This is a genomic window from Paracholeplasma manati (genome assembly GCF_025742995.1).
GTDB lineage: Bacteria > Bacillota_I > Bacilli_A > Acholeplasmatales > UBA5453 > Paracholeplasma > Paracholeplasma manati.
Genome location: NZ_JAOVQM010000001.1, coordinates 115,344 through 346,029, shown reverse-complemented (window position 1 = coordinate 346,029; position 230,686 = coordinate 115,344). Strand labels below are relative to the sequence as shown.

General features: G+C 38.1%; 196 protein-coding genes, 2 tRNA genes and 1 other annotated feature (2 of these 199 only partly in view). Of the genes, 138 read left to right on the top strand and 60 right to left on the bottom strand.

Going from position 1 to position 230,686, the window contains the following annotated elements; translation table 11 throughout:
- The 9 genes from N7548_RS01455 to N7548_RS01415 all read right to left on the bottom strand — a co-directional run.
- A protein-coding gene (locus N7548_RS01455; RefSeq protein WP_263607618.1) for a glycosyltransferase crosses the window boundary here: on the bottom strand, window positions 1–711 show its 5' portion. 327 nt of this gene lie to the left of the window's left edge; the window shows 711 of its 1,038 coding nt (coding positions 1–711); its start codon is at window positions 709–711; the stop codon falls past the left edge of the window.
- Window positions 683–1,864: a glycosyltransferase gene (locus tag N7548_RS08915; protein ID WP_263607616.1), complete on the bottom strand. Its 1,182-nt coding sequence runs from the start codon at window positions 1,862–1,864 to the stop codon at window positions 683–685. The genes N7548_RS01455 and N7548_RS08915 overlap by 29 nt, the downstream gene beginning before the upstream one ends.
- 12 nt (window positions 1,865–1,876) lie before the next feature.
- On the bottom strand, window positions 1,877–2,611 hold the full coding sequence (locus N7548_RS01445) for a GNAT family N-acetyltransferase (protein ID WP_263607615.1): 735 nt from the start codon (window positions 2,609–2,611) through the stop codon (window positions 1,877–1,879).
- Window positions 2,604–3,194 (bottom strand): sugar transferase, encoded by a 591-nt coding sequence (locus N7548_RS01440; RefSeq protein ID WP_263607614.1) that lies wholly within the window; start codon window positions 3,192–3,194, stop codon window positions 2,604–2,606. The genes N7548_RS01445 and N7548_RS01440 overlap by 8 nt, the downstream gene beginning before the upstream one ends.
- A 1-nt stretch (window position 3,195) precedes the next feature.
- A complete protein-coding gene (locus N7548_RS01435) occupies window positions 3,196–4,407 on the bottom strand; it encodes a DegT/DnrJ/EryC1/StrS family aminotransferase (RefSeq protein ID WP_263607613.1) in 1,212 nt (403 codons plus the stop codon).
- 14 nt (window positions 4,408–4,421) lie between these two features.
- On the bottom strand, window positions 4,422–5,588 hold the full coding sequence (locus tag N7548_RS01430; protein ID WP_263607612.1) for a nucleotide sugar dehydrogenase: 1,167 nt from the start codon (window positions 5,586–5,588) through the stop codon (window positions 4,422–4,424).
- Window positions 5,589–5,601: 13 nt separating this feature from the next.
- On the bottom strand, window positions 5,602–6,222 hold the full coding sequence (locus tag N7548_RS01425) for a winged helix-turn-helix transcriptional regulator (protein ID WP_263607611.1): 621 nt from the start codon (window positions 6,220–6,222) through the stop codon (window positions 5,602–5,604).
- A gap of 206 nt (window positions 6,223–6,428) precedes the next feature.
- Entirely contained in the window at window positions 6,429–7,400 is a 972-nt protein-coding gene (locus tag N7548_RS01420) for a tyrosine-type recombinase/integrase (RefSeq protein ID WP_263607610.1), read from the bottom strand.
- A 2-nt stretch (window positions 7,401–7,402) separates the two neighbouring features.
- Complete coding sequence (locus N7548_RS01415) at window positions 7,403–8,353, bottom strand: tyrosine-type recombinase/integrase (RefSeq protein WP_263607609.1); 951 nt, start codon at window positions 8,351–8,353, stop codon at window positions 7,403–7,405.
- Window positions 8,354–8,829: 476 nt separating this feature from the next.
- Between N7548_RS01415 and N7548_RS01410 the strand changes: the two genes are divergently transcribed.
- Together N7548_RS01410 and N7548_RS01405 are read left to right on the top strand one after the other, a co-directional pair.
- Window positions 8,830–9,897, top strand: coding sequence for an SPFH domain-containing protein (locus tag N7548_RS01410; protein ID WP_263607608.1), 1,068 nt, complete (start codon window positions 8,830–8,832; stop codon window positions 9,895–9,897).
- Complete coding sequence (locus tag N7548_RS01405; RefSeq protein ID WP_263607607.1) at window positions 9,898–11,094, top strand: SPFH domain-containing protein; 1,197 nt, start codon at window positions 9,898–9,900, stop codon at window positions 11,092–11,094.
- A 126-nt stretch (window positions 11,095–11,220) separates the two neighbouring features.
- Here N7548_RS01405 and N7548_RS01400 read toward each other — a convergent pair whose 3' ends face one another.
- The 19 genes from N7548_RS01400 to N7548_RS01310 all read right to left on the bottom strand — a co-directional run bounded on the left by N7548_RS01400 (window position 11,221) and on the right by N7548_RS01310 (window position 37,161).
- Window positions 11,221–13,554: a hypothetical protein gene (locus tag N7548_RS01400; RefSeq protein ID WP_263607606.1), complete on the bottom strand. Its 2,334-nt coding sequence runs from the start codon at window positions 13,552–13,554 to the stop codon at window positions 11,221–11,223.
- 78 nt (window positions 13,555–13,632) lie between these two features.
- The gene (locus N7548_RS01395; protein WP_263607605.1) at window positions 13,633–14,328 is read right to left on the bottom strand and encodes a RipA family octameric membrane protein; all 696 of its coding nucleotides are present in this window, start codon (window positions 14,326–14,328) and stop codon (window positions 13,633–13,635) included.
- A 160-nt stretch (window positions 14,329–14,488) separates the two neighbouring features.
- On the bottom strand, window positions 14,489–15,868 hold the full coding sequence (glmU, locus tag N7548_RS01390) for a bifunctional UDP-N-acetylglucosamine diphosphorylase/glucosamine-1-phosphate N-acetyltransferase GlmU (protein WP_263607604.1): 1,380 nt from the start codon (window positions 15,866–15,868) through the stop codon (window positions 14,489–14,491).
- A complete protein-coding gene (locus N7548_RS01385) occupies window positions 15,868–17,175 on the bottom strand; it encodes a phosphohexomutase domain-containing protein (protein ID WP_263607603.1) in 1,308 nt (435 codons plus the stop codon). Before N7548_RS01385 ends, glmU begins: the two co-directional genes overlap by 1 nt.
- Window positions 17,176–17,186: 11 nt before the next feature.
- The gene (gene glmS / locus N7548_RS01380) at window positions 17,187–18,968 is read right to left on the bottom strand and encodes a glutamine--fructose-6-phosphate transaminase (isomerizing) (protein WP_263607602.1); all 1,782 of its coding nucleotides are present in this window, start codon (window positions 18,966–18,968) and stop codon (window positions 17,187–17,189) included.
- A 17-nt stretch (window positions 18,969–18,985) separates the two neighbouring features.
- Complete coding sequence (locus N7548_RS01375; RefSeq protein ID WP_263607601.1) at window positions 18,986–20,857, bottom strand: polysaccharide biosynthesis protein; 1,872 nt, start codon at window positions 20,855–20,857, stop codon at window positions 18,986–18,988.
- 540 nt (window positions 20,858–21,397) lie between these two features.
- The gene (locus N7548_RS01370) at window positions 21,398–22,666 is read right to left on the bottom strand and encodes an adenylosuccinate synthase (RefSeq protein ID WP_263607600.1); all 1,269 of its coding nucleotides are present in this window, start codon (window positions 22,664–22,666) and stop codon (window positions 21,398–21,400) included.
- A gap of 125 nt (window positions 22,667–22,791) precedes the next feature.
- The gene (glnA, locus tag N7548_RS01365; protein WP_263607599.1) at window positions 22,792–24,126 is read right to left on the bottom strand and encodes a type I glutamate--ammonia ligase; all 1,335 of its coding nucleotides are present in this window, start codon (window positions 24,124–24,126) and stop codon (window positions 22,792–22,794) included.
- Window positions 24,127–24,285: 159 nt separating this feature from the next.
- Window positions 24,286–25,221 carry a mechanosensitive ion channel family protein gene (locus N7548_RS01360; RefSeq protein WP_263607598.1) on the bottom strand — a complete coding sequence of 312 codons (936 nt, stop codon included), beginning with the start codon at window positions 25,219–25,221 and terminating at the stop codon, window positions 24,286–24,288.
- Window positions 25,208–26,194: a hypothetical protein gene (locus tag N7548_RS01355; protein WP_263607597.1), complete on the bottom strand. Its 987-nt coding sequence runs from the start codon at window positions 26,192–26,194 to the stop codon at window positions 25,208–25,210. The genes N7548_RS01360 and N7548_RS01355 overlap by 14 nt, the downstream gene beginning before the upstream one ends.
- A 112-nt stretch (window positions 26,195–26,306) precedes the next feature.
- Window positions 26,307–28,010, bottom strand: a complete 1,704-nt coding sequence (locus N7548_RS01350) for a tetratricopeptide repeat protein (RefSeq protein ID WP_263607596.1) — start codon at window positions 28,008–28,010, stop codon at window positions 26,307–26,309.
- Between the two features lie 133 nt (window positions 28,011–28,143).
- On the bottom strand, window positions 28,144–31,578 hold the full coding sequence (gene mfd, locus N7548_RS01345; protein ID WP_263607594.1) for a transcription-repair coupling factor: 3,435 nt from the start codon (window positions 31,576–31,578) through the stop codon (window positions 28,144–28,146).
- Between the two features lie 32 nt (window positions 31,579–31,610).
- Window positions 31,611–32,183 (bottom strand): aminoacyl-tRNA hydrolase, encoded by a 573-nt coding sequence (gene pth, locus N7548_RS01340; protein ID WP_263607593.1) that lies wholly within the window; start codon window positions 32,181–32,183, stop codon window positions 31,611–31,613.
- A complete protein-coding gene (locus N7548_RS01335; protein ID WP_263607592.1) occupies window positions 32,183–33,160 on the bottom strand; it encodes a ribose-phosphate diphosphokinase in 978 nt (325 codons plus the stop codon). The genes pth and N7548_RS01335 overlap by 1 nt, the downstream gene beginning before the upstream one ends.
- Window positions 33,161–33,190: 30 nt before the next feature.
- Window positions 33,191–33,994: a 4-(cytidine 5'-diphospho)-2-C-methyl-D-erythritol kinase gene (ispE, locus tag N7548_RS01330; RefSeq protein ID WP_263607591.1), complete on the bottom strand. Its 804-nt coding sequence runs from the start codon at window positions 33,992–33,994 to the stop codon at window positions 33,191–33,193.
- Window positions 33,991–34,800, bottom strand: coding sequence for a 16S rRNA (adenine(1518)-N(6)/adenine(1519)-N(6))-dimethyltransferase RsmA (gene rsmA, locus N7548_RS01325; RefSeq protein ID WP_263607590.1), 810 nt, complete (start codon window positions 34,798–34,800; stop codon window positions 33,991–33,993). The genes ispE and rsmA overlap by 4 nt, the downstream gene beginning before the upstream one ends.
- Window positions 34,781–35,320, bottom strand: coding sequence for a ribonuclease M5 (gene rnmV / locus N7548_RS01320; RefSeq protein WP_263607589.1), 540 nt, complete (start codon window positions 35,318–35,320; stop codon window positions 34,781–34,783). Before rnmV ends, rsmA begins: the two co-directional genes overlap by 20 nt.
- Window positions 35,313–36,530, bottom strand: a complete 1,218-nt coding sequence (locus N7548_RS01315; RefSeq protein ID WP_263607588.1) for an HD domain-containing protein — start codon at window positions 36,528–36,530, stop codon at window positions 35,313–35,315. Before N7548_RS01315 ends, rnmV begins: the two co-directional genes overlap by 8 nt.
- A 40-nt stretch (window positions 36,531–36,570) precedes the next feature.
- Window positions 36,571–37,161 (bottom strand): phosphate propanoyltransferase, encoded by a 591-nt coding sequence (locus N7548_RS01310; RefSeq protein ID WP_263607587.1) that lies wholly within the window; start codon window positions 37,159–37,161, stop codon window positions 36,571–36,573.
- 168 nt (window positions 37,162–37,329) lie between these two features.
- Here N7548_RS01310 and N7548_RS01305 point away from each other — a divergent pair, with 168 nt between their 5' ends.
- The gene (locus N7548_RS01305) at window positions 37,330–37,749 is read left to right on the top strand and encodes an HIT family protein (RefSeq protein ID WP_263607586.1); all 420 of its coding nucleotides are present in this window, start codon (window positions 37,330–37,332) and stop codon (window positions 37,747–37,749) included.
- On the opposite strand, the gene N7548_RS01300 is transcribed toward N7548_RS01305, so the two are convergent.
- The 10 genes from N7548_RS01300 to dnaA all read right to left on the bottom strand — a co-directional run bounded on the left by N7548_RS01300 (window position 37,730) and on the right by dnaA (window position 57,448).
- A complete protein-coding gene (locus tag N7548_RS01300; RefSeq protein ID WP_263607585.1) occupies window positions 37,730–39,052 on the bottom strand; it encodes a sensor histidine kinase in 1,323 nt (440 codons plus the stop codon). The genes N7548_RS01305 and N7548_RS01300 overlap by 20 nt on opposite strands.
- Entirely contained in the window at window positions 39,052–39,705 is a 654-nt protein-coding gene (locus N7548_RS01295) for a response regulator transcription factor (protein WP_263607584.1), read from the bottom strand. Before N7548_RS01295 ends, N7548_RS01300 begins: the two co-directional genes overlap by 1 nt.
- A gap of 150 nt (window positions 39,706–39,855) precedes the next feature.
- The gene (gene serS, locus N7548_RS01290; RefSeq protein WP_263607583.1) at window positions 39,856–41,133 is read right to left on the bottom strand and encodes a serine--tRNA ligase; all 1,278 of its coding nucleotides are present in this window, start codon (window positions 41,131–41,133) and stop codon (window positions 39,856–39,858) included.
- A gap of 47 nt (window positions 41,134–41,180) precedes the next feature.
- Window positions 41,181–41,374 (bottom strand) — a binding site (T-box leader).
- A 100-nt stretch (window positions 41,375–41,474) separates the two neighbouring features.
- The gene (locus tag N7548_RS01285; RefSeq protein WP_263607582.1) at window positions 41,475–48,620 is read right to left on the bottom strand and encodes an InlB B-repeat-containing protein; all 7,146 of its coding nucleotides are present in this window, start codon (window positions 48,618–48,620) and stop codon (window positions 41,475–41,477) included.
- 236 nt (window positions 48,621–48,856) lie between these two features.
- Complete coding sequence (gene gyrA, locus N7548_RS01280) at window positions 48,857–51,502, bottom strand: DNA gyrase subunit A (protein WP_263607581.1); 2,646 nt, start codon at window positions 51,500–51,502, stop codon at window positions 48,857–48,859.
- 14 nt (window positions 51,503–51,516) lie between these two features.
- Complete coding sequence (gene gyrB / locus N7548_RS01275) at window positions 51,517–53,424, bottom strand: DNA topoisomerase (ATP-hydrolyzing) subunit B (protein WP_373425168.1); 1,908 nt, start codon at window positions 53,422–53,424, stop codon at window positions 51,517–51,519.
- Window positions 53,425–53,434: 10 nt separating this feature from the next.
- Window positions 53,435–54,466: a DNA replication/repair protein RecF gene (recF, locus tag N7548_RS01270; protein WP_263607579.1), complete on the bottom strand. Its 1,032-nt coding sequence runs from the start codon at window positions 54,464–54,466 to the stop codon at window positions 53,435–53,437.
- The gene (locus N7548_RS01265; protein WP_263607578.1) at window positions 54,459–54,674 is read right to left on the bottom strand and encodes an RNA-binding S4 domain-containing protein; all 216 of its coding nucleotides are present in this window, start codon (window positions 54,672–54,674) and stop codon (window positions 54,459–54,461) included. Before N7548_RS01265 ends, recF begins: the two co-directional genes overlap by 8 nt.
- Before the next feature lie 149 nt (window positions 54,675–54,823).
- Complete coding sequence (dnaN, locus tag N7548_RS01260; RefSeq protein WP_263607577.1) at window positions 54,824–55,954, bottom strand: DNA polymerase III subunit beta; 1,131 nt, start codon at window positions 55,952–55,954, stop codon at window positions 54,824–54,826.
- A gap of 129 nt (window positions 55,955–56,083) precedes the next feature.
- The gene (gene dnaA, locus N7548_RS01255) at window positions 56,084–57,448 is read right to left on the bottom strand and encodes a chromosomal replication initiator protein DnaA (RefSeq protein ID WP_263607576.1); all 1,365 of its coding nucleotides are present in this window, start codon (window positions 57,446–57,448) and stop codon (window positions 56,084–56,086) included.
- Window positions 57,449–57,810: 362 nt separating this feature from the next.
- Here dnaA and rpmH point away from each other — a divergent pair, with 362 nt between their 5' ends.
- The 19 genes from rpmH (at window position 57,811) to N7548_RS01160 (ending at window position 80,847) form a co-directional block, all read left to right on the top strand.
- On the top strand, window positions 57,811–57,945 hold the full coding sequence (rpmH, locus tag N7548_RS01250; RefSeq protein ID WP_262095424.1) for a 50S ribosomal protein L34: 135 nt from the start codon (window positions 57,811–57,813) through the stop codon (window positions 57,943–57,945).
- 99 nt (window positions 57,946–58,044) lie between these two features.
- Window positions 58,045–58,395 (top strand): ribonuclease P protein component, encoded by a 351-nt coding sequence (gene rnpA / locus N7548_RS01245; RefSeq protein WP_263607575.1) that lies wholly within the window; start codon window positions 58,045–58,047, stop codon window positions 58,393–58,395.
- Window positions 58,382–59,287 carry a YidC/Oxa1 family membrane protein insertase gene (locus N7548_RS01240; RefSeq protein ID WP_263607574.1) on the top strand — a complete coding sequence of 302 codons (906 nt, stop codon included), beginning with the start codon at window positions 58,382–58,384 and terminating at the stop codon, window positions 59,285–59,287. The genes rnpA and N7548_RS01240 overlap by 14 nt, the downstream gene beginning before the upstream one ends.
- Before the next feature lie 4 nt (window positions 59,288–59,291).
- Window positions 59,292–59,915, top strand: coding sequence for an RNA-binding cell elongation regulator Jag/EloR (gene jag / locus N7548_RS01235; protein WP_263607573.1), 624 nt, complete (start codon window positions 59,292–59,294; stop codon window positions 59,913–59,915).
- A gap of 205 nt (window positions 59,916–60,120) precedes the next feature.
- Window positions 60,121–60,846 (top strand): hypothetical protein, encoded by a 726-nt coding sequence (locus N7548_RS01230; RefSeq protein WP_263607572.1) that lies wholly within the window; start codon window positions 60,121–60,123, stop codon window positions 60,844–60,846.
- Window positions 60,847–60,856: 10 nt separating this feature from the next.
- Window positions 60,857–61,249, top strand: a complete 393-nt coding sequence (locus N7548_RS01225) for a magnetosome magnetite crystal formation protein family (protein ID WP_263607571.1) — start codon at window positions 60,857–60,859, stop codon at window positions 61,247–61,249.
- On the top strand, window positions 61,249–62,424 hold the full coding sequence (locus tag N7548_RS01220; RefSeq protein WP_263607570.1) for a DNA recombination protein RmuC: 1,176 nt from the start codon (window positions 61,249–61,251) through the stop codon (window positions 62,422–62,424). The genes N7548_RS01225 and N7548_RS01220 overlap by 1 nt, the downstream gene beginning before the upstream one ends.
- Window positions 62,425–62,477: 53 nt before the next feature.
- The gene (gene dgs / locus N7548_RS01215) at window positions 62,478–63,500 is read left to right on the top strand and encodes a processive diacylglycerol alpha-glucosyltransferase (protein WP_263607569.1); all 1,023 of its coding nucleotides are present in this window, start codon (window positions 62,478–62,480) and stop codon (window positions 63,498–63,500) included.
- Window positions 63,487–64,872: an asparagine--tRNA ligase gene (gene asnS / locus N7548_RS01210; RefSeq protein ID WP_303645777.1), complete on the top strand. Its 1,386-nt coding sequence runs from the start codon at window positions 63,487–63,489 to the stop codon at window positions 64,870–64,872. The genes dgs and asnS overlap by 14 nt, the downstream gene beginning before the upstream one ends.
- Before the next feature lie 13 nt (window positions 64,873–64,885).
- Window positions 64,886–66,280, top strand: a complete 1,395-nt coding sequence (locus N7548_RS01205; RefSeq protein WP_263607567.1) for an MATE family efflux transporter — start codon at window positions 64,886–64,888, stop codon at window positions 66,278–66,280.
- A 389-nt stretch (window positions 66,281–66,669) separates the two neighbouring features.
- On the top strand, window positions 66,670–67,722 hold the full coding sequence (locus N7548_RS01200; RefSeq protein ID WP_263607565.1) for an ABC transporter ATP-binding protein: 1,053 nt from the start codon (window positions 66,670–66,672) through the stop codon (window positions 67,720–67,722).
- Complete coding sequence (locus N7548_RS01195; protein WP_263607563.1) at window positions 67,719–68,768, top strand: carbohydrate ABC transporter permease; 1,050 nt, start codon at window positions 67,719–67,721, stop codon at window positions 68,766–68,768. Before N7548_RS01200 ends, N7548_RS01195 begins: the two co-directional genes overlap by 4 nt.
- A gap of 11 nt (window positions 68,769–68,779) precedes the next feature.
- Window positions 68,780–70,261 (top strand): carbohydrate ABC transporter permease, encoded by a 1,482-nt coding sequence (locus N7548_RS01190; protein ID WP_263607562.1) that lies wholly within the window; start codon window positions 68,780–68,782, stop codon window positions 70,259–70,261.
- A gap of 66 nt (window positions 70,262–70,327) precedes the next feature.
- Window positions 70,328–72,262, top strand: a complete 1,935-nt coding sequence (locus N7548_RS01185; RefSeq protein ID WP_263607559.1) for an extracellular solute-binding protein — start codon at window positions 70,328–70,330, stop codon at window positions 72,260–72,262.
- Between the two features lies 1 nt (window position 72,263).
- On the top strand, window positions 72,264–73,940 hold the full coding sequence (locus N7548_RS01180) for a thermonuclease family protein (protein WP_263607558.1): 1,677 nt from the start codon (window positions 72,264–72,266) through the stop codon (window positions 73,938–73,940).
- Between the two features lie 23 nt (window positions 73,941–73,963).
- Complete coding sequence (locus N7548_RS01175; protein ID WP_263607556.1) at window positions 73,964–77,503, top strand: immunoglobulin-like domain-containing protein; 3,540 nt, start codon at window positions 73,964–73,966, stop codon at window positions 77,501–77,503.
- Between the two features lie 124 nt (window positions 77,504–77,627).
- Window positions 77,628–79,058 carry a lamin tail domain-containing protein gene (locus N7548_RS01170; RefSeq protein WP_263607554.1) on the top strand — a complete coding sequence of 477 codons (1,431 nt, stop codon included), beginning with the start codon at window positions 77,628–77,630 and terminating at the stop codon, window positions 79,056–79,058.
- A gap of 3 nt (window positions 79,059–79,061) precedes the next feature.
- On the top strand, window positions 79,062–79,901 hold the full coding sequence (locus N7548_RS01165) for a hypothetical protein (protein WP_263607552.1): 840 nt from the start codon (window positions 79,062–79,064) through the stop codon (window positions 79,899–79,901).
- A gap of 58 nt (window positions 79,902–79,959) precedes the next feature.
- Window positions 79,960–80,847 (top strand): DMT family transporter, encoded by an 888-nt coding sequence (locus tag N7548_RS01160; RefSeq protein ID WP_263607550.1) that lies wholly within the window; start codon window positions 79,960–79,962, stop codon window positions 80,845–80,847.
- 16 nt (window positions 80,848–80,863) lie between these two features.
- Here N7548_RS01160 and N7548_RS01155 read toward each other — a convergent pair whose 3' ends face one another.
- The 3 genes from N7548_RS01155 to N7548_RS01145 are packed head-to-tail and all read right to left on the bottom strand — an operon-like array spanning window position 80,864 to window position 83,830.
- Entirely contained in the window at window positions 80,864–81,652 is a 789-nt protein-coding gene (locus tag N7548_RS01155; protein WP_263607548.1) for a DUF1295 domain-containing protein, read from the bottom strand.
- A gap of 3 nt (window positions 81,653–81,655) precedes the next feature.
- Entirely contained in the window at window positions 81,656–83,419 is a 1,764-nt protein-coding gene (locus tag N7548_RS01150) for a DAK2 domain-containing protein (protein WP_263607546.1), read from the bottom strand.
- Between the two features lie 9 nt (window positions 83,420–83,428).
- On the bottom strand, window positions 83,429–83,830 hold the full coding sequence (locus tag N7548_RS01145) for a DUF2177 family protein (protein WP_263607545.1): 402 nt from the start codon (window positions 83,828–83,830) through the stop codon (window positions 83,429–83,431).
- A gap of 148 nt (window positions 83,831–83,978) precedes the next feature.
- Between N7548_RS01145 and N7548_RS01140 the strand changes: the two genes are divergently transcribed.
- Window positions 83,979–85,358, top strand: a complete 1,380-nt coding sequence (locus N7548_RS01140; protein ID WP_263607544.1) for a deoxyribodipyrimidine photo-lyase — start codon at window positions 83,979–83,981, stop codon at window positions 85,356–85,358.
- A gap of 9 nt (window positions 85,359–85,367) precedes the next feature.
- Complete coding sequence (locus N7548_RS01135) at window positions 85,368–85,850, top strand: cysteine hydrolase family protein (protein ID WP_263607543.1); 483 nt, start codon at window positions 85,368–85,370, stop codon at window positions 85,848–85,850.
- Between the two features lie 13 nt (window positions 85,851–85,863).
- On the opposite strand, the gene N7548_RS01130 is transcribed toward N7548_RS01135, so the two are convergent.
- The 3 genes from N7548_RS01130 to ppdK form a co-directional block, all read right to left on the bottom strand.
- Entirely contained in the window at window positions 85,864–87,072 is a 1,209-nt protein-coding gene (locus N7548_RS01130) for an MFS transporter (protein WP_263607542.1), read from the bottom strand.
- A gap of 55 nt (window positions 87,073–87,127) precedes the next feature.
- The gene (locus N7548_RS01125; protein ID WP_263607541.1) at window positions 87,128–87,523 is read right to left on the bottom strand and encodes a VOC family protein; all 396 of its coding nucleotides are present in this window, start codon (window positions 87,521–87,523) and stop codon (window positions 87,128–87,130) included.
- 103 nt (window positions 87,524–87,626) lie between these two features.
- Entirely contained in the window at window positions 87,627–90,254 is a 2,628-nt protein-coding gene (gene ppdK / locus N7548_RS01120; protein WP_263607540.1) for a pyruvate, phosphate dikinase, read from the bottom strand.
- A gap of 195 nt (window positions 90,255–90,449) precedes the next feature.
- On the opposite strand from ppdK, the gene N7548_RS01115 reads away from it, so the two are divergent.
- From N7548_RS01115 to fba, 13 genes are all read left to right on the top strand, one after another.
- Entirely contained in the window at window positions 90,450–91,391 is a 942-nt protein-coding gene (locus tag N7548_RS01115) for a DHH family phosphoesterase (RefSeq protein ID WP_263607539.1), read from the top strand.
- 1 nt (window position 91,392) lies between these two features.
- Window positions 91,393–92,337, top strand: coding sequence for a DHH family phosphoesterase (locus tag N7548_RS01110; protein ID WP_263607538.1), 945 nt, complete (start codon window positions 91,393–91,395; stop codon window positions 92,335–92,337).
- A gap of 12 nt (window positions 92,338–92,349) precedes the next feature.
- Entirely contained in the window at window positions 92,350–93,222 is an 873-nt protein-coding gene (locus N7548_RS01105; RefSeq protein ID WP_263607537.1) for a tRNA lysidine(34) synthetase, read from the top strand.
- Window positions 93,219–93,758 carry an MgtC/SapB family protein gene (locus N7548_RS01100; protein WP_263607536.1) on the top strand — a complete coding sequence of 180 codons (540 nt, stop codon included), beginning with the start codon at window positions 93,219–93,221 and terminating at the stop codon, window positions 93,756–93,758. The genes N7548_RS01105 and N7548_RS01100 overlap by 4 nt, the downstream gene beginning before the upstream one ends.
- A gap of 86 nt (window positions 93,759–93,844) precedes the next feature.
- Window positions 93,845–95,194, top strand: coding sequence for a tRNA uridine-5-carboxymethylaminomethyl(34) synthesis GTPase MnmE (gene mnmE / locus N7548_RS01095; RefSeq protein ID WP_263607535.1), 1,350 nt, complete (start codon window positions 93,845–93,847; stop codon window positions 95,192–95,194).
- Between the two features lie 48 nt (window positions 95,195–95,242).
- Window positions 95,243–96,961 (top strand): DNA polymerase III subunit gamma/tau, encoded by a 1,719-nt coding sequence (gene dnaX / locus N7548_RS01090; protein WP_263607534.1) that lies wholly within the window; start codon window positions 95,243–95,245, stop codon window positions 96,959–96,961.
- A gap of 5 nt (window positions 96,962–96,966) precedes the next feature.
- Window positions 96,967–97,257 carry a YbaB/EbfC family nucleoid-associated protein gene (locus N7548_RS01085; protein WP_263607533.1) on the top strand — a complete coding sequence of 97 codons (291 nt, stop codon included), beginning with the start codon at window positions 96,967–96,969 and terminating at the stop codon, window positions 97,255–97,257.
- Window positions 97,257–97,850, top strand: coding sequence for a recombination mediator RecR (recR, locus tag N7548_RS01080; RefSeq protein WP_263607532.1), 594 nt, complete (start codon window positions 97,257–97,259; stop codon window positions 97,848–97,850). The genes N7548_RS01085 and recR overlap by 1 nt, the downstream gene beginning before the upstream one ends.
- Before the next feature lie 13 nt (window positions 97,851–97,863).
- The gene (locus N7548_RS01075; protein WP_263607531.1) at window positions 97,864–98,142 is read left to right on the top strand and encodes a hypothetical protein; all 279 of its coding nucleotides are present in this window, start codon (window positions 97,864–97,866) and stop codon (window positions 98,140–98,142) included.
- Complete coding sequence (locus N7548_RS01070; RefSeq protein ID WP_263607530.1) at window positions 98,139–98,486, top strand: hypothetical protein; 348 nt, start codon at window positions 98,139–98,141, stop codon at window positions 98,484–98,486. The genes N7548_RS01075 and N7548_RS01070 overlap by 4 nt, the downstream gene beginning before the upstream one ends.
- Window positions 98,487–98,544: 58 nt before the next feature.
- Window positions 98,545–99,072: a DNA-directed RNA polymerase subunit delta gene (gene rpoE / locus N7548_RS01065; protein WP_263607529.1), complete on the top strand. Its 528-nt coding sequence runs from the start codon at window positions 98,545–98,547 to the stop codon at window positions 99,070–99,072.
- Between the two features lie 109 nt (window positions 99,073–99,181).
- Entirely contained in the window at window positions 99,182–100,795 is a 1,614-nt protein-coding gene (gene pyrG / locus N7548_RS01060) for a CTP synthase (protein WP_263607527.1), read from the top strand.
- Window positions 100,796–100,887: 92 nt separating this feature from the next.
- Entirely contained in the window at window positions 100,888–101,754 is an 867-nt protein-coding gene (fba, locus tag N7548_RS01055) for a class II fructose-1,6-bisphosphate aldolase (protein WP_263607526.1), read from the top strand.
- Window positions 101,755–101,817: 63 nt separating this feature from the next.
- Here fba and N7548_RS01050 read toward each other — a convergent pair whose 3' ends face one another.
- Both N7548_RS01050 and N7548_RS01045 read right to left on the bottom strand, forming a co-directional pair.
- Complete coding sequence (locus N7548_RS01050) at window positions 101,818–102,408, bottom strand: ferritin-like domain-containing protein (protein WP_263607525.1); 591 nt, start codon at window positions 102,406–102,408, stop codon at window positions 101,818–101,820.
- A 102-nt stretch (window positions 102,409–102,510) separates the two neighbouring features.
- The gene (locus N7548_RS01045; RefSeq protein WP_263607524.1) at window positions 102,511–103,215 is read right to left on the bottom strand and encodes a lysoplasmalogenase family protein; all 705 of its coding nucleotides are present in this window, start codon (window positions 103,213–103,215) and stop codon (window positions 102,511–102,513) included.
- Between the two features lie 183 nt (window positions 103,216–103,398).
- Between N7548_RS01045 and N7548_RS01040 the strand changes: the two genes are divergently transcribed.
- Both N7548_RS01040 and N7548_RS01035 read left to right on the top strand, forming a co-directional pair.
- Window positions 103,399–103,950: a hypothetical protein gene (locus N7548_RS01040; protein ID WP_263607523.1), complete on the top strand. Its 552-nt coding sequence runs from the start codon at window positions 103,399–103,401 to the stop codon at window positions 103,948–103,950.
- Window positions 103,951–104,172: 222 nt separating this feature from the next.
- Window positions 104,173–105,429, top strand: coding sequence for a uracil-xanthine permease family protein (locus N7548_RS01035; protein WP_263607522.1), 1,257 nt, complete (start codon window positions 104,173–104,175; stop codon window positions 105,427–105,429).
- A 56-nt stretch (window positions 105,430–105,485) separates the two neighbouring features.
- Here the strand turns inward: N7548_RS01035 and lysS are convergent, their stop codons facing one another.
- The 5 genes from lysS to tilS all read right to left on the bottom strand — a co-directional run bounded on the left by lysS (window position 105,486) and on the right by tilS (window position 111,088).
- Window positions 105,486–106,973 (bottom strand): lysine--tRNA ligase, encoded by a 1,488-nt coding sequence (lysS, locus tag N7548_RS01030; RefSeq protein WP_263607521.1) that lies wholly within the window; start codon window positions 106,971–106,973, stop codon window positions 105,486–105,488.
- Window positions 106,974–107,038: 65 nt separating this feature from the next.
- On the bottom strand, window positions 107,039–107,293 hold the full coding sequence (locus N7548_RS01025; protein ID WP_263607520.1) for an RNA-binding S4 domain-containing protein: 255 nt from the start codon (window positions 107,291–107,293) through the stop codon (window positions 107,039–107,041).
- The gene (gene ftsH / locus N7548_RS01020) at window positions 107,280–109,217 is read right to left on the bottom strand and encodes an ATP-dependent zinc metalloprotease FtsH (protein ID WP_263607741.1); all 1,938 of its coding nucleotides are present in this window, start codon (window positions 109,215–109,217) and stop codon (window positions 107,280–107,282) included. Before ftsH ends, N7548_RS01025 begins: the two co-directional genes overlap by 14 nt.
- Before the next feature lie 39 nt (window positions 109,218–109,256).
- The gene (gene hpt, locus N7548_RS01015) at window positions 109,257–109,805 is read right to left on the bottom strand and encodes a hypoxanthine phosphoribosyltransferase (protein ID WP_263607519.1); all 549 of its coding nucleotides are present in this window, start codon (window positions 109,803–109,805) and stop codon (window positions 109,257–109,259) included.
- A 2-nt stretch (window positions 109,806–109,807) separates the two neighbouring features.
- On the bottom strand, window positions 109,808–111,088 hold the full coding sequence (tilS, locus tag N7548_RS01010) for a tRNA lysidine(34) synthetase TilS (protein ID WP_263607518.1): 1,281 nt from the start codon (window positions 111,086–111,088) through the stop codon (window positions 109,808–109,810).
- 225 nt (window positions 111,089–111,313) lie between these two features.
- Here tilS and N7548_RS01005 point away from each other — a divergent pair, with 225 nt between their 5' ends.
- Both N7548_RS01005 and N7548_RS01000 read left to right on the top strand, forming a co-directional pair.
- The gene (locus N7548_RS01005; RefSeq protein WP_263607517.1) at window positions 111,314–112,414 is read left to right on the top strand and encodes an RNA-guided endonuclease InsQ/TnpB family protein; all 1,101 of its coding nucleotides are present in this window, start codon (window positions 111,314–111,316) and stop codon (window positions 112,412–112,414) included.
- Between the two features lie 137 nt (window positions 112,415–112,551).
- Window positions 112,552–113,112 (top strand): Maf family protein, encoded by a 561-nt coding sequence (locus tag N7548_RS01000; protein WP_263607516.1) that lies wholly within the window; start codon window positions 112,552–112,554, stop codon window positions 113,110–113,112.
- Window positions 113,113–113,142: 30 nt separating this feature from the next.
- On the opposite strand, the gene N7548_RS00995 is transcribed toward N7548_RS01000, so the two are convergent.
- Both N7548_RS00995 and hslO read right to left on the bottom strand, forming a co-directional pair.
- Window positions 113,143–114,795 carry a leucine-rich repeat domain-containing protein gene (locus N7548_RS00995; RefSeq protein WP_263607515.1) on the bottom strand — a complete coding sequence of 551 codons (1,653 nt, stop codon included), beginning with the start codon at window positions 114,793–114,795 and terminating at the stop codon, window positions 113,143–113,145.
- Between the two features lie 110 nt (window positions 114,796–114,905).
- Complete coding sequence (gene hslO / locus N7548_RS00990; RefSeq protein WP_263607514.1) at window positions 114,906–115,787, bottom strand: Hsp33 family molecular chaperone HslO; 882 nt, start codon at window positions 115,785–115,787, stop codon at window positions 114,906–114,908.
- A 95-nt stretch (window positions 115,788–115,882) separates the two neighbouring features.
- On the opposite strand from hslO, the gene dusB reads away from it, so the two are divergent.
- Window positions 115,883–116,887, top strand: a complete 1,005-nt coding sequence (dusB, locus tag N7548_RS00985) for a tRNA dihydrouridine synthase DusB (RefSeq protein ID WP_263607513.1) — start codon at window positions 115,883–115,885, stop codon at window positions 116,885–116,887.
- Window positions 116,888–116,904: 17 nt separating this feature from the next.
- On the opposite strand, the gene hflX is transcribed toward dusB, so the two are convergent.
- A complete protein-coding gene (gene hflX, locus N7548_RS00980; protein ID WP_263607512.1) occupies window positions 116,905–118,158 on the bottom strand; it encodes a GTPase HflX in 1,254 nt (417 codons plus the stop codon).
- A gap of 48 nt (window positions 118,159–118,206) precedes the next feature.
- Window positions 118,207–120,729 carry a vitamin B12-dependent ribonucleotide reductase gene (locus tag N7548_RS00975; RefSeq protein ID WP_263607511.1) on the bottom strand — a complete coding sequence of 841 codons (2,523 nt, stop codon included), beginning with the start codon at window positions 120,727–120,729 and terminating at the stop codon, window positions 118,207–118,209.
- A 266-nt stretch (window positions 120,730–120,995) separates the two neighbouring features.
- On the opposite strand from N7548_RS00975, the gene cdaA reads away from it, so the two are divergent.
- From cdaA to N7548_RS00875, 20 genes are all read left to right on the top strand, one after another.
- On the top strand, window positions 120,996–121,733 hold the full coding sequence (cdaA, locus tag N7548_RS00970; RefSeq protein ID WP_263607510.1) for a diadenylate cyclase CdaA: 738 nt from the start codon (window positions 120,996–120,998) through the stop codon (window positions 121,731–121,733).
- Between the two features lie 9 nt (window positions 121,734–121,742).
- Entirely contained in the window at window positions 121,743–121,916 is a 174-nt protein-coding gene (locus N7548_RS00965) for a hypothetical protein (RefSeq protein ID WP_263607509.1), read from the top strand.
- Between the two features lie 24 nt (window positions 121,917–121,940).
- The gene (locus N7548_RS08910) at window positions 121,941–123,515 is read left to right on the top strand and encodes a PAS domain S-box protein (protein WP_263607508.1); all 1,575 of its coding nucleotides are present in this window, start codon (window positions 121,941–121,943) and stop codon (window positions 123,513–123,515) included.
- Entirely contained in the window at window positions 123,508–124,020 is a 513-nt protein-coding gene (locus N7548_RS00955) for a 5-formyltetrahydrofolate cyclo-ligase (protein ID WP_263607507.1), read from the top strand. Before N7548_RS08910 ends, N7548_RS00955 begins: the two co-directional genes overlap by 8 nt.
- 8 nt (window positions 124,021–124,028) lie before the next feature.
- Window positions 124,029–125,144 carry a 2-C-methyl-D-erythritol 2,4-cyclodiphosphate synthase gene (gene ispF, locus N7548_RS00950; protein WP_263607506.1) on the top strand — a complete coding sequence of 372 codons (1,116 nt, stop codon included), beginning with the start codon at window positions 124,029–124,031 and terminating at the stop codon, window positions 125,142–125,144.
- Window positions 125,145–125,148: 4 nt separating this feature from the next.
- The gene (locus tag N7548_RS00945; RefSeq protein ID WP_263607505.1) at window positions 125,149–125,412 is read left to right on the top strand and encodes a YutD-like domain-containing protein; all 264 of its coding nucleotides are present in this window, start codon (window positions 125,149–125,151) and stop codon (window positions 125,410–125,412) included.
- Between the two features lie 69 nt (window positions 125,413–125,481).
- The gene (locus tag N7548_RS00940) at window positions 125,482–125,709 is read left to right on the top strand and encodes a NifU family protein (protein ID WP_262096616.1); all 228 of its coding nucleotides are present in this window, start codon (window positions 125,482–125,484) and stop codon (window positions 125,707–125,709) included.
- A 13-nt stretch (window positions 125,710–125,722) separates the two neighbouring features.
- A complete protein-coding gene (locus tag N7548_RS00935; RefSeq protein WP_263607503.1) occupies window positions 125,723–126,166 on the top strand; it encodes a divergent PAP2 family protein in 444 nt (147 codons plus the stop codon).
- 3 nt (window positions 126,167–126,169) lie between these two features.
- Window positions 126,170–127,021 carry a DegV family protein gene (locus tag N7548_RS00930; protein ID WP_263607502.1) on the top strand — a complete coding sequence of 284 codons (852 nt, stop codon included), beginning with the start codon at window positions 126,170–126,172 and terminating at the stop codon, window positions 127,019–127,021.
- A gap of 75 nt (window positions 127,022–127,096) precedes the next feature.
- Window positions 127,097–127,420 (top strand): S1 RNA-binding domain-containing protein, encoded by a 324-nt coding sequence (locus tag N7548_RS00925; RefSeq protein WP_263607501.1) that lies wholly within the window; start codon window positions 127,097–127,099, stop codon window positions 127,418–127,420.
- 144 nt (window positions 127,421–127,564) lie between these two features.
- Window positions 127,565–128,875 (top strand): glucose-6-phosphate isomerase, encoded by a 1,311-nt coding sequence (locus N7548_RS00920; protein WP_263607500.1) that lies wholly within the window; start codon window positions 127,565–127,567, stop codon window positions 128,873–128,875.
- Window positions 128,876–128,960: 85 nt separating this feature from the next.
- Window positions 128,961–129,407 (top strand): tRNA (adenosine(37)-N6)-threonylcarbamoyltransferase complex ATPase subunit type 1 TsaE, encoded by a 447-nt coding sequence (tsaE, locus tag N7548_RS00915; protein ID WP_263607499.1) that lies wholly within the window; start codon window positions 128,961–128,963, stop codon window positions 129,405–129,407.
- Window positions 129,404–129,988, top strand: coding sequence for a tRNA (adenosine(37)-N6)-threonylcarbamoyltransferase complex dimerization subunit type 1 TsaB (gene tsaB, locus N7548_RS00910; RefSeq protein WP_263607498.1), 585 nt, complete (start codon window positions 129,404–129,406; stop codon window positions 129,986–129,988). Before tsaE ends, tsaB begins: the two co-directional genes overlap by 4 nt.
- The gene (gene rimI, locus N7548_RS00905) at window positions 129,985–130,437 is read left to right on the top strand and encodes a ribosomal protein S18-alanine N-acetyltransferase (protein ID WP_263607497.1); all 453 of its coding nucleotides are present in this window, start codon (window positions 129,985–129,987) and stop codon (window positions 130,435–130,437) included. The genes tsaB and rimI overlap by 4 nt, the downstream gene beginning before the upstream one ends.
- Window positions 130,418–131,410 carry a tRNA (adenosine(37)-N6)-threonylcarbamoyltransferase complex transferase subunit TsaD gene (gene tsaD / locus N7548_RS00900; protein ID WP_373425167.1) on the top strand — a complete coding sequence of 331 codons (993 nt, stop codon included), beginning with the start codon at window positions 130,418–130,420 and terminating at the stop codon, window positions 131,408–131,410. The genes rimI and tsaD overlap by 20 nt, the downstream gene beginning before the upstream one ends.
- 27 nt (window positions 131,411–131,437) lie before the next feature.
- Window positions 131,438–132,847 carry a hypothetical protein gene (locus N7548_RS00895; RefSeq protein ID WP_263607495.1) on the top strand — a complete coding sequence of 470 codons (1,410 nt, stop codon included), beginning with the start codon at window positions 131,438–131,440 and terminating at the stop codon, window positions 132,845–132,847.
- A 63-nt stretch (window positions 132,848–132,910) separates the two neighbouring features.
- Complete coding sequence (locus tag N7548_RS00890) at window positions 132,911–133,837, top strand: aldo/keto reductase (RefSeq protein WP_263607494.1); 927 nt, start codon at window positions 132,911–132,913, stop codon at window positions 133,835–133,837.
- Window positions 133,838–133,941: 104 nt separating this feature from the next.
- On the top strand, window positions 133,942–134,406 hold the full coding sequence (locus N7548_RS00885) for an RDD family protein (protein ID WP_263607493.1): 465 nt from the start codon (window positions 133,942–133,944) through the stop codon (window positions 134,404–134,406).
- A 1-nt stretch (window position 134,407) separates the two neighbouring features.
- Entirely contained in the window at window positions 134,408–135,922 is a 1,515-nt protein-coding gene (locus N7548_RS00880; protein WP_263607492.1) for an alpha-amylase family glycosyl hydrolase, read from the top strand.
- The gene (locus N7548_RS00875) at window positions 135,922–136,728 is read left to right on the top strand and encodes a DUF1189 family protein (RefSeq protein WP_263607491.1); all 807 of its coding nucleotides are present in this window, start codon (window positions 135,922–135,924) and stop codon (window positions 136,726–136,728) included. Before N7548_RS00880 ends, N7548_RS00875 begins: the two co-directional genes overlap by 1 nt.
- A gap of 32 nt (window positions 136,729–136,760) precedes the next feature.
- Here the strand turns inward: N7548_RS00875 and N7548_RS00870 are convergent, their stop codons facing one another.
- On the bottom strand, window positions 136,761–137,153 hold the full coding sequence (locus N7548_RS00870; RefSeq protein WP_263607490.1) for an LptM family lipoprotein: 393 nt from the start codon (window positions 137,151–137,153) through the stop codon (window positions 136,761–136,763).
- Between the two features lies 1 nt (window position 137,154).
- The gene (pulA, locus tag N7548_RS00865; protein ID WP_263607489.1) at window positions 137,155–140,070 is read right to left on the bottom strand and encodes a type I pullulanase; all 2,916 of its coding nucleotides are present in this window, start codon (window positions 140,068–140,070) and stop codon (window positions 137,155–137,157) included.
- A gap of 187 nt (window positions 140,071–140,257) precedes the next feature.
- Here pulA and N7548_RS00860 point away from each other — a divergent pair, with 187 nt between their 5' ends.
- The 34 genes from N7548_RS00860 (at window position 140,258) to N7548_RS00695 (ending at window position 182,056) form a co-directional block, all read left to right on the top strand.
- Complete coding sequence (locus N7548_RS00860; RefSeq protein WP_263607488.1) at window positions 140,258–142,063, top strand: hypothetical protein; 1,806 nt, start codon at window positions 140,258–140,260, stop codon at window positions 142,061–142,063.
- A gap of 14 nt (window positions 142,064–142,077) precedes the next feature.
- A complete protein-coding gene (locus N7548_RS00855) occupies window positions 142,078–143,421 on the top strand; it encodes an extracellular solute-binding protein (protein ID WP_263607487.1) in 1,344 nt (447 codons plus the stop codon).
- A gap of 75 nt (window positions 143,422–143,496) precedes the next feature.
- Window positions 143,497–145,860 (top strand): carbohydrate ABC transporter permease, encoded by a 2,364-nt coding sequence (locus tag N7548_RS00850; protein ID WP_263607486.1) that lies wholly within the window; start codon window positions 143,497–143,499, stop codon window positions 145,858–145,860.
- A 3-nt stretch (window positions 145,861–145,863) separates the two neighbouring features.
- Window positions 145,864–147,381: a sugar ABC transporter permease gene (locus N7548_RS00845; RefSeq protein ID WP_263607485.1), complete on the top strand. Its 1,518-nt coding sequence runs from the start codon at window positions 145,864–145,866 to the stop codon at window positions 147,379–147,381.
- 90 nt (window positions 147,382–147,471) lie between these two features.
- Window positions 147,472–149,103, top strand: a complete 1,632-nt coding sequence (locus N7548_RS00840) for a glutamine--tRNA ligase/YqeY domain fusion protein (RefSeq protein WP_263607484.1) — start codon at window positions 147,472–147,474, stop codon at window positions 149,101–149,103.
- Between the two features lie 41 nt (window positions 149,104–149,144).
- Window positions 149,145–151,229 (top strand): ATP-dependent helicase, encoded by a 2,085-nt coding sequence (locus tag N7548_RS00835; RefSeq protein WP_263607483.1) that lies wholly within the window; start codon window positions 149,145–149,147, stop codon window positions 151,227–151,229.
- 641 nt (window positions 151,230–151,870) lie between these two features.
- On the top strand, window positions 151,871–153,079 hold the full coding sequence (locus tag N7548_RS00830) for a UvrD-helicase domain-containing protein (RefSeq protein ID WP_263607482.1): 1,209 nt from the start codon (window positions 151,871–151,873) through the stop codon (window positions 153,077–153,079).
- A gap of 63 nt (window positions 153,080–153,142) precedes the next feature.
- On the top strand, window positions 153,143–155,134 hold the full coding sequence (gene ligA / locus N7548_RS00825) for an NAD-dependent DNA ligase LigA (protein ID WP_263607481.1): 1,992 nt from the start codon (window positions 153,143–153,145) through the stop codon (window positions 155,132–155,134).
- A complete protein-coding gene (gene uvrA, locus N7548_RS00820; RefSeq protein ID WP_263607480.1) occupies window positions 155,124–157,949 on the top strand; it encodes an excinuclease ABC subunit UvrA in 2,826 nt (941 codons plus the stop codon). Before ligA ends, uvrA begins: the two co-directional genes overlap by 11 nt.
- Window positions 157,950–157,951: 2 nt before the next feature.
- Window positions 157,952–158,362: a phage holin family protein gene (locus tag N7548_RS00815; RefSeq protein ID WP_263607479.1), complete on the top strand. Its 411-nt coding sequence runs from the start codon at window positions 157,952–157,954 to the stop codon at window positions 158,360–158,362.
- 1 nt (window position 158,363) lies between these two features.
- Window positions 158,364–159,302: an HPr(Ser) kinase/phosphatase gene (hprK, locus tag N7548_RS00810; protein WP_263607478.1), complete on the top strand. Its 939-nt coding sequence runs from the start codon at window positions 158,364–158,366 to the stop codon at window positions 159,300–159,302.
- Entirely contained in the window at window positions 159,295–160,254 is a 960-nt protein-coding gene (gene lgt / locus N7548_RS00805) for a prolipoprotein diacylglyceryl transferase (RefSeq protein WP_263607477.1), read from the top strand. The genes hprK and lgt overlap by 8 nt, the downstream gene beginning before the upstream one ends.
- Window positions 160,251–160,883: an HAD-IA family hydrolase gene (locus N7548_RS00800; RefSeq protein WP_263607476.1), complete on the top strand. Its 633-nt coding sequence runs from the start codon at window positions 160,251–160,253 to the stop codon at window positions 160,881–160,883. Before lgt ends, N7548_RS00800 begins: the two co-directional genes overlap by 4 nt.
- A complete protein-coding gene (locus N7548_RS00795) occupies window positions 160,884–161,798 on the top strand; it encodes an NAD(P)/FAD-dependent oxidoreductase (RefSeq protein WP_263607475.1) in 915 nt (304 codons plus the stop codon).
- A 3-nt stretch (window positions 161,799–161,801) separates the two neighbouring features.
- The gene (gene whiA, locus N7548_RS00790; protein ID WP_263607474.1) at window positions 161,802–162,737 is read left to right on the top strand and encodes a DNA-binding protein WhiA; all 936 of its coding nucleotides are present in this window, start codon (window positions 161,802–161,804) and stop codon (window positions 162,735–162,737) included.
- On the top strand, window positions 162,734–163,090 hold the full coding sequence (acpS, locus tag N7548_RS00785; RefSeq protein ID WP_263607473.1) for a holo-ACP synthase: 357 nt from the start codon (window positions 162,734–162,736) through the stop codon (window positions 163,088–163,090). The genes whiA and acpS overlap by 4 nt, the downstream gene beginning before the upstream one ends.
- Window positions 163,091–163,165: 75 nt before the next feature.
- Window positions 163,166–163,735, top strand: a complete 570-nt coding sequence (locus N7548_RS00780) for a hypothetical protein (RefSeq protein WP_263607472.1) — start codon at window positions 163,166–163,168, stop codon at window positions 163,733–163,735.
- A gap of 45 nt (window positions 163,736–163,780) precedes the next feature.
- The gene (locus N7548_RS00775; protein WP_263607471.1) at window positions 163,781–165,958 is read left to right on the top strand and encodes a Tex family protein; all 2,178 of its coding nucleotides are present in this window, start codon (window positions 163,781–163,783) and stop codon (window positions 165,956–165,958) included.
- Between the two features lie 132 nt (window positions 165,959–166,090).
- Window positions 166,091–166,183 (top strand) — tRNA-Ser (locus N7548_RS00770).
- 28 nt (window positions 166,184–166,211) lie between these two features.
- Window positions 166,212–166,287: transfer RNA gene (locus N7548_RS00765), tRNA-Glu, on the top strand.
- A gap of 333 nt (window positions 166,288–166,620) precedes the next feature.
- Complete coding sequence (locus N7548_RS00760) at window positions 166,621–166,824, top strand: hypothetical protein (RefSeq protein ID WP_263607470.1); 204 nt, start codon at window positions 166,621–166,623, stop codon at window positions 166,822–166,824.
- Between the two features lie 641 nt (window positions 166,825–167,465).
- A complete protein-coding gene (gene relB / locus N7548_RS00755) occupies window positions 167,466–167,687 on the top strand; it encodes a type II toxin-antitoxin system RelB family antitoxin (protein WP_263607469.1) in 222 nt (73 codons plus the stop codon).
- A complete protein-coding gene (locus N7548_RS00750; protein WP_263607468.1) occupies window positions 167,687–167,950 on the top strand; it encodes a type II toxin-antitoxin system RelE family toxin in 264 nt (87 codons plus the stop codon). The genes relB and N7548_RS00750 overlap by 1 nt, the downstream gene beginning before the upstream one ends.
- A gap of 419 nt (window positions 167,951–168,369) precedes the next feature.
- Window positions 168,370–168,768 (top strand): hypothetical protein, encoded by a 399-nt coding sequence (locus N7548_RS00745; RefSeq protein WP_263607467.1) that lies wholly within the window; start codon window positions 168,370–168,372, stop codon window positions 168,766–168,768.
- A 638-nt stretch (window positions 168,769–169,406) separates the two neighbouring features.
- The gene (locus N7548_RS00740; protein ID WP_263607466.1) at window positions 169,407–170,699 is read left to right on the top strand and encodes a hypothetical protein; all 1,293 of its coding nucleotides are present in this window, start codon (window positions 169,407–169,409) and stop codon (window positions 170,697–170,699) included.
- A 47-nt stretch (window positions 170,700–170,746) separates the two neighbouring features.
- Window positions 170,747–172,564, top strand: coding sequence for an ABC transporter permease (locus tag N7548_RS00735; protein ID WP_263607465.1), 1,818 nt, complete (start codon window positions 170,747–170,749; stop codon window positions 172,562–172,564).
- A gap of 1 nt (window position 172,565) precedes the next feature.
- Window positions 172,566–174,188: an ATP-binding cassette domain-containing protein gene (locus tag N7548_RS00730; protein ID WP_263607464.1), complete on the top strand. Its 1,623-nt coding sequence runs from the start codon at window positions 172,566–172,568 to the stop codon at window positions 174,186–174,188.
- A 250-nt stretch (window positions 174,189–174,438) separates the two neighbouring features.
- Window positions 174,439–175,986, top strand: coding sequence for a BglG family transcription antiterminator (locus tag N7548_RS00725; protein ID WP_263607463.1), 1,548 nt, complete (start codon window positions 174,439–174,441; stop codon window positions 175,984–175,986).
- 46 nt (window positions 175,987–176,032) lie between these two features.
- Window positions 176,033–176,293 (top strand): PF20097 family protein, encoded by a 261-nt coding sequence (locus N7548_RS00720; protein ID WP_263607462.1) that lies wholly within the window; start codon window positions 176,033–176,035, stop codon window positions 176,291–176,293.
- Window positions 176,294–176,926: 633 nt separating this feature from the next.
- On the top strand, window positions 176,927–177,325 hold the full coding sequence (locus N7548_RS00715; RefSeq protein ID WP_263607461.1) for an OsmC family protein: 399 nt from the start codon (window positions 176,927–176,929) through the stop codon (window positions 177,323–177,325).
- Window positions 177,326–177,337: 12 nt separating this feature from the next.
- The gene (locus N7548_RS00710) at window positions 177,338–178,006 is read left to right on the top strand and encodes a YczE/YyaS/YitT family protein (protein ID WP_263607460.1); all 669 of its coding nucleotides are present in this window, start codon (window positions 177,338–177,340) and stop codon (window positions 178,004–178,006) included.
- Between the two features lie 287 nt (window positions 178,007–178,293).
- Window positions 178,294–180,825, top strand: coding sequence for an HD domain-containing phosphohydrolase (locus tag N7548_RS00705; RefSeq protein ID WP_263607459.1), 2,532 nt, complete (start codon window positions 178,294–178,296; stop codon window positions 180,823–180,825).
- 168 nt (window positions 180,826–180,993) lie between these two features.
- Window positions 180,994–181,701, top strand: a complete 708-nt coding sequence (locus tag N7548_RS00700) for an alpha/beta hydrolase (RefSeq protein ID WP_263607458.1) — start codon at window positions 180,994–180,996, stop codon at window positions 181,699–181,701.
- A gap of 28 nt (window positions 181,702–181,729) precedes the next feature.
- Entirely contained in the window at window positions 181,730–182,056 is a 327-nt protein-coding gene (locus N7548_RS00695) for a hypothetical protein (protein ID WP_263607457.1), read from the top strand.
- Between the two features lie 73 nt (window positions 182,057–182,129).
- Here the strand turns inward: N7548_RS00695 and N7548_RS00690 are convergent, their stop codons facing one another.
- Complete coding sequence (locus N7548_RS00690) at window positions 182,130–182,810, bottom strand: polysaccharide deacetylase family protein (protein WP_263607456.1); 681 nt, start codon at window positions 182,808–182,810, stop codon at window positions 182,130–182,132.
- Window positions 182,811–182,892: 82 nt separating this feature from the next.
- Between N7548_RS00690 and N7548_RS00685 the strand changes: the two genes are divergently transcribed.
- The 15 genes from N7548_RS00685 (at window position 182,893) to N7548_RS00615 (ending at window position 202,877) form a co-directional block, all read left to right on the top strand.
- A complete protein-coding gene (locus tag N7548_RS00685) occupies window positions 182,893–184,134 on the top strand; it encodes a Gfo/Idh/MocA family protein (protein WP_263607455.1) in 1,242 nt (413 codons plus the stop codon).
- A gap of 130 nt (window positions 184,135–184,264) precedes the next feature.
- Window positions 184,265–184,906 carry an SGNH/GDSL hydrolase family protein gene (locus N7548_RS00680; protein WP_263607454.1) on the top strand — a complete coding sequence of 214 codons (642 nt, stop codon included), beginning with the start codon at window positions 184,265–184,267 and terminating at the stop codon, window positions 184,904–184,906.
- A 2-nt stretch (window positions 184,907–184,908) separates the two neighbouring features.
- Complete coding sequence (locus N7548_RS00675; RefSeq protein WP_263607453.1) at window positions 184,909–186,225, top strand: glycoside hydrolase family 30 protein; 1,317 nt, start codon at window positions 184,909–184,911, stop codon at window positions 186,223–186,225.
- Between the two features lie 209 nt (window positions 186,226–186,434).
- Entirely contained in the window at window positions 186,435–188,075 is a 1,641-nt protein-coding gene (locus N7548_RS00670; protein WP_263607452.1) for a type 2 periplasmic-binding domain-containing protein, read from the top strand.
- Window positions 188,076–188,151: 76 nt separating this feature from the next.
- Complete coding sequence (locus N7548_RS00665) at window positions 188,152–191,145, top strand: extracellular solute-binding protein (RefSeq protein WP_263607451.1); 2,994 nt, start codon at window positions 188,152–188,154, stop codon at window positions 191,143–191,145.
- Window positions 191,129–192,061 (top strand): carbohydrate ABC transporter permease, encoded by a 933-nt coding sequence (locus tag N7548_RS00660; RefSeq protein ID WP_263607450.1) that lies wholly within the window; start codon window positions 191,129–191,131, stop codon window positions 192,059–192,061. Before N7548_RS00665 ends, N7548_RS00660 begins: the two co-directional genes overlap by 17 nt.
- Window positions 192,062–192,069: 8 nt before the next feature.
- On the top strand, window positions 192,070–192,948 hold the full coding sequence (locus tag N7548_RS00655) for a carbohydrate ABC transporter permease (protein ID WP_263607449.1): 879 nt from the start codon (window positions 192,070–192,072) through the stop codon (window positions 192,946–192,948).
- A 9-nt stretch (window positions 192,949–192,957) separates the two neighbouring features.
- On the top strand, window positions 192,958–194,988 hold the full coding sequence (locus N7548_RS00650) for a YIP1 family protein (RefSeq protein ID WP_263607448.1): 2,031 nt from the start codon (window positions 192,958–192,960) through the stop codon (window positions 194,986–194,988).
- The gene (locus N7548_RS00645) at window positions 194,975–197,413 is read left to right on the top strand and encodes a DUF5696 domain-containing protein (protein WP_263607447.1); all 2,439 of its coding nucleotides are present in this window, start codon (window positions 194,975–194,977) and stop codon (window positions 197,411–197,413) included. Before N7548_RS00650 ends, N7548_RS00645 begins: the two co-directional genes overlap by 14 nt.
- A 3-nt stretch (window positions 197,414–197,416) precedes the next feature.
- On the top strand, window positions 197,417–198,424 hold the full coding sequence (locus N7548_RS00640; protein ID WP_263607446.1) for a carbohydrate ABC transporter permease: 1,008 nt from the start codon (window positions 197,417–197,419) through the stop codon (window positions 198,422–198,424).
- Complete coding sequence (locus N7548_RS00635; protein WP_263607445.1) at window positions 198,412–199,512, top strand: carbohydrate ABC transporter permease; 1,101 nt, start codon at window positions 198,412–198,414, stop codon at window positions 199,510–199,512. The genes N7548_RS00640 and N7548_RS00635 overlap by 13 nt, the downstream gene beginning before the upstream one ends.
- A 201-nt stretch (window positions 199,513–199,713) precedes the next feature.
- Entirely contained in the window at window positions 199,714–200,718 is a 1,005-nt protein-coding gene (locus N7548_RS00630; RefSeq protein WP_263607444.1) for a LacI family DNA-binding transcriptional regulator, read from the top strand.
- Between the two features lie 96 nt (window positions 200,719–200,814).
- Window positions 200,815–201,792 carry a hypothetical protein gene (locus N7548_RS00625; RefSeq protein WP_263607443.1) on the top strand — a complete coding sequence of 326 codons (978 nt, stop codon included), beginning with the start codon at window positions 200,815–200,817 and terminating at the stop codon, window positions 201,790–201,792.
- Between the two features lie 66 nt (window positions 201,793–201,858).
- Window positions 201,859–202,479 (top strand): YdeI/OmpD-associated family protein, encoded by a 621-nt coding sequence (locus tag N7548_RS00620; protein ID WP_263607442.1) that lies wholly within the window; start codon window positions 201,859–201,861, stop codon window positions 202,477–202,479.
- 80 nt (window positions 202,480–202,559) lie between these two features.
- Window positions 202,560–202,877, top strand: a complete 318-nt coding sequence (locus N7548_RS00615; protein WP_263607441.1) for a hypothetical protein — start codon at window positions 202,560–202,562, stop codon at window positions 202,875–202,877.
- Window positions 202,878–203,050: 173 nt separating this feature from the next.
- Here the strand turns inward: N7548_RS00615 and N7548_RS00610 are convergent, their stop codons facing one another.
- On the bottom strand, window positions 203,051–203,464 hold the full coding sequence (locus tag N7548_RS00610) for a hypothetical protein (protein ID WP_263607440.1): 414 nt from the start codon (window positions 203,462–203,464) through the stop codon (window positions 203,051–203,053).
- A gap of 142 nt (window positions 203,465–203,606) precedes the next feature.
- On the opposite strand from N7548_RS00610, the gene N7548_RS00605 reads away from it, so the two are divergent.
- The 25 genes from N7548_RS00605 to N7548_RS00485 all read left to right on the top strand — a co-directional run bounded on the left by N7548_RS00605 (window position 203,607) and on the right by N7548_RS00485 (window position 229,043).
- Window positions 203,607–204,287, top strand: a complete 681-nt coding sequence (locus tag N7548_RS00605) for a DUF2500 family protein (RefSeq protein WP_263607439.1) — start codon at window positions 203,607–203,609, stop codon at window positions 204,285–204,287.
- A 69-nt stretch (window positions 204,288–204,356) separates the two neighbouring features.
- Window positions 204,357–204,686 carry a hypothetical protein gene (locus N7548_RS00600; protein ID WP_263607438.1) on the top strand — a complete coding sequence of 110 codons (330 nt, stop codon included), beginning with the start codon at window positions 204,357–204,359 and terminating at the stop codon, window positions 204,684–204,686.
- 118 nt (window positions 204,687–204,804) lie between these two features.
- Complete coding sequence (locus N7548_RS00595; RefSeq protein WP_263607437.1) at window positions 204,805–206,076, top strand: RNA-guided endonuclease InsQ/TnpB family protein; 1,272 nt, start codon at window positions 204,805–204,807, stop codon at window positions 206,074–206,076.
- A 137-nt stretch (window positions 206,077–206,213) separates the two neighbouring features.
- Window positions 206,214–206,696 carry a hypothetical protein gene (locus N7548_RS00590; protein WP_263607436.1) on the top strand — a complete coding sequence of 161 codons (483 nt, stop codon included), beginning with the start codon at window positions 206,214–206,216 and terminating at the stop codon, window positions 206,694–206,696.
- Between the two features lie 107 nt (window positions 206,697–206,803).
- Window positions 206,804–207,724 (top strand): glycoside hydrolase family 17 protein, encoded by a 921-nt coding sequence (locus N7548_RS00585; RefSeq protein ID WP_263607435.1) that lies wholly within the window; start codon window positions 206,804–206,806, stop codon window positions 207,722–207,724.
- 177 nt (window positions 207,725–207,901) lie between these two features.
- The gene (locus N7548_RS00580; RefSeq protein ID WP_263607434.1) at window positions 207,902–208,543 is read left to right on the top strand and encodes a hypothetical protein; all 642 of its coding nucleotides are present in this window, start codon (window positions 207,902–207,904) and stop codon (window positions 208,541–208,543) included.
- Window positions 208,540–208,944 (top strand): hypothetical protein, encoded by a 405-nt coding sequence (locus tag N7548_RS00575; RefSeq protein WP_263607433.1) that lies wholly within the window; start codon window positions 208,540–208,542, stop codon window positions 208,942–208,944. Before N7548_RS00580 ends, N7548_RS00575 begins: the two co-directional genes overlap by 4 nt.
- Before the next feature lie 138 nt (window positions 208,945–209,082).
- Entirely contained in the window at window positions 209,083–210,150 is a 1,068-nt protein-coding gene (locus N7548_RS00570) for an MFS transporter (protein WP_263607432.1), read from the top strand.
- A gap of 3 nt (window positions 210,151–210,153) precedes the next feature.
- A complete protein-coding gene (locus N7548_RS00565; RefSeq protein ID WP_263607431.1) occupies window positions 210,154–210,303 on the top strand; it encodes a hypothetical protein in 150 nt (49 codons plus the stop codon).
- A gap of 111 nt (window positions 210,304–210,414) precedes the next feature.
- Window positions 210,415–212,070 (top strand): FAD-dependent oxidoreductase, encoded by a 1,656-nt coding sequence (locus N7548_RS00560; protein WP_263607430.1) that lies wholly within the window; start codon window positions 210,415–210,417, stop codon window positions 212,068–212,070.
- Window positions 212,063–212,362 (top strand): rhodanese-like domain-containing protein, encoded by a 300-nt coding sequence (locus N7548_RS00555; protein WP_263607429.1) that lies wholly within the window; start codon window positions 212,063–212,065, stop codon window positions 212,360–212,362. Before N7548_RS00560 ends, N7548_RS00555 begins: the two co-directional genes overlap by 8 nt.
- Before the next feature lie 264 nt (window positions 212,363–212,626).
- Window positions 212,627–214,951: an ABC transporter ATP-binding protein/permease gene (locus N7548_RS00550; protein WP_263607428.1), complete on the top strand. Its 2,325-nt coding sequence runs from the start codon at window positions 212,627–212,629 to the stop codon at window positions 214,949–214,951.
- A gap of 62 nt (window positions 214,952–215,013) precedes the next feature.
- The gene (locus N7548_RS00545; RefSeq protein WP_263607427.1) at window positions 215,014–215,682 is read left to right on the top strand and encodes a response regulator transcription factor; all 669 of its coding nucleotides are present in this window, start codon (window positions 215,014–215,016) and stop codon (window positions 215,680–215,682) included.
- The gene (locus tag N7548_RS00540) at window positions 215,679–216,707 is read left to right on the top strand and encodes a HAMP domain-containing sensor histidine kinase (protein ID WP_263607426.1); all 1,029 of its coding nucleotides are present in this window, start codon (window positions 215,679–215,681) and stop codon (window positions 216,705–216,707) included. The genes N7548_RS00545 and N7548_RS00540 overlap by 4 nt, the downstream gene beginning before the upstream one ends.
- Window positions 216,708–216,857: 150 nt before the next feature.
- On the top strand, window positions 216,858–217,550 hold the full coding sequence (locus N7548_RS00535) for a helix-turn-helix transcriptional regulator (protein ID WP_263607425.1): 693 nt from the start codon (window positions 216,858–216,860) through the stop codon (window positions 217,548–217,550).
- A 98-nt stretch (window positions 217,551–217,648) separates the two neighbouring features.
- Window positions 217,649–218,746 (top strand): RNA-guided endonuclease InsQ/TnpB family protein, encoded by a 1,098-nt coding sequence (locus tag N7548_RS00530; protein WP_263607424.1) that lies wholly within the window; start codon window positions 217,649–217,651, stop codon window positions 218,744–218,746.
- 465 nt (window positions 218,747–219,211) lie between these two features.
- Window positions 219,212–220,204 carry a calcium/sodium antiporter gene (locus N7548_RS00525; protein ID WP_263607423.1) on the top strand — a complete coding sequence of 331 codons (993 nt, stop codon included), beginning with the start codon at window positions 219,212–219,214 and terminating at the stop codon, window positions 220,202–220,204.
- A gap of 70 nt (window positions 220,205–220,274) precedes the next feature.
- A complete protein-coding gene (locus N7548_RS00520) occupies window positions 220,275–220,694 on the top strand; it encodes an SRPBCC family protein (protein WP_263607422.1) in 420 nt (139 codons plus the stop codon).
- Window position 220,695: 1 nt separating this feature from the next.
- A complete protein-coding gene (locus tag N7548_RS00515) occupies window positions 220,696–221,058 on the top strand; it encodes a GNAT family N-acetyltransferase (protein ID WP_263607421.1) in 363 nt (120 codons plus the stop codon).
- A 94-nt stretch (window positions 221,059–221,152) separates the two neighbouring features.
- Window positions 221,153–222,319, top strand: a complete 1,167-nt coding sequence (locus tag N7548_RS00510; protein WP_263607420.1) for a MalY/PatB family protein — start codon at window positions 221,153–221,155, stop codon at window positions 222,317–222,319.
- A gap of 58 nt (window positions 222,320–222,377) precedes the next feature.
- A complete protein-coding gene (locus N7548_RS00505) occupies window positions 222,378–223,838 on the top strand; it encodes an amidohydrolase (protein ID WP_263607419.1) in 1,461 nt (486 codons plus the stop codon).
- 89 nt (window positions 223,839–223,927) lie between these two features.
- Window positions 223,928–225,772, top strand: coding sequence for a molecular chaperone HtpG (gene htpG / locus N7548_RS00500; protein WP_263607418.1), 1,845 nt, complete (start codon window positions 223,928–223,930; stop codon window positions 225,770–225,772).
- Window positions 225,773–225,891: 119 nt separating this feature from the next.
- A complete protein-coding gene (locus tag N7548_RS00495) occupies window positions 225,892–227,115 on the top strand; it encodes an AarF/UbiB family protein (RefSeq protein WP_263607417.1) in 1,224 nt (407 codons plus the stop codon).
- A complete protein-coding gene (locus tag N7548_RS00490; RefSeq protein WP_263607416.1) occupies window positions 227,112–228,563 on the top strand; it encodes a phytoene desaturase family protein in 1,452 nt (483 codons plus the stop codon). The genes N7548_RS00495 and N7548_RS00490 overlap by 4 nt, the downstream gene beginning before the upstream one ends.
- A 165-nt stretch (window positions 228,564–228,728) precedes the next feature.
- Complete coding sequence (locus N7548_RS00485; RefSeq protein ID WP_263607415.1) at window positions 228,729–229,043, top strand: DUF4234 domain-containing protein; 315 nt, start codon at window positions 228,729–228,731, stop codon at window positions 229,041–229,043.
- 35 nt (window positions 229,044–229,078) lie between these two features.
- On the opposite strand, the gene N7548_RS00480 is transcribed toward N7548_RS00485, so the two are convergent.
- The gene (locus N7548_RS00480) at window positions 229,079–229,363 is read right to left on the bottom strand and encodes a hypothetical protein (RefSeq protein ID WP_263607414.1); all 285 of its coding nucleotides are present in this window, start codon (window positions 229,361–229,363) and stop codon (window positions 229,079–229,081) included.
- 165 nt (window positions 229,364–229,528) lie between these two features.
- Between N7548_RS00480 and N7548_RS00475 the strand changes: the two genes are divergently transcribed.
- Together N7548_RS00475 and N7548_RS00470 are read left to right on the top strand one after the other, a co-directional pair.
- Window positions 229,529–230,152, top strand: a complete 624-nt coding sequence (locus N7548_RS00475; RefSeq protein WP_263607413.1) for a Pr6Pr family membrane protein — start codon at window positions 229,529–229,531, stop codon at window positions 230,150–230,152.
- A 59-nt stretch (window positions 230,153–230,211) separates the two neighbouring features.
- Window positions 230,212–230,686, top strand: partial view of a diacylglycerol/lipid kinase family protein gene (locus tag N7548_RS00470; RefSeq protein ID WP_263607412.1) — the 5' portion only. It continues 431 nt past the right edge of the window; the window shows 475 of its 906 coding nt (coding positions 1–475); the start codon lies at window positions 230,212–230,214; its stop codon lies beyond the right edge, outside the window.

Sequence of the window (230,686 nt, the reverse complement as noted above, 5' to 3'; positions counted from 1 at the left end):
GTTAGGATTGTATCCAAATAGTTTGACATTTGACTTCAAAGACAACTCTAAGATCTTGTCTTCAATTTCTTTTCTTAGTTCTCCATCACCGACAATTCCAACTTGTAATGTTGGTATTCTATCTGTAACTAGTTTAATTATATCTATAAATTTCAAGGGATCTTTTTGGTAAACCAATCTACCTACGAAACAAAGATCAAACTGATAATTGTCTAGGTCACTATTTTTCTTGTCAATAATCCACTGCTTATCCATTACATTAATTAAAACAGAACTTTTTCTTTTTACCACATTACGAAAAAAATACTTTTTAAAGGATGATTCAGAAACCCAAAAAACATGCTTTAGTTTAAATGAAATCAGCAAAAATATAAGAGACTTTCTTGAAACAATACGCATTGATTCATCATTTACGTGCATGTGAGAAATAACTGGCGCTTTTTTAGAGGCAAGTACGGCAATTGCAGTTGCTCTAACATCATGTGCATGTACCAAATCTGGTTTTACATCTTTTATGATTTTAGAAACATTATTTAAAGTAAGTTTTTCAATTAATATATGGTTTATTTTATTTGTTAAAAGGTCATTTTTAATCGGTCCAGTGACTGAACAGTACAATGAATCTATTGATTGAGTACTCATAATTATCTGAAAAACTACATTCTCAGCGCCGGAGAAAGTATTACTGCTTAGTAAATGAAGTACTTTCATTTTGCACCCTCCCTATTTCATTATTAAAAATGCTAATTAGTTGATCAACGACAACATCGAAACTGTAGTTTTGCACAAATCTATAATTATGTTCTATTATTGATTGTGTGTGATAATCTTTATGATCGATTTTATTGATTATCTCTGCAAGTTCCTTAGAGTTTTCCGGCGAAAATCTTAAAATTTTATGGGTGATTAAATCCCGATTTCCTCTAATATCAGATACAACACATAATGTTTTGCTATACATAGCCTCCATTATTGATCTTGGAAGTCCTTCTCTAAATGATGCTAAAATGAAAATATCCGAAGCCACTAACAACTCTTTGATGTCATTTCTAAATCCTAAAAACATCACTCTATCAATACAGTTATATTTTGCTGAAACCTTTCGTAATTTATTGATATAATTACCTTTGCCACAAATCAACAATACTGAATTTTTATTATCCAGTTGGCTCATAGCCTTAATGATTGTTTCATGATTCTTATTCATGACAAGATCGCCTACGGAGATTATGACTAATGCATCTTTGTTGATTGAATTTTTTAGTCGAATGTCACTTCTGGATATGGTTTTAGATGAATCAAAATTGCCAATACCGACTCCGTTAATCTTGTAAACATGACATCTTCTAAAACTCAAGTCTTCTTTCGAAAAATTATAATCCTCAGAATTTATTGTGATTAGAACATCAGTATATTTCGCTAGTCTTTTTTCTATAAACTTGAAAATTTTCGAAGATACACTAGATGCATTTTCATAAAAATGAAACCCATGTACTGTATAAATAATTTTATTAACTTTATGAAGTCTGCCGCATAATCTTCCTAACACTCCGCCTATGGGTGTATTGCAATGGAGTACATCTATTTTAGTTCTTTTAAGAAATCTATTTAATCTAAAAAAAGCTTTCATTATGTCTGCAATGTTAAAAATACTTCTATAGATACCCGCATTGTAGAATTTCACGGGATAATCACAAACAATTTCACTTGCATATTTTCTATTAATTCCCATGTAAACTTCATATCCAAGTTTCAGTGCGGCCTCTATACTTGATTTAGAAAAACTATTAATTGCATACTTTTCTCGACTAAAATACTCTTCTTTACTAGGTTTAGTGCTATTCGCAATGAAAAGATATTTCACATGTTTACCCTTCTATTCCTTTTTGTAATAGTGCAATATGTATTTTACATCTATCATTTTGTATCCTATTTTTTGCCACGTTCTTTGAACAGCAATATTATCTACTTGAGTGCCGACTCTTATTTTACTTGAGAATTGCAGTAAGTATTGTGTTCCTTTTTGTATCATATTATGATAAATTCCTTTACCCATATAATTAGGGTTGACTGCACTAAGAACCATTGTTGATGTACTTTCGCTAACATTATTTATCTTGTAAGTAGTAAATGCTACTGGTTTTCCATCAATTACTGGAACGATAGCACCATCAGAAAATCCATTGAATGAGTTTATGACCCATTGGTAATAATACTTATCCGCCAACTCAGTTTTCAAATTAGGATCAGAATGAAATCTATCAATCTTAAATACACTTCGTGCTATTGATGCTAGTTCAACAATTTCGTGTTGAGTTACGTTCTCTTTAAAACTGACTGAATACTCATCGCTTATAGGTTTGGCATTATTCTTGTCGTACTCATACGTAACCAAGCAATCGACAACATAAAATCCCGCTTTTTGAAAATTGTACATTGCATTTAAGTCTGTTGAATTTATTTTAATTCCTGTTATATCATATGCACTTTTATTCAGTATATCCAATATTTCATTAGTTTGTAATGATGGGTCATAATAATCAACATAACCAAAATTTAATTCAAAAATATTGCTATTAAACTCATCCTTTTTCAATACTAGCTTATCCATTTTTATTTACTCCTTCGCGTTTCAATACTTTAATTATCGTTTTAAAAAAAATCACAATATCAAGAAACAAAGATATGTTTTGAACATAATAGCGATCTAATTTATTCTTTTCATCCCATGATAAATCGTTTCTGCCATTAACTTGAGCATATCCTGTAATTCCAGGTTTTACGTTAAACTTGGTTTCACTCTCGAGTATATAATATTCAATTTGGCTTGATAAATCTGGTCTCGGTCCGATAAAACTCATATCACCCTTTAAAATATTTAACAATTGTGGTAATTCGTCGAGACTTGTTTTTCGCAACACTTTCCCAAATCTTGTTAAACGAGGGTCATTGTCTGAATTATATGTCGAACCATCTGAATTGCGTAGGTCGGGAGAGTTTACTTTCATTGTTCTAAACTTATACATTTTAAATGTTCTAGTTTTCAAACCCAACCGATTAGCTTTATAAAAAATCGGTCCTCTATCATCAAGATATATTATAGTTCCTAAAAATATTGTTAGTAGGATGAAAAATGGTACTAAGATGATTGCAAAGAGTAAATCCATGATACGCTTAATTATTGTATTATACATATTATCCCTCAATTAAACCCTTGATATATTCGTTAATCTTTTCTGATACATATATCACATCGTCATCTGATAATAGTGTATGCAATGGTAAAGATATCTCGTTTTCATACTGTTTGAAAGCATTAGGGAAGTTGATGATATCAAAACCAAGATTCTTATATGCAGTGAACATTGGAAGTGGTTTATAGTGAACATTCGTTGCAATACCTTGTTCTGCAAGATACATTATCAACTGATTTCGTTTCATTTCATTAAAACCTTTGAATCTTACTAACATTAAATGTCCCGAGCTTCTTGTATTTTTATCTTCATGTTGAAGTATATTAACATAATTCGAATTTAGTGTCTCGCTGTATAGTTTTATAATTTCAAATCTTCTTTCTAACAATTGATCATATCGCCTAAGTTGCACTAAACCTAAAGAAGCTAAAATGTCAGTTAGATTACACTTGTATCCAGTATATACAATATCATACTCCCATGACCCTTTTTTCATTTTTGAAAGCGCATCTTTTGATTGACCATGTAAACTTAGTAGCATATACTCTTTATACATTTCATCATCGGTCATCCCAAATGTTTTTGTCCAAACGATTGCGCCACCCTCTGCTGTAGTCAAGTTTTTCACAGCATGAAATGAATAACAGGTGATGTCTGCCACTAGACCAGCTTTAACATTATTTCTATATGCCCCAAATGAATGTGCAGCATCAGATAAAATAGTTATTCTACCTAAAGATTCTTGCCTAACATTATTAGGAATAAATAAATTCTTTTTACGTTCAACTATTTCATATAATTTATCATAATCACACATTACACCCGCAATGTCTACTGGGATTATTACTTTTGTTTTATCGCTTATCGCTACTTCAAGTTTATCATAGTCCATCTCATATGAGTCTTTGGCGGTATCAACTAAGACTATTTTTGCTCCAACATGATCTATAACTGCTGCTGAAGCTGAATATGTATAAGCAGAAGTGATTACTTCATCTCCTGGACCAACACCTAATAATAGTAGTGACAATTCCATAGCAGCTGTTGCAGAATTAAGACAAACTGCTTTATTTACACCCACATATTCTGCTATTCTTCTTTCAAGTTCTTTGGTTCTTGGTCCTGTTGTAATCCAACCCGATTTAAGTGCTGATGTTACTTCATCAATTTCTTCTTGTGTAATATCTGGTGGTGAAAAAAGTATGTTCTTCATATTAATAATTTCCTCTAGTCCCTATTAAATAAGTCTCGTGTATAGACTTTTTCTTTCACAATTTCTAATTCTTTATAAAACCTATTTGAAACAATAACATCTGATTCTTTAATGAACTCATCGAAATCACGTACCACTTTAGAACCAAAGAAATCATTTTCTTGTAAAACAGGTTCGTATACAATTACTTCAATACCTTTAGCTTTAATCCTCTTCATAATACCTTGAATTGAAGACTGTCTAAAGTTATCTGAATTAGATTTCATAACCAGTCTGTAAATACCAACCACTTTTGGTTTTCTACCGATAACCATATCAGCGATATGATCTTTTCGAGTTCTATTTGCGTCAACTATCGCTGTCATAATGTTCTGTGGAACATCCTTATAGTTTGCTAATAGCTGTTTGGTATCTTTTGGTAAGCAATAGCCACCATATCCGAATGATGGGTTATTATAATGAGATCCGATTCTTGGATCTAAACCAACGCCTTCAATGATTTCTTTAGTGTCTAATCCTCTAATCTCAGCGTAGGTGTCCAATTCATTAAAGAACGCAACACGTAACGCTAAATATGTGTTAGAAAATAGTTTAATCGCTTCTGCTTCAGTTGATCCCGTATAAAGAATCGGGACATCCTTCTTAATCGCGCCTTCTAATAACAAATGTGCGAATGTTTCTGCTTCTTTAGAATGTTCACCTACGACGATTCTTGATGGATATAAGTTATCATATAAAGCTTTGCCTTCTCTTAAGAATTCTGGCGAGAAGATGATTTTTAATGCTGGATGTTTCTTTTTTTGTTCTTCAGTGTATCCAACTGGTATCGTAGATTTTACGATGATTGAAGCCTTAGGTGCAAATTTTGAAACGTCATCGATGACTTTATCGACTGAGGATGTATCAAAATAGTTTTGAGTTGGGTCGTAATTGGTTGGTGTAGCGATAACAACAAAAGATGTGTCTTTATACGCTAATTGTTTGTCTAGGGTTGCGAGAAGGTTTAATGATTTGTTTTTTAAGTAATCTTCTAACTCTTGATCGACAATTGGTGATTGTCGATTATTCACCATGTCTACTTTTTCTTTAATAATATCTAAGGCTACCACTTCATGGTGTTGACTTAATAATACAGCGTTGGATAAACCAACATAACCTGTACCTATTATTGTAATTTTCATAAAATAATTCTCCCTATTCAAAAAACTCTATAATATTTTCAATCGGATAATCGATTTTTAATAACTTAGCTTTAATCTCATCTTTACGATTGTATGTTGAAACCAAGATACCATCATGTTCAAAGTCTCTAATACTTTCTTTAGGTATGATGACATAACTACCAATCTTCGATCCAATCTTATTAGGATCGTCATCAATGACCGCTAAGACATTGACTTGATTGGTTTTACTGGTCATAATGGTATGAATCAACATCTCTGCGACTTCACCAGCTCCGTATAATAAGATATTGGTGAATCCTTTGTCTTTCACTTGAGACAAAAACTTTTCAAAAGACTCTTTGGCTTGGAAGTATAAGTCTTTAGTGGAGTTTAAATAACCGATGTTTAAGACTTTCCTCTTTTCATTTCCCTTTTTCGTGATTAAATACTCAACGGTTTTGGTTGAGTATTTCTTCTTTTTAATGAGGCCTTTTTTCTCAAACTCTTCCAAATAGTCATTCACCATACTGACCGCAATCCCAATCAATTTACTCATTTCCCGTTGAGTAATCTTAGGGTTTTTTTCGATCATGTCGAGGATCATATATTCTTTTAAAAGCATTGTCGGTTTGAAGAAGGTATTATCGTTCATCGGGTCACCATCCATTGTTCGATTATTGAATAATCATATTCTACACCATAACCTTATGAAATAACAAGTAAAAAAGTGACTTTTTGTTCCTTTTTCGAACAAATGATTTCTAAAACCTTTCGCAACCCCCATTTAACGCGAAAAATAGCACTTATGGAATTTAAGTGCTAGATTAATAAACAACATTTTTCTAAATAATGATGGGTTTAATCAAACAAAATGTACATGAGAAACACGTCTGATTTCCAATCATCTTCATGTAGGAGCATCGACTCAATTTGATATTCCGAATCGTTTTTCATCCGATCCAAATAGGCTTGATAAACTAAAGTGGATTGGATATTCACATGGCCTAGTAACGCCTTGGTTTGTTCAATTGATCCACCGCGTTCTAAATTGAATAACGCAGCGGTATGTCTTAGACAATGCGGGGTAATCTCCGTATATTCTAAACCCGTTTCCTTCAATACCTTTCTAAACATGGTATAGAAAAACATTCTTTCTAACGGTTGATGGGTTGGTTTATTTTTGTGGGCACAAAACAAATGTGGATTATCGTCTTTCCGCTTGGATAAATAATCTTTAATCACTAGAATGGTACCTTTAGAGAGTTTAACACGGGTTTTGTTTTGGCCAGTTCGGCGTACGATGTAAAGCACATCCGTCCCATCCATTTCAACAAAATCCGCCCTTTTCGCATGTACGACCTGATGAACGGTTAACCCCGAGGTCAACATCAAAGAGATGATCGCGTGATTACGGTAGTGCCAAATGAACCGTCTTTGTTCTTTGGTGAATAGAATGAGTTGTCGCGCTTCTTCTAGTGTTAACACGGGTTTGACCATCTGTTTTTGAATGCGTTCGCTTTTAATCGGCATCATGATGTCATATTGATAAACCTCTGGTAGTGACAATCGTTTTTGATTCAAACTCAAATAATTATATAAACCTTTCAACGCGCTAATGTGAATGTGTATGTAGTAAGTTGAGCATCCAATCTCGCGTTTATAGTCACGATACTTGATAACATCGCTCGTTTTCGGATATGTAATGTCGTGTTGTTTCAAGTACTGAGTGAAGTGTTTATAAGCGATTCGGTAAGATTTTAAACTCGAAGCGGCCAGTTTCTTTTCCGATAAATATTGTTCAGATAACGCCTCTAATGGGTGTGTAATCATCTTCATGTCTCCGTTTTAATCTCATGAAAGTCTAAAATCAAACGTTCGATTTCATTTTCTGGTTCATCCTTCATCTGACCCACATGATGGGCATAAATCATGGTTGTTGTTACAGTTGCGTGACGTAAGAGTTGCCTGGTCGATTCTAATGAACCACCCCTCTGTAAATTCATGGTCGCAGCCGTGTGTCTTAACCCATGAGCAGTCACTTGGGTTTCTTCAAGCCCAGCGTCTTTCATCAGTTGTTTAAACATCTTAATCACGAAAGATCGCGATAAGTAAGGCGTTGTTTGGTGTCTAGAATGACCAATGAATAAAAAAGGATTATTGTCTTTCCTTAAACTCAAATAATCGTTGATCGCCTGTTCTAACCCTTCAGGAATCTTCACATACGTATCCGAAGCGGTTTTACCTTTCCCTTGGATATACAAGACCAGCTGTCGTTTAACCCGCTTTAAATCTTTTCGCTTCGCTCGTCTTATCTCAATACTTCTAACGCCTGTGGTGAGCATTAGATAAACAATGGCGTAATCACGGTATTGTGAGCGAGTATGTCTACGTTCCTTACAATACAATAACAGCTGTTTGGCTTGTTCTGTAGATAAGGTGGGTTTAAATTCATTATGATCTAATATTTCCCTCTGGATTGTCTGCATGATATCAAACGCATACACTTCAGGTAAACTTAAGCGCTGTAGATTCAAACATAAATACCTGTAAAAGTTTTTTAAGGTCCCAATTTGATGGTTGGTCCATCGAATGGAACAACCATCACTTTTCTTCCATTCTAGGAACGCGATGACATCTATTGTCGTTGGAAAGTCTATTTGATGTGTTTTTAAATAGGAGATATATTGGTCGAGAATGATTTTAAACAGGTTATAGGTGCCTTGTGTGATGTCCTTTTCAGAGAGGTATTGTTTAATCAATGGTTCGAGAAAATGTTCGTTCATAGCTTGTTCATCCCACCCTGTATTTTCTTTTATAATAGTACAGACACGCGGTGTAGTTTTACTTTAAATGATGTCTATAAAACCGCTTTATTTGATAATACTTATATAGAGCGGTCATTCTTGATTACTTATTCAAGCGATTCAAAATTATTACATTAAGTTCATACTAATCTTGAATGGTCCGTACAGGTGGTCATAGATTCAACCCCTTTTTAACCGCACGGATGTGAGAAATTTGTATATTATATCAATGACAAATAAAATTAAATGTTTAATTTAAAATCACAGCAAACCATTGATAAATAGATTCGTTTATATAAATTGAAATAATTTCGAAATACATTTGATATCTATATATTGATTCTATTATTTTTATCTTTATTTATTCCATACTTTGATATATTATGTAGGTGAGAATACAATTTATATAAAAAACAAATAGAATCAACGCATTACGCGAGAAAAATAGGAGAAATATGAAAAATCAGATCATTACTGTGACGGGGTCTACGAAATTAATCACTTCATATGTTAATTTCCGTGTAAGACAAAATGCTATTTTGATTGTACCAGAGTATCATAAGGTCAATATTATTTTTGAGGACGAAACTTTAACATTTTCCCCAGGTAGAGAAACACTTCTTCAAACAACCGTCTCAAAATGGTCAAATTTTTTGTACTTTCTTCGCATTAAAGAACCCATTTCAAAAATCGGTGATATCCATTTTATTAATGTTTCTTTAGAGTTAAAACATGAGTTCGTTACCAGTGATATGGATTTTTGGATTTTCGACCCAACCTTGAATATACCATTTCAAGTTAAGTTCAAAGGTTATTTTTCAATCAAGTTGTTGGATGTCCAAAAGTTATTTGAACATTTCGGAAAGCAGATAGATATTACTGCCAAGAGTGTGTTTGAGGTATTCAAGCATCTGATATACATGGAACTTCAATCCAATTATGCTGCTTACATTACGGATGAAAAAAGATCTATTCTCAATAGTTATGGTTTCTTAAAAGAGTTATCTCAAAAAATGTTAGGTTTATTGACACCTGAGTGCGAGGAAATGGGTTTAGCTTTAACTGAGTTTTTGGTGACTGGTGTACTTGTAGATGATGAGGTCAAGAAATCACTACAAAAAGAATATGCACAAATCAATACTCAATTGATTAAACATAATTATGATATTCGAATAGCAGAGGATTCTTTAAAATTATATACAGAAAAAGCAAAAATTTATAAAGAATACAATTATGCTTACATGACTGAATATGAAAAAGATAAGGAATTGAACCGAGTGTTATTAAAAGCCAAGAACTTTGCAGAAACTAAGTACGATTTTTCTATAAAAGAAAATTCGCCGATTGCTCCAGATAGACAACCAAACATTGTCAAAGAAGTCCACGTCTGTACACCACCAGTTAATGTTACAAACCCAGATGAAAAGAAACAAATTGACTTAAAGACTTGTGAAGTTTGTGGTAATCAAATATCTTCTAATTCTACTCAATGTCAATATTGTTCATATCAGGAGGACATTTAAATGGCTCTTACTTTGAACGATTTACTTCAGTTAAATAACGAAAGATTCATCGCTTCTGTGCTCGAAAAACCTGATTTACTTTTACAATTAGACCCAACTAATGATCAACACAATAGTAAATTATTGTTAGCTGTCAAATCTAGCTATGAATTCATAAAAGTTTTACCTAAGCACCTACTAACAGAACAGTTATTAAATTCATACTTAAATAAAAAACTTTTAGCTACAGATTCTGTAAATAAACAATTAGTGTTTACGTCACTAGAAGATCAAACATCTTTTAAGATTAGTTATTCTGTTTTAATTGACTATATAGATTCATTTATCGGTATACCTACTGAATTACAAATGAATATTGAGGTGAAATTGAAAATTATCTCACCACTCAAATTCATTAATGCAGTTGATCTTGGATTTGATTTCATTACCCTAGAAAACATTTATAACTATTTTACAACCCTTTTGGTAAGTGAATCCAAGTCAATTATTTCCGAATATATTATGCTTAAAAACATCAGTTACTATGAACTTCCAAAGTATCTAACTGAATTATCTAAAAATATTCTGAGTGGTATAGATATTGATAGATACGGATTAAGTCTACATTATTGTGTTATTAAAGACACAAAAATCCCTAGTAATCTAAAAGATATGATGTTCGATGGGTATTTCAACAACCGACAGAAGGAATTACTAGAAAAATTTAATCAGTCAAAAGAAGAGTTCGCACTTAAAATGTATAAAGAAAAGGCATCTATATGTAAGGAAACAGGGTATCCACCATATCTAACTGAAAAAGAAAAAGATAACGCATTTGACCGTTATATTCTTAAGCAAAAATCAATATTAATTGATAAAGATGAAAAGAAGTCATATGATAAAGAGAAACTAAAAGTTGAGGATAATATTCAGTTTAGAACCGTTACTGAAGACAAACTTGATATAGATCCTTATCACGAAACAAGCGCTATACCTTGGTACTTAATAAGTATCTTGGTATCGGTGGTTTTAGGTTTTATTATTTATGATTCGACGAATGTAAGAACTGCAGTGATCGTTTCGGGATCAGCGCTCATCGTTTTAATACTTTTATCACTTATGCTTGTAGGTAGAATAAACAAGAATAAAAAGGCTGATTACGACAGAAAAGTTAACGCCATCAAAACATTAAATGCAAAAAGAACTGTTTCAGTATAAATCAAAAAACGGACATCAAATTGTCCGTTTTTTCGTTTTATAACAATTAATAATCCTGATTTAAAAAGAATTCTATAAAAAACACTTAAATATCATATGCTTGAAAACTCATAAAAATGTATTCTATTACAACTGTTCAACGATTAACAAATCATCGGGTCCAAAACCTACACAAATTGTAACCCTAATTACAATTTTTTGATATTTATTACTAACATATTTTTCCGCTTCCGAACGAACATACAATGCATCTACAAAACTATATTTATTAGGATAAATTTCATACCCCTCTAAGAAACTAGATATTTCAGTATCTGTTAAATCTCTTAATGTGAAATCTAGTAATTCGAGACTAATTTTAAACATACTGGAATTATAAAAAATGATTCCATATTCATTTAACACATCAATGTAATTTAGGTTAGCTGTTTCTTCTTTCCACAATTTGTAGATTTTTTCGTTAGTCCAAAGTTCTATCTCTGAATCAATAGTAGAATTATGTGTGTTATAACCCTTTTCTATAAGCAAATCTAATAGTTTCTCATATGACTCATCGTTATAACTAAATTGTATTTTGCTACCTTTCTCTTTTAATAACTCAAATAGTACTGATTTAATGTTAGCCATAGCTACATCTACGAATAAGATATCATTATCTAAATCATCTTTCTCAACAATAAATTCAACATACTTATCAACGCAATCTAGTTTCTCACCAAGTGTCTGATGGGGTAACTTATCAAGAAAAAGGTCAATACTTGACAATAAATCTTGTTTCCTTATGCTGATCCTGTTCTCATCTAGTTTTCCAACAATGATCTCAGCATTTATAATCTTCTTATTTATTATATTGAAATACGTTTTAGACAATTGAACTAAATCATTCCGCTGCTTCAATGCTTCTATTGAAATAAATTTAATGTGGTCTCTAACTTCCTCAACTAAGATTTCTTTTCCCTTATCAAATAATCTAAATAACTGCTTAGTATTCTCTAAAGTCGTTTCATGAATAATCCTCTCCATTACTTGTGGCCATTTAATAAAACTGTCGAATACGAATGAGTTAATCAGTAAAAATTCAATAAATTCATAATTGAGATTCTCTAAAAATGGCCCATTTTTCAACACTTTTCCAAGATATAAATAACTATTGATTTCTTGATAAAGCTTTATTGATGTTTGAATAAAAACATAATCTAGTTTTTTAATATGTCTAATTATGCTTATTCCTTTCAAATCCAATACTTTTTGATTATTTTGAGAGTTAAATTGTATCATTCTACTTAGCATATATTCAGAAAAATACATTAACAGCAGCGTTTCAAAGAGACGTTCTTTTAAGTATGTTGAAATATTTGTTAATCCGTTAACAAAATAATTGTGGATTGTCATTTTCATATTATCGTTATTAGAGTTAAGAAGTACGTAATCAATATATAATTCCAGATAGACTCTTTGTTGAATAGAGAACAAATCTGCTTTATATGCTGATATAAATCGACATAATAATCCAATATATTGTTCAGCAAATAACAAGCGTGGCTTATACCCTAGCTTGTTATTATCGAAGATCATTGAAAAGGATTTATATAAAAGAAGTGTCGAATATGTACCAAATAATTCATACTGTCTGGTTATGTTTCTATAGAAGTTGAAAATGTCATAATTATCAATTTTTACGTACGTAGCATTTTGCATTTCGAAAGCAAAATCCAAAATTATCTTTTTAATTTCATAATTCTTATATTCTTTATTATTTTTAGAGGTAATATAGATAATTATTGAAAATGCCTTCGTTGGACCATCTTTCGAAATAATATAATCAAATATTTCTCTAATTTTGCTAATGTTGTATGTTTGATCTGTTTTTGAGTAGTTATCTCTTAATAAATCTTCGATGATTGCATACTCGCTGCTATCGGTATTATATGTGTGTTTGAAAGCTTTCATTAGCAAATCAAATGTTTTATTTTCTTGATCTTTCAGACTACTTAATCGCTCAATTTCTTCTTTTGCTAATTCGATTGGAAAACTAGAATCTGTAGCACAAATCCATATATAAAATGAAAATATTCCTGTGAACATTAAAATGACAAAAAACACCATAAATAACGCATTAGTTAAATTTAACATATACGCTATTGTACCGACAAATATTAGTACTATATTAGTCGGAACAAATGTCTTTATAGATAAGTATTTATTCGTAAAGTTCAAAATCTCTTTAAGTTTAAATGATAATACTCGATTATCTAATGATGAAGACACAATCGTAATTAGAGTTGCTGAAATTGCGCCAACTGTAACTAGGGCTGTATAGTACATTGAAATATCACTAATTGTTATAATATAAACTTCACTGAGATATGTATCAAAAAGAATTCCTATAAATATTATGAAAATTGAAATTGACCACAGATATCTTTTTCTATATATTTTACACGTTGATAAACTTTCCATAGTTTACAGTTCTCCCTTTACATTTATATATAGTAAATTCATTAATATGATTCAACAACATTAATATGCATAATAAGTCTAGTCTCTTCTTTTTAAATTTGATTCATCGACTTTATTCGTTGATTCCATATTGAATACAAGTAATGCTATAAAAAATAGTGTAGTTACTAATCCAATTATCAAATATGTATGTTCACTAAAGTCAGGAGATCTTTTAAGATACAAATTTATACTAAAATATGCTAGAAAAAACCATGTAAGTGTAATGTATAAGCTAACTGTTATGTTGATTCTTGATACTGATAATGGAAATGCTTTCAATAACTGTAACGGTTTGTTGTTATTATCAATTGTCAATTTATAAAGAGGTCCAATATTCATGTTCTCAAGCATATCAACATGGTGTTCCCAATTATTTTGCCAATACTTACTACCTCTATTTACGAGATACCACGCTAACGAAAATACAATACCAACGAATGATACAATTACAGCTAATATTGGCATTTTTGATAAGTTTTCATCTGATAAAATAGAAAAGTATGCTGCATACGTCACTGAGATAAAGACCCAAAAATATGTTGCTCTTTTCCAATACATTTCAATCTCAAACTTTCTTACATCTAATGCTACATCTAGGGCCTGTTTCAATAATTCTTTAAGTCCTTTTACTGTATTTTCATCTTTTCCTTTAAAATACTCTTCATTCTCTCTAAGAACATCTTCATAGTTATCTAAATACTCTTTTTTTTGTAATTCATATTTTTTATTCATGTTTCTTCCCTCTCTATTTTTAATTGATTTATACTTTATCGTATAAGATGCAATACGATTACATCAAACAATAAAACGTATTTTTCCCTTTAATTGTCCACTTTTCCAACAAAAAAAGCAATATTTTTCAAAAATATCGCTTTTTCTTTGTTTTTATCTATTATTTTTCACTTGGTTTTGGCTTAATTAAGTATTTGTAGTAATCTTCTTTATTGATTTGTTGATTTCTCGCAATCGCCAATGAACCTTTTGGAATGTCTTTTGTAACAGTTGAACCAGCTGCGATGAATACGTTATCGCTGATTGATATTGGTGCGACCATATTGACGTTACATCCAATAAAGACATCATTGCCAATAGTAGTCTTGTGTTTTTTAACACCGTCGTAATTCACTGTGATGGATCCACAACCGAAGTTAACACGTTCGCCAACTTCTGCGTCACCAATATAAGCTAGATGTGCGGCTTTAGTATCATCGCCAGTCGTTGAATTTTTCACTTCGACGAAGTTACCAATGCGGTTATGATCACCCACATTTGCGTGACCTCTTAAATGAGCGAATGGACCTACGGTGGTTTTCTTACCAACTTTACTATCAATGACTAAGCTATGTCTAATTTCAGCCTCTTCATCAATGATGGAATCCTTGATTTCTGTATTTGGACCAATAATTGCACCTTTTTTAATGACCGAATTACCAGTGATGGAGGTGTTTGGATAAATCCATACACCTTCTTCAATCACGACGTTATGTCCAATGGTGATGGTTTCAGGGTTGATCATTGAAACGCCTGATAACATATGGCCTTTATTGATAGAGTCTCTTAAATACTTTTCTGCGATAGAGATGGCATACAAATCGTTGATACCCATGGTTACCATGGAGTTTCTAACGATGAAGGTATTGACCTTATAACTTTGATGCATCAAACTAACGATGTCGGTTAAGTAGTATTCACCCTTACGATCGTTCTTTTTGATTTGTTTTAAGGTTTCAAATAAAGCTTTGTTATCAACGATATATACAGAGGAGTTTACTTCTTTGATTTGCTTTTCAGATTCAGTGCAGTCGTTTTCTTCAACGATGCCTTTTACTGTACCGTATTCATCTCTAACAATGCGTCCATAGCCTTTTGGATAATCTACCACCATGGTAACTACCGTGAGGTCGTTACCCATTTCTTCATGGGCTCTCATAAGTTTATCCATGAGCGGGTATTCCATTAAGGGCATGTCTCCTGGGAGAATAAATGTGGTGCCTTCTTTGCCTTCTAAAAGCGGTGCTGCAGATAGTGCTGCGTGTCCTGTACCGAGTTGTTGTTCTTGGACAGCGTATTGTGCTCTATCCTTGAGAATGTCCATAATGACTTCTTTCTTGTGACCAACAATCGCGACGATTTCGTCGATATCTGTTTTCTCGATATTTTCGACAATGTATTCAATCATCGGCTTACCTAAAATCGGGAAAGCACATTTAGGTAATTCAGTTCTCATGCGGGTACCTTTACCTGCAGCGAGGATCAATGCGTACTTTTTCATCAAACACTACCTTCTTTCTTTATGAGTTCAACAATGCGGTTGATTTCACGGTTTAAGACCGCTTCATCCTGGTAACTCATCGTAACACGGATGAGCGGTTCTGTACCGCTTGGTCTAACCAATAATAAGTAATCGTCTTTTAAGACTTTTTTAACATCTTCTAATAATACATTCACAGAATCTCGCTTCAATACGCCTTTATCAACATTCTTGATATTAATCATTTTGAGTGGATATAATTGGATATCACCTAAAAGTGTTTCCAAGGATTGGCCACTCTCTTCAATGATTTTTAAGAGGTATAAAGCAGATAATAAACCATCCCCACTATGCATGATGTGGTTTAAGATAATATGTCCAGAAGCTTCGCCACCTAACCCATAACCATGGTCGTTCATTTCTTTGAAGACGTATTTATCACCCACATCTGTTAAGGAGTAGGATATGCTATTGTCTTTCAATTTTTTTAACATGCCCGGGTTACTCATCTTAGTAAGTACGACATGATTCTTAGGTAATTCACCTTTAGATTTCAAATGGGTTGCGAAAAGATAAATCATTTGATCACCATCGACCAACTCACCTTTTTTATTAACAACTAAGCAACGATCGGCGTCACCATCAAAAGCGAAACCAATATCAGCTTTTCTGGATTTAACCATCTCAGATATCATTTCCATGTGGGTAGAACCACAATCGACATTGATGTTCAAACCATCGGGTTGATTGTTAATTTGTAGTGCATTTGGATGATACTTATCAAACAGCTTTTTAGCGATTAGATAGTTCGCACCATGGGCACTGTCATATATGATGGATAACTTACTTGGTTTTAATCCAAGCTTTTCATAGAATTCAATGTAGAGCTTTTCTACGTCTTGAGTGAGGTTTAAACTACCCCATTTTTCTAAGACATCGAATGGTCCAAAATCAATGATGTGTTCGAGTTTCAACTCTAACTCATCGACTGTTTTAAAGCCTTTATCAAAGATTTTAATCCCGTTATCGTAATAAGGGTTATGAGAAGCGGTAATCATCACACCGATGATTTGATTCATCTCACTGTAATACGCAATCATTGGGGTAGATACGACGCCAGCGAATAAGACATCGACGCCTTGACTCATCGCCCCTGAGGCGAGTGAATAGGCGAGCATGTTATTCGATTGTCTGGTATCTGTACCAATGACGATTTGTTTTGGTTGAATCACTTTACCAATCGCTAATCCTACTTTAAATGCGAGTTCAGCGGTTAGTTTTTCAAAGGCAACCCCACGGATGCCATCCGTACCAAAGTATTTACCCATGCTTAATCCTCCTACTCAACTGTAACGCTCTTCGCGAGATTTCTTGGTTTATCGATATCAAAACTACGTTCTAACGCGGCGTAATAAGACAAGAGTTGGGTAGGTACGACCATGACCATTGGCGTGAGTAACGGATGCACTGCATCCACAATCACTTCATCGCCCGCTTCTGCAACCTCACTGGTAACAATACGAATGGTTCTCGCACCACGTGCGATAACTTCATTGAGGTTACTTCGGGTGTTGTGTGAAATCTTCGGATCTGAGATAATCGCGATGACCGGTGTGCCTTCTTCAATCAATGCGATGGTACCGTGTTTTAGTTCACCTGCAGCGAACCCTTCGGTTTGTATATAAGAGATTTCTTTGAGTTTTAAAGCCGCTTCTAACCCTGTATAGTAATCGAGTCCTCTACCAATGAAGAAACAGTTTCTATGGGTTAATAAGTAGCGTGTAACGTCTAACATATTTTGACAAGATAAGAAGTTTTCAATCGATAAAGCGACCTTAGTCAATTCTTCTCTGATATCAAAATCTTTATTGGATAATTCATAAGCAATGAGTGCCAAAACAGCGACTTGTGCAACATACGCTTTCGTACTCGCGACGGCGATTTCTGGACCTGCGAACAGTTCTAGGAAATACTTCGCTTCTCTCGCAAGCGTTGAGGTAGGTACGTTGGTAACAGTTAAAATCGGAAAGTTCATTTCCTTAATATTAACCAAGCAAGCTCTTAAGTCTGCAGTCTCACCAGACTGCGAAACCAAGATGAAAAATGGCTTCTTAGAAAGCAGTGGTTTTTGATAGGCAAACTCACTCGCGATATGTACTTCAACCGGAATGTTATCGAGTCTTTCAAATAAGTTTTTACCGATTAATCCGGCATGCATCGAAGTACCTGCAGCGAGAATATAGATGCGATCAGAATCTTTAATGTCATTGAGTATTTTCTCATCAATACGGGATTTTCCGTTATCGAAGTAATTAGAGACGATACGACGAACCACGGATGGTTGTTCGTGAATTTCCTTTAACATGAAGTGGGCATATTCGCCTTTTTCAACGTCATCATTATTCATGTCAATTTGACAGAATCTCGCGTTTAAAGCTTGATGATTGATGTCATACAATTGAACACGATCACGGCTCGCTACTACGAATGTTTTATCTTCTAATGGCAAGTATTCTTCGCTATATCCAATCAAAGCCATGAGGTCTGAAGCGACCGTTACGCCTTCTTTTCCTCTACCAATCAATAGAGGTGATTTGTATTTCGCTGCGAAAAATTGTTCTGGGTTTTGTTGATCCAAAATGAGGAGTGCATAGGATCCTCTGAGTAATCTTAAGGTAGTCAATATCGCATTCTCAACATTGAGTGTACCAGCGAAGGTTTCAATCAATTGGGCGATCACTTCTGTGTCTGTATCACTCTCAAATTTTACACCTTGAAGGTATTGTTCTTTGAGTTGGTGATAGTTTTCAATGACCCCATTGTGTACGATGATAAAGCGACGTGAACGAGAGTAATGCGGGTGCGCATTCACTTTGTTCACTTTACCGTGGGTTGCCCAGCGGGTATGTCCAATACCGATATTCGATGCTGGGCTGTTTTGAACAGATTCAGCAAGTCGATCGACTCTACCTTGGTCTTTATACACATCATAGACTTGATATCGCGTATTAAAAAGACTCATACCAGCTGAGTCATATCCACGATATTCTAGTCTTTTTAATCCGTCTAAAATGACGTCTTTGGCTTCTTTATTGCCGATGTATCCTACAATGCCACACATAATATAAACGCTCCTCTTTAATGATCTACGCCATTGACTTTATAAGTCTTAACGACGCTTGAAACCAAGCGTTTAATTTCTTCATTTGATTTGTCTTCAAATGTTAATAGAATATCTACCAATGACAGTTCTTCATCACATACTTCTTTTTGTTTTTCAATGTAAATTTTGTCGTTATCCGTTACTTTGTGATCAGCATAGTTATGATCGACTAAAAGTTCTTCAAATAATTTTTCACCTGGTCTTAATCCAGTGAACTCAATTTGAATATCTTTATAAGGTTCATAACCCGCTAGTGAAATCATCTTTTCAGCCAAGTCTTTAATCTTCACTGGTTGGCCCATATCTAAGATAAATACTTCGCCACCCTCAGCGTAAACTGCTGATTGAAGAATGAGACTTACAGCTTCAGGGATAGTCATGAAGAAACGGTTGATTTCTGGATGGGTCACAGTCACTGGACCACCGTCTTCGATTTGTTTCTTAAATAACGGGATGACCGAACCATTGGAACCCAAGACATTACCGAAGCGTACCGCTGAGAATTTGGTCTTGTTTTCTTTTTGTTGGTTTTGAATGATGAGTTCGGCGAAACGTTTGGTTGCGCCCATAACGTTGGTGGAACGAACCGCTTTATCGGAAGATACCAATACAAACTTCTTAACACCATACTGGTTGGAAAGTACAGCGGTATTGTAGGTGCCAATGACATTGGTTCTTACCGCTTCAACAGCACTGTCTTCCATGAGTGGTACATGTTTATACGCCGCAGCGTGAAACACGATGGTTGGTTTAAATTCTTGGAAAATGGTTTCTAATCTTTGCTTATTATATACAGATCCAATTCTGACCACTAAATTCAGTTCTGAACTGCGGCCTTCTTTGGAAAATTTTCTTAAGAGTTCTTGTTGAATTTCATACGCGTTATTTTCGTAAATATCAAAAATAACCAGCGTCTTTGGTCTAAGCTCAGCGATTTGTCGGCAGAGTTCACTACCGATAGAACCGCCACCACCGGTGACCAATACGGTTTCGTCTTTGATAAATGATGAAATACCTTTATTGTCTAAGTGGATTTCTTGGCGATTCAATAAGTCTTCAACTTTAACGTTGACGATTTTTGGATTGCCACGATCGACATCGCTATAAGATAATAGTTTTTTGATTTTGAGTTTATATTTAGAAACTTCTTTGACGAGCCAATTGAGTTTTTCAATTGGGTAGTCAGCAATGGCTAAAATGATTTCTTCGACGTTGAAATCATCAATGAATTTACTGATGTGTTCCACTGGACCTACAATTAAAATCCCATTCAATCGATTGCCAATCTTATTAGGATTGTCATCGAGGAATGCGACAGGGTGGTTGGTCAAATCTTTATTGCGATAGATTTCTCTTAATACAAGTTCACCTGCGGAACCTGCACCAATGATGAGGGTTCTTCTACCTTCATTTGGATTGACAAAAATATTGGTTTTTATGAATAGACGAATACGGTTCAATACACGCGGTACAGTCAATAGAATGATTTCAATCGGTGTAATGAATATATACGCGGATTTAAACATGAATAAATGGTTGGTCATGGCGATGTATAATACAATCACCACATTGGTTATGACAGCTGCGATAGATATACGCATGACATCTTCGAATCCCACATGTCTTGATAACATTCGGTAAATGCCTAAAGCATACATGACAACTATTTTAAAAATGGCTATGGAAGGTAATGCAATAGCTAACATCATGATATCAATCTCGTACTCTACATCCACCGCCATATACATCATGATGGTAGCGAAATACGCAAAAAATATTAATATGATGTCAACGACCATCATACCCAGATCATGGAGGATCTGTTGTTTGTTCAATTTAATTGGCATACTTGTCCCTCCCAAGTAATCCCCACTATAAATACTATTTATATTGATTTTAAGTTCAAATCATTTTATCTCATTATAACACTAGTTGTTATCATGTATATATAAATCGCCTAGTGTTTTGTAATTAAAATGTAATCTTACAATAAATGGACATATTCCACTCAAAAATGACACATTATGATTATATCATATAAATTAATATAAAGTGTTGAATGTCGTGGATTTTCGCATGAAATCTAGTTCATATAAATAGACGATATCTCATTTTAACACGTTTTTTATCTAGTTATCATTTCAAATACATTTCAATGTTTTATCAAAATGTTTGTTTAATAAAAAATATCACTTATTCTCACAACAAAGCCATTATTCAATAACCGACTTGAAATGTTTAAAAACCGATTTTTTTTCTTTTTCGTTCAAAATTGAACATGAATCAAGCATTAACTCATGAACTCGTTTTACTTCTAAATAATTGTTCGATTTTTAGTGATCGTCGTTATAAATAAGCTTAAAAGAATAAAAGCGCAAACTCGCGCTTTAGAATATGTTTTTCACTTCAATGGTTTGATTTCTATCCGGTCCAACAGAGAATATAACTACTGGAATACCTGTTTCTTCTTCGATAAAACGGAGATAGTTCTTGGTATTAATTGGTAAGTCATCATAAGACTTCACCGCTGTAATGTCTTCAGACCAACCTTTCAAGGTCGTATAGATCGGTTTAACTCTTTCGAAGTCACCAATCAAACTAGGTACTTCATCGATGATTTTGCCATCGAGTTCATAGGCTGTACAAACCATGATTTCTGGTTGACCAGAGAGTACGTCTAATAACGTGACTGCGAGTCCAGACAATCCACCGGATAGTTTTGCATGCTTGATCAAAACAAGGTCTAACCAACCAACACGTCTAGGACGTCCGGTGGTTGTGCCATATTCATGGCCTTTTTCACGAATATCAGAACCGATTTGATCAAATAGTTCTGTCGGTAGTGGGCCTTCTCCAACACGGGTGGTATAAGCCTTAGTAACGCCAACAGCCCCTTGAATTAACCAAGGTGCGATACCCACATTGATGGGTACCGACGCTGCGGTAGGTGATGAACTGGTGACGAATGGATAGGTGCCGTGATCGAGACAAAGGAGTGTGCCTTGAGCCCCTTCAAACAACACTTTCTTACCTTTGGAAATGGCGTCATTAACGAATTTCGAGGTGTTTTCAACAAATGGCTTTAATGCTTGTGCATACACACTGTATTCAGCGTACATCGATTCGAAGTCGAATCGTTCTACGCCGTATAAGTCCGCGAGTTGGTTCTTATATTCAAGTACTTCTTGGAGTTTATTTTTAAAGACGTCTAAATCGACAAATTCACCCATACGAATACCGGAGCGTTCTGCTTTGTCGGTATAGGCTGGTCCAATGCCTTTTTTAGTCGTTCCTATCTTTTGTTTTAATTTCGATTCTCTAATCGAATCAAATGCCATATGGTAAGGCATGATGATGTGTGCCTTATCTGAGATGTGCATATGATAAGTCTTGCCTTCGAGTTTTTTCAATTCTTCTAATAAAGCTTTTGGATTGATGACCATCCCATTACCTAAGACATTATCAATCTTTGGATTTAATATGCCTGAAGGAATGGTGTGTAGTGCATACTTCACACCTTCTAATACGATGGTATGTCCCGCATTATTACCGCCTTGATATCTCACCACTAAATCACTTTTTTGAGCTAGATAATCGGTGATCTTTCCTTTACCTTCATCGCCCCATTGTGTTCCAACAACTACGAGTGTTTGCATAAGTATCCCCCTGGTATGATATCTAAAAATCCATTGTGATTTTATCATAGATAACTAGGGGTAGTCAAAGTGTCATTGAAAAGAAAAAGACAAATGCGCTTACATCACGCATTTGTCTATCGTTTTTAGATGATTGGTAAATACTTTTCTAATTCCCAAGCGGTCACTTTCATCTTGTATTCGTCCCATTCACGTTCTTTGGCTTCGATGTATTTTTCAAACAATTCATCGCCTAACGCTTCTTTCATGAGTGGTGAATCGACAAAGTATTCAATGGCTTTCTTTAAATCTTCTGGTAGGTTCTTAATGCCTAAACGACGACGTTCGGTTTCAGACATCTTAAACAAGTTCTTCTTGAGTGGGTTTAAAGCTGTGAGTTCATTGCGTACGCCATCCAAACCAGAGGCTAACAATACCGCCATCGCGAGATATGGGTTTGCAGCTGGGTCAACAGAACGAACTTCAATTCGTTGGCCTTTACCTCTAGCCGCAGGGATACGAATCATGGTACTTCTATTCGAATCACTCCAAGCGATATATACAGGTGCTTCATAACCAGGAACCAAACGTTTGTATGAGTTCACGATTGGGTTGGTAACTAATCCAAATTCTTGGGCATGTTTCATCACACCAGCGATGAAATGAAGTGCTGTCTTACTCAAGCCATTTTCAACGGATGGATCATAGAATACATTCTTTCCATCTTTATCGGAGATGGATAAGTTAGAGTGCATCCCTGAACCGTTGATGCCTTGAACTGGTTTTGGCATGAATGTGGCGTGATAGCCATGGCGTCTCGCGACATTCTTGACCAATACTTTAAAGGTTTGAATGTTATCACAAGCTTCTAATGCATTGTCAAAATGGAAGTTGATTTCATGTTGGCCATACGCAACCTCATGGTGTGATACTTCCATTTCAAAGCCCATCTTTTGAAGTTCTAATACAATATCCCTACGGACGTCTTCAGACCCATCGATTGGAGATAAATCGAAATATCCGCCCATATCCGAGAATTCCATTGTTGGTTTGCCATGAGCGTCTAACTTAAATAAGAAGAACTCAGGTTCAACGCCAACGTTGAACTTGTCAAAGCCGAGTTTTTTTAATTCGGCGAGGTTTTTCTTTAATACAAAACGTGGGTCAGCTTCATAAGGGGTTCTATCGGATTTATATACATCACAAATCAAACGAGCCACTTTTCCAAATGGGGGTTTTTCCCATTCAAGTACCAACCACGTATTTAAATCTGGGTATAAATACATGTCTGCTTCATCAATACGAACGAAGCCTTTGATCGATGAACCATCGAACATCACATCATTATCGAGTGCCTTATGTAAATTGGTCACTGGAATCTCAACGTTCTTTACCGTACCTAACATATCGGTAAACTGTAATCTAACATACCTAACATCATTGTCTTTAGCTAATTGTAAAATGTCTTCACGGGTATACATAGGGTTTAAATCCTCCAATGCTTATATTGTTACAAATCAGCACGAAAAAATCAACTAAAAGATACAAAAAAAGTGTTTTCGATTTCATGAAAGCACTTTTTGTTATTTTTATGTGTGTTATTTTTATTCCATTACTACAAATCGATTATTTTAATGTAATTATTCTTTTGCTTGATGTACCACGATTTGGTTGAATGGAATTTCAATGTTGTTTTCATCAAAAATGAGTTTGATTTCTCTGTTGAGTTGTCTTCTAACACCGTACTTGTCGTTTTCTTCACACTTCGCGTAGATTCTTAAAACAACCCCTGAGGCACCGAGTTCTTGAACACCATAATAGAATGGACCTTCTTTGATGTGTGGAATGGCTTCTTTCAAACGGTGAAGATTCTTTTTAATGACTTCTTCGATGTCTTTTAGATTCGCCCCATAAGATACCGACACATCACAGATTGCTGGAGAAAGCTTATTGGTTGTATTGATTGCGCCGCGAATATCTGAGTTATTGATGATTTTGATGTCACCGTTGATGTCTTCAAATTTGGTGACGCGTACACCAATATCGGTGACACGGCCTCTAAAGTCACCAATTTGAATGATGTCATTGATTTCAAATTGGTCTTCAAATATGATGAATAGTCCCGCAAGGATGTCTTCAACCAAGGATTGTGCACCAAAGGTTAAAGCCAACCCTAAAATACCTAAAGAAGCGAGTAAGGTCGGTGTTTGTACACCCCAAGCGGATAGAATGAGGAATGCACCCACAATGAGAACGCCATACTTGATCATGGAAGCGAGCAGATTCGCGATGGTTCTCGATTTCTTACCTCGTAAGGTGATGAGCTTCAATATGAGTTCAAATACTTTGGATATTACCCACAAGAACACCACCACGGCGATGGTTTCGACAATATTCGGTACGTTGTTATCAAAGAAATCGACGATTCCGAAAAACTTACCAATGTTATCAGCCGATAGTTCATATAATAAAGTGCCTGGTTTAAAAATGTATTTGCCTAAAATCGCGAGTAGTAAGAAAATGCCTGCGAGTGATCCAAATACGATGGTTGTGATTTGTTTTTTATTGAGTTTCATTGTAGTGTTCCTCCCATTGGTACACATATGATTGGTAAATATCGGTGAAGCCTTTTTCTAAGTAAATCGCGACCTTAATCTCATACACCTTGGTTGGATCCACGTTTTCGATGATACCTTCAATCGAAAGCGTCTCATCTAAAGTGAAGGTGTCTTGATAAACCTTAACGCCATCTAAATAGAGGGTAATTCGAATATCGTCTGTTAATCGTTTTAAAGCGAAATCATAGAGATAGAAATAATAAGATACGTTTTCTATATCGATATAAGCACTGCCATAAATCATCGGATCATTGGTGGTAGTAAAGTCGGATTCTAATAGTGTCTGATAACCCCCACGTTCTGGATATACCAGTTCGAAGTGATATGTATGCCCATCGGCTTTAACCTCATTGATTTCTCCATAACTTTGGGTATTACCCGATGGGTCTAGTGTGATTTCAACGGATTGAAATAATTCGCCCCATTCATACACATTTAGGATGACCTGTTCCGTTGGTAATATATCGTATATATCAGTGACGTTGAGATAATAGTATAAGGTGTGGATGTTTTGTGAAATGGATATGGTTGCGACAGGTTTAGTGGTTAATCGGTATTTGGTTTCGTAAACGGTTTGGTCTCCAAACCCGAAATCACCTTTGATTTTTAGGGTATATTCACGACCCACAATGAGGGTCGAAAATACCCCCATTTGGTCACCGACACCCATCGGTTGTTCATAATATTCCTCAGGGCTTTCGAGCGTAATCCGTAAAGTATCCATCTTCAAATCTGGGTGGTGTTCTATATAGAATTCATAATTCAATGTGTCCGCTGTATTGTATAAGGATAACAACTGAATCACCACCGGTTGGAACAACCTAAAAGACGCTACCGCAGCGACGGTGGTTAAAAGAATGCCGCTTAAGTAACGTTTGAGAATGAAGTTTTTGCGTTCGCGTTCGATTCTAGATTGTCGTGATAATGCCATCTTATCACTGTCCTTATCTACCTTCATTATAGACTTAAACGATAAAAAATAAATGGTTATTTCACATTTTCAAATCAAAAATGGAAAACGACGCAAAAATGCGTCGTTTGTATTAGATTAAGTTGATGATGTTCAGGTATACGTCTAAGACAAAAGCTAACCCAATCAATATCCCAAAAATGGCTAATAGAATCGGCAATCTTCGTTTACGCGCATTTTGTTTTTTGATCTTCAATGCTTTTTTAAAGTCTAGTGAATCATTCATCTTAATCATCTCAGTTTTGGATAAGGTTTGTAGTTTCTTAGGTCCGATTTTACTGAACAGATAGACCAATAATAGATAGAATGCTGAGGTACCAACCATTGCGTATGCGATATTGGCTTCTAACGCATCATAATATAAAAAGTTCATCGCGAACAAGGATAACAATAAAATGATATTCATGATGGTATACACCGTTGGTTTAGGTTTAGCCATACTCTTTTGAACTTTAACGATGGCCTTTTCAACCTCAGGTTTGAGTGGTCCTTCTAACAGTACCCCAGTTTGAATGTCCTTAGGTGTTAAAGTCGTTTCATAAGTATCATCTAAGTACTTTAAGCGTAAACGTAAGGTTGGCTTAAATAAATAAGCGAAGTCAAAATCAATTTTAGAGTCCACCAATAAGTCTTTATAGGTAGCCTTTTCTTTTTCAGCTTCTTTATGTAAGGATTCTAATATCAGCTTTTCAGGTTCATAGGGTTTAAAGACACAAATACCTTGGGTCATGTTGTATTTGCCTAAGATGGCACGTTCAGACAGTACCGAATGTTTACTGTCTGGTCGTTCATCAAAGTTTTTATAACTGATTTCTTTTTGAATGACTTCAGCGGGTTTCTTTTTCTTCGGTTTCTCTTTATATACATCCAACTTCCCTGTATAGAACATGAGAGGTTTAGGTTCAAATATCATCTCAGGAATGATTTTAATGTCTTTGATGTTGGTGGAGAATTCGGGTTCATAAGAGATGGATTGGAAGATGTAAGCTTTATAGTCTTCAACATACTTGTTATAGTCGAAGATGGTTTCTAAATACCCACCTTTGGGTGGAATAAAGAAACCAGCAGTACCATCGTTTGTTTGATTTGGTTTGTAGTTCGCATTTAACAATAAGACATAATAGGTGGTTGCCTTAATATAGTCTTTACCGTGAAACTCAGGGTACATTGGGCTACCATCATAAAATAGATGAAATAGTTGGTGTGTGGCGTCTAAATAGCCCTTCTTATGGGCTAGCGTTAAGTCTTCAATCGCTTTTTCATAATTGGGTTTTTTCGCTTCTAAGTGGACCAAAGCAGCGTTGTATAAGCCGTTAGGCATTAAGTACTTTTCATATAACCCGACAAAACGTTCCAGCTCTTGTTCAGATGAGGTATACAGACGTGGGTCAAATTCGCTTAAGAAATGGATTGTTTGCGGTTCATATTCTTCCATATAGGTTTCGAAGTATTTAAAACCTACTTTGTAGTTCACTGGTTGATTATAGAGTTTACCAAAGTAGATTTGTCCACAATAATAATTCGCTTCTAAATAGCCTTTTTTAGCGGATAGTTTGATTTTATCGATACCCTCTTCAAGTTTATTGACAGACACCAAAATAAAGCCTAACTCCAATAAAGCTTTAGGGTGATTCTTAGCACTGGCCATCTTAATGTATTTTTCATAGACCTGGTCATTTTGTAAAACACCTTTACCTATTTTATATAACATCGCGAGGTCGTAGCACGCGTCTAAATCGCCAGAATTCGCTTTGAGTGTAAGTGCGTTAATATCCATTGAAATCTCCCCCATCTTTGGTTTCATTATACCACTTTGGTTCTAAATCTATCGATCGAGGCCTGTAATTTTGTAATAAATGCGAAAGAATTGAAAATGGCACACCCCATGGGGTATGCCATTAACTGTTTTATCACATGTGCTTGGTTACCATCGATAAGTATTCGATGAACTCTTCCAAGTAGTGCTTTTGTTTGTTTTGAATGATGAGTGTGATTTGTATACGATCATGAATGAATGCGAGCTTAATGGTAGAATCTACCAATGATGTTGACATGAATAACGATTGTCCATTGACGCGTTTAGATGCTTCAGAGGACAAGATCAATGTCACATCGGTCTTGGTCTTAATGGTCTTCTCAACCCCCAGTTTCGCAATCAACTTCTTGAATACCTTTTCCAACATGTATTCAACCAAATTAGGATCGACAGACCCGAAACGGTCTGATAATTCAATACGAAGGTTTTCAACGTCATTGAGTGTATTGAGTTCCGCGATACGTTTGTGGATCGCAACCCTAACTTCATCGTTTTCAATGTATTCGTTTTGAATATGACGATTGGATAGTGGGATATCCATCGCTTCTTTCGGTTCTTCTTTTTTAATACCTCGCTTTTCATCGATGGTTTCTTCTAAGAGTTTCAAATACATATCCATCCCGACTGTATCGATGAAACCACTCTGCTCACCGCCTAAAATGTCTCCGGCACCACGGATCGATAAGTCTCGCATCGCAATTTTAAAACCACTGCCCAGTTCTGTAAAGTCTTGGATGGTTTTAAGTCTTTTTTCCGCGTCTTCGGTCATGTGTTTTCCACGCGCATACATCAAATACGCATAAGCGATTTTATCGCTACGGCCAACACGGCCTCGGATTTGATAGAGTTGTGATAGCCCCAGTTGATCTGCATCGTGAATGAGTAAGGTATTGGTATTTGGAATATCAATACCTGTTTCAATGATGGTCGTAGAGATCAAGACATCGTATTTACGGTCGATAAAATCAGATAAAACATCTTCAATTTGTTCTTTAGACATCTTTCCGTGAGCGAAACATACTTTCGCTTCCGGAACGAGTTTCGAGATTTTCGTGACCATGAGTTCCATATCTAGTACACGATTATATAAATAGAACACTTGTCCCGCACGCGAGATTTCACGTTCAATCGCTTCTTTGATGATCGCGTCATGGCGTTCTACAATGTAGGTTTGTATTGGATACCGATTGAGGGGCGGTGTTTCAATCATCGATAAGTCTTTGATGCCCATTAGAGCCATTTGAAGGGTTCTTGGAATTGGGGTCGCCGATAAAGACAAGCAATCGACATTGACGCGCATCTCTTTGATGCGTTCTTTGTGTTCAACACCAAAGCGTTGTTCTTCATCGATAATCAGTAAACCTAAGTCTTTAAATCCAATGTCTTTGGATAATAATCGGTGTGTCCCAATGACGACATCTACGAAACCACCCTTAAGGCGTTTTAAGACATCGGTTTGTTCTTTATTAGAGACGAATCTGGATAACAATTCAACCGTCACGCCAAACGGTTCAAAACGCTTTTTAAACGCGTAATAGTGTTGTCTTGCGAGAACGGTTGTCGGCACCAAATAAGCGACTTGCTTATCTGACATGACCGCTTTAAACGCAGCACGCATCGCGACTTCGGTTTTGCCATAACCGACATCTCCAATGAGTAATCTATCCATCGGTTTTTGAGATTCCATGTCTTGTTTGACTGAAGCGATGGATTTCAATTGGTCGATGGTTTCGTCAAATTCAAAGGACGCTTCAAATTGTTTTTGCATCTCATTGTCTGGATCAAACATGTAACCTTTGGCTTGTTCGCGTTCTGAATATAAGGCGATGAGTTTATCGGATATATCGTTGAGTTTCGCTTTGACTTTCTTTTTGGTATTGGCCCATGAGTTCGTACCCAATTGGGTGAGTTTCGGTTCATGACCATCTTTGGATGAATACTTTAAGACTTTCTCAATTTGGTCTACCGGAATATATAAGTAATCCGTACCTTGGTAAGCGATGTGCAAATAGTCACGCATCGATCCAGATAATTCCATGGATTTTAAGCCTAAGTATTGTCCAATCCCGTAATCATAGTGAACGACAAAATCTCCCACTTTTAAATCCGTGATGTCAGAGATTTTAATCGCTTCTGACATGACCGATTTGTAGCGGATTTTACGTTTGTTGTTTTTATAATCAAAAATATCGGATTCGTTTAAAACATGAAAGCCGTGTTTGATTAAATCAAAAGCGTATAAAGATGAACCGTAAAGAATATTCACACATTTAGGTTCGATGTTGGTTGGATTAACCACATAAGTAATATTCTTAGATTCCAATAGTTCTTCTAGTTTGTGTAATCTAAACTCTTGAACAATCGAAACCACATAAGTATCTTGTTCCTTTATAACTCTGTCAATAAAAGCGTCGTGATTGCCTTGATAGACGATTTCATCTCTCGCATGCACGGTAATGGCGTGACCTGCATTGATAGGGGTAAAGCCACTGATTTCAACGTGTGGGTATTCATAGATGTGCGATAAAGACTGATAAAATGGAATATTCAAAAAGGTTCGTCCATGATAGGTTTTTACATATTCTTCTAAGTCTAGTAACATACGGTCATCGTTTTTCGCCATCTTATGTTTGTCAACAATATAGATTTTCTTTTTATGGGCGAAATCGAGTACCGTATAATCGGCATCTTTAAAGAATGGCATGAAATACGTTAACGCATCCAAATCCATACGTTGATAAAGTTTATCCAAATCTTGATTAAACTTCTTTGATTCTAAATCCGATAATTTGTGTTTCGCCATAAAAGCTTCCATACGATCGACGACGCCTTCTTTTTCAGCGTCACTGAAAAAGAGTTCGTTCATCGGTAAGATAGAAATGGATTCGGTTTGTCCAAATGAGATTTGGGTATCGGGTCTAAAGAGTTTGATTTTTTCAATTTCATCAAATCCGATGTCTAAACGGTATGGGGTTTCACTACCAATTGGGAATATATCGATGATGTCTCCTCGAACCGCGAACTCACCGGTTTTTAATACAGTGTATTCTCGTTTATACCCGTGGTCAACCAAATAATTGACAAAGACCGTTTGATTGATGGCGTCTCCAACGTGGAGTGTCATCGACGCTTCTTCCCAGTGTAAAGGACTGCGTTGTTTTTTGATGACCGCGGTTTGGTGTGTGATGACTACTTTCTTCACACCTTTCAATAAAGTACCTATGGTGTAGATACGTTCAATTTTGAATTCAATTGAGGTGAGCGCGAGGAGTGAGGTCAACACTTCATCCGATGGGTAGAACAACACATCGTCATTTGTTAGGAGATTAGATAAGCCGTCGTAGTATTGTTGTGCCATATAGAGGTTGGGTAGCACGACAAAAATCGAGTGATTGTTCTCGATGAAGTCACACGCAATGAGTGTCATATTATAATGATCATTGGTTTGATTGATCACCAAATCCTTTTGGGTTTGAATGATTTCCTTATTGGGAATTAAGTTTTTAAAATACTGTAAAAATGCCTTCATAAGTCACCTCGGGACGTGAAAAACCGGAGGGTCTAGGAGACCCCCGGGGTATTGTATTTGGTCATGATATCAACGAATTTAACGCCTTTAATGAAATCCTTCGCAGCGTCAGCTGCGAAACGATAACTGATTTGCATCGGGGTTTTTTCGTCTTTATTGAACTTGCCTAAAACGTGTGAACAGAGCGATTTATCAGTACCGGATATCCCTATTCGAACCCGTTTAAACGCTTGTGTGCCTAGGTGTGCAATCAAGCTCTTAACGCCATTATGTCCACCAGCTGAACCTGCTTCTCTAAGTCGTAATCGTGCTAAATCTAAGGCAACATCATCGTATACAATAAGGATGTCTTCGATGGGGACTTTATAAAAGTTCACCACAGCGATTACCGATTCACCGGAGAGGTTCATGAAAGTGGTTGGCTTCAATAAAATCACTTTTTCTTCGGATACATTGACGGTCGCAATCAAGCCTTTAAAGGCCTTGTCGAGTTTGAAGGTGGCGTCCAGTTCTTTTGCAAGAACATCCAAAACTTCAAAGCCAACGTTGTGTCTGGTGTGTTCGTATTCTTTACCAGGATTGCCTAAACCAACGATGAGTTTCATTATTCCTCTTTGTGGGTTTCGTAAATGCGTTCAAAGATTTGGCTGATTGGTTCGTCATCAATGATGTTGATGACCGCTCTACCTAGTAGCTGACCAATCGAGAGTTGCGTGATTTTATCGTATTTCTTTAAGTCTTCGATGACCACGGTATTGGTCACAACGACTTTTTTAATTGCAGATTCTTGTAACCGTTGAATCGCGTTATTAGAGAATAATGGGTGTGTCGCTGCAGCATAGACTGCTTTCGCGCCAGCGTCGACTAAGGCTTGAGCACCAGCCATGAGTGTCCCACCGGTATCGATGATGTCATCGACCATGATACAAGTTCTACCTGCCACATCCCCGATGATGTTCATAACTTCCGCTTTGTTCGCTTCAGGTCTGCGTTTATCGATGATCGCGATTGGTGCGTTGAAGAATTTCGCAAAGCTTCTCGCTCTAGTCACCCCACCATGGTCTGGAGAGACGATGGTTACATCCGGTAGATTGCATTTTAAGAAGTAGCTCGCGAGTAATGGCATCCCTGGGAAGTTATCGATTGGAATATCGAAGAACCCTTGAATTTGGGCTGCATGTAAGTCAATACAGATGACACGGTCAACCCCTGAAACTTGGAGTAAGTCCGCAACCAATTTCGCAGTGATTGGTTGTCTAGATTTCGCTTTTCTGTCTTGTCTAGAATAGCCATAATAAGGCATGATGATGGTGATACTCGCTGCAGAGGCGCGTTTTAGTGCGTCTGTGAAAATGAGGATTTCCATCAAATGATCATTGACTGGTTTCGATGTTGGTTGAATCACAAATACGTGATGACCTCTCACCGATTCGGTGATATTGACACCAATTTCACCATCGGCGAAACGTGTGACTTCACATTCAGATAGTGGAATCCCAGATTCCTCACTGATTTCTTGTGCTAGTTTTTTGTTGGATGACAAACTAAATAGTTTGACTTTCTTTCCATCTACGATTGACATAAGATATTACCCCCGTTTTCATTATAACAATTATTGATGTTCTTGTGTATCGATGATTGTAACGTCATCGATGTTTTTAAGTAAGTTTTTTTGATCTTCGGTTAAATCGAATAAAAAGCATGTTGAACCACTACCAGATAGATGAGGTTTGAGCCCCAACGAAACAAGGTGGTTATAAATATCTTTCAATTTAGGTGAAACTTTAAAAGCCGGCTCTAACAAATCATTATATAGTAATGACTCTTTTTTGGTCACCAAATACGTATTATATACGATTTCAAAATCATGGGCTACTGCTTTTTCAAATACACCAAAGACATCTTTTGTCAGTACTGGTATATTTGGACAAACCAGCGTGATGTTTTGAATGGGTTTTCCAGGTGGTAAAATCGAAATTTGATCACCACGACCATAGATGACTGCACGTTGGTTATATAAACAAAAGAGTGTGTCTGACCCCAGTGCATTCGCCAATTGAGTAAGCGCTCGATTGGGTAAATTTAAACCCCATAAACGATTTAAACCACGAATGGTCGCGGAGATGTCAGCTGACCCACCAGCCAATCCCGCACCCAGAGGAATGCGTTTGTTTAAAGTGATTTTAACCCCTCTTTGTATATGATAGGTGTCTTTAATCAATTGAACAGTCTTCAAAATAGCGTTATTGTGAATATCGACATTTGAAATCAGTTCTACTTGATCCGATGGTTCAAAATACAGTTCATCGTAAAAATCAATCGGTATCATTAAACTCTTTAGTTCATGATAACCATCTGGTCTTTTACCAACAATATCCAAAATCAAATTGATTTTTGCATAAGCTTTTTCCATCATACTTTCCACCCGTTCGCAAGTCTGATGAAATCTTCAATCGACAAGCTTTCCGCTCTGGTAAAATGGTCGTATTTTGAATCGATGGTTTTGAGCTTGTTCAATAAATCTTCTTTGGATAATCCAGACAATTCAACCAGGTTATTGATTAAGGTTTTACGCTTTTGTGTGAACGCCGCTTTGACGAGTTTTACAAACAGCGCTTCATCTTGAATCAAATCTTGGAATTGGTTGTGTTTGATGATTTGAATCACCGTAGAGTCGACATTTGGGACAGGGTAAAAAGCCGTTCTTTTGACTTGAATCAACTTTTTAACTTCCGCTTGATAGTTGATCATAATCGATAACGAACCATAATCCCCTGTTTTTTCATTCGCAACAATCCGATCCGCAACTTCTTTTTGAATTAAAAGTGTCGCTTCGCTCACCATCTTCGATTCTAAGAGTTTAAAGATGATTGGGCTGGTAATGTAGTACGGGATGTTCGCGATGACTTTGACTTTCGATCCAATGTGTTTTTGAATGTAGTCATCTAAATCCACCGTTAAGATATCTTGATAAACCACGTTGAAATTATCGTGTGCTTCTTCAAGGGGTTTTAAATATGACATTAACGTCGTATCGATTTCAAACGCGGTTAAAGACTTGGCGGCGTGAACCAAATATTTGGTCAGTGCACCTCTACCTGGACCGATTTCAATCACATGATCATCTTCTGTGACTTTGGATTCACTGATGATTTTTTTGAGGATGCCATCACTCTGTAAAAAGTTTTGGCCGAATTTCTTTTTAGGACGATTGATATCCATCCAGTACCTCCTTCACTTCTTGTTGTGTAATACCAAATAATGCGAGTCTTTGGTATAAACCTTTACCATTGGTATAACCGATATTGAGTGCCTCACACAAAAAGAGTCTTTTCTTACGTGACTCGTTTTCGCCGATGAGTTTAAGTTCTAATAAAAAATGTTTTGTGATATCTGAACCTGGTTTCGCACTGCGTTTCAACTGTAACGCAGTCAAAATGGTGTCGTGATCTGCGTGTTCAATCCCAACCTTCTTCTCATTGTGGGATAACGAGAGATTCCGTTCAATGAAGGCGTGTTTTGCAGATGGGATTCGTTTGGTTATGATTCTTCTCAGTCTTTCCCCCGCGTTATCTGCGTCGACAAACACAATAATGTCATGTGTAGTTGAAAGGCGTTCTAATTGTTGTAAGAATGATTCTTCAATGGCAGACCCATTGGTGACTAAAATATCTACTTCAGGTAAGACCGCTTTGATTTTTTGATAATCGTGTCTACCTTCGACCACAATGATTTCAGGCATGGGTTTTATCTCTATAGTATAATTTTTGATCAGACTTGATGCCTGATGTGGATAGTCCACGAATGATGGGTGAGATTTGATCTAGGGTTTTGAGCTCACCGTCTTTAGAAAGAATCAAAATCTTGGATACAGCAATGTCGAACTCATCGACAAGGTAGGTTGCTTGAGAAATGTAATCAATTTTATATTCATAAGCGGTTAAATGGTTACGATCGATGATGTCTTTAAAAATCTGTTCCTGATTGGTATTTACTGAGATATATTTAAAGAGTTTTCTTTTTAAAAATTCGTTGCATAGTTCGCTCAGTATCAAATCATCACAATGTGAAAAACGCTTAATAAGGCCATTAACATAATAGTCATCCAATTCGAAATAGGCGTTTTCTTCGAAGCCATTTTCAATAATTATTTTTAAGTAATCAGCGTATTCATCATCGAGTTGATGGCTTTTTATCAGGTCTAAAATACGTTTGTAAATCGATTCTAGCATGACTTCATAGCTTCTCGCTACCGGATGGTAGTAAACTTGCCAATACATGTGATATCGACTCATTAAATAGTTCTCAATGGCGTGAACTGCGCCTTCTTTGAAGACCACTTGATTGTCTACGATGGTAAGCATACGAATGATACGATCTTTATCTAAACGACCATAGGCTGCCCCTGTATGGAAAGCGTCTCTTTCTAAATAGTCCATACGATCGACATCGAGTTGTGAGGAGATGAGCTGTTCAATGATGGGGAATTTTCCTGTCTTTAAAATGACGCTCGCGATGTCTGCCGCTAAATGTGCATCGTATCGATTTAACACCTCATGGATTTCGGTATTACCCGTGATGATGAGCGCTGTCGATTTTTCATGTCTCACTTTGAAAACATGTTCGAAGGCATGTGAATAAGGCCCGTGCCCAACGTCGTGTAATAGGGCACTGGCTAAATATACGATTTGTTCGTATTCGGAGAGTTTTTGTTTTAGGATATCGACTTCTTCTAGCACATTCAGTGCGAGGCTATACACACCCAACGAATGTGAGAATCTCGAATGTTCTGCGCCATGAAAAACCATCGAAACCCCAGAGAGTTGACGGATGCGTCTGAGTCTTTGGAATTCTTTGGTGTCGATCAAATCGGAAATCACCGCTTCGGTCACATAGATGTAACCATAGAGTGGATCTCTAAATACTTTTTTACGTTCTAGTTTAGGAAACATGACAAAGCCTCCTTGAAGAAGAAAAAGCCCTGTGAAGGACTTATTCGTTGATTTTATAGGATTTAACTAAGATGCAAGTATCCCCAGTATTGAGTTCAAATGCAGCACCATCGTCTGTATCTAAGTGGCAATCTAACGCAAACTTAGGTGATACACGGCACAATACATTGTTGAGTAAACCGCCTTTACTGTTATCGATGAAGATAGAAACTTTATCGCCATCTTTAACGCCGTATTCAGCAGCATCTTCTAAAGAGAAGTGGATGTGTCTATCGGCAACGATGACACCTTCAGATAACTCAACTTCGCCCTTAGGTCCAACCAACTTACAAGGACCTGAGCCTTTAACATCACCAGATGATCTTACTGGTGCAACAAACTTACCTCTAATCGCGTCGCTTCTTGAGATTTCGACTTGCGAAGCAGGTCTAACTGGGCCTAAGATACGGACCCCTGCAATCAATTTACCAGCTGGGCTATATACGTCTACTTTTTCTTCAGCCGCGTATTGACCAGGTTGGCTTAAATCTTTCATTTTAGTGAGTTGATAACCTTGACCAAACAAGACTTCTAAGTGCGCTTGTGTCAAGTGTAAATGTCTACCAGAGATGCCTACAGGTATTCTTTTCATATGATAATCCTCCATTACTGCTACATTATAGCATCCTTTGTTTTATAAAACAACCAGTAGCCCTTACAATGTGAACAATAATTCAGGTTAAATTTATACCCACAAGCTAGACCTTTCTTGATGGGTTGATTATGATATAATATAAGTAAAGAAACGAGGAAAAAACATATGGAATCTGTATTCAGTAAAATCATTAAAAGAGAAATCCCTGCCCACATCGTGTACGAAGACGAATTCGTCATCGCATTCTTAGATATCACTCAAGCTACAAAAGGACATACATTGGTCGTCCCTAAGGTACAATATGAGACGATTTTCGATATGCCAGAAGCACTCTCAGGAAAAGTCTTTGAAGTGGCTACTAAGGTTGCGAAAGCCATTCAAAAAGCGTTCAATCCTGAAGGGTTAAACATCTTAAGTAACAACGGTGCTTTCGCTTCACAAAGCGTTTTTCACTTTCATATCCACTTGATTCCACGCTACCAAGGTGATGACTTGGTAAACATGAAGATGGTCAACCACGTGAATGAAATTTCGAAACAAGACTTCGAAAAAAGAAAAGAAGCCATTAAAGCTTCTTTATCGTGAATTTGACGCCATTATCCACATTTTCAACCGACAGCGAAAAGCCAAATCGATTGAACGTCTTCTGGACGATGGACATACCTATACCAAACTGGCCTTTTGAACCTTTTTCATAAGGCTTGAATCCATCTTTAATGTATTTGTCTTCAATTGCGGGGCCGTCGTTATAGAACGATAAGGTCCCGTTTTTCATTGTAATAACGATTTTTGTTTTCGCGTAACGAATCGCGTTATCAATCAAATTTTCAACGGATGTGTAAAAATATTCTTTAACCCCAATGTATTTCGAGTGATCTAAATCGGTAATCACTTCAACTGAACCAAAGCGGTGTTTGTTGTTTTGGATGACATTGATGATGATATCTTTCATATTCACTTCTTCGAGTGTATGGTTCATTTCGATGTTGTTGATCTTATTGAGTTCCAACAACATACGTACTTTAGATTGGAGTTTTTCGGTTTGTTTGATGATGATTTTCGCATCTCCAACGTCGGTTGTGCCATCCATCATCGCTTCTGCGTAGGATTGAATGACTGAAATCGGTGTTTTTAAGTCATGAGACACGTTTTGAAACATCTCTTGTTTGGTTTTTTCATTCTCGCGAATTTCTAAACGTAAATCTTCAACGCTTCTCGCGAGTTCTGCGATTTCATCCTCACCATCGAGATGGACTTTATTTTCATAACCTGTTTTATTGAATGTACTGACTTCTTTTTGAATGTGTCTGATGCGTGCTGCGGTTTGTCTACTCCACATCGCGATGATGGTATTCCCAATAAAGACGATGATGGCGAAGGACAAGAAAGTTCCTAAGAATGTGGTCAATACTTCTTCACGCATGGTGGATGCTTTGATTGAATCGATGTAGGAATTGTCCATCACAGCGATCATGTATTCTGAAGTTTCTGTATCAATAATCAAACGTTCTTGTATGTCTAAATAATAGATACCTGTAGAGTCGCTATAGATAAAATCACCTAAATAAGCAGCTTCAATGATACGGTTAATGCGTTCGATATCACCATCCAACATCGCGTTGGCATTTGGCGATACAATGCGGTTTGTCACGTCCGCACGGAACGTGGAAACCCGGTTGACAGTCACGAGGATGTAGCCTAAATAATCTTCTCGATCCTTAGGCAATTCAATGCTCGCTTCTAAGTAGGTTTCTACTTGGTTACGGGCCAATCCTAAATAGACGGTTTGGTAATTTCGCCAGGAAATATACCCAAAGATCATCGAGGATAAAATGGTGACTGTCGTAAATAGAATGACTACTTGAGTCGACAGCTTAAACTTTTTCATTATAACAATCGGTATCCATAACCATAGATGGTTTCAATCATGAGATTCGGCATCTTTTGTCTAAGTCTTCTCAACAAGTCATCGACGACTCTATCGGATCCATAATAATCTTGACCCCAAACATGGGCGAGAATTTGTTCTCTGGAGAATGCTTGGTTTTTATTTTCGACAAAGAACAACATCAATTCAAATTCTTTATTGGTGAGTTCAATCACTTGATCGTTTTCCTTGATGATACGTTTTTCAATGTTGATTTCATAACTATCGTATTTGAGTAAGTTCGGGCTGACACGATTCGCTCTTCTTAAAATGGCTTTTACCCTTAAGATGAGTTCTCTTGGTGAATATGGTTTTGCAAGATAATCATCTGAACCCAATTCAAGACCTCTGATCTTATCTAAATCGTGGTCACGCGCAGAGGTAAAAATAACCGACACTTTCGGATTCTTTTCTTTGATGGCCGCGATTAGATCATAACCATTGATATCCCCGGTGAGCATGATGTCTAAAATCCATAGGTCGATATCATCCGCCACGTGGGTCATCGCGTCTTCACCAGATTCAAATAATGAGACTTCATAACCTTCTTTGATCAAGTACTTTTTAATGATCGAAGCTAAGTCTTGTTCATCTTCTACATAGTAAATTTTCATGGTTTAACCTCCAAAAAAATAAAGAAAGTGCCCCTTTTTAAGGCACTTTCATTATAACATAGGAAGGTAGGAGAAAAAATAAGTTATCAGTATGTACACATTATATCTATAAATTATGGGTAAATTATCACATAATTATGGATTTTTGTGTTACTTGATGACGGTCGTATGCATGTACTGTACAAGCACATCCGGTACAGTGATTGTTCCGTCTTCGTTTTGATAATTCTCCATAATGGCGATCATTGTTCTACCAACAGCTAAACCAGATCCATTCAAGGTATGAACATATTCGGTCTTCGCGTCTTTCGTACGTTTGAAACGAATGTTTCCGCGTCTCGCTTGATAATCTTCAGCATTGGAAATCGAACCAATTTCTCGATAGGTGTTTTGGCTAGGAATCCATACTTCAATGTCGTATGTCTTCGCCATACCAAAGCCCATATCACCTGTCGATAACGCAACCACACGATAAGGTAACTTCAAGAGTTGTAAGACTTTCTCAGAGTTCTTTAACATCTTTTCAAGTTCTGCATAAGAATCTTCTGGTTTGGTAAATTTGATGAGTTCCACTTTATTGAATTGATGTTGTCTCAAAATCCCTTTGGTATCTCTACCTGCAGAACCCGCTTCACTTCTAAATGCAGTGGTATAGGAAACAAACTTAAGTGGTAATAAATCACCATCGATGATTTCATCACGATACATGTTGATGGTTGGTACTTCCGCGGTTGGGTTTAAATACCATGTATCTTCATCTGATGTTACTTTATAGGAATCCGCTTTGAATTTAGGGAATTGGCCTGTGGCATACATCGATGCTTCATTGATCAAATATGGTGGCATAATCTCGGTATACCCATGGTCTTCTGAGTGTAAATCCATCATGAATTGGATTAAGGAACGTTCTAAACGTGCCCCCATACCTCTATCGATGACGAAACGAGCACCGGTAATCTTAGCTGCTCTTTGGAAATCTAAAACACCCAACTTTTCACCCAAATCCGCGTGGTCTTTGATTGGAAATGTGAATTCTTTAGGTGTACCCCAGTCTCTAATCAAGACATTGTCTTTATCATCAATCCCGATCGGTGTGGTTTTCGATGGGATGTTTGGTGTGATGAGGAGTTTTTCTAAAATATAAGCGTCGATTTCGGCGATTTTTTCATCGTCTAATTTGATTTGTTCGCCAATTTGTCTCACTTGGTCTTTGATCGCTTCGGTATCTACACCTTTTTTAGCCAATAAACCAATCTCTTTGGATTTGGTATTGCGTTCGCTTTTTAGTTTTTCGACTGTTGAAATTAGGTTTCTTCTTTCTTCGTCTTTTTGTACAACTTCTCTTAAATAACTGAAGTCACCACCTCTGGTGTTCAGTCTGTCGATTGCTTCATCGAGATTTTCTCTAATCCATTTAATATCTAACATGATTTGTCCCCCTTTGTTAGAAAAAAAAGTCCAAAAGAATTTGCATTCTTAAGGACGAAATAGTCGCGGTACCACCTTAATTCTACCTGTACCTACAGATAGCACTTAAACATTTTAACGCTTGTCAGCGGGTGGGATTAGCACCTCTCCTGAGTGGAATTCATATAGTACTTATGGGTTCACACCAACCACCCACTCGCTGAAAATAGTCACTATATTACGGTTCAGTCATCGATTTGGTTTAATTATAACCTGTTTTTCAGTTAAAGTAAATAGATGACCGGTTGGCAAAGAAAAAATACGACCTCTGGGTTGAGGTCGTATCCATCCATTTATTTGGGTTAAACCATTGGGATGTAACCAATCATCGGTATGATTTGTTGATTGAAGAAGTCGATACGATAACCGATAACGATACCTGTGATTTCCACCATTTGTCCAACCTGCATTTGAAGGTTTTGATAGGCGATGGTCACATTGCCGAGCAATACGATTTGAATACCAGGTACGGATAGATATAATTCGCCTCCATTATCCATCAATATGCCTTGAATGGTAATCAACTGACCCAATAATGAACCATTGAACTCCTGATTGATGATCAAGGATTCGGTTGGAACCACCATAGGTACCCCTAGAGGTATTGGTAATAACATCTGGTGGATTACCACTTGATCGATATAGGACATACCTTCGTATGGTTCATAGACAAAGCCCGATAGAATCATTTCCACCCCTGTGAATGGGTGTAGATCATTGGTCATGGTGATGAAATATCCAAACCCAGAAGCATCTTTCACATAGACCATGGTATCAAAATGGAATTGCATCGAAGCGATTATGACCTTTAAGAATACACGTTCACCCAAGTGATTCATTTGAGCTTCTTGGAGGGTAATGATTGGGTAAGGGGTGAGCGTAATGGTGAGACTTTGACTGTAAGTAATGTCGATATAGGTCACTTCAATGGTGATATCGGTTTGATAAGTTTCGGTGACTTCTGAAACCGTTACAGACCCTTGATTGAATCCAATGAGTGACTGGTTGATACCATCGTTGATGATTTGGATGGTCCCGTGGAAATACGGATGTTCGATAGGATAATTGGTCACTTCACCCGTGTAATATGGGTGGTCCATCGCGTGAACAGCGTAATTCAATATTTCTGCTGTGATGTCTTCGGCGGTCAACGTTAAGATTTGATACGTCAATGGTTCACCGGTAAATAGTGCGGTAATCATGAGTTTTCCGTACATTTCAATACCGACAAAATACACTTGAATGCTGACCAATTGTTGGTTTAATTCCAACAAAACATCGTGTGCTATCATTGATGATTCGATGAGTTGAACATCGTAAATACCGTTGGTTAAGAAGAATATGCCATCACGATTTTCAATGTGGCCTTCATAGGTTGTATAGAAAGCGAGATTCGCTCCATTCGGATCTAGTAAGCCTGTATCGTAAAGTGAAATGGTTGAAAGCGTTGGATCACTGTCATCGAAGCCGATGACTGCAGCCATCGCATCATACCCATAAGCATTCACTTGAACGGTACCGTATACGTAATTGACATAGCCATATACCAAAATGACATCGTCAATGTTATACCCACCAAAACCTTCTAGGACAATCATGCCTGTTGGGTCTTCAACGATAGTATGCATATCATCTAAAGCACGAACCGTACCACTGATGACAACAAATTCACCATCTTCTCTGAGGGAAACATCGATCATACTGGTGATGTTATAAGGTTCAATGGTGATGGTATAAACCACCACTTCTTGATAGGTACCAATGAGGGCTGTGACTTGGAGTGAAATGGTTGAGGTTGATTCAACCAACTGAATGACATAATCATTGATATACGCGAAACCATCGAGGATTTCATACGTTAAATACGCGTCAAATATGTCAAAGTATTCAGGCATATCCAATCGTTGATATGGATGATGAATGGTGTATTCAAAGTGTTCATATCCCATACCAATGAGGGCTGCCATCTTTTCTTCATCGGTGGTGTAAGCCAATTGAATGCCGCTGTGTCCGCCACCATAATACAAGACTGGTTCATTTTGAACATCGTCATAATGGATGAATGCTTTGATGGTAATCTTAAGTCCTGTAAAATCCTTGAGTACTTGATGTTCATTAATGTCTTTAAACCAAACGACTTCTAATGTGTCTTCGTCGTACAATTGAATGCCACCCATGTCTTCAGAAACTGTACCCGTGATGACGATGTAAGTTGCCCAAGGGTCTGTTGGACCCACTTGGGTAGCTTGATACATCGACATCGGTACGGCTGGTGTCATTGGCGTATTGTTGCTCGAAATATAGAGTGTTTGATAAGCATCAACCTTTAACGCCAACTCACCTTCGTAATCGACAACCATACCTTGGAACTGTACACGGTCATACACATCAAAGTAGTGTTTACCCAAAATGAGCATATACCCTGTTGCATCCCCAACAATCAAGAATGGCATTGCTTCATCGGTGCTTCTGAATAATACGATCGCATCCAAATTCATTGCGTCACCAATGTTGGCCATTTGGATGGCTTCTACAGTACTAAATACCAACGGTTCAACGGTAATCGTGAGTTCAAACACAACCGTCACGGTTTGATATGTAATGGTGACTTCGATGATGCAATCCGTTGGTTCGGTAATCGACATACTGATTGCACCTGTATTGATATCAAACAACGTATCGCTACTTACCAATATATAGATAATATTTGGATAATACGGATCAATGTTTGTTTCTAGATAAACCATTTCACCTGGTCTGTAAATACGGTTATGCATACTGAGGATGTGTTGTTTCGCCATTTCAACGATGGTTTCATCGGTTTGATTTACCATCAAAGCGTCTGGATCATTATAAAACAACAAATGATTTTCGCCAGAAGATAATAACGCATAACCACCGATGGTGACGGTTTGATTCAACGCCATATGTATGGCCATCATACCGTCCGGTGTCGCAGCCATGATTGGAATTTGGATACCACTATCTTCAATGTAATATTGATTGGTTGTCGAATTAAAACCAATCATACCCACCAATTCAATCCCTTTATATTGGTTTTGAATGAGGGTTAAATCTAAGGTATTGAATGTGAAGATACTCATCGATACCTTATAACTTGTATCGACTTCTCCATATTGAATGATTTGAATGATTGGGTCGCCTTGAACGCCAATAAAGTTATTTTCGTAGATGGAGATTAGTTGACCTTGAATTTGAATCATATCCCCTTGATGGACGTCCATACGGTTGGAATACAATCCCATGTAATTCACACCATCCCACACTAACATCCAACCATTAACTGGTTCAGACGCGATTTGAACAAACATCATGACTTCGGTGATTGGCATCAACTGAAGGGTTGCGATATCAACCGTTTGAAGTTCTGGTTGAATGTGTATGAATAAGGTATACGTAGCTGTGACATCTTCTAAAGTGATGACCACTTCAAGTTCAACAGCGATGAATTCCTCGATGTCTGGGTTGATTAAACCGGTCGATAAATTGATGTAGTTGTTCGAATCATTGACAGGGTGCCAAACAATGGTTGAACCAAAAAGTTTATCCGTGATTGGTAGTTCAATGGTATCGCCTGGATGATAGAACGTATGGATGAATTGATTGAGTAATTGATAATAAATCAAATCAATCTTTTCCTGAGGATCAATTTCTGCGGGTTGAATGTCGCCTGGCATATTGAGATAGCCCATATGCAAGGTGCCACCCATGTCAAAATTCATGACTGTAAATCCTGTAATGCTTACAGGCATACCAATATAAATAGATAATGTTTGGTTACCATTTTGATCTAATGGTAGTAGTGGTATCGCGTAAGGTGTACTCACGATGAAATAATAACCACTGTTTGGATCGAACTGTAAAATACCCGTAAGTCTGACGTATTTGAACCAATATAACGGTTCATTGCCTGGTAGGGTTGAGAACACATCGATTGGAATGTCGGTTGGTTGAGGCATTGGTAAACCGGTTTGTGTGATTTCAACCAAGACTTGATCTGGGTCATTCGCGAGTATGTACATACCCATTTCAGATTGTTTATACCCAACCAATACGACTTCATCCCCTGGATTCAACGGGTTGTTGTTAGGCACGAATATTGGGTTGCCATCTAATGAAACAATGGTTGCAGGTATCATTGGGATATGTGCTAACACAACCGCTTTGATCATCGCGTATTCGTTGTTGTCTAACGCAACAAACTCAGCGTATGTTAAGAACGTGACTGGTTTAAGGGTAACCGTAAATACGTGGGTAACCACCAACCCTTGATAGGTGATGATACATTCTAAGCCGATTTGTCTTTCTATTTCGGTATCCTCGAATGTGAATGTGGTTAAGTTAAAATAGGCACTGTTTTCACCAACAGTAGACCATGATAACGATACACCATAGGTAGAATCGGTATTTGGAAGTTGTAATTGTGCGCCTGGATAGAACGATTTGCCTTCAAGGTTTTCAATACCTAACTGAATCACCTGATTCACGATGTCTTCTGGTGTGTAAGTCACTGGATTGATTGAGTTACCGATATAAGCTACATGCCACAAGTTGGCCATACCTTGATAATCGTGAATGATGACATCGATGCGAACGGTTTGGTTGATGTATGGCATTAAAATCGAATCATCTACGATCGAACGATAGTTGATCATGATGCGTTCGTCTGAGAATGGGGCTTGTAGATAGAACCCACCCATGCCATAACCTAAGAATGCTTCCATGGTAACCATTTGACCATAGACATATGGGTTTGATTCATCCATACGCATCACATCATCAAATTCGATGGTTTCAACGGCAGGCATATCAAAACTACCCATAGATAAAATCATGCCGGTAGGGTTGATGAGTTGTGGTGTGTTTTCAAAATTATCATAGGAAGCATCAAACTCAATAACATCACCAACAACAAATAGTGCTGGGCTTGCTAAAACGAAGATATTGCCTGTACCATCATATAGATAGAATCCAGGGAATCCTGGTCGTTCGAAGATGTAACTGATGATACCTTTGACATTAACGGATTCTGATGGTTGGCTGACTAAGATGGTTTCAATGAGGTCATAACCTTCATCGATTTGCCACTTCGCGTATAGATGGATTGGATCTAATCCCATTTCAACATCATACATGCGTGTCATATAAGTATCTTCTAAGTACCAACCAAGGAATTGATAACCTTCTTTGAATGGTTCGTTTGGTTTATAGACATCACCGTAACCGATGAGTAATGTGTTCACTTCTAACGCATCGACGTGCAAGTATAAGGAAACGGCGAGTGCTTCAAACTGTGCGTATAATACGATGTCTTTTGCAGGCATGTGTGTACCTTCAAATTCAGTTAAGAAGAACTCATCGACATACCATCCGGTAAATGCGTACCCCATTGGGGCGTTAGGTTCAACAATCGCGATTGGGTCAGCATATTTCACAGAGATTGGGTCTTTTGTGATATTTCCGAACGAAATTGTATAATAATTAACTTCGTATTTCGGTAGGATAGTCACATCTCTATCTGGCATCAAAGTGAGTATAAATGGTTCACTGTTTTCAAGCCATCCAACAAAGGTATAACCTTCAACTTCTGGTGGCGTCATGAATGTAATTTCGCTTTGATAAGCGATTTCTTGAGGTATTAATGAACCTTCAATAATATAGGTTAATGTGTATGTATTGATCGTCCATTTTGCGTAAAGTGTCGCGCCTTCTAGCGGCATTTTATCCCAGACGAACAAGCTTGTAAATACGGATTCTGTATACCAGCCATCAAATGTGTAGCCTTGCTTGGTTGGATCTTCAGGTTTGGTGATGGTTTCATCTAAAATGCCATAAATCGTGTCGACATTAGAACCACCATTACTCATGAATTGAATGCTGTATTGGAGTGGTTGCCACTTCGCATAGAGGGTAATATCCGATGCCCCCATCTTATCAAATGTATAGGCGTTATTGAGTTCAGCTTCGGTATACCAACCTTGGAATACATACCCTGGTTTGGTTGTGGTTGGTGCAGTAATCACTGTATCGTATCCTGCAACCATTGGTGTGATTTCAGTTCCACCACTAACAACAAAGGTAATGGTATACTCATTCACAGTCCATTTGGCAAATAGGGTTGCGCCACCCACAGGCATGGTATTGAATACGAATGTTGTGGTGAGTGCGCTATCGCTATACCAATCCTCGAAGGTATGTCCCATCTTGGTTGGGTTTTCAGGTTTTGTGACCACATCATTATAATTCGCAGAGATGGCTGTAACCGCTGTACCACCATTAGAATCAAAGGTGATGGTATATGGACTTGCGGTCCATTTCGCGTATACTGTCATACTACCATCCGGCATCGTTGTTACCGTATAAAGGGTGGTATAGGTATCACTGGTGTACCAGCCAGCGAAGTCATAACCTTCTTTGACTGGGTTAGGTACCGTTATTTGTGAACCATAGGGTTGAGTGACTGGGTTGATTGGTGATCCACCCATGCTATTGAATGTCATGGTGTAACTGTTGATATTCCATTTAGCGTAAAGGGTGATGTTTTGAGTGATTTGAGTGGTGAATACAAATGGCACAGTCATGGTTTGATCACTGAACCAACCACCAAATGTATGCCCTATTTTGGTTGGGTCATTTGGTTGGGTGATGGCCGTATTGTATTCAGTTAAAATGGCTGGTACAGCGCTACCTTGATTGGATTCAAAGGTAACGGTATACGTATTGATTTGCCACTTCGCGTACAGAGTAATGTTTGAAGACCCCATTGTATTAAACACATAAGGGGTTGTAAATGCCGGTTCTAAGTACCAGTCTATGAAGGTATAACCCACCTTAATCGGATTGGTAGGTTTGGTTATCAAAGTCTGATAATCGCCTGTTAAAGCGGTTACAGTGGAACCGCCATTGGATTCAAATGTAATCGTATACTGGTTGATTGTCCATTTGGCGTAAAGTGTCAAATTGGAATCAGGCATTGGTCCAAAGGTATACGATTGTGTGAGTTCGCTATCACCATACCAGCCATTAAAGGTATAGCCTTCTTTGGTTGGTGCAGCTGGTTCTACCATCGTTTCTCCAGAAGTATAGGACACTGGTGCGATGGTTGAACCGCCATTGGTTTGATAGGTTACGGTAAACTGATTGAGGACTTGAGTCCATTTCGCATAAAGCGTAATCCCACCAGATTGGGTAAGCAGTGCTGCGATGGTAAATGGTAAGGTCAAATCTTCATCGGTAAACCAACCATCAAAAGTATAGCCGTCCCGAACTGGGGTTGGTAATGTCACTGAGGTGTCTGTCGTCTTGATGGTTAAGTCTTCTAACTCAACACCTCCATTCTCGATGAATGTAATCTTGATTTCAGCAGTTTGATTACATGCAGTCAAAAAAATCAGCAAAAATGCCAATAAGGTTAAAAGTTTACGCATGAAGTTCTCCCCCTTTTATGCGATAACCGATATTTAAAATGAGTTGGGTACTCAATGGTCTTGAGTAGGCATCCCATGAATAGACAATTTCACCTTCAATATATCGCTATCTATGCAAAATTTCAATGTTAATTAAAATAACATTACAGAAAATTGTCATTTTTCTGTTTTTTATGTCGATTTTTAAAGGATTTTACTCAAAAAGAAAAAGCAACCCCCTAAGGGATTGCTCTTTACTATAGATCAAATAAGTTTTCTTTTGGTTTAGCTGGTTCTTCTTTGACTTCTTCAGCAGACACTTCTACAATGTCTACAACCTTTGTTTTGGTTTCAAGGTCTAAAGCGACTTGTTCAACCACTGGTTGTTCAACTTCAGGGATTTCTTCATGTGGGACAACCGCTAAAGTAACCACGGATTGTTCATCCTTCAAACTCATGATACGTACACCTTGTGTTGCACGTCTGGTTTGTGCGATTTGTGCGATATGGGTTCTAATGACCATACCACGGTCAGTGACGATGATGACATCTTCATCTGGTGTTACACGTCTAAGCGCTCTGAGTGCGCCATTCTTTTCTGTCACGTTTAAGGCTTTAACCCCTTTACCGCCACGGATTTGGAGACGATACTCATCGGCGAGACTGCGCTTACCATAGCCCTTTTCAGTAACTACTAAGATTTCTTCTTCGTCGGATTGAACATAAGTCATACCCACGATTTCTTCGGTGTCTTCTAATTCCATACCTCTAACACCTGTCGCGGTTCTACCCATCGAGCGGACATCATTTTCATCGAATCGAATGGCTTTACCATTAGACGCACCTAAGATGATGTGTGACTTACCATCGGTGAGTTTAACTGCCAATAATTCATCGTCTTCTCTTAAGTTTAACGCGATGATACCATTGGTGCGGATGTTTTGATATTCATTGACAGGGGTACGTTTAACGACACCCTTCTTGGTTGTAAAGAATAAGAATGCATTTTCATCTTCGAAGTTTTGAACTTGTGTGAATGTGACCAAGGTTTCATCTTTTTCAAATTGTAGTAGGTTCACAATTGGTAAGCCTTTAGATTGTCTAGAACCTTCTGGGATACGATAACCTTTAATCTTATAAACTCTACCTTTATTCGTGAAGAATAAGTGGTAGTAGTGGGTGTTGGTCATTTGGATGTGTTCTACAAAGTCATCGTCATGCATCTTGATGGAGTTGATACCTACACCACCACGATTTTGAGCTTTATATTCATCCATCGACATACGTTTGATGTAGCCATTGTGAGTGACAGTGATGATCACATCTTCGACTGGGATTAAATCTTCGTTTTCGATGTTTAAATCATTGTCATGCAAGCTGATGGATGACATTCTAGGGTCATTGAATTTTTCTTTGATTTCAGACAACTCTTGTTTGATGATTTGATGTTTTCTGATATCGCTAGAGATGATGTCTCTATAATCAGCAATCTTAACTGCGAGCTCTAAATCTTCTTCTCTGATCTTTTCGATTTCAAGACCGGTTAAGCGTTGAAGTCTCATATCTAAGATGGCTCTCGCTTGAATCTCATCGAGTGGGTAATTCGCCATCAAGTTGGTTCTCGCTTCATCCCCTGTAGGGCTCTTCTTGATGAGGTCGATGATGTTATCGATATCTTCTAACGCGATGACTAAACCTTCTAAGATGTGTTTACGTTCTTCGGCTTTTCTCAAATCGAAAATCGTTCTTCTTTGGATGACTTCAATTTGGTGTTGAATGTAATAATATAGGGCATCTCTCAATGTGATGGTCTTTGGTTGGTTACCAACTAACGCAATCATATTGATCGAGAAGTTGCTTTGCATTTCAGTGAGTTTAAAGAGGTTGTTGAGCATGACGTGTGGGTTGACATCTTTACGAAGTTCAATCACGATACGCATGCCTTTACGGTTGGATTCATCTCTTAAATCGGTGATTCCTTCAACCATTTTTTCTTTCGCAATCTCAGCGATACGTTCGATGAGTTTGGTCTTGTTGACTTGGTATGGGATTTGTTTAACGATGATGGTGTTCTTACCACCCTTACCTTCGATGATTTCGGTCACCGCACGAATGGTAACTGTACCACGGCCAGTGGTATAAGCTTGTCTTAAACCACCCAATCCTAAGATGTGACCACCGGTAGGAAAGTCCGGTCCTTTGACATAATCCATCAAATCGATGTCGGTTAAGTCAGGGTTATCCATGAGGGCTTGAATGCCATCGATGACTTCACCTAAATTGTGAGGTGGAATGTTGGTTGCCATCCCGACTGCAATCCCGGTAGCACCATTGACTAAAAGGTTAGGATATCGCGCAGGCATGACCAAAGGTTCGTGTTCAGACCCATCGTAGTTATCGCCAAAGTTGACGGTTTCTTTTTCGATGTCTCTGACCAATTCCATCGCGATTTTAGACATTCTTGCTTCGGTGTAACGCATCGCTGCAGCACCGTCACCATCGACGGAACCGAAGTTACCATGTCCATCCACGAGTGGATAACGATAGTTGAAATCTTGAGCCATACGAACCATGGCTTCATAAACGGAAGAGTCACCATGTGGGTGATACTTACCAATAACTTCACCGACGATTCTCGCGGATTTTTTGTGTTGTCTATCGGCATACATGCCTAAGTCGTTCATCGCGTAAAGGATACGTCTTTGAACGGGTTTCAAACCATCTCTGACATCTGGAAGCGCACGGCTAACGATGACGCTCATCGCGTAGTTTAAGAAGGAAGTCTTCATTTCTGTCGCGATGTTGAGTTCTTTGATTTTACCGTGAATATAATCTGATCCGCCGTTGTCTTCTTTCTTTTCGGCTTCAGATTCTAACACTAAGTCTTTTTCTAGATCGTTCATGTTTACCTGCTCTCCTATGCGTCAATATTCGATGCATATACTGCATTTTCTTGAATGAAATTCTTACGTGGTTCGACTTCTTCACCCATCAACATGGTGAATACAGCGTCCGCGTTCATCGCGTCTTTTAAGGACACTTGTAAAAGGGTTCTGGATTTAGGGTCCATGGTGGTTTCCCAAAGTTGTTCTGGGTTCATTTCCCCTAGACCTTTGTAACGTTGAATGGTTGGTCTACCACCCATTTGATCTAATAGCACTTTAAGTCTTTCTTCATCATATACATATTCAATGCGTTTACCGCTTTGAACTTTGTATAGTGGTGGTTGAGCTACGTAGACATATCCAAAGTCAATCAAAGGCTTCATATATCTGAATAAGAATGTGAGCATCAAGGTTCTGATGTGTGCGCCGTCGACGTCAGCATCTGTCATGATGACAATCTTGTGATAGCGTGCTTTGGTGATGTCAAAATCTTCACCAATCCCTGTACCAAATGCTTGAATCATGGATAGGATTTCTTTATTGGATAATGCCTTATCTAGACGTGCTTTTTCGACGTTCAATACTTTTCCGCGAAGTGGTAAAATCGCTTGGAATGCGGAATCCCGGCCTTGTTTTGCCGATCCACCCGCGGAGTCACCTTCGACGATGTAGATTTCAGATTCTTCTGGTTTTCTATTTCTGCAATCCGCTAATTTACTTGCGAAACCGAGCATATCAAGCGGGCTCTTACGACGGGTCGCTTCCTTCGCTTTACGTGCAGCGATACGAGCACGAGACGCCATCAAGACTTTATCCATGATGGATTTAGCCGCTGTCGGGTTTTCAAGTAAGAAACGTTCCAATGCTTCACCAGCGATTTGAGAAACGATTTGACGGACTTCTGGGTTACCTAATTTGGTTTTGGTTTGTCCTTCGAATTGTGGGTTCGGGTGCTTCACAGAAATGATGGCGGTTAAACCTTCACGGGTATCTTCACCAATAAATGATTCGTCTTTTTTCAAGATGTTATTGTCTTTGGCATAATTACCGATGACTCTGGTTAAAGCAAGCTTAAACCCATCTTCATGCATACCCCCTTCATGGGTATGGATGTTATTGGTAAATGAGAAAATGTTGGTAGAATAAGAATCGTTGTATTGAAGTGACATTTCAACGGTGATGTTGTCGACTTCTTTTTGAGCATACACGATTTCAGGGTGGACGATGCCTTTATTTCCATTGAGGAATTTAACGTACTCTTCAATACCCCCTTCATATTGGTAATCGAAGCGAACCGGTGTTTCACCACGTTGATCTTCAATTGAAATCTTGATGTGTCGATTTAAGAATGCTAGTTCTTGAATTCTGTTTCTTAGGGTTTCAAAATCATAGGTAGTGGTTTCGGTAAACACTTCAGGGTCAGCTAAGAATTCAATCTCAGTACCTGTATGGGTAGATGTACCGATGACCTTTAATTCATATTGTGGAATCCCACGTTTGTATTCTTGTTGGTATAAAAGACCATTACGACGAATGGTTACTCTAAACCACGAAGACAAGGCGTTAACGACAGAGGCACCTACCCCGTGTAGACCACCGGAGACTTTATAAGACTTCCCGTCGAACTTACCGCCGGCATGTAATACGGTTAAAATCGTTTCTACAGCGCTTTTTTGTGTTTTAGCGTGAATATCTACAGGGATACCACGGCCGTCGTCTACAACCTTAATAATGTTGCCTTTTTGGATTTCTAGGCTGATTTCACTGGCATACCCAACCATCGATTCGTCAATCGAGTTATCGACGATTTCCCAAACGAGGTGGTGTAAGCCACGTTCGCCGGTTGAACCAATGTACATCCCAGGGCGTTTTCTAACTGCTTCTAGACCTTCGAGGACTTGAATATTCTCGGCATTGTAATTGTTGTTATTGTTGTTCAAGTTGTCCATATTATTGCTCCTTTGTTAGGTGGATTTGTTGTATATCTTTGATCTCAATCGTTTCTACACCAGATATGAAGGTTTGATATTTGCCTGGTAAGTGATTGAGTAGTTTGTGTTGTTTGTCTTGATCGAGTTCACTTAAAACGTCATCAAGTAAAATAATGGTTTCGATTTGGTCACTATCGTAAATGTCTAATAATGCGAGTTTTAACGAGATGACCATCAATCGCTGTTGACCTTGTGATGCGTATGTTTTTGATTCTTGTCCATTGAATTCAAACTTCAGTTCGTCACGGTGTGGACCGAATGAGGTAGTTTGAGTTAGAATGTCCTTTTCTTTTTTATCGTTTAAAACCTGTTTAAGCGATTTTGATGGGACATTCGGCTCATAAGACACCGATACTTCATCCAAATCATTAAACGCCTTAAAACGGATTTTAAACGCTTGATTCAGTTTTTCAATGAAGCTCTTTCTTTTTTCAATCATCTCATCTGCAACAATACATAGCTGGTCAGTGATGATTTTAAAGAAAGTCATGTCGTCATTTAAGGTCAAATTTTTGAGTAATGCATTCCTTTGTTTCAAAATTTGCTTATATTTTGAGAGAACGAGCATGTAGGGTTTATGGATTTGTGACATCTCGATGTCTAAGAATTGGCGACGATCTGAGGGTTGTCCTTTGATCAATTCCAAATCTTCTGGTGAAAACATCACCACGCGATAGCCGTTGATATATTCACTCATCTTAGGGATTTGTACTTTATCGATGGAAGCTTTTGTGCCTGCATCGGATATCACCACTTGATAATGATGTTCATCGGTTATGATATCAACTTTCGCATAAGGCTTGCCTGCCATGATTAACGCCTTATCTTCACTGGTTCGATGTGACTTGGTTAACGAAGCGAAATATATACCTTCTAGGATGCTGGTTTTACCCAAACCATTGTTGCCAAAAATAAAAATCCGTTTGTTTTGGATTTTTAGATGTAAGCTCTCGTGGTTCCTAAATTGTTTTAGCTTAATCTCTTTAATCATGTTCGAAGATGTAGACGTCTTTACCAATTTGAACTTTATCTTTTGGATAGATTTTTTTGCCGCGGCGATTTTCTGGTTCTCCGTTATAAAGAATCTTGGTTTCTTCTAAAAACGGTTTGACCATCCCACCAGTAGATACCAATCCAGCAACCTTCACAAACTGTCCTAAAGTGATGAATTCAACGCCTTCAATCTTAAATGTTTTCAAGTTCGTATACCTCGCTTGATTATATTATATCATAATATAAGGAATTTCGTGCCTTTTATTTTCGATTTTTAGTGTTTTTAATACCTTGAGCGATAGAAAACAAAAAAAGCCTTAAAACGGAAATTTCAAGGCTTCTTGGATGGATTAAATTATTCGATTCGTAGTGGTAAAATCAAGTGTAACATGTCAGGATCTAACTCACCTTTGATGACGAATGGTTTAATTTCGCCAGCAAAATTAATGGTTACTTCATTGGAGTTGAATGCCTTTAATGCGTCGGTTAAATTCTTCGAGTTGAAAGCAATCTTGATGATTGGTCCAACCACGTCGTCTGCTGGCACGATTTCTTCAACCGCGTCACCAACTTCGTTGTTTGTTGAGGAAACTTCAACAATATAATCCGGACGAATATTTAACTTTACAATGTTATAGTTGTTATCTTTTTCACGTGGACTTAAGACGCTGACGCGTTCAACCGCTTTTAGAAGTTCTTCTTTGTTGAATTTCACAATGATTGGGAATTCTTTAGGAATAATTCTAAGTGTGTCTGGATATACACCATCTAATAGTCTGGTTTGGAACAAAATGTTTCTAAACTTGAATAGAACTTTGTTCGGGTTAATGAACATTGAAACTTCTTCATTGATAGAGTCAAGTGTTCTGGATAATTCATCTAGGCTACGGTTAGGTATAACAATATTGAATGATTCATAATCGTGGGATAGTGGTAAGATTTTTTGGGATAGTCTGTAAGAGTCGGTTGCGACACAATACAACTTATCATCTTCGTGTTTAAGGTTGACGCCAGTTAAAATAGGACGCTTCTCATATTGAGAGGTTGCGTAGTTGGTTTCTTTAATGATCGCTTTGAGTGTCTTAGCTTCAAGGACGATAGGTTTACCTAAATCTAAGAAGTCGACATCTGGATAATCTTCAGCTTCCATCACTCTGAGTTTGAATTCGGAACGATCCGCTTTGATTACCATCATCTTATTTTCAATAAGAGAAATTTCAACGCGATTAGATACAATCTTACGCATGATTTCAATAAAGTATCTGCCTGGGATAACCGCTTTACCTGGGGAAGTAATAACCAATGATTCATCGCTAACGATGGTTTGAATAGCGATGTCTGTATTTGAAGCTGTAAATACGAGATGATCTTCAAACACTTCTAGTTTAATGCCATTTAAAACAGGTAGTGGTGTTTTGACTGGTAAGCCTCTTTGGATTACATTCAGTGTATCTAATAAAACATCTTGATTAATACTAAAGACCATAATTTTTCTCCTTTTTATTCTTCTTTTTCAATACATTATTATTGTTAGTCGATGTGGGTTTGTGGAAAACCCCAATAACCGCTTACTTACAATATAATTATAACATATTGCCCACAATTTTACCACACATTAGTTAGTAGGTTTATCGATTTTTTTAAGAATATTGTCAATTGCTAATTTGAGTTGTTCGTTATGTTTCAAATCATTCTCAATCTTTTCACAAGCTGCAAGTACGGTTGAATGATCACGCCCACCAAATAATGCACCGATGGTTTGATAAGCGATATTATATTTGTTTTTAATCAAATACATCGCGATATGACGCGGTAAAGTGAACTTAGCATTACGGCGTTTACCAATCAGATCATGAACACTAATACTGTAATAATCACTCACGACACTTTGAATTCGATCATAATTATTTTCAGTTAAAGCTTCTGTTTTCTTTCTGGTTTTAATCAATGTATCCAACGCTTCAGCAGCAGTATCTACAGTAATATCGATATTATTGGTGACACAATAGAATAATACACGTTTTAGTGCGCCTTCAAGCTCTCTGACGTTCGTTGTGAAGTAGCTCGCAATGAACTCAAGCACTTGTGGATTGATGTCCATAACATCAGGTGCTTCGGTTGAAAGTTTCTTTCTAAGGATTTCGACACGGTGTTCTAAATCCGGGATACCAATATCAACAACTAACCCTTGTTCAAAGCGAGAACTTAAACGAGACATGATGTTTTTAAGCTCTGAAGCGGGTTTATCAGATGTGATCACGATTTGCTTATTTTGTTGTGATAATAAATCAAATAAGCGGAAGAATTCCATTTGGGTTTTTGGAGCCCCTGCAAGCATTTGAATATCATCAATAAGTAAAACATCTAAATCGCGGTACTTTTCATTAAATTGATCCATTTTTTCTTTTTTAATTTGATCTGCAAGCTCTTCGATAAAATCAGATGCTTTGATATATAATACTTTTTGATTGATATCGTTATCTAAAATATAGTTACCAATCGCTTGCATGAGGTGTGTTTTACCTAATCCTACATCACCAAAGATATAGAATGGATTCGCAACAATCCCTGGTTGGTCAGCCACTTTTAAAGCCATTTGAAAGGCAAATCGATTGGATTTACCAACGACAAAGTTATCAAAGCTGAGGGTAGCGATCAAATTACCAGTGCGGTACTTTTTATCTAAGTTTTTTTCTGGGCCAACCAGTGCTTCTTCGCCCACCATCTCAGATGCCAGCACAAATTTAAATTTTATGGTTTCTTTTTTGTACAAAGATTCGGCTAACGAATTGATTCTTGTTAGATACAATCGTTTGATTCGATCTTTGACATATTCAGATGGGGCTAGTACATAAATATAGCCACCTGAGACTTTCTTTACAGATGATAGAGGCTCGAATAGATCCTCATATATTTCATCTGAATAAGATGTTCTTAAGGTGTCTAAGATTTGCCCCCACAGTGCATCGTATTCCTTCATATTTTCACTCCAAACTTCTCGTATACATATATTAGCACATACGCATGAGAGTGTATCAAAATCTTATCCACTGAAATTGTGGGAAACTTTTTGTAAGAGACGACTCGAAAATGACGATTGTGAATTAATTATAGCCTTATAATGGCTTAACCATCTACTTTCATAGACTTTCAAAGATTTCCACAATTGGGGATAACGTGGGGGAAAGTTTCCCACAAAAAAGTGTTAATAACTTTATTGCACTAGAGAGCCATAGACAGCGATAAATGATTGATAAAAATTATTGACGATTTGGGTTGACTTTTGATTTCTATATTTATATAATAATACACGCATGGTTTCGTGAGAAAGGTGGTTTATTTATGAAAAGAACATATCAACCAAGTAAACTTAAACGCGTAAAGACTCACGGTTTTAGAGCACGTATGGCTACAGTCGGTGGCAGACTCGTTCTATCACGTCGTAGAGCTAAAGGACGCGCTTCGTTAACTGTATAATTTAATACAACATTTTAAAACAACCTGGACTACTCGATTAAAATATGCGATCTCGCACTTTTTGGGTAGTCCTTTTATTTTAAAAAACAAAACCTTATTATGAAAAAGGTATATCGAATCAAGAAAAATAACGAAATCGATGCGATCATACAGAACAAAAAAAGCATAGGAGATAAAAGCTTTGTAGTATACTACAAAGAAAATACCTTAGCGCATTTCAGATTCGCCATATCTATCGGAAGAAAATATGGTGGTGCTGTACAAAGAAACAAAATCAAACGACAAATCCGAATGATCCTGCATAACCAGGCTAAAGGGCTAGCACCTTTTGATTATGTGATTGTTGTTAAAAAAGATGCAAGCAACCTTTCCTTTCAAGAAATTGAAGCGAACATCTTAAAGCATTTATCAAAATTTAAGAAAGCGGAGCACATGAATGAGAAATTATAAAAAAATCTTAGCTGTTTTTGTTGTAATGACCTTGTTGGTGGTTCTATCTGGATGTAGCGGAGACCCAACTCAACCCATCGTGGTGAGTGAAGGTGGATGGTTCGATTGGTTACTTGTTATTCCAATCGCATGGATCATGCAATTCTTCGGAGCACTATTCAATAATAGTTTCGCTATGGGTATCATTATCACTACAATCATTGTTCGTACCATCGCATGGCCAATTTATGCTAAGAGTAACGACTTAAGTATTAAAATGGCTGTAGCACAACCAGAAATGCAACGTGTTCAAGCGAAATACGCAACTCGTAAAGATCCAGAATCACAACAAAAGATGCAAATGGAAATGATGGCTGTATACAAAAAATATGGTATCAATTTCATGGGATGCTTAATGCCATTCCTACAAATGCCAATCTTCTTGGCTATGTATCAAGTAGTACAACGTGTTTGGATTGTTGAAAAAGACGGTGTGTTTGGATCGTTTGCTGAAAGTGTCAGCAATCGTATGTTCTTAGGTATCGACTTATCTAAAGCAGGGAATTTCGGTGCAATCTACGGTCAATCCGGAGACTTAGCTGGTTGGATTCTAGCGATCATCGTTGGTTTAACCATGTTTGCATTAAACTACTTAGCTATGAAGAAACCTGCGTATTCTAAGAATACATCAGCACACAACCCACAAACATCTCAAGCAGAACAAACTCAAAAGATGATGAAGTATATGCAATATTTTATGGTCTTTATGATGTTCTCAATCTCACTACAAAGTAATTCACTTGCCCTATATTGGGTAGTCGGTAATATTTATTCAATCGGTCAAAATCTCATCAATCGTTATCTCAATGAGAAAAAGTACGAAGCAATGAAAAATAAGGACTTGGTAGGTTAAACTTATGACAAAGAAAGTTGAATTTGAAGCAAAAAACCTTAAAGAAGCAGAATTAAAAGCAGTTGAATTGCTTAAGATGCCGCTTCAATACATCAAGATCAATACGATTAAAGAAAACAAAGGTTTCCTTGGAATTGGGGCTTCCACCCTTTATGAAGCAATACTTGAAATCAACCTGGCTTTAGAAGGTAAGAAATACCTCGATAACATATTCCAAACCCTAGAAATCGATGTTAAGACAGAGTTTAGATCCCTCAATGAAGGCACTGAAATCTATTACCAAATTCAAAGTAAAGAAAATGCACTTTTAATTGGTAGAGATGGTAAAACATTAGACGCGATTCAAACACTACTCAAGACATATTTACACAACTATACGGACGAAAAGTTAACCGTGTCATTAGATATTGGTCAATACAAGCAAAACCGTAAGAAACAACTTGAAATTCTCGCAACCAAACTTGCAAAAGAAGTTGCGTTCACGAGAGTTGAAGTGCGCTTAGACCCAATGAATTCGTATGAAAGACGCATCATTCACACCAAATTGGCTGAATGGAGAGACGTTTATACGGAATCTGAAGGTGAAGGCGAAAACAGACAAATCGTCATCAAACCTAGAAAGAAGTAAGGCTGCGGCCTTATTTTTTTTATTTGAATTAAAGGAAAAATTAAGCTTGATTTGGTAGTATTATGCTATAATAAGAAATATGAAGAGAATGATGAAAATTATATTGGTTTCCGTAGCAGGATTCTTTATCTTTCTATTTGGTCAAACCATCGGAGAACATATAGCAATACAACGTGAAATACATCAATTTGTACAACGAGGAGTGTTGGATGAAGTCAACAGTACAGATACGATTAAGTACTACAAGGTTTCACGTGAAACATATTATCCGAACGAATTAATACGCAGCCCGTTTTATAATAATGATTTTACAAAACCAGGTGCTGTAGGCGATATATTCGTAACCCAACAGTCCCCATTAGTTGGGTACCCAGGCATTCATGAGTTTGTGACGTTCTTTTTTGGAGGTCACGCCGCTGTTATCGATTCAAATAATAAAATTTATGAAACCATTGGTATTCCTGACTCAGATGAAAAACTGCTGGATGTCATGATTAATGGCGGTAGAAATACACATGTCGTTGGTGATGTGTTCAATTACTGGTTAGATGCTGATTATCGTGATACAAATGAAACAGATCCTTCGTATCTCGCTTTTGGAAATTGGTATCGCAATGAATGGATTGGACTAAGGGTAAAAGGTGTCACGCAAGATGATATCGATCAAGCAATGGCTTTTTTAGAGGATAAAGCAGAGAGAGAGTCTCAATATAACTTCTTATTTGTTTTATTCACACGTAATAAATACTATTGTACCGATATGGTTTCAAGAGCCTATGAATCCATTCAAGTCAACGGAAAACAAAAGTATAATTTGAATAGAGATTTGATTGCTGTTACCGTAAATGATTTAATATTGTCAAAAAATACATATATTAGTTACTATGTAACTACTAAGAATAACGTTAAACACGTTTACTATATAGGATAGGAGATATAAAATGGAAAACAAAAAGATTTGGGGTATGGATTTTAAAACTTTACTCATGTTAGGTTGGCTTGGACAAATATTTATTCCAGTCACAGCGATGGTCATCGCCATCATCTTCACTTACTACTTTAGAGAAGACAACAAAAAAGAACCATGGTTATCAGAAGGATTTAGACAAATGGCCAACTTCTCACTTTCAATGTACATTTTAAGTGCGATTGTTTCCGTCCCAGCTGCGATTCTTATGGTTATTCCAGTGGTAGGTATGTTATTTGGTATCGCATTGTTTGTATTGGTTCTTGTAATTGCGATTTATAGTTTATATGTCTATGTCAAAGGCACACTTGCGGCTGGCGATGGACAAATCTATCAACCGAAGTACACTTACGAGTTCTTTAAATAATGACTGTTGAACAACTCATTTGGATTTTGATAATCATAAGCGGACTAACCTTAATGATGTTAGCCGCTTTTATCATCATTCAGCTTTCACAACCCAAAACCACTGCAGTCATACCGAAACTCGACCAAATCAGTCAAGATAACCGATTGTTATTAGAAAGGTTCATCGAAAAGAATGGCGATCTCAAATTATATGTATCCAACACGTTTGCAGATCAACAAAGAAAATCCAGCGAGGATTTGACCCTATTTTCAGATAAGTTATCTAAAACCCTCGACGAACAATTGGATAGAATGAATCGTCGGGTTGATGAGAAACTAGGGGCTGGATTTGAACAAACCAATAAGACTTTCAATGATGTCGTCGAAAGATTGTCAAAAATTGACGCAGCTCAAAAACAAATTGAAAAGCTATCTACCGATGTCGTTTCGTTAAATGATGTCTTAAATGACAAGAAAACACGTGGGACATTTGGTGAAGTACAGCTCAAACAGCTCTTTGTTGCGGTCTTTGGTGAAAATAAACCAAGCATTTATGAGCTTCAAAAAAAGCTAGACAATAATACACTAGTAGATGCGATATTACATGCACCTGATCCAATGGGTGATCTATGTATTGATTCAAAGTTCCCACTAGAAAATTATCGGAAAATGATGGATAAAAATTTATCTGAGCTAGAGCGCAGTGAAGCCGATAAACTATTTGTAGGCGATGTCAAAAAACACATTGATTCTATCGCCTTAAAATACATAATTCCCAACGTAACAGCGACTCAAGCAGTTATGTTCATTCCTGCAGAAGCGATATTTGCTGAAATCACCTCAAGACAAGATGATTTATGGTTATACGGCCAACAAAAAAATGTGTGGATGGCATCTCCAACCACTCTCATGTCTATCCTAACCATTGTTCAAGTGGTTTTGAGAGACATCGAAAGAAACAAGTATGCAAAAGAAATTCAAGAACACCTCATCAAGTTATCCAGCGATTTTGATCGCTATAAAGAACGTTGGGATCGACTGCTTAAAAACTTAGATACGGTTTCAAAAACCGCTAAAGAAGTGAACATCAGTTCTGACAAAATCACCAAACAATTCAAAAAAATCTCCAACGGTGAATCCATAAACAGTACAGATGACATAGAATTGATAGAAACACACGAAGAAAACGAGTAGTCTCTCGTTTTTTTCTACCGCCTTTGATATAATCTAATTTAGGATGTGAACACATGAGAGTATTACTATACAAAGAAATGCAAAATATGCTGAAAGTCTCTGGCATTGGTCGTGCATTTCGTCAACAATTTAGAGCTTTAGAAATGAACGGTGTAGATGTTACCTCAGACAAGGCACATCCATTTGATATCGTCCATTTTAATACGGTATTTGAAGAATCTTTTAGTTTCTTAAAACATGCGAAAAGAAAAGGTATTCCCGTGGTTGTCCACGCACATTCCACCAAAGAAGATTTCTTGAATTCGTTTAACTTCTCGAAATACATTAAACATTGGTTCTATGCGAAACTTAAAAACATGTATTCGAATGCGGATGTCATTATTACGCCATCCAATTACTCGAAAGCATTGTTAGAAAGCTATGGATATATCAAATGTCCAATCAAAGTCTTAAGCAATGGTATTGATTTGAAAGAGTACGAAAGAGATCCTAAAAAGATTGACGCATTCAGAAAACATTTAAATTTGTCAGATAAAGACAAAGTGGTCATCGGTGTAGGGCTATTATTTGAACGAAAAGGCCTTCACGACTTCATTGAAGTGGCGAGAATGATGCCTGACATCAAATTCATATGGTTTGGTACTTTAAATAAAGCGATGCAGACCAAAGTGATTAAGAACGCAATCGAAGATAAACCAGATAATATGATTATGCCAGGGTATATTGCTGGTGATATCATCAAAGGCGCATTTTCCAGTGCCAACTGCTTGTTGTTCCCTAGTTATGAAGAAACCGAAGGTATTGTGGTGTTAGAAGCGATGGCTTCAAGACTGCCAATCATCGTTAGAGATATTCCAGTTTATGCAGATTTTACCCATGGTAAAGAGCTTTTAAAGGGTTCAAGCAACCTTGAGTTCGCAACCAAAATCCAACAAATATTGAAAAAAGATATGTCAGCCATGACCGAAGCTGCGTATCAAAATGTATCACAAAAAGACTTAAAACTCATCGGTCAGAAGCTTAAAGCGATTTATGAGGAAACCATAGAAAGAGTGAAGAATCATGAGAACAATTAAATCTCTCTATTTAGAACAAACACAACTACAAAACCAAACCGTCCAACTATCTGCTTGGGTTAGAACCAATCGAGCCCAAAAGGAATTTGGATTTTTATCCATCAATGATGGCACCACTTTAGCAACCCTTCAAGTGGTTTATGAGGCGTCATTAAGCAATTTCGAAGACATTCAAAAAATCAGAGTAGGTAGTTCAGTAGAAATTGAAGGGATCTTCGTTTTAACCCCTGAAATGAAACAACCGTTTGAAATCAAAGCGACCAAAGTGGTGCTTTTAGGGGATTCACCTGAAAACTACCCAATTCAACCAAAGAGACACACCAGAGAATTCTTAAGAGAAGTGGCTCATTTAAGACCGAGAACCAATTTGTTCAATGCGGTATTTAGATTGAGAAGTGTCGCAGCGTTTTCAATCCACAAATTCTTCCAAGAAAGAGGCTTTGTGTATTTCCACGCCCCACTCATCACCGGAAATGATGGTGAAGGCGCAGGGGAAATGTTCGCAGTTACCACATTACCACTAGAAAACATCCCTAAAGATGAATTTGGTAAAGTCGATTACAAAAAAGATTTCTTCGCGAAAAAGACCAATTTAACCGTCACAGGACAATTAGAAGCGGAAGCGTATGCTTTAGCGTTCAGAAATGTATATACCTTTGGTCCTACCTTTAGAGCGGAAAACTCCAATACTCAAAAACACGCATCCGAATTCTGGATGATTGAACCAGAAATGGCATTTACTGACCTTGAAGGCGACATGCAAATTGCTGAAGATATGGTTAAATACATCGTTTCTGATGTGTTAAAACAATTACCAGATGAAATTGACTTCTTTGATCAATTCGTTGAAAAAGGATTGAGAAACAAGCTTGAAACATTGGTAAATTCTCGATTCCATCGTGTCACACACCATGACGCGATTCAAATCTTAAAGGATTCCAAGCGCAAATTCGAAAATAAACCAGAATTTGGTAAGGATTTAGCAACCGAACACGAAAAATTCCTAACTGAAGAACACTTTAAAGCCCCTGTGTTTGTTACCAACTGGCCAAAAGAAATCAAAGCCTTTTATATGAGACTTAATGACGATCAAAAGACTGTTGCAGCTGTAGACCTATTGGTTCCAGGCAGTGGTGAATTGATTGGCGGTTCTCAAAGAGAAGAACGCTTGGATTATCTTGAAAGACGTATGGAAGAATTACATATCCCTAAAGCAGACTTAGAATGGTATTTAGACTTAAGACGCTTTGGTGGCTGTGTCCATGCTGGCTTTGGTATGGGCTTTGAACGCTTATTGATGTATCTATCCGGTGTTGAAAACATCCGCGATGTCATTCCTTTTCCAAGAACCCCTAGAAACGCAGAATTTTAATCGGTAGTTTACAGTGAATAAAAACCCTTCAAGAGAACTTGAAATTAGAAAATTTATATTAGAAGAAAAACTGTGGAAGGTAATTTTATATATAACTGCCCCACTCGCTATTTATAGTCTATTCAATCATCTATACGGATTCATCGATATGATCATTGTCGCCTACATTGGGAATACCCAAATTGCCTCAGTGGCCATCTTATCTGAAATCCAAACCATGATTACGGCATTCGGTGCTGGTATCGCCTCAGGTGGTGCTGTCATCGTTGCCAGACATATCGGCGCTAATCGTCTAGAAGAAGCCAAAAAGAATGCCTCTACGGTGTTCTTTTTAGCCGTTTATGTCAGCTTAATGATTATATTGATTTTGGTTCCTACAGCTAAGCCCTTCTTAGAGTTATTACAAACCCCAAAGGACATCATTGATAATGGATTGGGCTATTTTATTGTCCAAATCATCACGACAGGGTTTATCACCATCAACAGTGTTTTTATCGGTTTAGAAAAGGCCAAAGGTAATACCCAAAAGATACTTAGACTCAACATCATCATCATGACGATTAAATTGATTTTATCGGTCATTTTCGTCTATGGCCTGGGCTTGGGTATCGTTTGGATCAGTATCGCAACCATGATCGCCCAAGCATTCTTAACCTTGTTCGCTTTCATGATTTTATTCAACAAAAATAACATCTTTAGAATCACTTTTAGTGAGACCAAATTACAGTGGCAAAACGTGAAACCCATTTTGATGTTGTCGCTACCGATATTTCTCGGTAGATTCATTTTCTCTACAGGTAGAGTCATCATCAATGCCATGGCAGCGGTCTATGGTACGGTTGTTTTATCCGCTTTCTCAATCGCTCAAAAGATTGGTGGCGGTGGCGCAACTCTCGCTTCTGTATGGGAAGAAGCTGTCCCAACCGTGGTTTCACAAAACATGGGTAATAACCAATCAGAACGTGCGAAAAAGGTATATCCAATCGCCTTGTTTTATGGTGTAACCGTAGGTGTTTTAACTGTATCTTACGCTTTCTTATTGTTCAATCAAATTGTCCCACTCATCGTTAATAAAGATACCACCCCTGAATTCATCCACATGGTATTTCGATTATTTAGATGGGAGGTCTTTTCTAAGCTTACTGGCGCGATCATCGCCATCACGTTATCGATGTTTTATGGGTTCCGCCATACCCGTATTTCAATGGCGATGAACATCATTCGATTGTTCGTGTTTAGAATACCTGTTTTATGGGCATTTCAGACCTTTACCACCATCGGTTTTGAGTCGATTGGGATGACCATGTTCATCTCCAACACAACGACAGCCGTTGTCGCGTTAATCCTCGCGTTGGTGTTTTATACAAAAATGCGAAATAACCCATCTCAAGTTACAACCCACATCTAATACACCCCCTTGTGGGGTGTTTTTGTTTTTCTAGACAGTTTTCTACGAAATCCCTTAGTAATTTCATAATATCGTTGACAATCCAATATTCTTATATTAAAATATAAACACGCTAGAAAGCGCTTTCGATTCCGATGTGCAAAATCTTTGTAAATAAAATGAATGTTTTTTGACGACGGATTGAAAAGAGTGTATTATTATAATATAATACATAGTGGCGAGGTGAGTAGAGATGCAAGTATTGACAACGACGACTAATACAACCAATAACATCACTACGCTATTTTTTTATCATATTTTAAATTGAGTACTTTTTGGGTAAACCATGGAGTGCTTTTATTTTTGAACAAGACGACCATAACAATCGATATAAGGAGTTAGGAAAAAATATGGAGATTAGATTAGAAGGTTTAACGAAGGTATTTACCGACAAAACCGGTAAAGAAACCAGAGCAGTAGACGAATTAACCATCACAGTCCCATCAGGTAAACTGGTAGGATTGTTAGGCCCATCTGGTTGTGGTAAGTCCACAACGCTATTTATGATTGCAGGACTTCACAAACCATCCGGTGGTAAGATTTTCTTTGGTGAAGATGACGTCACTAAATTAGCACCAGAAAAAAGAGGTATCGGTTTGGTTTTCCAAAACTATGCACTATACCCACACATGACGGTTAGACAAAACATCATGTTCCCATTAGAAAACCTCAATGTGAGCCACAAACAAGCGCTCGTATTGGTGGAAGAAATGGCTGATTTGGTTGGTATTAAAGACCAATTAGACAAAAAACCATCTCAACTATCTGGTGGTCAACAACAACGTGTCGCGATTGCGAGAGCCTTGGTTAAGAAGCCAAGAGTCTTGTTGCTAGACGAACCACTATCGAACTTAGATGCGAGATTACGTCTACAAACCAGAGAAGAAATCAAACGTATTCAAAGAGAAACCGGCATCACCACTGTCTTCGTCACCCATGACCAAGAAGAAGCGATGTCCATCTCTGACCAAATGGTTGTCTTGAACTACGGTGTGATGCAACAAATGGCTGCACCACAAGACATGTATAACCATCCAGACAACTTGTTTGTTGCAAAATTCTTAGGAAACCCACCAATCAACACTTTTGAAGGTCGTGTTGAAAAGGGCAATATCATCATTGGAGAAGACATCGTCGTTGGTCAAACCCAAGCTAAAGATGGCATTTATGCGGTCGGTATTCGTCCTGAAGACTTTAAAGTTGACCCACGTGGCTTTGAAGTTTCCACAGATACCATCGAACGTATTGGTAGAGATACCATGATTCGTTTCAATCTTGGTGGTGTGGCTATGAGAGCATTGTTAGAATCCGATACAGTGACCACCACTGAAACCATCAATTTAATGGTTAAGCCAGGCAAGATTCACTTATTCGATTTAGAAAGTGGTAGTGTGGTTCTATGAACAAGCAAGACTCAAGATTAAAAGAAATGATCTGGGTCTTCAGAAGTAAATTGCACCATATGGCAGTGATTATAGACAATTTCCTATCGAAATTTGGTCTAGAATTCATTGTGAGATGGCCAGCTTGGTTAAAAGCGATTTTCTACTTGATCCCAGCACTAACATTATTAATGATTTTCACCTTTTACCCAATTTTTAACTCATTCTTGATTTCCTTCTATACCGGATATAACATCCAAAGAGGGGATTTTGAAGGGTATATCTTATTTGGCAATTACTTAACGGTCCTTAGACATGCAAACTTCGGTAGAGCCATTTTCAATACCAGTATGATTGTATTGATTTCTGTCCCAGTCACGATTTTTGTCGGATTGATGATTGCGGTTGCGCTCAATGCGATTAAACCATTGAAAGGCTTCTATCAATCGATTTTCTTCTTACCGTATGTTACCAACTCCATCGCGATTGGGTTAGTATTCGCCTTTATGTTTAAAGGGAACTCTAACGACTTAACCAACCTCGGGTTAGCCAACCAAGTATTGACTTGGGTAGGTTTACAACCGATTGTTTGGATTGGGGTCGGTGCGACCTATTGGTCTGCGATGAGCGTTATCTTGATCTACTCTGTATGGAACGGACTAGCATTTAAGATCATCGTCTTCTTAGCAGGTATCCAAGGCATCGATAAACAATACTATCAAGCCGCACAAATCGATGGTGCTTCTAGAAGTAAATCCTTCTACCGAATTACCGTTCCAATGATATCGCCGATGATATTCTACATCTTGATTACTTCCGTTATTGGGGCATTCAAGACCTATTCAAGTGTCGTTGCGATTATTGACCGTACTGGGTTAATCACCACCGGTGCGAATGGGACCATCAACTTAAAGACCATCGTATTCTACATTTACGATTACATCGGATTGGCATCACAAGACGGACTCATGTCCTACGCGTCTGCCGCTGCGATCATCTTATTTGGCATCATCTTGGTATTCACGCTACTCCAACTTGAAGTTGGTAAACGTAGAGTCCATTACTAGGAGGCTTAATCATGAAAAGAATTACGAAAGAAATTAAGCGTCTAGACCTGATCGCTACGTTAATCGATATTGCATATGCAATTATCTACTTATCATTATTAGGGTATTTCTTCTGGGTTTTAGTTGAACCTGAAGTCATTACCGACGTGGTCAATACCACTTACAATTTCATTGGTATTGAAGTAACATCTGCACAACTCAACGTCATGATTTCGTTATTGGTTGGATACTTATTGGTATTCGTTCCAACCGCTGTGAAACACGTTAAACGTGTGGTTGACAAAGAAACCATTGAAATGGACCCATGGGATTATCGCTCACAAATCTTGTATGCATTTATGGCGTTTTTCACAGGGAACATCGCGTCCGCAGTGATTCGTTTTATCACAGCGAACAAGATGATGTTAATCATTCAAGATTACAATTTAGGCAAAGGCTTTATCGAAGGCTTTAAAGCGATTGGTAAGTTCTTTGTGAGTTTAGTGGATAGCACCAAAGCGTATTTTGAACGCCGTACCCAATATAAGAGCAACATCAGTAAGTTTGGTAAAGAAAAAGCCAAAGCAATGAAGATTGAAGCAGAAGTTGCGAGAAAAGGTTCATTGTCTCAACAAGACCTTGAACGTGTAGGCCGCAACGATCTCATCGTGAAAACCTTAGGGTTGGTAGCGATGTACACCTTCTTAACCTTCATCGCCATCTTCATCTTTATCCCATTCTACTGGATGATCTTAACCGCATTGAAGACCAACGTGGAATTAACCACCCGTCTCAACCCAAGATTCTTCATTGGCTTGGATGAAATGCAATGGGTCAACTTCAAAGTAGCTTTCACCAGATTTAGTTTCTGGCGTTACCTTGGTAATACCGTGACCGTTGGTTTAATCTCAATGGTCGGTACAGTCACCACCACCATCTTGGCAGCCTTCGCGTTCTCACGCTTAGACTTTAAAGGTAGAGAATTCATCTTCTCCATCTTGTTAATGACCATGATGATTCCAGGTGAACTTTACACCATTACCAACTACATCACTGTTAGAAACCTTGGATGGTATGACTCCTTCTTGGCGCTCATTTTCCCATTCATGACATCTGTATTCTATATTTTCTTCTTGAGACAATCGTTCAAGCAAATCCCTGATTCGCTTTACCGTGCCGCTCAAGTCGATGGTTGTGGCGACTTCAAGTACTTAACCAGAGTCATGATTCCAATCGCAAGACCAACCATCACCACCATTACCATTCTTTCTGCCATCGGTGCTTGGGATGCCTATATCTGGCCTCAACTCGTCGCACCAAGTGAAAAGAACTGGCTGATTTCCGTCGCACTTCGTAGCACCAGCTTCGTCGTCGGTTCGGGTTCAGATGCTAGACCGGTTTACAACGTCCAATTGGCTGCAACAGCCCTCGTTACCGTACCACTATTGATTATTTTCTTCTCGCTTAAGAAATACATCATCCGCGGTGTGGGTAGAAGTGGAACCAAAGGATAGGATTTACACGTTTTGGGATTTACAACCGAGCGGTTGCTAATCATAAAATTCATTAGGAGGACACAAATGAAGAGAATTACGTCGCTTTTAATTGTTCTATTCGCTGTAGTGATGCTAACGGCATGTGCTAAGCAAAGAGACCAAGCACCAACCATCTCTGGCGCACAACTGAACCCAGTTGTACAACAAGGTGGCACTTACAACCCATTAGATGGCGTCACTGCTGACGACCGTGAAGATGGCAATTTAACAAGTCAAATCGTGGTAAGCGGTTTTGACCAGGATGATTTAAATTATGCTGGTACATACGTGATTACCTTAAAAGTTACCGACTCTGCAGGCAACGAAGCTGTTGTTACCATCAACTTAACCGTTGAAGGTACGACTCAAGCGCAACCACCAGTACTTAACGGTATTAAAGCTCAACAAACCTACTACATTGGTTCTGGTGACTTTAACCCAATCGCTGGTGTTACTGCAATTGACCCTGTCGATGGCAACATCACAGCGTCTATTCAAGTTACCGGTACATTGTTATTGGATACCCCAGGACAATATACATTAACCGTTAGAGTTACCAACCAAGCTGGTGTTAGAGCATCCGCTTCCATCACTGTAACTGTTGCAGTTTCTGATATTCCTTTCCAATTAACCACAGACCCAATTGAAATTACCATTTGGCATGCAATGGGTGCATCCAACCAAGCATTGCTTGAAAAGTATGCAGCATCCTTCAAAGAAAAATACCCTAACGTCACTGTTGTGATCCCTGCTGGTGTAGGTAACTATGATACCTTAAAGACCAACATGATCAACGCGATTACAGCAAACGCGATGCCAAACCTTGTTCAAGCTTATCCTGACCATGTCGCTGAATACCTCAATGGTAAAGCGGTATTGAACTTGAACCCTTACATTGAATCCACCACTTGGGGACTCAATGGTGCTGACGCATTGGATGACATCATTCAATCTTACTTAGATGAAAACAGCCAATACGACGCAAACGGCACTTACTATTCATTACCATTCAACAAATCCACTGAAGTCATGATTTATAACAAGACTGCATTTGATGCATTGTCTTTACCAGTACCACAAACATGGCAAGACATCATCGCTGCTGCACCAGCTTTAAAAGCATATGGTGACGCGATTGCAGAAGCGAAAGTCAGAGCAGCTAACCCTGGTATGACTGAAATGGCATTAGCACCGCTCATCGAAGCCGCTAAAGCATTAATCATCCCTGCATCTTATGACTCCACAGGTAATGCGTTCATCACTTTCACAAGACAATTTGAAGGTGGTTATACCGCACTGAACTATTCGACATTCAAAGGCGAATACTTATGGGTAAATAACACGAATACAACGGCAGCTATGCAATTCTTAAAGGATAACAAAGCTGTGATCACATTACCGGAATTTTGGGATCAACAATATGCATCTACCCCATTCGTTAACCAACAAACATTCGTGACCATCGGTTCATCTGCAGGTGTACGTTACAACGTGCCTTCATCTGACCCTACAACAGGTCAACCAGTGTTCCAAATTGGTGTAGCACCAGTCCCTTACAACGCTGACAAACCTAATGCGAAAGCCGTTATCCAACAAGGTACAAATATTTCCTTAATGAAGACTGGTACTGAACAACAACAACTCGCTTCATGGTTATTCTTAAAGCACCTAATCAGCCTTGAAAACACCACTGACTGGGCAATGGAAACCGGTTATCTACCAGTGAGAACCAGTGCTTATGAATCCACCACTTATCAAACATTCTTAACCAACCCAACAGCAAACCAACTATACATTTCAATGGCAGCCAATGCAGCATACCTACAAAGAAACAATATGTACTATGACCCTGCATTCATCGGATCTTCTAGAGCAAGAACTCAAGTCGGTCTAGCCCTTGAAAGAATCATGCTTGGGGACGGTAATATTGCCGCTGCATTACAAGATGCCTATACTGAGGCAAATCTAGGCGGACAATAATTTGAAAAAGGCATTCTTCTTATTGCTGCTTGCCGTATTTGCATTTTCATTGGTTGGGTGTGTTGAAAATCCACCAGTGATTGAAGATACACGTTATACCCTTACGGATTTAACGGGCAAGACACAATCTCAAATTGAAGCAATATTTGAAGAAGTTGGCATTACAGTACAATTTAGAGAGGTTCAAAGTAGCACAGTAGCAGCGGGAACCTTTATTAGATACGTCGGCTATAACGTAGGCGATAAAGTCGAAACCACTGTCAGTATCCGTATTGAAATCGCAATTCCAGTCCCATCTGCACCAACCATTAACGGTGCAGATGAGGCTTCGGTTTATGTGTCAGTACAAGGTAACCCACCCACATTTGATATTTATGCGGGTGTGACAGCAACCGACTTCCAAGGCAACGATATACCGTTTGGCAATTTCTTCTATGTATTAGAAATTAAGGATAGCAATCAAAATACGTTATCCGAAGTGAACTTCTATCAAATAGGGGTTTATTACGTGACATATCAAGCGATGAACAGTGGTTTATCCACAACCGTGACTCGTACGATCAATGTCGTTGTTCCGCCATTTGATACGAACAATACCGATAATTTACAGCTCGCTGTATCTTATGCAGGTAAGTCGTTTATCAATGATGGTATCGGGGTAGTTACCATTACCACCCATACCGACGCGGACACCACCAACTTTAGAGATTCCGTGACAGGTGAAAGATTCACCGTTCGATACTTAGGTATTGATGCACCTGAAGCGACCTCAAAATATGAACCATGGGGCATCAAAGCTGCCAACTTTGTGAGAGAAACCTTAGATAACGCAGAAACCATCATTCTTCAAGCCGAAGGCGTCAGAACCGATGGTAACGAACGTTATTTAGCTTGGGTTTGGTACATCAAAGACGGTAAGACAAGATTGTTAAACCTCGAATTGGTTGAAGAAGCCTATGCTTGGACTAGTGCTGTTGCATCGACACAATATGGATCCATATTCGTCACTGCACAAGCCGAAACCCAACTCACAGGCAGACGCATCTATGGTGAGGTTGACCCAGATTTTGACTACTCGACCGGTGGTACACCAATAGAAATTGGCGCACTGTTAGATAATTTCAACGATTATATAGCGAAAAAAGTGACCATCACAGGTGTCATCACTTCAAAAGTAGGTAACAGCATATATATTGAACAAAACAACCGTGGTATCTATATGTATGCAGGCTACAACATGACCAATGAATTACAAATTGGTTATGAAGTCACGATTCAAGGGTTAGTCCCTGCTGTGTATTTCCAATCCAAACAGTTATCCAACTATACGATTGATAATATGATTTTGTTAAGCACAGACAACCCAGTCACCATCAGTACCATCGCTGCGAACCAAGTTTCACAGTATGTGGGTAGAGTGGTTAGAATCGAAGACTTAACAGTGACACAGATTCAATTGTCTCAATCCGGTTTAACCACCGATGCTTATACCGTGGTAGCGAGAGATTCCAATAACAATACCATCAATATTCGCGTCGATGATTACACGGCGAAAGTCGTTCCAAGCTACACGTTCAGTGTTGGCGCACAATTCTCGGTTACAGCCCCAGTAACACAGTTTAACTCCGGTTATCAACTCATGTTACCAGGGATGGGCAGTATAGAATTTAATAATTAAAAAATGGAGGAAGAAAGTCGAAAATGAGTACCAAAAGATTCAGTTTCACAAAAGGTATCGTCGCTCTAGTTCTAACGCTAGTAGCAATTCTTGGCTTGGTTGCCTGCGAAACACCTGCAGCAAACCCAGACAAAGAGGCTGTTGAAGCAGCATTAGATCAAGTGGCTTTAGTCTATGGACAAGGCGATACAGCATCGAGTGTTACAAGAGATATTACATTCCCTACAGCACTTGGTGAAATTACCATTTCATGGGTATCAAGCAATGCAGCTGTCATTTCAAATGATGGTAGTGTTGTAAGACCAAACGCGGATACCGTAGTTACTGTAACTGCAACGTTAACATTACGTGAAGTTACTGAAACTAAAGTGTTCCAAATTACAGTTAAAGCTGCAGAAGCAGCCGCAACACCAGAAGAAGCGCTAGCCGCACTTCAAATTTTCAGTAGCTCATTGGTTTACAACGAAACTACAGGCAGATACACCACCACTAGTGATTTGTTCTTACCTACAAGATCAATGAAATTAGACATCGTTTGGACATCACCAAACCCATCAGTTATCAACACTGCAGGTAAAGTTGTACGTCCAGCGTGGGGTCAATCTGACCAAACTGTTATCCTTGTTGCATCCGTTGGTGACGCTACAAGAGAATTCATCATCACTGTCCCTGCAATCAATGTTAAACCTAACAATATCGCAGTCGCAGAAGCTAAAGATGCATTACTACTTGCTGGTATCGGCAATGGTGTTGCAGCTGACTTAGTATTACCTACCACTGTAGGTTCTGACGGTGTTACCGTTACTTGGTCATCTAATAACCCAGAAGTCATCAGCAATGCAGGTGTTGTTACTCGTCAACCAGAAAATGTCACTGTTATCTTAACAGCAACCTTAACTAAGGGTACTGTTTCTGATACCAAAGAATTCGAAGTTGTCGTATTATCATTCGCACCATTTACTGAAGTGGCATCCTTACAAGCAGCACTTGATCTATCCATCGTAAATAGAGCATTAGAAACACCAGTGGACACTTATGCGAAAGTATTAGGCGTTACTGTTGTTGGTGTCTCTGGCGACGGTTATATGATTTATGATGGCGCAAGCTTATTATATGTTTACACTGGTGGTACACCAGCTGCAAGCATCAAAGTTGGCGACGTTTATGACATCACTGGTTTCGTAGACTACTACTTTGGTTCATGGCAATTCAATGGTACTAAGAGTGCCGAAATGCCAACCATCCTTAAGGCATCTACAGAAGCAGCAAGTGTTCTAACTGCACAAACATTACCTGGCACAATTACACAATACATCGCAACATTACCTCAAACATTTACACAAACAGCACCGTTCCCTTACGCATACCTACAATTAGAAGGTAAAGTAAGAGTTCAAGGTACTGGTAACTATGACGTATTCGTTGTTGACTTTGATTATGCTGGTTCAGGTATCAACTCCGCAGCAAACTCACCATTCACACCAGATGCATTGATGGTTTACTACAAGTCTAACATCGACGCATTACGTGGATTAGACGGTCTAAAAGTTAGAATGAATGTCTTCCTATATTCTTATAGAACAGACAGAACCATCTTCACATTCATCTTCACAGGTGTTACTGAAGATATCGAAATCTTACCAATGACTGATCAAGAATCTGTTGACGCAGCAGCTATTCAAGCCGGCGCAGCATTGCCAGCAATTCAAGAAACTGCAGCAACATTAACATTACCTACAGATCTACTCGGTACAACCATCGTTTGGACCTCCTCAGATAATGCTTTAATCAACCCTACTACCGGTGTGGTTACACCAGTTGAAGGTTCTCAAACCGCAGTTACTTTAACAGCTACCATCACTAAGGGTGAAGCTTCTAAAGTTCAAAACTACGTGGTTAAAGTTGGTCAAATCCCACTTTCAACCGTAGCACAAGTGGTTGCAGCAGATGTTAACTCAACTGTATATCGTGTTCAAGGTACTGTCACAGCATCTGAATACTATAGAACTTACTTCATCCAACAAGGTGATGCAGGTATCGCGATTTACACATCAAACGCAACTTTATTAGCAACATTAAAAGCCAACGTTGGTAAAGACGTTGAAGTCATCGGTACAAGAGCTGTATTCAGCGGTATGAGACAAATGGCTCCATCCGAAATTAAAGCTTTAAATACCACAGGTACTGTCACTGCAGTCAACGCTGACGCTGTCGCATTGAACGCAACTGACATGCTTCCATACCAAGGCAGACTCGTTACATTAACACAACTTAAGGTTGTTGCATTACCTGCACAATCCTACGGTAACGTCGTTGTTGTTCTTGAACAAGTAGCCACTGGTAAGAGAATTGACATGAAGTGGGATTCCCGCGTTGCATTGTCTACTGCACAAGCAGCATTATTGGCATCCTTAACCGTTGGTAAAGAAGTCTCCGTTACAAACGTATTGGCTTGGAATAACAACCCTTACTTCTACTTCACAGACTCTACAATCGTCACTGAAGTTGCATTAACAGACGCAACTAAAGTCGCTGGCGATAAAGTAGCTCTAATGCTTCCAGCAGAAGTTAAGTCTAACCAAACATTAACATTACCTGCAACAGGTGCTAATGGTTCTGCAATCACTTGGGCAACCGACAATGCAGCAGTCATCTCCGAAGCAGGCGTGGTTACATTACCAGTTTCTGGTCAAGTTACAGTTAAATTAACTGCTACCGTAACATTAGGTACAGTGACTGAAACAAGAGAATTCAACATCGTTGTTGGATTATCTGACCAAGATTTAGTCGATGCAGACGCAGCAGCTCTAGTGGTTGCAGCAGCTCATACAACAGCAACAACCATCACATTACCTGCAACAGGTGCTAATGGCGCTGCAATCGTATGGACATCTTCAGACAATGCATTGATCGACCCAGCTACAGGCGCAGTTGTTATGCCAGTAAGTGGACAAGTCGTTGTTACTTTAACAGCTACACTATCCCTTAATGCAGCAACTAAAGTAGTTACATTTGAAGTCACTTTAGGTACTAACTCTGAACCTCAACAATATGCAACTGACCTATTCATTTCTGAATATATTGAAGGATCATCCAACAATAAAGCGATTGAAATTTACAATGGTACTGGTGCAGCAGTTGATCTAAGTGCTTACCGTTTAGATTTATATTCTAATGGTGCAACCACAGCGTCTACAACAAATACAATCACACTAAGTGGTACATTGGCTCATGGTGATGTCGTTGTTGTTTATAACTCAGGCGCAGTAGCAGGCATTTCATCTGTAGGTGATTTCACATCAACAGTAACATTCTTTAATGGTGATGATGCTGTAGTATTGGTTAAAAATGATGTTATCATCGACGTATTCGGCGTAATCGGTAATGACCCAGGTACATCTTGGACCATTGGTGATGATGCAACAGCAACAGCTGACAATACTGTCGTTAGAGTAGGGACCGTTATGGGACCAACAACTACTTGGAATCCAGCTGAATGGATGGTTTATCCAGTAGATACATTCACATATCTTGGATCCCACACAATGGGTCAACCAGCTTAATTAAATTACAAAACAAGAAGGACGAACCTCGGGGCTCGTCCTTTTTTTCGTTTTCCTCACACAGAGATAGATTAAAAACCATTATATGATATAATGATTATGCTAAAAAAGAGGAGAATTCTCTATGAAGAAAATCATATCAATCTTGTCCATCCTTTGGTTATCCTTATTAATCGTTGGATGCACCCCTCCAGAATCGACGAAAGTCACACTCCCAGACCTCACTGGTCTCAATAAAGAACAGGTGATTGAGGCCTTAGAACCACTAGACATCACCTATACATTTGAAGATGTTATTGATAATACAAAAACGAGAAATCGTTTCATCGAATATAAAGGTGATTTTAATATTGGCGATGAAGTCGAAAGAGGCACTTCGGTTGTCATTACTTTCGCAATTCACGCGAATATATTACCTAATCTAACAGGTGTACATAAAGACGATATTTCAGGGTATTTCACAAACATGAAATTGTATATCGAATATCGTGAATACGAAACCAACAGTGTACCTGAAGGACAATTCGTTAAATACTTAGAACCTAAATATACTGGACAAAAACTTGATGACAATACAACTGTAGTAATATTTGTTGCGAAAAACTTTGTCGTGGTTGAGAGGGACCTCATCATTTCTAAATACATCGAAGGTGCAACATCCAATAAAGCCATCGAACTATACAATATTTCCAGTGAACCAGTTGACTTATCCAAGTATAAAATCGGATTATTTTATGATGGCTCTGAGACTGTATCTGAAACCATCACGTTAAATGGCGTTTTAAACCCTTCGAGCACTTATGTCATTAGTCATACAGGTTCGAGTGCAGAAATCCTTTCTAAAGCCGATTTAACTACGGATAAGCTTAATTTTAATGGTAATGATATTGTTACCTTGATGTTTTATAACGATGAAGTCGTCGATAGTCTAGGTACTATAGGATGGGCGTTAGATATTTTTAATAACATCACATTGATTAGAAATACAGCAGTCACTCAACCAACTAGCAACTTTGTCAGAAATGAATGGGATACGTATGCGAAAGACTATATTGAACCGCTTGGCACACACCCAGTGTCATATCCAACCACCTTCACTTGGGATTTGAGTTATGCAAGTATACCGTTTGAAACACCGGGTGGAATGATTCAAGTATCCTTTGAAAGTAACTACGACGGTGATACTGCATACTTTACACCAGGATTCTTGGGTGAACAAAGACTACGTTTCATCGGTATCGATACCCCTGAAATGGGTTCAGGTGTTGTCGCAACCCAAGCAAAGAGCTATGTTTATAACAAATTGAGATACGCAACAACCATTTACATCCAACATGACCCTAGATCAGGACGTGTCGATTCTTATGAAAGACAATTGGGTTTGGTATGGTATGATGGCAAACTACTCAACTATGAGCTGGTTTTATATGGGTACAGTCAAAACAATTATTCAGATGATACACAATCATTGATATTCAATGGCATTCCACTGGCTGTATGGATGGCCAATGCAGAAGTTTATGCAAAACAAAATCATTTAGGGGTATGGGGGTAAGGTATGCTGATTAAATATGTCAATCGAATGATTTTCGCCTTTCTCGCCGCTATTGGTCTTTTATTAACCTATAACTTTACAGATTCAGCGGTTAGAAAAGATGTCATCAGAGAAGCTGCAACCGAAGCTTTAGCCAATGACGACATCAACTTCTTCGTACCATTTAAATATTTTAATGCTGACAGATTATATGATGGCATCGTTGAAACTGAAGACCATACATTACATGTCATGGTGTATGAAGTGGTATTGGTATCCACATCCGTGACCTCAGATGAATATGTCTTCCGCGACGGGATCTTCTTCTTGATGGAAAAAATCGAAGGCCCTAAATGGGGTGAATATTATTCCATTAAAGTGGTTGGTTCAAACAATCAACAACAAGAATATCTTGGATTTCAGCTTTTGGATTTTCCCATTTATTCAGCGATGAATCCAGACACAGCTGTCCAATTCATCGACCGTTCTCAATTTAAAAATGGAGAGATGATTTTACCCATCACTCAAATTGATATGTATCTTGAAGGTATGGATGAACCCTATATTTCAATTCCTGTAAACTTCACCAATGAACGATTTACAGTCATGGATCAAGTGGTTGAATATTATGAAACCAACGGAGAACTGCCTGAGGAGCCATTCAACAATGTATCGATTTCTACCCGCGTTGAGATTGATAGTACACGTTGGGTAATCCTCGCTTTCGCCATATATGCGTTCATCATCGGTGGATTAACTTGGTTTGTATTTGTTCGAAAGAAAAAAACAATGGGCCGTAAAAAAGCAACCATTGGTGTTGAAAAAGACATTGAAAGACTTGGTTTGAAAGAAACCAAAAAGTAAGTCTATTATGCCTATTTCTTTAAAGGTACTTATAGTATAAAAACGGGAACATTCATCCATGAAAAAGAAAACCATCATTCAAATCGCTATATCTTACGCCATAGTTGCAGCATTGTTTTACGGCTTGAGTGCGCCTTTATCCAAACTTCTTTTAAATAAAATATCACCATATACACTGTCGTCCATGCTATATTTTGGTGCTGGTCTTGGTATGTTTATTTTGGTCTTAGGTCGTAAAACCAAACCCAAAGAAATCATTCGAAGTTTCCATTCTAAAGATATTCAGTATATCATTTTGATGATTCTCTTAGACATCCTTGCACCTATATTATTGATGTTTGGATTATTGACCACAAACGCTTCAACGGCAGCGCTACTAAACAATTTTGAAATTATCTTTACCGGATTGATTGCGATGATTTTCTTTAAGGAACATATCGGAAAGAAGATGTGGATTGCAATCTCTATCATCATTGCATCGGGTTTCCTGTTATCATTTGAAGACTTTTCTGGTTTTCATGTATCACTCGGAGCGCTACTTGTATTAGCAGCTAGCTTTTCTTGGGGTTTAGAAAACAACTGTACACGTATGTTGTCACACCACGATCCACTCTATGTGGTAATCCTTAAAGGATTGGGTTCTGGTTTAGGTGCTTTGTTAATTGCAATTGCCTTAAATGAATTTGGTGGCAATTGGATTTATCTCGTTCTGGCGCTATTATTAGGATTTGTGTCTTACGGCATGAGTTTATTCTTCTATATCAGTGCGCAACGACACTTAGGTGCACTAAGAACAAGTGCGTATTACGCGACGGCCCCGTTTGCAGGTGCATTATTTTCGTTCTTGTTGCTACGTGAATCGTTATCTTGGCAATTCGTTATCGCATTTCTACTGATGGCTTTGGGAACGTATTTCGCCATCAAAGAAAATCAAACAAAATCCTAAAAAAAAGCACGAAAATTTATCGTGCTTTTTTCTTTGGTAACGGAATGAATATTGAAGTGACTTTAGCGTAGGCTTGATACGCTTCATTGTTCTTATATTTCTTTTCTAGAAGAGGGACACCAGATACATATACCAACAAGTAATTGATGAATGCTGGACCTACAATAGCTGCCCATACCCAGACATTACCACTCGATAATGCAACCACCCAAACAGCCCACCACATGAGGGCTTCACCGAAGTAATTTGGATGTCTGGTATATTTCCAAACCCCAGTCATGAGGATCTTACCCTTATTGTCAGGATTGGATTTAAACACTTTAAGTTGATGGTCACCAACGGCTTCAAAGTAAAAACCAATGAACCATAAAACCACACCCAGTACCAATACAACCCATTGTAATACAGATAAGGTATCATTACCGTTAAGGTTCACTACCATGATTGGTAATGCAATCACAAACAAGAAACTCATTTGTAACATAAACACATAGAAGAAGGCTTTGAGTTTGAGGTTTGTTTTCCAACGACGTTTCATATCTACGTAACGGAAATCTTCAGGTTTAGACCAGTTTCTAATGCCTAAGTAGAAGAATAATCTAAAGCCCCATAATAGGACCAAACCAGTGACTGCGAGTTGTGGGATGGTGTAAGTCCCGGCACTAACTAATGCAGTAATCGCGACCACAACAAACCCCAATCCCCAAGCGACATCGGCTAAACCATTGTTCTTTTTGACTTGAGCGATGATGAAGAAGATGACGAAGAAAACAAATAAAGCGAGAAATACATGTAAGAATAACATAGATTAATCCTTTCTGATATACGCAACCGCTACAGTACCGATCCCAGAGTTCATGGCGATGATGGTGGATATATCGGATGTATAGAGTGGTTTGATGCCTGTGATGGCTTCCAGTTTATTTGCGTAATATTGTGCTCTTTCTGGTGCGTTAACGTGCACTAAACTATACGATTTGATGCCGTAATCTTTAACGATTGAAGCGATGTGATTGAAGATTTTTTTGTCGCTCATTTTTTGACTAAAGGCTTTATCGAAGATGATGCCATTGCCTTCGTCATCGATAGAAATGACAGGTTTTAGATTCATAATCTTACCAGCGATACCCACAACCTTCTTCACACGTCCTGAACGAACCATGTATTTGAGGGTTTTAACAGAGACCAGTATTTTGGTTTTCTTCTTTAAGGACTCAATATAAGAGACCACTTCATCCAAGGATTTACCTTGTTTGATTTGTTCACTCGCTTCGTAGACCAATAAACCTTCCGCCGCACTGTTTTGGATGGAATCCACAACAGTGATTTTCTTATCAGAGAATAAAGCCTTAGCTTGTAGGAATGCGTTGTAGGTTGCACTCATCTTAGAAGACACAGTAATGACTAAAATCTCATCATAGTAGGTGGTTAAGAAGGAATACAAATTCTCAATCGATTTTGGATTAGGTGCAGCCGATTTAGGATAGGTTTTTAACGTATCCATCATTTGATAGAAACGTTCATTTTTAATCGTTAATTTATCGAAATGGGTCACTTCATTGATGGTCACAGCGATGCTAAAGACGTGGATTTGATTGTCTTCTACATAAGAAACAGGCAAGTCGGCGATGGAATCTGTAACCAAAGCGACTTTATATTTCTTATGATTAGCGACTTCAAATTGACGTTTCATATCATCGACTTTTTGATCGACAATGGTACCCACCGGTTCAATCAGTTCAAATACTTTTTCAGGCGTATTGGTATGAATATGTACACGAATCAAGGATTCATGTCCTGCAACGACCATCGAATCACCCAATGGGTGTAGGACAGTTCTCACTTGATCAAGATTCATACCTTTTCCTTCAATCAAGACCTCTGTACAATAACGGGTTTGATCGGGGCTAAACGAATCCACATGGATGTGTGCTTCTGGCAAATCATTGGATTCAATATCGATATCCTCACCTAAAAATGCATTGGTGAAACCAGTAATGAAGTGTAAATAACCTTTTGCACCAGCATCAACGACATCAGAATCTTTCAATACTTGAAGTTGTTCTTTGGTCTTTGGGAGCTCATCTTTCAAGGATTCAACGGCTTTTTGTAAAACAGATAATACATCTCTAGAACCTTTATTTAACGCATCCAACACCTCTGAAAAACGACGCATCAAAGTGATCATGGTACCTTCAACGGGTTTTTCAATCGATGCGTAAGCTTTCTTTGTCGCCACCTTCATGGAATTGACAAATTCTGATAACGTGAGTGGGTCTTGTTGAACACTCGATGTGAATCCGTGAATATACTCAGCGAAAATGATACCGGAGTTGCCTCTCGCCCCAAATAGCGCTGCGTTTGATATGGATGTGAGCGTTTCATGCAAATTCGCACCCATCTTAGATTTTAATAGAATACTTTTCATTAAAGAGGCGAGATTACTACCGGTATCGCCATCCGCTACCGGAAATACATTAATAGCGTTCAATTGATCCTTTTCTCTAATAACGTATTTGGCCCCCAAAATGAAGGATTTATAAATGTGTTCATTCGTAATTTGATATGTCATAAACTACCTCTAGAATAACCAGTCGTTGATGAGATAAGTCAAAGTTGATGTTAAGAAGCCTAAAGTTGTACCCCAAGTCAAATCGATGAGGGTGATTTTTAAAGTAAAATCTCTCATAGTAGCGAGGTTGGTTAAGTCGTAAGTAGCGTAAGTCACTAAGCCAAAGAACACGCCAAGCATCATCGCTTTTGCGAGAGAACCACTTTCAACCGCTGGATTGATGACGAAAATCACTAAGCCTAGAATGAATAATAAATAGAAGATGATGGCAGCTGCCCAATTCACATCTGGTTTAAGTAAAGACCCAATTTCTTTTTGATATAAGTCTTTCGCAACCAAACCAAGCCAAATTAAATCCACAACAAAAAATACAACAAAAGCAATCCCGTAGAGTTTTAAAATAGGTAACATCGTTTTAACCTCCTGTAGTTATGATGTATCTCAGTGAGATATCTATACTTGAATTATAGCACTTTAGTAAGATAAAGAGGAATAAGAATGCTAGAAAATCGTAAAAATAAGAAAAAAATCATATAATAATAACATGGGGGATACTTTTATGAATACACAAAGAATCCAAACGTTATATAGCCATCAGACCAATCCGAATGCCAAGTATGTGCTCTATTGGATGCAACAATCTCAACGCATTCACTTTAACCATGCGTTAGAAAGAGCTATTCAAATTGCCAATCAAAAACAATTGCCTTTGTTGGTATTATTTGTGCTAACACCAAACTATAAAGAAGCCAACCTCAGACACTATCAGTTCATGTTAGAAGGTTTAAAAGACGTCTCCATTTGGGGCACCAAGCTCGGTTTTAATATGGTTTATCGCTTAGGTCAACCAAGTGAAATCGTGGCGTCGTATCTAACGGATGCTTATGCATTGGTGATGGATCAAGGTTATTTAAAAGTACCGCTAAAATGGCGTTATGATGTCGTTAACTACGCTAAAACTCATGCATCAAACCTATGGATTGAAATGATTGATACCGATTTAATTGTCCCAGTTACGGTAGCGTCTAATAAAGTCGAATATGGGGCATATACATTAAGACCAAAATTACACAAATTATTTGATGTTTTCTTAGACTTTAAACAACTATCGGTATTGTCCAATCCACACCGCTTAAATGAGGCATCCGACTTTGATTTCAATGACATACCGACCTTATTAAAACAACTCAATGTCGATCGTTCAGTCTTACCTTATGAAGGTTATAAAGGTGGGTACTTAGAAGCTATGAAACGATTGAATGATTTCATTCTAAACAGACTAACCCATTACAACGAATCTTCAGATCCGAGTACCAACTACACCTCTGTTTTATCACCCTACCTCCATTTTGGTCAAATCTCTTCTTTAGAGATCATTCACCATTTAAGATTATTCTTAGATCAAGGTCGAATTACTGAGGATGTGTATGAAGCTTACAGGGAACAGTTATTTGTGAGACGTGAACTGGCGTTTAACTATTGTTACTACAACCCCGGATATGATGATTTTCATCGAATGACAGAACCTTGGGCGTATGAAACCATGAAAGCCCATGAATCGGATGAGAGAACGTATCTTTATACGGTAGAAGATTATTTAAACTATCAAACCCATGACCCTTATTTCAACGCAGCGATGAAAGAGATGGTTGAAACAGGGTTTATGCATAACTATATGCGTATGTACTGGGCTAAAAAGATCATTGAGTGGAGTCAAACCCATCAAGAAGCGTATCAAACCATTTTATATTTAAACAATAAATACTTCTTGGATGGCAGAGACCCCAATTCTTATACAGGGGTTGCGTGGTGTTTTGGAAAACACGACCGTGCTTGGACAGAGCGTCCAATCTTTGGTAAGCTCAGATACATGAATGATAAAGGACTCGAACGCAAGTTCGATATGCAAGGTTATATCAATAAAGTTGAATTCAACTAGGAGGGTAATATGGGTATTGCATTGCTGGTCATCGATGTTCAAAAAGAATATATGTCTGAACACTTCGGTACGAAAACATATGAACATACAATGATCTATATTAACGAAACAATGAAGTTATTTAGAGGGGCGAACTGCCCAGTCATCATTGTGAGAGACATCTCCGAAGGGGATGGACCTGAATACGCTTTGGTAGATGAACTCAAGCGAGAACCGACGGATATTGAGGTTCTTAAACTTAAAGGAAATGCTTTTTGGGAAACCAATTTGGAACAGATTCTAAAAGACAAAGACATCACCCATGTGGTCTTGTCAGGTACAGCCGCAGAACACTGTATTCTCGCAACCTATAACGGAGCAGCCGAACGTGGGTATCGCCCAATGATGTTACAACACGGCGTGTTCGCTACCCATGAACGTGGATTGATGGATTTATACTGGAATCGACCACTGGTATCCTATACAGCGCTAGCCTATATGGTTAAAAAGTAAAAAAAGAAGCATCTTAGGTTAAATGGCCTGAGATGCTTTGTTTTTGGACGGTTTTAAGACGTATGTAGCGAATCACTAAAAGCACTAAGATGGTTGAAGAGGTAATCAAAACATAGGGATAAAATGCGATACTGGTACGGTCAAACAATAAACCAGCAAGTGGCGTCATGATGCCAAAACCCATATACCCAATGACCATTTGAAGGGAAATAATCTTCGATAATTCCTTTGGTTCAAAGTGTGAATTATTGATAAACATCATGTTTGGATAGATGGGTCCAGATCCAACCCCTAATAACCCAACAACGACGAAGTAAAATGCTTCAAATGGAACATTAAATAAAATTAAAACAGCTCCGAGGAAGATCAAAGATACCCCGATATAGATGAGTTGGTGTGGGTTGAGTATTTTGGATAGGAATCCCGATAATAATCGACCAACCGTGAGACCTAGATAGTATGTGGTTGCGAAAAGGGCTGCGACCGAAGTACTAACCCCTTTTTCAATATAGATATAAGAAGCGATCCAAACACCTAACAAAGATTCGATGTGAACGTAGAATAGAAAGATCAACATGGAGTTAAAAGCCCCTTTAATTCTAAACGCGACCTTCAACGGAATGTGTTCATGGTGTTCTTTTTCTGCTTCAGATTCTTTCTGCCAAAGTTTAAATGATATGAACACGATGGCAGCGATGACTAAAAGAATACTGCCCACGATGATGTAACCCATACGCCAAGAGTTGAGACTTAAAGTATAAGCCATGATGGATGGACCAGCGGTCACCCCAACCCCATAGAAAGAATGTAGGTAACTCATATGAGAGGCTTTATAGTTCTTAGCGAGATAGTGGTTGAGTGACACGTCGATGGCACCAGCACCCATCCCCAAGGGAATCGCGAAGAATAACATTTGATAAAAAGCATTCACCTGACTTAAAAGAATTAAAGCCAATCCTGTAAATGTAATGGAAACAAACGTAATCCATTTGGTTTGAAATAGTCTTAATAGTCGAGGTGCGTTATACGTAGAAATGATCGACATGATGTAAACGACCACGGTCATGAGTCCCAAAGTACCTAGAGGTACATTTAAATCGACCCTTACTAGGTTCCATGCGGAACCCAACAAAGCGTCTGGTAAACCCAATGCGATGAACGCGATATATATCACGGCGAGTAATAAAAAAGCATACGTTAATTGTTTTTTAGATTGTATCATGAGTATCACCTATTCAATGATAGCACATCTCTAAATAAAAAGCACCGCTAGGGTGCTATGGTAACGGTTTGAAGAAGAAGACCTCGAATCGATGGCCATCTAAATCTCTAAATGAGCGATAATACATAAAATCATTCTCAGTTGCTTGGCCAAACTCGCCACCTTTGGCTGCTTTGACTTTATCCAGTAAGGTATCTACAGCGGCTTTGCTATTCAATTGAAAACTGATGATGATTTCGGTTTGATTAAAGCTGTTTGGGGTTTCAGATAATGTGAAGCCTCTAAATTTATCTTTATTCATCACCATCAAATAGGTAGTATCATTAATCACAACACAAATACCAGATTCATCTGAGTATTGTTCGTTGATTGAAAAACCAATGTGGGTAAAAAAAGATCTAGATAACGTAACATCCTTTGTTTCTAAGTTTAAAAACGTATTGGTAACCATACAATCGCCTCCATCTTCATCATAATGGATTTCAAGGATTTATAGTAAAGATATGCACCAAAGAAAAAGACGATGATTTTTAGGTCATCGTCTTTGTTTTGTGTTATTTACGTGGATTCTTGATTTGAGCTTGTGCAGCCGCTAAGCGTGCTAGAGGCACTCTAAATGGTGAACAAGATACATAAGTTAATCCAGTGTTGTGGCAGAATTCAACGGATTGTGGATCCCCACCGTGTTCACCACAAATACCAGTCTTGATATTTGGACGAACTTCGCTACCTAAAGATACAGCCATCTTCATGAGTTTACCAACGCCTCTTTGGTCGATATGAGCAAATGGGTCAGATTCAAAAATCTTGGTCTTGTAGTAATCAGGTAAGAACTTACCAGCGTCATCACGGCTGAAGCCGAATGTCATTTGAGTTAAGTCGTTGGTTCCGAAGGAGAAGAATTCAGCTTCTTTAGCGATTTCATCGGCTAATAAAGCAGCTCTTGGGATTTCAATCATGGTACCGACTAAGTACTTAATCTTTAATCCGGATGCTTTAATAAGTTCATCTGCAGTCTTCACAACGATGTCTTTAACAAACTTGAATTCTTTCAATTCACCGATTAAAGGAATCATGATTTCTGGTTCTACATGTAAACCTTCTTTAGTCACTTGGATAGCCGCTTCGATGACAGCCTTGGTTTGCATCACTGCAATTTCAGGGTAAGTAATCGAAAGTCTAACCCCACGGTGACCTAACATTGGGTTGGTTTCATGTAAGTCTTCAATGGTTCTCTTCAATTCTTCGAATGGTAAGCCCATTTCTTTCGCTAAATCAGCGATTTCAGCGTCTGTATGAGGCACGAATTCATGTAGAGGTGGGTCTAAGTATCTAACGGTAACGGCATAGCCTTCCATTTCCTTGTAAAGTTTGATGAAGTCTTCTCTTTGCATCGGTAATAACTTAGCAAGGGCAACTTCTCTTTCTTTAAGGTTCTTAGCCACGATCATTTCACGCATTGCTTTAATACGAGAAGATTCGAAGAACATATGTTCAGTACGGCATAGACCAATACCTTCAGCACCGAATACACGCGCTTGATGAGCGTCTCTTGGGGTGTCAGCGTTGGTTCTAACTTTTAATACACGGATTTCGTCAGCCCATGACATAAGGGTTGCGAAGTCACCAGAAACAACCGCTTCTGTAGTCGCAATCTTTTCGCCATAAACATAACCAGTAGATCCGTCGATGGAAATATAGTCACCTTCGTTATAACGTTTGCCGTTAATGGTGAAGAATTTACCATGTTCATTGACTTTAACTTCACCAGCACCTGCAACACAGCATGTACCCATACCACGTGCAACAACGGCAGCGTGAGAGGTCATACCGCCACGAGCGGTTAAGATACCAGCAGAGACAACCATACCTTCGATATCTTCAGGTGAGGTTTCTTGTCTAACTAAAACGACTGGAAGTTTGTCTTTTTTAACCAATTCAGCAGCTCTTTCAGCAGTAAACACAACTCTACCGTATGCAGCACCTGGAGATGCAGCAAGACCTTGAGTGATTGGCTTAGCAGCTTTTAAGGCTTTAGGATCAAATGTAGGGTGTAGTAAGGCATCTAATTGAGAAGGTTCAACCTTTAAAAGGGCTTCTTCCTTAGTTAATACGCCTTCGTTCACTAAATCGATCGCAATTTTCACAGCGGCTTGAGCGGTTCTCTTACCGTTACGAGTTTGTAACATGTATAATTTGCCTTTTTCAATGGTAAATTCCATGTCTTGCATATCTCTGTAGTGTGCTTCAAGTTTAGTCGCAATACGATCGAATTCTTCGTATAATGCTTCGTTTTCTTTCTTCAATTCAGCGATTGGTTTTGGTGTACGGATACCCGCAACAACGTCTTCACCTTGTGCGTTAAATAGGTATTCACCGTATAATACTCTGTCACCGTTAGCTGGGTTTCTTGAGAACGCAACCCCTGTACCGGAGTCTTGACCCATGTTACCAAACACCATGCCTTGAACGTTGACCGCTGTACCCCATTCATAAGGAATGTGGTTTAACATACGGTAAGTGTTCGCTCTTGGGTTGTCCCAAGATCTGAATACCGCTTGAACTGCTTCAATTAATTGAACTTTTGGATCTTGAGGGAAAGGTTCTCCCTTCAATTCTTGGTATTTAACCTTGAATTGTCCAACGAGGTTCTTAAGGTCTTCGGCATCTAGTTCAGTATCTAGATGAACACCTTTTGCTTCTTTCATTGCTTCTAGTAAATGTTCGAAGTTGATCTTGTCAATTTCCATGACAACGTCAGCAAACATTTGGATGAATCTTCTATAAGAGTCATAAGCAAAACGTGGGTTATCGGTGAGTTTTGCTAAACCCTCCACGGCTTCATCGGTTAAACCTAGATTTAAAATGGTATCCATCATCCCTGGCATAGATGCTCTAGCACCGGAACGTACAGATACTAGGAATGGGTTTTTCGCATCCCCGAATTTCTTGCCAAATTCTGCTTCAGTCTTTTCTAAAGCGGCAAAGATTTGTTCTACAACTTCTGGAGCAATCTTTTTACCATCTTTGTAGTATTGGATGCAGGCTTCAGTCGTAACTGTAAATCCTTGAGGAACTGGTAGACCTAAATTGGTCATTTCCGCAAGGTTCGCACCTTTACCACCAAGTAGGTTTTTCATGCTTGCTTGTCCTTCTTTGAACAAATAAACGTACTTAGTCATTGTATCTTCCTTTCATAACGATTTTCATACATTTAAATTATAACACAATAGATTAAAAAGACAACGATTTTCACGCATGCGTTCGCACATACACACGATATGTCACTTTATTATCGCCGGCATTAGTGATATACTATTATAAGGCACTTAATGAGAAATCACGCCTTATACACCTAGAAAGGGCTTGAAAAAAACATGTATGAAGACATTTTAGCCAAAGTGATGGGGTATCAAACCATCATCATTCATAGACATTCCAAACCAGATTTTGACGCGATCGGATCACAAGTCGGACTCAAAGAAATATTGGTTGAGAATTTCCCAAATAAACATATATTTGTCGTCGGTGATCAAAACCGTTTTGATATGGAAAATGATATGCAATCCATACCAGATGAATTGTATGCAGACGCGTTGGTATTTATCTTAGATGTGGCGGTTAAACATATGGTATCGGATGACCGCTATAAACTTGCAAAAGAAGTGATTGTCATTGACCACCATAAAAATGCTTGTGACATCGAAAATGCCACTTTAGTTTTATCCGATTCAACCTTCAGTGCTTGTGCTGAACTCATCACAGACATGGCATTAGAACTCAACTTAAAAATCAATCCAAGAGCGGCTTCGTTCTTGTACGCGGGCATGGTTACAGATACTGGTAGATTCCAATGGATGCACAAACCAGAACGTGTATTCTTAATCGCTTCGATGCTCACAGGATTTGGGGCGAAAACCACCGAGCTTTATGATTTCTTATATGTGGAAACCTTAGAATCAAAACAAATGAAAAATTATTTTTCCAATCGTTTTGTCTTTGAAGATGGGGTTGCATATTTAAAGAATGACAAAGAAGTCTTTGATAAATTCGATGTCGATGTGTTCACCGTATCTCGCGGGATGGTAAATCTTGCTGCTGGTATTGACACCATCAAGATTTGGTTGAACTTCACGTATGATGCAGAGAAGAACATCATATTAGGTGAATTTAGAAGTCGTGGTATCAAGATTGTCGATATTGCGAAAAAATATGGTGGAGGCGGCCATGAACAAGCGTGTGGTGCAAGCCTTCAATCTTGGACACAAGTCGATGAAGTCATCGCAGATTACAAACAATTATTAAAGGAGAATAACTAATATGATTAATCCAATCATCATCAAGAAAATTAAAGAATACGACCGTATCATCATCCATGGTCATCAAAGACCAGACGGTGACTGCTACGGGGCACAATTTGGTTTAAAGAGCATCATCCAAAACTCGTTCCCTAACAAGGAAGTCTATGTGGTTGGAGAGACCTCCGACTTTGTCAGTTTTGTAGGGACACCAGACAAAATCGAAGATGCGTTATATGAAGGTGCTTTATCCATTGTTGTGGATACAGCCACAGAAGAAAGAATATCAGACAAGCGTTACAACTTAGGTAAAGAAACCATTAAGATTGACCACCATATTCCAGTCAATGATTATGGTAAATACAAATGGGTAGACACTTCTTATCCATCTTGTGCCCAAATGATTGCACACTTCTATAAGACTTATAAAAAAGAATTAAAGTTAGGTTATGAAGGTGCCTTAGCAATGTATGTAGGTATCTTAACCGATACAGGCCGATTCCGCTTTAGAGGGGTTTCTAAACAAACCCATGAAATTGCGGGAATGTTATTAACCCATGGGGTCGATGTTGAATTTGTTGATAGCAAACTCTCCATTGAATCCTTAAATATGATTCGTTTAAAAGGTTATGTATTATCTAACTTTAAGATGACAGACGCTGGGTTTATCTATGTTACTTTGGACCGTAAAACCATTGAATCGTTCAACGTTACAGACGAACAAGCAGCATCGATGGTTTCTGTGATTGGTGGCATTGAAGGCTATCCGGTTTGGGCAATCATCTTAGAATATCCAGGTTCGGAAATTCGCATTAGATTGCGCTCTAACGGTCCTGTCATCGCACCTCTAGCCAATGAGTTTGGTGGCGGTGGACATGCGAAAGCATCTGGTGCTAAACTCGATTCATGGGCAGAATTAGATCGTTTCATTGCTCGTACAAATGAGTACATCAACGCATTAAAGTAAGTAGGGATCAAGATGGAAATTAGAGAGGTATGTGAGCGCATAGTCGTCACAGAACCATTACAATCATTAGAACAAATCGAACGCAGTATTATTAAGTCTTATCGAAAAGAAATTTGGGCAAAATTCATCAAAGCCGTTAAGGATTACAAGCTGGTTGAAGAAGGCGATAAAGTCGCTGTTGGTATATCGGGTGGTAAAGATTCCTTGTTGATGGCGAAACTATTTCAAGAATTACATAGACACTCCATCGTTAAGTTTGACGTGGTTTATCTCGCTATGGACCCTGGGTTCGCACCCATCAACCTAGCCTTATTAGAGTCTAACTGTAAATACTTAAACATCCCATTGGTCATTAAAAAATCCAATGTATTCGCAGTTGCAGGCAAGATTGCTTCAGACAACCCATGCTATATGTGTGCAAGAATGCGTCGCGGATTTTTATACAACGCTGCACAAGAATTGGGCTGTAATAAATTAGCACTAGGACATCATTTTGATGACGTCATTGAAACCACCATGCTCAATGTTTTATATGGTGGACAATTCAAAACCATGGTACCGAAAATCACCGCTGATAACTTCGAAGATATCGAGTTGATTAGACCACTGTTCTATATCAAAGAAGCGGATATCTTAAGATTCACCAAGACCAATGGTATTCAATCCATGAACTGTGGTTGTACCGTGGTTGCAAGCAAAACATCATCGAAGCGCAGAGAGATTAAAAACCTCATCGCTGACATGAGAAAGATTCATCCGGAAGTCGATCAATCGATTTTCAAAGCAGCAGAAAATGTCAATTTAAATGCCGTATTGGGCTATCAATACGAAGACAAAAAATACGATTTTAATGAAATCTATGAGGAAAGGAACAAAGAAAAATGACACCGTTCGAAATTGAATTACAAGTGTTTCAAAGTGGCGAATTTTGGCTTACAGTCGTATTTCCAATGGCGATTGCGCTCTTTTTTGGATTTATGATTGGATTAGAAAGACAAAATATTGGCAAATCTGCAGGGATTTCCGCTCATATTTTAATTGCAATGAGTACCGCAGTGATTGGGATTGTTCAAATCTACATGTATAAAGCACAAGGCGGAGACTCATCTGCCGATAACCAAAGACTGATTGCACAAGTTTTACCAGGCGTCGGTTTCATCGGCGCAGGGGTCATTATGAAAGGTGGAAAAACTATCATTGGTTTAACCACAGCTGCAACCATTTGGGCAACAGCAATGATGGGATTGGTCGCTGGATCAGGCTACTATTTTACGTCCATTATTTTTGGCACATTCTTGGTACTGTTTATATATTTAAGAGATATCAAACGCGGAATCAACCCATTCATTCCACACGTACACCACGATTTCCTTGAAAGTGAAATCGACATCGAAGACGACGACAAGCGACGTCACGCATAATAATCTATATGAGAGAAACGCAAAACTGCGTTTTTTTCTTATTTTTAGGGGTGAATGTTGTATAATATTTCATAGGATGTGATGACATGATTTACGATACCATCGCTGCGATTGCGACGCCATTTGGCACTGCCGGCATCGCGATTATTCGAATCTCAGGTAGTGAGTCGATCAGACTAGCTAATCAAGTATTCAAAGGCAGAAACTTACTAAAAATGAAGAGTCATACAGTCACCTATGGACACATCACCGATAAACTCGGCAACGTCATCGATGAAGTCATGGTTACCGTCATGAAAGCCCCTAAAACATTTACCGCCGAAGACACCGTTGAAATCTCGTGTCACGGGGGTATTTTAGTGACTCAAAAAGTACTTGAGCGTGTATTAGAAACGGGTATCAAACTGGCCGAACCAGGCGAATTTTCCAAGCGTGCTTATGTCAATGGACGCATCGATTTAACTCAAGCAGAAGCCATCATGGACCTCATTCACGCAAAAAACGAAAACGCGATGAAATTGGCATTATCCGGTCTTCGTGGTGACATCAAAAAAGGCATTGAAAACATCCGTGGTGAACTGCTCAATATCATTGCACAAATCGAAGTGAATATCGATTATCCAGAATACGATGACGCAACCACCATGGGCAATGAATTGATCAAACCAGAAGTCATCGAAATCAGACAAAAACTCATCCGCTTATTGGATGATTCTAATAAAGGTAAAATCATGCGTGAAGGGGTTAAAACGGCGATTGTCGGTAAACCAAATGTAGGTAAAAGCTCATTACTAAACGCCCTTTTAAACGAGGAAAGAGCGATTGTCACAGACATTGAAGGTACCACCAGAGATACCATTGAAGCTTACATCAACATTGGTAATATTACCCTCAATTTGATAGATACAGCTGGTATTAGAGAAACCATCGATGTGGTTGAAAAAATCGGTGTGGATCGTTCCAAAAAAGCCATTGATGAAGCGGAATTGATCATATTGGTTTTAGACCAAAGCCGAAAGATATCTAAAGAAGATATTGAATTACTCGACGCAACTAAAGACAAAAAACGCATCATTGTTGGCAATAAAAATGATTTAAGTAAAGCCATTGATTTAGATATCCATATGTTGAGCTTATCCACATTAACCAAAGAAGGTTTAATGGATTTAGAAAAAGAAATCGTCAAAGTATTGGGTATGGAAGATATCCAAGAAAAAGACTTCAATGTCATCTCAAACATGCGTCATATTGGCAAAATTAAAGAAACCATTCAATCCTTGGATGATGTTTTAAACGCGATTATGATTGATATGCCAATCGATATGACTGAGATAGATTTAAAGAAAGCGTGGCAAACCCTAGGTGAAATCACAGGGGATTATCATCCTGAAGATTTAATCAGCGAATTATTTTCTAAATTTTGTTTAGGCAAGTAACAATTCATATCATATATGATATAATACAAAAGCAAAGGAGTGTGCGATATGTCCTATCAAGCGTTATACAGAACGTATAGACCCAGAACATTTAAAGAAGTAGCCGGACAAGAAGTCATCGTCAAGACATTACAAAATGCCTTGTTACATGACAAAATTGCACATGCCTATTTATTCAGTGGACCTCGTGGTACCGGTAAAACCAGTATCGCGAAAATTTTGGCTAAAGCAGTCAACTGCGAGAAAGCCCCTATCAAGGATGCTTGTGGTGAATGTGCGACTTGTAAAGCCATCCAATCCAATACCATTGGCGATGTCGTTGAAATAGACGCCGCATCCAACAATGGTGTGGATGAAATCCGAGATTTAAGAGAAAAAGTCAAATACTTACCAAGTATGGGTAAGTTCAAAGTATATATCATCGATGAAGTGCACATGTTATCTACTGGTGCATTCAATGCCTTGTTAAAGACATTGGAAGAACCACCTAAACACGTCATTTTCATTCTCGCAACCACCGAACCAAATAAGATTCCATCCACGATTTTATCGAGATGCCAACGCTTCGATTTTAGAGGGATTTCACCATCCGATATCGAGAAAAAACTCAAAGAAATTCGCGACATCGAAAACATCAAAATCACAGATGAAGCCATTCGCGAAGTTGCGCGATACGCTGAAGGCGGACTTAGAGACGCACTCAGTTTATTAGACCAAGCCATTTCATTCGCTGACGAAAACGTCACCGAAGAAGATATTTACGCCGTATCAGGCAGCGTATCTAAACAAAATCTGATTCAATTGTTGGATTTTATCTACCATAAAAAAACCACTGAAGCCTTTTCTTTACTCAACGACATGATCGAAGATGGTAAAGAAGTGAACAAGATAGTTTCAGATTTAATTGCCACACTAAGAGACTTATTGATTGAAAAGAATGTCGTATTTGACGCCATTCGACCAACCAAATATGTGGAAGATTTGTCAAAACAATATTCCAATGACCGCATTTACTTCTACCTTGAAGTGCTTAATGGTACACAAAATGATATCAAGTGGAGCAATCAAAAACGTGCCTATCTTGAACTTGCAATTGTGAAGATGATTGACCATCAAAATATGGACCGTATCCAATATCAAGAACAACTCCAAGGCCTTCAAGAACGCATTAAAGGATTAGAATTTGACATTTCCAAATTGAAGACAGCCCCTCGAGAAATCAGACGCGTGGTCGAAGAAAAAGAATCCATCGAACCAACCAGTCCTGAACCCACCATTTCGGATAAAAAACCATTGGTCACTGTCCAAGATGTCGAAAGACTACTACAAAACGCCAATATTGATAAAAAAGCCTTGTTATTAAAAGGGTGGGAACGACTCCCACAAATCAAGGATGCGAAACTACAAGCCGCAGCCATGTTGTTACATGAAGGCAAGTTGGTAGCAGCCAGCGATAAAGAAATTCTCTTGGTCTATCCAGATAAAATCAATTGTCAAATGATGTTAAAACCAAACACAAAACAGTTGGTATTTGAAATTCTGAATAGTAAAACCAAACTCATCGATGATTACATTTGTATCGATGAAGCTTCATGGCAAGTATTGTTTGACAGTTTTGCAAAACAATGGCGTGATGGCAACAAAAAACCAACCTTACCTAAACTCGATTTAGGTTTATATGAAGCCGTAGAAGAGTCTTGGCAACCAGGATCTGTATCCTTAGCCATTGATTTCTTTGGCAAAGACAAAGTCATGATAAAGGAGTAAATATAATGAACGCAGGCATGATTAAAAAGTTACAAAAGATTCAAAAAGAGATGCAAGAAACCCAAGAAAGATTACAAATGACCGAATTTACGGGCACCGCTTCAGGTGTTAGAGTGGTCATGTTAGGTTCTCATCAAGTGGTCGACATTAAGATTTCTGAAGAGTTACTGGAAGATGTCGAAATGTTACAAGACGCGATTTTAGCAGCCATCAATAACGCGGTTGAAGTCGTGGATAAGACCACCAACCAAGAAATGAGCAAATTCACAGCTGGTATGGGGTTTGGCGGATTCTAATGAAATACCCTGAAAGTTTTTTAAAACTCGTAGAAGATTTTAAAAAATTTCCTGGCATTGGTAAAAAGACCGCAGAACGATTGGCACTTTATACCATCTCTACGATTGAAAAAAATCAAATCGACGCATTCAGCCAACATTTGGTTGAAGCGAAACAAAACATCTCACATTGTCCAGTGTGTGGTACCTTAATGGAAAGCCACTGCCCTATTTGTGAAGACCTTAACCGTGAACGAAACACCATCATGGTGGTTTCGGAAGACAAAGATGTGTTCGTCTTGGAACGCAACCCAATCTACCATGGGCTATACCATGTATTGGGGGGTTCAATTGATTTTTCTAGAGGCATTGGCCCAGAAGATTTAAACATTGAATCATTGTTTCAACGATTGAATGGGATTGAAGAAATCATCCTGTCTTTGGCAGGTACTGTGGAAGGGGAACTCACCGCACAGTACTTAAAAGAATTACTCAAACCTAAAGGCATCAAGGTTTCTCGTATTGCATATGGCATTCCAGTCGGTGCGGATTTAAGTTTCGCGGATGATCACACCCTAGAACTCGCACTGAATAATAGACAAAAGTACGAATAAGGAGAAATTGTATATGGAAATTCTAGATCAAATTTGGGCATTCTTAATGAGTATTTTCGGGGATTTAGACAGCATGTTGGAAGAATTGGTAGATTTTGATGGGCTCGCTCTTAACTTCTACAACGACGTCATCATGCCGCTACCTGAATGGATGAAGATTCTTGGCACCCTAGGCCTTGCTGTAGTCATCATTTTCGGTGTGTTCGCAATCGCGAAAAAGATGATGAAGTTACTCATCATCGTGGTCGTTATTTTAGCTATCATCGTCTTAGCTAGAATCTTGATGGCATGATCCTAACAATCACTACTGACGGACAAATAGAAAGCTTTCAAGTCGATTCAACTTTTGAACCAGGAAAAATCACATATCAGGATCCAAACACCGCTAGCCTCGTCACCGTTTATTACAATTTAAACGAGGTTTTAATCAGACGCACTGGCGAAGTTTCTTTCCAAGAATCGTATATTCCCCATCAGAGAACGATGGGGTATTATCGTCAAGAAGGCATCCTATTTAAGTCTATTGTCGAAACACACGACTTAATTGTAACGCCAGATTTGATTGAAATTGGCTATCGCCATCAAATCGAAGGCGTTACCACCGAGAAAATCGTGCAATTTCGATTATTCAAATAAAAGTCTTGCAAAAACATAGCACATCGTATACAATAATATAGTATTTTAGGAGGAAACTATGGCTAAACAAACGTATGTAAACAAATCCATGGTTGAAATTGCTGAAGAGATTTTAAGATCAGAAGGCAAAAAGAATATCTACGATTTATTAGAATCAGTGGCATCACTTAAAGAAATCTCTAAAGAAGACACTGAAAAATTAACACAACTATACATTGACATGACCTTGTCAGCAAAATTCGTTTTTTGTGGCAATGATGAATGGGATCTAAAAGAAAATAACCTTGAACTTTGGGATAAAGATGGTTCTTACTTCAACACCACTGAAGAAGTGGTAGAGGAAGAAGAAGACGACACATTGACTGTTGACGACTACTATATTCCTGAAGAAGACGAAATCGAACTCAAAGATGATGAAGAAGACGATGAAGAAGAAGATGGTATCCTTCCTGACGATGAAGAAGAGGAAGACTTACTACTTGACGAAGAAGACGCCATCATCATTGAAGATGAAGAAGACATTGACTTCGACGACGATGATTACAACGAAATCATGGACGATTACGAAGACATGTACGACAAGTAAAATTCTCGTTGCTTCACCGATTTTTATTTGATATAATTAAGAAGGGCAACTCATATAAGGTCTCCTGTAAAGGGAGACCTTTTTATTTTATATTTTTCGAGGTGAAGAGATGAAAACAAAGTTTATTTTCGTTACCGGCGGTGTCGTTTCATCGCTTGGTAAAGGCATTATGGCGTCCACGGTTGGACAGCTACTCAAGAGTCGTGGACTCAAAGTATTCATGCAAAAATTCGACCCATACATCAACGTCGACCCAGGCACATTGTCGCCTTACCAACATGGTGAGGTGTTTGTTACCGATGACGGTTGTGAAACAGACCTCGATTTAGGACATTATGAACGCTTCATCGATGAAAACTTATCGAAAGATTCCTCAGTAACCACAGGGAAAATCTATCAAACCGTCATCGATAAAGAACGTAAAGGTGTTTACCTTGGCGCAACCATCCAAGTCATTCCACACATCACGAATGAAATCAAAGACCGTTTGAAACGGGTTGCTTTATCATCTAAAGCGGATGTGGTCATCACTGAAATTGGTGGGACCGTTGGGGACATTGAATCGCTCCCTTTTTTAGAAGCCATCCGACAAGCCAGACGTGATTTTGGGCATAAAAACACGTTATACATCCACACCACCTTGTTACCATATTTAAGAGCAGCGAATGAAATTAAAACCAAACCGACCCAACACTCGGTTAAAGAGTTGAGATCTTTAGGGATTTCACCGGATATGATCGTTTTAAGAAGTGAAGTACCGGTTGCGAAATCGACCAAAGAAAAGATTGCGTTATTTTGTGACGTAGAAACAGACCACGTATTTGAATCGGTCGATGTCGATGTCTTGTATAAAACCATTCCGAACTTGAAGGCTCAAAAAATCGATGATTTGATTTTAGAACACTTTGAATTAGAACCTAAGATGGAAGCTGATTTATCCCCGTGGATGGATTTGATTCATAAGATTGAACATGCAAAAGATACCATCAACATCGCATTGGTAGGTAAATATGTCAGCCTTCATGATGCGTATTTATCGGTTTCTGAATCCTTAAAACATGCAGGTTATCACTTTGGTAAAAACATCAACATCAAGTATCTAAATGCAGAAAAAATCAATACAGAAAATGTGAAGGAAGTGTTGGCCGGTTCTGACGGTGTCTTGGTACCGGGGGGCTTTGGTGAACGTGCTACCGAAGGTAAAATGGCAGCCATTCAATACGCGAGAACCCACAACGTACCATTCTTTGGCATTTGTTATGGTTTACAACTCGCTTCGATTGAGTTTGCGAGAAATGTCATGGGTATTGGGCTAGCAACAACGACTGAAATCGATCCTGCAACCAAATATCCAATCATCGATTTGATGCATTCACAAGACCTCTCCAAAGATTTGGGTGGGACACAACGCTTAGGGTTATACACCTGTCATATCAAACCAAATACATTGGCTCAAAAGCTCTATCAAAAAGATGTCATTGAAGAAAGACATCGCCACCGTTATGAGTTCAATAATGCCTATCGTGAAGCTTTTGAATCTTATGGCATGGTTTTCTCTGGATTACACGAAAAACTCAACTTAGTCGAGATGATTGAAATTCCTGAACACCCATTCTTTATCGCTTGTCAGTTCCATCCAGAGTTCTTATCTAGACCACTTCGCCCTCATCCAATTTTTAAAGGATTCATCGAAGCAGCAATTCTGAATAAACAAGACAAATGATAATCGTTTTCACGCATTACTTATTTGTAAAATAAGGCAATTAAGCGTATAATACATAATGGACATTACAATAAATCTAGGAGGACATAAAAATGGCATTAGTTTCTGCAAAAGAAATGTTAATCAAGGCTAGAGATAACGGTTATGGCGTCGCTCAAATCAACATCAACAACCTTGAATGGACAAAAGCAACCCTACAAGTTGCACAAGAATTGAACTCCCCAATCATCTTAGGCGTATCTGAAGGCGCAGCTAAGTACATGGGTGGTTATCGTTTAGTCATGGCGATGGTCAAAGAATTGATCGCGTCACAAGGCATCACAGTACCAGTAGCTGTACATCTAGACCATGGTACTTATGAAGGTGCATACAAAGCATTAGAATCCGGATTCACATCCATCATGTTTGACGGTTCTCATTATCCAATCGCTGAAAACGTTGAAAAGACCAGAGAAATCGTCGCAGCTTGCCACGCAAAAGGCGTGTCTGTTGAAGCTGAAGTTGGTTCCATCGGCGGCGAAGAAGACGGCGTCATTGGTGCAGGTGAATTGGCTGATCCAAAAGAATGCGAACTCATCGCGTCCTTAGGTGTTGACCTATTCGCAGCAGGTATTGGTAACATCCACGGTAAATACCCTGCAAACTGGAAAGGCTTAGACTTCGATGTACTACAAGAAGTACAAAGAGTCACCAACAGAGTACCTCTAGTATTACACGGTGGTACAGGTATTCCTGAACACATGATCAAAAAAGCGATCTCTTTAGGCGTTACAAAGATCAACGTTAACACTGAATTACAATTGGCATTCGCTGAAGCTACACGTAAATACATCGAAGCTGGTAAAGACTTAGAATCCAAAGGCTTTGACCCACGTAAATTATTAGCACCAGGCGTTGAAGCAATCAAGAAAGTGGTTAGAGAAAAATTAACCATGTTCGGATCCGTTAACAAGGCTTAATCTTAACACACATATAAAAATAAGACCTGATCATTTTGACCAGGTCTTTTTGTTACCTAAAAACTATTTGTTGCCTTTATGGCCGTTACCTTTGAATCCAAGTTTACCAAATTGGTTACGAATTTGTTGTCCGAAATTTTGGATTTGTGATCCAACTAAACCACGATTGAATGCTCTTAAGTGATTTTCTGATGCACGTTGTAATGCCGTAAATGTCGTAACAACATCCTCAGGTAAATCGGTTTGGCTTAAGAATGCGTCGTATAAAGCGATATTATCGACTTCAGCTTGTACACCAGCTTCAAGTGCTGCAGTGAGTGATTCTGGAACTACAACGGTGCTTGAATCAAAGGCAGGCACTTCAAAACCATAAGTGTTAAATAATACAAGTAGCGCGTCAATGTGACGTTGTTCAGCCAATACAATACGAGTGAATGGTTTAACTTCACCATATGTATCGATGATTGCCTCATAGGTTGCTTTCGCTTTTAACTCATCGAGTAATGTGATGTTCAACATTTCCTCTAAAGTGTAACTGTCTTCTAAATCCAAAGATGTAGATGTCATAGTGGTTGGGGTGCTAGCAGCGAATATACCGACTGTTAGGAACCCTGTAAGTAATAATGCGCCAATCAATAAAAGTGTTTTTTTCATGTTATTTCTCCTTTATGGCTTCATTATAAGGCACAAAAGAAAACATCCCTTGAATATATTTCTTTTAACATTCTACACTTTTTACTGTCAAAACTGGGGTGGTTATTTGTTTATAGAGCGATTGAGGTGGACGATTGAATAACAAATTAAAGACAACGCAACAATATAGGTTAACCAAACCCCTTGATTATTGATTAGATCAGGGGTGTTCCAACCTTTGATGGCTCTGATTGCAATCAACCAGTCAGAAAATATAAAGATACCATACCCCCACGCGAGGAAACGATAGATAGGGTTATCCTTCATGGATAATCCTAAGGTTAATCCAATGCCTAACGCAACCGCGTACACGATTGCTAAGATGGATAACAACAGTTCATCCGGATTAAATACGGTAAATACGAATAACAAAACAATCACAGAAAAGACGATTAAAAAGTTGGTTCTAAAAGACTTTATTTTGGGTTTTCTAAAGCTGAAAATGCCTAAGATAAAATTCACGTGACCAATAAAAAATAGACCCATACCAATCGGTAAACGATAACCGTTAGGTGTATCAAAAGCGCGAGATAGCGCCATATCCCCAATTAAGCAAAATAAGATACCTAAGACTAAGTATAATTTTTGAAGTGGTTTGATCTGCTTATAAAACGTTAAGAAAAACACATATAAAACCAAAATCATTTGATAGACCATACCGGCATTTACCCCTATGCCAGACAGGTTAAATAATTGAATCCATACATAGGTGATGACGATCATCAATGGGGTCAAAAATCGCGCATCATACACTTTATTTTTTAACATTATTGTTTTCTCCTTTAAGAATCCTGACTTAATCATAACAAATCTATTTTGATTTTCAAATCAAAGTGATTTGTGAAACATCCCATAAAATGAGATAAATTTTCTCCTCATGTATTATTTTTGTAAAAGTATTGATAAGTTAGGAATTATTTGTATAATTATATTAAGTCGGAGGTGTGAACTATGATTGATGCACTATATCACGATTACGCTAACTGGATCATCGAGACTAGCGATTTGGTCGAAGGGTTGAAAACATCGAACTCCAATATCTATGAACGTTTTAAATACGTCATTGAGGTATTAGAATTCTTGTACAACAAAAAAATTGAAGAGAAGACATTGTCACCAGAAGAAAGTAACATTTTTGAAACTGGGTTCTATTACATATTTGACGCGTTTGAAAACGTCAAACTCTTATTAGAACACGACTACAATGGCGACGTTGAACTGTTGAATAAGCATGCGGGAACCGTCATCTTATTATTGGATACATTGGATTTTCAAAACGAACTCATCGGTGCAATTGAAGAACCGAATGAACAACATATGCAATCCTTGATCGATATCGAACATGAGATTTTGTCCATCCTTGAAAAACAAGGGGATGCGCCAAAAGAACTACATGAAAAACTCGATAACGTCACAGAGGGTATCTACAAAGAATTAGAGATGGATTATTATCCAATCAACAATATCTTCTTTGATATCGCAGACGAACTCGGATTAATTTAGTGATGATAGAAGCAGTCCTGTAGAGGTCTGCTTTTCTTTTTGTAAAAAGTGATTTTGGGGGTTGAACTTTCTTTAAATTTTGATATACTACTAACAGTGAAGGTCCTTTAAAAGATGCCTGTGAGCATTTTAAGGTAACGGAATCATTTTTACCTATACATTTAAAGGACACCAGTGGTGTCTTTTTTTGTTAAAAGGCCTTTTCAAGAAAAGGAGAACTGTATGGAAGAGAAATTGATTGTCGGGATTCAAGAAAGACCATCATCGATTTTGAAATGGGTTGTACTTAGTTTACAACACGTATTCGCGATGTTTGGAGCAACGGTACTTGTACCACTCATTACGGGGTTAGACATTGGGGTGGCTTTGGTAGCCAGTGGTTTAGGTACTCTAATTTACATTTTATGTACTAAAGGTAAAGTGCCTGTTTATTTGGGTAGTAGTTTTGCTTATATGACAACCATTACAGCGACCGCGACAGCTTCTGGGTCATTTGATTCAAGCTTAATCGGTTTGATGGTGGTTGGTTTGATTTATATTGTGGTCGCACTCATCATTCGTTTTGCAGGTAGTGATTGGTTAAAACATTTATTACCACCAGTTGTCATCGGACCGATGATCATCATCATTGGTTTAGGGCTTGCCGGTGTCGCAGTTAGTAACATTGGACTAGCGAATGGTGCATTCAATGGGGATGTTGCTGCAGTCGCATTAATCACATTCATCGCGGTATCTGCGATGGCCGTTTATGGTAAAGGATTCATTAAAATCGTACCATTCCTATTAGCTATTTTCGTTGGATATATCGCAGCCGTACTTTTCGGTATTGTCGATTTTGAAATCTTTAAGGAAGTATCCTTCTTCCAAGTACCAAACTTCCAAATCTTCGGTACTTATGACATTAACTTAGACGCTGTATTGGTGTTCGCACCGCTTGCGTTTGTCACCATTGCAGAACACATTGGTGACCATGTCGTTTTAGGTGAAATCACTGGTAATGACTTTATAAAAGACCCAGGTCTCGATAAGACTTTACTAGGTGATGGGATTGCAACCCTTGTTGCCGGTGCAATTGGTGGCCCTGCCAACACCACATATGGTGAAAACACAGGCGTTGTAGCCATCACAAAAGTAGGTTCAGTCTATGTAACAGGATTAGCCGCAGTATTTGCGATACTACTTGGATTCTTTGGATACATCCAAGCGTTCATCGCAAGTATTCCATGGGCAGTCATCGGTGGAATGACCGTGGTATTATACGGTTTAATCGCAGCCAACGGGGTCAAAGTATTGATCAAAGATAGAACCGATTTAGGCAATATGAAAAACCTGATCATCGTCTCAACCATGTTGGTTTTAGGTTTAGGTGGTGCAGTCATTCAATTGACACCAACTGCAGCTCTTACAGGCATGAGTTTAGCAGCTGTTGTCGGGATTATTTTAAACCTTGTATTCAACGGATTCAGTTCAAAAGCATAAAATTAAGACAGTAAAAAAAGCCCTTAGATGTGATGTCTAAGGGCTTTTAGTCGTTATTAAGGTTTGTGTTTCATGTGAGGGAACAGAATGACATCGCGGATATTATTCACGTTGCAAATAAGCATAATGAATCTGTCGATACCAATCCCGAGACCACCTGCTGGTGGCATCCCATATTCAAGGGCTTCTACGAAATCGACGTCCATTTCAGTCGCTTCATCGTTACCCAATTCTTTTTCTTTCAATTGATCCTCAAAACGGCCTCTTTGATCCACTGGGTCATTGAGTTCAGAGAACGCATTCGCATATTCTCTACCATCAATGAACAATTCAAAACGGTCTGTGAATCTCGGGTTTTGAGCATTCTTTTTCGCTAGTGGAGACACTTCAATTGGGTGTCCGTAAACGAAAGTGGGTTGTGTGATGGTATCTTCAACGAATTCATCGAAGAAGGCTTGAATGATGTGTCCTACACCGTAGTGTTTTTCAACTTTGATGTGTTTTTCTTTCGCAACCTTAGTCGCGGTTTCTAAATCAGCAATCTCGAAGAAGTCAACACCAGTGATGTTTTTAATCGCTTCAACCATATGAACTCTCGCCCATTTTGGTGCCATGTTGATTTGTTTTTCACCATAAGTGATTTCATAAGTGCCTAAAACGTTGTACACAACGGTAGACATCGCGTCTTCAACCAAATCCATCATACCTTCCATATCGGAATACGCTAAGTAAGCTTCAATGGTGGTAAATTCTGGGTTATGTTTCGCATCCATACCCTCATTACGGAACAAACGACCAATTTCATAGACTGCTTCTAAGCCGCCTACGATTAGACGTTTAAGTGGTAATTCGGTAGCGATACGTAGATAGAATGGCATATCTAAGGTGTTGTGGTGTGTGACGAACGGTCTAGCTGCAGCGCCCCCAAGGATTGGGTGAAGTACAGGGGTTTCGACTTCGATGAAGCCCCTACCATCAAAGAATTTTTGAATTTCTCTAATGATTCTTGGTCTTAACATCGCGATGCGTCTCGCTTCTTCGTTGACGATTAAGTCGACATAACGTCTACGACGGGATTCTTCAACGTCTTGAAGACCGTGGAACTTGTCCGGTAGTGGTCTCAACGCTTTCGTTAAATGGGTATATTCACTCGCCTTAACGGTGAGTTCATTGGTTTTGGTTCTAAACACTAAGCCTTTGATACCAACAATGTCGCCTAAGTCACTGCTTAAGAAGACTTCAAATGCATCGTCGCCAATCGCGTCTTTTCTGACATACACTTGAATGTTAGAATCGCGGTCTTGAAGTTGTAAGAAACCTGCCTTACCTTGGTCTCTTTTACGAATGATACGACCGGCAATGACCACTTCAACATGCATTTGTTCAAGTTCATCGTGGCTGTATTGTTCATATTGGTTTCTAATGGCTTGGGTTGTGGTTGTGCGGTTAAATCGTGAACCAAATGGATCGACACCTTTAGCTCTTAATTCTTCCATTTTTTGACGTCTTATACGTTCTTGTTCGGTTAATTCAGTATAATCCATGTGGTTACCTCCTAAAAATAGCATATTCATTATACATGATACCCAATAAAAAAGCCATAACTACGTTACGACTTTTTTGTTTCACTGATGAGTTCAAACATGACATCCTCCGATTTGGGTTTCGGGATATCAATGGAAACCACTTTGACGGTTAGGATTTTTATTCCAAAGTGAAGTGTCAAAGTGTCGCCAGGTTTAACAGTAGAAGCGGGTTTCGCCACTTTATCGTTGATGTAGATCAAATCCGCTAAAGCAGCGTCTTTCGCAACCGTTCTACGTTTGATTAAGCGAGATACTTTTAGATACTTATCGAGTCTCATCGGCTTTTACCAATGGATTTTCATCGGTTTTATCGAGTGGATTATCAGAATTTACAGGCTCATCTTTTTTAAGCTTGCGTTCTTCCCACCATCCGAGTTTACCAGACGCTACAATTTCATCGATATCTTGTTTGTTCAAGGTTTCAACTTCAAGTAGATAATGGGTAATGGTATCGAGTAGTGCTCGATTTTCAATGATGATTTGTTTGGCTTGTTCATAACAGCTGGTGATGATTTCTCGGACTTCTTTATCGATTTCTAGTGCGACTTGATCGGAGAAATTACGTTCTTTCAAGTAGTCTCTACCTAAGAAGACAGAGCCTTGTTGAGATTCGTATTGGATTGGACCTAAATTGGACATACCATACTCAGTGACCATTGCTCTCGCAATTTTGGTTGCAGTTTGGAAGTCTTGATAAGCCCCGGTAGTCACGTCACCAAAGACAAGTTCTTCAGCCACACGGCCACCTAAGTTACCAGTGATTTCTTCAAGTAAGGCTTTCTTTGTTCTAAGGTAGCCTTCCTCTCTAGGTAACATTAAGTTATATCCACCAGCACGACCTCTCGCAATGATGGTTACTTTTTGAACAATACTTGCGTTTTCTAATTTAATACCAATGACTGCATGTCCTGCTTCATGGTAGGAAATGACTTGACGTTCTCTTTCGGTAACTTTACGCGATTTCTTCGCAGGTCCCATGAGAACGCGGTCAACCGCTTCATCGATATCGGACAATTCAATCATCTTACGATTGGCTCTAGCAGCGAGTAACGCTGCTTCATTCAATAGGTTTTCGATGTCAGCGCCGGAGAATCCAGGGATACGGTGAGAAATGTCTTCAAACTTAACCTCTGGGGAAACTTTTTTGTTTCTTGCGTGAACTTTAAGGATGGCTTCTCTGCCAATAACATCTGGTAAATTAATGGTAATTTGTCGGTCAAAACGGCCTGGTCTTAATAATGCTGGGTCTAAAACGTCTGGACGGTTGGTCGCAGCCATGATGATGATACCAGCATTTGGATTGAATCCATCCATTTCAACGAGCAATTGGTTCAGGGTTTGTTCACGTTCATCGTGACCACCACCCATACCAGCACCTCTTTGACGACCTACTGCATCAATTTCATCGATGAAGATGATACAAGGGGCGTTTTCTTTCGCAACCTTAAATAAATCTCTGACACGTGAAGCACCGACACCGACGAACATTTCGACGAAGTCAGAACCAGAAATGGAGAAGAATGGAACGCTTGCTTCACCGGCAACGGCTTTCGCTAATAAGGTTTTACCAGTACCTGGTGAACCAACCAAAAGGATACCTTTAGGGATACGAGCACCCATTTCTTTATATTTTCTAGGGAATTTTAAGAAGTCGATGACTTCAACCAACTCGGTCTTTTCCTCATCACAGCCGGCAACATCTTTAAAAGTAACAGCTTTACTGTTGGAAAGACGAGCACGAGATTTTGAGAATTCAAAGGCTTTGTTGTTACCGCCACCACTCATGGTGCGGTATAAGAAGATGATCAGACCAATAACCAAGATGACAGGAATCACAATATTCCCTAAGACAGCCCAAATGGTAACTGTGGACTTTTCCACGTAATCCAATGTGATGTTATCGGTAGGTTCGATGGTTAACAGAATGTCATTCAAGGTTGGCATGAAGATTTCAAAGACATATTGAGGACCTTCTGCATCCGAAATGGTGACGCGATAAACGTTGTTATCTTCCCCACCAATTGGGGTATACTTGATGGTCATACCAGCGAATTCTCCAGCATCGAGTTTCTCGATAAACTCAGTTGGGGTAAGTGGCTCTGGTGCACTCGGTTTAAATAAATTTTGGATGAAGAAGAACGAACCGAATAGAACTATGATGGCGATAATATAGATGCCATAGTTCATCGGGGTTTTCTTCATATTTTTCGGGTTTTTAGGATCTTGCATGAAAATGCCTCACTATTTCTTATATATTTCTGGTTTTAATACCCCAACATATGGGATGTTACGATACAGTTCGTTGTAATCCAAACCATAACCAACAACGAATTCTTTAGGGACAACGGTACCGATGTATTTCGGTGTAAATGGGATGACACGTCCTGCGGGTTTATCGAGTAACGTGACGACTTCAACAGATTTCGCACCACGGTGTCTTAGTAATTTAACGATGGTGTCTAAGGTTTTGCCGGTATCGACGATGTCTTCAGCAATCAAAATGTCACGGTCCATAACCGATGTGTTCATGTCTTTACGAATCTTCACATCCCCGGAAGAAGTGATGTTTCCGTGGTAACTTGATACATCCATATATTCGATTTCAATTGGCAAATCGATGTGTTTGGATAAATCAGACATAAATGGCACACAGCCTTTTAACAATCCTAGTAAGATGGGTCTTTCTTTACCTTGATAATCAGCGGTAATTTGCTTCCCAAGGCGTTCACATATGGCTGCAATCTCATCTTGGCTAACCAATACTCTTTCAATGTCATTATAAATACTCATCATTAATACCCCCTCTTATATCTTAGCTTGATGACGCTATCTAAGTCTTTTGACGTGTTGTAATACCTACCTAATACCGATAAAATGCGCCCGGTTTGATCCGTAATGACGATGTCTCGATCGCGAATATGCATCGGAATTTTATGGTCAATGTAGTAATCTTTGAGTTTCTTTTTACCGTAAGGAAACTCCAATATATCGCCAGGTTGACGTTGTCTCGCTACCAAAGGTAACGCTAATTTATTATAACATAGTTTTATTTCATAAAAAGATGAATTGCTAGGGGCGTCTAAAAATGTGACAAAGCCCATAGTTTCTAAGACATTAAAAGCTTCTAAATCCAAGACTTGGTTGAATGGCTTACTTGGGGTGGCTTCAACGATCGATACTTTTTGATAAACGCGTCGTAAAATCAAGGTATCATCGAGTTGAAATGATTGGTTAGGTCCACTGTGGGTCAAAAAGCTTAAGATACTGTCTAATTTCAACTGATTAAATTCGATTTGATTGGACTCTAATAAGCAGGCGATGATGTCTTTCTGAATAACAACATCTTCTAAAAAAAATGTCGATAATAGAAGATGATTATCATGAACACTTAAGTACTTTTTAGATTGTTTTCTAATATAGGAAAAGGCTTCATTGAGATGATTACTGTATTGAATCACCTTGTTTAAGAACTGCGGGTTTTCTTCAATCATTTGGGGAACGATCTGTTTTCTATAACGATTTCTTGTATACAGATTTTCTTGGTTTGAAGCGTCTTCAAAAAAGTGAATTTGATGGTTTTTTGCGTAAGCGTATAAATCCGCTTTTGAAAAACTCAATAATGGCTTTAGATAAATAAAATCGCCTTGTGCAGATACCGGTTGAAGACCAGCATAACCAAGTAAATTGGATCCCCTCGATAGACGCATTAAAACGGTCTCAGCCAAGTCATTGGCGTGATGTGCGGTGAGAATATAAGGGGTTTGATACGTTCTCGCAACCCCCTCAAGATGTTGCTTTCTCAAATGATGTGCTTCATCTTGGAAGTTACCACTAGGGATTTCGAGTTTGATGTATTGTAAATCCAAGTGGTGCGTTTCACAATAACTTTGGATGAATTCGGCTTCGGTATTCGATTCAATACGCTTTTGATGGTTGAAGTGTACCACCACGATGGGGTGGTTGAGTCTTCGGACCAAATCCAAAAGAACCATGGAATCAACACCGGTCGAAACCGATACAACCCATGGATGGTCTAAGAAAGGATGGAGTTTTTCTTGAATGGCTTTTAACATAAGACCCCTCTTTTCAACTCATTATTATATCATAATCGCTTGGATTATTTTTGAGGATTGTCCGTTTTTTAACAACACAATCAAGAAGTCCACACCCTCTTCAGGTAGCGGGATGAATTGATGGGTTTATTTCTTTCATTTTTATTTCACAAAACCTTATAAATATATGTTATAATATAGTTGAATAATCAATATACATAAACACTGTGAAATGGAGGATGTAACATGAATAAAGCCTTTAAGTTTCGTATCTATCCCAATGAATCTCAAAAGACTTTAATCCATATGACTCTAGGCCATAATCGCTTTCTCTGGAATAAGATGTTAGAAGATAAGCAGAAACAGTATGAACTTGATAAAACCATGTTATTCAACCGTCCTGCACAGTATAAAGATACTTATCCATTTCTAAAAGTCATCGACTCATTATCTCTAGCCAATACGCAACTCAATCTAGAAAAAGCTTTTAAACAATTCTTCAATCATAAACAAGATTTTCCCAAATTTCATTCTAAGAAACAAGACTATGGCTATACAACCAACCTTGTTAACAATAACATCGTTCTATTAAAGGGTTATATCAAACTACCTAAACTCGGTGAAGTGAAAATCAAACAACACAGAGCCATACCTAGTGATATGTCTTTGAAGAACGTAACTGTTTCTAAGAGTAGTACAGGTAAGTACTATGTCTCGATACTTTATGAATACCAGAAAGAGATTAAGAGACAAGAAATCAAAACATCGATTGGTCTAGATTTCTCGATGAATCATTTTTTTGTGGATGATCAAGGATTCAAACTAGATTACCCAACCGATATTCAAACAGACTATAACAAACTAAGTATTCTTCAAAGAAGTCTATCTAGAAGAATCCAAAGTTCTAATAACTATCATAAAAAAGTATTAGAGATCGCCTTATTACATGAAAGAATCAGACATAAAAGAGATGACTTCCTACATAAACTATCTAACGTGATAGCCAAGCGTTATGATTTGGTGAGTGTCGAAGGTTTAAATCTTAAAGATATGTCTCAAACAAGTCCCTATTATGCCAAACAGATTTCTAGGTTTGGTTGGACTAGGTTTATATCATTCTTGAAGTACAAGTTAGAAACACAAGGTAAGACTTTGATGGTGATGGACGAGTGGTATCCATCGTCAAAGAGATGTAGCTGTTGTGGGGACATCAAAACAGATTTGAAGTTATCTGAGAGAGTCTATCATTGTTCAAATTGTGAGTTACATTTGGATAGAGATCATAACGCAGCGATCAATATCAACAAAGAAGGGTTTAGAAAGTATAAGTTAGCATTTCAGTTATAAATGAATAAGAACCGTAGGGACTACGGGGATAGCCTATTGAGTCACTGGTGAAGACTGGTTTGGATAGGAAGCCCCCACTTCTATTTAAGTGGTGGGTAGTTCACAATATGCTATAATGTATTAACTGGAGGGTTAAAATGTACATATTAGCCAGCAATTCACCCAGACGTAAGAAACTACTAGAAGATGCAGGGGTACCTTTTAAGGTAGTCGTGCCTGATGTAGACGAAACAGTTTTAGAAAAAATGAAGCCAGAGAAAATCGTCATGATGCTTGCGAAAAAGAAAGCACAGGCAGTTTTCGATCAATATCCCGATGACATCATCATCGCTGCTGACACCATCGTTGTTAAAGATGGTGAAGTATTGGGCAAACCAAAAGATGAAGCCGATGCTTATCGAATGCTCAAACTCTTAGACAACGACATGCATGAAGTATACACAGGGGTTTGTATCCTAAATAGTCAAAAAGAAGTTGTTTTTTTCACCATGTCAGAAGTTTGGATGAAAAACTATAATGACTTACAAATCTATGAGTATATCAAAACAGGGGAGCCGATGGATAAAGCGGGTTCCTATGCCATTCAAGGGTTAGGCGAACAGTTTGTTGATCACTATAGTGGTGATTTCTTTACCATTGTAGGGTTACCGCTCAAATCGCTTTTACAGGAATTAAAACGTTTTGAAGAAGCCGAATAAGGCTTCTTTTTTTGAAAAAATCCACCCGGATTAAGGGGTGGATTCATATACAAGTGGCACATTATCGGGGTTAAATGAAGCGTCCCAAGTCGTAGGTATGGACTTAAACTCGGTATATATCGTGAGGTTTGGGTTATCCAAGAAGACATTCATCGCGACGTTATTCACGGTGTTAGGGATATAGATATATTCTAATCCGCTACTCATAAACGCCCCAAACTGAATGGTGGTCAAACCAGTCGGTAAAGTGAGACTATCTAGTGCATCGGTACCATAGAATGAGAATCCATTGATCGATTGGATTTTAGATCCACTGACAAACTCAACGGTTTGGAGTTTTTCAGCGTTTAGAAAGGCACGGCTATGGATGACTTCAACGTTGACACCAATGGTTACTTTGGTGATGAAGGTATTCATGAAGGCACTGGTCAAAATACGGGTGACTGGTAAACCATTGATGGTATCTGGAATGGTTATTTCATAGGTGACTGGGGTGTTGATGTATTCATAGACATAGACCTCAGTTGGGAATTGAATGTATGAAAACTGAGCTGTTTCACCATAAATAGCCTCGTAAAAGACATTCCCGAGGACAAAATTCAAAGCGTTGGTTTTATTGATGGTATTTTCCTCAAACTCAACAAAGATATTTTGAATGTAGAATTTGTCAAACGCATCCTCACCAATTGAGGTTACCGTATCAGGTATGAAAATGGACTTGATGTCTTTGGTAAAAAACGCTTCTTCATAGATGGCGGTTACCCCAGATGGGATATGGATGTTACCTTTAAGCCGGGTTTGTTTAAAAGCCATTTTACCGATGGTTCTTAACTGGGTGTTGGGTGAAAATACTATCGATTCGATTCTAGAACCCATAAAAGCGTGGTCTTCAATGAAGGTAACAGAATCAGGTAAAGTATAAATTCGTTCTAGATGATTGGATGGATAATGGATAAGTAATTTGCCGTCCTTGCTTAAAAGGACCCCGTTAATATCTTTGTACTGTAGATTATCTCCATCTACTTCAATACGGGTTAACAGTCTTGTAAAACCAAAGGCATCCACACCAATGGATGTGACAGAGGCTGGGATGGTGACGAAATCCAATTTGAATGCTGCGTAAAAAGCGTAATCACCAATACTGGTTACACCTTCAGGTAGGACAATGAAATTCAATAAAACGTTATTGTAAAAGGCATATTTGCCAATAGTTTTTAATTGTGTGTTGGATTTGAATTGAATTTCTTCTAAGGTACTGTGGGTGAAGGCGTAGTCACCAAGTGAAACAACAGATGCCGGGATTTCAATTTCGATGAGTTCTGTATAAGCGAATGCGTAACTTTGAATGAGTCTTAATTTACTGTCTTTATGGAATGTAATCTCATGGAGTTTGGCCGCGTAAAAGGCCCCGGATTCAATGACTTCAATTGAAGCCGGTACGAAAATGCTTTCTACTTTTGCGAGTCTAAAGGCATCTTTTTTGATGCCGTAGACGGGATCATCGTCCATTTTCGCAGGTAGCGTTAGATTTTTTGGTATCTTCCCGACATATCCTGTGATGTATACTTGTTCATCCACGGTTTCGAATGTGAACTCGAACGGAACCTCTGATGAAGGCGGTAAAGCTTGACAGCCTGTAAGGAAGAAGATCAATAAAAACCACCATAATCGGGTCTTTTTCATAAGACCATCTCCCAATCTTTTGTAATATTATATCACTTCATCACTTTTCAACAAGGCTAAAAGATTGAAATCTTACAAAAGGCTTAAAAAAAACCATCAATGGATGGCTTTTAGTGCTTGTTTGTGTGGATTTTTTTGAGTTCATCCTCATCAAAGTGATATTTAGACTTACAAAAGTGACAGACAACTTCTGCACCATGGTCTTCTTCGATGAAGGTTTGAAGGGTTTTAACATCCAACTTTTCCAACGATTTCGCAAACTTTTCTTTAGAACAATGACAGATATAAGCGATGTCATGTTCAGATAGTTTTTTAGCGGTACCACTCGATAGAATATCGGTGATGTCTTCCACCGATAACCCTTGTTCGAATAATTCAGTGACCGCTTGGATATTGGATAGTACTTTTTCAATCTGTGTGATGGTTTGTTCAGATGCGTTTGGTAACAATTGAATGATGAAACCACCAGCGTGCTTAATCGATTGGTCAGGGTTGACCAATACCCCTAAACCAACCGCAGAAGGCGTTTGTTCAGAGGAAGTGAAATAATAGGTAAAGTCATCACCTATTTCACCGGTTTCTAATGCGATACTCGATGTGAAATTGTGACGCATGTTCAAATCTTTGGTGACATGTAAGTAGCCATTACCAACGGCTTTACCCACAGCGAGTTTGCCTGCTTTTGGACCGCTATTGTAAGTTAAATAGACTTCAGGATTTTTAATATCGCCACGGACTTCGCCTTTCGCATTGGTCTCTACCAACATATATTCGATTGGGCCGTCCCCTTCGATTTTTAATGTAATGGACTCGCCATCTTTAACCATTAACCCCATCATCGCCGATACGGTTAAAAAACGACCTAGTGCAGCGGATGCGGTTGGCCAAGTACCATGGGTGGTACGGGCTTTTTCGACCAAAGCTTGACTGTAAGACACATAGATGCGGGCTTCCCCGTGATAGGCTGTTGAAATTAAACAATAATCTTTCATATGAATACACCTCGTGAATCATTTTACCACAAGTGTCAACTTTGTTGAATAATGATACTGTTATGATACAATACTAAGGAAAGGTTGTTATAAAGATGGGATTTAAAATAGACAAAATACAAGTCGATTCGAATGTTGTGCTCGCGCCAATGGCGGGGGTATCCAACGCATCGTTTCGTTTAATATCAAGAAACTTAGGGGCTGGTGTCGTTTTCGCGGAAATGGTCTCCGATAAAGGCCTCACACACGACAATGAGAAAACCAAGGACTTACTGACCTCTGTACCAGGTGAACACCCTTATGCTCAACAAATCTTTGGATCAGACATTGAAACCATGGTTGAAGCGGCGAAGTATGTAGACCAACATACCGATTGCGATATCATCGACATCAATATGGGCTGTCCTGTACCCAAGGTAGCACAACGCGCTCAAGCTGGTGCAGCCCTACTCAAAGACCCAGACAAAGTATATGACATCATCAAAGCCATTAAAGCGAATGTGTCAAAACCGGTCACTGTTAAAATTCGAGCGGGGTGGGACCACACCTGCATCAACGCGGTTGAGATTGCGAGAAAAGCAGAAGCTGCTGGTGCAAGCGCGATTACCATTCACGGCAGAACCCGTAGCCAAATGTATACAGGGCTAGCAGATTTGGAAGTCATTAAAGCGGTTAAAGCGGCCGTTAAGATTCCAGTCATCGGCAACGGCGACATCAAAGATGGGCCATCTGCTAAACGAATGCTAGATTATACCGGTGTTGACGCTGTGATGGTCGGAAGAGCTGCCTTGGGTAACCCATGGATTTTCTATGAGATCAATCATTACCTTCAAACAGGGGAAGAAGCACCTAGACCCTCGTTAACTGAAATCAAACAAATGATTTTAGAACATGGAAAATCGTTGATGGATTTGAAAGGTGAACACCTCGCGATGTTACAAATGCGTGGTCAAGGTACCTGGTATTTTAAAGGATTACACAACGCCAAAGAAACCAAGGATAAACTCTCTAAAGTCAAAACCTGGTCAGAATTTGTTGAGATTATCAACACCTATTTTGATCAAGAAATCGAAAACCAAAAAGAAATGACCCTGATTTGATTTCAGGGTCGTTTTTGTTATAGTGTGATGTCCTTCTTATAGAACGCTATGAATTGTTTCAATTGTTTTTCGTATAATTCGACCAATACTTCAGTACCGTTATCCGTATAGACTTTTGATAGGATGTTGGTATCATTTTCAAGGTGATGTAAAACCCCATGTTCACTATACGGTACGTTCAATGTAACCACAATTTTCTTACCATAGGTTTTTTGATAAATGAGGTCTACCAAACGATCGATATTCTCATAAGATTTATTGGAAATTGCGATGTCATGATAGTAACCAACATGATCATTAAACATCATATCTTTATGGGTTAACACATATAGATGAGGGATTTGATCGGCTTCTAAAGTTTTCAAAACAGAAGAGGTTGTTTCAATCTGCATCGGAGCCAAAGAACTAGACCCGTCCATCACATAAAGAATCAAATCGGCATGTTTAACCTCACTTAAGGTAGACTCAAAAGAACGCACCAAATCATGGGGTAATCTTGAAACAAAACCAACGGTATCGGTTAAGATGAACTCCGGTTTTTTCTCTGGTTTGATTCGTCTGGAAAAGGTCGACAATGTCGCGAATAACATATTTTTTTCAATGACATTTTTATCCGTTACTTTTAAAATATAATCTAAGATTGCATTCATGGTTGCTGATTTACCAACGTTGGTATAACCAACCAATGAAACCATCGGAATTTCATTATTTTGACGACGTTTACGCGCGGTGTCTTTTTCCTTTTTAATCTTATCCAATTCGCGTTCGAGTTGGGTAATGTTGGCATCAATACGTCTGCGATCTAGTTCGAGTTGGGTTTCCCCAGCCCCTTTCGCATTGAAAGAACCACCACCTTGACGAGACAAACTAGAGGATAAACCAATGAGTCTTGGCAACATGTAGCGCTGTTGTGCAAGGGTGACTTCAAGGGTAGCTTCCTTGGTTTGAGCACGCTTAGAAAAAATTTGTAAAATTAAAAAACTACGGTCCATGATTTGGACTTCTAAGTCTTTTTCAAGGTTTCGTATTTGAGCGGGCGATAGTTCATCGTTAAAAATCACGATGTCGATATCGAGCACTTCAATGGCCTTCTTGATTTCCTCTACTTTACCTGTACCAATGTAGGTACGGCCATTGGGTAAATTGGCTTTTTGAACGAATTGATCAATCACTTGAATCTCTAAGGTTTCGGCTAGACTCGCCAGTTCGTTCATCGACTGTTTCATCTCATATTCGCCTAAATCTAAACCCACCAATAATGCTCTATCCATGATATCACCACCAAAAAAAAGAATAGCACGCGGCTATTCTTAATTATACTACAATCCACATTTAAGTTGTGCACCACAGTTGGTACAAGTGTGACATCCACCCACATCTTGAACCGTACCTTCACGGCAGATTGGGCAAAGGTTACCGACTTCAACACCGATTTCACGGTCTTGACGGTCGCTACGCAACGGTGTAGCGAGTTCATCGTTATGGGTTTGGCTTTGAGCGCCAGGCATTTGAACGCCTAAGTCTGAAAGTTCAACTTGAACTGGGGTATCGGATTCCTTCTTCAAACTGAGGACTTGGGCATCACGAGATCCATCGACATAGACGGTACCACCTTTAGCGCCACCTTTGTATAGACGCATATAGACGCGTTCAACTTCTTCAACGGTATAACCTTTAGGCGCGTTAACAGTTTTAGAAATAGAGGAGTCTACCCAGTATTGAATAATACATTGGACATCGGCGTGTTCTTCAGGCGCTAATTCCATGGCAGGAACGAAAATGTTTGGTAAGGTTTCTTTGGTGTATTCAGGGTGCAATTCAAGGAATGTATCCACGATATTCGCGTTGACTTCAATGTATTTACCTAAGCGACCGCTACGGAAATAAGTGAAGGCGAAGTACGGTTCAAGACCGGTGGATACCCCAACCATGGTACCTGTAGAACCTGTAGGTGCGATGGTGAGTAAGTGTGAGTTACGAATGCCGTGTTCGAGAATGCCTTTTTGAACATGGGCAGGGAGTTTTTGAATGAAGCGACCTTTGACAAAGGCTTCTCTAGAACCGTATTGTTCCAAGAATGGGAATGAGCCTTTTTCTTTCGCAAGTTCAATTGAAGTTTCATAAGCTTTGGTTGCGATAAACTTGAAGAGTTGATCGACTAAGATGTTACCATCGTGCGAACCATAACGCTTGTTTGCGTAAATGAGTAAGTCATGGAGACCCATGACACCCATACCGATACGGCGTTCGCCCAAGGCTTGTTGTTTATTTTGTTCTAAGAAGTAGTAAGTTTGATCGATGACATTGTCTTGCATGCGAATCGCGTTACGAACGGTTCTACCCAATTGGTCCCATAATACTTCATGGGTTTTAGGGTTAACCATTGTGGCTAAGTTGATTGCAGCGAGGTTACATACCGAGTATGGTGCGAGTGGTTGTTCGCCACATGGATTTGTACAAACGACTTTTTGACCATAAGCTGTCGCGTTGGTATTATCATTCGCGTTATCGATGAAGAAAATACCAGGTTCTGCAGAGTAGGTAGCACAAACGTTGATTAAGTTCCAAAGTTCACGTGCTCTGATTTGATGGTAAACACGGCTTGGATAGCCTAAACGTTCAAATTCGCGAACGTCACCAATGTTTTTCCATTCTTTATCATAGAAAGCTTTTTGTTCTTTGGTATAAGCATCTAAGTCAGGGAATTTTAAATCATAGATGGCGTCTTTTTCAACGGCTTCCATGAAATCTTTAGTAATGGCGACAGAAATATTCGCACCAGTCAAGAAGTCAGGGTTTTGGACATCATATTCACCGCCATCACTGACCAAACGCTTCGCTTCATCGACAACCGATGCAGAGAAAAAGTGTGAGTTGATGTCAGATAATTGGATGATTTGTTGATACATATTGAATTTATCATTCGATAACGGTTTGAATTTGAGTTTATCCTTCGCCATACGAATGATGGTTTCGTCTTTACTATTATCGATTAGGAAACGAAGAATGCGTGGGTTTTGCATCTTCGAGATGATGAATTCAATGATGTCTGGATGCCAGTCCGCCAACATGATCATTTGGGCACCACGTCTAGAACCACCTTGTTCAACCAAGTGGGTAAGTTGTGCTAAGTCATGTAGCCAAGAAACAGAACCAGAAGACTTACCATTCACACCTTTGGCTAAGGCATTCTTGGGTCTTAAGGTAGAACCGTTGGTACCGACCCCACCACCTCTAGCCATGATTTCCATGACTTCTTTACGGTGAAGTGCTAGCCCCTCACGGGAGTCTTCGATGAATGGCATAACGTAACAGTTAAAGTACGTTACTTTGGATTTAGAACCAGCACCATACAAAATACGGCCTGCTGGAATGAGGTGCAAGCTGCTTAATTCATGAACGAATTCGTCGATGACGGCTTGAGGTTCGCCTTCACCCAAGTTTGAACCGACGCGTTTCGCGATTTGTTCATAATAGAGTTCCAATGGTTTTTCGATTTCACGTTTTTCACGTCTGACCACACCATCGATGTGATCGTCACCAATTTGGCCGATGAATTCCTCTTCGACTTTAATGTGTACATGGTGTTCTTCGATTTTGGTGATATAACCAATCCCTCTCGCTGGGAATTTAGGGTCATGTTTGATGATTGCAACAACCAAGTCACCGACGCCTAATGTGACAAGTGCTAGGTCCTTTTGAGTGTAGCGGTCCAACATAACCAAGCGTGACACACCAGAAAATGCCATATGCATGTCTGCTGTGATTGGAAATAAGTGGGGGTAAAACTGTTTGATATCTTGATTGATTTTATCCGTTAAGGATTTCGAATATAAGTTCATAGAAACACCCTTCCTTGTATGTTTGATTATAAAGGTATTCGGTATCAAAAGCAAGAGAAAAAAACAACTAATTTTTACCGCTTTATTGCTCGATTACATAGATATGTCTTTATTTAGCGGTTTTACTTTGGTGTCCATAATTTTTGAAAATTCTTACAAAATAGAAGTCTTCTAAAATTCGCTTTATTAGGCTAAATGAATACAGTGAGATTCCCTGATTCAACGCTATAATATTATGATATAATTAATGAGAAGGAAGTGGAATTATGACGGATTGGTTATTTATCTTACTAGATGGCTATATTGTATGGATGATTGTCTTTTTTTTACTCAGCTTTTTCTTAAGTAGCAAGCGTGTTTTTAGGATGTTATTATTCATTGTTTTCCTATACGTGATCACTTGGGGTGCTGAAGAATTAGAACTCGTCATATCAGCCACCATCTTAGGGTATGTAAAAGAGTGGATTCCGCTTATCTTTGTGGTTATCCTATCCCCAGACATTCGTAAAAGTTTTGAATCGGCATTCGTGATTGATTCTAAACGTGATGTCGCAACCATGGGTTCTGCAGAAACCAAACAGCACATTGTAGAAGCTGTGACGTATTTGTCCAGTCAAAATATCGGTGCATTGATTACCATTGAAAAACACAGCTCTTTAGATCAATACGCAGAACGTGCCATTCAAATGAATTCTCAAGTATCTAAAGAACTACTCATCAATATATTTACGCCACTCACACCACTTCACGATGGCGCAGTCATCATTCGTGGCGACACCATTCGATGTGCAGGGGCGTATTATGTGTTATCAGAAACCACCAAATACGATAAGACCATGGGGTCTAGACATCGTGCTGCGTTGGGTATATCTGAAGTTTCTGACTCACTAACCATTGTTGTTTCAGAAGAAACTGGCACCATATCGATTGTCATTGAAGGCATCATGTTGAAGGCGAACGACAAAGAGAAAATCTATGAATACCTCAACATGTTTATGAAATAGGAGGTCTATATGAAAAAAATCATTGTTCAAATTGGCTCATTCATTTTAGACCCAATTCGCAAATTCGGTCAATTGAAATTTTCCGACCGCATCGTCAGTTTTTCCAATAAGAATCCTTGGCTTAAAATGTTGATTGCATTCATCGTTGTTGGTGTACTGATTGTTTTGGTATATGTCATATAGCACCGATAAAATTGAGGTGATTTCGTGTCTTACTATCCATTATTTCCGTTCATTCTAGCGCTCAGTACTTGGGTATTCATCATTTTGATTGGTGTGATTGACGAGAAACCCTATCGTTTCTTTCAAGTCATCGCCATCTTTTTGATGTTGTTGTACATCCCGATAGCGTTATTTTATGATGCATATGTGGCAGGAACCATCTTAGAAACGGTTTATATGTATTTAAGCATGGTATCGATAATTGTGTTTATCGCAACTTCAATTGTCGTGTTTAGAAAAGGTTTATTCACTAAAAATCACTACCATCTATTCATTAAATCCATTAAAGCAACCAAATGGAATGCTTATTATGTGATTGATCATAAAGGTAGAATCAAAGAGATGTCCGATAGCCTTTGTGAAGAATTCGGTTTTACACTAGAACAAATTAAAGATAAAGCATTCTTTGATATCGTGAATCGTAGTATCCGTATTACCTCTTTTGATGGGGTTGAAACCAACAACCGTGCGATGGAAACCTATTATGAAGATTATCCTAGAATAGCGAAACCAAAAATGAGTGAAGAACACGAAATGTTGTTTCAAAATTATCAAGGCAAACCCGTATTATTACATACCGTTGAACAACCGATATTCATTTTAGGCAAGTATAAAGGTCGAATCAATATTGGTGAAAGACGTAGTGATTTCGACTTATTATCGATTGAAAAGGAACTCAAAACCGCTGAACAAAACCTCGAATCGATGAGATTAAAATTCATCGCTACCTTAGAGTTATCTGACGAAGGTTTATTCTATATGGATCTCGATGAACGCTATATTTGGGGTAATGACCAGTTCGTTCAAATGACGGGTATCCCTCAAAATACCATCGATTTAGATGACTTTAGAAAACTCATTAAAGACGAAGACTTACAAACATATCTTGGCGTATTGAGCGGATTAACCGCCCGTAAGCAAACTTATAAAACCACCTATCGTTTATTAAAACAAGGCTATTATATTTGGGTTAAAGAATCTGGAAAACGGATCTTTGAAGACAAGTCATCAAATATTGTTATGGGGTCTTTAAATGTTGTTCAAACCAGCAGTTATCAAAAGATCAATATCTCTGAAATCGATGGTTTATTGGGTCAACCGGAACTATTATTACATTTAGACCAATTGGTAAACGCGAATAAACACTTCCAATTGGCATTGATCGAACTATCAAGCATCCCGAAAATCAATGAGTCCTATGGTCGAGAAATCGGTAATATGTTGATGGGCGAATACATCAAAAAACTGAAAGGTTCCTTCATGAGTGAGTCTTCTAGTTTATTTAGATTATCTGGCTTGGTTTTCGCCATTACGATTGTCGATCCGCGAAAGATGGATTTGCTCAAACAAGGCATTCAAGCCAATCAAACCTATATGAATTTACAGATGAACTATGGGTCAATCAAGACCGATTTAGAAGTGATGATTGGGATTTCAAGAAGTCACTCAGATGGCGCTACAGGGACACTGATTTATCAACGTGCGAAAGACGCTTTGATGGTTGCGAGAAACCCTCAATATCAAAGCAACGCTTGTTATTATCACGAGATTCATGGATAAACAAACCCTACGATTTACTGTCTTAAACAAACGTAAAAACACCCCTGTAGAAGAACAAAATATGGTCAGTGAATGGGCTATGGATAAGCTACAAAAAAGAGCTGAATTTCAAGTAGCACAACACATTGGCATCTACTATCCCATTCAACAAGAAATCAATCTATTGGCACTCATTGAGTTATATCCAAACAAGCATTTTTATCTACCAAACATAGAATATGGAAAAATTAAATATCGCTTGATAGAGCGATTAAACAGTCTAGTCGACGCACCGTTTAATCTGAAAGAAGCACCGCACGATAGCCTATCGATCGATGATTGTGAGCTCTACTTAATCCCTTGTGTCGCTACTTCAAAAAACCTTCGAATAGGCTATGGTAAAGGTTACTTTGACCTGTTTTTAAAAGACAAAAAAGGATACAAATTGGGGATTACTTATCCCGCATTTAAATATGATTATGACTTACAAGAACCACACGATGTTTTGATGGATGACATCTTATAGGAGGACACATGTACGCTTGCGTATTGGTGGCTGCCGGGTCTGGCACCAGAGCGAATTTAGGATACAACAAACTCAGATATTTGGTGAATCAAAAACCGCTTTTTTGGTATGCCTTTAAACCATTTTATGATCGAAATTATGAAATGGTATTGGTCGTCAATCCTGAGGATGAAACATTCATTAGAAGTTATGTACCAAACGATGTTAAAATAGTTTACGGTGGTAAGACACGCGCAGAGTCAGTGAAAAATGGATTACAACAAGTGACTGAACCCTATGTGATGATTCATGACGCAGCACGCGTATATATTGATGAAACACTGATTGATCAAGTTGAAAATGGGTTAGCGATTCATCAAGCATGTGTTCTATCCAAACGAGTGACCAACACGATTTACGCTAAAGATGAATCCTTGAAGGTACTAGATCGTCGCTTCTTATATGAAGCCGAAACCCCACAAGCATTCATTACAGCAGAAATCAAAAAAGCTTATGAGGTCATCAACCCCCAATCTACCGATGATATTTCACAATACCAAATGGTGTATAATCATGAGGTTGGTTTGGTGTTGCATGAGCAGAACAATTCGAAAATCACTTATCAAAAAGACATCGAACAATTTGAAAAAGAGGTCGAAAATTATATGTTTAAAATTGGCCATAGTTACGATATTCACGCATTGGTTGAAGGCCGAAAATTGATCCTTGGCGGGATCGAAATCCCATTCCAGTTGGGGTTACTAGGACACAGTGACGCAGACGTTTTATTACACGCTGTAGCCGAGTCTATTTTGGGTGCTTTAGGACTTGGAGATTTGGGGACATTCTTCCCAGATACGGAAAAGAAGTTCAAAGATATGGATTCGAAAATCATTGTTTCAGACGTGGTTAAAATGATGAAGAATAAAGGCTATAAAGTGTCAAATATCGATTGTACGATATTCGCGGAAAAGCCTAAATTAGCGCCATTTATTGGCGATATAAAACAATCGATTAGTCACTTGTTGGATGCACCCGTAGAGGCCATCAATGTGAAAGCAGCAACCAACGAGAAACTCGATTCGATTGGCAACCTAAAAGCCATGGCTGCGAGTGCAACCGTTTTATTGATTAAAGGAGAATAAAGGTATGTTAATAGAAACACAATTTGGCAATTTTGAACTGATTCACAACACAAAAGATGCCTTCGATATTGCAAAATTCAATGCCCGTTATGTAGACACATTTGATCGTTTTGATTACATAGTCGGTGATGTGGCTTCTGACTTGCTTAGACTCAAGGGATTCGTTACAGATGCGAAAGATAAAAACTATTTCAAATACATTCCAGACTATTTAAACGAGTCATGTAACTACCAATGTGGTTATTTCATCTTGAAACGTGTTAAATAGAGAACTTATCATAACATTTGAAATGGCGAATGCTTTTAGCATATACTATAGTGGCAGGGGGGATTTACAATGGATGAAACAACCAAATTAGTACACGAGTTGATTGACCGTGTTAGACCCTATTTACATCGCGATGGTGGGGATATTGAAATTGTCTCTGTCGAAGATGGGATAGTTTATGTTAAAATGTTAGGTGCATGCGATGGCTGTGGCCTCATCGACGTAACATTGAGACAAGGAATCGAAACAATGTTATTAGAAAACGTACCAGGGGTCATTGCAGTTATCACCGTATAGGAGGTAGCCTTTGATGGACACGGCACAACAAATCATTAATCATTCAATTATAGCGTTACTCGCAGCTCAATTTTTGAAGTTCATTACATTTAGTGTTAAAGAGAAAACATTCCAACCTCGAGCATTGATCTCAACCGGTGGGATGCCATCTTCTCATAGCGCTTTGGTAACTTCTTTGACTGCGAGTATTTATCTTTATGAAGGCATAGGATTGTACTTTGCCATCTCATTAACACTCGCATTGGTCGTTATACATGACTCGATGGGCATTCGTCTAGAAGCGTCCAAACACGCCATGATGTTAAATGCAATCAACGAAAAACTTGGATTAGAAAACGATCATATCAATAAAGGTAAAGCCTTAAAAGAACCACTAGGTCATTTTCCAATTGAAGTATTTGCAGGGTTCTTATTGGGGATATTGGTCTCGATATTGGGATTTTATATTGGAGGGTAGTACATGAATCGAAACAAGATTGGTGTCGTGGTTGACTCCACATTTAAACTCACACCAGAATTCGTATCTAAAAATGACATACGTGTGGTTTATTTAGACATCATTGTAGGTACTGAAACCTATAAAGATGGCGATTTGACCAATGAACAGATTTACGCCTATATGGATCAAAATAAAAAAGTATCCACTTCGCAACCAGCACCCAATCGTTTTATGATTGCTTATCAATCTTTATTGGATGAAGGTTATGAGCACGTGATTTGTTTAACCGTTTCGCAATCTTTAAGTGGCACTTATAATAGTGCATTGCTTGCGAAAGACATGGTAGATGAAAAAGACAAAATTACCGTTTTAGATACCAAATCAGCCATTTGTGGGGCTGAATATCTAACAGAACGTTTGATTGAACACATTGAATCCAAGCCCTCTTTAGAAGCGATATTAGAAGCATTTCTCGCCGATAGAAGTCATGGTTCGTTAATTTTTACGGTCGATGATCTTAATGTGGTTGTTAAGAGTGGTCGTCTATCAAAGATTCAAGGCATGATTGGCAATCTACTCAAAATCAAACCCATTTTAAGATTTGACCAAGGCGTACTCAATGTCGAACACAAAGTGAGAAGCACAGAAGGTGTACTCAATTATTTAACGACTGAAGTTGGCAAATTATCAACAAAAGCCAAAACAGTGGTTCGTATTACCTACACCACCACCTCGGATGTGGCACATCAATTTTGTGATTTGATCAAAGAAAAATTCGACAATGTGACCGTCACAGTGACTGGAAAAATCTCCGCTGTCATCGCTGTACATGTCGGAAAAGCTGGGTTAGGCATCTATTTAGCAAACCAATAAGAGGGCAACCTCTTTTTTCTTTTTCTTTTTATCCTCGAAAAACACATGATATAATAAAACAAACGGGGTGGTTTTATGTACACAAAAGGCGACATCATCGACGTGGTAGTCACTGGCATCGCACCCTATGGTGTGTTTGTCAAAATCAATGATTATACGGGCTTAATTCATATTTCTGAAATCTCAGACAAGTTTGTTAGAGATATTAGTCAGTTCGCCATGACAGGCGATCAAGTCAAAGTCATCGTCATCGAAGCTGATGAGGATAATAAACAATTAAAACTCAGCTATAAGAAATGTGACCGTTCTAAAAAAATCAAGATTTGTGATATGAAAATCGGATTTAGAACGCTTGAAGAAAAACTACCTGAGTGGATTCAAGAGAAAATCGATGCTTAAGATAAGCGCGGATACCATTATCCACGCTTATTTTTTTCTTAACAAAGGTCAATTGAAGCGGTTTGTAACCGTTTTATGAATGATATTTATATCATAAACTTTGAAAAGTGATATAATGGTATCGTTCAAAAAGGATGTGTAACTATGATTAAATTAAATACAAAACATGCAGTATCATTTTTAAAAGAAAGCTTGCCATCACAAGCAAAAATCCAACAAATCCATAAACAAATTCATGAAAAAACCGGTAGAGGTAACGACTTTTTAGGGTGGTTAGATCTACCTGTGAATTATGACAAGGCAGAATATGCCAGCGTATTGGCTTCTGCGAAAAAGATCAGAGAACAGTCACAAGTCTTGGTCGTTATTGGCATTGGTGGGTCCTATTTAGGCGCGAAAGCAGCACTTGAAATGCTTAGACCTGCATTCCCTAAGAAAGACGATTTAGAAGTCATTTTTGTCGGACATCAAATCTCCGCTGCTTATGCGAAATCATTACTTGGGTATCTCGAAGATAAATCCTTCTCAATCAACGTGATTTCCAAATCAGGTTTAACCACCGAACCAGCCATCGCGTTCCGTGTCTTCAAACGTTATCTAGAACAACGTTATGGTGAAGTTGAAGCCGCTAATCGTATTTATGTAACCACCGATAAGGCACGTGGCGCATTAAAACAACTTGCCGATGAAAAAGGCTATCCAACCTATGTGATCGCTGATGACATTGGTGGTAGATACTCCGTTCTAACCGCTGTTGGTCTATTGCCAATCGCTGCCGCTGGTATTGATACCGATGCCATCTTAAAGGGTGCACAACAAGCTTACAATGAGTTCTTGAATGAATCCAATGTGGCTTATGATTATGCAGCGCTTCGTTATGCTTTATACAAATCTGGTAAGAAGATTGAAATGCTTGTCAACTACGAACCTAGCCTCGTATTCTTCTCCGAATGGTGGAAACAGTTATTTGGTGAATCCGAAGGTAAAGAAAACAAGGGATTATTCGTGGCGAGTGCTGCCTTCTCAACCGACCTTCACTCACTAGGACAATACATCCAAGAAGGTGAAAGAGATTTGTTTGAAACCGTCATTAAAGTCAATAAGACCGCTGAAGATTTGGTCATTGAATCTGAATCAGTCGACTTAGATGGCTTAAACTACCTTGCAGGTAAGTCGATGCAATTCGTCAACGAAAAAGCCTTCCAAGGGACTTTATTAGCCCATGTGGATGGCGGTGTGCCTAACATCGTTTTAGAAATTGAAACCATCAATCCAGAAACCTTTGGTTATATGGTCTATTTCTTTGAAAAAGCGTGTGCGATGTCAGCTTATCTACTCGATGTTAACCCATTTGATCAACCTGGTGTTGAATCCTACAAGAAGAATATGTTCGCTCTTTTAGGTAAAAAAGGGTATGAAGATTTAAAACAAACACTTGAAAAGAAATTGAAGTAAAAGGCGTTCATCGCCTTTTTGTTTCCTATCGATGCACAATGGTTTTCTTTATTGAGAAAAATGATAAAATAATTACGGTGATATCATGAAAGAAAAATTCACAAATTCCGCCAAAGAGACCACTTTCTTAGGGTATCAAGTTGGCTTATTATTAAAACCAGGCTCTGTTCTTTTATTAGAAGGAGACCTCGCCGCAGGCAAAACCACCTTTACCAAAGGGATTGGACAAGCCTTAGGCATCAAAAGAACCATCAACAGTCCGACCTTTACCATCATGAAACGTTACATGGTGGATGAAAACAAACTCTACCATGTCGACTTATATCGCTTGGACGAAGTGGGCTCTGATTTTGATTTAGAAGACTACATCAATTCAGATGGTATTTCGGTGATTGAATGGCCACACAAAGTGAGCCATATTTTACCACGGGAGTATTTGTTGGTTCAGTTTGATGACTTAGGCAATGATCAACGAAAGATTACCTTTACAGCCAAAGGTGAAAAGTATGAAAGGGTGGAATACTACCTATGAACCAAATCCTATTTGATTCGTCCACTGGGGTCTTAGTCATGGCCTTGGCCAAAGATGGCCGTATGATTGATTATTCGATCCGTATTGGGAAAAAAGACCATGCGAAATATGTGGTGGATAGAATCGATCAAATGCTCAAACGAAAATTGCTCACCATCGACCAAATCGATGAAATCATTGTTGGTTATGGTCCAGGGTCATACACCGGCTTGAGAATCGCCGTGATGGTTGCGAAAATGTTGGCGTATACCAAAAACATCCAACTTAAAGCAGTTTCCTCATTGTACTTTTTATCCTCAGGGATTGAAGAAGCGGTCGCGCCGATGATCGATGCTAGAAATGGCAATGTCTTCGCTGCGATTTTTGGCGAAGATCAGATGATATTAGAAGAAGGGTTATATACCATTGACTATGTCAGAGAAGTGGCTAAATCCCATCAAGTCAAACCGTATTTTATCGATGAAAGACATTATGAGATTGACACTAAGAAAATCATTCAAAAGAGTTTTGATATTGAAGATGTCCATCACTTCGTACCAAACTACTTAAGAATCACAGAAGCGGAGCGCAACCTCGAATGATTCGTAAAATGACGACAGACGATATCGATACCGTTGTCCGCCTTGAAGAACAGGTATTCGGTCATACGCTTGGTTACGATATGCTATATAATGAAGTTAACAACCACGACTTCGCCCATTATTTTGTCGATGTACAAGACAATGAAATCGTTGGGTATGTCGGTTTATGGATCAATGATGACATTGGACAAATTGTCAATTTCTTAGTTAAACCAGACAAACAAGGTCAAGGCTTAGGCAAGGTTTGGATGACGTTTGTGATGGACTACTTTAAACAAAACCAAGTCCACATCATTTCATTAGAAGTCAGAGAAACCAACGAAAAAGCCATTCGATTGTATGAATCGTTCGGCTTTAAGAAAAGTTATAAGCGTCTTAAATATTATGATAATAAGATTGACGCACACGTTTTAATTTGGAGGGATAATGATGCTGATATTAGCCGTTGAATCCAGCTGCGATGAATCCTCAGTAAGTATCGTTAAAGATGGGAAAACCGTCTTAAGCAATGTGGTTTTATCACAAATAGATATTCACAAAGTATATGGTGGGGTCGTACCAGAGATTGCGTCTAGACACCACATTGAAAATATGACCATTGTATTTGAAGAAGCACTTAAACAGGCAAAAGTCACCCCACAAGACATCGATGTGGTTGCGGTGACGGAAGGACCTGGTTTGATTGGGTCACTCTTGGTGGGCATCAACGCAGCGAGTGCCTTCGCATTCGCACACAACAAACCACTGTTGGGTGTAAACCACATGATTGGACACATCTATTCTGCCAACATTGAAAACGAGATGAAGTTTCCTTTAATTGCCTTGGTTGTTTCTGGTGGACACACAGAACTGGTCTACATGAAAGAACATATGTCATTTGAATTGCTGGGTGAAACCCAAGATGACGCGGTGGGTGAAGCTTACGATAAAGTGGGGAGAATGCTTGGTTTAGCGTACCCAGGCGGACCAATCATCGATAAACTCGCTCAAGTTGGGAAACCATCGTATGTCTTACCAAGACCAATGATTGATGAAGATTCTTATGACTTTTCATTCTCAGGTTTGAAGAGTGCCGTTAACAACATGATTTACCACATGAAACGTAAAGAAGAAGTGGTCAATGTCGAAGATATGTGTACTTCATTTCAAGCGAGTGTGGTCGATGTTTTGGTATCTAAACTCAAAAAGGCAGCGACCGACTTTGACGTCAAACAAGTCCTCATCTGTGGCGGTGTCGCTGCGAATAAAGGGCTTAGAAACCGTGTTTTTGAAACTTTAAAAGACAAAGAAATCATCATCCCATCGATGCAGTATTGTACCGACAACGCTGCGATGATTGGGGCAGCTGCTTATTATACCTATCAACAAAAAGGCCCACTCAAAGATTATATTTTAGGTGGACAATCTTCATTAGACTACTAAAACTCAAAAATAAAAGGGGTGAGTGTTATGAAGTTCCTGTATAAATTAGTCCTTAGAATTACCATTGTATTACTCGTATTGGCTTTGATTTTCATTGTCTTACCTTTGGCGTTGTTGTATAAAAAGACAACGGCACCAATCGATCAATATGTGGCATCTTCTGAGACCGCGTTCTATACTGAACTCGATAGCGAACTTTCCACACTGATTACCGATACCAACGCGGATTCAATCACGTTAAGCGTGACTGAAGCCTATTTAAACCGCGTCATTCAAAAAGCCTTATCGAAAGACAATCCGAAGTATCTAAATCCATCTGATGAAGGTGAAATGGCACACGATTACATGATGGTATTTGGAGGATCTGTTGGTCTTAAAGGGCTTTGGACGACCATCAGCGATGATCAAATTAAAATCACTGCAGGTGCCGATTTCGTTATGGGTGGTTCTGTATTGTATCAAACTGGCTTTGAAATCATCTTTGACATCGTATTGTCAGAAAACGATGAATACTATTTAAAGGTTGATAAAATCCAAATGGGTAGCATGCGTCTACCACTCAAGCAATCCTATCAATTGACCAATTTTATCGTCAACCAAGTCACCAGCAAGAGTTTAAATGAACTGGTTGCGGATTACATGAACTTTGGTGATTTTGATGCAGAAGCCTTCAGTTTTACGGTGGGTGAAACCGAATTGACGGATTTCCTATATGACATCGACCCAACGTTCGCCGCGCTATTAAAAATCATCTACAAAGAATCGTTATTGGTGATGGATATCTCAGATACCGGGTTTGACATCGCATTGGATTTAGGTGCCTTTAGAAGACTCAATACCGATTTGGATGCGCCTGTATTTACCAAATGGGAAAACGATTTGGATAAAGCGGCATTCATGGCTTCGCTTGCGACACAAGCGGCCACCAATGCATTCTTAAACCCAACCGACCCACGTATGGATTTAACCGAAGCCGATGTGAACGCCATCTTAGATTATACTTTAGGGGATAAAGTTCAATTTGACTTCCCAATCAAGTTCAAACTCAATGGCAATGATATCGAATATAAGTTCAGTTCGACCAACCTATTCGTTCGCATGCAAGGCGATGTATTATCCATTCATTTAAAGATGTCTTTAACCAAAGTGGGTATGGCTGGTGCATTTGACATGCAGTTCAATTTACGTGGTAACATCAGCATGAATGCGAATGGCGATATGGTTTTAACCATTTTGGATTCAAACATTGGCGAAATCGATTTAGATCAAGCTACTTTAGCAAGCCTCATCGCGATTTTTCATGAAGACTTGATGGTCGGTAATACGATTGTGATTCCAAAAGAAAAAATCAATGAAATGTTCCAAGGTTCTGGTATTGTCATCAATAATAGTTATGTTATTAATGGTGAATTAAGACTTCATTTTGGATTGGAATAAAAAATCAACTAGACTCATTTTGAATAAATGGGTCTTTTTGTTATGATAGGACTGGTGATTGATATGAAATCTGTGATTTATGCAAAAACGAATAAAACCATCCACCGTATTGGCTTTGGTGCGTGGCAACTCAACAACCCCCTTTGGGGATCGATGTCAGAAGATGAAGGGATCCAATTAGTTCAAACAGCCATCGCTTCAGGCATTAACTTTTTTGATACAGCCCCAGGCTATGGGAACGGTATGAGCGAAACCATTTTAGGTATAGCCATCCAAGGCCGTAGAGAACAGGTGGTTATCAATACCAAACTGGGTCATTTGGCCGATGGCACTTCGGATTTTTCAGTAGAATCCTTAGAAAGTCAAATCCTAGCCTCACTCAAACGGATGCAAATCACTTACTTAGATAGTGCGATATTACATAACCCAAGTCATGATATATTATCCGGCAAAACGGCTCATTTCCAACAGTTAAACCAATTGAAACAAAAAGGTTTGATTCGAGCATATGGGGTATCGATTGATACGTATGAAGAATTGATGACGGTCTTGAACCACGTGAAAGTCGATGTCATCGAAATCCTTTTCAATGTCTTTTTTCAAGGTCCAGCTCAAGGCTTTCAATTGGCGAAAGAAAAAGGCGTCAGCTTGGTTGCGAAAGTTCCACTCGATTCGGGGTGGTTGACAGGTAAGTATAACCAAGATTCGATTTTTACAGGCATTCGTAACCGCTGGTCCAAAGACGTGATCAAACGTCGCGCTGACTTAATTGAAGATGTGAAGCAAATCACACAACAAAACAATCTGATTGGTCCCGCCATGGGATTCATTTTATCCTTCCCAGAAATCACAGCGGTCATTCCCGGTATCCAATCGCTCGATCAATTGAAGACCTTTGTTGAAGTGGACTTTACGATTACAGAGACTGTTAAACAAAAACTCATCACGTTGTATCAACAAAAGATACAGTCAAACCCACTGCCTTGGTAGTGGTTTTTTTCTGTGTAAAAATTTGTGTAACGGGTGCCAAACTTGTTATGTAAGCGCTAATCATGTATAATGAATCCGAAATTAGAAAAGAAACGAGGTTTCTTATGATCCCATCCTTTGAAAAACGTGTTCGCGCATTCGCGATTGATACATCCGCCGTCATGTTAATGTTGATGATTGCTTATCCTATGCCACAAACATTCCCAGGTGCTTTAGGTAATACTTTGGTCTATGTCATCGGATTAGGTGGTTTTTTAGGTTTTTATCTTTTACCTTATCTATTCTCGAGTGGACAAAGCTTTGGGAAACGCATCCAAAAAATTAAGATTGTCGATGTGTCAGGCAAAGATGTACCCCTATGGCGTATTTTACTCAGAGAAGTCTTTAAGTTAGCGATGTCTATTTTTACTTTTGGAATCTATATGGTCATCAGTTTCTTCATCTTAAGTGACCAATCGAGAACCATCCATGACTATATTTTTAAAACCAAAATGATTGATTTAGAAAAGCGTACCGAACGTGACCAATATTTCGGCACCACTGAAAGTCTAAGGAAGAAAGGACTCTAACATGAAAAAAATCCTGAGTTTATTATTACTGGTTCTCATATTAACCGGTTGTCAACCGAAAAAAGAAGCGGTTAATTTAGCTGAAATCAACCCTCAAAATGATGTTTATTATCAACTCTTCGTACGTTCATTCGCCGATAGTGATGGCGATGGTATTGGGGATTTGAATGGGATCACTGAAAACCTCGATTACCTTGAGGATTTAGGGATAACCGGCATTTGGCTCATGCCAATCAATCCTTCCCCCGCTTATCATGGGTACAGTGTGACCAACTATTATGATATTGACCCAGAATATGGCACATTAGATGATTTCCAAAACTTGATTGATACAGCCAAAGAAAAAGGCATTACCATCATGATTGATTTGGTCATCAATCATACATCAGATCAACACCCTTGGTATGTGGATGCGAGAAATTCACTCAGCAGTCCATACCGTAACTATTATATTTGGCAAGGCTCTACCGCTTTCTCATCCTTTGTGGGTGGGATGGTAGATTTGAATCTAGAAGACGAAGCGGTTAAAACCGAGATTAAAAACATCTTTGATTTCTATCTTGAAATGGGCGTCAGAGGATTCAGATTAGACGCTGCAAAGCACTTTTTTGATAAACCAGGTGTCAGTGCAGTCACCCTTAAAAACGCATTCTTCTTACTAGAAATGAATGCCCATGTGAAAGAAACTTACCCGGATTCATTCATTACTTCCGAAGTATTCGAATACAACCACGAATTCAATCTAGACTACTTAATTGGGTCAGATTCCATCTTAGACTTCACCATAGCGAGCATCATTCAAAACCGCATTGGTGTGGGTACAAATACATATCAACTCGCGTCATCCATCAAACGTGTGATGGACGATTATAAAGCAGAGAATGCCAACTATGTCGCTAGCCCATTCATCACGAACCATGACTTAGATCGTATCGCATCGATGTCTGGATTCAATGGGGCACAAGGTCTAGAACGCATGAAACTCGCAGCGAATGTCTTATTAACCTTACCAGGATCACCGTTTATCTATTATGGGGATGAAATTGGTATGAAGGGTTACCGCTATGAAGGTACGAACGTCCCAGGGTATGGTGTGGTATACGATGAATACCGTAGACAACCACTATTATGGGGGAATCCAGCCATTCAAACCACGTGGTTACCAAGCGACGGATCGAACGCGAACACCGCAGATATTCCGACCCAATTGGCTAATCCAAATTCCTTATTGAATCAATATAAGACCATGATTGAACTGAGAAATAGTCATCCAGCCCTAGCCTACGGCAATTATTTCGAACCATTTAAAGACAATCAAGGTGCACTTCAAGGCTATGTTCGTTATTACCGATACGAAGATACTGAAGAAGCCATCCTTGTGATTCATAACTTAGGTGTCACTGAACGCATCTTGGATATCCCACATGAAGAAGTCTTATATGGGTCCTTGGTGTTAGGTGCCTTCCAAACGGTTATTTTAAAGATTAACCCAAGTCAAATTGGAGATTACATCTAATGTTTTTAGTGAAGTATTTTAAAGCGTCCTTTCAGTTTGAAAGCTTATTGACCCATTTTGATGAGCCATTTAAACGTTTATGGGTGTATTTCATTGTATTGTCTTTGATTGCGTTATTTCCCATGAATTTCTTGATTCAAAGACAAGAAGGTTTTCGTTTGGATTTTATCGAACAAGATTTCTTAGAAGAAAGCCCAAATTGGATCTTACCAAGCGATTGTTCGATTGAAGTCAACCGTTTGATCTGTTCAAACACAACCAAAACGGTGCTTACACATCAAGATGTCACTTACATTTTTAACGGTACCAATGCAGATATAGACCTCTCTAAAAAACAACTCGTTCTAACCTCAGACACGGTGATTTATACCGATGGTGAAGGGGCGAGAATGAGTGGGTCTTATCGAGGGTTCAATGACACATTTAATTTCAATACGTATAATTTAATGGATGATGCTGAACAAGTGGACGCGATGTTGTTGTTTGCGAGAAGCATTGAAGGTTCATTTAGCCGTTACACCATTTTATATGCGTTACTGACCAATACGTTTGTTTCGATATTGGTTCAATTCGCCTTTGTTTTATTACTAGGTGCGGTATTACAGTTGTTTAGGTTTGGCTATCAGTCTTTTCCTAACTACTTTGATGGTTTAAAATTCATCATACTATCGATGGGTTTACCAAGTGTAATCGGGTTTATCATCGGGATTTTTGTACCATCATTTGGTAGTGTGTTTTACCAGTTAGCGATGGGCTTAACCATCATGATTGTGATGTTAAAGTATGGCAAAAAATGCCTAAAATAAAAGGGTTGTCCAAGTGGACAGCCCTTATTTTTTTAGCCAATGACAATGAGTTCAACGGTTTTTGAACCGATGCCTGGTTGGGTTGGCGATTCATTGATTTGATAAATCACATACCCATTGGTGATGGTTTCTGCTTCAAATGAGGTCACAGAATCGTATAAGTTTACACGTAGGGTGGTTTTGGTTTGACCAATCGACTCCGCGTATTTCAAATAGATTTGGGTTGCGACACCATTCGCGATTTCAAGTAGTTCAGCTTCTGTGTATTCAGCAGACGCGAGATCAATACCCACGGTGATTTCACCGTAATAAACGGTTTCTTCTAAGACATCTAAGCCCAAAATCGTTAATTTTTCTTCACCACCACAAGCCGCGAGTGTGAACACACTCACGAGTAGTAACATTAAGAATGCTAGTTTTTTCATATTAGTTACCTCCTTGGTTCAATTGAACATCGAATGAACCACCGGTGACTTGTAAAACATAATGATAATAAGTAACTTTTCCAAACGATTCTTTGACAGATACGGTCACCGCGTAGAAACCAGGGACGTTGGTGTCATGGAAATTGGAATAGTGAATTTCAGCACTGCTATCGTAGACTGTAATGTTGGATGCAGGATCGTAATTCTTACCCTTACCCACTTTGACCAATTCATTTTCCACAGCGATTGGTTCAGTAATTTCAACCAAAATCATCGAAACGTTGGCTGGAACAAACACAACACCATTGACCACATCTAGTCCGTTTGGATTAGACGATTCTAAGGTTGTCAAGATACGGTAATTCTTGCCAGGGGTTAAACTGACTTCGGTCAGACCGCCAGAAGCTTTTTGGCTGTGAATCACGATGACTTCTGGTTGGGTTGCAGTACCTTCAATCTTAAACGCGATCGCTTTATTGCCTTGATTTGTAGGTAAGAAGGAGATACGGCTATCGATTTCAGAAGCAGAGGTCATTCTAAATTGTTGATAGTCTTTACGAATTTGGATCAAATCTTTATAGTATTCAAATACATTTAAGTAGGTTAATTTACGATCCCAACGTAATTGGTTGACTGAATCTGGTGATTCATAGGAATTGTGGTCATAACCACCCCCTTGAAGCGGTTTAGAACGCATGAATTCAACCCCGGCATGTAGGAAAGGAACCCCTTGGCTGGTTAGTATGATCGCATTGGCTTGAACTTGTAATAATTCAGCGTTAGCAACAGATACCCCGGTTAATCTCAATTTATCAAATAAAGTGTTATTATCATGTGCTGACACATAATTGATGGTCTTAGAAGGATCTAAGTGCCACGCATTGATGTTGTGTTTGCTAGAAGCGATACCACCTAAGATACCATATTTAATGCCATTGACTGCACCATCATCAGAACGGCCTTGTACCCAACCACCTTCAGCGGCGTTGAATACAGAACCTTTGACAGCGTCACGAACGACATCACTAAATGCGCCGACACCATCGATATTTTTTAGATTATCTTTATCGGCTTCTAATGAACCAGATAGGGTGGTTGTACCACCATTCCAAGGTTCACCATAAATCACGATGGTTGGATCAATTTCATGAAGCATATCAGAGATTTGATTCATGGTTTCGACATCGTGTAAAGCCATGAGGTCAAATCTAAATCCGGATAAGTTATATTCGGTAGCCCAGAACTTAAGGGAATCCAACATAAACTTACGGGTCATTGAACGTTCTGATGCGGTTTCATTACCTGTACCAGAACCGTTAGAGAAGCCACCTGTAGAGGTTAATCTGTGGTAATATCCCGGCATGATGCGGTGGAAGTTTGAGGTATCAGATTCACCAGTATGGTTATAAACCACGTCCATGATGACTCGAATATCCTTATCATGAATGGCTTGAACAGCGGTCTTGAATTCAGTGATACGATTCGCACCATCGAATGGGTTGGTAGAATAAGAACCCTCTAATGTGTTGAAATGATATGGCATGTAACCCCAGTTAAAGGTATTGGTATAACGTGGGTTGGTTGCGACTTGGATTTCATCGACATAACCAAAATCAAATATAGGTAATAATTGAACCGCATTGATGCCAAGTTCTGCCATATGGTCTAAACCAGTGGTCACGGTGACGCCTTTAGAAGTATAGCGAGTACCCGCTTGCGAAAGCCCTAAGAACTTACCAGCCCAAGCAGGGTTACCACCCCATGAACTATGGGTGGTTAAGTCTCTGACATGCAATTCCCAAACGATATAATCGGTTGGATTGGTCACGTTATTTGGTCTTTCACCATAGTTCCATCCGCTTGGATTGACTGTGCTGAAATCCACAATCATACCACGTCGACCATTCGCACCTGTGGAATATGCATATGGGTCAGTCACTTCATAAGTAACGTTATTGTTGGTAACTGAATAGGTATAGTACTTACCATTTAAGTTACCAGGCACGACAGCTTCCCAAGCACCATTTTCAATCTTTTCTAGATCAACGGCTTGGTAAGGCGTTAATTCATCATTCAAATTACCTGAATTGTCATAATTCGGATGGTTTTGATTGTATAGATTTAAGGATACTTCTGATGATAATGGTGCCCATAATCTAAATACAGTATTTCCACCTTCGAATGTAACCCCGAGTTCGCCATCATAGGTATACGCGCTTTCAAATGCAGGCGTATCATATAAACTCGCGATGGAAACGACTTGAGAAGAAACGATACCACCAGGGAAAGTAACGTTGAGTGTATATTGTTTTGAAATATTAACATTCGGCACACTGATGGTCAAATCTTTAGTGGTAGGAACCCCTGAAGCTACTAAAGTATCATTTTCATATACTTGATAACTTTCAGCCATGTGCGTTAATGTCGCTTTCACTTGATTGCTGACATTAAAGGATGCGGATAAGATTTTTGGACGATAGTCTGGAATGTTGTTTGCTAAATCGGCTTGTGAAGTACCGAATTGAACTGAGCCTTGGACAAAGTATGCATGCGCAACACCGTCAATAACTTCTGCGGTAGAAAGGTATATGTAGCGATCGCCACCCGGTTCGCGATAGCCATCCCAGCCACCTTGTTTTATGATAATCCCAACAGCAGTAGAATTCGCATAGGTAGTGGTTAAATCGATTTCGATCCAAACCCCATGCTCATCCTTTTGTTGCGGGTCAAAGTTGTGTTGAACACCACCAGCAGATACTGGCTGATATGGCCATAACCAAATGTTAAAGTCTGTATAGGTATCATCATAACGGAAGTAGTGAACAACCAGTTTTGTAGGGGCACCATTTGCATTAACGATGGCGTGGAACCCTAATGATGAAAATAATACGACTAAGAGCAATAATATTTTTTTCATTGAAACACCTCTTTCATAAACACTATATCATGCTATTTGAAAATGATTATGAAAAAATGATAGCGTTTGCAAGAAGAAACCGTTTGCACATTATCATATACGCTAAAGCGTTTACATTATTTCGCGCGTTATGATATGATTACGAGTAGAAGGATGGAAACATTCTCAAAAACATTAGGAGGAAAAAATGAAGAAAGTACTAACAGCTTTAGTTTTATTCGTTACAGCTTTCACGCTTTTTGGTCTGAAGACTCAAGCAGCTGGAACGGGTAATTTAGTTGTTCACTTCAAAGCATGGGATGTCAATTACGACTACAGCGAACTCGGTAGCTGGGGTTGGAATGGCACATCAGGCAAAGTGAAAGATGGCGTTGACAGTTTCGGTGCTTATTGGAATTTCGATAACATCGCTATTCCTGACACACCAGCAGACATGGGATTTATCGCAGTTGAATGGCCAGGCGGTGCCGGTCCAAACTGGGATAAGAAATTAACAGGCGATGTCATGATTTCAACCAGCGTGTTGCAAGATGGCAAAACAACACACGTTTATGTATTCCAAGGAACTAACGCACAAGCATTTGCAGCAGATCCTGACAAAGTTAACGTTTTAGTGGTTTATTATGACCCTGCAAACGCATATGAAGAAACCATTGGTGTTCACCACTGGGGTATGACCGTTGCTGACCCAGCATGGGCATCACCTAAACCTTTCGGTACAGCTGGTAAAGCATTATCTGGTTATGATGTTAAAGGTATCATCTTAGCTGGTCAAGAATCATGGGCAGGTTTACTTGTTTATGCAGGATCTGACGCAACTAAGAAGACTGGCGATATCAACCCAGTTGCTGAAACTCCAGTAGGTCAAGCTGACGTTGTTTATGTTGTTAACGCTGGCGATGCTAAGACAGACAACACAAACGTATTCAGAAACTATGAAGACTTCGCAAACGAAGCATTCAGCTTTAAGTTAAAACCATTTACCGCTGAAGGTATGACTGGTACATTTGCACAAAACCCAACAGATATTTATGTTGAAACTTCTGCACCTATCACTTCACCATACCCAACAGCATTAGATAAAGATGCTGCAAGAGCACAAATCGAAAGTTGGTTCTCAGTTAGAGAAAAGACTGGCGAAAACACTTATGGTCCGGCGTTAGAAATCGAACGCGTTGACTTCGCTCTTTCCGCAACTACACTTAATACATTCGTTGTTGTATTGAAAGACTCTAACAAGTTGGACAATACAAAGGAATATGAAGTATTCTTTGATTTAGGATTCCCAGAAGATCCACTTCCAGCAGCTAAGAATGTTGAAGTAACATTGAAACTTACTGCACCTGCAAATACACCAAGTGACGCTGTATTAAGCGTAGCTGGCGCATTCAATGGTTGGACTCCAGGTTCAACTGGTTATACAGCAACTAAAGAAGGTAACGTTTATACAGTTACATTCGAAGTTAGCGTTCAAGATGCTTGGACTGTTCTTGAATACAAATGGACAAGAGGTTCATGGGACAATGAAGAATTTGTCGCCTCTAACCGTGCATTAGTCATTCCTAACAATGTCGATGAAATCATGTTCGAAGACACTGTTGAAGTTTGGAAAGACATCGAAGCACCTGAAAACAAGTATGCAGCTCCAGTTAGAACAACTACACCTAACTTAAGCGCATCTATGTTATTAGTCATGGATACAGATGCTCCAGAATTGACATTCATTTCTCCTGCAGGTATCGTTGGCAAACCAGCTGCTGAAAGAATCATTGAAGTAGAATGGGGCAAACCATTCGACCAAAACTTATTCCCTGGCTATAGAGTTATTGACGACAGAGACGGCGACTTAACACCGCTTGTATTCGTTCCAAAAGGCGAATTCTCTAAGATCGATACTTCTAAAGTTGGCGATTATACCATCATGTTACAAGTAGAAGATAAATGGGGTAACGTTACTCAACAAACATTCATCTTCAGAGTAGTGAAGAAATAAGGAGGCCAAAACATATGAAAAAATTATTAGTATTAGTATTTGTGCTTCTATCTGTTCTTACACTAGCAGCATGCGGCAGTAAAGAAACCAATAATGGCGCAGTTGTCGACTTCGGTGACATCTTCGTAAGAAAAACCACTATCCGTGTTTGGATCGATGACGAAGAAGGCGAATACATGGAAGCAGTTATCGCTGAATTCAATAAAGTATATCCAAATATCATTGTTGAACACCAACACATGGGATCAGTAGACGCTCGTGAAAGACTAAAAACATTCGGTCCTTCTGGTAACGGTGCTGACGTATTCCAATTCCCACATGACCACTTAGCACAAGCGGTTCTTGAAGACTTAGTATTCGCATTACCAAGTGCAACTAAGACTTTATTAGAATCCAGAGCACACCAATTAGGTTTGGATATCGCAACATTATTCTATGATGAAAATGCGAAATCCTTTGACCCAGCATCTCCAAACGCTGTAGAAAGACTATATGCAGTACCAATGTCAATTGAATCTGTTGGTCTATTCTATAACAAAGACTTAGTCACTACACCTGCAACTACAATGGAACAAATCGTTACTGAAGCGCAAGCTTGGAACGCAGTTGTTGTTGATGACGGTTCTGGTCAAACAAGAGCTCAAAAAGGTCTATATTATCTAAATACTTCCAGCCACTGGGCAGACTCTTACTTCATGCAAGGTTTCTATTCCGCATTTAACTTTACACCATTCGGACCAACCCTTGACAACCCTAACCAAGTAGGATTTGCTAATGCTGTGAACGCATTAACTTATTTCCAAAACACTTTAAAACCTATCACAACTGGTACTGGTGGACATAACTCCGTTACTGGTGGTGCAAACTTTGAAGCTGGTTTAGTACCATACATCATCGCGGGTCCTTGGAACCACGAAGGTTATGAAAATGCAGGTTTAAACTATGGCGTTGCACAAATGCCTACCATCAATGGTCAACCTATGAAGACTTTCGCAGGTGCGATGATGGCTGCTGTCTACAAATATTCAGAAAATAAAGAAGCTGCAATCAAGTTCGTTGAATTCTTGAATTCTGACGTTGCTATGGCTTTACAATATGAATACAAGACAAAACTTCCAGCATTAAAGACTGACTTACTTGCTAACATCGAAGGTGTTGCAGACGATGAAAAATTAATGGCTATGGCTGTTCAATTACAAACATCTATCCCAATGCCAACCATCCCACAAGTTACATACTATTGGGGTCCAGGTGAAACTATGTTACAAGCTGTTTGGAACAATAACGTTGTGCCTCTAACCGCTGCACAACAAGCTGAACAATCTTACCAAGTATTGGCCGGATTATCAGCAAACTAATTTAAAGACTTAACTAATCGATGAAGGCGGCAATTTTTGCCGCCCTCATTTGATTATATATAAACGGAGGCACAGATGAAATTTATAAGCGTTTTAAAGGCAATTGCATCTGGATTAATCTGGGGTTTAGGCCAAGTTTTGAATGGCCAGTTTTTTAAAGCCCTGTTCTTTTTAGTACCTTTTTTGGCTTTTGTCGGTTTGGAATTAGGCACCAGCAAGTACTTTGTTGAGACCAATCCATACGACAAGATACCTGGGGAAAACTTCGGTGATCTTTGGGTAAGTAACAAGTTTATACTTCGTTATGGTGATATGGTTAACCGCGGTGAAATCGATGAATACACCGATTTTACGGCTTACTTAGATGAAATTGGCGGTTTGGGAAATCTTGATGAGCAAAAACTCATTGAGTTTGTTGGTCAAGATTTAGTCAAGAATAATCCGACAGTATATTGGAATATCGCTACACCAAATGTCAAAATTCTCGCAGAAGATTTTTTAAATCCAGAAAACAACATACACATATTCCGTCGACAAGATTTGTTTAAAGATACGAATGGGACATATTATCTCGAACGTAATAAAACAGCAGCTGACGGCACTGTTTCCAAAGAGTACGTGGAAATTACAGTATTATCCGGTGTTTTAAATGAAAGTAATATATTAGATAACAAGGACAATCTCACCGAATTCAAAAAGAATGGTGAAATATACCGTTTAAACGGGGTGTATTATGTCAGAGTCAATGACGCTGGTGTAACCAAATACATCAATATCTTGACAGGAGAAGTATCTGTTTTATCTCAAATACCTGCAAGAGTTCAAGTATCCGGACCGTTGTATGTTAATAATGGTGTCATCTATGAATACTTCGAACCTAAATTAGTCTATTTAGGGGCTCGTTTACAATATAAAGAAACCCCATTTACAGTCGCTTTGAGAGCATCTCTTCGTGATGATATTTATGGGGCACCAGGCAATAGACGTGATAATGATGACTTTACAAAGTTCATGATTAAAGTCTACTTAGCCATGAATCTTGAAATTAAAGATACGTTTGAAACCCAATATAATGAATTCTACTACGATCAAGCAGGCGTATTTGTTAGAGGTTATTGGTCAGTTATTACCTTAGGTGTGGCTGAAAAAATCGATTTTAATGAATATAACAACCTCAGAGATGCCTTAATTGGTACAAGTGGTAGTGATTATCCACTATCGACTTTTGTTACACCAGCAGAATCTGTACCAATCATTGGTCACATTTCTACCATGTTGATGTTACAAGGTTTAATCGCTATTATTGGTTCATTCTTCTTCTTTATTTTTATGTTCTGGTCGATTAAAGATGCTTATCAAGTCGCTGAGGCTAAACGTAAGAGAGAAGAAGTACTTAAAGAAGGTAAATACTTTAAGAGTGTTTACGAAGACTTCTTTGAATACATCATTTTATCTCCAGCATTACTCGTATTGGCGTTTATTTCAATCATGCCAATCACCTTCGGGTTCATCATGGCGTTTACCTCTATTTCAGGTCCAACCTCCATGGTCGCAACCTTCGACTGGGTTGGTTTAAAAAACTTTACAGCACTCTTTGATTTCTCAAGTGGCTTTGGTGCATCCTTCGGTCAAGCCTTCTGGCGTGTCTTAGGATGGACATTCATTTGGGCAATTCTATCGACATTTACGGTATTCTTTGGTGGGTTTATCCAAGCCCTCATCTTAAACAGTGAAAAGGTCGTATTCAGAAAACTATGGCGTACCATCCTCATCTTACCGTGGGCGATTCCAGCGTTACTTTCACAAATGGTATTCTCCGTTATGTTTAACGATAACGGCTTCGTAAACGCGTTCTTAAGAGACATTGGCGTTTATGGCATTTTGGAAAATATCGGTATGCTTGGTCGTCAAGGTCAGTTCTTAACGGGTATTGATCGTCTCTTATTCTTAGGGGAAGAAAACATCCGTTGGTTCTCGAACCCATTCAATCCAACCTTTGTTCGCTTGGCACTGGTCATCGTTAATATCTGGTTAGGTTTCCCATACTTTATGGCGTTAATGACCGGTATTATGACGGCGATTGATAAAACATTATATGAAGCTGCAGACATCGATGGTGCTACAGGTATCCAAAAGATTACCCAAATCACCATGCCTTTGGTGTTATATTCAACAGCGCCAATCTTAATTATGACATTCTCTGGTAACTTCAATAACTTCGGAGTTATCTACTTTATTACCGGTGGGGGGCCAAATGCGGGCAACTATAACCGGGGATTTGCGGGAGATACAGACATTCTGATCTCCTGGATGTACAAGCTCACTGTAGATGAATCTATCTACAATATGGCTTCTGTATTCTCAGTGCTCATCTTCTTATTCGTAGGGTCTATTACGGCATGGAACCTATCGAGAACCAGAGCATTCCAGGAGGATTAAACCATGGCAATCTATCTATATATCATTGGATTCTTAGTCATTGTTACCCTACTCGTTCAACAAAGTGTTGCGAACGAAATTGCCGTTAAAAAGGGTTACGAATCACAAGCCAATCACTTGATCGGACTCATTCCTGTCTATGGTGTGATTCATTTTTTGAAGAAGAAGAATCTAAAAGACACCACCGAATCATCGATTCGATATGCATGGAACCCACAAGTCTTGTTCAGAAGTTTCTTAATCTTCAGCTTATTGACCGTTATCGCCATCATCATCATTGTTCCGGTGTCGATTTTGGGTTACTTATCGATTAAGAATGACTTATTAAAAGCACTATTATTCATTTATTTCACACTATTTGTGATATTCTCTTACCACTCATTGGTTGTTGAAGTAGCACGTAAAAAAGGTTATGAAGACATCTTTGTTCATCTAATCACATTGGTACCATTATTTGGTTTATTCCACATCTTGGTTCAATTATCGAACGAACAAAGAGGTGAAATGATTGGTTATAAACGTAATACAAACCAATTAGATTCATCCAAAGCATTGATCATTTATGCGTTAACATTACTTCCAATCTTTGGTTTAATCTACTATGTTTGGTTGGTACCAAAGAAACGTAATATCTCCAACAGTGCCATCAGACAATCCTTTAGCTTTGGTAGTATTCTTTCGAGATTATTGATTTATGGTGAAATCACTTTGGTTGCTGTCATTGTCATCGTACCAGTGGTGTACATTTTCGGTTTGGCATTCTCAAACATCCAAACCAGTATTCCAAACACCATTTGGCCAGCCAATCCGAACCTAGGTGCGTTTACCTATCTATTTGAAGAAACCAAATTCTTCAGATGGTATGGCAACACCTTAGTTATTGCGATGATCAATATGTTGGTAGGTACCATTCTAATTACCGGTGCGGCGTATGTCTTTGCAAGATTCCAATTCAAAGGTAAAAAAGCAGGACTACTAACCATCTTAGTACTTCAAGCATTCCCATCATTCATGGGGTTAATTGCGATGTATGTCTTATTCTGGACGTTCGATTTATTGGGTAAACCAGCAGCGCTATCGATTCTTTATATCGGGGGATCGATTCCAGGTAACCTATGGTTGATTAAAGGCTTCCTAAGCCAAATTCCGAAGGATTTGGACGAATCAGCGATGATTGATGGAGCTAACAAGGTACAAATCTTTACACAAATCATTCTACCGTTATCCGTACCGATTTTAACATTCGTTGCGGTATCGATGTTCATGGGTCCATGGATGGATTATATGTTACCGGGCTTCTTATTAAACTACTACCCACGCAATGCCGGCGTTGGCTACGACGTAACCAACCAATGGACATTGGCTGTTGGTCTATTCAAGTTTATTAATGACGTGAACTACCAACACTACTCTGCGTTCGCCGCAGGTGCGTTATTGGTAGGTCTACCGATCACTGTCCTTTACATGGTATTCCAAAAATACCTCATCGAAGGGATTATGGCAGGTGCAACAAAAGGGTAAGCAATTACCCTTTTTTCTTTGTCCAAACGGTCAATAAAACTTGTTTGAAGGGGTGGATTATTATATAATAAGTAATTAGGAAGTGATATTATGGAAAACCATTCAAATTTTATTAAAACCATCATGATTCAAGACCTTGAATCCAAAAAACACAACGATATTATTACCCGTTTTCCGCCTGAACCGAACGGTTATTTACACATCGGCCATGCGAGAGCGGTCATCAATAACTTCGAATTAGCGAAAAACTTTGGCGGAAACACCAATCTCCGTTTTGATGATACCAACCCTGGTAAAGAAGACGTTGAATACGTCAACGCCATCATCGAAGATATCAAATGGTTAGGTTACACCCCAAGCAATATTTACTACGCATCGGATTATTTCGGTGAAATGTATGAACGTGCAGTATTATTGATTAAAAAAGGATTGGCTTATGTCGATGATTTAACTGCAGAAGAAATCTCCCGTACCCGTGGGAATTTAACCACACCAGGGGTCGAATCTAAAAATAGAAATCGCCCTGTAGAAGAAAACCTACAACTCTTTGATGACATGAAAAATGGCAAATTCAAAGAAGGTGAAGTCGTTCTTCGTGCGAAAATCGATATGTCATCACCAAATATGAACATGCGTGACCCTGTGTTATATCGTATTAGCTACGCTGAACACCACAACACAGGTAAAAAATGGTGCATCTATCCGATGTATGACTATGCACACCCACTTGAAGACGCCATCGAAGGTATCACCCATTCCCTATGTAGCTTAGAGTTTGAAGATCATAGACCTCTATATGACTGGGTAGTTCGTGAAACCGAAATGCCTTTAGTCCCTAGACAAATCGAATTCGGTCGTTTATCGATTGAAAACACCGTGATGTCCAAGCGTTACTTGAAACAACTAGTCGATGAAAAGAAAGTGGTCGGCTGGGATGACCCAAGAATGCCTACCCTATCCGGTATGAGAAGAAGAGGCTACACCCCAGAAGCCATTCGTAACTTTATCTTAGGCACAGGTTTATCAAGAATCAACACCACCGTTTCAACCGATATGTTAGAGTCATTCTTAAGAGATGACCTATCGGTTTCAACCGTCAAGATGATGGGTGTTGTAGACCCGTTAAAGGTTACCATCACCAATTATCCTGAAGGACAAGTTGAAAGTTTGTCAGTACCATTTGACGTAAATCGTCCAGAACTAGGCAATAGAACCGTCTATTTCGGTAGAGAGTTATACATCGAAAGAGAAGACTTCATTGAAGAAAAACCAAATAAAAACTGGAAGAGACTTGCGAAAGACATTGAAGTTAGACTATTCCATGCGTATTTCATTAAATGTACTGAAATCATAAAAGATGAACAAGGGCATATCCTTGAAATTCTCGCAACCTATGATCCTGAAACCAAATCAGGTTCTGGATTTGATGCGAGAAAGCCGAATGGCACCATCCACTTTGTTTGTGCATATCAAGCCATCAAGACACAATTCAATTTGTTCGGACCGTTGGTATTTGATGGAGAAACCCCATTCATGGAAAGACTAAACCCAGAATCATGGGTGAAAAAATATGGTTTCATTGAAGCTGCCTTCAATGAGGCATTACCAACCAAGTCATTCCAATTGATGCGTGTGGGTTATTTCACTTTTGATAAAGTATCGACCAAAGAAAACGTACAACTCAATCGCATTGTCGAATTAAAGAGTTCATTCCAAAAATAAAAAGGGGTTTTACCCCCTTTTCACTTTAAGGAGCACATCCCATGGATTTAAAGGGCTTAAATAACCATCAAAAAGAAGCGGTTAAAGCGCTTGAAGGCGCAGTCGCGGTCATCGCTGGGGCAGGTTCAGGAAAAACCCGAACACTGACCTATCGTATCGCGAACATGATTGAAAACAACATATTTCCATCATCCATTTTAGCCGTTACATTTACGAATAAAGCAGCACGTGAAATGAAAGAACGTGTGGTTGATTTGATTGGACCTCAAGGGTTCGCACCAACCATCTCCACCTTTCATAGTTTTTGTGCGCGCTTTTTAAGAGACGAAATTAAACACCTTGGGGAACCATATACCAGACATTATTTGATTTTAGATGAAGATGATTCGAAACAAGTCATTAGAGACACCGTTAAAGAGTTGAATTTAGACCCCAACCGTTATAATTCCAATCGTCTAAAGGATTACTTCTCCAAAGTCAAAAATGGTCAATACGATACCTTAGAATACGAAGAAGAAAAAATCTTCATCAAATATAACGAATATTTAAAATCTAACAACTCAATGGATTTTGATGATCTACTCAACTTCACATTAAAGATATTGAGAGAACAACCATCTGTATTATCCTTTTACCAAGAACAGTATAAATATATATTGATTGATGAGTTCCAAGATACCAACATCATACAATATGAGCTCATTCGTCTGTTAGGGGATCGTTATAAAAACGTCTTCATCGTTGGTGATCCAGATCAAAGTATCTACGGGTTTAGAGGGGCGAACTATGAGAACTATACATTCTTCTTAAGCGACTTCAAACCAACGATTATTGTCTTGGATGAAAACTATCGCTCTTCGATGAATATCTTAAACGCAGCGAACAACTTGATATCCAATAACCGAAATCGTAAAACAGATAAACAACTCAAATCAGACTTAGGTCTAGGACCACTGGTGATAAAAGAAGTCAGAGAGTCGGATAAAGACGAAGCTTATTTTGTTGCGAGAGCGATTGAAATTTTAGTCAGCGGTGGTTATCAATTTAAAGATGTTGCAGTGCTATATCGATCCAACGCGATTGGTAGAATTTTTGAAGAAGCCTTCTTAAGATATAACATTCCTTACATTATTTATGGGGGGATATCGTTCTTCTCAAGAAAAGAAATTAAGGATATGTTGTCTTATATTCGCTTGGCATTGTTTGAACACGATAACATTTCTCTCAAACGAATTATCAATACACCTAGACGGAAAATCGGACAAACAACCATTTCAAAATTGGAGTCGTACGCAGCCATTCATCATGTCTCTATGTATGAAGCCATTGACCACTTGAATGTCGGTGGGCAAACCAAAGAAGCTTTATTTGAGTTCAAAAAAATGATCAAAGTCCTGAGAGATGAAATCAATCAAGTCTATGATTTAACCCAAGTGGTTGACCTAGCATTACAGCTTTCTGGGTATGAGGAAATGTTAAGACTCGAAGGTAATGAAGGCAAAGACCGCTATGATAATATCCAAGAATTAAAGTCCATTTTCTACAATGGCGCAGTTGATTATAAGGGAACTAATTTAGAGAAGATTGAACAAATTTTGGATGACATGGCACTCAAGACAGACCTCGATTTAGAGGACGATAAGAACACCGTTAAGGTCGCAACCATTCACCAAGTGAAGGGACTCGAGTTCAAGGCAGTCTTTATGGTCGCTTTAGAAGAAACCGTCTTTCCAAGTGATATTAGTGGCTCATTCACAGAAATCGAGGAAGAGAGACGTGTTGCATACGTCGGTGTCACTCGCGCAAAAGAAAGGCTCATTCTTTCTTATGCTAAACAAAGGTTCCGTTACGGACAAATTCAGTACAATCAACCTTCACGTTTTATAGAGGATATGGGTCTAGATCAACCAAAAGAAAAACGATTGGTTGTTGAAAAAGAAGCGGCACCAGAAATTGTACAAGAAGACATTAAAGTTGGCGACACAGTTGTTCATGAAAAATATGGTAAAGGCGTGGTCGTGATGAAAAACGACGACATCACTCGAGTCGCATTTTCGATTGAATTTGGGATCAAATTATTCACAACTGGTCACCAAGCGCTAAAGAAGATAAAATCTGGAAATTAGAATAAATATTCATATAAAAATGATACAATACTCAATTGCGATCAAAGAGACTCTGCGGAGTCTCTTTTTTTTACTCGACTAAAGTGAAAATGAAAATTAAGTGCCAAAACATTCCTAAAAATGGTGATTTTCAAGAATAATAGTGATTTTTGAACTAATGATAATAAGAATAAAATATTGTGTGATAAAATATCAAAGATGCTTATAGCCTGATAATCGCATTAATAAGCCAACATAAAAATAGATTGAACATCAAAGTAGTAGCTCAATTTCAAACACAGTCAGTGGCGTACTAACCGAGAGGTGTGACGTACTGATTACGTCAATCACCACCATTGAACCTGCCAAAAAATATGTTTTCGAATGTACTGAATATGATAACAAAGCCATTTACTAGTCATATGAGAAAAAGGGCCCAAATTCGATGTTACTATGAATAATCAAGACCTATTATTTCATCTAATTAAACGTGTTTAGAATCAACTTTGTTTGATAGTGTGCTTAGATATCTTGGTATAAATACATGATCTAAACACTTTTCATCCAGTATGAAAGAATTTACATATGTCCTTTTTAATCATACGATAAAAAGAGTAAAAAATAATCTAAAATGGTATATATAAAATAGAGGTCTAAAATTCATGTTAAATTCCAAACAAATGAAAATTGTAAATTCCGATGAAAAATCCATTTTTGTCGTTTCTGGGGCTGGAACTGGTAAGACAACAGTCATTTACAATCGAATATTACATCTTTTATCGAAAAACATCGATTCTAAATCAATTTTAGCAATATCTTTTACAAGAAGAACTGTAAATGACTTAAATTTAAAGTTTTCTTTTAGGGCTGATAATCCCATAGTAAAGACGTTTCATGGGTTAGCATTTTCACATATTGGGAGCCATTTTTCAAAAGCACTTGTGGATCACTCCAATGAATTATTTAGCCTATTTGATGTTAGAGAGTTACAGAATATTGTCCTTAAAAAGGGTGTTTTGGCTTTTAAGAACATGACAACCAAGCCGTTATCTAGTTATAATGCTATTTTAAGTAAAAATGACCTATTTGACTATGTTGACCTAGAAATCGAGTTTCTACATTTATTGAAAGAATTGAAGGCTAAAAACACCCCTTTAAATAGCTATTCTTACATTTTTATCGATGAATCTCAAGACCTATCAAATATTCAGGTTGAGATACTAAAACACCTTGTTCATAGTGATACATTTATATGTTTTGTTGGTGACCCCGATCAATCCATATATAAGTTTCGAGGTTCTGCTCATAATATGGTTAATCATATCATCAAAACATTTGGGTGTTCAGTATATGCACTAGATGATACCTATCGTTCTACTCAATCTATAATTAACGCTGCCAATACCCTGATTAAACACAACCATCACAGGTTCCCCAAGGTACTAAAAGCACATCGTAAAGAGGTTGGCATCATAGAATTTCACCAGTTTAATAATACTAAGAAAGAAGCCGATTTTGTTTTTTCAAAAATACGTCATTTTTTAGGTCAAAAACACCCACAAAAGGACATGATTATTCTCGTCAGAAATCATTTTCAAGCCACTGAAATCAAACGACTTTTACAATCCTCTTACTACTTAGATATCGTTTGCTTGTCAATTCATCAATCTAAAGGTCTAGAATATCGTATCGTATTCATCATGGGCATTGAAGATAAACGTCCTATATCGCGTCAGGAATTAGAAGAAGAACGACGATTGTTTTTCGTAGGAATGACTCGTGCTAAGGACATCCTGATCATGACATCACCAACAACCAACCGTATCCCAAAATTTGTCAAAGAATCTAAAGTGATTGTGACAAAACACTAACATGAGTTGTCAAAAGCTACTTTGGGGTCGTGTAAATATGTTATAATATTTACGGTGATTTTTATGGACATTAAGAAACGAATGATGGATTTACAACAAGCCATTGAAAAAGCGAATTATGAGTACCATACATTGGATAGACCAACCGTATCCGATTTTGAATATGACTTATGGATGAAAGAATTGATTGAATTAGAAACCAATCATCCAGAGTATAAAAATCCATCCTCTCCAACCTTAAAAGTTGGCGGGGTTGTTTTAGATAAATTCAATAAAGTCGTTCATGACAAACCCATGATGTCTTTATCGAATGCGTTCAGTGATCAAGACTTATTGGACTTTGATGAACGCGTGTCTAAAGAAGTTGAAGGCTATTCCTATAATATGGAATTAAAGATAGATGGGTTGGCTATTAACCTAAAATATCGAGATGGCATTTTTATCAGTGCGTCAACCCGTGGTGACGGCTTGGTTGGAGAAGATGTCACATCCAATGTCAGAACCATCAAGAGTCTCCCAATGAAACTATCTGAACCGGTGAGTCTTGAAGTACGTGGTGAAGTATTCATGCCACACAAGAGTTTTGAAAAAGCCAACGAAGAACGAGCTAAAGAAGGCTTAGAACTTTTTAGAAATGCCCGTAATGCAGCTGCAGGCACCATACGTCAATTGGACTCAGCGATTGTATCTAGTCGAGGACTGGATATTTTCTGTTATACCTTGGTGGACGCAGAAACGTATGGCGTTAAAACCCAATCCGGTGTACTCAACTATCTTTCTCAATTGGGATTCAAAACCAACCCTAATTATGTGGTTGCGAAAAATATCCAAGAAGTGATTGAACACATCCATCGATATGATGTACTCAGAAAATCATTACCTTACGATACCGATGGTGTCGTCATTAAAGTAAACGAACTCATCAAGTATGAACAAATTGGACAAACCGTTAAATACCCTAAATGGGCAATCGCTTATAAGTTTGCACCAGAAGAAGTTATTACCAAGTTGAATGCCATCACGTTCCAAGTGGGCAGAACAGGTGTCATTACTCCTGTTGCTGAATTAACCCCAGTACTCATCTCCGGATCGATGGTCGCGCGCGCAACTTTACATAATGAAGACTACATAAAAAATCTCGACATCGAAATCGGTGATGATGTGATTGTAAGAAAAGCAGGCGAGATTATCCCTGAGGTAGTTAGACCTGTGATTGAAAATAGACAATCAACAGTACCATTTAAAATGATTGAAACCTGCCCAAGTTGTGGCGAGCCTTTATACCGTGAACCAGAAGAAGCCGATTGGTTCTGTGTGAATCCGGGCTGTCCTGCGCAACACGTGGGTAAGCTAATTCACTTTGCTAGCCGACCAGCGATGAACATCGATTCATTGGGTGAAAAGATTGTCATTCAACTTTACGAAGAAGGCTATATCAAAGATTTCCTCGATATCTATTATTTAAAGGATCAAAGAGACAAACTCATCGAACTTGATCGTATGGGTGAAAAGAAAGTGGACAATTTATTAGAAGCCATTGAAGTCTCCAAACAAAACAGTTTAGACAAACTGCTTTTTGGACTCGGCATTAATCATGTTGGCGCGAAAGTAGCTAAATTGTTGTTAAAAAAATTCCCTTCATTGGAAGCATTGAGTGAAGCGACCCTTGAACAATTGACGGCTATTGATGATATTGGTGAAGCGATTGCGAACAGTGTCATTCAATACTTTAGTACCGATTACGCGAAACAACTGATTCATACGTTACATGATATTGGCATTCAAACTGCCATGGCTCAAAAAACAACGACCACCAGTCCGTTATTCGACGGAAAGACGTTCGTGCTGACTGGTAAACTAGAAACATTTACGAGAGAGGATGCAGCAGCTATCATTGAATCATTCGGTGGTAAGGTCAGTGGATCGGTATCGAAAAAGACCGATTATGTTTTAGCTGGCTCCGATGCTGGGTCTAAACTCGAAAAAGCAAATTCACTCGGTGTGAAAGTCATCGATGAGCTTGCATTTAAGGAGATGATACCAAATGAGCAATAATGATTTTATTGTCATCAAAGGTGCGAAAGAAAATAACCTCAAAAATATCGATTTAACCATCCCTAAAAACAAACTGATCGTCATGACCGGTTTATCTGGGTCTGGTAAATCGTCTTTAGCATTTGACACCCTGTATCAAGAAGGTCAAAGACGTTATGTTGAATCTTTATCGTCTTACGCAAGACAATTCTTAGGGTCCTTTGAAAAACCCAATGTAGATAAAATTGATGGGCTAAGTCCAGCCATTTCTATTGATCAAAGAACCACGTCTAAAAACCCACGGTCAACCGTAGGTACAGTCACTGAAATTTATGACTATCTACGCCTAATGTATTCCAAAATTGGGATTCCTTACTGCCCAGGCACAGATATCCCGCTTTCTAAACAAACGATTGAAGAAATGACCAATCGTGTTTTAGACTTGGGGGAAAATACCCGTGTCATGGTATTGAGTCCGGTGGTTAAACTACAAAAAGGTACCCACAAGAAAGTATTGGAAGGGTTTGTAAAAGATGGGTTTGTAAGAGCCATTATCAATGGTGAGTTGGTTGACTTAGAACCTGTGATTGATTTGGATAAAAACAAGAAACACGACATCTCGTTGGTCATCGACCGCTTGGTCATCAAAGATGATATTAGAAGCCGTCTTTATGATGCTTTAGAACTCGCTGCCAATAAGTCTGGTGGTTTTGTAGAGGTACAAATCGTGGGTGGTGAAAAACTCACCTTTAGTCAAACTTATGCATGCCCCGATAGTGATTTCACCATACCGGATTTAGAACCAAGACTATTCTCATTTAACTCACCCATTGGTGCATGTCCTGAATGTAATGGTTTGGGTAAAAAACTGACTGTATCGGAAGACTTGGTGGTCAATTTCAACCGTAGTTTAAACGATGGCGGCATCGTGCCTTACCGTAATCAAGACGATGAAAATCTACAGGGATTAGAACTTCAAACGGTATGCAAACACTACAATATCGATATGGATATTCCAATCAAAGATTTGGATCGTGATAAACTCGATATCATACTTTATGGATCTAAAGATAAGATTCACTTTAAACTCCAAAGTTCATCGGGTAGAGTACATGAAACCGTGCGTTTATATGAAGGGGTTATCAGCAACCTTTCACGTCGTTACATTGAAACCAGTAGTACCTGGATTCGCGAATGGATTGAGTCTTATATGACTGAACAAGTTTGCCCAGTATGTAACGGAAAACGTCTTAATAAAGCGGCTTTAAGCGTTAAGATTGATGGATTAAATATCGCTGAATTGACCGATATGTCGGTTGAACAAATCCTCATTCGTAAAGACAATTTCAAACTCAATACCCAGCAAACTCAGATTGCAGAAAGCATCATCAATGAAGTAAATGCCAGACTGACTTTCTTAAAAGATGTGGGGTTAGAATATTTAACATTATCCCGTGAAGCAGCCACCCTCTCTGGTGGGGAAGCCCAACGTATTCGATTAGCTACCCAAATTGGTTCTAAGCTATCAGGTGTCTTATATGTACTAGATGAACCATCCATCGGTTTACATCAAAAAGACAATCAAAAACTCATTGATACCCTAAAGAAAATGCGTGATTTAGGCAACACATTGGTGGTCGTAGAACACGATGAAGAAACCATGATGTCAGCCGATTATTTGGTCGATATCGGACCAGGTGCGGGTGTTCATGGTGGTGAATTGGTTGCTTATGGTACACCACAAGAAGTCATGCAAAACCCAAACAGTATCACCGGGTTATATTTATCAGGTAAGCTAAAAATCGATGTGCCAGAAATTAGACGTGAAGGTAATGGTAAGTTCATCACTGTGGTTGGTGCTTCCCATAATAACTTAAAAAATATCGACGTATCATTCCCGCTTGGAAAAATGGTTTGTGTTACTGGTGTATCCGGTTCTGGTAAATCATCTTTAGTCAATGAAATCCTCTATAAAGGGATCCACAGAATGCTTTATAAGACCAAAGATGAACCAGGTAAGCACAAAGAAATTATTGGTGTAGAAAACGTCAATCGTATCATCGACATTTCACAAAGCCCGATTGGTAGAACGCCACGAAGTAATCCAGCCACTTATACAGGTGTATTCGATGACATCAGAGATGTTTTCTCGATGACCAATGAAGCGAAGGTGAGAGGCTATCAAAAAGGTCGTTTCTCCTTTAATGTCAAAGGTGGTCGCTGCGAATCTTGTGGTGGTGACGGTGTCAAACGCATCACCATGCATTTCTTACCGGACGTGTACGTACAATGTGAAGCGTGTGGTGGGACCCGTTATAACCGTGAAACACTACAAGTTAAATATAAAGGTAAAAACATTTCTGAAATCTTAGATATGACCATTGAAAATGCCTTAGATTTCTTTGAAAACATCCCTAAGATTAAAGATAAACTCCAAATCATCTATGATGTTGGCTTAGGTTACATGACTTTAGGTCAATCCGCAACCACACTGTCCGGTGGTGAAGCCCAACGTGTTAAGCTCGCTTCCGAACTTTATCGAAAAATTACCCCAGAAACACTCTATATATTGGATGAACCAACCACAGGATTACACACCGACGACGTGAAACGTTTGATGAGTGTCATCAACCGTATCGTCGATGAAGGTGCAACCGTGGTCATCATCGAACATAACTTAGATGTCATTAAGAGTGCTGACTATATCATCGATTTGGGCAAAGAAGGCGGTTCAACCGGTGGGAACATCGTGACGATGGGTACCCCAGAAGACGTGGTGAATTGCCCAGATTCATACACAGGGGATTATCTTAGACCCTTACTTAGGAAGTCTTAACCATGAGAAAAGGCATAAAAGCATTTTTTCAAGGGGATTCCTATAGCATTGGCTATTTGATGTCAACCATCATCAATATGCTCGCTGTTGCCACCACGGTAGGGATTACAATGCAGCTAAAAGTGACTTCATTTGAAGGATTCATGATTTATGTCATCCTATTTACCCTACTAGATACCATGGTCAGCTTATTGATCAAACGTTATTATTTTCAATTTGTGATTCAATCATTTGGATTGATACTCGCATTGGTCGGTTTAATCTTAATTTTCATCACTGAACAACTGGTTCCAGATGTCTATTTTGAATCTGTTTTTGGCATCATCGGGTTTACAGTATTTTTTCTCGTATTCAGATTATTGTTAATATATACTTATGAGAAAACCATAGGTCAAAAAAAGGGGTTGAAGTGATATGAACGGCATTAAAGTAATTCACTTGGTTAAAGACAATCAATTGGAAATTTTGGCAGGTCATCCAGGCTTAGAAAACTTCATTTATGAAGATATGATTTCTCGCCCCGGGATTGAATTGGCCGGCTTTATGGACTTTTTCGATTCCAAACGTGTGATTTTAATTGGGTCAAAAGAGAATTCATTCTCAAATCTATTTTCTGAAGTCATCCAAGAAGAACGTATTCGTGATATCTTCGGACACAAGCCACCAGCAGTCATATTCTCGGTCAATGTCGAGGTTTCACCACTCTACATTCGATTGGGCAATGAATACGGCATACCTATTTTAAAGTCCAACTTAAGAACCACAGCATTAAATTCTAAGCTGTACTCCTACCTTCAAGAGAAGTTAACTGAACGTCAAACCGTCCATGGTGTTTTAATGGATATCGGTGGATTAGGCACACTCATCATTGGTAAGAGTGGCATAGGTAAGAGCGAAACCGCTCTTGAACTAATTAAGCGTGGACACATCTTGATTTCAGATGATCGTGTGGATGTTTATCAAAAAGATGTTGGCATCCTGATTGGTCAAGCACCGAAAATATTGGAAAGATACCTTGAAATTAGAGGGATTGGCATCGTAGATGTCGTATCGATGTTTGGTGTCGGTGCTTATCGTGAAACCAAAAAGATTCGTCTGGTTGTTGAACTTGAAAAGTGGGAAGAAAACAAATATTATGACCGTTTAGGTCTAGATTTGGAAACCACCAAGTATTTTGATACAGAGATTCCTAAAGTTGTCATCCCTGTTTTACCAGGTAGAAACGTCGCAACCCTCGTGGAAAGCGCGGCGATGAATGAAAAATTGAAATATATGGGCTATCACGCTGCGTTCAATTTAACGCGCGAGATTACCCGACATATGAAGAAATCAGAGGAAAATGACCGTGAATAATATCGTTGAACACATCAAAAAGCATCAAAGAAACTACATCATCGGATCAGCGATGGTGGTTTGGTTTATCTTATTGGTTACGATAGCGACCCGTGGTGACGCACCGTATGAATCCATCGCGATTCAAGTGGGATCACTCCGTGTGGCTTGGTATGCAGTATTCATTTTAACCGGGATCATATTCGGTGCCATCATGGCGATGGAAGAAGCTGATTTAATCGGTGTAAAACGCGATGATATCTATGATGGACTGCTTTACGCGGTGCCACTAGCCATCATCGGTGCGAGACTTTATTATGTCATGTTTGATCCAAATGGCACTTATGAAAGTTTCATCGATGTCATCAATATTCCAAATGGTGGATTGGCCATCCATGGCGCAGTCATCACAACGTTGGTATTCATCATTTTCTTCACCAAGTTTAAAAAACTATCCATTTGGAAATTACTAGACTTACTTGCACCTGGGTTCTTGATCGGTCAAGTTTTAGGTCGTTGGGGCAATTTTATGAACCAAGAAGCCAATGGGATTGCGACCACGAGAGACTTTTTAAGAAACACCCTTAAGTTACCAAAATTCATTGTAGATAATATGTATTTCTATGACTCAAATGTGGGTGAAACCAATTATTACCATCCAACCTTCTTATATGAAGGGGTTTGGAACTTCTTTGGTTTGATATTGATGTTGGTTTTAAGAAGACGTAAAGGCTTGAAGTCTGGGGATTTAATTGGGGTTTATCTCATTTGGTATGGACTCGGTCGTGCGGTTATTGAACAATATTTAAGAACTGACCCATTGATGCTTGGCGATACCAATATCCGAATCAATGTGTTGAACTCCATCGTATTATTCATGGGTGGTGGGATTGCGTATCTCATCCTTAAACGCGTATTCTTTAAAGAATTACCAGATTATGTGGATACCATTACACCGAGGGAAAAACAATGATCGATACCGTTTTGTTTGATTTAGACGGTACCCTCATCGATTCTAATCACCTCATTATAACGACTTTTAAATACGTATTTGAAACTGAATTACCACATATTCAAATGAAAGAAGAAGATTACTTCCCTTTTATCGGACCGACACTTGTACAAGGGTTTGGCAAGTATGTTCAAGATGAGGCCCAAATTCAACATTTAATACAGGTGTATCGTAAGAAAAACTTAGAGTTACATGACGATTATGTTAAAGCGTTTGAAGGTGCCCAAGCGTTATTGATTCATTTGAAATCTCGCGGTATTCAAACGGGGATTGTCTCTTCAAAGATGCACTTTTTGATCGAACGTGGTCTTAAAGTAACTGGATTGTTACCTTATTTTGACGTCATCATCGGTTCAGATGATGTCGTTAACCACAAACCCCATCCAGAACCCATTCAAAAAGCTTTAAGCCTATTCGATGATATCGATGAAGCCATTTATGTTGGTGACCATCCGAACGATATTTTGTCGGGTAAAGCGGCCGGTATTAAAACCATCGGGATGAATTATAGTTGGAATTTGGAGGACTTAAAGAAAGCGAAAGCGGATTATTATTTAGATACACTTATTCAAATAAAAGAGGTGATTTAAATGTATGATTTAGTGATTATAGGGGCAGGACCTGCTGGATTAACCGCAGCGATTTACGCTCAACGTGCGAATTTAAAAACCATCATGATTGAAAAAAGCGCACCCGGTGGACAAATTGTGAACACTGGAGAAATCGAAAACTATACGGGTTTTACAAAACTCTCTGGTGGTGATTTAGCCCTAAACATGTTCAATCACGCCATGGCGTTAGGGGTTGAATATGGTTACGGCGATGTCCGTTCTATCCAAAAGGTAGATCAAACATTTAAAATTGTTACCGATCAAGAAACCTATGATGCTAAAGCCTGCATTGTCGCTTCCGGCATGATTCAACGTAAATTAGGCCTAGAACACGAAGAAAGACTCTCATCCAATGGGATTAGTTGGTGTGCAATTTGTGACGGACCGATTTATAAAGGTGAAGATGTTGTGGTCATTGGTGGGGGTAATAGTGCGGTTGAAGAATCGAGTTATCTTTCTACACTCGTGAATCATTTAACCATCGTCCAAAATTTACCGCATTTCACCGCGGACAAAAAATCCATTGATCATTTAAATAAACAACCGAACGTTACAGCCTATTTCGATTCATTGGTCACTCAGTTTATTGTGGAAAATGACAAATTAACTGGGGTTGAAATCACCAACAGTAAAACGACAGAAAAGACCATTATTCCATGCAAAGGTGTATTTGAATACATCGGGTGGAATCCAAACACATATATGTTAAAAGGCTTAAATATCACCAATGCTTGGGGATACATTGAAGCCAATGAAAAAATGGAAACAGCCATCCCTGGGCTATTCGCTGCAGGGGATGTTAGAGTCAAACAAATCCGACAAGTCGTCACAGCGACCGCCGATGGCGCCATCGCTGTTCAAAATGTATTAAGATATCTTGAATCTAGGGAATAAATTATGTCATTTGCGAGAACAGTTAAAGATGAGATTGTCAAAATTAGAACAGATGCGAAAGAACAACTAGCAGAATTATCGGCGTTGTTACATTTAAACACCGATATTCATTTAACCAGTGAAGGCGTCCATCTAGAGTTTCATACGAATAACCCTTCGATTGCGAGAAGGTTTTTCGTGCTCATCAAAAACATGTATGATGCGAAAACAGAAATTATCTCCAAAAAAGAGATGAGATTAAAAAAGAAGAGCGGTTATTTGGTATTGGTTAAATCCCATGTAAACAAAATCATGGATGAACATTCGATGGTGGATCAAAACACACTAGAGTATGAGTTTTTAACTGAAACCGATGAAGAAAAAAGAGCTTATCTGCGTGGAGCGTTTCTCGCTTCTGGTTCAGTCAATGACCCCATTAAACCCACCTATCACTTAGAATTATTTGTGATGGATAAAACCGACGCTATCTTCATTCAAAGATTAATGAATCACTTTGATTTGAATGCAAAAATCACCAAACGTCGACAAGGCTTAATTGTCTATCTAAAGGAATCTGAAGCGATCAGTGCATTTTTGAGCGCGATTGGTGCTGTAGAAGCGGTATTTAAGTTTGAAGATGAACGCATCAAACGCGATTTCAACAATTCCATCAACCGTTTGATCAACATTGAAATCGCCAATGAAAAGAAAACCATTGAAGCAGCGAATGAGCAATTAGAAGATATAGAATTGATTAAAGCCAATAAAGCGTTCGGTACCATCGATGCGAAACTAAAAGACACCATCCGTTTGCGTGAAGCATACCCTGAAGCGTCTTTGAATGAACTCATAGAAAAGTACCAAGAAGAAACCGGTCAAACCATTTCTAAATCTGGGATGAACCATCGCCTATTAAAAATAAAAGCTTTGGCAGATTTCATTCGGGAGGGTAAAAAATGATGACCACAGGTATTGATTTGGTCGAAATCAACCGTATTAGAGCGTTGTACAGTACTGCATTTATCGAACGGATTCTCTCTAAAAAAGAACGTCAATTTTTTGAAGATATTCAAAATGAGTCTCGGCGATTTACTTTTTTAGCCGGTCGTTTCGCAGCGAAAGAAGCGTTATTTAAAGCCTTGAAAAAAGGCGATAAAACGATGAATTTCGCCGACATCACTATTTTGAATGATGAAGATGGAGCGCCTTATATTGAATCATTCCCTAAGGGTCAGCTTTACAAGACTGAATTAAGCATTTCACACACCGATCTCTACGCTGTAGCGATTGTCTTACTTGAAATAAAAGAATAATTACCATATTCTCTATTCAACTTGTAAGAAGACTATATTTTTTGTATAATATCATAGGAATGAGGAGAGATTAACATGCCGCGCGTTACGAATACTAAACAACCTGTTAAAAAACAAAATAACAAAAAAGCAGTTCAACCAAGCCAAACTTCTAACAAAGTGATGCTTTATACCGTCCTAGGTATTTTATTGATTGGGATTGGTGCATTGACTTACTGGTTAGTGGATACGTATGTATTTAAAGATAAAAAACCAAACTATGATCGTTTTGAAACCCTTGAACACATCGTTTTAGATGAATACAAATGGTTGTTAAATGATAATGAAGAAGATGCATTAGAAGACGTAAAATACGATGTTTATGTCTATATTTATAATGGTAACTTCGAAGAATGTACCGTTTGTGAAGACTTAGAAAGTGCAGTGATTGCAGCAGCAGAAGCGGCTGGTAGTCAAAACTATTCATTCTTTGTCATGAATTACAACGATACCGATAATGCAAGCTTATCAAGCTATATTTCAGGTCTATTATTACCGAGCAGACCAGCCTTGATTCATATCCAAGGTGATGCTTTAGCAACTGAAAATGCCATGATTACAAGTCCTACATCGATTTTATCAACACTGAACTCAATTAGAAATTAAAAGGGCGATTATGCCCTTTTTGTCCGAAAAAAAGGTGGAACATATATGGATCAATTATTAGTCAAAGAAATCGCGAATACCCTCAGTATTAAAGACAAACAAATCGAAGCTGTTTTAAGTTTACTCGATGAAGGTAACACCATCCCATTCATTGCGAGATATCGTAAAGAAGTCACTGGTGGTCTCGATGAAGAACAAATCAACGAGATTCACAAATCTTGGGAATACGGGGTTAACCTATTAAAGAGAAAAGAAGACGTCATCCGCTTGATTGAAGAAAAAGGCATGATGACCGATGAATTACGCAATAACATCTTGAAATCGACCAAGTTGGTTGAAGTTGAAGATTTATATAGACCTTATAAGGAAAAGAAAAAAACCAAGGCGACCGAAGCCATCGCGATGGGGTTAGAACCACTCGCAAAATTGATTTTAACTTTTCCAAATCAAATCAACTTAGAAGCTGAAGCAAACAAGTTCATCAATGAACAAGTCAAATCCGCTGAAGACGCGATCACTGGTGCGAAGTACATCATTGCTGAACAAGTGAGCGATAATGCAGATTACCGTAAAGCACTCCGTGTTGAGATGGAAGTCGATGGTTTAATCACCTCTAAGGTGAAGAAAAACGGCGAGCAACTCGATGAAAAACACGTCTATGAAATGTATTATGACCATGTTGAAAAAGTATCTAAAGTAGCCCCTCACAGAATCTTAGCCATGAACCGCGCAGAAGATGAAAAAATTATTTCTGTTTCTATTGACAGCAACACCCCTGCGATGTTAAAATATCTCGGTTCAAAAATTTTAACCAATCCGAGTTCACCGGTTGTACCTGTAGTAGAGTCAGCGATTGAAGACGCATTAAAGCGTTTAATCTATCCAAGTTTAGAGCGTGAGATTCGTGCCGATTTGACTTCTAAAGCAGAAGATCAAGCCATCGAAGTCTTCGCTATGAACTTAAGAAACCTCTTATTACAAAGACCGATGAAGAATAAAGTTGTTCTAGGTGTTGACCCGGCATACCGTACCGGTTGCAAACTTTGTGTTGTAAACGAACAAGGTACTGTCTTACAAAAAGGTGTCATCTACCCACATGAAAAGTATAAAGGTGAAGAACACATCGAAGATCGTGTCACTTTATCTGAAAAAATCATCAGACAATTCATTGCGAAACACAATGTCGATATCATCGCCATTGGGAATGGAACAGCCTCCCGCGAAACTGAAGCCTTTATTGCAGAGCTCCTTAAGAAGTATGACTTAACGACAAAGTATGTCATTGTGTCAGAAGCAGGCGCTTCGGTTTACTCTGCCTCAGAGTTGGCGAGAGAAGAATTCCCTGAATATTCGGTTGAAGAACGTTCAGCAGCATCCATTGCGAGACGTCTTCAAGACCCACTATCAGAACTTGTTAAAATTGATCCGAAGTCAATTGGTGTTGGTCAATATCAACACGACGTATCACAAAAGAAATTATCTGAATCCCTAGATTTTATTGTAAGTAACGCTGTAAACCAAGTTGGCGTCAACGTCAACACGGCTTCAAAATCCTTACTTACCTATGTATCTGGATTAAATAAAACGGTCTCCGAAAATATCGTGAAGCACCGTGATCAGCATGGCGCGTTTAAATCACGCGAAGACATTAAAAAAGTCCCTCGTCTAGGGGACAAAGCGTTTGAACAATCGGTGGGGTTCTTACGCATCGTCGGTGGCGATGAAGCGCTTGATATGACAGCGATTCACCCAGAATCTTACGCCACTGCCAAACAGATCATGAAAAAATATCAGATTACACCAGACCAATTTGGTAAACCTGAATTGAAGAAAGTCATCGATCAAATCAACAGAGCAGCCTTACAACAAGAACTCTCTGTGGATAAATACACCTTAAACGACATATTAGATGCATTTATTGCCCCTCAAAGAGACCCAAGAGACCAGTTTGACGCACCAGTTTTAAGAAACGATATTCTCCATCTCGAAGACTTAAAACCAGGTATGATGTTAGAAGGTACCGTCAGAAACGTAGTTGATTTCGGTGCATTCGTAGATTGCGGTTTAAAAGAAGATGGTTTAGTCCATATTTCGAAACTTTCCAAAGGCTTTGTCAAACATCCAAAAGATGTGGTCGCCGTTGGAGACATTATCAAAGTATGGGTATTAAGTGTAGATGAAAAACGAGGCAAAGTCTCTCTCTCTATGATTGAACCTCGATAAATAAACAATATAAGAAAAGCACACCTCTCCAGTGCTTTTTTTATTTTTACAGGGGCTTATCAAAGATAAAAAAGTTTCATGTTTTTGGTTGACACTACGCGTAAAATAGGTTATCATATAATAGCGCATTCTGGAGTAGTACTCAAGAGGCTGAAGAGGCGCCCCTGCTAAGGGTGTAGACGGGCCAAAACTCGTGCGAGGGTTCAAATCCCTCCTGCTCCGCCACTGTGCGCTTTTATTATGTTTTATGCTTGGCCCGTTGGAGAAACGGTTAACTCACATGCCTTTCACGCATGCATTCACGGGTTCGAATCCCGTACGGGTCACCAATCATTAATTAAAATGCTCTTCTCACCCGTGGGAAGGGCTTTTTTTCTAGATACTCATGTATAGTTTTCAAACTACATATCAGGCAGTTTTTGGTTATAATTCAGAATCCGACAGAATTTGCTCAAATTGACAAAATCCCTTAAAACTTATGTGCGAATAAACAAAATTTCACCCAATTCTTAAAGGTCTATAACAAGTTTTTAATTTTATGAAAAAAAGACAACTTATGCTGATATAAGTTTTAACACTTCTTGCAGCAATAACTAATTGTGATATAATTGTTATAAATAATGCGAGATTAACAACATAGTTGTACCTTAGGAGGAGAAAATATGTTTTGGGATTATGTAACTTTTGTTATTGTCTTAATAATTGGGCTTGTGAATATCATTTGGCCACAAGAAACTGTTTATATTATTTGGGCAGTTAGGCACGGTGTTGATGATGAAAGTAGAAGGAGTTTTGAACACCTCATGAGATTTATCGGTATAGCAATTGTCATAGGTTGTGGAATTTGGCTATACTTGCAGTTTTGATCTCAAATTCAGTTAACTACCCCAGGCTTGTTGTGAAACCGTTAAAGAAGACAGTGACAAATAGAATGAGATTTATGAATTAAAAAACCGTAAAGGGTTGCCAAAACAATACGCAAAGTAAAGATATTCATGCCAGTCTAGTCTTGCAAACACTGAAAAAAACGTGAACCTCTACGGGTCACCAAAATTATTATGAAACGCTCTTCTCACCCGTGGGAAGGGTTTTTTTATTGATTTTTATGCATGGTTTTGTATACGTTAAATATCTCATAAATCTATATTAAAAGCGCTACAGTCCGATTTTTACTGGATGTAGCGCTTGTTTTCTATTAAGAGTCGAACCCCCACCACGGCGGAAAATGGCGGATTATTATGAGTTCTTGAATCTTTTTATGATGTCCGTATGATAAGGTTAAAGTGTTACTATACGTGATGATTCAATAGTGTCTTGTATATATTCTAAGTACCCAATTATATTGGTTGATGCTACAGATTTTTTGTGACATAGTGTGTTGTAGAATCCATACATCAATCATCAGAGTATAAGGCACACAAAGTTGCATTAAGTTATCTTAGTGTAATACATTGTATTGCGCATTTTATTAATCCGTAGTACAATGTATTACAAAGGAGATGATGATATGTCTATATCGATTAGAATGAACGATAAAGAGTTAGAACTTATAAAAAAATATGCTGAACTTAATGGTTCAACGGTTTCAGAAGTGATGCGAAAAGCAATCTTAGAAAAAATCGAAGACGAGTTTGATATTTTTTTGTATGAAAAGGCATTTAATACTTATGAACAAGACTCTAGAACCTACACGATTGAAGAAGCTAAGTCTATCCTTGGTATTGAATAATGTATCGAGTTGAGTTCAGCGAAAATGCACTAAAGAGCTTTAAAAGAATGGATAAACAAATCGCAACGATGATTTTTGCATGGATATCTAAAAATCTAGAAGGCTGTGATAATCCAAGAGTTCACGGAAAAGGGTTGGTTGCCGACAAGAAAGGTATCTGGAGATATAGAGTTGGAGACTATAGACTACTTGCACATATTTTCGATGATCGATTAATCATATTGGTTGTTGATGCAGGACATCGAAGAGACATTTATAAGTAAATTTGACAGTTTAACAAAGTAGAGATTATAAACTCTGGAAAAATCGTGAACCAGTACGAGTCACCAATATTGAAATGAAACGCACTTCTCAATCGTGGGAGGGGCTTTTTTTACTAGATGTTCATGTATAAATATCAAACAAAATATCATACAAATATAAGTGTAAATTTGAAATTTGGCAGAGTTTTGTCGCATTGAGAAACCCCATTAAAACTTATTTGCGCATAATCAAATACTAACCCAACTCCTAAAGGTCTATAGTAAGTTTTGAATTTTTAGTAAAATAAGTCAACTAATGTTGATATAAGTTCTACATTTTTTATCGTTGCAAAACGTGATATAATTACAACAATTAGCAATCGTTACATCTAGTCAAAAACAACTCAAAAGATGATTTATTTAGTGGAGGCGGTAACTTAATGGACAAATTAATCAGACAATATTTAAGCAAGTTTAAGTGTGCAGTAATAATTGACATAAACGAATATATGAACATTGCATTCAACCTCAAGAACGAAGAAATTAAATATATTCTCCTAGATACGAATTGGAGATTATTGGTTAATCACAAAATGGTCTTGACTAAATCATCACTAAATGAGATTCAAGATTTGAAGAAGCATATAAACGGATTGAAAGTAAAAAGAATAACAATAAGTAGATTTAGTGACCTAACGATAGAACTTGAACAAGGTGTGGTACTTCAAATTATTGCTGACTCAATGAAATATGAAAATTGGGTTATCAACCAAGATATCATCTGTTTGCCTGGTGGAGAGTTGACTCACTCTCTTTTTAAAGAACCCAAAACAGTCTAAGTCAGTAGACAATAATTTATACATTAATAATAAACAAGATATGTGAGGGAAGGTTTCAAAAACATTGTTTATATTAAGACATTAGCAATTATAACATCCGATGAAAATTAAAACCTTATGCTGTTCTTTGTGGATTCATAAGGTAAAATTTCGTGAACGCCTAAAGCTCACCAATATTGATATGAAATGCTCTTCTCACCATTGAGAAGGGTTTTTTATATCATAAATACAGGTGGACACACAAGATGTATTCTATCATTCGCTTGAAAAGAGAATTGTTAGAATATCGATAGCTTAAAAAGAATGGAATAGACGATTTTTCAGAATGACTAGTAATTAATCCAAAATAATGTCATTTTGCGAAAAAAATGGTGAAATAGAACGACTTTTACGAAATATTATTTACATTTAAGGGGAGAACACTTCTGTTTTTGCAAAATAATACACCGCATATGCGCATTAATATACGGAAATATGGAAAACCCTGTCGTTTTTCGTGCAAAATTGTGATAAGTTTAGAGAAAGATTATGCAAATGAATACGCTTCCATTGGGTGTTTTTGTTTGTTAAACTGTAAATGACAAGTGTATTGACTCAAGATTGATACACTAAAAAAAATAGGAAAAAGGAGAAAAAAAATGAAAAAACTATTCGTCACAGTATTGGCAATTGTTTTTGTATTCTCATTGTTTGGTTGTAAGTCAAACACCAAAAGTGAAGTAGAAAAGATTATTGCTGAAGCAGAGAGTATGACTTTGGATGAATTGATGGCTAAAGCATATGAAGAATCGAACGGTAAAACACTTGAAGGTATTGGTAATTCAAGTCGCGGTAAAACAGCTGGTGAAGCATTCGTTTTAGCGATGAAAGAAAAATACCCTGATTACACAGGTGTTATCAACTGGCAACAACCTAAGGAAAACTCAATCTTCCAAATGTTAACCAGTGATTCAGAAAGTCCTAACCCAATATTCTCAATGACATTGATTCAAGATGGTAGCCAAATTCAAAGTAAAATGATCGAAACTGGCATACTACGCAATTTTATTCCACTTGAATTTAGAGAATCTGCAGGTGTTGATGTCGAACAGGATGGCACTCCATTGACATTACAAACATTGAACAAAGTATTCATGTACAACAACTTAGGAACCAAAGAATTCAATAACGTTTGGGACTTTGTTAAACAAGGTGAAGCCCCATTATTCATGGGTCTTGAATCTGAACCTGTTGGTTTTAACTTCTTATTGATGTTAACAAAAGATGAATACGCAGCAATCGTTAAACAAGCATTTGATGCATTAGATGCAACTGAAAAAGCTTATTTTCAACCAATCGTTGACTCATTAGCGTCTAAAGCGACTGAACTTGGATTAGGTCCTAATGGTAAATATGCACTTGCTTGGATCAAACTTTGGACAAAACAAATCAATGTCATGACAGATGATGGTCCAATCATGTCAGAATTAGTAACAACATCAGCTGTAGATGAAACTGCACTCTTAGTTTATTCTAAACTTCGTTCGATTTCAGAAACAGAAACTTCATCTGTTAACAACGTCACAGTTGCTGCCTATGTACCGGGGTATCAAGGTTTTGGTGGCTTCGGTTATAAGCACTTCTTACAAATCCCAGATTCAAGCCCACTACCTTGGACTGCAGCCGCATTCATCGCGTACATGGTTACCGTTGAAGCTGGTTTCCATCCATGGGGTAAAGATATGGGTGGTTATAGTGCAAACCCAAGCTTAAGACTAGACCATACACAAGATGGTTTCGTTGATGGCGTAGACACATTCCCTGCTAAGAACGACAGAGGGTATGACTGGTGGGTAAGTACAGGTGTTTATGGTGGTAGATTAATCATCGAAGACCCAATTTATGCATCATCCGTAGCATTCACAGTAGGTGAATGGATTCTTAGTCTATAATTATTAAAATAACAAAACATTAGTGGTTAATTCATGGAGGCAATTGTATGAATGAAAAAGTAAAAAAACACGATATCAAGGTGACATGGAATTACATTAGAACCTTTTTTCAAAAACCAGATCATGTCATTTTGTTGATATTTGGTATCTTATTATCTTTCGTCACAATTGTCCCCATGATGACACTTTTGAACGATACATTTCTGATTAAACCGGGCAGTTATGCTCAATTTATTACAGGTAGAAGTAGTGGTTACACATTGGTAAACTGGAAAGACTTGTTCTTTGGTGCTGTATCAAGATCCAATCTTTATACACCAATGCTTAACAGTATTTTCTTAGCCATTTTCTCTAGTATTGGTGCGATTGTGTTCGGGGGAACTTTCGCTTATCTTGTAACAAGAACCAATATTGCTTTTAAAAAATATTTAAGCGCGATATTCATATTCCCATACATCATGCCACAATGGACACTGGCTGTTATCTGGCAAAATCTATTTAAGAGTAATGCTGTAACTGGCGGCTCTAATGGGATTTTCTCAACCTTCTTCAATATCAATATGCCTGCATGGTGGGTTGATGGGTTATTTCCTTCCATCATCATCTTAGCCATTCACTATGCACCATTTGCGTATATTTTGATTGGTAGTATCTTTAGAAATATGGACTCCAATCTAGAAGAAGCAGCAGTGATTATGGATACACCTAAAGCTAAAATGTTTTTTAAAATCACACTCCCAATGGTATATCCAGCGATACTATCCACCGTATTGTTGGTATTCGCAAGTGCGATGGGTAGTTACCCAGTACCACATTATTTGAATCTTGAAACTTTAGCTACTCGATACGTTTCATTAGGTGTTAGAAGAGCTGGTCAAAATAGTATCCTTGGGGTTCTCATGATGATATTTGGCGTACTCATTCTCATTGTTAACCACCGAAATACAAAGAGTAGGAAGAGTTACACAACAGTCACAGGTAAGAGTGGACAAATCAGTCAAATCAATGTTGGTCGTATTTTGAAGTATGCCATCCCAGGAGTCTTGATTGTCATGACATTCTTCACATCGATTTATCCAATCTTGTCTTTCGCATTAGAAACCTTCTTACCAAACCCTGGGGATTATAGTTTTATCACACAAGGATCATTTGAATCATTAACTACAAAGTGGTGGCTTCACAATAGTATGGAAGAAGCTGGACTTTATGGACAAATGGGTATCCTTTACAACGACACCATTTGGAATGGTTTCAAAGGTACTGTAATCGTCTCCTCTTTAGCAGCGCTATTCGCAGGTTCAATTGGGTTGCTCATCGGATATTCTGTGAGTAGAAATCGAAAGAGTAAATTCGCTTTATATGTGAATAATATGGCATTCTTACCGTATCTATTACCAGCACTCGCTGTAGGTATTGCCTTCTTTACATTCGGATCCGCACTTGGTATTTATGATACTTACCTGCTTGTCATCATCGCAGGTACATTCAAATACATTCCATTCGCTTCAAGAAGTTCACTAAACTCAATGATGCAAATCAGTTCTGAAATTGAAGAATCAGCCATGATTTTAGGTATACCATGGCGAAAACGCATGACAAGAATCATCATACCAATTCAAAAAGCAGCGATATTGAGTGGTTTCTTACTACCATTTATCACGAGTGTCAGAGAATTAACACTCTTCATGTTACTCGTGAATCAAACACGCCTAAGTACCACCTTATTAAGTTACTATGATGAGATGGGACTCTATGCATTTTCGAGTGGTATTAACTTGATTATTATCGTATTTATCTTAATACTAAACTTTGTGGTTAATAAGTTAACTGGCGCAAGTTTAGATAAGGGTGTAGGAGGAAAATAACATGCCTGAGATTATTTTGAAGAATTTAACAAAAAGATGGAATGGATTTTACGCAGTAGATAATCTAAATCTCGTCATTGAAGACAACTCATTTATTACCTTGCTAGGCCCTTCAGGCTGTGGAAAAACGACCACATTACGTATGATTGCAGGACTAGAAACACCGACCGAAGGTAGTATTCAAATCGGTGGTGTGACGGTCTTTGATAGTGAAAAAGGTATCAATATTCCCGCAAATAAGCGAAAAGTTGGTTTCTTATTCCAAAATTATGCTTTATGGCCGAATATGACCGTTTATGAAAACATCTCTTTCGGATTAAAGAACATTAAAGAAGAAATGCCAGTATATGATTTTGTCATCATGAACAACAATCGCATGATCGAGATTCTAAATCGTATGCAAGAATTTACAAATGTATTGAAAGATTGTGAAGACGCTGATGGTAAACTCATCGTCAATACAGCTAAACTCAAACTGATTGATAAATACCAAATCTCTCAATATACAGCAACCACATTGATGGACTATTATCAAAATAAAAAACTCGATAGTAAAGAAATCATCACGAATCTATTAAGCGCGAATAATAAACGAATTGATGAGTATAAAGCCAAGTTCATATCCATCACTGAGGATTATCGTTTGATAAAAGATGGTAAAATCATCGTTAAAAATCGAAAACTCGACAAAGAAGAAATCGACTTACGAGTTCGCGAAGTATCCCGTATTGTTAAAATTGGAATGTTCATGGATCGTTATCCGAACGAACTCTCTGGGGGTCAACAACAACGTGTCGCGATTGCGAGAACATTGGCACCAAAGCCACAAGTGCTATTTATGGATGAACCACTATCGAACTTGGATGCGAAATTACGTCTTGAAATGAGAACAGAACTTCAAAGACTTCATATTGAAACCAACTCAACCTTCATTTATGTCACACACGATCAACTTGAAGCGATGACGTTATCAACCAAAATTTGCTTATTAGAAAATGGGCTACTTCAACAATATGAAAAGCCACTAAGCATTTATGAAAAACCAACCAATTTGTTTGTCTCTGATTTCATTGGTACACCATCCATCAATTTGATCAATGCCCATGGTGTTTATCAAAAAGATGTGTTCAACCTAACCATTTGGGACGACCACACCGTGCAATTTATACCAAAAAACTTTAAAAACTACGAACAATGGTACAAACAATCCTTGAGTGAAGTCAGTGAAAATATGAAGAAGGTTTATAAAGTCGAAAAAGCCAATAAAGACCGAGCCTTCCAATACCCGATTGCGAAAATTACTGAAGAATATGGCAGTATAAAAGAAGACAACCAACTCAATGAGCAAGATTTTGTCATCGGTGTTAGACCTGAATTTTTAAACATCAATGATAAAGGTGCTTTTAGCGGTGAAATCTACAGCTCCATGCCAACGGGTATGGAAACTACAGTCAGGGTTAACGTAGGAAACTACCTTTTGACAGGCGTCGTATTTGGTGATGTTACATTTGAAATCGGGTCAAAAATCAATTTTGACTTTGACACAGAAAACATCTTAATATTCTCAAGAAAGACTCAAAAACTCATTTGTAAGGGTCAATTAATATTGACATCTGAAAATTAATTGTCGACCTTAAAGTCATATAAAGGATAGAAATTACGTGTTTCTATCTTTTGTTTTATATCAGTTTGAGAAAGTAATCACAATGGAAATTTTAGGACACATAATACCGAGATATTGTCGAAATAATCAAGTATAAATGTTATAATGAAGTTAGCTGATATAACGATAAAATCGAGCGTTTAGATACGCTCGTTATAACAATTACAGTGCAAATTTAAATGTGCTCATTCTAGATTTGTGAGGTTCATACATGTTAGATTATAAAGATAATTACATATTGAAACAACTGGTGGATTCAGATACCATTTTTACCATTACAGACATACAAGAAAGACTTGGGATGTCACAAAGAAGTATTTATTATTCATTAGAACGTATTAATGATTACTTATCCCGGTTGGATTTACCCGCAATTATCAATAAAAGAGGCGTGGGTTTATTGATCCATGACAAAGTCGTAGCGTATGTCAAAAAAAGCAATTCAGCGATTAATAACGATTATATTTGCACAAGCCAAGAACGTAATAATCTTCAAGTATTAGACATTTTATTGTCCAAAAAATATACCAATATATCGACATTGATGGATGATTATACCGTCAGTCGTAGTACGATCATCAAAGATTTGAGAGAAATTCGTGCCATTGTATCCCAGTTCAATTTGGTGTTAGAGTTTAATATAGAGCGAGGGTATGAAATTCAAGGTAGTGAAATTCAAAAACGTAGCTTAATCCTCATGATTTGTTCAGACTACAGTTACTTGATGGATATCAAATCGATGGATTATTACGATATATCTGATGTCAATAAAATGACAGAATTGTTCACGGAAATTGAAGAACGATTGAACGTCATTTATGTAAGAAGCACTTTACACCAATTAGCTGTATTGCTCGCGGTGATCATCAAACATAAACCACCTCAGGTTCACTTTGAACCAGAGGATAAAGCAGCCTTTTTAGCTACAAATGAATATAAAATTGTATCAGAGGTGTTTGATGGCTTCATCAATCCAGATGAATATTTGTACTTGGTTCTACACCTACTCGCTTTAAGGGTACAGTATAGTGGGAATGCACCTACAACCAAAGAAGATAAATATATTGGTGAATTGGTTAATTTTATGATCAACGAGTTCTACAATTTAACGTTGATAAACTTTAAGAATAAAGAAGAACTCAACACCAATTTGTATTTCCATATGAAACCTGCCTTATTCAGATTCAAATACGGTATCAATTATCGAAATGAACTCAAGAGTCAAATCATGAATGAATTTACTCAAGTGTATCGAATCACCAAAATCATTTGTAAAAAACTGGAAAAAATCATTGATTTTATCATTAGTGAAGATGAAATTGCATATATCGCCATTCATTTTGGTGCATTGATAGAAAAAGAACAACAAATGATAGCACACCCAAGGATTCTATTGGTATCCTTAAGCGGTAAAGCGTTGGCGAGAAACCTGAGACGCGAGGTAGAGAGTTTTACCAAAGACGTTGTTATCATCGACGCTTTTAGAATGCACGATGTTATCAGTTTGAAAGATAAGGTCGACTATATCATATCTACCGAACCGTTGAAAGATGTCATTACCAAAGCCAAAACAATGGTTATTAACCCCATCCTGAACGATAGAGATCGCTATAACATCATTAATTTTCTCGGTTTAACCAATGTTTCAATATATAATTTAGATGTTGTTGATAGCATCATGAAAGATCTTGAAGACTATATTGATGAATCCAAGTATGGTGAAGTCAGAGACATCATTAAAGGGCATTTGAAGAAATAATTTAAAGAAACGATATACTATTGATAGATAATTACGGAGGTTTTGTATGAATTGTCCTAAATGCAATCAACCAATGAAACTCGGATTTTTACCTGTTTATAGAGGGCGCTTATATTGGGCACCAGAACCGGAGAGAGTGCCATTATTAATCGATATTAAACCGAAAGATAGTATCGTATTGTCTGACTACACATTATCTTTGCCACTCAAGGCAGAAGCACACTATTGTCGAACCTGTAAAATGGTAATCATGCACGAAAAGAATCATGAAACCAGTGAAGATTTCACAGAAAATCCATTTATCTGATTCTTTCTAGGATTCAAATGATAACAATGATATAAAAGGCATATACGAATGTGATCATCCATCGTTGTTGTTCAATAAATGGATTAAAATGAATATTACAATAACTAGTGAAAGGGACTAACTCGGGTTAATATTTGATGACTGAGTTTATTTAAATATGAAGGATATAATTGAAAAATTCCTAACACAATTTCATCATTCTATAATAGTTGACGTAAATGAGAACTATGTACTAACGATACTTTTAGCATCTAATGAGAAAAAATATATCCAATTAGATAGTCAATGGCGGATATTTCAAAGAAATCAGTTGTGTTTATCTAAAGAAAATTTTAACAACTTAGAGCAAATAAGAAGTTTGGTGACTGGATCCAAAATTGAAAAATTATACATCAATGAAATTCACGATTTAAATATACTACTGGTTAATCATACATTGATTCAATTAATGGTTTCTTCAACGACATATGAAAACTGGTCAATTAACCAAGAAATCATTTGTTTACCAGGGGGAGAATTGACTCATTTACTATAAGAATTTGGAATTAATTTTTCCATATCATTATTGGATCGTTTGATCAATGAGTTATAATTATGTTGGATGGATGATCCTCAAAGAATGGAGTAATTATCATGAAAGCAGACACAGTACAATTAAAATTTGATTCTAAATATGTTGGTGAATTAACCTCACCCACAGGGTCTATTAAATTAGGTAGCCAAGACAACGGCATGAAGCCTTATCATCTCTTATTCGGTGCTTTAGCGTCCTGTTTTTACGCGACATTTTTGAGTGTGGTGGAAAAGATGAGGGTATCATTTACCGATGTTGACATTGAAGTTTCAGGCAACAAAAGAGACGAAACACCCGCAACATTAGACCATGTTGAAATCAAGATGGTCGTATACAATGGGTCAGATCAAAACAAACTTAAACGAGCAGCTGAACTTGGTGCTCAATACTGTTCAATTCATGAAACCATCTCAAAGGTTGCGAAGATGGATTTAATCGTGACATTTGAAACAAAATAAGCAGGAGGCTTTATGAAATTGAACATTACAACCAATCACGTGATTCGTGGATTGGTTTATTTTTTGGGTATCATCATGACAGGTTTAGGGGTCAATGTTTTACTAAGAAGCGCACTAGGTGCTGGTGCATGGGATACGGTTATTTTCAACCTGAGAGCACTTTTCAAGAATAACTTCAATATCGATGTAACTTTAGGTACAGTAAGCTTTATGATCTATCTCATCGTGTTGTCTTATGTGATGTGGTACTACAAAAAACTCAAATTTTTGTTTGTATTCATACCGATGTTTGGGATTGCATTAGCGATTGATTTTTGGGACATCATTGTACTTAGCAATTTTCACCCTGAAGACCTCTGGATTAGAGCGATTTTGTTCGGTGTAGGTGTATTTGTATTGGCCTTAGGGCTCTCTTCAATTTTAGTCACCAAATACCCTGCCATGGTCTTTGATGAGTTGACATTGATTCTCATGAAAGTTTTACACATTAAGAGTTTCTTTTTATCACGTATGTACATTGAACTATTCGCCATCGTTTTAGCAACCCTATTTGGATTCATCAGTAATATTGGTTTTGGAGCAGTTAATTTTGGCAGTTTTTTACTGGCACTAATCATTGGTCCACTGATTCAGTTTCAGCTGAAGTACCTTACAAAAATAACGACACCACTATTTAATTAAAAATAATAACTGAACAATCTATTTCAATAAAAGATAGGTTGTTTTATTTATATATTCATATGAGAATATCATACTTAGCAAGCAAAACTTTGATTTTATATTGGGAATCATCGAAAATTTTTAAAAAATAGCGCTGATTTGAAATTATTTTGAAACAAAATAGTCTTTAAATAGATATAATGATTGTATGCAACCAAAAAGTTTACAGATTTTTAATAAGCGCTAATTACAATATGTTGAATTGAATTTTATGATCAGCAATGCATGTCTACAAAAGAGGTAATGCAATGAAAGTTAAACAGTTATTTAGCAATCAAGATGAACAGGCTTTTTTAAATCATGAAACTGCATTAAATTCACGCTACATCACAAAAATATATGGCGTATTCATTTTTTTATACGCCTTTTTTGCATTAGCAGATCTTTTCTATTATCCAGATGACTTGGCTATATTATTTACGATAAGATTCGCCATTGTCATACCGATACTGATTTTAACAATGATATTATCTTCAAATCGAAAACTTGCGAAATATCACCAATATTTTGTCGCTTTTAGTTTTTTTACAGGTGGCGCGGGCATTGCTTACATGGTGATTTTGTACCCCGAAAATGTGGTTTATTACGGCGGACTGTTCATGGTTTACTTTGCAGGTTTCTTATTGATTAGATTGCGATTTGCTTACGCTACATTTGCGGGTTTGGCGATATTGGCGTTTCATTTTATAGGCTATTGGATTGTCCAAAACAATTACTCAGAAACCTTTTTGTTTGGTATGTTATTTTACATTGGGGCTAATATCATTGGTATCATCGGCGCGTACAATTTCGAAAGACAAAACAGATCTCAATTTTTGCACGATAGAATCATACAAAAAATCAGTAATGAACTGAAAGAAAACTATCAAGAAAAAGTTGAGCAATTTAGTCAACTGGAACAATCCATTAAAGAAAATAAACACTTGATAGAAAAAAATGAAGAATTGGCTCGATTAACAAAATCACTAAACGAGAGTGAGCATCGTTTTAGAGAAATCGTCCATAATATCGATGCTGGTATCGTCATTCATGGTCCCGATAGTCAGGTCATTGGTTGTAATGAACGGGCTACTGAGTTGTTAGGACTAAGTAAAGATGCCATGATGGGGAAGTTAGCGATTGATCCAGATTGGATGTTTGTCAATGAAGACGAATCTAAATTACCCATTGAAGATTATCCTGTCAGTCAACTTTTAAGGACAAAAGTACCGTTTAAAGACAAGGTTTTAGGGGTAGTTCAAGGTACAGACAAACCGATTGTATGGGTCAAAGTCAATGGGACTCTAATTATAGATACCCAAGGTAATGTTACTGAAGTATTGATCAACTTTATCGATATTACCGATTTAAAAAACTCACATGATATGCTATCAAAAAATGAGAAACAATATCGATTATTAACCACACAGATGCAACTGGGTCTTGCATTACATAAGATTATTTGTGATGAAACAGGAAAACCAATCGATTATGAGTTTATTACGATTAATCCAGCCTATGAAACATTAACTGGATTAATTGGGAAGGATATTATTGGCAAAACCGTCAAAGAAATACTACCAAATACGGAATCGTATTGGATTGATACATATGGTAAAGTTGCACTTTATGGGAAACCAATCATGTATGAAAATTACTCGAGTGAACTTAAAAAGTATTATAGGGTATCGGCTTATTCTCCTGATAAAGGGTATTTTGCTGTTATGGTCGAGGATGTTACAAAACAACGAAATATCGAAATTCAACAAGAGTATCTGAGAAATCATGATCAATTAACTGGATTATCCAATCGCATTCATTTTAATGAGAATCTATTAGAACTCGATCAACAAGCACTCATGCCTGTTTCGGTCATAAACTTTGATATCAACGGTTTGATTATCATCAACGAAGCCTTTGGGTATGAGTATGGTAACCAATTCATCCAGCACGTAGCTGAGTTATTAAAAACTGTGTTTAGTGAAGATTCTATTATTGCGAGAGTTGGCGGAGATCAGTTCGCAGTTGCTTTAAAGAATACATCTAAAGAAGCAGCAGACTCGCTTTCAAGACAAGTCGTCAAAGGGGTCAACGATTATGAAATCAATGGCACTCAATTATCGATATCTTATGGAATTGCTGAAAAGACAAATCCAGAGGATGATATTCAGAAGCTATTCATGATTTCAGAGAATGCAATGTATTCAAATAAGATTTTCGCATCTCAATCCTTTAGAAATCAATCGATCAAATCCATCATTAAAGTGTATCATGAAAAAAATCCAAGAGAAGAAGAGCATTCACACCGTGTATCGGCTTTGTGTGAAGAGTTTGGCAAAGTTTTAGGGTTAAGTGATGATGATATCAATAAACTAAAAGCCATCAGTCACTTACACGATATTGGAAAGATTGCGATTGATGAAGCCATTTTGAATAAAAAGGGCAAGCTCACCAATGAAGAATGGGAAATCATCAAAAAACACCCTGAAATTGGGGCACGTATCATCTCGACTTCCGATGAATATGCAGTGATTGCAGACGATATTTTAGCCCACCACGAACGTTTTGATGGTAAAGGTTATCCATTTGGTATCTCTGGCAAAGACATCCCACTCAGAGCACGCATCATTTCAATCATTGACGCTTATGATGCCATGACTTCTGATCGACCTTATCGAAAAGCACTCACCAAAGAGGAAACAATTCAAGAGCTACTCAGATGTTCCGGCTCTCAATTTGATCCCGATTTGGTTGAAACCTTTGTTCAAAAGATTTTAGTTAGTTCAAACAAAACAACCTAATGACAAGACCCCATTTCGAATATAAATGGGGTTTTTTATTTTCTCTTTAGGCTTTCATTTTGTAAAGAATCAGTCAACCCATCTGAGATGTATTATAATAGAAGTAATATCATTGGGTATGCATATAGATTTTTGATAAGAAGGAATGGTATTACTATGAAATTGTTTATGAAAATATTTAAGATTACGACGATTGTTCTATTATCACTTGTAGTGCTATTGGTACTAGGCTTATTTATTTATACCAGGGATTCTTACGGACCGCTTGAAGCGATGACAGAAGAAATCAACACATTGAATTTAGATGGTATTGAAGTCATCGATGATTTGGATCAAATCAGTTATTATGTGGATCAACCAAAGAAGAATATTGTGATCGTTCCAGGTGGAAAAGTCAAACCTGAAAGCTATCAATACTTAGCGGTTAAATTGGCGTTATCGGGCTATGATGTTACGATTGTTAAAACCGTATTCAACCTCGCAATCATTACGCCAAACTATGGTGCGAGATTCTTAAAAGATGGGATTGAAAATGTGGTTATCGGACATTCTTTAGGTGGGACGGTTGCGAGTATGTTCAGCCATAATGATGACCGTGTGAGTGATATTATTTTTCTCGCCAGCTATCCAATTTCGGATGTTTCTAATAAAAATGTGCTCATCCTAACCGGGGAGTTTGATACCGTTTTAGACATCAATGATGTGAATCAAAGTGCATCTTTGTTACCAGATAATGTAGTAATGTATGAAATTGCCGGTGGTAATCACGGTCAATTTGGGTGGTATGGTCCACAATCTGGTGATGGTGAAGCAACCATCGATATCAAAACACAACAGGATATCATCATCGCTCAAATCATCGATTTTATTGACTAGTTATACCTAATAAACAAGGAGGATTCAAATGAATAAACGTTTGCTTTATGGATTAATTCTTGGTGCAATACTTGGGGTTGTTTGTATTGTAGGTGCTCAGCTTAGAATGCCTAATCAATTATCAACAGCCTATTTGTTTTCTTTTTGGTACAACCGAGTACTGATTGGATTGGTGATTGGTTTATTCCCTAAGCCAAAATCCCTTCTTATCGGCCTTTTGAGAGGTTTATTGCTTGGTGCGATTGTCTCGTTCGCATTCTTTAGTGCAACCGAATTCCTCGATATCATGGGATTCATGGCAGGTTTGGTTTATGGCGTAATCATCGAAGTAGTCCTATACTATCAAGCAAAATAATCAATTGATTGAACAAAAAAGTGTGATTTTTCATCACACTTTTTTCATATATTTGTCTGTAAAATAATCAAAACTACTCCAATAGAACATCACGATTCGTACCATAAAACACATTTGGATGATGGGCTAATTTCGCACAGATGGATTCTAAGTGTGCCCATAAATCATGGGTATCACATTCATAACTGTGTCCCCAAATGTATAAAACCTGTGGCTGATTTGGCTTAGATGCTAAAAAGTCATCAATCAATTCATGGATTTTTGGATCATTAAAATGCGCGGTGGGTTTAAATCTTAACAAATCTTTTTGAAAAGATGTATCGTAATTATCCTCAATAGTTCTCGCGTATTTCAAACCGAGTTCATCGATGACAGAAACCACTAAATCATTATAGGTACCATAGGGATAAGCCATACCAATCGGTTTTATCTTAAATATACTTTCAATGATTTGAATATCTTTTTCCAATTGCTCAAACACTTCTTTTTTTGTACATTGGGTTAAATCGGGATGCGTGAAACTATGGACTGCAACCTCATGACCATCATAGAGTTTTGACATGGTTTCTAAATCCAGATGAGAAATAACCACACCATCCAATTCAAAATTATATTGAGGTTCACCCAGCCCTGTATTGATGTTGAAGGTGGCTTTTAAACCATAACGATTGAGTATTTCGATAAATCGAATGTCTTGAGATACGCCATCATCGAAGCTAAAAGTGACGGCTTTTTGATAATTTTTAGACCACATAGTTGGGTTTCCTTTCTGAAAACTTTCTATTTACACGATACAAATTAGTGCTATAATCGTGGAAGAAAGCGAGTGATTTTTTATGAATAAAGTGAGAATAGGTGTACTGGGGATTGGTCGTGGCAAATCCATGATTGAATACTCTAGAGCAGCGGACAACGCTGAGCTGGTCGCGGTCTGTGACTTTTATGAACCTGGATTGAATGCATTAAAGAAAGAACTAGATAACCCCAATATCACCTATTATACATCATTCGATGCTTTTTTAAACCATCCGATGGACGCGGTTATATTAGCCAATTACGCCACAGAACATGCCCCTTTCGCAATCAAAGCTTTAAATAAAGGTTTAAATGTTTTATCTGAAGTATTGCCAGTTCAAACTTTAGCAGAGGCGGTTGAATTGATTGAAACCATTGAACGTACACAATTGGTCTACGCTTACGCCGAAAACTATTGTTACATGCCGGTGGTTACTGAAATGAAACGTTTGTATGAAAAGGGTGTATTAGGGACATTTGAATATGGAGAAGGCGAATATATCCATAACTGTGAACCCATTTGGGCAGATATTACTTATGGTGATCCTACCCATTGGCGAAACCACATGTACGCGACATTTTATTGTACACATTCGATTGGACCTTTATTACACATCACTGGTCTAAAACCAGTCAGTGTGGTTGGATTTGAATTACCTTATGGTACACGTGCCGAACGCATGGGCAAGTTGGGTGGTATGGCCGGTATTGAAATGATTACACTTGAAAATGGCGCAGTAATCAAATCAATTCATGGGGACCTTGGAAAAAATTCAATTTGGTTTTCGATTTACGGATCCAAAGGCAGACTCGAAAGTGCACGTGAGGATGCGTTATTGAACGATGTAGAACGTATCTATGTGTCTGTTGACCCAGAAGAAGGGGTCTTTAGTAACGATATTCAAACCTATGAACCAAAAACCATCCATCATGAGAAAGCCAAAGCGTTTGGTCATGGCGGTAGTGATTTTTACACCATGTATCATTTCGCCGAAAAGATTCTAGGACGACCAGCAGATACCATCGATATTTATCAAGCGCTTGATATGTTTTTACCAGGGTTGTATGCGTATCGTTCGATTTTAAACCACAACCAACCCATAAATATACCTAATCTACGTTTGAAATCGGAAAGAGATCTGGTCAGACACGATCATGCTTGTACAGACTTGAAAGTTGATAAAGAACAGGTGTTGCCTTGTTATTCAAAAGGCAACCCTGAGGTATCACCAAAGACGTATCAAGCACTCAAAGAAAAATACGAATCGAAACATCAAAAGTAACTTATGTATATCTATACATAGAGATTATGCATGCAAAAAAAGGACAACAACCAGCGATTAAAGATGGTTGTTTTTCATTTTTGATTGCGGTAATATATAGATGTTTGTCGCTAATTAAGGAGAGATCATTATGTTATTTAAACCAAATGAATCGGTTGTATTCTTAGGAGATTCCATCACCGATTCCAACAAAAGTGGCGTTGAAGGCTCATATGTATGGGATGTTTTAGGGAGTGGCTATGTGAACATGGTCAACTCGTATTTCTTGTTATACCATCCTGAATTGAATTTAAGAATCATCAACCAAGGCATCAGTGGAAATAGAACCACCGATTTGCTCAATCGTTTAGACAAAGATGTGATTTCATATAAACCTAACCACGTTGTTTTAATGATTGGTGTCAATGACGCGTGGCGTCAATTAGACTGCCCACAAATCCCAGATTATAAATTAACCACAGAAGTTTATAAGCAAAATGTCCTTGAAATCATCAAACGTCTTCAAGCCGAAAACATTCATGTGATTGTCATGTCCCCATTCTACTTAGAACCGAACCGTTCAAATGCACTGAGAGAAAAAGTGGATGCTTATAACGTTGTCTTAAAAGACATCACAGCCCAATTAGGTTTAATGTATATCGATTTACAAAAAGCATTTGACGATTTATTGGAAAAAGTTTCAATATTTACAATCTCTGGTGATCGCATTCACCTCAACATGGCTGGTAACATGTTTTTACGTGACCAAGTCATCCAGCATTTAATCAAGTAATCATGAACAGAACTGTTAAATTATACGTAACTACTGGGGATGAATCGAAGAAATTTGTTCAAGAACCGGTGTATTCAACCACGAACAAACCCAATATCCATTTGAATCCAAACCATTTGAAACAAGTGGTGGATGGCTTTGGTGCAGCGATGACCGAATCATCTGCATTTCTTTTATCACAACTCGATTCAAAACACCAACAAGAAGTCATGAGCGCTTTGTTTGGTAAAGAGGGCATTGGTATTTCCTTTGTTAGAACCACCATTGGCGCATCCGACTTTTCAATGAGAAGTTACACCTACAACGATATTGATCCTCAATCTGAAGATGATGATTTGAATCACTTTTCTTTGAGTGATGATTTGAATTATGTCATTCCAATGTTGAAGGTTGCGAAAACATACCATGATTTTTTAGTGGTATCTAGTCCATGGACAGCGCCTGCTTGGATGAAAGATAATCATCATTTGAATGGCGGACGATTATTACCAAAACATTATGGTGTCTATTCAAGATATTTAGCGAAGTTCATTAAGAGTTATCAAGCAATAGGCATCGACATTTACGCGATTACCCCACAAAATGAACCACGCCATGAAGCCTTGACTTACCCATCGATGTTGATGAGTGGTCAAGAACAGAAAGCATTTGTTCAAATACTATCAGATACCTTTAAAGAACAAAATATCGACACAAAAATCATCGCCTATGACCACAATTGGGATGATATTGATTATGCAAGAACCATCTATTCCGACGAAAAAGCTGCTTTAGCTGTTGCAGGTACTGGTTTCCATTGTTATGACGGGAACGTCAAAGCGACACAAGCATTGATAGAAGAATACCCGGATAAAGATATTTGGTTTACGGAATGTTCAGGCGGTTTATGGGCTAACAACTTCAGTGATAATTTGGGTTGGAATCTTGAAAATGTATTTTTAGGCTCTCTTCAATATGGGGCGAAATCTGTGTTATTGTGGAACATTGCGTTAGATTTAGAGTGCGGTCCTAAAAATGGTGGTTGTATGAACTGTCGAGGTTTATTGACCATTGATCCTATCACTCAACACATCGAAAAAAATGTAGAATACTATTTGGTTGGCCATTTTTCGAAATTTGTTCAAAGAGGTGCACATGTGATTGAAACAACGGTAGAGGATACCGATTTGATCAGTGTAAGTTTCCTTAATCCAGATCAATCCATGGTTTGTGTGGTTTATAATAAATCGGATGATCCAAAAGAAATTAGATTCGCTGTTAAAGATGCTGTTATAGGTTATCAACTCAAAGAAAAGTCTGTTTTGACGATCGAACTATAATCTATATAACGCATCAAAACACACGCCTATTTTAAAGACCTTGACAATTGTCGGGTCTTTTTTATTTTTTCTCTATTTAACAATTCAAACGTTTGAAAAAAATAGGAAAACGTTTGAAAAAGTGAAAAAAGGTATTGCAAACGTTTTCACACGATGCTATAATTGGTTTTGAATTATGGTAAATCCATGTCATAGAAAAGGAGAAAAATATGATAAAGAGACTTACATTACTCATCACAGTATTGACACTCGCTTTAACATTGGCAGCCTGCAAAAAAGATTCAGGGTTGGATGCGAATGTGGCTGGTGAAGTTACAGTCATGCTTTACAACGGTGACGGAAACACCTATGAAGACCTTGGTCACCAAACATTAAACACCGCAGACATCAAAGACGATAAACTCGGTTTAATGTATGCAGTTGCGACAGAATTTAACAAACATTATCCAAATGTTAAAATCAATGTTCATTTTAAACTAGGGGACTCCTATAACTGGGACACCAAAGAAACTTGGGCACAATATAGAAGCAACTACGAACAACAAACTGGTACAAAAGTGGATATTTGGTCAGCTACTGATTTAGCAGGCGATACCACTAGGGGATTGGTCGCAGACTTATCTGTGTTCAAAGACGATGCTGTTTACAAATCGATTAACCCAGCATTCATGAAGATGTTGAACTATTATGGCGTTCAAGCAGGTCTTCCTGAATATTTAGTACCATGGGGCATTTATGTCAACAGAGATTTCGCTGAAGAAAAGAACTTAGATGTACCATCACCAGATTGGACCATCGAAGAATATACTGAATTCGTTGCTCATAGCCAAATCAATGAATTCTACGGTACAGAAAATCCTGACTTCAGAATGATTCAAACTGGTGCAACCACGATTACGCAACAACTTCTAAAACAAGGTGTTGATGGCGATTATGTCAACGTCAATTCCGATGAAGTAAGAGCATTGATCCCTTACATCACCACTTGGGCACAAAACGCATTGTGGACTACTGGTGAAGGTTGGTCAAGTGGCGGTACAACCAATGAATTCTATGGCAGTGGCGGTTGGTGGGGACACAACTTCTTCAAACAAGGTAAGATGTTAACCAACAGTGCAGACCCTTGGATGTTAGGTGACGCAGCGAATCCATTAACCAGCGAATTGATGTTAAACGATGTGGACTGGGACTACTATCCAAGACCTTCTACCAATGGTGTAGATAACACTGTGGGTATTGTCTTAGACCCTATTGCAATCCGTAACTACGCAATGGATGACAGCGATGTTAAATTATCACAAGAAGAAAAGAGCAAACTTGAAATCGCGTATACTTTTGCAAGCTTCTGGACTGCAGATACACGTTCTTGGGAAGCTCAAAGCAAACAACAATACAACAATAATGGCAAATTTGATACAGTCATGAGCGACAGTTTCCCTGTCACAACTGGCGATACTTTCGCGGAACAAATGGAAATTTGGTATTCATTACCGACACACCAATATTTCAGAGATGCTGAAAGAACCCCTGGTTTCCAAAAGATTCTACAAATCTTCAACGAAGGCAAGATCTACGACGTGGCTGACAAAGCATACCCTTGGAACTTCACCGAAGCCGGCGAAACCAAACAAATTTTCCATGAATGGAATCAAATGGGTAACCCTGCAACCTTAACTGGTAACCCAGAAGCCACTTCACCTGAAATCTTAGACGGTGTTGCATTTACCGATGCAGTATTGGCTAAATTACCTGAGTGGAATGTCTTATTCAATGCGCGTTTTGAACAAGCATTTGATGAACTAAAAGCTGGATTAGTACAATACTACGGCAAAACAGAAAAAGACTTTTAATCAATAAAAATCATGATTGTGAGGCACCGATATTTTTCGGTGCCTCACCTAATTATGAAAGGAGACTTATCGCTTTATGAGAAAACTAAAACGCACCTTTTTGATCTTAATCGTCGTGATGGTGGGGATCTTTAGCATTACCCGTTTAGTGGATTCAGGATATACCTATAAACTCAATGAAACCATTACTAAAGCTGACGAAACCGCGGCTTTTAATTTGTTAAATGAACTACTCAATAAACACGATATCGACAAATATACTTACGTCGATTATTTAAATGAACATCAACACGAGGTCACCTACAATCATCCCGATGTAGATGTCGATCTTTTTGTCTATGATGACGTTGATCTTGATTTAAATAAACCCGTTAAAATGCTTGAAGAAGGCGATATCGCGCGCTATGAATTGACTTTAACAGAGGGTGGCTACTATACCATCGATATGAATTATCTGTTAGGAGAATCATCACTCAACGATGTCATTGTTTCGCTAAAGATCAATGGCGAAACCTTTTACAGCGAGATGAATTCCATCATCTTGCCTACCCTTTGGAAAGACGAATCAAAAGAGTACAGTACAGACCGTTATGGCGATGAAGTTTTATCCAATCAAGTGATTATTTCTGGGTGGCAAAATCAACCCCTATATGGCAGTACATATCAAAGTATTGACCCACTGATGTTTTATTTTGAATCCGGCGAAAACGTGATTGAAGTGGAAAATATGGGTTCAACCCCAGTAACTGTAGCGAACATCCATCTCCAATCACCTAAAAAATATGACACCTATGTGACCTATTTATCTCAACATGTAGGACCTAAAATACAATCGCTTATTACAGTCGACGCGATTGATTATGTTCAAAAAAACTCATCGTATGTTCAATCGTTCTCATTGAATAACCCATCGGTTCAACCCTTTGATGCGGTGTATAAAAAACTCAATGTCATTGATGGTGCAACTTGGAAACAATCGGGACAATCGTTAACCTATGATGTTAATGTAGAAACCGCTGGTTTCTACCAATTGGCCATCAAATACATCAACGATAAAGCGGATTTTAAAGTGTTCCGATCCATCGCGATTGATGGCGAAATTCCATTTGAGGAATTCAGAGCGTACGCGGTCCCTACCACCCGTGCTACGACCATCAAGATGCACACTTTATCCAACGGGGATACCCCATATGAAGTGTATTTATCCAAAGGTACCCACACGATTACCATCAAAGCAGAATCTGAGCCTGTTCAAAATAGCCTAAGACAAATTCAATTACTGATTGATCATATCAACGCGTTCTCCCTAGAAATCCGTAAAATCACGGGTAAAACCATCGACAAAGATCGTACATGGCAATTTACCCAATACATCCCTGAAACACCGGCTTATTTAGAAGCGTATCAATTACTCATCAAAACCATCATCACCGATTTGTCTAGCTACGCCCCTAACCAATACGAATCATCCACTATCTCTAACCTTCAAAAAGCACTCTTTAGATTAAATAACATCTATAAAGATTATGAAAGATTACCATTTTACCTAGATGATTTAATCGGTGGTAGTGGTTCAGTTACCCAATACCTAGGGAACTCATTGACCGAAATTGCAGAACAACCGATGTATTTGGATGAACTATATTTATATAGTGACACCAAATTACCAAAGGAAAACGTTGGTTTCTTTAGAAGCATGTTTGCTTCACTTGAAACATTCATGGCTTCTTTCAGCTCCAACAAATTCAAACAAGACAACGACCCTAAAGTTGTGGATGTGTGGGTGAATAGACCGATCACTTATGTCGATATGATGCAAAAGATGGCAGACCAAAACTTTACAGAAGATACCGGGATTCGTGTGAAAATTTCAGTGATGCCGGACCCAAATAAACTGGTGATGTCTGCAGCGGCAGGACAACAACCCGATGTTGCATTAGGGTTAGCGTCCTATATGCCCTATGATTTAGCCATTCGTAACGCGGCTTATGATTTATCCTCATTCCCAGATTACTGGTCATTTGCGAGTGCGTTCTCACCAGGGGCATTTATCCCGTATGTACTCAATGATAAAGCCTATGCGATTCCAGAAACGTTAGACTTTAATGTCTTAATGTATCGTAAGGATATCTTTGATGCGTTAGGCTTCATGGTACCAGATACTTGGGAAGAAGTGATTCAAATTCTCCCGGAACTTCAACAATATGGGATGAATTTCTATCACCCAATTGCTGGTAGTGGTGGTACGAAGTATTTCTATCAAACATCAGGCTTCATCTATCAATATAGCGGGGCTTTATACGATACCAATGGGATGAACACGACCATCAACACCAAAGCTTCGATTGAAGGACTCACATTCCTCAATCAATTATTCACCAACTATTCTTTACCCGAACAAGTCCAATCGTTTTATAACGCATTTAGATACGCGACTTTGCCGATTGGCATCAGTGATTTCCAAAACTATTTACTCATCAAGAATGCAGCGCCAGAAATCGTTGGACAATGGCGCATCGCACCATACCCGAGTGTGACACCAGAAAATGGTGAAACCAATCGTTATTACATCGCGAACGGTACAGCAGGGATGATTTTAAATGGTACGAAAAAACCCAATGAATCTTGGGCATTCTTAAAATGGTGGTTGGGCGAAGAAACACAAACCAAGTTCGCATTCAATTTGCAATCCACCTATGGTCCGACTTACGCCTGGTTATCAGCCAATATCCACGCTGTAGAGAATTCACCGCTACCCGAAGGGGATAAGCGCGTCATTCTTGAACAAGTGAAATGGTTGATTGACGTACCAAGAACCCCAGGACAATACATGCTTGAACGTTCTTTATCGAACATTTGGACCGATGTTGTATTCAATGGGGAAAGTACAGGGATTGCGGTAGACCAATATACCATTTTAATCAACCGTGAAATCCGTAAAAAGATGATTGAGTTTGGATTCATCGATCAAAATGGCGATGTATTAAAGGTTTACACCATTCCTACCATCGAATGGATTCAAGACAAAATGATGGAAGCCTCAGGGGGATATCATGGATCAGACAATTAAAATGAAACCACTGGCTTCTTATCGAAAAACCAGACGAAAAGATGCGTTTGGAGTTTTCTTGATGTTATTACCGTACACCTTATTGTTTTCAGTATTCATCGCGATTCCTGTCGCGTTGGCTATCTATTTATCCTTAACCTCATTCAACGTCGTTGAAACACCAACATTGAATGGGTTAGTCAATTTCGTCAATATCTTTACCCAAGACGATGTGTTTTTACAATATGTATTACCAAAAACACTGACCTTCGCCATCATTGTTGGACCAGGTGGCTATATGTTGGCATTCGTGCTCGCTTGGATGTTGGCTCAAATCCAAAAACTACCAAGAACCATATTTGCTTTACTGTTATATACCCCATCCATGATTGGTGGTGTCTTCATCGCCGTTATTTGGAGAACATTATTCTCAGGGGATGAATCGGGCTATATCAATGCTTTGTTGTTGCAATGGGACATGATTGAACGCCCTATCCAATTCCTTCAATCCCCAGACCACTTAATGACTGTGGTCATCATAGTTGCTTTATGGAGCAGCATGGGTGTTGGGTTCTTAGCCATGTTAGCCGGTATTCTCAATGGGAATGAAGAACTCTATGAAGCCGCTTATGTGGAAGGTATCGATAATAAGTTTCAAGAAGTCATCCACGTGACTATCCCGATGATGAAACCACAAATGTTGTTTGGTGCCGTCATGGCAATTGTCGCTACCTTTACCAATGGGTATATTGGGGTTGCCTTATCCGGGGCAAACCCTACCCCACAAAATGCAGCACAGTTCATTACCAATCATATCGATGACTATGGATTTTTAAGATATGAAATGGGCTATGCAGCTGCATTATCGGTGGTGTTGCTCGCCATCATCATCGTGTTTTCTAAAGTCGCATACAAATTGTTTGCAGAAAAGGATTAGTGTCTGTTATGAGTAGTTTTCAAGGTACCAAAATCAATCCCACCTCATTTAACCGTTCACAAGTGATCTTTTATGTGATATTGGTTCCCCTCACATTATTTATGGTGTTACCCATCCTCTACATTGTGAATCAAGCATTTAAACCGTTGGATGAGTTGTTCTTATTCCCACCACGTTTTTTTGCACAAAACCCAACGTTTGATAACTTTACGACTTTGTTCAGGATTTCAACCAGTACAGGTGTCCCGCTATCGAGATACTTATTCAATACATTGTTGATTACATTGGTGATGATGATCCTCATCATTTGGATCAGTGTGACCACGGGTTATGCATTTTCTAAGAAGAACTTTAAGGGTAAAAAAACACTGTTTTCCATCAATCAAACAGCCTTGATGTTTGTAAGGACAGCCGTGGTGATACCAACCTATTTTGTCATCGTTAAAATCGGATTGAATAACAATCCTTTGGTGCACATCTTACCGTATATCGCGGTTCCAGTGAATATCTTTTTGATGAAACAATTCATCGATCAAGTACCAGACCCGATCATCGAAGCGGCACGCATCGATGGTGCTGGGGACTTCTATATTATTTTTAAAATCATCATGCCTTTGACTAAAAACGCGATTGCGACGGTGGCTATTTTAACCTTCCAATCCACATGGTCAGCTGTCGAAGCTTCAACGCTATATATACAAGATGAAACCATGAAGTCGTTTGCCTTTTATCTAAATGCGTTGGCATTACAAAATACAGGCTCAGCTGTTGCTGGTACTGGTATGGCAGCCGCTGCAGGGTTGATTCTATTCATCCCTAACCTCATCATATTCATCATCATGCAGTCTCGTGTTATGAACACCATGGCGCATGCTGGGATTAAGTAGGAGGGTCTAATGAAAAAACTAACTATCCTATCTTTAATCATCTTCGTCACGATGACGATGATGTTACCAATTCATGCTTCAGAAGCAACAACTTATACGGTTACTTTGGATGCGAAAGGCCAATACATCCGTACTCAAGATGCCTATTTGCCTGAGATGGTCAATATCGATATGGGATTGAGTAAACCAGAAGACATGATGTTTGATGACCAAGGCACCCTCTGGATTGCTGATACAGGCAACAAACGCATTCTGACATATGATACCAATACCAATACGGTTTTAACTGAAATAGTGTACCCCGACTTTGTAACACCTCGTGGTTTATATGTGTCTAATCAATACTTATATGTAGCAGATTCTAGTGCAAAAGCTGTCTTCAAATTTGACTTATTTGGTAATCATTTAGAAACGTATACCAGACCTACTTCACCTTCATTCGCGGATACAGCATTCGCCCCAAGTAAGATGGTTGTCGACAACCGCGGGAATATGTACATCTATGGAGAAGGCGTTAGTAACGGGATTATACAACTATCGAACCAAGGGGAGTTTTTAGGTTTCTTTACAACCAATAAAGTCCAATTATCCATTACCCAACAATTTTATAAACTCATTTTGTCTCAAGACCAATTCGACCGTTTAGCGCTTCGTAGCCCTCAAACGTTCTCCAGTATTTTCATCGATCAAAACTCGATGATCTATACCTCCACGATGAATACGACAACCACCGCAGTTAAGAAACACAATATGCAAGGTGGTAATATGTTTTCCAATACCGTTGGGTCTGAAGACACCAGAGACATCTATGTTGATGACCAAGGCATTATTTATGCAGGTACTCAAACTGGGGCCATTTATATATACGATGCTTATGGTGAGTTCATTCTCAGTTTTGGGATTCGTAAAGGTACCGGCAGTAAACCCGATGAAGATATCAAAGGGTTATTTACAAGTTTATCTGCCATCGCTGTTCGCGAAGATGGGTTCATTTTCGCATTAGACGAGTCAAAGTCTTTCTTACAGTCGTTTAGACCCACCGATTATAGTGAACAAATTTATCAAGCCATCGCCTTATATGAACAACGTGAATACCAACAAGCCATCGAAGCGTGGCAAGCCGTTTTAAACCTCAACCAGATGTCGACGTTAGCGCATAATAGTATTGCGAAAAGTTATTTACAGCTAGAACAATACGATGAAGCGATGTTGCACTTTGAACTTGCAGGTAATAAAACCTTATACTCTCAAGCGTATTGGGAAGTTAGAAATGTGCAAATCCAAAGGTTGCTTGGGGTATTCATCATCGTGTTAATTGCTTTATATGCGACCCAAAAATCCCTCGTTTTTGTCAATCATAAAACAGGGATTATTACGAAGTATACCACACCAATTAAAACGTTCTTTGATCGTAAATGGCTCAAAGACATCGCCTATTTTTGGCGTGTGATTAAGAAACCTCTAGACAGTTTCTATGAGATTAAAATGGGCCATAAAGGTTCGATGCTAGCAGCAACCATACTGTATCTAGCAACCCTTGTGTTGCTCATTATATATAGTTCATCTCAAGGATTTATCTTTCAAGCAGTCGCGATTGAAGATTTGGATTTAACGGCCATTATATTAGGCTATTTCCTCTTAACAGGACTCTTCATGGTATCGAATTATCTAGATACCTCATTACACGACGGGATTGGTAACTTTAAACAAATCTATATGATGTTTGCTTATAGTTTGGGTCCAATCATGATTGCGTTTGGTTTAACCACAATCCTCTCGCATTACCTCACTTTAAATGAAGCTTTCTTTATTACAACCACCATGAATATTGGGGTTGTCTACAGCGTGATATTGGTGTTTTTAGGCATCATTGAAATCCATCAATACCGCGGTAAAAAAGCATTTAAGAGTATCCTTATGAGTTTGTTATTCACCATCATCATGATTGTGGTTGTGATCATCATCATTACGATGTGGCGTCAATTGTATATCTTTATCGACGGTATATGGAAGGAGCTGATTCGTCATGTTTCCAATTAAAAAAACACTGATATTTGTGATTGTATTGGGATTGATTTCATTGACGATTGCACAGGGTTATGCCCAAGAATCCACAAACAATTATCCCCCGTATACAACCACAAAAGTAGCGTTAAATGATACTTATACCTTATTATCAGAAACCCAATATATTCAACTCTTTTACAAAAAACACAATGGTATTTTTAAAGTTGTAGACAAACGAAATGGATCTTCTTGGACCTCAGGCATTGATCATGATTATGACCAATACATCGAGAAAACAGTCGAATTGTATGCTGAAAACCATCCAGATGCGACAACAACTGAACTGGCTTCAATCGCTCAACCCCTTGAAGAACAGATGAACAATACCCGTGAAGGGATTGCGAATTCATTCCTTGTTGTCGATATGATGCGTGCATCAGACCCAGCTAGGGCTTCGACTCAAATGGGTAGTTCAGCGAAAGCATATTCCAAACAAATTCAAACCGATAGTTCATACGCCATCAAGGAAATCCAAAAGGATTCAGTCAATACTGACAATTTATACCTAGTAAATGGCGATGATCGTCATTTCGTATTAGATGTTCAGTTTAAAGCTTTTGATGTCAGAATCAAAGCCCATATTTATGTTTTAGACACTGGGTTTGATGTAGAAATTCGTGACCATGAAATCACGGGGGAAGACGCGAATTACATCAACTACATCAACATCATGCCTTTCTTAGGCGCTTACGGTGGTAAACAAACCGAATATAACCCTGCCACAGGTGCCTGGGATATACCGGTACTAAAACCACGCCATGATGGGTATGTATTTGTTCCCGATGGTTCAGGTGCACTCATCGATTTCAAAGACTATGAATCTAGCTTGTCTGGGTACACAGGGGTTGTTTATGGGGGCGATATGGCCCAATACGCATCGAATTTACAATTTGTACAATCGAGTGTGCCAACCAAACAACCATTGATGCCTGTCTTTGGTATCGCCTATGAGTCGTTATCCAAAGCCTTTGTTTCCTACGCAACCAAAGGTGCGGAATATATGGAAATCATTTCAAGACCCAACGACTCATCCGATAGTTATAACCTCACCAATTATACGATTTCATTTCCAAGATTCTTATACAATGGACGTTATTCTCAAGTTTATAACCAAGCAGGGGATACCTATATCAGTGCTTTTAAAGAAAGAAACCATTTTGATTTATCCATCCATTACACGTTTTTAGAGGAAGACCCTACATATCAAGGGATGGCGAATAGCTATCGTGCGTATTTGTTATCTAACAACCAATTATTCTTAAAAGAAGCCTCTTTAGCAACCACCATCCCACTGCGTGTGGACTTCTTAATGGCGGATGCGAAAAAGTCATTGATTGGAACGGAAGATGTCGTGGTTACAACCATTGACGATGTTGACCATATCTTAAGTGATTTAATGTATTTAGGGATTACAAACATCAATTCGGGCTTATATGGTTATCAACAAGGTGGTATCACCTTAGGCAAAAAAACCGCGCCAAATTACAGTCGTGCGATTGGTACAGCTGCCGATTTTAAACGCGTTGTCACCCAGTGGCAATCCCAAGGTGTATCCATCTCTATAGCTCAAAATATCGCTGAGATCAACGATGTTTCCACTAGCTTAACCAATATTGCTAATAAACACATCAATGGCCAATATATGGTGATGATTGATCCGATGCATGTAGATGGGATTACCAATAAAACGTATTATGTTCGCCCAGCTAAAGTCGTTGAATACATCGAAAAACAAGTGTCTTCAATCAAAAATATAGGGTTTAGTGACATTACTTATGAAGGCTATACCCAATGGTTATATAGCGATACATCTAAAAATCGAAGTATGACTGACACCATACAAAGATACCAAGAAGTTGCAGAGTGGATTCAACTGAAGTATGAAACCAACCATGTGTCACCCAACCAATATTTATGGGCATATACGGATCGATTCCTTCAAACACCCATGTTTAATTCTCAATACATTGTAGAAACCGAAACCGTGCCATTCTTACAAATGGTATTACACGGTACCATGGAACTATACGCAACCTATGCGAACTTTTCATTTTACGAACAAAAAGACTTATTAAAGATGATTGACTATAATACATACCCATCATTCATTTTGACTCAAGAACCTGCGTATAAATTACAAAAGACCAATGCTCAAGACTACTTTTCTACAGAGTACGCGATCAATCAAGCGTTGATTGAACAAGTCTATCAAACGGTCAGTCAAGCATTGAATCCTGTGATGAACGCGACTTGGGTTGCACGTACAGAAGTGATGCCAAATGTATACATGAATACCTATAACAATGGGGTATCCATTCTCATCAATTATCAGACCCAAGCGGTCAATTACGCAGGACACATCGTGACTGCACAAAGCTATCTAGTCATTGGAGGTTAAAACATGGCTTCAACAAAAAAAAGAAAACCTGTCAATGAAAATTTAGCGGCTTATCTCTTTTTAAGTCCATGGTTGATCGGGTTTATTTTCCTCATCGGTTATCCCATCATCAATACACTCTATTTATCATTTTTTGATGCAGTGATTAATATTGATGGCTTACAAACCACGTTTATTGGATTTAAAAATTATACCGAAGCTTTGGTTGAGAACACCAGCTTTACCCCATTGATTATTGGGTTTATTATGATGGAGATTACTTATATCCCATCCATCTTAGTAATATCGCTTATTATAGCCATTTTACTGAATAGTAAGATACGTTTTAAAGGCATTTTTAGAGTCATCTACTTTTTCCCAGTCGTCATTCTATCTGGACCGGTCATGAAGCAGTTAGAGTCTGCCAATACCACCGGGATGTTCGATGTATCCAAAGTATTGATATTTCGCATGGTAGAGAGCTTTTCACCCTTCTTTGGTGAAGTGATTATCAATCTCTTTTCCAACTTTACAACCATTCTATGGCTGACAGGGATACCTGTAGTGCTATTTTTAAATGGTCTTCAAAGAATCAACACCAATTTATATGAAGCGGCTCAAATTGATGGCGCGAATCCATGGCAAATCCTGTGGAAAATCAGCTTACCAAACTTGAAACCAACGGCTTTAATCGTCTCGATATTCGTCGTCATTCAAATTGCGTTGTTCGAAATGAACCCCATCTATCAATATGTAGTCAATGACCAAATCACGAAGAATCGCTTGGTTCGTCTTGGTTTCGCCTCAGGGATTGTTGTGATGTACTCCTTAATCATCATCTTAATGATTGGGGTAGTGTTACTCATTTTCCGTGAAAAGAACGATGAAAAAATGATTGAAACATTGAAAGAAAAACAAGCGAAATCAGTTACGAAATTACGTCGTAATCAACGTAAGGATGAAACGGTAAAGCAGTTCATTGATCGTCACTTTGCATCTATGAAGAGAGGTATCCAATCATGGAAAAAATAAAACGATTGGACATCAAATCCTATTTAAACCCCCACAAATTAAAGAAGGTTTTTCTGGGTTTAGGTGAGTCTTCGGGCATCCTTAAGAAACTCATCATTTATATCTTGTTGATTGGTATGAGTTACGTTTTTTTATACCCGCTCATCAAGATGGTATCGATGTCATTCATGGCATTTGAAGATTTGGTAGACCCAGAAGTTACATGGATACCAAACCACCTCAACCTCAATAACTTTAAAGTCGCGAACTTCGTTTTAGAAATCTTCCCACCATCCTGGACAGCCAGTGGTTTAACTGTTGGTGAACGTTTGATGGGGACATTCAAAGACCCAGGAAATCTATTTAAGAGTTTACGGAATGTAGGGGTACTCGCCTTTGTGCAAACTGTGGTCTCTGCGATGACTGGGTTCGCTTTCGCAAGATTCAATTTCAAGTTTAAAAAGTTTTGGTTCTTCATGGTTATCGTGACATTTGTAATTCCATTACCGATGGTTACGATGCCAAGAATGCAGATATTATCCTTCATTCAAGACAACCTTTGGGTACCAGTCTATGACAGTCTATTTGCTGGTAACTTTTTGGGGGATATCTTTAACAGATTGATTTTCAATACGTTGATTCCACAAATCTTCTTCGCGATTTTTGGACAAGGCATCAATTCTGCAATCCTTGTTTTGATTTTCTTTAATTTCTTTAAAATGATACCACGATCTTTAGACGAAGCAGCTCGCATCGATGGGGCAACCTCACTTCAAGTCTTTTATCAAATCTATGTCAAATTGGTGATTCCGATTGTTACAGTGGTGTTTCTATTCGCCTTTATTTGGAACTGGAATGATTCTTATTCAGCACAAGTCTATTTCAGTACAGGTAACCCACTCATCATCTCTAGACTGGCATTATTTGATTCGGATTTCGCCAGCATGTCTGGTGGTGGTGTTGGGGGTCAAATGAGTGAAGCGCTCCTCAATGAAGGGTATAAAACAGCAGCAACATTCCTCTCAATTTTACCGTTGCTCATCATCTATATGTTTGCACAAAAGAAATTTATTGAAGGCATTGAACGTACCGGTATCACCGGTGAATAACACACGTATCATGATTGGCTTTATATTAGAACCCGTTACCCATCCATTAGTAACCTAGCTAGACTTCCTCTCTAATGTTTACATAAACAACTTAGGTTACTAAGTGTAACGGTCGATGATCAACGCTAATCATAAATCTATATACAGGGTTTTACAGTTATTATATAATATAAATAAAGTGAAAGGTGGCGATGTTAACGAATGATCACATTAGAAAAAATAGCTGACCAAGCCAATGTGTCTGTATCCACTGTTTCAAAAGCTTTAAGCGGTCATAAAGCAATCTCTCAAAAGACCAAAGATCGCATTCGTCAAATCGCTGACGAACTCGGTTACACCCCGAACGCCAACGCCCAAAGTTTGGTGAATAAACGCGCCAATACGATTGGTGTGGTTTATGAAGTTGAATTCGGATTACGTAACCTGTTTTTCTCCGCGGTTTTAGAAGAATTCAGAAGAAATGCCCAACTCAATGGTTATGATATTTTATTGTTATCCAATAACAATGAGAAGAATATTGATTACTTTAGACACTGTCAATCCAAAAACGTGGACGGGGTGCTCATTGTTTCCATCGGTAGTGCACCGATTGAAGCCATCAACAAACTCACACAAAGCAGTATGGCAGTCATTACCCTTGACCCATTACACTCAGGCTTAAATACGATCTATTCGGACTCCTATGCAGGCATCCAAAAAAGCTGCCAACACTTATATGATTTAGGACACCGTAAAATTGCGTATGTCAATGGTAGTTATACCAACTTAATTGGACAACAACGCTTAAATGGATATTTGGATTTCATAAAGGCACACAAATTAAAGCCGATATACAATGCAAAACAATCGAATGAATCTTATACATTCTCCGAAGGTTATCAAACCATGAAATACTTACTGACTGAGTTTGGTTTACCAGACGCGGTGGTATGTGCCTCAGACCTCATGGCGATGGGTACCATTACCCTTTTACAAAAACGAGGGTACAAGATTCCTGACGATGTATCTGTTGTTGGTTTTGATAATTTAAGTGTGTGTGAAATCGCGACACCACGACTAACCACCATTGCTCAAGATTATGAAGGTATCGGAAAGAAAGCCTGGGATTTGATGATCCATATGCTCAACACCGATGATCGTAAAAAAGAACCGATTATTGTCGATACACAATTGGTTGTTAGAGAAAGCACAACCACTCGAAAGTAATTTTAGGATTTTTAAAGAACTGGTCACTCCAGTTCTTTTTCTTTTTATGCATTTTTACAAATTATGATTTATACTAACAGTAAGGTAGGTGATGATATGAAACAGTCAGTATTTCAAGCATTCTATGATAAAAACCACATATCGCAGGAACAATACCAAAAAGATGCAGGCTTTATATTAGACTTAGAAACACAGTTCTCATGGGTGTTGGAAGAAATTAACCCATCTCAATTAGATGACATCATCGCTTATATGGTCGAAAAAAACTTGAATACGATCCCTAACATCGTTATTTTGATGCGTTATTATAAGGCAACATCGAATCATGATTTATTCATACATCTGACCAAATATACCGGTAGTTTAGGTGTCATGGAGAGCATATTAGACAAGTTGGAAAAGGTTGTGGGTAAAGATCGTGCCAGTGCCATCAAAGCAGAAATCACGATTCCACCATTAGGTACACCCTTAAACGAAATGCCGGTATACACAAAGCACTTATTGACGGTTTTTGAAACACATTTATCTAAAGATGAAATGAAAAGAACACTTTCAGATAATCACCATCAAATACCGAAAGAAGCCTTTCTGTCTGAACAGGTGTATTATGAAGCGGCCAACACACTCGATGATTATCTAAGTGATTTACATCAACGTAAAGTGGCTGAACTAGAACAACATTATCGAGAAAATCGTGTTTGGTTTGAACAAGAAATCAACCCTGAAGTGATTGAATTCGTTCGAAATAATCCAGAAATTTTGTCGGCAGTGAGAAAAGATAATCAACTATTCATTACGAAAATACCGTATGATACAAAAGCCTATCTAAATGCGAAAACAAAAGAAGAACAAAAATACCATGCTTGTCATTGTCCGTTTGTAAAATCCATATTTTTAGATCAACATCTAGCTATTTCACCAACCTGGTGTGATTGTAGTGGGGGATTTACCAAATTTCCATTTGAAGTATTGTTTAACCGTACTCTGGACATCACTTGTATCGAAACGCCACTCAATGGAGATCCATTGTGTCGGTTTGTCATATCATTAGATGAGGTATCTTTCAAACAATGACTCAAAGCACGAATCACTTGGATAAATCGGACATCATGTATAATTGAAACAAAGGTAGGCGATACAATGTTAGATAAACTTTTCGCTCAAAAAGAAGTGCTTGTTAGAAATGTGCCTGATTCACACGAGTCACTATTCAAACCATTTGAATACAAAGATACACCCCCTTATGACGCGATTTTATCATTTGTTTACACCCTTGAAGCGATGAAAGACGAAATTGATTTTGCGAAAACAAGGCTTCAACCGGAAGGGATGTTGTATCTATGTTATCCTAAAATGAAGAATAATATAGGTATGGCTGGTATTCATCGAGATCATATTTTTCCTTTCTTAAAAGTAGATATGGATACAGGTTATATTGAAGGTACTCAAATGCGATTCAATCGAATGAATGCCTTCGATGAAAACTACACCTTATTGGGCATTAAGAACGATACAAAGATGAAGGCTAGAAGTTCGACCTCGATGCGTGTCGATGATTATGCAAAATACATTCCGGACATCAAGACCCTCTTAACTAACGAACAATGTCTTTCCTTTTATGTATCTTTGACACCTGGTTATCAAAAGGACTGGGCAAGGTATGTTTTCTCAGCGAAGACTGAAGCGACCAAACAGAAGCGAATATCTGAGATGATTGCGTTACTAAACGCAGGGATAAAGTCCAAAAATCTGGCTAAATAAAAGGTTTTTATGCATCATGAATACCTCTAAATCATGAACCATGATACAATAGGTTTTGTACGAAAGAAGGTATCTATCATATGAAAAAAGTCATTAAATTTAGTTTTGAAGACAAAGAAGGATTTCTCAGTTTGGTTGAAATCAACCATAAATTTTACGCGTTGGTCAAAAAAGACACACCAAAAGTTCAAAATATATTGGAAACACATCAATTATTGGTTTCTTATGAGTTAAAACAAAATCCAACATTTATGCCTGTAGAGGCACATGTGTTGTATGATTTTAGTACCATAGAACAAGTGTATCAACAATTAGAATTGGAGAAAAACTTGTATTTTAAAACACTCGATGACAGTTTGTGTGTCATCGAAATTGTGCATCCAAAATCCAACACATAACCACAGTAACCGCTGTGGTTTTTATTTTTTTCAAGCAGAAATCATAATTTATAGATATAATGAAAGTGAAATAAACGTAAAAATCCATCCATAATGGTGTTGAATCACCGAACAATTAAAATATCCTTAGGAAAGAAAAAACCCCCTTTCGGAGGTTTGGGATACATGGATAATTAAGATTTACTTGTAAAAAGGTTTGCAGTTGCTTCTGAGAAAGTAATGATAACCACACTTTCAAGTTTAACCACAAATCGACCAGAAGTCGCTTCTAACATCAATTCATCGTAGAATTCGGTCGCTTGGGTGCTGTTCTTTAAAACAACGATTTCAACCCAGCGCTCGTTACCATTAACATACCCAACGTATAATTCGGTAACATCGACATCTAAGCCATATTTGGTATTTACCATGTTGGCCTGATAGTATTCTCGCGAATCCTCATCACGTGTTTCAAGGACATAACCGTCCTCTTCCAAAGTGTCAATGACATCGTTAGCTTGATTGGTTGTTGTACCGCCACCGGCACAACCGACCAACGCAACGAGCCCGAATAATACTACCAGTAATGCCAATAGTTTCTTCATCATACGCTCCCTCTTGTATGGTTCGACATGTCATAAATGTCTTTTATACTGTTAGCATATCACGTTGTCAAAGCATATGCAAAATGATTTTTTCAGTCATTTCGCGTAAAAAGTTATAAAATGACACAAAAATGGAGGTGTAGTCATGGGATTTGTAGTTGCAGCAGTGGTGTTTGTATTCATTGGTTTAATTGCAGTTTTTGTTGGCTTTTTTGTCATGCAAAGCAATCAGAAAAAACAAAAGAATGCGCCAGTGGAACGTGTTCAAGTCAAAGTGGGTAGTGCTTATACAGAATCCAAAGTGATGAATCAAAATTTCACATCCGGTTCAGTAGATAGTGCAGGTGGTTATGAACAAAAAGGATATTATATCCAATTCAGAACCAAACAAAACAAGAAACTCACATTTAGACTTAAGAAAAAAGATTGGCTTAAATACCACGATGGTGACGAGGGTATGCTCACATATCAAGGATACAAAATCATTGGTTTTGAACCCATAACATCTACGATTGAAGACGGTTATTTTATGCATAATAAACCTGAAAATACCACTAGATTTATCTATGGTGAGGCACAAGGTTTGGGTTTTTCAGTATCTTCAACTGCACCAGTCAAATTTGAATTAGCTGAACTAAAACGATTTATTCAAGATCTAAAAGATGATCAAAGTGATTGGTTTTTCACCATCAAAACTAGATCAGAACTACGTCAATATGAAAAAGAGTCCGATACCAACATTAAGGAAACCAACCTAACGACAAATGAAGAAAAAGAATTGCTTATGAATGGTTTTTATGCATACCTAAAATCCTTTATTGAGTAGATAAAAAGTATAAAAAAATAATTAATATTGATATAATAAAAATTAATAAGTCACAAAAAGGGGTATAACATGAAACAGTCCACGGTTATATTACGCGTATTATCCATCATATATTTTCCCCTTTTTTTGTTTTTCGGTACAGTCCTTGTTGAAAGAATGATTTCCAATCGGCAGAAGATTACTTCACATGATAATATTTATGAGGTAAAAGAACCAGGTACTTTACAAATGGAATATGAGTCCAAAATATCATTTGATATTGATGTAAAAGCCGAAGTTTTACCTCTACCTGGTGCGAATATTTTTTATTTACTAGGACTACATATATATATTAGGAAAGTTCGTCTTTTATTGTTCGATCCTCCAACAATCATTTGTGACTTTTATATAATATCCTAGAATACCCCGTTTAAAACACCCTCTTTCACTACTTTATATATAATTAAATATACGTATAAAATATATATTTTATCGACTGTTTATGGTATAATTTAAGTAGGAAAGGAGGACATCAATAATGCCTTATAAAGCCCTAAAAACAAGACTCTATCTTAATCCAAATCAACATCAGTTTTTATTATCTTTAATGCGTGCTTCAAGAAGTCTTTATAATCAAGCGCTCTATAATGTAAGACAACATTTTATCAAAACCAATGGGTATTTATCCTATAACGATAATTACCAATTACTGAAAGATAGTGAACATTATCGTTACTTAAGTACGACTCAAGGTCAAATGGTCATTCGTAAGGTCGATGAAGCGATGAAAGGATTCTTTGTATCTTTGAAGTCTAAGGTTAAACAAACCATTAGACTCCCTAGATACTTAAAGAAAGATACCTATTATCCCATCTACGACAGAATGGTCTATAAACCTAATAATGAAATCTATACATTACCCAGAAGTAACTTCATTAAGAAAGTATCGAAAGAACTAGAAAAGGATTCAAAACAGATTCATAAACATACATATGAGTTAAATGAAGCAGACGCTTTATCTCTAGACATCCAAACACCAGAATGTATCCAAAACAAAGAAATCAAAGAAATCACCATCAAGTCCTACTATGATGGCAAATACATTGAAGTGATTTATGTCTATCTAGATAAGGAATCTGTTAATCCATTCGAAGGTCATACAGAAACTATGGGGATTGATTTTGGGTATAACAACCTAGCCTTTTGTTCAGTCACGAATAATGAGCACTTATTATTAGATGGAAAACGATTAAAGAGTATGAATCAGTTTTATCATAAAAGAATCGCGAAACTAGCGAGCATTAGACCGAACCAAAATGTCTTAACGAAACAAATGATCCATCTGATGGATAAACGTAACCATCAAATGGATTATGGAATCTATAAAGCAGCTAAACTCATTATCAATCACGCAATAGAAAACAAAGTAAAACAGATTATCATTGGTTATAATGATACCTTCAAAGATGAAAGACTATCTGATACCTATAATCAATGGACAAAGAGTATTCCAATCGCGAGACTTAGAGATCGAATCGTCTATCTAGCAGAACAAATAGGTATTGAAACCAAAGTGATTAATGAAGCGTACACTTCAAAAGCTTCATATCTAGACCATGATGATTTCGTTAAAGGAGATTTTTCTGGTGTTAGAATCAAAAGAGGTTTATATAAGAGTCTAAAAGGCACTTTGATTAACGCGGACCAAAATGCCTCATTAAATATGATTCGAAAAGGTAATCCCGATGCCATATGGATAGGGAATAAAGGTGTGAACACACCTAAGCGTACATACCTATTTGGTGTGTAGTCGCTTTAAATAAGACGAGTTAAATCGTTAAGAGGTATATATCATAGGTCATTCTGTAAAGGGTGATTTATTCACCTCTTTGTTCTTTGAAATACTACCGTAATAACACTTTGGTCGCACAATATAAAGTGACTATATTGTCAATTAATGATTCGATGTCTATCGAATTGTTCACTCGCAAATTGGATCATACAAAAATGGCTTTTGTTTCATACGATAAAGCAGGTCAAATTGGGTTTAGGTTTGAACGTATCACTCAAAATGTACCAGTATCACCATTTTTTATGGTATCTGTCGTACCAACCGATCTACAATTCATGATCACCTTTTGGATACAATTTTTATTATTCATGATTGTATTAATAGTCAACATTGTCAACGCCAGAACAATGTATGTCTATCATATTTCAGTGGCCACCTATGGATTGACTGCACTTGAAAAAATCAAATATGTGGCTTTAGGTGTTTTTATTCCGCCTGTAGGCGCACTAATATATGTTGTTGGTGGTACAAATCTGTATGATGAACAAAAAGTACTTAAAGGCAATTATTCAGGTGCAGGCACTGCTGTAACGATTCTAATTTATATCATCTATAGAACAATCGTGAAGATTGGGTAAGCATACACGTACTACACAGTAATAAGTACAATCCAAATATGAAAATGTTCGCATAGACAGATTGTAATACCAGTGTTTATGGTATCATAGGGCTAAGAGGTGATTTTATGTCTAAACCAAAAAAAGAACAAATGCGTTATTTGAATGTCAATCGCTACTTATTGAATAAACAATCCATCATCAGTGAAGACCCAAAACTATTAGAAAAAAAGGCCAAAGCTATTCTAGAACAAAAGATTTCTGGCATCAGTTTTAGCCCTTACTTAGAAGGTCAAGATCCAAGTGTTAAATCCCTTATTTCTGAACAACAAATCGCGGATAGACTCGAAATCATCCGTCCTTATACCCATTGGGTTAGAACCTTTTCAACCACCAACGGGAATGAAGAAGTACCAAGGATTGCGAAAGAAAAAGGCTTAAAAACATTGGTAGGTGCTTGGTTGGATTCAGACAAAGAAAACAATGAAATTGAAATCAATAATATCATTCGTATTGGTCAAGCAGGTTATGCAGATTTAATCGCCATTGGTAATGAAGTATTATTAAGAGATGATTTAGAAGTCGAACAACTGATTGAATACATCAGACGTGTTAAAGCGGCTGTACCTAACGTCCCTGTTGGGTATGTCGATGCGTATTATATGTATGTCAATTTCCCGGAAATCATCGATGAATGTGATGTCTTATTCGCGAATTGTTACCCATTTTGGGAATATTGTGCCCTTGAGATTTCTGTAGAATACATGAAGAAGATGTATGAACTCGTAAAGACGCACTCTAAAGGCAAACCAGTGGTCATCAGTGAAACTGGATGGCCAACCAAAGGTGAATCCTATGGGGCAGCAGTACCCTCCTATGAAAACGCCATGAGATATTTTATCAACACGTATGAATGGGCCAATCAAGAACACGTCCACTTATTCTATTTCTCTTCATTTGATGAAGTCTGGAAAATTAACCACGAAGGCGAATACGGTGCGTATTGGGGCTTGTGGGATAAAGACGGCAAATTCAAATTTGAAAAGTAAAAAAACATACTCATAAATCTGCGGATTTATGAGTTTTTCTTTGTAAAACCGCCAATATAGACATAAATATGACTCAAAAAGGACCGATTTTTGAAATATTTATATATATTCATAAAAAATATAGGTAAACCAAAAAAACACGTGATATACTGACATTGAGAAAGAGGGGGGGAACTCTTGCAAAAGTTTAAAACAGCTTTTTTTGATTTGATTCGAGGGGACAAAACGACTTTAATCGTTTTAATAACCAAAATCACCGTTGGATTTCTATTTGCGATCTCATTACTTTTACCGTACATGGTTAGTAACAATTTGATTGATGGCTCGCTATCATCATCTGACTTTCCTGGTGGCGGTTTATACACATTTATCTTTTTCATGTCGATACTTGGCTTTGCCTATTTAGCCATCATGAAACAAGATAAATACCTTAAAATGTTATTCATCGGACAAGCTGTTTTAGCAACCATCATTTTCTTATATTCGTTGTTATTCCATAAAGTTGGTTTAGCAAGTGCCTCCAATGGATTTGGTAAAATTTTGGAATTCTTACTCATCATTGTATTCTGGTTTTTAGTCTTTGGTGAAAAATATTTGTTACAGTTGATTCACAAGTTTGTCCCAGAAACTGTAGCCAAAGAAGCACCGGTGGAAGTTCAAATAAATCCAGAAACACCATCCACTGAACCCAAGAAGTCTTATATTCCAAAATCGGTCGATATGCATCCGAAAGTTGAAGAAACCAAGATAGAATCACCAAAAGAAGAACCTAAGATTGAATCACAAGAGACACCTAAAACAGAAGAGGAACCATCATGAGCAGAGAAGAAGTTGTCAAATTAGCCAAAGATTTTAAACTCACGGATAACGAAGAGTTGGTTGCGAAAGTAGTCATTTCGTATTCAACCTCTTATAAAGTGACTGCCGTAGCCATGGGACGTACTACAGGAGCTGGTAGTGACGGTTTCATCGGGGTTTATCAAAATCAACTGGTGTGTTTTGATGCCAATCTATTGGGTACGAAACCACATAAAGAAAGATTCCGTTTCAATTTTGAAGAAATTGACCATGTGGAATTAAAAAAAGGATTTTTAAACCTTAACAATCAATTCATCATCAAGTCAGGACATCATCATTATAAGATATACTTTACAGGAAAACGTCGTAGTTTGATTGAAGCCATGTATCAAAAAGTCATTCAATATAAAAAACAAGAATAACGTACAAAACCAAAACCCAGTCGGTTTTGGTTTTATTTATATTTTTATATATAAAACCTTGAAAACCATCTATTTCATTCGCTTTCTTTTTCTATGAATGTTATGATATTTACAGTTTTTTATGAAGGATGTGATGTTATGGATTGGAAAAAAACCGTAGGGGTTTTTATGATTAGTCAAACGGTATCGTTGTTGGGGTCGATGTTGGTTATGTACGCCATCATGTGGTACATCACGTTAGAAACCCAATCGGGTTTGATGATGACCATCATGGTGATGTGTACCTTTATTCCATCCTTGTTAATATCCCCTTTCGCGGGGGTTTGGGCAGATAGACTCAACCGGAAGATGTTAATGATCACCGCAGACATAGGCATAGCATTTGTGACATTGATTGTTGCGATACTGTTTTTCATGGGTTTTCGTGAAATATGGATTTTGTTTGTGGTTTCCGTGGTGAGATCGTTTGGACAAAGCGTTCACCAACCAGCCGTATCGGCGGTATACCCACAGATTGTTCCAGAAACCCACTTGGTTAAGGTTCAAGGCATAGCACAAGGGATCCAATCCTCATCGATGATCTTGATGCCTTTATTGGCGGGGTTATTGCTTGCCTATTTTGAGTTAGAATTGATTCTGTTCATTGATGTGGTAACTGCAGCGATTGCAGTTATGATCTTGATTACTTATGTGAAATTACCGAAACATGCAGCAGAGTCACATCCATCCACGATTGATTACTTTGAAGATATTAAACGTGGCATACATTATGCTTTCACCCATAAATTGATTTTCAATATATTATTATTCTCTTTCCTATTTATGATTATGGTTGCGGCACCATCATTCTTAACATATTTACAGGTTGCACGTGTATTTGGTGCTGAAGCGTGGCGATTATCTGCTTTAGAAGCCATCTTCGGGACAGGGATGTTGTTGGGGTCTATTGTGATTACCATATGGGGTGGTTTTAAAAACCGATTGGTCACATTTTTCTTATGTTATATCGCCATCGGTTTAGGTACTGTTGGGTTAGGCCTTCCATTCAATTTTATCTTCTATATAGGGTTATGGGGATTTGTTGGGTTCTTCATTTCCTTAAGTAACCCACTGATGGTTGGACTCATCCAAGAGAAAGTGGATCCGAAATATATTGGACGTGTATTTTCTGTCTTTGGATTAATCAATACGATTAGTTTACCATAAGGCATGTTAATCTTTGGACCACTATCGGACGTATTTGATATATCTTTGATTATTTTGTTGAGTGGGGTTGGTATGGGCATCATCGCGATGGTCCCTTTGTTCAATCGTACTTTATTATTAGAAGGCTTACCAAAAAAGACAACCAATACGTAAAGCGGGCAACCGCTTTTTCTTTTTCTATGTCAGGATAGATTGCTTAATTAGAATGCTTATAACTTGAATTTTGAGGTATTTAGGTTTATATATGTTATGGGTGATTATAATATGAAAAAGCAAAGAAACAAAGTAATCGTCGTAGGCGGTGTTGCTGGCGGGATGAGTTTCGCCACACGTTACAGACGATTAAATCAGAATGATGACATCATCATTTTTGAAAAAGGCCCTTATGTGTCCTTTGCCAACTGTGGGTTACCATACCACATCTCTGGTGAAATTTCGACACGTAGCGGCTTATTGGTAGTGAGAGAAACCTTATTAAAAGAACGATTCCATTTGGATATTCGTTCGAATGCCGAAGTCATTTCGATTGATTCAAACAACAAGCAAGTGACTTATCTAAAAGACGGCGAAACCTTGGTTGAAAGTTATGACAAATTGGTCCTTTCAACCGGTGCGAAACCCATTGTGATTGACATCAAAGGTCAATACAATGTACCGATTTTTACATTGAGAAACATCCCTGATCTCGATAAGATCATGCGTTTCATCAAGGAAAACCAACCAAAACACGCGACAGTGATTGGGGCAGGTTACATCGGCTTAGAAGTAGCAGAAAACCTTATTAAAAAAGGGATTCAAACAACGATTGTCGAAAAAGCACCTGAGGTTTTACCAATCGTAGATCCTGAAATGGCCGCTTTCATCCGCGAAGAATTGGTCTTAAAACAAGCCCAAGTATTCACAGGAAATGAGATTCAAGAGATTCAAGGCAATGAAGTCTTGTTAGCCTCAGGCGACCGATTCAATACCGATATCATCGTGATGGCGGTCGGGGTATTCCCAGACTCCGCTCTCGCAAAACAAGCGAATGTTGAAACGGGTATTCGTGGTGGGATTAAAGTAGACCAACACTATCAAACCTCGGTTAAAGACATTTACGCGATTGGAGACGCCATTTTGGTTAAAAACCAAGTGTCCAATCAAGAAGCACTCATTCCACTCGCTTCACCAGCCAACCGTCAAGGTAGACAATTAGCAGACATTCTCAGTGGATTAAATGTGACTAATAAAGGTTCACTAGGCACATCGATTGTTAAAGTATTTGACTTATCCTTAGGCGCAACAGGTCTCAATGAACGTCAATTGGCAGGTAAAAAGTATTCAGTACTTCACTTAACCGCCAATGACCATGCAAGCTATTACCCTAACGCAACCTCAATCTACTTAAAAGTGATTTATGACCCGGAAACCGAATTAATTCTCGGGGCTCAAGCGGTTGGTCAAAAAGGCGTAGACAAGCGTATCGATATCATCGCTACTGCCATCAAAGCCAAATTGCCTGTTACCTTCTTACAAGAACTTGAATTTACGTACGCACCACCATTTGGTAGTGCGAAAGACATCGTTAATATGGCTGGTTATGTCGCTTCTAACCAAATGTTAGGCATCACGAAAACCATCCAATGGTATGACGCAATTCAAATGATGAATGACGATTCCGTCGTATTTGTCGATGTACGTTCATTATTTGAATCCGCTGCACAAGGGACTCTTCCGAATGCAATCAATGTGGATTTAGACCAAATTCAAGAACTATATACCCAAATTCCAAAGGATAAAAAGGTCGTTGTATTCTGTGACAACGGTATACGTGGGTACAATGCAGAACAATTTTTACGCAGCGAAGGTTATGATGTGTATAACCTCGATGGCGGACACAATTACATTTCAAAAATGCTAAAGGAGACAGCTCATGTTTAAAAATGTAGATGCGAAAACACTTCAAGAAAAAATCAAATCTGGTGAAGCTAAAGTCATTGACTGTAGAGAAGAGTATGAATACGAAGAAGGCCATATCCCAGGGTCCATCAATATGCCAACCTCAAACTTCTTAAAATACATCAAACTGATTGATAAAGCAAACCATTATTACATCATTTGTCTAACGGGTTCTCGTTCACATATGGTTGCGCGTTACTTGGATGCACAAGGCTATAACGTGACCAATGTGGTCGGTGGAATCATCACGTATCAAGGTCCAATTGAAGCTTAATTCTTAAAAAATAATACTCTAAAATCCCCTGAAAGTAGACTCTACTAATAATTGTAATTGTAGAAGTTTACGAGAGGGGATTTTTCTTAGTTAGAATCAAAATTTTTGATAAAAGAATGATTAAGTCATTTCATATATCAAGGAGTCAAGTATCGAAACACCAATTGTGGGAAAATATCGTAGAGTTTTCATTTCAAAAAAGTTCACACAGACTTCACAAACCATTGATATCCTTGAAGCACAAACATACAGGAGGTCATGGTTATGTTAACATTAAAAAATATTAAAAAGAATTACGTTTTAGGCAATCAAACATTCAAAGCACTCGATGGAATCGATATAGAGTTTAGAAAAAATGAGTTCGTTGCTATCCTAGGTGCATCGGGAAGTGGGAAAACCACACTATTGAATATCATAGGGGGGTTAGATCGCTATACCAGTGGGGATTTAATCATCAACGACAAATCCACCAAATCATTTAAGGATGCCGATTGGGATAGTTATCGAAATACAGCCATTGGATTTGTATTTCAAAGTTATAATCTCATTCCGCATTTATCGATTTTAGACAACGTCGAAATCGCCTTGAGATTATCAGGTGTTGGTAGTGTAGAACGCAAAAAAAGAGCAAAACAGGCATTATATGATGTTGGATTAATCGATCACATTCACAAACGTTCTAACCAATTATCTGGCGGACAGATGCAGCGTGTCGCCATCGCACGTGCACTCATCAATAATCCAGCCATCTTATTGGCGGATGAACCTACTGGGGCACTCGACAGTAAAACCAGTGAACAAATCATGTCACTAATTCAAGACATCTCAAAAGATCGATTGGTCATTATGGTCACCCATAACCCGGAAATTGCTTCTAACTATGCAGACAGAATCATTCGTCTGGTTGACGGTAAAGTGGTTGAAGATACCCACCCGCTCGTCAGCAATACATCCAATAAAGAAAAGGATCGTTTAGAGTTAAAGAAAGTATCAATGGGATTTCTGACAGCGGTCAAATCCAGCTTTAACAATTTATTAACGAAAAAAGGTCGAAGCCTCATTACGATGTTGGCAGGTAGTATCGGTATCATTGGGGTAGCGCTGGTTTTATCACTATCCACAGGCATGACACAGTATGTTAATGGCTTACAAAGCGATACACTCGCAGGTTTCCCATTAACCATCACTGAAGTAGTTAGAACCAATACATTTGGTCCTGGCGGTGGTAATAGCCCATTTGCCTCAGATGCGGACATTGCGACAGAATTTCCAGATGAACCCATCATTTATGCGTATGATGAACTGGCGAATACCACCATACACACCAATGTGTTAGATGAAGCGTTCTTGACATATCTCGATGGGTTGGAATCATCTTTATATAACTCGATTTCAACGACCAAGTCATTGTCAATGCACATCCTAGCTGAAACATCATTAGGCACTTACACAAGCATCTCAACCAATCAATCCAGCGGGACCATGTTTGGGTCTTCATCCCTTATCTTTGAAGTACCCAACAGTCCTGATTTCATACAATCACAATACGATGTTTTGGCAGGTACTTATCCCAATGAATATAACGAATTGGTGCTCGTAATTGACTCCAATAATCGATTATCTGTCGAAATATTGGAAGCTTTAGGTGTTGGTATTGAAGAGAATTATACCTTTAATGATTTCCTAGGCAAGACGTTCAAAGTCATACCAAATAATACGTATTATACAGAAAACAATGGGGTATATATCCCTCAATCAAATCAAGAAGACATGTATACCAGTAGTGATGGAATCACTTTAGAAATCGTTGGCATCATCCGCGTAAATGAAGCAGCCAGCAGTGAATTATTATCTACCGGTATTGGCTATTTAACCGATTTAACAGATCACATGTTAGCCATCGAATCCACATCGGATATCGTAACAGCACAATTGAATCAACCCAACACCAATGTGTTGACAGGTATGTCATTCAATACACAAGTTACGTACGATCAAGTCATGAAGACCATTGGTGGTGACACGACACCTACAGGCGTACAAATCTATCCAGTATCGTTTGATGCGAAAGACGAAATTAAAGCCTATTTGGATGCTTATAATGTTGGTAAAACCCAAAACGAAGCGATTATTTATACGGATACCGCAGAAACCATCTCTTCAACCATTTCATCGTTGATTAATACCATTACAATTGTCCTTGCAGCTTTGGCTGGTGTATCATTGGTAGTGTCTTCCATCATGATTGGAATTATCACCTATGTATCAGTTGTTGAAAGAACCAAAGAAATTGGTATCATGAGAAGTATTGGGGCGAGAAAACGTGATATTTCAAGAATTTTCAATGCAGAAACCTTACTCATCGGTTTGGCTTCAGGTATATTTGGTATCATCGTGACACTCATTGTTGCTTTACCGGCGAATGTGATCATCGAAAACTTAATTCAAGTCAATAATATTGTTATTTTGACATGGAACAATGCCTTATTACTTATTTTACTCAGTGCAATGCTGACTTTAGTCGCTGGTTTGATTCCAAGTAGAATTGCTGCGAATAAAGACCCTGTGGTTGCACTTAGAACTGAATAGCCTTAAGATGGGTATATAATCCAATAGAATGTGTTAATATGAAGACAAAGGAGGACATCGGTATGTTTAAAATACTATTGGTCGAAGATGAACTATCCATCCGCACATTGATTAAGACCTATTTAAATAAACAAGGCTATCATGTGATTGAAGCTGAAGATGGTAAATCCGGTTTTGATGTTTTTTCAAATCAACATGTAGACCTGATCATCACCGATTTGATGATGCCAAAACAAGACGGGTATGATTTGACTCAACAAATTAGACAATCATCTAAAGATATTCCGATTCTTATTATGACAGCATTAGATGCCTTTCAAGACAAAGAAAAAGGGTTCGAAACTGGCGCTGATGACTACATGACGAAACCCGTCAATCTGCCAGAAATGCACTTAAGAATTAAGGCGTTGTTGAGACGATATCAAGTGACCAAAGATCACCAAATCGAATTGGAACATCTGAAGTTAGACTTTCTTACCTTCAGTTGTTCTATCGATGGAAACAATATTAGTTTAACCAAAAAAGAGTTCATGTTGTTGTTTAAATTATTATCGAATCCGAACATCATTTTTACTCGAGAACAATTGATGAATGAGATCTGGGGATTTGACTCCGATAGTTACGATAGAACTGTGGATACCCACATCAAACGGCTAAGAGAAATGGTGATGTCTTCAGATTTTGAAATTCAAACCGTACGTGGTTTAGGATATAAGGCGGTAATCAAATGAAACGAATCTCATTAAAGATCATTATGGTGGTCATCATTGTTTTTATCGTATCTACAATCATTCCCCGATTTATTGTCAGTCTATTTGAAACATTTCCAGAAAGAGAATTATTCATATCGAACTTATTCTTTTTCGGCATGTTGTTTAGTGTTGCGCTAGCTTTGATTTTATCTACAATTATTATAAATAGTATGATTGTTAAGCGGATAAAAAACATCAACACTGCAACTGAAAAAGTAACCAATGGCGATTATAACATTATGATCGATGTTCATGGAAAAGATGAACTATCTCAGTTGAGTCAACGATTCAATAAGATGGTTCAGGCACTTAATTCTAATGAATATTTAAATAAATCATTTGTAAGAAATTTTTCTCATGAGCTGAAAACCCCTTTGGCAGCGATTAAAGGGTACGCAGATATGATGATTGATGACACTAATGAGTCTTCTGAAATGCGTGAATACGCAATCATTATTTCTGACCAAGCCCAGAGGTTATCCAACTTGACACAGCACTTGTTACAATTATCTTTGTTAGATTCAGATGAGATTACACCACAAAATGATTGCTTTAATTTGGCTGAACAAATTCGCAACGTCATTCAACTGCTTCAACTAGAGTGGGAAAATAAAAAAATACATCTAGAATTAAACTTGATTGATAAAACGATAACTTCGAATAAAGCCTTATTGTACCAAGTATGGAAAAATCTAGTTGAGAATGCAGTTAAATTCACACCAAATGGAGGACATATTATCATCCAAATGGATTATTCAGATGATAACCTTATCGTTCAAATACAGAACGATGGTGTTCTAGTTTTGAATCAAGACATCGATCATTTAACGGAGATTTTTTATGTTACAAATCCTGTCCATAAACAAAATGGAAGTGGTATAGGATTGTCTATAGTGAAACGTATCATCCATAAATTAGGTGGAACCATCTCATTTAATACGAATGAGAAAGACACCTTTGAGACAACAATAACCTTACCATTAAAACCCACTCAAAATGGATAATAATTACCTTAATAAACTGCTGATCCGATTAGTGGTTTATTATTTTTAATAACAAGATTAAATACTCAATGCGTTGAAGGTAAAATACAACTCGACAAAATCGGTCAAGTATTCATAAAAGGATTTACATATAATAAAGTCGGTGATGACATGGATGATCAAATGAGAGAGATTGCGAAACTACAAAAGTATATTGAGGCACACCTTTTGGATGAGATTACGTTGCTAGAGCTCGCAAAAGTATCTCACTATTCGCCTTGGTATGTGGATAAACTGTTTAGAAAGCATTTGGATAAAACCCCGATGCAATACATTAAAGAAAGACGATTGACACTTGCCGCACTGAAACTCAGGGATGAAAACATCAAAGTTTTAGAGGTGGCACTTGAGTTTTTATTTGATTCGCATGAAGGTTTTACCAGGGCGTTTTCGAAACAATTCGGGGTCAGTCCCTATCGTTATAAAAAAGACACCCCCGCAATCCAACTCTTTTTACCTTACATCCTGTCCGATTACCAATCATTCTTACAAAGGAGAAAAACACCGATGAACTATCAAGCCGTACCGATTTTTACCCAAGTCATTGAAAGACCCGAAAGACAATTGATCGTCAGAAGAGGGATCAAAGCCGAACACTACTTTGCTTATTGTGAAGAAGTAGGTTGTGATGTTTGGGGGATCCTAACTTCAATCAAAGAAGCCCTTTATGAACCTGTGGGTTTATGGTTACCCAAAAAATTAAAAGCAGGCAAATCGACCTATGTTCAAGGCGTTGAAGTACCGATGACTTTTAACAACACAATCAAGAAGTCCCCTTCCTCTTCAAGTAGTGGGATGAATTGATTTGTTTTCACTCTTTAGTATACAAACACCCATAAATAATGTTATAATATAGTTGAATAATCACTATACATAAATACTATGAAATGGGGAAATATCGGATGAACAAAGCCTTTAAGTTTAGAATCTATCCAACTCAAACTCAACAGACTTTGATTCATATGACCCTTGGCCATAATCGCTTTCTCTGGAACAAGATGTTAGAAGATAAACAAAAACAGTATGAACTTGATAAAACCATGTTATACAATCGTCCTGCACAGTATAAAGATACTTATCCATTTCTAAAAGACATCGACTCTTTATCTCTAGCCAATACGCAACTCAATCTAGAAAAAGCTTTTAAACAATTCTTCAATCATAAACAAGACTTTCCTAAATTTCATTCTAAGAAACAAGACTACGGGTATACAACCAACCTTGTTAACAATAACATCGTTCTATTAAAGGGTTATATCAAACTACCTAAACTCGGTGAAGTGAAAATCAAACAACACAGAGCCATACCTAGTGATATGTCTTTGAAGAACGTAACTGTTTCTAAGAGTAGTACAGGTAAGTACTATGTCTCGATACTTTATGAATACCAGAAAGAGATTAAGAGACAAGAAATCAAAACATCGATTGGTCTAGATTTCTCGATGAATCATTTTTATGTGGATGATCAAGGATTCAAACTAGATTACCCAACCGATATTCAAACAGACTTTATCAAACTAAGTATTCTTCAAAGAAGTCTATCTAGAAGAATCCAAGGTTCTAATAACTATCATAAAAAAGTATTAGAGATCGCTTTATTACATGAACGAATCAGACATAAAAGAGATGACTTTTTACATAAACTATCTAACGCGATAACCAAGCGTTACGATTTGGTGAGTGTAGAAAGATTAAATCTCATAGAGATGTCTCAGACGAATCCTTATTACGCCAAACAGATTTCGAGGTTTGGATGGACTAGATTTGTTTCATTCTTAAAGTATAAGTTAGAAATACAAGGTAAGACTTTGATGGTGATGGATCAGTGGTATCCATCCTCAAAGACCTGTAGTACCTGTGGTGAGATTCATAGTGAACTCAAACTTAATAATCGAGTATTTGAGTGTAAGCAGTGTGAACTACACTTAGATAGAGATCACAACGCAGCGATCAACATCAATCAAGAGGGATTAAGACAGTACAAATTAGCTTTCCAGTAATAAGACACATTAAGAACCGTAGGGACTACGGGGATAGCCTATTGAGTCAATCGCGGGTACGCTTTTATGGATAGGAAGCCCCCACTTCTAGTTAAGTGGTGGGTAGTTCACCAAACCCATCCCAGATGGATTTGAAATCATATCTTTAGAACCCCAACGCTATATGGGTATGAATTCGATTTAGAAAACGCCCCAGTATTTCAATTAGAACCTCGCGGTGAACGCTGTTATATTGAAGCGAAACCCATTCGAAAAATAAACCTCAAATAGACCATCGTTTCCATTGACATTTGGATGGGTTATGATAGAATAAGCATCGAAGGGGAGTAGTTTCCCAAGAATCCATCGTCAGGACGGTTATATCTTAACCCGGTGCATTCCAAGCTGAGCTTGTAACAAGACCTTCAAGACTTTTTGTCTTGGAGGTTTTTCTTTTTCCAAGACACCTTATGAAAGGAGACGTCTATGGAACACGTCATCAATGTTTTACTACTTTTGATTGGGTTTGTTTTTCTGGTGAAAGGTGCTGACTTTTTTGTTGCTTCATCGGCATCGATTGCGAAACGTTTTAAAATTTCTTCTTTAGTCATTGGTTTGACTTTGGTCGCGTTCGGTACCTCATTACCGGAACTCGCAGTCAGTTTTATTGCTTCGCTCACGGTAGCGCCAGGACAAACAGCGGATATCGCGATGGGCAATGTCATTGGGTCCAATATCGTGAATATTACCCTCATTCTAGGTTTAACCGCGATCGCCAGACCGGTGCATGTATCGAAAACCATGCACAAAAAGGAATTTCCTTATTTGGTTTTCGCATCCCTTCTCATTGCTTTATTTGCGTTTGCTTTCCAAGCCGATGCGTTGATTGTTTGGTGGGAAGCGCTCATTCTATTGGTGGTATTTGTAGGTTATATCTATCTCATGCTTAAGACTTCTAAAGACGCTGAATCGAACGAAGACTACGTGATTATGGATATGAAAAAATCCATTCTTTGGGTCGTGATTGGTCTTTTAGGTGTCACAGCCGGTGGTTGGATGGTCACCAAAGGGGCTGAAAACATCGCGGTAGATGTGTTGGTCAATCTATTTGGTATAACTACAACTAAAGCCATCACTTTGGTGGGGTTATCGATTGTGGCTGTTGGAACATCGTTACCCGAAATGGTTACTTCCATTGTGGCAGCCAAAAAAGGTGAAAATGAGATTGCTTTTGGTAACCTAGTGGGTTCTAATATTTTCAATATATTATTCATCTTAGGGTTATCTGGTATAGTCACCCCACTAGGCATCAATGGAGATGTACTCATCGATATTCTTATCATGATTGGTGTAACCGTGTTTGCTTTAGGTGCTGCAGTGACATATGGAAAAGTATCTAAAAAAGAAGGGTTCGCGTTGGTGTTCATCTATGCATCTTATCTAGTTTACATCGTATTAAGAGCTTTATCTATATTTTAATAACTGTAGACCATCGATAAAAAGATGGTCTTTTTCTTAATCTATGATATAGTAAACTTGAGGTGATAGCATGCAATACCAAGTTCAAACAACGTTCAATCAACACATAGACAAGGTGATTCATGGCTTCATCGATATCGCCATGATGAAGCTCTGGCAACCCCATTTAATCGACATTGAAACCGTCAAAGGTGTATGGCCAAAAGCAGGTTTTGAAGGGTTTTTGATTTATGATGTGATCGGTGTTAAGTCAAAGATGTCCGTGAAAGTACTCGAAAATGAGTTACCATATAAACTCGTTTTTGTCTATGAAGTACCTGGTGTAAACAACCGCTGTGACTATCATTTCAAAGACTTAGGTCAACAAACCGATTATCAAATGGATGTCATTTTTACTTTTGAAGATGGTATTGAACGATCTGAAGCGTTGTTTAAAGGGGAAACCACGCGAATCATGACTGTGTTCAAAACATTTATTGAGGGACTATGATATGGTTTTAGTACATTATAACTATACCTATGAAGATGCGTTATTCGATCTGATTGAAAGTGACCCTGAATGGGTAGAATACATCGAACATAGAAATCAATATCGTTTAGCAATTGAAAGTTCAACGGTTTATGTGTTGATGGATGAATCTATATGTATTGGTTTCATCCGTGGTAGAGATGACAGTGGTTTTGGGTTTTATATCTATGATTTGTTGGTAAGAAAAAGCCACCGTGGACATGGGTATGGTAAAAAACTCATTGATCACCTCAAATCGATTTATCAACCCGTTTATGTGATGTCGGATGTTGATCCTTATTATGAAAAGATTGGCATGAAAAAAATCGGCTCTATTTTTGAATAAAATCACCAAAACGGTGATTTTTTCTTTTTAAGGGGTTTAATCTATCTTTTATTTCCTTTATAATAAACATAGAAACCTTAGAGGTATATTAACTATGAACGCATTTAAATCGCTTGATCGCAGTTACACCAATGCTCGAAAATGGGACTTAGAAAGAGGTCCTTTTGAGGATGATTTTTTACCTTTTTCTATCGCAGATTCAGACTATAAGTCACCAAAACCCATCATTGACGCGTTAAAAAAGCGCGTTGAACATGGGGCTTTCGGTTATAACTATATTGATGAATCCTATGAAAAAGCCGTCGCCAATTGGTTTTCTCGAAGATACCATTTTACGGTTCAAAAAGGTGAGTTTTTTCCTGCACCAGGCGTGGTTGCTGCGCTGTATTTAGCTGTTAAAGGCTTAACTCGAAAACAGGATAAGGTCGTTATTCAAACACCAGTTTATCCAAGATTTTTCGATGTCATCCACGACAACCACCGTGAACTCATCGATAATAAACTAGTCAATATCAATGGTCATTACACAATGGATTTCTTTGGCTTAGAAGAAGCCTTTAAACAAGGGGCTAAGATGTTTATTTTATGTAACCCACACAACCCAGTTGGACGTGTGTGGACCAAACATGAAATCGAACAAGTCGTGAATCTATGTAAGAAATACAAGGTGACCTTAGTTTCAGATGAAATTCACGCTGACATTATCCTTAAAGGACATGAATTTACATCGCTTGGACATTATTTAGATGATTATGATCAACTCATGGTCTGCACTTCTCCCAATAAAACCTTCAATATTGCAGGATTACATTTATCGAATATCGTAATTAGAAACCCGAAGATGAGAGAAGCCATTCATCATGAATTGCGCGTCTCCCATAACTGTACTCCAAACCTCTTCGCAACCCTTGCTTGTCAAGTTGCATATACAGAATGTGATGACTGGGTCGATGCTCAAAACCACCACATAGAACAAAACTTCAAACGTCTATATGCGTTCTTTAAACTACATGTCCCACAAATGAAGATCACCAAAGCAGAAGGCACTTATTTGGCTTGGTTAGATATGTCATTCTTAAAGAAAGATTCCATCTATATCACCAAGAAGGTGATGGACTACGGAATCACCTTATCTGATGGAAACAAGTTTGATCCAGATTTGAAAGATTTTGTTCGGATGAATTTAGCCTGTTCAAAAGACCAACTAGAAGCCGGTCTTGAAAGATTCTTAAATTTCATATTAGATGAACTCCAAGCGTAAATCGCTTGGTTTTTTTCTATCCAAATAATATGATACAATCAACGTAAAGAGGTGGCTTATGAAACTTTGGAAAAATGGGGTTATCCATACACTAACAAATCAATCTGAAATTTCGAACATACTCACCGATCAAGGGCTCATTGTGGGTTTAAACGTGGATGAAAAAGAACCCTATGATGAAGTGATTGACTTAAAAGGTTATCACCTTTACCCAGGTTTTGTCGATGCACACCTACATTTGATTGGGTATGGTCAGTTTCTCAATCGCTTATATTTAACCCATACTCAAGACAAAAATCTTGTCTTAAATCTTCTCAAAAAACAAAACATTTTTGAACTTTTAATTGTGGATGGTTACCATGAATATGTGGGTGTTACCAAATACGATTTGGATACCATAAACAATCAAAATCCTATGATTTTAAGACACCACGATTTTCACGCAGTCACCGTAAATACGGTTGTTCTAAAACAATTGAATAAAGAAAGTTCTACAGGGATTCTCAGAGAAGAAGATGCTCAAGCGGTTATCAGACACTATGCTAAAGTCAGTAATGAAACTTTAGAATCCTATCTTGAAACAGCCATAAAATCACTTTATCGGTTCGGTATTACCGGGGGGCACTCAGATGATTTGTTCTATTTCAATGGTTATCAAGATACACTTCAAGCCTTCATAAACGTACAAAAAAGAATCCCATTTCGTACGCATTTATTGGTTCATCATGAAGTCCTTGACGACTACATAGCCTCACCTTATTTCAATCATTACAGTGATTTTTTAGAGCTTAAAGGCATCAAAGTATTCTATGACGGTACCATGTCATCGAAGACAGCTTTGATGTGGCATGGTTATCAAAATGAAACTTCGAATGGCCTTAGAACCACTCCAAATTTCATCGAAATTGTTCAAAAAGTAAGACAATTTGGTCTGACTTTAGCCATCCATGTGATTGGTGACCAAGGGTTAGATGAACTCATCGATATTTTAAAGAAATACCCACCCAAAGAAAATCAAAAAGACCGCATCATTCACGCCCCATGGGTATCAGAATATGGCATGAATGCGCTAAAATCCATGCCTGTTACGATTGACATCCAACCACAGTTTTTATCGAGTGATTTTCCTGAAGCAACCACCATCTTCAAACAATTTCCACCGTATGTTTTTCCGTGGAAAACCATGTTAAAAAATGGATTAACCCTCTCTTTTAGCAGTGACGCACCGGTAGAGACACCTAACCCACTCTTAGGAATCTTAGACGCTACAGAACGGGTAGCGAAAGACGGTAAAATATACCAACCCGAAGAACGCATTTCTAGGATGGATACGATCAAAGGTTATACGATATACGCGAACGCTCAAAACAACCTTCAAAACAGGGGTACAATTGAAATTGGACAGGTCGCGGACTTTAGCATTTTCACATTCGATTTAGAAACCATCGAATCTAGTAGACTAAAAGAGCCTTTGGTTGAAATGACAGTTATCAACGAACACATCGTCTATCAAAAATAGACTGTGTGTTTTTCTTTTCTATGTGAATTGGCACTTAATACTTGACATTGCCAAAACCTTGGATAAAATAGTATTTGGAGGCGATAATTATGTCAAAGACACAAGCATTCAAAACAGAATCTCAAAAGCTTTTACATTTGATGACACACTCAATTTACACACAAAAAGAAATCTTCCTTAGAGAACTCATATCCAACGCGAGTGACGCGATTGATAAGAGACACTTTTTATCTCTAACGGATGAACAAGTCCCGTCCGGGGAATACAAAATCACCATCACACCCAACAAGGAACAAAGAACCCTTACAATCACAGATACTGGGATTGGTTTCACCGAAGAAGAATTGATTACCAATCTTGGAACGATTGCACAAAGTGGATCCAAAGCATTCATTGAAAAACTCGACCAAAACGATACAAACATCATCGGTCAATTCGGGGTCGGTTTCTACAGTGCTTTCATGGTTTCTGACAAGGTTGAAGTTAGAACCAAATCCCCTTACGCAAACACCGGTTATTTATGGACATCGGATGGTGTTTCAGAATTTACCGTCGATGTGTTAGACCGCGATGTTGTGGGTACTGAAATTACTTTATACTTAAAAGCGGATATTGAAGATGAAGAAGTCAAAGAAAACTTCAGTGACTACCTTGAAGTCTATGAATTGCGTTCACTCATCAAAAAGTATAGCGATTATGTGCGTTACCCAATCTATTTATCAGAAGATTTAGAAAAACCAGTCAACCAAATGACCCCGCTTTGGCAACGTTCAAAAGCGGACATCACCGATGAAGCTTTAAATGGTTTTTATAAACACCAATTCAATGACTTTGAAGACCCGATGAAAGTCATTCACATGTCAGTTGAAGGGATGTTAACTTTCAATGCGTTACTGTTCATCCCTAAAAAACCAGCTTATAATTTCTATAGTGAAACCTATGAAAAAGGATTACAACTCTATTCCAAAGGTGTCTTCATCCAAGACAAGAATAAAGATTTGATTGGCGATCACTTCAAGTTTGTTAAAGGGGTTGTAGACTCCTCCGATTTATCCTTAAATATCTCTCGTGAACTCTTACAACAAGACAGACAACTCAAAAAGATTTCCAGTTCAATTGAAAAGAAGATAAAGAATGAACTTCAAAACTGGTTAGAGAATGACCGTGAGAAATACATTGAATTCTATGATGTATATAAGACATCCTTAAAATATGGCATTTATCAAAACTTCGGTTTACACAAAGAACTTTTACAAGACCTCATTTTATTTAAAACCAACCTTTCGGATGACTACATCACTTTCAAAGAATACCTAGACCGTAAAAAGACCGATCAAAAAGACATCTATTACGCGACCGGTAAATCCAAACAAGCCATCTTAAACCTACCTCAAATGGGTATCCTCAAAGAAAAAGGGTATGAAGTATTATTACTGACCGAAGAAGTGGATGAATTTATGATTCAAATCATGGGTTCATACAACGAAGCACCATTCAAATCGATTCAATCCGCCGATTTAGACTTGGTGGATGAGGAAAAGAAAAAGGATATTAAGAAGAAAGAAAAATCCAACAAATCCTTATTAGAAGCCCTTAAGGAAGCCCTTGGCGATAAAGTCTCCGATGTCAAACTCTCTCAACGTTTGAAAGACGCACCTGTGTGCTTGGTTTCAGGCGAAGGTTTGTCTTTAGAAATGGAAAAGGTATTGAAAAACGTACCGAATGGTGAACAAGTTAAAGCGGAACGTATCTTAGAACTCAATCCTGATCATGACATCTTCCAAGTTTTACAAGGCTTAACCGAAGATAAAGCTGCGTTAAAATCTTACGCAACCCTCTTATACCACCAAGCCTTACTCATTGAAGGCTTACCAATCGAAGACCCGTCGGAATACATCCAAGTATTGAATGACTGGATGGTTCACAAGAAATAAGGATTTAAGCTCACTGCGGTGGGCTTTTTTTTCAATATCTTAAATTTCCCTTTATTGTGTATCATCTAGGGACTAAAAAACCACTTTGTTATATAATAAACATAAAGGACAGTGATGTTATGCGTTGGATCATGTTTATCCGATTATTCAAACAAATATTTTCAAAAAAGAAACTACCGGACTTAGACTTCATTCAAAATCAAGGTCTTTTGGCTGTGAAGATTGCCCAAACCTTCGCACTTCGAATTGACTTCTTAAATGAAGCGACCTGCACCCATCTAGCGAAACTTTATACTCGAACCACCCCAATTCAAGGGGAGGATTTTAAGGTTTTACTCAAACAATATACCAATGAAGATTGGCTCAAACAGTTCAAAACAATTGAAGAAACCCCGATTGGTAGTGCCTCGGTTGGACAAGTCCACCGTGCTACCTTATTTAATGGTGATGAAGTGGTCATCAAATTCATCAAAAAAGACTTCAAGAAAAAATTTGAAAAAGATGTCCGTTCACTCAGACGATTCATCAAGTTCATCATTTTCTTCTATCCTAAATTGGCTAAAGTGGCAGACCCAGTAGGCATTTTAGAGCACATTGAAGAATACACCTTAGCCGAGTTAGACTTAAGAAACGAAATCAGCCATGGTGAAGTGCTCAAAGGCATTTATGAAGCGAACAAAGACAAGTTTGATTTATCTCGTTTAAAATTTCCTAAAATTTATAAAGACTTATCGAATGAACATGTGTTGGTTTCTGAGTTTATTGAAGGGAAAACCGTCGATGATCTATTAGAAGAAAAATCGATGCCTTTTGAAGACATCTTAGAAATATTCCATATTCATGGGTTCTATATTTTCATTGTAGGTACTTTCCATGGGGATTTACATCCAGGCAATCTCATCAAAAAAGGCAATGATTTCTATTTCATCGATACTGGCGCGATTTCAGAAGTTGGTAAAAAGATCCAAATGGGCTTATTTGAGTTCATGGAAAAACTCGCTTATTATGACTTCCCAGGTTGTGCACTGGCTTTAAACCATATGGCTTCTAAAGAAATCCATGGAAAAACTTATGATGCTTATTACGTAAAACTATTGGATTTATACAAAGACTTTGAAGGCAAGTCGGTATCTGATGTTTCCTTGACCAGAAAAATGATGGAAACCATCAAGCTTGGGGTCAATTCAGGCATGGTCTTTGAAAAAGGGATGTTCCCAATCATCAAGAGTATGATGTATTTGGATGGCATGGTATTAAAAGGTGCACCAGATACGGTACTCATGATGGAAATGAGACGTTTCTTAGAAGAATTTCACAAAGCAAATGAGGCGATCAACGCATGAAAAAAATAGCGATTATTGGGGCTGGACCTGGGGGTTTAGCCGCGGGGATGGTCTTATCTAAAAAAGGCTATGAACTCCACATATTTGAAAAAGACAACCAAGTGGGTGGTCGTTCAAAACGACTCTCTTTAGGGGATTATCATTTTGATGTGGGTCCAACCTTCTTGATGTATCTAGAAATCTTAGAAGAAGTCTTTCAATCGGCTGGGTATGACTTACACAAAGAATTAGACATCATCCGTTTAGAAGAGTTATATACATTGATGTTCAATGACGTTACGTTTCACATGTCGAAAGACCCCAATGAGAATGCGAGTATGTATGATAAATACCAACCTGGCATGGGGAAAAGCTATCTAAACTGGTTGAAGGCACAAGAAAAGAAGTTAAATGCCATATCATCCATTTTAAAAAAACCCTTCCCGAATTACTTTCATTTTCTGAGACCAGATGTATTGAGAGCTTTACCTTATTTACACCCATTTCAATCGGTGTTTACACATTTATCCACCTTCAATAAAAACCATAATTTCATCCATTCGTTATCGTTCCAAGCGAAGTACTTGGGTATGGCATCCTATCAAGCCCCATCCATTTTTACGATATTGCCTTACTTAGAACACGCATTGGGTTTATATCATGTTAAAGGGGGTCTCAATCAAATCAACCATAAAATGGCTGAATTGATTGAAAAGAATGGCGGGCACATCCACTTAAATAGCCCAGTAGAAGAAATCATTGTGGATAAAGGGGCTGCGAAAGGGTTAAGAGTCAACGGCGAAGCCATCCTCTTTGATGACATCATCATCAATGCGGATTTTGCGTACGCGATGAATCATTTAATCAAACCAGAACACTTGAAGAAATATACCCCAGAAAAGATTGAAAAGAAGAGATTCAGTGTATCGACATTTATGTTATACATCGGTTTAGATACCACCTATGATTTTCCACACCATGAAATCATTTTCTCAAAAGATTATGAAGCCTATTTAAAAGGATTGACAGGTAATCAATTCACAGATGATTTCAGTGTGTATGTCCATAATCCAGGACTAAATGATGATTCATACGCCCCTAAAGGTCATACAAGTCTATTTGTTTTGGTACCTGTACCGAACTTATCGGCTGAACAAGATTGGTCTGTATACAAAGAAATCCTGAAAGAACAAACCATCGACTTAATCGAATCGAAACATGGTATCGACCTTAGAAATCATATCCAAGTAATGAAAATGATTGATCCAAACGGTTGGGCCAATGATTATAATGTCTATCGTGGGGCAGTATTTAATTTGGCACATAACCTGCCTCAAATGTTGAATCGAAGACCTCAAAATCAATTTGAGGATATCTCTCATTTATACTTAGTTGGTGGCGGTACACACCCAGGCAGTGGGTTACCAACGATTTATCAGTCAGCTCTGATACTAAAAAAATACTTATAAAATTGATTGTAATATTATAACAAATACAATTTTAATGGATAGATATCATAATCATCTTTTAAATGCACAAAATAATAAAAATAGAAATAGTATAATAAAACGCTTCCACTTGTGTTATCATATTTATAAAGATAAGCACTCTTTAAGAGTGGAAGGGAGAAAAAAATGAAACAAAGAAGTATTGGAATGATGATTTTGTTATTCTTATTCACCTTTGGTATCTATCCGATTTATTGGATTATCATGTTCCAAGTTGAACTTAAGAAACAAACTGGCGAAGGTTTTGGTGGGTTAGGACACTTCTTGATGTTAATCTTTACCTTTGGTATTTACGGTCTTTATTGGCAATACGCGGCTGGTAAGAGATTGGCTCAGCAAGGCGCTGAAGATATGTCTATCATCTATTTGATTTTAGCCATCGTCATCGGTGGATTCATCAACCCATTCTTGATGCAAAATCAAGCGAACAAACTAGCATAAATAATAAAGGACAGCGCGGCTGTCCTTTTTCTTTGTTATTTGATTTGTTCTGTGGGTTTCTTCAATGCTTTGATCAGTAAAGTGATTAATCCAACCACCAAACCAACAAAGAAGAAGAATAAGCCGAATAATACATACATCAAATCGTTCCACGAACCTGCGGGTTGTGGCATTTGTGATAACCAAATGAATACCAAGCCTAAAGCCAGTAAAATTAAGGTTGGGACGAACGCAAACTTCTGTTTGATGAATGAAAACGCAATACCTACCGCAATCGCGAGTAGTCCAAATCCTGCTATGTAGGGAATAAATGGTACCATATATACGCTCCTTTTTAATCATCTTACTTGAAACTTAGTGTTTTGTCAAATAAACACATTTCCCCTATATAAAGCCTAAAATGGGATATCTTTTGAAAATCAAAACAATTGAAATCATTGTCCATGTTTTATACAATGATGTTATGTGAGTAAGGAAGTGTCATCATGATCACAAACACAAAAGCATCTTTTATCTACAAATCAATCTATTTGGTCATTGGATTCATTGGTTTATTTCTAGCAACCGAGATTTATACAGGCACTTTCAATGATGGTTTCTTTGTTTACTATACGAATCTTTCAAATTTAGTTGCGTTTAGCTTAATGGCGTATTTGTGGTTTATAGAGTACCAAATACTTAAGGGCAAACCTAATACATTCAAATACCCATCCGTAAGATTCGTCATTACCATCATGATTTTAGTTACTTTGATCATCTATAATACATTGTTAGGTAATATACTTGATCCTACCTATTGGCGAGTTAGAAATGTGATTATGCATTTGTTTGGTCCGATGATGGTTGTAATAGACTTCTTGTTATTTAACCCAAAGAACAATCTTAAATGGCGTGTTATATTGGAAAGCTTAATACTCCCTTATCTATATGTCATCGTCACCTTAATCATTGGTTTATTCACCAACTCATACCCGTATTTCTTTTTAGATGTGAACAACATCGGCTATGGTGGGGTTTTAGGATGGGTGTTCATATTGACTCTAGGATTTTTAGTTTTAAGTTTGGCCTTAGTATCATACAACAAATTTTTATTGAAAAATAGAAAATAGTGTGATTTAGTTTCACATTATTTTTTTAGGTGTTACAATGAAAGTGAAGTGGTGATCATATGCGAGTTGGATTTATTTATAACCCAGAGAGTGGCAGTGGAAAAATTGAACGTAATTCGAAGTATATCGTCGACGCATTCACAGCCAAGGGTCATGTGATCGATATTTTAAAGACGAAAAAAACATTGGATGCGAAAAGATACGCCATTGAAAGCGACCATGATATGTTATTGGTTGCTGGTGGTGATGGTACATTGAATGAAGTCGTGAATGGCTTAATGACCAAAGAAAAACGACCAAAAATCGCTTATATCCCTACTGGAACTGTGAATGATGTGGCACACATGCTTGGCATTTCAATGAATGTAAAAAAAGCGGTGAAACTCATTCTTGAAACGGGTGAAGTCAAAAAGATGGACGTTTCTAAAATCAATGACACATACTTTACCTACGCTGCAGCCACAGGTCGTTTTACCAAAGCGAGCTATGATGTGAAGCGTAAAGATAAGAAACGTTTTGGTATACTGGCTTACA

Coding starts and splice junctions, on each gene's coding strand:
- N7548_RS01445 (WP_263607615.1), bottom strand. CDS start 2,611: ATGGATAAGCTAGTATTGAAAAAGGATGAGTTTAATAGCAATATTTTT.
- N7548_RS01440 (WP_263607614.1), bottom strand. CDS start 3,194: ATGTATAATACAATAATTAAGCGTATCATGGATTTACTCTTTGCAATC.
- N7548_RS01435 (WP_263607613.1), bottom strand. CDS start 4,407: ATGAAGAACATACTTTTTTCACCACCAGATATTACACAAGAAGAAATT.
- N7548_RS01430 (WP_263607612.1), bottom strand. CDS start 5,588: ATGAAAATTACAATAATAGGTACAGGTTATGTTGGTTTATCCAACGCT.
- N7548_RS01425 (WP_263607611.1), bottom strand. CDS start 6,222: ATGAACGATAATACCTTCTTCAAACCGACAATGCTTTTAAAAGAATAT.
- N7548_RS01420 (WP_263607610.1), bottom strand. CDS start 7,400: ATGATTACACACCCATTAGAGGCGTTATCTGAACAATATTTATCGGAA.
- N7548_RS01415 (WP_263607609.1), bottom strand. CDS start 8,353: ATGAACGAACATTTTCTCGAACCATTGATTAAACAATACCTCTCTGAA.
- N7548_RS01410 (WP_263607608.1), top strand. CDS start 8,830: ATGAAAAATCAGATCATTACTGTGACGGGGTCTACGAAATTAATCACT.
- N7548_RS01405 (WP_263607607.1), top strand. CDS start 9,898: ATGGCTCTTACTTTGAACGATTTACTTCAGTTAAATAACGAAAGATTC.
- N7548_RS01400 (WP_263607606.1), bottom strand. CDS start 13,554: ATGGAAAGTTTATCAACGTGTAAAATATATAGAAAAAGATATCTGTGG.
- N7548_RS01395 (WP_263607605.1), bottom strand. CDS start 14,328: ATGAATAAAAAATATGAATTACAAAAAAAAGAGTATTTAGATAACTAT.
- glmU (WP_263607604.1), bottom strand. CDS start 15,868: ATGAAAAAGTACGCATTGATCCTCGCTGCAGGTAAAGGTACCCGCATG.
- N7548_RS01385 (WP_263607603.1), bottom strand. CDS start 17,175: ATGGGTAAATACTTTGGTACGGATGGCATCCGTGGGGTTGCCTTTGAA.
- glmS (WP_263607602.1), bottom strand. CDS start 18,968: ATGTGTGGCATTGTAGGATACATCGGCAATAAAGAAGCCAAAGACGTC.
- N7548_RS01375 (WP_263607601.1), bottom strand. CDS start 20,857: ATGCCAATTAAATTGAACAAACAACAGATCCTCCATGATCTGGGTATG.
- N7548_RS01370 (WP_263607600.1), bottom strand. CDS start 22,666: ATGCAAACACTCGTAGTTGTTGGAACACAATGGGGCGATGAAGGTAAA.
- glnA (WP_263607599.1), bottom strand. CDS start 24,126: ATGTATACCCGTGAAGACATTTTACAATTAGCTAAAGACAATGATGTT.
- N7548_RS01360 (WP_263607598.1), bottom strand. CDS start 25,221: ATGAAACTCAATAAAAAACAAATCACAACCATCGTATTTGGATCACTC.
- N7548_RS01355 (WP_263607597.1), bottom strand. CDS start 26,194: ATGGCATTATCACGACAATCTAGAATCGAACGCGAACGCAAAAACTTC.
- N7548_RS01350 (WP_263607596.1), bottom strand. CDS start 28,010: ATGGATATTAACGCACTTACACTCAAAGCGAATTCTGGCGATTTAGAC.
- mfd (WP_263607594.1), bottom strand. CDS start 31,578: ATGAAGGCATTTTTACAGTATTTTAAAAACTTAATTCCCAATAAGGAA.
- pth (WP_263607593.1), bottom strand. CDS start 32,183: ATGAAACTCATCGTTGGTTTAGGCAATCCTGGTAAAGAATACGAACAC.
- N7548_RS01335 (WP_263607592.1), bottom strand. CDS start 33,160: ATGTCAATCGTAGATGGAAAGAAAGTCAAACTATTTAGTTTGTCATCC.
- ispE (WP_263607591.1), bottom strand. CDS start 33,994: ATGATGGAAAAAGCTTATGCAAAAATCAATTTGATTTTGGATATTGTT.
- rsmA (WP_263607590.1), bottom strand. CDS start 34,800: ATGGATATCAATCGTCCTAAAAAGAAATTCGGCCAAAACTTTTTACAG.
- rnmV (WP_263607589.1), bottom strand. CDS start 35,320: ATGCCTGAAATCATTGTGGTCGAAGGTAGACACGATTATCAAAAAATC.
- N7548_RS01315 (WP_263607588.1), bottom strand. CDS start 36,530: ATGTTTCCTAAACTAGAACGTAAAAAAGTATTTAGAGATCCACTCTAT.
- N7548_RS01310 (WP_263607587.1), bottom strand. CDS start 37,161: ATGAAAAGAATACCTGTAGGCATCTCTGGTAGACATTTACACTTGACA.
- N7548_RS01305 (WP_263607586.1), top strand. CDS start 37,330: ATGGAATCTGTATTCAGTAAAATCATTAAAAGAGAAATCCCTGCCCAC.
- N7548_RS01300 (WP_263607585.1), bottom strand. CDS start 39,052: ATGAAAAAGTTTAAGCTGTCGACTCAAGTAGTCATTCTATTTACGACA.
- N7548_RS01295 (WP_263607584.1), bottom strand. CDS start 39,705: ATGAAAATTTACTATGTAGAAGATGAACAAGACTTAGCTTCGATCATT.
- serS (WP_263607583.1), bottom strand. CDS start 41,133: ATGTTAGATATTAAATGGATTAGAGAAAATCTCGATGAAGCAATCGAC.
- N7548_RS01285 (WP_263607582.1), bottom strand. CDS start 48,620: ATGCGTAAACTTTTAACCTTATTGGCATTTTTGCTGATTTTTTTGACT.
- gyrA (WP_263607581.1), bottom strand. CDS start 51,502: ATGAACGATCTAGAAAAAGACTTAGTGTTAGAATCTGAAGCCGAAAAG.
- recF (WP_263607579.1), bottom strand. CDS start 54,466: ATGATTAAAGAGATTAAGCTAAAACAATTTAGGAACCACGAGAGCTTA.
- dnaN (WP_263607577.1), bottom strand. CDS start 55,954: ATGGTCTTTAGTATTAATCAAGATGTTTTATTAGATACACTGAATGTA.
- dnaA (WP_263607576.1), bottom strand. CDS start 57,448: ATGAAGGAATACGATGCACTGTGGGGGCAAATCTTAGACACCTTAAGA.
- rpmH (WP_262095424.1), top strand. CDS start 57,811: ATGAAAAGAACATATCAACCAAGTAAACTTAAACGCGTAAAGACTCAC.
- rnpA (WP_263607575.1), top strand. CDS start 58,045: ATGAAAAAGGTATATCGAATCAAGAAAAATAACGAAATCGATGCGATC.
- N7548_RS01240 (WP_263607574.1), top strand. CDS start 58,382: ATGAGAAATTATAAAAAAATCTTAGCTGTTTTTGTTGTAATGACCTTG.
- jag (WP_263607573.1), top strand. CDS start 59,292: ATGACAAAGAAAGTTGAATTTGAAGCAAAAAACCTTAAAGAAGCAGAA.
- N7548_RS01225 (WP_263607571.1), top strand. CDS start 60,857: ATGGAAAACAAAAAGATTTGGGGTATGGATTTTAAAACTTTACTCATG.
- N7548_RS01220 (WP_263607570.1), top strand. CDS start 61,249: ATGACTGTTGAACAACTCATTTGGATTTTGATAATCATAAGCGGACTA.
- dgs (WP_263607569.1), top strand. CDS start 62,478: ATGAGAGTATTACTATACAAAGAAATGCAAAATATGCTGAAAGTCTCT.
- asnS (WP_303645777.1), top strand. CDS start 63,487: ATGAGAACAATTAAATCTCTCTATTTAGAACAAACACAACTACAAAAC.
- N7548_RS01200 (WP_263607565.1), top strand. CDS start 66,670: ATGGAGATTAGATTAGAAGGTTTAACGAAGGTATTTACCGACAAAACC.
- N7548_RS01195 (WP_263607563.1), top strand. CDS start 67,719: ATGAACAAGCAAGACTCAAGATTAAAAGAAATGATCTGGGTCTTCAGA.
- N7548_RS01190 (WP_263607562.1), top strand. CDS start 68,780: ATGAAAAGAATTACGAAAGAAATTAAGCGTCTAGACCTGATCGCTACG.
- N7548_RS01185 (WP_263607559.1), top strand. CDS start 70,328: ATGAAGAGAATTACGTCGCTTTTAATTGTTCTATTCGCTGTAGTGATG.
- N7548_RS01175 (WP_263607556.1), top strand. CDS start 73,964: ATGAGTACCAAAAGATTCAGTTTCACAAAAGGTATCGTCGCTCTAGTT.
- N7548_RS01170 (WP_263607554.1), top strand. CDS start 77,628: ATGAAGAAAATCATATCAATCTTGTCCATCCTTTGGTTATCCTTATTA.
- N7548_RS01165 (WP_263607552.1), top strand. CDS start 79,062: ATGCTGATTAAATATGTCAATCGAATGATTTTCGCCTTTCTCGCCGCT.
- N7548_RS01160 (WP_263607550.1), top strand. CDS start 79,960: ATGAAAAAGAAAACCATCATTCAAATCGCTATATCTTACGCCATAGTT.
- N7548_RS01155 (WP_263607548.1), bottom strand. CDS start 81,652: ATGTTATTCTTACATGTATTTCTCGCTTTATTTGTTTTCTTCGTCATC.
- N7548_RS01150 (WP_263607546.1), bottom strand. CDS start 83,419: ATGACATATCAAATTACGAATGAACACATTTATAAATCCTTCATTTTG.
- N7548_RS01145 (WP_263607545.1), bottom strand. CDS start 83,830: ATGTTACCTATTTTAAAACTCTACGGGATTGCTTTTGTTGTATTTTTT.
- N7548_RS01140 (WP_263607544.1), top strand. CDS start 83,979: ATGAATACACAAAGAATCCAAACGTTATATAGCCATCAGACCAATCCG.
- N7548_RS01135 (WP_263607543.1), top strand. CDS start 85,368: ATGGGTATTGCATTGCTGGTCATCGATGTTCAAAAAGAATATATGTCT.
- N7548_RS01130 (WP_263607542.1), bottom strand. CDS start 87,072: ATGATACAATCTAAAAAACAATTAACGTATGCTTTTTTATTACTCGCC.
- N7548_RS01125 (WP_263607541.1), bottom strand. CDS start 87,523: ATGGTTACCAATACGTTTTTAAACTTAGAAACAAAGGATGTTACGTTA.
- ppdK (WP_263607540.1), bottom strand. CDS start 90,254: ATGACTAAGTACGTTTATTTGTTCAAAGAAGGACAAGCAAGCATGAAA.
- N7548_RS01115 (WP_263607539.1), top strand. CDS start 90,450: ATGTATGAAGACATTTTAGCCAAAGTGATGGGGTATCAAACCATCATC.
- N7548_RS01110 (WP_263607538.1), top strand. CDS start 91,393: ATGATTAATCCAATCATCATCAAGAAAATTAAAGAATACGACCGTATC.
- N7548_RS01105 (WP_263607537.1), top strand. CDS start 92,350: ATGGAAATTAGAGAGGTATGTGAGCGCATAGTCGTCACAGAACCATTA.
- N7548_RS01100 (WP_263607536.1), top strand. CDS start 93,219: ATGACACCGTTCGAAATTGAATTACAAGTGTTTCAAAGTGGCGAATTT.
- mnmE (WP_263607535.1), top strand. CDS start 93,845: ATGATTTACGATACCATCGCTGCGATTGCGACGCCATTTGGCACTGCC.
- dnaX (WP_263607534.1), top strand. CDS start 95,243: ATGTCCTATCAAGCGTTATACAGAACGTATAGACCCAGAACATTTAAA.
- N7548_RS01085 (WP_263607533.1), top strand. CDS start 96,967: ATGAACGCAGGCATGATTAAAAAGTTACAAAAGATTCAAAAAGAGATG.
- recR (WP_263607532.1), top strand. CDS start 97,257: ATGAAATACCCTGAAAGTTTTTTAAAACTCGTAGAAGATTTTAAAAAA.
- N7548_RS01075 (WP_263607531.1), top strand. CDS start 97,864: ATGGAAATTCTAGATCAAATTTGGGCATTCTTAATGAGTATTTTCGGG.
- N7548_RS01070 (WP_263607530.1), top strand. CDS start 98,139: ATGATCCTAACAATCACTACTGACGGACAAATAGAAAGCTTTCAAGTC.
- rpoE (WP_263607529.1), top strand. CDS start 98,545: ATGGCTAAACAAACGTATGTAAACAAATCCATGGTTGAAATTGCTGAA.
- pyrG (WP_263607527.1), top strand. CDS start 99,182: ATGAAAACAAAGTTTATTTTCGTTACCGGCGGTGTCGTTTCATCGCTT.
- fba (WP_263607526.1), top strand. CDS start 100,888: ATGGCATTAGTTTCTGCAAAAGAAATGTTAATCAAGGCTAGAGATAAC.
- N7548_RS01050 (WP_263607525.1), bottom strand. CDS start 102,408: ATGAAAAAAACACTTTTATTGATTGGCGCATTATTACTTACAGGGTTC.
- N7548_RS01045 (WP_263607524.1), bottom strand. CDS start 103,215: ATGTTAAAAAATAAAGTGTATGATGCGCGATTTTTGACCCCATTGATG.
- N7548_RS01040 (WP_263607523.1), top strand. CDS start 103,399: ATGATTGATGCACTATATCACGATTACGCTAACTGGATCATCGAGACT.
- N7548_RS01035 (WP_263607522.1), top strand. CDS start 104,173: ATGGAAGAGAAATTGATTGTCGGGATTCAAGAAAGACCATCATCGATT.
- lysS (WP_263607521.1), bottom strand. CDS start 106,973: ATGGATTATACTGAATTAACCGAACAAGAACGTATAAGACGTCAAAAA.
- N7548_RS01025 (WP_263607520.1), bottom strand. CDS start 107,293: ATGAGACTCGATAAGTATCTAAAAGTATCTCGCTTAATCAAACGTAGA.
- ftsH (WP_263607741.1), bottom strand. CDS start 109,217: ATGAAGAAAACCCCGATGAACTATGGCATCTATATTATCGCCATCATA.
- hpt (WP_263607519.1), bottom strand. CDS start 109,805: ATGAGTATTTATAATGACATTGAAAGAGTATTGGTTAGCCAAGATGAG.
- tilS (WP_263607518.1), bottom strand. CDS start 111,088: ATGTTAAAAGCCATTCAAGAAAAACTCCATCCTTTCTTAGACCATCCA.
- N7548_RS01005 (WP_263607517.1), top strand. CDS start 111,314: ATGAATAAAGCCTTTAAGTTTCGTATCTATCCCAATGAATCTCAAAAG.
- N7548_RS01000 (WP_263607516.1), top strand. CDS start 112,552: ATGTACATATTAGCCAGCAATTCACCCAGACGTAAGAAACTACTAGAA.
- N7548_RS00995 (WP_263607515.1), bottom strand. CDS start 114,795: ATGAAAAAGACCCGATTATGGTGGTTTTTATTGATCTTCTTCCTTACA.
- hslO (WP_263607514.1), bottom strand. CDS start 115,787: ATGAAAGATTATTGTTTAATTTCAACAGCCTATCACGGGGAAGCCCGC.
- dusB (WP_263607513.1), top strand. CDS start 115,883: ATGGGATTTAAAATAGACAAAATACAAGTCGATTCGAATGTTGTGCTC.
- hflX (WP_263607512.1), bottom strand. CDS start 118,158: ATGGATAGAGCATTATTGGTGGGTTTAGATTTAGGCGAATATGAGATG.
- N7548_RS00975 (WP_263607511.1), bottom strand. CDS start 120,729: ATGAACTTATATTCGAAATCCTTAACGGATAAAATCAATCAAGATATC.
- cdaA (WP_263607510.1), top strand. CDS start 120,996: ATGACGGATTGGTTATTTATCTTACTAGATGGCTATATTGTATGGATG.
- N7548_RS00965 (WP_263607509.1), top strand. CDS start 121,743: ATGAAAAAAATCATTGTTCAAATTGGCTCATTCATTTTAGACCCAATT.
- N7548_RS00955 (WP_263607507.1), top strand. CDS start 123,508: ATGGATAAACAAACCCTACGATTTACTGTCTTAAACAAACGTAAAAAC.
- ispF (WP_263607506.1), top strand. CDS start 124,029: ATGTACGCTTGCGTATTGGTGGCTGCCGGGTCTGGCACCAGAGCGAAT.
- N7548_RS00945 (WP_263607505.1), top strand. CDS start 125,149: ATGTTAATAGAAACACAATTTGGCAATTTTGAACTGATTCACAACACA.
- N7548_RS00940 (WP_262096616.1), top strand. CDS start 125,482: ATGGATGAAACAACCAAATTAGTACACGAGTTGATTGACCGTGTTAGA.
- N7548_RS00935 (WP_263607503.1), top strand. CDS start 125,723: ATGGACACGGCACAACAAATCATTAATCATTCAATTATAGCGTTACTC.
- N7548_RS00930 (WP_263607502.1), top strand. CDS start 126,170: ATGAATCGAAACAAGATTGGTGTCGTGGTTGACTCCACATTTAAACTC.
- N7548_RS00925 (WP_263607501.1), top strand. CDS start 127,097: ATGTACACAAAAGGCGACATCATCGACGTGGTAGTCACTGGCATCGCA.
- N7548_RS00920 (WP_263607500.1), top strand. CDS start 127,565: ATGATTAAATTAAATACAAAACATGCAGTATCATTTTTAAAAGAAAGC.
- tsaE (WP_263607499.1), top strand. CDS start 128,961: ATGAAAGAAAAATTCACAAATTCCGCCAAAGAGACCACTTTCTTAGGG.
- tsaB (WP_263607498.1), top strand. CDS start 129,404: ATGAACCAAATCCTATTTGATTCGTCCACTGGGGTCTTAGTCATGGCC.
- rimI (WP_263607497.1), top strand. CDS start 129,985: ATGATTCGTAAAATGACGACAGACGATATCGATACCGTTGTCCGCCTT.
- tsaD (WP_373425167.1), top strand. CDS start 130,418: ATGCTGATATTAGCCGTTGAATCCAGCTGCGATGAATCCTCAGTAAGT.
- N7548_RS00895 (WP_263607495.1), top strand. CDS start 131,438: ATGAAGTTCCTGTATAAATTAGTCCTTAGAATTACCATTGTATTACTC.
- N7548_RS00890 (WP_263607494.1), top strand. CDS start 132,911: ATGAAATCTGTGATTTATGCAAAAACGAATAAAACCATCCACCGTATT.
- N7548_RS00885 (WP_263607493.1), top strand. CDS start 133,942: ATGATCCCATCCTTTGAAAAACGTGTTCGCGCATTCGCGATTGATACA.
- N7548_RS00880 (WP_263607492.1), top strand. CDS start 134,408: ATGAAAAAAATCCTGAGTTTATTATTACTGGTTCTCATATTAACCGGT.
- N7548_RS00875 (WP_263607491.1), top strand. CDS start 135,922: ATGTTTTTAGTGAAGTATTTTAAAGCGTCCTTTCAGTTTGAAAGCTTA.
- N7548_RS00870 (WP_263607490.1), bottom strand. CDS start 137,153: ATGAAAAAACTAGCATTCTTAATGTTACTACTCGTGAGTGTGTTCACA.
- pulA (WP_263607489.1), bottom strand. CDS start 140,070: ATGAAAAAAATATTATTGCTCTTAGTCGTATTATTTTCATCATTAGGG.
- N7548_RS00860 (WP_263607488.1), top strand. CDS start 140,258: ATGAAGAAAGTACTAACAGCTTTAGTTTTATTCGTTACAGCTTTCACG.
- N7548_RS00855 (WP_263607487.1), top strand. CDS start 142,078: ATGAAAAAATTATTAGTATTAGTATTTGTGCTTCTATCTGTTCTTACA.
- N7548_RS00850 (WP_263607486.1), top strand. CDS start 143,497: ATGAAATTTATAAGCGTTTTAAAGGCAATTGCATCTGGATTAATCTGG.
- N7548_RS00845 (WP_263607485.1), top strand. CDS start 145,864: ATGGCAATCTATCTATATATCATTGGATTCTTAGTCATTGTTACCCTA.
- N7548_RS00840 (WP_263607484.1), top strand. CDS start 147,472: ATGGAAAACCATTCAAATTTTATTAAAACCATCATGATTCAAGACCTT.
- N7548_RS00835 (WP_263607483.1), top strand. CDS start 149,145: ATGGATTTAAAGGGCTTAAATAACCATCAAAAAGAAGCGGTTAAAGCG.
- N7548_RS00830 (WP_263607482.1), top strand. CDS start 151,871: ATGTTAAATTCCAAACAAATGAAAATTGTAAATTCCGATGAAAAATCC.
- ligA (WP_263607481.1), top strand. CDS start 153,143: ATGGACATTAAGAAACGAATGATGGATTTACAACAAGCCATTGAAAAA.
- uvrA (WP_263607480.1), top strand. CDS start 155,124: ATGAGCAATAATGATTTTATTGTCATCAAAGGTGCGAAAGAAAATAAC.
- N7548_RS00815 (WP_263607479.1), top strand. CDS start 157,952: ATGAGAAAAGGCATAAAAGCATTTTTTCAAGGGGATTCCTATAGCATT.
- hprK (WP_263607478.1), top strand. CDS start 158,364: ATGAACGGCATTAAAGTAATTCACTTGGTTAAAGACAATCAATTGGAA.
- N7548_RS00800 (WP_263607476.1), top strand. CDS start 160,251: ATGATCGATACCGTTTTGTTTGATTTAGACGGTACCCTCATCGATTCT.
- N7548_RS00795 (WP_263607475.1), top strand. CDS start 160,884: ATGTATGATTTAGTGATTATAGGGGCAGGACCTGCTGGATTAACCGCA.
- whiA (WP_263607474.1), top strand. CDS start 161,802: ATGTCATTTGCGAGAACAGTTAAAGATGAGATTGTCAAAATTAGAACA.
- acpS (WP_263607473.1), top strand. CDS start 162,734: ATGATGACCACAGGTATTGATTTGGTCGAAATCAACCGTATTAGAGCG.
- N7548_RS00780 (WP_263607472.1), top strand. CDS start 163,166: ATGCCGCGCGTTACGAATACTAAACAACCTGTTAAAAAACAAAATAAC.
- N7548_RS00775 (WP_263607471.1), top strand. CDS start 163,781: ATGGATCAATTATTAGTCAAAGAAATCGCGAATACCCTCAGTATTAAA.
- N7548_RS00760 (WP_263607470.1), top strand. CDS start 166,621: ATGTTTTGGGATTATGTAACTTTTGTTATTGTCTTAATAATTGGGCTT.
- relB (WP_263607469.1), top strand. CDS start 167,466: ATGTCTATATCGATTAGAATGAACGATAAAGAGTTAGAACTTATAAAA.
- N7548_RS00750 (WP_263607468.1), top strand. CDS start 167,687: ATGTATCGAGTTGAGTTCAGCGAAAATGCACTAAAGAGCTTTAAAAGA.
- N7548_RS00745 (WP_263607467.1), top strand. CDS start 168,370: ATGGACAAATTAATCAGACAATATTTAAGCAAGTTTAAGTGTGCAGTA.
- N7548_RS00740 (WP_263607466.1), top strand. CDS start 169,407: ATGAAAAAACTATTCGTCACAGTATTGGCAATTGTTTTTGTATTCTCA.
- N7548_RS00735 (WP_263607465.1), top strand. CDS start 170,747: ATGAATGAAAAAGTAAAAAAACACGATATCAAGGTGACATGGAATTAC.
- N7548_RS00730 (WP_263607464.1), top strand. CDS start 172,566: ATGCCTGAGATTATTTTGAAGAATTTAACAAAAAGATGGAATGGATTT.
- N7548_RS00725 (WP_263607463.1), top strand. CDS start 174,439: ATGTTAGATTATAAAGATAATTACATATTGAAACAACTGGTGGATTCA.
- N7548_RS00720 (WP_263607462.1), top strand. CDS start 176,033: ATGAATTGTCCTAAATGCAATCAACCAATGAAACTCGGATTTTTACCT.
- N7548_RS00715 (WP_263607461.1), top strand. CDS start 176,927: ATGAAAGCAGACACAGTACAATTAAAATTTGATTCTAAATATGTTGGT.
- N7548_RS00710 (WP_263607460.1), top strand. CDS start 177,338: ATGAAATTGAACATTACAACCAATCACGTGATTCGTGGATTGGTTTAT.
- N7548_RS00705 (WP_263607459.1), top strand. CDS start 178,294: ATGAAAGTTAAACAGTTATTTAGCAATCAAGATGAACAGGCTTTTTTA.
- N7548_RS00700 (WP_263607458.1), top strand. CDS start 180,994: ATGAAAATATTTAAGATTACGACGATTGTTCTATTATCACTTGTAGTG.
- N7548_RS00695 (WP_263607457.1), top strand. CDS start 181,730: ATGAATAAACGTTTGCTTTATGGATTAATTCTTGGTGCAATACTTGGG.
- N7548_RS00690 (WP_263607456.1), bottom strand. CDS start 182,810: ATGTGGTCTAAAAATTATCAAAAAGCCGTCACTTTTAGCTTCGATGAT.
- N7548_RS00685 (WP_263607455.1), top strand. CDS start 182,893: ATGAATAAAGTGAGAATAGGTGTACTGGGGATTGGTCGTGGCAAATCC.
- N7548_RS00680 (WP_263607454.1), top strand. CDS start 184,265: ATGTTATTTAAACCAAATGAATCGGTTGTATTCTTAGGAGATTCCATC.
- N7548_RS00675 (WP_263607453.1), top strand. CDS start 184,909: ATGAACAGAACTGTTAAATTATACGTAACTACTGGGGATGAATCGAAG.
- N7548_RS00670 (WP_263607452.1), top strand. CDS start 186,435: ATGATAAAGAGACTTACATTACTCATCACAGTATTGACACTCGCTTTA.
- N7548_RS00665 (WP_263607451.1), top strand. CDS start 188,152: ATGAGAAAACTAAAACGCACCTTTTTGATCTTAATCGTCGTGATGGTG.
- N7548_RS00660 (WP_263607450.1), top strand. CDS start 191,129: ATGGATCAGACAATTAAAATGAAACCACTGGCTTCTTATCGAAAAACC.
- N7548_RS00655 (WP_263607449.1), top strand. CDS start 192,070: ATGAGTAGTTTTCAAGGTACCAAAATCAATCCCACCTCATTTAACCGT.
- N7548_RS00650 (WP_263607448.1), top strand. CDS start 192,958: ATGAAAAAACTAACTATCCTATCTTTAATCATCTTCGTCACGATGACG.
- N7548_RS00645 (WP_263607447.1), top strand. CDS start 194,975: ATGTTTCCAATTAAAAAAACACTGATATTTGTGATTGTATTGGGATTG.
- N7548_RS00640 (WP_263607446.1), top strand. CDS start 197,417: ATGGCTTCAACAAAAAAAAGAAAACCTGTCAATGAAAATTTAGCGGCT.
- N7548_RS00635 (WP_263607445.1), top strand. CDS start 198,412: ATGGAAAAAATAAAACGATTGGACATCAAATCCTATTTAAACCCCCAC.
- N7548_RS00630 (WP_263607444.1), top strand. CDS start 199,714: ATGATCACATTAGAAAAAATAGCTGACCAAGCCAATGTGTCTGTATCC.
- N7548_RS00625 (WP_263607443.1), top strand. CDS start 200,815: ATGAAACAGTCAGTATTTCAAGCATTCTATGATAAAAACCACATATCG.
- N7548_RS00620 (WP_263607442.1), top strand. CDS start 201,859: ATGTTAGATAAACTTTTCGCTCAAAAAGAAGTGCTTGTTAGAAATGTG.
- N7548_RS00615 (WP_263607441.1), top strand. CDS start 202,560: ATGAAAAAAGTCATTAAATTTAGTTTTGAAGACAAAGAAGGATTTCTC.
- N7548_RS00610 (WP_263607440.1), bottom strand. CDS start 203,464: ATGATGAAGAAACTATTGGCATTACTGGTAGTATTATTCGGGCTCGTT.
- N7548_RS00605 (WP_263607439.1), top strand. CDS start 203,607: ATGGGATTTGTAGTTGCAGCAGTGGTGTTTGTATTCATTGGTTTAATT.
- N7548_RS00600 (WP_263607438.1), top strand. CDS start 204,357: ATGAAACAGTCCACGGTTATATTACGCGTATTATCCATCATATATTTT.
- N7548_RS00595 (WP_263607437.1), top strand. CDS start 204,805: ATGCCTTATAAAGCCCTAAAAACAAGACTCTATCTTAATCCAAATCAA.
- N7548_RS00585 (WP_263607435.1), top strand. CDS start 206,804: ATGTCTAAACCAAAAAAAGAACAAATGCGTTATTTGAATGTCAATCGC.
- N7548_RS00575 (WP_263607433.1), top strand. CDS start 208,540: ATGAGCAGAGAAGAAGTTGTCAAATTAGCCAAAGATTTTAAACTCACG.
- N7548_RS00570 (WP_263607432.1), top strand. CDS start 209,083: ATGGATTGGAAAAAAACCGTAGGGGTTTTTATGATTAGTCAAACGGTA.
- N7548_RS00565 (WP_263607431.1), top strand. CDS start 210,154: ATGTTAATCTTTGGACCACTATCGGACGTATTTGATATATCTTTGATT.
- N7548_RS00560 (WP_263607430.1), top strand. CDS start 210,415: ATGAAAAAGCAAAGAAACAAAGTAATCGTCGTAGGCGGTGTTGCTGGC.
- N7548_RS00555 (WP_263607429.1), top strand. CDS start 212,063: ATGTTTAAAAATGTAGATGCGAAAACACTTCAAGAAAAAATCAAATCT.
- N7548_RS00550 (WP_263607428.1), top strand. CDS start 212,627: ATGTTAACATTAAAAAATATTAAAAAGAATTACGTTTTAGGCAATCAA.
- N7548_RS00545 (WP_263607427.1), top strand. CDS start 215,014: ATGTTTAAAATACTATTGGTCGAAGATGAACTATCCATCCGCACATTG.
- N7548_RS00540 (WP_263607426.1), top strand. CDS start 215,679: ATGAAACGAATCTCATTAAAGATCATTATGGTGGTCATCATTGTTTTT.
- N7548_RS00535 (WP_263607425.1), top strand. CDS start 216,858: ATGGATGATCAAATGAGAGAGATTGCGAAACTACAAAAGTATATTGAG.
- N7548_RS00530 (WP_263607424.1), top strand. CDS start 217,649: ATGAACAAAGCCTTTAAGTTTAGAATCTATCCAACTCAAACTCAACAG.
- N7548_RS00525 (WP_263607423.1), top strand. CDS start 219,212: ATGGAACACGTCATCAATGTTTTACTACTTTTGATTGGGTTTGTTTTT.
- N7548_RS00520 (WP_263607422.1), top strand. CDS start 220,275: ATGCAATACCAAGTTCAAACAACGTTCAATCAACACATAGACAAGGTG.
- N7548_RS00515 (WP_263607421.1), top strand. CDS start 220,696: ATGGTTTTAGTACATTATAACTATACCTATGAAGATGCGTTATTCGAT.
- N7548_RS00510 (WP_263607420.1), top strand. CDS start 221,153: ATGAACGCATTTAAATCGCTTGATCGCAGTTACACCAATGCTCGAAAA.
- N7548_RS00505 (WP_263607419.1), top strand. CDS start 222,378: ATGAAACTTTGGAAAAATGGGGTTATCCATACACTAACAAATCAATCT.
- htpG (WP_263607418.1), top strand. CDS start 223,928: ATGTCAAAGACACAAGCATTCAAAACAGAATCTCAAAAGCTTTTACAT.
- N7548_RS00495 (WP_263607417.1), top strand. CDS start 225,892: ATGCGTTGGATCATGTTTATCCGATTATTCAAACAAATATTTTCAAAA.
- N7548_RS00490 (WP_263607416.1), top strand. CDS start 227,112: ATGAAAAAAATAGCGATTATTGGGGCTGGACCTGGGGGTTTAGCCGCG.
- N7548_RS00485 (WP_263607415.1), top strand. CDS start 228,729: ATGAAACAAAGAAGTATTGGAATGATGATTTTGTTATTCTTATTCACC.
- N7548_RS00480 (WP_263607414.1), bottom strand. CDS start 229,363: ATGGTACCATTTATTCCCTACATAGCAGGATTTGGACTACTCGCGATT.
- N7548_RS00475 (WP_263607413.1), top strand. CDS start 229,529: ATGATCACAAACACAAAAGCATCTTTTATCTACAAATCAATCTATTTG.